The organism is Micromonospora pisi, assembly GCF_003633685.1.
Classification (GTDB): domain Bacteria; phylum Actinomycetota; class Actinomycetes; order Mycobacteriales; family Micromonosporaceae; genus Micromonospora_G; species Micromonospora_G pisi.
On record NZ_RBKT01000001.1, the window covers coordinates 3795613 to 4026298 of the forward strand.

The 230686-nt window shown below is 70.3% G+C and carries 219 protein-coding genes, 4 tRNA genes and 1 riboswitch (2 of these 224 running past the window's edge); of the genes, 103 read left to right on the forward strand and 120 right to left on the reverse strand.

Annotated elements, in window-relative coordinates:
• The 6 genes in view from BDK92_RS15895 to BDK92_RS15920 are tightly spaced (at most 39 nt apart) and all read left to right on the forward strand, a layout consistent with a single transcriptional unit that may run on beyond the window.
• Positions 1-126 carry the final stretch of a sensor histidine kinase gene (locus BDK92_RS15895; protein WP_121157421.1) on the forward strand. Its footprint begins 2724 nt before the window's first position, so 126 of the gene's 2850 nt are visible here — the last part of the coding sequence; its start codon lies off the left edge, out of view; it ends in the stop codon at positions 124-126.
• Positions 123-599 (forward strand): roadblock/LC7 domain-containing protein, encoded by a 477-nt coding sequence (locus tag BDK92_RS15900; RefSeq protein ID WP_121157422.1) that lies wholly within the window; start codon positions 123-125, stop codon positions 597-599. Before BDK92_RS15895 ends, BDK92_RS15900 begins: the two co-directional genes overlap by 4 nt.
• The gene (locus BDK92_RS15905; protein ID WP_121157423.1) at positions 596-1084 is read left to right on the forward strand and encodes a DUF742 domain-containing protein; all 489 of its coding nucleotides are present in this window, start codon (positions 596-598) and stop codon (positions 1082-1084) included. Before BDK92_RS15900 ends, BDK92_RS15905 begins: the two co-directional genes overlap by 4 nt.
• Positions 1062-1856 carry a GTP-binding protein gene (locus BDK92_RS15910; protein WP_211349243.1) on the forward strand — a complete coding sequence of 265 codons (795 nt, stop codon included), beginning with the start codon at positions 1062-1064 and terminating at the stop codon, positions 1854-1856. The genes BDK92_RS15905 and BDK92_RS15910 overlap by 23 nt, the downstream gene beginning before the upstream one ends.
• A 39-nt stretch (positions 1857-1895) precedes the next feature.
• Positions 1896-2507, forward strand: a complete 612-nt coding sequence (locus BDK92_RS15915) for a hypothetical protein (RefSeq protein ID WP_121162219.1) — start codon at positions 1896-1898, stop codon at positions 2505-2507.
• Between the two features lie 20 nt (positions 2508-2527).
• The gene (locus BDK92_RS15920; protein ID WP_121157424.1) at positions 2528-4843 is read left to right on the forward strand and encodes an AAA family ATPase; all 2316 of its coding nucleotides are present in this window, start codon (positions 2528-2530) and stop codon (positions 4841-4843) included.
• On the opposite strand, the gene BDK92_RS15925 is transcribed toward BDK92_RS15920, so the two are convergent.
• From BDK92_RS15925 to BDK92_RS15935, 3 genes are all read right to left on the reverse strand, one after another.
• A complete protein-coding gene (locus tag BDK92_RS15925) occupies positions 4840-6075 on the reverse strand; it encodes an acyltransferase family protein (RefSeq protein ID WP_121157425.1) in 1236 nt (411 codons plus the stop codon). The two genes, BDK92_RS15920 and BDK92_RS15925, sit on opposite strands and share 4 nt — an antisense overlap.
• 62 nt (positions 6076-6137) lie before the next feature.
• Positions 6138-6629, reverse strand: coding sequence for a GNAT family N-acetyltransferase (locus BDK92_RS15930; RefSeq protein WP_121157426.1), 492 nt, complete (start codon positions 6627-6629; stop codon positions 6138-6140).
• Between the two features lie 287 nt (positions 6630-6916).
• Positions 6917-7759 carry a hypothetical protein gene (locus tag BDK92_RS15935; protein ID WP_121157427.1) on the reverse strand — a complete coding sequence of 281 codons (843 nt, stop codon included), beginning with the start codon at positions 7757-7759 and terminating at the stop codon, positions 6917-6919.
• A gap of 280 nt (positions 7760-8039) precedes the next feature.
• Between BDK92_RS15935 and BDK92_RS15940 the strand changes: the two genes are divergently transcribed.
• Positions 8040-8255, forward strand: coding sequence for a hypothetical protein (locus BDK92_RS15940; RefSeq protein WP_121157428.1), 216 nt, complete (start codon positions 8040-8042; stop codon positions 8253-8255).
• Between the two features lie 4 nt (positions 8256-8259).
• Here BDK92_RS15940 and BDK92_RS15945 read toward each other — a convergent pair whose 3' ends face one another.
• The 4 genes from BDK92_RS15945 to BDK92_RS15960 form a co-directional block, all read right to left on the reverse strand.
• The gene (locus tag BDK92_RS15945; RefSeq protein WP_121157429.1) at positions 8260-8667 is read right to left on the reverse strand and encodes a DUF3263 domain-containing protein; all 408 of its coding nucleotides are present in this window, start codon (positions 8665-8667) and stop codon (positions 8260-8262) included.
• 155 nt (positions 8668-8822) lie between these two features.
• Entirely contained in the window at positions 8823-9833 is a 1011-nt protein-coding gene (locus BDK92_RS15950) for an ABC transporter permease subunit (RefSeq protein ID WP_121157430.1), read from the reverse strand.
• On the reverse strand, positions 9830-10852 hold the full coding sequence (locus BDK92_RS15955) for an ATP-binding cassette domain-containing protein (RefSeq protein WP_121157431.1): 1023 nt from the start codon (positions 10850-10852) through the stop codon (positions 9830-9832). The genes BDK92_RS15950 and BDK92_RS15955 overlap by 4 nt, the downstream gene beginning before the upstream one ends.
• Positions 10853-10977: 125 nt before the next feature.
• On the reverse strand, positions 10978-11763 hold the full coding sequence (locus BDK92_RS15960) for a DeoR/GlpR family DNA-binding transcription regulator (RefSeq protein WP_121157432.1): 786 nt from the start codon (positions 11761-11763) through the stop codon (positions 10978-10980).
• A gap of 193 nt (positions 11764-11956) precedes the next feature.
• Here BDK92_RS15960 and BDK92_RS15965 point away from each other — a divergent pair, with 193 nt between their 5' ends.
• Genes BDK92_RS15965 through nagA form a run of 3 tightly spaced genes read left to right on the forward strand, consistent with a single transcriptional unit; the run spans position 11957 to position 15013 of the window.
• Positions 11957-12886 carry an SIS domain-containing protein gene (locus tag BDK92_RS15965; protein WP_121157433.1) on the forward strand — a complete coding sequence of 310 codons (930 nt, stop codon included), beginning with the start codon at positions 11957-11959 and terminating at the stop codon, positions 12884-12886.
• On the forward strand, positions 12883-13884 hold the full coding sequence (locus BDK92_RS15970) for an ROK family protein (RefSeq protein WP_170208595.1): 1002 nt from the start codon (positions 12883-12885) through the stop codon (positions 13882-13884). Before BDK92_RS15965 ends, BDK92_RS15970 begins: the two co-directional genes overlap by 4 nt.
• Before the next feature lie 19 nt (positions 13885-13903).
• Positions 13904-15013, forward strand: a complete 1110-nt coding sequence (gene nagA, locus BDK92_RS15975; protein ID WP_121157434.1) for an N-acetylglucosamine-6-phosphate deacetylase — start codon at positions 13904-13906, stop codon at positions 15011-15013.
• A gap of 87 nt (positions 15014-15100) precedes the next feature.
• On the opposite strand, the gene BDK92_RS15980 is transcribed toward nagA, so the two are convergent.
• A complete protein-coding gene (locus BDK92_RS15980; protein ID WP_281278620.1) occupies positions 15101-16378 on the reverse strand; it encodes an APC family permease in 1278 nt (425 codons plus the stop codon).
• A 10-nt stretch (positions 16379-16388) separates the two neighbouring features.
• Positions 16389-17171 carry a phosphatase PAP2 family protein gene (locus tag BDK92_RS15985; RefSeq protein ID WP_121157436.1) on the reverse strand — a complete coding sequence of 261 codons (783 nt, stop codon included), beginning with the start codon at positions 17169-17171 and terminating at the stop codon, positions 16389-16391.
• Between the two features lie 152 nt (positions 17172-17323).
• Between BDK92_RS15985 and BDK92_RS15990 the strand changes: the two genes are divergently transcribed.
• Both BDK92_RS15990 and BDK92_RS15995 read left to right on the forward strand, forming a co-directional pair.
• The gene (locus BDK92_RS15990; protein ID WP_425462237.1) at positions 17324-18565 is read left to right on the forward strand and encodes a DUF4032 domain-containing protein; all 1242 of its coding nucleotides are present in this window, start codon (positions 17324-17326) and stop codon (positions 18563-18565) included.
• An 86-nt stretch (positions 18566-18651) separates the two neighbouring features.
• Complete coding sequence (locus BDK92_RS15995) at positions 18652-19251, forward strand: TetR/AcrR family transcriptional regulator (RefSeq protein WP_121157438.1); 600 nt, start codon at positions 18652-18654, stop codon at positions 19249-19251.
• Between the two features lie 20 nt (positions 19252-19271).
• Here BDK92_RS15995 and BDK92_RS16000 read toward each other — a convergent pair whose 3' ends face one another.
• A complete protein-coding gene (locus BDK92_RS16000; protein WP_121157439.1) occupies positions 19272-21074 on the reverse strand; it encodes an NAD-binding protein in 1803 nt (600 codons plus the stop codon).
• 104 nt (positions 21075-21178) lie between these two features.
• Between BDK92_RS16000 and BDK92_RS16005 the strand changes: the two genes are divergently transcribed.
• The 3 genes from BDK92_RS16005 (at position 21179) to BDK92_RS16015 (ending at position 24141) form a co-directional block, all read left to right on the forward strand.
• The gene (locus BDK92_RS16005) at positions 21179-21676 is read left to right on the forward strand and encodes an MSMEG_6728 family protein (RefSeq protein WP_121157440.1); all 498 of its coding nucleotides are present in this window, start codon (positions 21179-21181) and stop codon (positions 21674-21676) included.
• Positions 21677-21739: 63 nt separating this feature from the next.
• Positions 21740-23296, forward strand: coding sequence for an FAD-dependent oxidoreductase (locus BDK92_RS16010; protein ID WP_121157441.1), 1557 nt, complete (start codon positions 21740-21742; stop codon positions 23294-23296).
• Between the two features lie 401 nt (positions 23297-23697).
• On the forward strand, positions 23698-24141 hold the full coding sequence (locus BDK92_RS16015; RefSeq protein ID WP_121157442.1) for an HNH endonuclease: 444 nt from the start codon (positions 23698-23700) through the stop codon (positions 24139-24141).
• Between the two features lie 92 nt (positions 24142-24233).
• Here BDK92_RS16015 and BDK92_RS16020 read toward each other — a convergent pair whose 3' ends face one another.
• Complete coding sequence (locus BDK92_RS16020; RefSeq protein ID WP_121157443.1) at positions 24234-25178, reverse strand: oxygenase MpaB family protein; 945 nt, start codon at positions 25176-25178, stop codon at positions 24234-24236.
• Between the two features lie 73 nt (positions 25179-25251).
• On the opposite strand from BDK92_RS16020, the gene BDK92_RS16025 reads away from it, so the two are divergent.
• Positions 25252-25488 carry a hypothetical protein gene (locus BDK92_RS16025; protein ID WP_121157444.1) on the forward strand — a complete coding sequence of 79 codons (237 nt, stop codon included), beginning with the start codon at positions 25252-25254 and terminating at the stop codon, positions 25486-25488.
• 68 nt (positions 25489-25556) lie between these two features.
• On the opposite strand, the gene BDK92_RS16030 is transcribed toward BDK92_RS16025, so the two are convergent.
• The 3 genes from BDK92_RS16030 to BDK92_RS16040 form a co-directional block, all read right to left on the reverse strand.
• Entirely contained in the window at positions 25557-26453 is an 897-nt protein-coding gene (locus BDK92_RS16030; RefSeq protein WP_211349245.1) for a peptidase, read from the reverse strand.
• On the reverse strand, positions 26453-27745 hold the full coding sequence (locus BDK92_RS16035; RefSeq protein ID WP_121157445.1) for a VWA domain-containing protein: 1293 nt from the start codon (positions 27743-27745) through the stop codon (positions 26453-26455). The genes BDK92_RS16030 and BDK92_RS16035 overlap by 1 nt, the downstream gene beginning before the upstream one ends.
• A gap of 73 nt (positions 27746-27818) precedes the next feature.
• Complete coding sequence (locus BDK92_RS16040) at positions 27819-28055, reverse strand: hypothetical protein (RefSeq protein ID WP_147457018.1); 237 nt, start codon at positions 28053-28055, stop codon at positions 27819-27821.
• Positions 28056-28172: 117 nt separating this feature from the next.
• On the opposite strand from BDK92_RS16040, the gene BDK92_RS16045 reads away from it, so the two are divergent.
• Positions 28173-28823, forward strand: coding sequence for an RNA ligase family protein (locus BDK92_RS16045; RefSeq protein ID WP_121157447.1), 651 nt, complete (start codon positions 28173-28175; stop codon positions 28821-28823).
• 9 nt (positions 28824-28832) lie between these two features.
• Here the strand turns inward: BDK92_RS16045 and BDK92_RS16050 are convergent, their stop codons facing one another.
• A complete protein-coding gene (locus BDK92_RS16050) occupies positions 28833-29414 on the reverse strand; it encodes a hypothetical protein (RefSeq protein ID WP_121157448.1) in 582 nt (193 codons plus the stop codon).
• Between the two features lies 1 nt (position 29415).
• Entirely contained in the window at positions 29416-29829 is a 414-nt protein-coding gene (locus BDK92_RS16055; RefSeq protein ID WP_121157449.1) for an ASCH domain-containing protein, read from the reverse strand.
• A gap of 130 nt (positions 29830-29959) precedes the next feature.
• On the opposite strand from BDK92_RS16055, the gene BDK92_RS16060 reads away from it, so the two are divergent.
• Positions 29960-30166, forward strand: a complete 207-nt coding sequence (locus BDK92_RS16060; protein ID WP_121157450.1) for a hypothetical protein — start codon at positions 29960-29962, stop codon at positions 30164-30166.
• 67 nt (positions 30167-30233) lie between these two features.
• On the opposite strand, the gene BDK92_RS16065 is transcribed toward BDK92_RS16060, so the two are convergent.
• Positions 30234-30310, reverse strand: a tRNA-Thr gene (locus BDK92_RS16065).
• A 322-nt stretch (positions 30311-30632) separates the two neighbouring features.
• On the opposite strand from BDK92_RS16065, the gene BDK92_RS16070 reads away from it, so the two are divergent.
• Complete coding sequence (locus tag BDK92_RS16070) at positions 30633-31724, forward strand: ABC transporter ATP-binding protein (protein ID WP_121162225.1); 1092 nt, start codon at positions 30633-30635, stop codon at positions 31722-31724.
• A gap of 55 nt (positions 31725-31779) precedes the next feature.
• On the opposite strand, the gene recD2 is transcribed toward BDK92_RS16070, so the two are convergent.
• Both recD2 and BDK92_RS16080 read right to left on the reverse strand, forming a co-directional pair.
• Positions 31780-34071, reverse strand: a complete 2292-nt coding sequence (recD2, locus tag BDK92_RS16075; RefSeq protein ID WP_425462306.1) for an SF1B family DNA helicase RecD2 — start codon at positions 34069-34071, stop codon at positions 31780-31782.
• A 68-nt stretch (positions 34072-34139) separates the two neighbouring features.
• Entirely contained in the window at positions 34140-35255 is a 1116-nt protein-coding gene (locus BDK92_RS16080) for an epoxide hydrolase family protein (RefSeq protein ID WP_121157452.1), read from the reverse strand.
• A gap of 64 nt (positions 35256-35319) precedes the next feature.
• On the opposite strand from BDK92_RS16080, the gene BDK92_RS16085 reads away from it, so the two are divergent.
• Positions 35320-36285 carry a helix-turn-helix transcriptional regulator gene (locus tag BDK92_RS16085; RefSeq protein ID WP_121162228.1) on the forward strand — a complete coding sequence of 322 codons (966 nt, stop codon included), beginning with the start codon at positions 35320-35322 and terminating at the stop codon, positions 36283-36285.
• A 61-nt stretch (positions 36286-36346) separates the two neighbouring features.
• On the opposite strand, the gene BDK92_RS16090 is transcribed toward BDK92_RS16085, so the two are convergent.
• Positions 36347-36790: a GNAT family N-acetyltransferase gene (locus BDK92_RS16090; protein ID WP_121157453.1), complete on the reverse strand. Its 444-nt coding sequence runs from the start codon at positions 36788-36790 to the stop codon at positions 36347-36349.
• Between the two features lie 4 nt (positions 36791-36794).
• On the reverse strand, positions 36795-37247 hold the full coding sequence (locus BDK92_RS16095) for a DUF4362 domain-containing protein (protein ID WP_121157454.1): 453 nt from the start codon (positions 37245-37247) through the stop codon (positions 36795-36797).
• A gap of 260 nt (positions 37248-37507) precedes the next feature.
• Here BDK92_RS16095 and BDK92_RS16100 point away from each other — a divergent pair, with 260 nt between their 5' ends.
• Positions 37508-38104, forward strand: a complete 597-nt coding sequence (locus BDK92_RS16100) for an RNA polymerase sigma factor (RefSeq protein WP_246017059.1) — start codon at positions 37508-37510, stop codon at positions 38102-38104.
• Positions 38101-39126, forward strand: a complete 1026-nt coding sequence (locus BDK92_RS16105) for a CU044_5270 family protein (RefSeq protein WP_121157456.1) — start codon at positions 38101-38103, stop codon at positions 39124-39126. The genes BDK92_RS16100 and BDK92_RS16105 overlap by 4 nt, the downstream gene beginning before the upstream one ends.
• A gap of 115 nt (positions 39127-39241) precedes the next feature.
• On the opposite strand, the gene BDK92_RS16110 is transcribed toward BDK92_RS16105, so the two are convergent.
• The 9 genes from BDK92_RS16110 to BDK92_RS16150 all read right to left on the reverse strand — a co-directional run bounded on the left by BDK92_RS16110 (position 39242) and on the right by BDK92_RS16150 (position 53795).
• A complete protein-coding gene (locus BDK92_RS16110; protein WP_211349622.1) occupies positions 39242-40747 on the reverse strand; it encodes a pectate lyase family protein in 1506 nt (501 codons plus the stop codon).
• Between the two features lie 160 nt (positions 40748-40907).
• Positions 40908-43478 carry a pectate lyase family protein gene (locus BDK92_RS40330; RefSeq protein ID WP_246017062.1) on the reverse strand — a complete coding sequence of 857 codons (2571 nt, stop codon included), beginning with the start codon at positions 43476-43478 and terminating at the stop codon, positions 40908-40910.
• 211 nt (positions 43479-43689) lie between these two features.
• Entirely contained in the window at positions 43690-45312 is a 1623-nt protein-coding gene (locus BDK92_RS16120) for a pectate lyase family protein (protein WP_246017065.1), read from the reverse strand.
• A gap of 102 nt (positions 45313-45414) precedes the next feature.
• Complete coding sequence (locus tag BDK92_RS16125; RefSeq protein ID WP_211349247.1) at positions 45415-46764, reverse strand: pectate lyase family protein; 1350 nt, start codon at positions 46762-46764, stop codon at positions 45415-45417.
• 239 nt (positions 46765-47003) lie between these two features.
• Complete coding sequence (locus tag BDK92_RS16130) at positions 47004-48209, reverse strand: Gfo/Idh/MocA family protein (protein WP_121157457.1); 1206 nt, start codon at positions 48207-48209, stop codon at positions 47004-47006.
• Entirely contained in the window at positions 48206-49732 is a 1527-nt protein-coding gene (locus tag BDK92_RS16135; RefSeq protein ID WP_121157458.1) for a mannitol dehydrogenase family protein, read from the reverse strand. The genes BDK92_RS16130 and BDK92_RS16135 overlap by 4 nt, the downstream gene beginning before the upstream one ends.
• Positions 49723-51018 (reverse strand): enolase C-terminal domain-like protein, encoded by a 1296-nt coding sequence (locus BDK92_RS16140; protein WP_121157459.1) that lies wholly within the window; start codon positions 51016-51018, stop codon positions 49723-49725. The genes BDK92_RS16135 and BDK92_RS16140 overlap by 10 nt, the downstream gene beginning before the upstream one ends.
• Complete coding sequence (gene uxaC, locus BDK92_RS16145) at positions 51015-52448, reverse strand: glucuronate isomerase (RefSeq protein ID WP_121157460.1); 1434 nt, start codon at positions 52446-52448, stop codon at positions 51015-51017. Before uxaC ends, BDK92_RS16140 begins: the two co-directional genes overlap by 4 nt.
• Positions 52449-52466: 18 nt before the next feature.
• Entirely contained in the window at positions 52467-53795 is a 1329-nt protein-coding gene (locus BDK92_RS16150) for a Gfo/Idh/MocA family protein (RefSeq protein WP_121157461.1), read from the reverse strand.
• A gap of 278 nt (positions 53796-54073) precedes the next feature.
• Between BDK92_RS16150 and BDK92_RS16155 the strand changes: the two genes are divergently transcribed.
• From BDK92_RS16155 to BDK92_RS16180, 6 genes are all read left to right on the forward strand, one after another.
• Entirely contained in the window at positions 54074-55216 is a 1143-nt protein-coding gene (locus tag BDK92_RS16155; RefSeq protein ID WP_121162238.1) for a LacI family DNA-binding transcriptional regulator, read from the forward strand.
• Between the two features lie 19 nt (positions 55217-55235).
• A complete protein-coding gene (locus tag BDK92_RS16160; protein WP_121157462.1) occupies positions 55236-56588 on the forward strand; it encodes an ABC transporter substrate-binding protein in 1353 nt (450 codons plus the stop codon).
• A 37-nt stretch (positions 56589-56625) separates the two neighbouring features.
• Positions 56626-57609 (forward strand): carbohydrate ABC transporter permease, encoded by a 984-nt coding sequence (locus BDK92_RS16165; protein WP_121157463.1) that lies wholly within the window; start codon positions 56626-56628, stop codon positions 57607-57609.
• On the forward strand, positions 57609-58514 hold the full coding sequence (locus BDK92_RS16170; RefSeq protein WP_121157464.1) for a carbohydrate ABC transporter permease: 906 nt from the start codon (positions 57609-57611) through the stop codon (positions 58512-58514). Before BDK92_RS16165 ends, BDK92_RS16170 begins: the two co-directional genes overlap by 1 nt.
• 94 nt (positions 58515-58608) lie before the next feature.
• A complete protein-coding gene (locus BDK92_RS16175; RefSeq protein WP_246017066.1) occupies positions 58609-59265 on the forward strand; it encodes a hypothetical protein in 657 nt (218 codons plus the stop codon).
• Between the two features lie 266 nt (positions 59266-59531).
• On the forward strand, positions 59532-60563 hold the full coding sequence (locus tag BDK92_RS16180) for an aldo/keto reductase (RefSeq protein WP_121157465.1): 1032 nt from the start codon (positions 59532-59534) through the stop codon (positions 60561-60563).
• A gap of 104 nt (positions 60564-60667) precedes the next feature.
• On the opposite strand, the gene BDK92_RS16185 is transcribed toward BDK92_RS16180, so the two are convergent.
• The 3 genes from BDK92_RS16185 to cysS all read right to left on the reverse strand — a co-directional run bounded on the left by BDK92_RS16185 (position 60668) and on the right by cysS (position 66098).
• The gene (locus BDK92_RS16185; RefSeq protein WP_121157466.1) at positions 60668-63331 is read right to left on the reverse strand and encodes an Hsp70 family protein; all 2664 of its coding nucleotides are present in this window, start codon (positions 63329-63331) and stop codon (positions 60668-60670) included.
• A 185-nt stretch (positions 63332-63516) separates the two neighbouring features.
• Positions 63517-64683 (reverse strand): 23S rRNA (guanosine(2251)-2'-O)-methyltransferase RlmB, encoded by a 1167-nt coding sequence (rlmB, locus tag BDK92_RS16190; protein ID WP_121157467.1) that lies wholly within the window; start codon positions 64681-64683, stop codon positions 63517-63519.
• A complete protein-coding gene (cysS, locus tag BDK92_RS16195; protein ID WP_121157468.1) occupies positions 64683-66098 on the reverse strand; it encodes a cysteine--tRNA ligase in 1416 nt (471 codons plus the stop codon). Before cysS ends, rlmB begins: the two co-directional genes overlap by 1 nt.
• A gap of 92 nt (positions 66099-66190) precedes the next feature.
• Here cysS and BDK92_RS16200 point away from each other — a divergent pair, with 92 nt between their 5' ends.
• Positions 66191-66847 (forward strand): IclR family transcriptional regulator, encoded by a 657-nt coding sequence (locus BDK92_RS16200; RefSeq protein ID WP_211349623.1) that lies wholly within the window; start codon positions 66191-66193, stop codon positions 66845-66847.
• A gap of 1 nt (position 66848) precedes the next feature.
• On the opposite strand, the gene BDK92_RS16205 is transcribed toward BDK92_RS16200, so the two are convergent.
• The 6 genes from BDK92_RS16205 to BDK92_RS16230 all read right to left on the reverse strand — a co-directional run bounded on the left by BDK92_RS16205 (position 66849) and on the right by BDK92_RS16230 (position 73376).
• On the reverse strand, positions 66849-68258 hold the full coding sequence (locus BDK92_RS16205; protein WP_170208596.1) for a class II fumarate hydratase: 1410 nt from the start codon (positions 68256-68258) through the stop codon (positions 66849-66851).
• A 216-nt stretch (positions 68259-68474) separates the two neighbouring features.
• Positions 68475-68984: a hypothetical protein gene (locus BDK92_RS16210; RefSeq protein WP_211349249.1), complete on the reverse strand. Its 510-nt coding sequence runs from the start codon at positions 68982-68984 to the stop codon at positions 68475-68477.
• Between the two features lie 86 nt (positions 68985-69070).
• Positions 69071-69472, reverse strand: a complete 402-nt coding sequence (locus BDK92_RS16215) for a hypothetical protein (protein WP_211349251.1) — start codon at positions 69470-69472, stop codon at positions 69071-69073.
• A gap of 109 nt (positions 69473-69581) precedes the next feature.
• Positions 69582-71252, reverse strand: a complete 1671-nt coding sequence (locus BDK92_RS16220) for a fumarate hydratase (protein WP_121157471.1) — start codon at positions 71250-71252, stop codon at positions 69582-69584.
• Between the two features lie 112 nt (positions 71253-71364).
• Positions 71365-72813, reverse strand: a complete 1449-nt coding sequence (locus BDK92_RS16225; RefSeq protein ID WP_246017067.1) for a PQQ-binding-like beta-propeller repeat protein — start codon at positions 72811-72813, stop codon at positions 71365-71367.
• Between the two features lie 26 nt (positions 72814-72839).
• A complete protein-coding gene (locus BDK92_RS16230) occupies positions 72840-73376 on the reverse strand; it encodes an Lrp/AsnC family transcriptional regulator (RefSeq protein ID WP_121157472.1) in 537 nt (178 codons plus the stop codon).
• 133 nt (positions 73377-73509) lie between these two features.
• Between BDK92_RS16230 and hppD the strand changes: the two genes are divergently transcribed.
• The 6 genes from hppD (at position 73510) to BDK92_RS16260 (ending at position 79351) form a co-directional block, all read left to right on the forward strand.
• Positions 73510-74718, forward strand: a complete 1209-nt coding sequence (hppD, locus tag BDK92_RS16235) for a 4-hydroxyphenylpyruvate dioxygenase (RefSeq protein WP_121157473.1) — start codon at positions 73510-73512, stop codon at positions 74716-74718.
• A 10-nt stretch (positions 74719-74728) separates the two neighbouring features.
• Positions 74729-75499, forward strand: coding sequence for an RDD family protein (locus BDK92_RS16240; protein ID WP_121157474.1), 771 nt, complete (start codon positions 74729-74731; stop codon positions 75497-75499).
• On the forward strand, positions 75496-76521 hold the full coding sequence (locus tag BDK92_RS16245; protein WP_121157475.1) for an RDD family protein: 1026 nt from the start codon (positions 75496-75498) through the stop codon (positions 76519-76521). The genes BDK92_RS16240 and BDK92_RS16245 overlap by 4 nt, the downstream gene beginning before the upstream one ends.
• Positions 76518-77636, forward strand: coding sequence for a histidinol-phosphate transaminase (hisC, locus tag BDK92_RS16250; RefSeq protein ID WP_121157476.1), 1119 nt, complete (start codon positions 76518-76520; stop codon positions 77634-77636). Before BDK92_RS16245 ends, hisC begins: the two co-directional genes overlap by 4 nt.
• Before the next feature lie 142 nt (positions 77637-77778).
• On the forward strand, positions 77779-78333 hold the full coding sequence (locus BDK92_RS16255) for a hypothetical protein (RefSeq protein WP_246017069.1): 555 nt from the start codon (positions 77779-77781) through the stop codon (positions 78331-78333).
• Positions 78334-78508: 175 nt separating this feature from the next.
• Complete coding sequence (locus BDK92_RS16260; protein WP_121157477.1) at positions 78509-79351, forward strand: hypothetical protein; 843 nt, start codon at positions 78509-78511, stop codon at positions 79349-79351.
• 32 nt (positions 79352-79383) lie between these two features.
• Here the strand turns inward: BDK92_RS16260 and BDK92_RS16265 are convergent, their stop codons facing one another.
• From BDK92_RS16265 to BDK92_RS16275, 3 genes are all read right to left on the reverse strand, one after another.
• Positions 79384-80403: a COG1361 family protein gene (locus BDK92_RS16265; protein ID WP_121157478.1), complete on the reverse strand. Its 1020-nt coding sequence runs from the start codon at positions 80401-80403 to the stop codon at positions 79384-79386.
• A gap of 172 nt (positions 80404-80575) precedes the next feature.
• Positions 80576-81835: an outer membrane protein assembly factor BamB family protein gene (locus BDK92_RS16270; RefSeq protein WP_121157479.1), complete on the reverse strand. Its 1260-nt coding sequence runs from the start codon at positions 81833-81835 to the stop codon at positions 80576-80578.
• Between the two features lie 54 nt (positions 81836-81889).
• Positions 81890-82399, reverse strand: coding sequence for an SRPBCC family protein (locus BDK92_RS16275; RefSeq protein ID WP_121157480.1), 510 nt, complete (start codon positions 82397-82399; stop codon positions 81890-81892).
• Between the two features lie 446 nt (positions 82400-82845).
• On the opposite strand from BDK92_RS16275, the gene BDK92_RS16280 reads away from it, so the two are divergent.
• The 3 genes from BDK92_RS16280 (at position 82846) to BDK92_RS16290 (ending at position 85716) form a co-directional block, all read left to right on the forward strand.
• A complete protein-coding gene (locus tag BDK92_RS16280) occupies positions 82846-83547 on the forward strand; it encodes an alpha/beta hydrolase (protein ID WP_121157481.1) in 702 nt (233 codons plus the stop codon).
• 115 nt (positions 83548-83662) lie between these two features.
• Positions 83663-83862: riboswitch (cobalamin riboswitch) on the forward strand.
• A gap of 30 nt (positions 83863-83892) precedes the next feature.
• Positions 83893-84522 carry a 5,6-dimethylbenzimidazole synthase gene (gene bluB / locus BDK92_RS16285; protein ID WP_121157482.1) on the forward strand — a complete coding sequence of 210 codons (630 nt, stop codon included), beginning with the start codon at positions 83893-83895 and terminating at the stop codon, positions 84520-84522.
• Between the two features lie 330 nt (positions 84523-84852).
• The gene (locus BDK92_RS16290; protein ID WP_246017070.1) at positions 84853-85716 is read left to right on the forward strand and encodes a polysaccharide deacetylase family protein; all 864 of its coding nucleotides are present in this window, start codon (positions 84853-84855) and stop codon (positions 85714-85716) included.
• Between the two features lie 79 nt (positions 85717-85795).
• On the opposite strand, the gene BDK92_RS16295 is transcribed toward BDK92_RS16290, so the two are convergent.
• The 6 genes from BDK92_RS16295 to BDK92_RS16320 form a co-directional block, all read right to left on the reverse strand.
• A complete protein-coding gene (locus BDK92_RS16295; protein ID WP_211349253.1) occupies positions 85796-86569 on the reverse strand; it encodes a MerR family transcriptional regulator in 774 nt (257 codons plus the stop codon).
• Positions 86570-86574: 5 nt separating this feature from the next.
• The gene (locus BDK92_RS16300) at positions 86575-87378 is read right to left on the reverse strand and encodes an alpha/beta fold hydrolase (protein WP_121157484.1); all 804 of its coding nucleotides are present in this window, start codon (positions 87376-87378) and stop codon (positions 86575-86577) included.
• A 210-nt stretch (positions 87379-87588) separates the two neighbouring features.
• Positions 87589-87789, reverse strand: coding sequence for a DUF397 domain-containing protein (locus tag BDK92_RS16305; RefSeq protein WP_121157485.1), 201 nt, complete (start codon positions 87787-87789; stop codon positions 87589-87591).
• Positions 87790-87856: 67 nt separating this feature from the next.
• On the reverse strand, positions 87857-88057 hold the full coding sequence (locus tag BDK92_RS16310; RefSeq protein ID WP_121157486.1) for a DUF397 domain-containing protein: 201 nt from the start codon (positions 88055-88057) through the stop codon (positions 87857-87859).
• Positions 88058-88127: 70 nt separating this feature from the next.
• A complete protein-coding gene (locus tag BDK92_RS16315; protein ID WP_121157487.1) occupies positions 88128-88328 on the reverse strand; it encodes a DUF397 domain-containing protein in 201 nt (66 codons plus the stop codon).
• Positions 88325-89200: a helix-turn-helix domain-containing protein gene (locus BDK92_RS16320; RefSeq protein ID WP_121157488.1), complete on the reverse strand. Its 876-nt coding sequence runs from the start codon at positions 89198-89200 to the stop codon at positions 88325-88327. Before BDK92_RS16320 ends, BDK92_RS16315 begins: the two co-directional genes overlap by 4 nt.
• 242 nt (positions 89201-89442) lie before the next feature.
• Here BDK92_RS16320 and BDK92_RS16325 point away from each other — a divergent pair, with 242 nt between their 5' ends.
• Complete coding sequence (locus BDK92_RS16325) at positions 89443-89637, forward strand: hypothetical protein (RefSeq protein WP_121157489.1); 195 nt, start codon at positions 89443-89445, stop codon at positions 89635-89637.
• The gene (locus tag BDK92_RS16330; RefSeq protein WP_121157490.1) at positions 89634-90044 is read left to right on the forward strand and encodes a hypothetical protein; all 411 of its coding nucleotides are present in this window, start codon (positions 89634-89636) and stop codon (positions 90042-90044) included. Before BDK92_RS16325 ends, BDK92_RS16330 begins: the two co-directional genes overlap by 4 nt.
• Before the next feature lie 148 nt (positions 90045-90192).
• Here BDK92_RS16330 and BDK92_RS16335 read toward each other — a convergent pair whose 3' ends face one another.
• The 3 genes from BDK92_RS16335 to BDK92_RS16345 all read right to left on the reverse strand — a co-directional run bounded on the left by BDK92_RS16335 (position 90193) and on the right by BDK92_RS16345 (position 92719).
• Positions 90193-90396 (reverse strand): DUF397 domain-containing protein, encoded by a 204-nt coding sequence (locus tag BDK92_RS16335; protein ID WP_121157491.1) that lies wholly within the window; start codon positions 90394-90396, stop codon positions 90193-90195.
• A 251-nt stretch (positions 90397-90647) separates the two neighbouring features.
• The gene (gene fahA, locus BDK92_RS16340; RefSeq protein ID WP_121157492.1) at positions 90648-91850 is read right to left on the reverse strand and encodes a fumarylacetoacetase; all 1203 of its coding nucleotides are present in this window, start codon (positions 91848-91850) and stop codon (positions 90648-90650) included.
• Entirely contained in the window at positions 91847-92719 is an 873-nt protein-coding gene (locus tag BDK92_RS16345; RefSeq protein WP_121157493.1) for a hypothetical protein, read from the reverse strand. Before BDK92_RS16345 ends, fahA begins: the two co-directional genes overlap by 4 nt.
• Positions 92720-92814: 95 nt before the next feature.
• On the opposite strand from BDK92_RS16345, the gene BDK92_RS16350 reads away from it, so the two are divergent.
• Positions 92815-93984: a homogentisate 1,2-dioxygenase gene (locus tag BDK92_RS16350; RefSeq protein ID WP_121157494.1), complete on the forward strand. Its 1170-nt coding sequence runs from the start codon at positions 92815-92817 to the stop codon at positions 93982-93984.
• 118 nt (positions 93985-94102) lie between these two features.
• On the opposite strand, the gene BDK92_RS16355 is transcribed toward BDK92_RS16350, so the two are convergent.
• The 4 genes from BDK92_RS16355 to BDK92_RS16370 form a co-directional block, all read right to left on the reverse strand.
• Positions 94103-95170 carry a tetratricopeptide repeat protein gene (locus tag BDK92_RS16355; protein ID WP_121157495.1) on the reverse strand — a complete coding sequence of 356 codons (1068 nt, stop codon included), beginning with the start codon at positions 95168-95170 and terminating at the stop codon, positions 94103-94105.
• 84 nt (positions 95171-95254) lie between these two features.
• The gene (ispF, locus tag BDK92_RS16360; RefSeq protein WP_121157496.1) at positions 95255-95728 is read right to left on the reverse strand and encodes a 2-C-methyl-D-erythritol 2,4-cyclodiphosphate synthase; all 474 of its coding nucleotides are present in this window, start codon (positions 95726-95728) and stop codon (positions 95255-95257) included.
• 38 nt (positions 95729-95766) lie between these two features.
• Positions 95767-96477, reverse strand: coding sequence for a 2-C-methyl-D-erythritol 4-phosphate cytidylyltransferase (gene ispD / locus BDK92_RS16365; protein WP_121157497.1), 711 nt, complete (start codon positions 96475-96477; stop codon positions 95767-95769).
• Between the two features lie 67 nt (positions 96478-96544).
• Positions 96545-97030, reverse strand: coding sequence for a CarD family transcriptional regulator (locus tag BDK92_RS16370; protein ID WP_121157498.1), 486 nt, complete (start codon positions 97028-97030; stop codon positions 96545-96547).
• Between the two features lie 327 nt (positions 97031-97357).
• Between BDK92_RS16370 and BDK92_RS16375 the strand changes: the two genes are divergently transcribed.
• Positions 97358-98098: a hypothetical protein gene (locus BDK92_RS16375; protein ID WP_121157499.1), complete on the forward strand. Its 741-nt coding sequence runs from the start codon at positions 97358-97360 to the stop codon at positions 98096-98098.
• Between the two features lie 27 nt (positions 98099-98125).
• Here BDK92_RS16375 and BDK92_RS16380 read toward each other — a convergent pair whose 3' ends face one another.
• The 4 genes from BDK92_RS16380 to BDK92_RS16395 are packed head-to-tail and all read right to left on the reverse strand — an operon-like array spanning position 98126 to position 101799.
• Positions 98126-98680 carry a hypothetical protein gene (locus BDK92_RS16380; protein ID WP_147457019.1) on the reverse strand — a complete coding sequence of 185 codons (555 nt, stop codon included), beginning with the start codon at positions 98678-98680 and terminating at the stop codon, positions 98126-98128.
• Between the two features lie 23 nt (positions 98681-98703).
• The gene (locus BDK92_RS16385; protein WP_246017071.1) at positions 98704-99780 is read right to left on the reverse strand and encodes a type III polyketide synthase; all 1077 of its coding nucleotides are present in this window, start codon (positions 99778-99780) and stop codon (positions 98704-98706) included.
• Positions 99777-100946: an acyl-CoA dehydrogenase family protein gene (locus BDK92_RS16390; protein ID WP_121157501.1), complete on the reverse strand. Its 1170-nt coding sequence runs from the start codon at positions 100944-100946 to the stop codon at positions 99777-99779. The genes BDK92_RS16385 and BDK92_RS16390 overlap by 4 nt, the downstream gene beginning before the upstream one ends.
• 43 nt (positions 100947-100989) lie before the next feature.
• On the reverse strand, positions 100990-101799 hold the full coding sequence (locus BDK92_RS16395) for a methyltransferase domain-containing protein (protein WP_121157502.1): 810 nt from the start codon (positions 101797-101799) through the stop codon (positions 100990-100992).
• Between BDK92_RS16395 and BDK92_RS16400 the strand changes: the two genes are divergently transcribed.
• From BDK92_RS16400 to disA, 4 genes are all read left to right on the forward strand, one after another.
• Complete coding sequence (locus tag BDK92_RS16400) at positions 101798-102685, forward strand: UbiA family prenyltransferase (RefSeq protein ID WP_246017072.1); 888 nt, start codon at positions 101798-101800, stop codon at positions 102683-102685. The two genes, BDK92_RS16395 and BDK92_RS16400, sit on opposite strands and share 2 nt — an antisense overlap.
• 152 nt (positions 102686-102837) lie before the next feature.
• Complete coding sequence (locus BDK92_RS16405; RefSeq protein ID WP_121157504.1) at positions 102838-103584, forward strand: hypothetical protein; 747 nt, start codon at positions 102838-102840, stop codon at positions 103582-103584.
• Between the two features lie 108 nt (positions 103585-103692).
• A complete protein-coding gene (gene radA / locus BDK92_RS16410) occupies positions 103693-105135 on the forward strand; it encodes a DNA repair protein RadA (protein WP_121157505.1) in 1443 nt (480 codons plus the stop codon).
• Between the two features lie 164 nt (positions 105136-105299).
• On the forward strand, positions 105300-106484 hold the full coding sequence (gene disA, locus BDK92_RS16415) for a DNA integrity scanning diadenylate cyclase DisA (protein ID WP_121157506.1): 1185 nt from the start codon (positions 105300-105302) through the stop codon (positions 106482-106484).
• A 78-nt stretch (positions 106485-106562) separates the two neighbouring features.
• On the opposite strand, the gene BDK92_RS16420 is transcribed toward disA, so the two are convergent.
• From BDK92_RS16420 to BDK92_RS16430, 3 genes are all read right to left on the reverse strand, one after another.
• Complete coding sequence (locus BDK92_RS16420; RefSeq protein ID WP_121162254.1) at positions 106563-107309, reverse strand: hypothetical protein; 747 nt, start codon at positions 107307-107309, stop codon at positions 106563-106565.
• A gap of 118 nt (positions 107310-107427) precedes the next feature.
• Positions 107428-108009, reverse strand: coding sequence for a peptide deformylase (locus BDK92_RS16425; RefSeq protein ID WP_121162256.1), 582 nt, complete (start codon positions 108007-108009; stop codon positions 107428-107430).
• Positions 108010-108065: 56 nt separating this feature from the next.
• The gene (locus BDK92_RS16430; protein WP_121162258.1) at positions 108066-108578 is read right to left on the reverse strand and encodes a glycine cleavage system transcriptional repressor; all 513 of its coding nucleotides are present in this window, start codon (positions 108576-108578) and stop codon (positions 108066-108068) included.
• 133 nt (positions 108579-108711) lie between these two features.
• Here BDK92_RS16430 and BDK92_RS16435 point away from each other — a divergent pair, with 133 nt between their 5' ends.
• Positions 108712-109611 carry an HhH-GPD family protein gene (locus BDK92_RS16435; RefSeq protein ID WP_121157507.1) on the forward strand — a complete coding sequence of 300 codons (900 nt, stop codon included), beginning with the start codon at positions 108712-108714 and terminating at the stop codon, positions 109609-109611.
• A 253-nt stretch (positions 109612-109864) separates the two neighbouring features.
• On the opposite strand, the gene BDK92_RS16445 is transcribed toward BDK92_RS16435, so the two are convergent.
• The 3 genes from BDK92_RS16445 to lysS form a co-directional block, all read right to left on the reverse strand.
• Positions 109865-112396, reverse strand: coding sequence for an ATP-dependent Clp protease ATP-binding subunit (locus BDK92_RS16445; protein WP_121157508.1), 2532 nt, complete (start codon positions 112394-112396; stop codon positions 109865-109867).
• 652 nt (positions 112397-113048) lie between these two features.
• Entirely contained in the window at positions 113049-113402 is a 354-nt protein-coding gene (locus tag BDK92_RS16450) for a histone-like nucleoid-structuring protein Lsr2 (protein ID WP_121157509.1), read from the reverse strand.
• A 107-nt stretch (positions 113403-113509) separates the two neighbouring features.
• Positions 113510-114964, reverse strand: a complete 1455-nt coding sequence (gene lysS, locus BDK92_RS16455; protein ID WP_121162260.1) for a lysine--tRNA ligase — start codon at positions 114962-114964, stop codon at positions 113510-113512.
• A gap of 164 nt (positions 114965-115128) precedes the next feature.
• On the opposite strand from lysS, the gene BDK92_RS16460 reads away from it, so the two are divergent.
• Positions 115129-115884: a class I SAM-dependent methyltransferase gene (locus BDK92_RS16460; RefSeq protein WP_121162262.1), complete on the forward strand. Its 756-nt coding sequence runs from the start codon at positions 115129-115131 to the stop codon at positions 115882-115884.
• Here BDK92_RS16460 and BDK92_RS16465 read toward each other — a convergent pair.
• The 7 genes from BDK92_RS16465 to BDK92_RS16495 form a co-directional block, all read right to left on the reverse strand.
• On the reverse strand, positions 115866-116624 hold the full coding sequence (locus BDK92_RS16465; protein WP_121157510.1) for a type III pantothenate kinase: 759 nt from the start codon (positions 116622-116624) through the stop codon (positions 115866-115868). The genes BDK92_RS16460 and BDK92_RS16465 overlap by 19 nt on opposite strands.
• A gap of 30 nt (positions 116625-116654) precedes the next feature.
• The gene (gene nadC, locus BDK92_RS16470) at positions 116655-117560 is read right to left on the reverse strand and encodes a carboxylating nicotinate-nucleotide diphosphorylase (protein ID WP_121157511.1); all 906 of its coding nucleotides are present in this window, start codon (positions 117558-117560) and stop codon (positions 116655-116657) included.
• A complete protein-coding gene (locus tag BDK92_RS16475; protein WP_121162264.1) occupies positions 117557-119242 on the reverse strand; it encodes an L-aspartate oxidase in 1686 nt (561 codons plus the stop codon). Before BDK92_RS16475 ends, nadC begins: the two co-directional genes overlap by 4 nt.
• Positions 119243-119377: 135 nt before the next feature.
• Entirely contained in the window at positions 119378-120256 is an 879-nt protein-coding gene (locus BDK92_RS16480) for a septum formation family protein (protein WP_246017073.1), read from the reverse strand.
• A 158-nt stretch (positions 120257-120414) separates the two neighbouring features.
• Positions 120415-120843, reverse strand: a complete 429-nt coding sequence (gene panD, locus BDK92_RS16485; RefSeq protein WP_121157513.1) for an aspartate 1-decarboxylase — start codon at positions 120841-120843, stop codon at positions 120415-120417.
• Complete coding sequence (gene panC / locus BDK92_RS16490) at positions 120843-121721, reverse strand: pantoate--beta-alanine ligase (RefSeq protein WP_121157514.1); 879 nt, start codon at positions 121719-121721, stop codon at positions 120843-120845. The genes panD and panC overlap by 1 nt, the downstream gene beginning before the upstream one ends.
• Before the next feature lie 58 nt (positions 121722-121779).
• Complete coding sequence (locus BDK92_RS16495) at positions 121780-122643, reverse strand: Rossmann-like and DUF2520 domain-containing protein (RefSeq protein WP_425462307.1); 864 nt, start codon at positions 122641-122643, stop codon at positions 121780-121782.
• A gap of 421 nt (positions 122644-123064) precedes the next feature.
• On the opposite strand from BDK92_RS16495, the gene BDK92_RS16500 reads away from it, so the two are divergent.
• Positions 123065-124123 (forward strand): SAM-dependent methyltransferase, encoded by a 1059-nt coding sequence (locus BDK92_RS16500; protein WP_121157516.1) that lies wholly within the window; start codon positions 123065-123067, stop codon positions 124121-124123.
• On the opposite strand, the gene BDK92_RS16505 is transcribed toward BDK92_RS16500, so the two are convergent.
• Positions 124101-124919 (reverse strand): isocitrate lyase/PEP mutase family protein, encoded by an 819-nt coding sequence (locus tag BDK92_RS16505; protein ID WP_121157517.1) that lies wholly within the window; start codon positions 124917-124919, stop codon positions 124101-124103. The two genes, BDK92_RS16500 and BDK92_RS16505, sit on opposite strands and share 23 nt — an antisense overlap.
• 126 nt (positions 124920-125045) lie before the next feature.
• On the opposite strand from BDK92_RS16505, the gene BDK92_RS16510 reads away from it, so the two are divergent.
• From BDK92_RS16510 to BDK92_RS39035, 4 genes are all read left to right on the forward strand, one after another.
• Positions 125046-126023, forward strand: coding sequence for an ArsR/SmtB family transcription factor (locus BDK92_RS16510; RefSeq protein WP_121157518.1), 978 nt, complete (start codon positions 125046-125048; stop codon positions 126021-126023).
• A 111-nt stretch (positions 126024-126134) separates the two neighbouring features.
• Positions 126135-126557: a hypothetical protein gene (locus tag BDK92_RS16515; RefSeq protein ID WP_121157519.1), complete on the forward strand. Its 423-nt coding sequence runs from the start codon at positions 126135-126137 to the stop codon at positions 126555-126557.
• Positions 126554-126754 carry a DUF6186 family protein gene (locus BDK92_RS16520; RefSeq protein ID WP_121157520.1) on the forward strand — a complete coding sequence of 67 codons (201 nt, stop codon included), beginning with the start codon at positions 126554-126556 and terminating at the stop codon, positions 126752-126754. The genes BDK92_RS16515 and BDK92_RS16520 overlap by 4 nt, the downstream gene beginning before the upstream one ends.
• A gap of 166 nt (positions 126755-126920) precedes the next feature.
• Positions 126921-127088, forward strand: coding sequence for a hypothetical protein (locus BDK92_RS39035; protein ID WP_170208597.1), 168 nt, complete (start codon positions 126921-126923; stop codon positions 127086-127088).
• Between the two features lie 13 nt (positions 127089-127101).
• Here BDK92_RS39035 and BDK92_RS16525 read toward each other — a convergent pair whose 3' ends face one another.
• Entirely contained in the window at positions 127102-127812 is a 711-nt protein-coding gene (locus BDK92_RS16525; RefSeq protein ID WP_121157521.1) for a prepilin peptidase, read from the reverse strand.
• A 787-nt stretch (positions 127813-128599) separates the two neighbouring features.
• Here BDK92_RS16525 and BDK92_RS16530 point away from each other — a divergent pair.
• From BDK92_RS16530 to BDK92_RS16585, 12 genes are read left to right on the forward strand one after another with little or no spacing between them, the layout of a single operon-like run.
• Entirely contained in the window at positions 128600-129115 is a 516-nt protein-coding gene (locus tag BDK92_RS16530; protein ID WP_121162266.1) for a hypothetical protein, read from the forward strand.
• On the forward strand, positions 129109-130044 hold the full coding sequence (locus BDK92_RS16535) for a hypothetical protein (RefSeq protein ID WP_246017074.1): 936 nt from the start codon (positions 129109-129111) through the stop codon (positions 130042-130044). Before BDK92_RS16530 ends, BDK92_RS16535 begins: the two co-directional genes overlap by 7 nt.
• Positions 130041-130700: an SAF domain-containing protein gene (locus BDK92_RS16540; protein ID WP_121157523.1), complete on the forward strand. Its 660-nt coding sequence runs from the start codon at positions 130041-130043 to the stop codon at positions 130698-130700. The genes BDK92_RS16535 and BDK92_RS16540 overlap by 4 nt, the downstream gene beginning before the upstream one ends.
• Positions 130701-130702: 2 nt before the next feature.
• Entirely contained in the window at positions 130703-131506 is an 804-nt protein-coding gene (locus tag BDK92_RS16545) for a CpaE/TadZ family protein (protein WP_121157524.1), read from the forward strand.
• A complete protein-coding gene (locus BDK92_RS16550; RefSeq protein ID WP_121157525.1) occupies positions 131496-133118 on the forward strand; it encodes a TadA family conjugal transfer-associated ATPase in 1623 nt (540 codons plus the stop codon). Before BDK92_RS16545 ends, BDK92_RS16550 begins: the two co-directional genes overlap by 11 nt.
• 34 nt (positions 133119-133152) lie before the next feature.
• Positions 133153-134061, forward strand: a complete 909-nt coding sequence (locus tag BDK92_RS16555) for a type II secretion system F family protein (RefSeq protein ID WP_121157526.1) — start codon at positions 133153-133155, stop codon at positions 134059-134061.
• Positions 134061-134927: a type II secretion system F family protein gene (locus tag BDK92_RS16560; protein WP_121162268.1), complete on the forward strand. Its 867-nt coding sequence runs from the start codon at positions 134061-134063 to the stop codon at positions 134925-134927. Before BDK92_RS16555 ends, BDK92_RS16560 begins: the two co-directional genes overlap by 1 nt.
• A 48-nt stretch (positions 134928-134975) precedes the next feature.
• Entirely contained in the window at positions 134976-135212 is a 237-nt protein-coding gene (locus tag BDK92_RS16565) for a hypothetical protein (RefSeq protein WP_121157527.1), read from the forward strand.
• 4 nt (positions 135213-135216) lie between these two features.
• Positions 135217-135669, forward strand: a complete 453-nt coding sequence (locus BDK92_RS16570; RefSeq protein ID WP_121157528.1) for a TadE/TadG family type IV pilus assembly protein — start codon at positions 135217-135219, stop codon at positions 135667-135669.
• A complete protein-coding gene (locus BDK92_RS16575) occupies positions 135666-136151 on the forward strand; it encodes a TadE/TadG family type IV pilus assembly protein (protein WP_121157529.1) in 486 nt (161 codons plus the stop codon). Before BDK92_RS16570 ends, BDK92_RS16575 begins: the two co-directional genes overlap by 4 nt.
• A complete protein-coding gene (locus tag BDK92_RS16580) occupies positions 136148-136579 on the forward strand; it encodes a hypothetical protein (protein WP_121157530.1) in 432 nt (143 codons plus the stop codon). Before BDK92_RS16575 ends, BDK92_RS16580 begins: the two co-directional genes overlap by 4 nt.
• Positions 136580-136595: 16 nt before the next feature.
• Entirely contained in the window at positions 136596-137732 is a 1137-nt protein-coding gene (locus BDK92_RS16585) for a LysM peptidoglycan-binding domain-containing protein (protein WP_121157531.1), read from the forward strand.
• Positions 137733-137762: 30 nt separating this feature from the next.
• Here BDK92_RS16585 and BDK92_RS16590 read toward each other — a convergent pair whose 3' ends face one another.
• Positions 137763-138614 carry a Rieske (2Fe-2S) protein gene (locus tag BDK92_RS16590; protein ID WP_121157532.1) on the reverse strand — a complete coding sequence of 284 codons (852 nt, stop codon included), beginning with the start codon at positions 138612-138614 and terminating at the stop codon, positions 137763-137765.
• Between the two features lie 102 nt (positions 138615-138716).
• Between BDK92_RS16590 and BDK92_RS16595 the strand changes: the two genes are divergently transcribed.
• Complete coding sequence (locus tag BDK92_RS16595; protein WP_121157533.1) at positions 138717-139778, forward strand: NAD-dependent epimerase/dehydratase family protein; 1062 nt, start codon at positions 138717-138719, stop codon at positions 139776-139778.
• A gap of 66 nt (positions 139779-139844) precedes the next feature.
• Here the strand turns inward: BDK92_RS16595 and BDK92_RS16600 are convergent, their stop codons facing one another.
• Together BDK92_RS16600 and BDK92_RS16605 are read right to left on the reverse strand one after the other, a co-directional pair.
• On the reverse strand, positions 139845-140249 hold the full coding sequence (locus tag BDK92_RS16600; protein WP_121162270.1) for a hypothetical protein: 405 nt from the start codon (positions 140247-140249) through the stop codon (positions 139845-139847).
• A 95-nt stretch (positions 140250-140344) separates the two neighbouring features.
• On the reverse strand, positions 140345-142822 hold the full coding sequence (locus BDK92_RS16605) for a serine/threonine protein kinase (protein ID WP_121157534.1): 2478 nt from the start codon (positions 142820-142822) through the stop codon (positions 140345-140347).
• A 327-nt stretch (positions 142823-143149) separates the two neighbouring features.
• On the opposite strand from BDK92_RS16605, the gene BDK92_RS16610 reads away from it, so the two are divergent.
• Positions 143150-143911, forward strand: coding sequence for a crotonase/enoyl-CoA hydratase family protein (locus BDK92_RS16610; protein ID WP_121157535.1), 762 nt, complete (start codon positions 143150-143152; stop codon positions 143909-143911).
• Between the two features lie 97 nt (positions 143912-144008).
• On the opposite strand, the gene BDK92_RS16615 is transcribed toward BDK92_RS16610, so the two are convergent.
• Complete coding sequence (locus tag BDK92_RS16615) at positions 144009-145106, reverse strand: DUF1996 domain-containing protein (protein WP_121157536.1); 1098 nt, start codon at positions 145104-145106, stop codon at positions 144009-144011.
• Positions 145107-145610: 504 nt separating this feature from the next.
• Complete coding sequence (locus tag BDK92_RS16620; RefSeq protein WP_121157537.1) at positions 145611-146102, reverse strand: type II toxin-antitoxin system PemK/MazF family toxin; 492 nt, start codon at positions 146100-146102, stop codon at positions 145611-145613.
• Between the two features lie 139 nt (positions 146103-146241).
• On the opposite strand from BDK92_RS16620, the gene BDK92_RS16625 reads away from it, so the two are divergent.
• On the forward strand, positions 146242-146760 hold the full coding sequence (locus BDK92_RS16625; protein WP_121157538.1) for a DinB family protein: 519 nt from the start codon (positions 146242-146244) through the stop codon (positions 146758-146760).
• A gap of 61 nt (positions 146761-146821) precedes the next feature.
• Here BDK92_RS16625 and BDK92_RS16630 read toward each other — a convergent pair whose 3' ends face one another.
• From BDK92_RS16630 to BDK92_RS16680, 11 genes are all read right to left on the reverse strand, one after another.
• Positions 146822-147937, reverse strand: a complete 1116-nt coding sequence (locus BDK92_RS16630; RefSeq protein WP_246017076.1) for an FAD-dependent monooxygenase — start codon at positions 147935-147937, stop codon at positions 146822-146824.
• A gap of 177 nt (positions 147938-148114) precedes the next feature.
• On the reverse strand, positions 148115-148900 hold the full coding sequence (locus BDK92_RS16635; protein ID WP_121157539.1) for a hypothetical protein: 786 nt from the start codon (positions 148898-148900) through the stop codon (positions 148115-148117).
• Between the two features lie 128 nt (positions 148901-149028).
• Positions 149029-150063 (reverse strand): Gfo/Idh/MocA family protein, encoded by a 1035-nt coding sequence (locus BDK92_RS16640; protein ID WP_121157540.1) that lies wholly within the window; start codon positions 150061-150063, stop codon positions 149029-149031.
• A gap of 157 nt (positions 150064-150220) precedes the next feature.
• Complete coding sequence (locus BDK92_RS16645; protein WP_121157541.1) at positions 150221-154528, reverse strand: galactose-binding domain-containing protein; 4308 nt, start codon at positions 154526-154528, stop codon at positions 150221-150223.
• Between the two features lie 169 nt (positions 154529-154697).
• On the reverse strand, positions 154698-157634 hold the full coding sequence (locus tag BDK92_RS16650; protein WP_121157542.1) for a galactose-binding domain-containing protein: 2937 nt from the start codon (positions 157632-157634) through the stop codon (positions 154698-154700).
• Positions 157635-157962: 328 nt separating this feature from the next.
• The gene (locus BDK92_RS16655; RefSeq protein ID WP_121162274.1) at positions 157963-159591 is read right to left on the reverse strand and encodes a glycoside hydrolase family 13 protein; all 1629 of its coding nucleotides are present in this window, start codon (positions 159589-159591) and stop codon (positions 157963-157965) included.
• A gap of 100 nt (positions 159592-159691) precedes the next feature.
• Positions 159692-160579 carry a carbohydrate ABC transporter permease gene (locus BDK92_RS16660; protein ID WP_121157543.1) on the reverse strand — a complete coding sequence of 296 codons (888 nt, stop codon included), beginning with the start codon at positions 160577-160579 and terminating at the stop codon, positions 159692-159694.
• Positions 160580-160591: 12 nt separating this feature from the next.
• Entirely contained in the window at positions 160592-161548 is a 957-nt protein-coding gene (locus BDK92_RS16665) for a carbohydrate ABC transporter permease (RefSeq protein ID WP_121157544.1), read from the reverse strand.
• A gap of 83 nt (positions 161549-161631) precedes the next feature.
• The gene (locus BDK92_RS16670) at positions 161632-163011 is read right to left on the reverse strand and encodes an ABC transporter substrate-binding protein (protein WP_121157545.1); all 1380 of its coding nucleotides are present in this window, start codon (positions 163009-163011) and stop codon (positions 161632-161634) included.
• A gap of 364 nt (positions 163012-163375) precedes the next feature.
• Positions 163376-164377, reverse strand: coding sequence for a LacI family DNA-binding transcriptional regulator (locus BDK92_RS16675; RefSeq protein ID WP_121157546.1), 1002 nt, complete (start codon positions 164375-164377; stop codon positions 163376-163378).
• 55 nt (positions 164378-164432) lie between these two features.
• Positions 164433-165827, reverse strand: coding sequence for a dihydrolipoyl dehydrogenase family protein (locus BDK92_RS16680; protein WP_281278621.1), 1395 nt, complete (start codon positions 165825-165827; stop codon positions 164433-164435).
• 71 nt (positions 165828-165898) lie between these two features.
• On the opposite strand from BDK92_RS16680, the gene BDK92_RS16685 reads away from it, so the two are divergent.
• The gene (locus tag BDK92_RS16685) at positions 165899-167095 is read left to right on the forward strand and encodes a serine hydrolase domain-containing protein (RefSeq protein ID WP_246017078.1); all 1197 of its coding nucleotides are present in this window, start codon (positions 165899-165901) and stop codon (positions 167093-167095) included.
• 13 nt (positions 167096-167108) lie between these two features.
• Here BDK92_RS16685 and BDK92_RS16690 read toward each other — a convergent pair whose 3' ends face one another.
• Positions 167109-168095 (reverse strand): phytoene/squalene synthase family protein, encoded by a 987-nt coding sequence (locus BDK92_RS16690; RefSeq protein WP_121162280.1) that lies wholly within the window; start codon positions 168093-168095, stop codon positions 167109-167111.
• A gap of 176 nt (positions 168096-168271) precedes the next feature.
• Here BDK92_RS16690 and crtI point away from each other — a divergent pair, with 176 nt between their 5' ends.
• The 10 genes from crtI (at position 168272) to BDK92_RS16740 (ending at position 175480) form a co-directional block, all read left to right on the forward strand.
• Complete coding sequence (gene crtI, locus BDK92_RS16695) at positions 168272-169753, forward strand: phytoene desaturase family protein (protein ID WP_121157547.1); 1482 nt, start codon at positions 168272-168274, stop codon at positions 169751-169753.
• A complete protein-coding gene (gene idi / locus BDK92_RS16700; protein WP_121157548.1) occupies positions 169750-170424 on the forward strand; it encodes an isopentenyl-diphosphate Delta-isomerase in 675 nt (224 codons plus the stop codon). Before crtI ends, idi begins: the two co-directional genes overlap by 4 nt.
• Positions 170414-171442: a MerR family transcriptional regulator gene (locus BDK92_RS16705; protein ID WP_121157549.1), complete on the forward strand. Its 1029-nt coding sequence runs from the start codon at positions 170414-170416 to the stop codon at positions 171440-171442. The genes idi and BDK92_RS16705 overlap by 11 nt, the downstream gene beginning before the upstream one ends.
• A 131-nt stretch (positions 171443-171573) precedes the next feature.
• The gene (locus BDK92_RS16710; RefSeq protein WP_121157550.1) at positions 171574-172383 is read left to right on the forward strand and encodes a polysaccharide deacetylase family protein; all 810 of its coding nucleotides are present in this window, start codon (positions 171574-171576) and stop codon (positions 172381-172383) included.
• A gap of 132 nt (positions 172384-172515) precedes the next feature.
• Positions 172516-172588 (forward strand) — tRNA-Glu (locus tag BDK92_RS16715).
• 55 nt (positions 172589-172643) lie between these two features.
• A tRNA-Asp gene (locus BDK92_RS16720) sits at positions 172644-172720 on the forward strand.
• Positions 172721-172825: 105 nt separating this feature from the next.
• Positions 172826-172899, forward strand: a tRNA-Phe gene (locus BDK92_RS16725).
• Positions 172900-173128: 229 nt separating this feature from the next.
• Positions 173129-173995, forward strand: coding sequence for an aldo/keto reductase (locus BDK92_RS16730; RefSeq protein WP_121157551.1), 867 nt, complete (start codon positions 173129-173131; stop codon positions 173993-173995).
• Positions 173995-174843, forward strand: coding sequence for an oxidoreductase (locus BDK92_RS16735; protein WP_121157552.1), 849 nt, complete (start codon positions 173995-173997; stop codon positions 174841-174843). Before BDK92_RS16730 ends, BDK92_RS16735 begins: the two co-directional genes overlap by 1 nt.
• Positions 174821-175480: a TetR/AcrR family transcriptional regulator gene (locus BDK92_RS16740; protein WP_211349255.1), complete on the forward strand. Its 660-nt coding sequence runs from the start codon at positions 174821-174823 to the stop codon at positions 175478-175480. Before BDK92_RS16735 ends, BDK92_RS16740 begins: the two co-directional genes overlap by 23 nt.
• 472 nt (positions 175481-175952) lie before the next feature.
• Here BDK92_RS16740 and BDK92_RS16750 read toward each other — a convergent pair whose 3' ends face one another.
• From BDK92_RS16750 to BDK92_RS16760, 3 genes are read right to left on the reverse strand one after another with little or no spacing between them, the layout of a single operon-like run.
• Positions 175953-176207, reverse strand: a complete 255-nt coding sequence (locus BDK92_RS16750) for a hypothetical protein (protein ID WP_147457020.1) — start codon at positions 176205-176207, stop codon at positions 175953-175955.
• A complete protein-coding gene (locus BDK92_RS39040) occupies positions 176204-176347 on the reverse strand; it encodes a hypothetical protein (RefSeq protein WP_170208598.1) in 144 nt (47 codons plus the stop codon). Before BDK92_RS39040 ends, BDK92_RS16750 begins: the two co-directional genes overlap by 4 nt.
• Positions 176344-176565, reverse strand: coding sequence for a hypothetical protein (locus tag BDK92_RS16760; protein ID WP_121157556.1), 222 nt, complete (start codon positions 176563-176565; stop codon positions 176344-176346). Before BDK92_RS16760 ends, BDK92_RS39040 begins: the two co-directional genes overlap by 4 nt.
• Before the next feature lie 177 nt (positions 176566-176742).
• Between BDK92_RS16760 and BDK92_RS16765 the strand changes: the two genes are divergently transcribed.
• Together BDK92_RS16765 and BDK92_RS38415 are read left to right on the forward strand one after the other, a co-directional pair.
• Entirely contained in the window at positions 176743-177519 is a 777-nt protein-coding gene (locus tag BDK92_RS16765) for a GntR family transcriptional regulator (RefSeq protein ID WP_211349256.1), read from the forward strand.
• Positions 177520-177683: 164 nt separating this feature from the next.
• Entirely contained in the window at positions 177684-178295 is a 612-nt protein-coding gene (locus tag BDK92_RS38415) for a hypothetical protein (protein ID WP_147457021.1), read from the forward strand.
• Positions 178296-178389: 94 nt separating this feature from the next.
• On the opposite strand, the gene BDK92_RS16775 is transcribed toward BDK92_RS38415, so the two are convergent.
• The gene (locus tag BDK92_RS16775) at positions 178390-179244 is read right to left on the reverse strand and encodes an NmrA family NAD(P)-binding protein (protein ID WP_121157559.1); all 855 of its coding nucleotides are present in this window, start codon (positions 179242-179244) and stop codon (positions 178390-178392) included.
• Between the two features lie 86 nt (positions 179245-179330).
• On the opposite strand from BDK92_RS16775, the gene BDK92_RS16780 reads away from it, so the two are divergent.
• Both BDK92_RS16780 and BDK92_RS16785 read left to right on the forward strand, forming a co-directional pair.
• Positions 179331-180086: a TetR/AcrR family transcriptional regulator gene (locus BDK92_RS16780; protein ID WP_121157560.1), complete on the forward strand. Its 756-nt coding sequence runs from the start codon at positions 179331-179333 to the stop codon at positions 180084-180086.
• Positions 180087-180292: 206 nt separating this feature from the next.
• The gene (locus BDK92_RS16785; RefSeq protein WP_121157561.1) at positions 180293-180808 is read left to right on the forward strand and encodes an SRPBCC family protein; all 516 of its coding nucleotides are present in this window, start codon (positions 180293-180295) and stop codon (positions 180806-180808) included.
• Here BDK92_RS16785 and BDK92_RS16790 read toward each other — a convergent pair whose 3' ends face one another.
• Both BDK92_RS16790 and BDK92_RS16795 read right to left on the reverse strand, forming a co-directional pair.
• On the reverse strand, positions 180809-181519 hold the full coding sequence (locus tag BDK92_RS16790) for a DUF2786 domain-containing protein (protein WP_281278622.1): 711 nt from the start codon (positions 181517-181519) through the stop codon (positions 180809-180811). It abuts the gene before it with no gap.
• A gap of 48 nt (positions 181520-181567) precedes the next feature.
• Positions 181568-181954, reverse strand: a complete 387-nt coding sequence (locus BDK92_RS16795; RefSeq protein ID WP_425462308.1) for a hypothetical protein — start codon at positions 181952-181954, stop codon at positions 181568-181570.
• Positions 181955-182127: 173 nt separating this feature from the next.
• On the opposite strand from BDK92_RS16795, the gene BDK92_RS16800 reads away from it, so the two are divergent.
• Positions 182128-183480, forward strand: coding sequence for an ABC transporter substrate-binding protein (locus BDK92_RS16800; protein ID WP_121157562.1), 1353 nt, complete (start codon positions 182128-182130; stop codon positions 183478-183480).
• A 102-nt stretch (positions 183481-183582) separates the two neighbouring features.
• Entirely contained in the window at positions 183583-184203 is a 621-nt protein-coding gene (locus BDK92_RS16805) for a hypothetical protein (protein WP_121157563.1), read from the forward strand.
• Positions 184204-184233: 30 nt separating this feature from the next.
• On the opposite strand, the gene BDK92_RS16810 is transcribed toward BDK92_RS16805, so the two are convergent.
• Together BDK92_RS16810 and BDK92_RS16815 are read right to left on the reverse strand one after the other, a co-directional pair.
• Positions 184234-184989, reverse strand: coding sequence for an enoyl-CoA hydratase/isomerase family protein (locus BDK92_RS16810; protein ID WP_121157564.1), 756 nt, complete (start codon positions 184987-184989; stop codon positions 184234-184236).
• On the reverse strand, positions 184986-185843 hold the full coding sequence (locus BDK92_RS16815; protein WP_121157565.1) for a 3-hydroxyacyl-CoA dehydrogenase family protein: 858 nt from the start codon (positions 185841-185843) through the stop codon (positions 184986-184988). Before BDK92_RS16815 ends, BDK92_RS16810 begins: the two co-directional genes overlap by 4 nt.
• Positions 185844-186031: 188 nt before the next feature.
• On the opposite strand from BDK92_RS16815, the gene BDK92_RS16820 reads away from it, so the two are divergent.
• Together BDK92_RS16820 and BDK92_RS16825 are read left to right on the forward strand one after the other, a co-directional pair.
• The gene (locus tag BDK92_RS16820; RefSeq protein WP_121157566.1) at positions 186032-186319 is read left to right on the forward strand and encodes a hypothetical protein; all 288 of its coding nucleotides are present in this window, start codon (positions 186032-186034) and stop codon (positions 186317-186319) included.
• A 307-nt stretch (positions 186320-186626) separates the two neighbouring features.
• Positions 186627-187313: an acyl-CoA-like ligand-binding transcription factor gene (locus BDK92_RS16825; RefSeq protein ID WP_170208599.1), complete on the forward strand. Its 687-nt coding sequence runs from the start codon at positions 186627-186629 to the stop codon at positions 187311-187313.
• Positions 187314-187365: 52 nt separating this feature from the next.
• Here BDK92_RS16825 and BDK92_RS16830 read toward each other — a convergent pair whose 3' ends face one another.
• The 3 genes from BDK92_RS16830 to BDK92_RS39685 are packed head-to-tail and all read right to left on the reverse strand — an operon-like array spanning position 187366 to position 188928.
• Entirely contained in the window at positions 187366-187935 is a 570-nt protein-coding gene (locus BDK92_RS16830) for an RNA 2'-phosphotransferase (protein WP_121157568.1), read from the reverse strand.
• Entirely contained in the window at positions 187935-188714 is a 780-nt protein-coding gene (locus tag BDK92_RS16835; protein ID WP_121162288.1) for a class I SAM-dependent methyltransferase, read from the reverse strand. The genes BDK92_RS16830 and BDK92_RS16835 overlap by 1 nt, the downstream gene beginning before the upstream one ends.
• A 10-nt stretch (positions 188715-188724) precedes the next feature.
• The gene (locus BDK92_RS39685; RefSeq protein ID WP_147457022.1) at positions 188725-188928 is read right to left on the reverse strand and encodes a hypothetical protein; all 204 of its coding nucleotides are present in this window, start codon (positions 188926-188928) and stop codon (positions 188725-188727) included.
• 356 nt (positions 188929-189284) lie between these two features.
• On the opposite strand from BDK92_RS39685, the gene BDK92_RS16845 reads away from it, so the two are divergent.
• From BDK92_RS16845 to BDK92_RS16860, 4 genes are all read left to right on the forward strand, one after another.
• Positions 189285-192455, forward strand: a complete 3171-nt coding sequence (locus BDK92_RS16845; protein WP_170208600.1) for an ABC transporter permease — start codon at positions 189285-189287, stop codon at positions 192453-192455.
• A gap of 83 nt (positions 192456-192538) precedes the next feature.
• Positions 192539-195259, forward strand: coding sequence for an FtsX-like permease family protein (locus BDK92_RS16850; protein WP_121157571.1), 2721 nt, complete (start codon positions 192539-192541; stop codon positions 195257-195259).
• Complete coding sequence (locus BDK92_RS16855; protein WP_121157572.1) at positions 195259-196242, forward strand: ABC transporter ATP-binding protein; 984 nt, start codon at positions 195259-195261, stop codon at positions 196240-196242. The genes BDK92_RS16850 and BDK92_RS16855 overlap by 1 nt, the downstream gene beginning before the upstream one ends.
• A complete protein-coding gene (locus BDK92_RS16860; RefSeq protein WP_121157573.1) occupies positions 196239-196943 on the forward strand; it encodes an ABC transporter ATP-binding protein in 705 nt (234 codons plus the stop codon). The genes BDK92_RS16855 and BDK92_RS16860 overlap by 4 nt, the downstream gene beginning before the upstream one ends.
• A gap of 110 nt (positions 196944-197053) precedes the next feature.
• Here the strand turns inward: BDK92_RS16860 and BDK92_RS16865 are convergent, their stop codons facing one another.
• Both BDK92_RS16865 and BDK92_RS16870 read right to left on the reverse strand, forming a co-directional pair.
• Positions 197054-197263, reverse strand: a complete 210-nt coding sequence (locus tag BDK92_RS16865) for a BldC family transcriptional regulator (protein ID WP_007073996.1) — start codon at positions 197261-197263, stop codon at positions 197054-197056.
• Between the two features lie 470 nt (positions 197264-197733).
• Positions 197734-198573, reverse strand: a complete 840-nt coding sequence (locus BDK92_RS16870) for a DUF8083 family protein (RefSeq protein ID WP_121157574.1) — start codon at positions 198571-198573, stop codon at positions 197734-197736.
• Between the two features lie 207 nt (positions 198574-198780).
• Here BDK92_RS16870 and BDK92_RS16875 point away from each other — a divergent pair, with 207 nt between their 5' ends.
• Positions 198781-199863 carry a Glu/Leu/Phe/Val family dehydrogenase gene (locus BDK92_RS16875; protein ID WP_121157575.1) on the forward strand — a complete coding sequence of 361 codons (1083 nt, stop codon included), beginning with the start codon at positions 198781-198783 and terminating at the stop codon, positions 199861-199863.
• A 537-nt stretch (positions 199864-200400) separates the two neighbouring features.
• Positions 200401-200619: a DUF3073 domain-containing protein gene (locus BDK92_RS16880; protein ID WP_121157576.1), complete on the forward strand. Its 219-nt coding sequence runs from the start codon at positions 200401-200403 to the stop codon at positions 200617-200619.
• A gap of 226 nt (positions 200620-200845) precedes the next feature.
• Here BDK92_RS16880 and amcA read toward each other — a convergent pair whose 3' ends face one another.
• The 5 genes from amcA to BDK92_RS16905 form a co-directional block, all read right to left on the reverse strand.
• Positions 200846-201097, reverse strand: a complete 252-nt coding sequence (amcA, locus tag BDK92_RS16885; protein WP_246017080.1) for a multiple cyclophane-containing RiPP AmcA — start codon at positions 201095-201097, stop codon at positions 200846-200848.
• Positions 201066-202169, reverse strand: coding sequence for a cyclophane-forming radical SAM peptide maturase AmcB (amcB, locus tag BDK92_RS16890; RefSeq protein WP_342775893.1), 1104 nt, complete (start codon positions 202167-202169; stop codon positions 201066-201068). Before amcB ends, amcA begins: the two co-directional genes overlap by 32 nt.
• Before the next feature lie 158 nt (positions 202170-202327).
• Complete coding sequence (purM, locus tag BDK92_RS16895; protein ID WP_121157578.1) at positions 202328-203494, reverse strand: phosphoribosylformylglycinamidine cyclo-ligase; 1167 nt, start codon at positions 203492-203494, stop codon at positions 202328-202330.
• Positions 203495-203601: 107 nt separating this feature from the next.
• Positions 203602-205179 carry an amidophosphoribosyltransferase gene (gene purF / locus BDK92_RS16900; RefSeq protein WP_121162292.1) on the reverse strand — a complete coding sequence of 526 codons (1578 nt, stop codon included), beginning with the start codon at positions 205177-205179 and terminating at the stop codon, positions 203602-203604.
• A gap of 169 nt (positions 205180-205348) precedes the next feature.
• Positions 205349-205705, reverse strand: a complete 357-nt coding sequence (locus BDK92_RS16905) for a sterol carrier family protein (RefSeq protein ID WP_425462238.1) — start codon at positions 205703-205705, stop codon at positions 205349-205351.
• Positions 205706-206298: 593 nt separating this feature from the next.
• Here BDK92_RS16905 and BDK92_RS40815 point away from each other — a divergent pair.
• Positions 206299-207933, forward strand: a complete 1635-nt coding sequence (locus BDK92_RS40815; protein WP_281278623.1) for a carboxypeptidase regulatory-like domain-containing protein — start codon at positions 206299-206301, stop codon at positions 207931-207933.
• Positions 207934-208071: 138 nt separating this feature from the next.
• Here BDK92_RS40815 and BDK92_RS16915 read toward each other — a convergent pair whose 3' ends face one another.
• The 4 genes from BDK92_RS16915 to purS are packed head-to-tail and all read right to left on the reverse strand — an operon-like array spanning position 208072 to position 212508.
• On the reverse strand, positions 208072-208839 hold the full coding sequence (locus tag BDK92_RS16915) for a 2-phosphosulfolactate phosphatase (RefSeq protein WP_246017081.1): 768 nt from the start codon (positions 208837-208839) through the stop codon (positions 208072-208074).
• Positions 208836-211577 (reverse strand): phosphoribosylformylglycinamidine synthase subunit PurL, encoded by a 2742-nt coding sequence (gene purL, locus BDK92_RS16920; protein ID WP_342775826.1) that lies wholly within the window; start codon positions 211575-211577, stop codon positions 208836-208838. Before purL ends, BDK92_RS16915 begins: the two co-directional genes overlap by 4 nt.
• Positions 211574-212257, reverse strand: a complete 684-nt coding sequence (purQ, locus tag BDK92_RS16925; RefSeq protein WP_121157580.1) for a phosphoribosylformylglycinamidine synthase subunit PurQ — start codon at positions 212255-212257, stop codon at positions 211574-211576. Before purQ ends, purL begins: the two co-directional genes overlap by 4 nt.
• Complete coding sequence (gene purS, locus BDK92_RS16930) at positions 212254-212508, reverse strand: phosphoribosylformylglycinamidine synthase subunit PurS (RefSeq protein ID WP_121157581.1); 255 nt, start codon at positions 212506-212508, stop codon at positions 212254-212256. Before purS ends, purQ begins: the two co-directional genes overlap by 4 nt.
• Positions 212509-212918: 410 nt before the next feature.
• Between purS and BDK92_RS16935 the strand changes: the two genes are divergently transcribed.
• Positions 212919-213605 carry a S1 family peptidase gene (locus BDK92_RS16935; RefSeq protein WP_121157582.1) on the forward strand — a complete coding sequence of 229 codons (687 nt, stop codon included), beginning with the start codon at positions 212919-212921 and terminating at the stop codon, positions 213603-213605.
• A gap of 181 nt (positions 213606-213786) precedes the next feature.
• Positions 213787-214311 carry a YbjQ family protein gene (locus BDK92_RS16940; RefSeq protein ID WP_121157583.1) on the forward strand — a complete coding sequence of 175 codons (525 nt, stop codon included), beginning with the start codon at positions 213787-213789 and terminating at the stop codon, positions 214309-214311.
• Positions 214312-214365: 54 nt separating this feature from the next.
• Here the strand turns inward: BDK92_RS16940 and purB are convergent, their stop codons facing one another.
• Complete coding sequence (purB, locus tag BDK92_RS16945; RefSeq protein WP_246017082.1) at positions 214366-215811, reverse strand: adenylosuccinate lyase; 1446 nt, start codon at positions 215809-215811, stop codon at positions 214366-214368.
• Between the two features lie 149 nt (positions 215812-215960).
• Entirely contained in the window at positions 215961-217886 is a 1926-nt protein-coding gene (gene htpG / locus BDK92_RS16950; RefSeq protein WP_121157585.1) for a molecular chaperone HtpG, read from the reverse strand.
• Positions 217887-218237: 351 nt separating this feature from the next.
• Between htpG and BDK92_RS16955 the strand changes: the two genes are divergently transcribed.
• On the forward strand, positions 218238-220514 hold the full coding sequence (locus BDK92_RS16955; RefSeq protein WP_170208602.1) for a serine/threonine protein kinase: 2277 nt from the start codon (positions 218238-218240) through the stop codon (positions 220512-220514).
• 55 nt (positions 220515-220569) lie between these two features.
• On the opposite strand, the gene BDK92_RS16960 is transcribed toward BDK92_RS16955, so the two are convergent.
• Positions 220570-221142 (reverse strand): CGNR zinc finger domain-containing protein, encoded by a 573-nt coding sequence (locus tag BDK92_RS16960; protein ID WP_121157586.1) that lies wholly within the window; start codon positions 221140-221142, stop codon positions 220570-220572.
• A gap of 128 nt (positions 221143-221270) precedes the next feature.
• Here BDK92_RS16960 and BDK92_RS16965 point away from each other — a divergent pair, with 128 nt between their 5' ends.
• Positions 221271-222275 carry a zinc-dependent alcohol dehydrogenase family protein gene (locus BDK92_RS16965; RefSeq protein ID WP_121157587.1) on the forward strand — a complete coding sequence of 335 codons (1005 nt, stop codon included), beginning with the start codon at positions 221271-221273 and terminating at the stop codon, positions 222273-222275.
• Between the two features lie 187 nt (positions 222276-222462).
• Here BDK92_RS16965 and BDK92_RS16970 read toward each other — a convergent pair whose 3' ends face one another.
• From BDK92_RS16970 to BDK92_RS16980, 3 genes are all read right to left on the reverse strand, one after another.
• Entirely contained in the window at positions 222463-222879 is a 417-nt protein-coding gene (locus tag BDK92_RS16970; RefSeq protein ID WP_170208603.1) for an ester cyclase, read from the reverse strand.
• 79 nt (positions 222880-222958) lie between these two features.
• Entirely contained in the window at positions 222959-223801 is an 843-nt protein-coding gene (locus BDK92_RS16975) for an oxidoreductase (RefSeq protein ID WP_121157589.1), read from the reverse strand.
• A 209-nt stretch (positions 223802-224010) separates the two neighbouring features.
• Positions 224011-225333 (reverse strand): acetyl-CoA C-acetyltransferase, encoded by a 1323-nt coding sequence (locus tag BDK92_RS16980; RefSeq protein ID WP_121157590.1) that lies wholly within the window; start codon positions 225331-225333, stop codon positions 224011-224013.
• 57 nt (positions 225334-225390) lie between these two features.
• Here BDK92_RS16980 and BDK92_RS16985 point away from each other — a divergent pair, with 57 nt between their 5' ends.
• Positions 225391-226788, forward strand: coding sequence for a 3-oxoacyl-ACP reductase (locus BDK92_RS16985; protein ID WP_121157591.1), 1398 nt, complete (start codon positions 225391-225393; stop codon positions 226786-226788).
• A gap of 296 nt (positions 226789-227084) precedes the next feature.
• Positions 227085-228008: a MaoC/PaaZ C-terminal domain-containing protein gene (locus tag BDK92_RS16990; protein WP_246017535.1), complete on the forward strand. Its 924-nt coding sequence runs from the start codon at positions 227085-227087 to the stop codon at positions 228006-228008.
• Positions 228009-228079: 71 nt separating this feature from the next.
• On the opposite strand, the gene BDK92_RS16995 is transcribed toward BDK92_RS16990, so the two are convergent.
• Entirely contained in the window at positions 228080-228697 is a 618-nt protein-coding gene (locus tag BDK92_RS16995) for a TetR/AcrR family transcriptional regulator (RefSeq protein ID WP_211349257.1), read from the reverse strand.
• Positions 228698-228769: 72 nt separating this feature from the next.
• Between BDK92_RS16995 and BDK92_RS17000 the strand changes: the two genes are divergently transcribed.
• The 3 genes in view from BDK92_RS17000 to BDK92_RS17010 are tightly spaced (at most 42 nt apart) and all read left to right on the forward strand, a layout consistent with a single transcriptional unit that may run on beyond the window.
• Positions 228770-229222 (forward strand): SCP2 sterol-binding domain-containing protein, encoded by a 453-nt coding sequence (locus tag BDK92_RS17000; RefSeq protein WP_121157593.1) that lies wholly within the window; start codon positions 228770-228772, stop codon positions 229220-229222.
• 31 nt (positions 229223-229253) lie between these two features.
• Positions 229254-230468: an acyl-CoA dehydrogenase family protein gene (locus BDK92_RS17005; protein ID WP_121157594.1), complete on the forward strand. Its 1215-nt coding sequence runs from the start codon at positions 229254-229256 to the stop codon at positions 230466-230468.
• 42 nt (positions 230469-230510) lie between these two features.
• A protein-coding gene (locus tag BDK92_RS17010; RefSeq protein ID WP_121157595.1) for an LURP-one-related family protein crosses the window boundary here: on the forward strand, positions 230511-230686 show its beginning. It continues 403 nt past the right edge of the window; only the first 176 of its 579 coding nucleotides appear in the window; it begins with the start codon at positions 230511-230513; its stop codon lies off the right edge, out of view.

A 230686-nucleotide genomic window follows, 5' to 3' on the forward strand; every position in this document is an offset into this window, starting at 1 on the left:
TTCGCGGCCCGCGTGGACGATCCCGAAGCGGTCCGCGACCTCGTCACCCAATTCGAGGCCGGGGTGGCCCGCGCCCTGAGTGAAGTCCGCCCCGACCACCGTCACGAAGAGGAAACGCCACGATGACCAGCCCCTTCATTCGCGACAGCATCGAACGTGAGCAGCCCGGCACGGCTACCGCGGAACTCAGCCAGGAGGCCCGCACCTTCAACTGGCTGCTGGACTCGTTCACCACAAACACCGCCGGCGTGGTCGAGGCGATCGCGGTCTCGTCCGACGGACTGCTGATGGCGATGTCGGCGATCAAGGACCGGTCCAACGCGGAACGACTCGCCGCGGTGGTCTCTGGCATGACCAGCCTGGCCGGCGGAGCCGCCAACTGGTACTCGCTCGGCGGCCTGAACCGGGTGATCGTGGACATGACCGACGGCTACCTGCTGGTGAGTTCGATCAGCAGCGGCTCCGTACTCGGCGTGGTGGCCGACCGCTCGGCCAACCTGGGCACCGTCGCGTACGAGATGACGCTCTTCGCGGGCCGGGCGGGCAGTGCGCTCACGCCCCGGCTCATCGTCGAGTTGAAGAACTCCGTTCAGTCGTGACCCGGCCCGCGGCCGGCGCCGGGCGGGAGCCCGAGCCGGCCATCCGGATCCGCCCCTACCTCCAGGCGGCGTCGGTGCCGGGCGTCGGTGATCCGGAGATCGACAGCACCGACCCGGAGGCGTTGTCGGGCGTGGCCCCGCAGGGTCTGCGACCGTTCGTGCTCACCGCCGGCCGGGTGGACAGTGTCGACCCGGCGATCTGCCTGGAGACGCAGGTGACGGCCCGACCGGACGGGCCGTCCTGGACCAGCCCGCCACTGGGGCGCCTGGCACCGGAACTACAGGACATCGTCACGCTCTGCGCCGAACCGATGTCGGTGGCGGAGATCTCCGCTCGACTGCGGTTGCATCTCGGCGTCACCAAGATCTTGGTCGGTGACCTCCGGGCCACCGGTCACCTCGATGTGCACACCTATGACATCGAGGATGCCCACGACCCCGACCTCATTCTGCGAGTGATCGATGGACTTCGTGCGATCTCCTGACTGGCCGACCAGCCCGACGGCCAGTTCCCCCGTGAACAGCGCGCCCAGTCGGTACGGCGGGCCGACCAGTCACGGCGGCGGGCCGGGCGGCAACGGCGGCCCCGCCGGGTACGCCGGCCCCGCCACCCCGGCCCGGCACGCGCGGCCGACCGTCACCACCGATTACGGCGAACCGGCCGGTGCCGGCGGAGCCGCCCCCAGTCGTCCGAAGGCCGCACCGATCCCGGTGAAGATCCTTATCGCCGGTGGCTTCGGCGTGGGGAAGACCACCACGGTCGGCGCCATCTCGGAGATCGCGCCGCTGACCACCGAGGCGGAGATGACCGCCGCGGGGATCGGGGTGGACGATCCGGGTACCCGCTCGGAGAAGACCACGACGACGGTGGCGATGGACTTCGGCTGCGTCACGATCGACCGCAGTCTGAAGCTCTACCTGTTCGGCACACCGGGGCAGTCCCGGTTCGGTTTCATGTGGGATGACCTGGCCAGGGGGGCGCTCGGGGCACTTGTCGTCGTCGACAGTGCCCGGCTCGACGACTGCTACCCTGCGATCGACTTCTTCGAGCGCGCGAAGCTACCCTTCGTTGTCGCGGTCAACGCGTTCGACGGGCAACTGGCCCACGATCTGGATTCGATCCGTTGGGCCCTGGCAATCGGCGAGCACGTACCGTTGGTGCGGTTCGACGCCCGCGACCGATTGTCGGTACGCGACGCCCTGTTGGTCGTCCTGGACCGCGCACTCGATCGAGCGATCCGGGAGCGGGAGACGTGAGCCGGTGACCATGGCATGGCGTTCGGGAAAGGTGGCGTGATGCGAGGCGAACTGGACGACGCGCTGGCCCGGATGGCCCGGCGTGAGGAGTTGCTGCGACGACGGGCCGCTCCGGTCGGGGAGGGCAACGCGCCTGCGGCCGAACCCGCAGGCCCGGCCGGTCAGGGCGGGCAGCCGCCGGTGCCGGGCACCCGTTCCCCGAACGCCGGTCTGCGGCCACCGCCGCAGACCGTCCACTCGTCGACCGAGGCGATCCGGTCCACGGCCCGGTCCCACTCCGACGGCTTCCGTCCCGCCGCCGAGGCCCACCGGCCGCCGGCCGACCCGGTACGCGCGGCGGCCGACGACGTGGTCGAGGCGGTACGTCGGGTCCTCGCCCACCACCCGGGAGTGACGGTTGACCTGAGCGTGGAGCAGGGCGGTTCACGGGCCGCGATCCGCGTCGGTTGGTCGGAGGGCACGGTCACGATGCTGCCGGTCAACGAGCCGCCGGCCTGGGTGGCTCCGCCGGAACCACCGGCCTGGCCGTTGTCGGTGCAGCCGATGCCGGCGTGGAGTGCCACGGTCGACGAGCGCCCCGGTGACTCGGCGGCCCGGCTGGCCGAGCTGATCCGACGCGATCCGTCACTTCTCGGCCGTCGGGAGGAGTAGCCGCCGGTTACGCTCGGCCGGTGGCCGAGCCCGATCTCATCCTCACCGCGAACCTGCGTTCGGCGACCCTGGACGCGCGTCGGGGGATCGTACGGCTGCACCCGAGCGTGCTCGCCGCCCTGGGCCTGCACCCCGGCGACCCGGTCCGGCTGACCGGTCGCCGGACCACCGCGGGCATCGTGGCCCGCGCCGAAGCGGGCGCCGGGCGGGACCTGCTGCACGCCGACGATCTGCTGCTCGGCAACCTCGGGGTGCGCGCCGGTGATCCGGTGACGGTCGCGCCAGCCCCCGTGGTCGCCGCCCACCGGGTCGTCCTGGACGGCCCGCCGGAGGTCGCGGCGGTCGTGTCGCCGGAGCTGCTCCGGCTCGCCCTGCTCGGCAAACTGGTCACGGTCGGCGACGACGTGTCCCTGTTACCGCAGGACGTGCTCCCCGACGTCGCGGTCCGCGCGTTGGTCGAGGCCGCCCGGCGCAGCCTGGCGAACAGCATGGGGTACGCCTGGACGAGCACCCTGTTGACGGTCGCCGCCGCCGAGCCGGCTGCCACCGTACTGGTCACCATGGACACGGTGGTCGGCTGGCCGGACCGTACCGGCTCGACCGGGGTGACCCGCCGTGACGCCGGTGCCGGTGGGGTGGCGACGGCCATCTCCGCCGCGCGGGTGGGCGCAACGGTCGAGTCGCCCGGTGTGGCGGCGTCGTCCGGGGCGGCCGGGTCGACGGCGGCAGCGGAACCGGTGCCGAACCTGGAGGACCTGCCCGGCCTGCGGGACCAGGCGCAGGCACTGACCGAACTGCTCGACCTCGGCTTCCACCACGGCGAGGTGCTGGGCCGGCTCGGCACCACGATCTCGCTCGGCGTACTCGTCACCGGTCCGGCCGGGTCGGGCAAGTCGGCTCTGGTCCGGGCGGTCGCCGGGGAGGTCGGGGCCCGGGTCGAGGCGGTCTGGGCGCCGGAGTTGGCCGCGCTCACCAACGATGCGGCGGCGCGCCGGCTGGAGGCGGTCACCACCTCGGTACGGAGCCGGGGACCGGCGGTGCTCCTCGTCTCCGACGTCGAGGCACTCGCCCCCCGAGACCAGCCGGGCCCGTTGGCGACGGTGTTCCGGCAGTTGCTCACCGAGACCGTCCGCTCCGGGGCGGCGGTGGTCTGTACGAGCAGCCGTCCGGAGGCGGTCGACCCGTCCCTGCGCGCCCCGGACCTGCTCTCCCTCGAACTGGTCGTACCGCTGCCGGACGCCGCGCTGCGGCGTGAGCAGTTGACCGTACTGACCCGGAAGATGCCGCTCGCCGAGGACGTACGGCTGGACGAGGTCGCCGCCCGTACGCCCGGGTTCGTCGCCGCCGACCTGGCCGCACTGGCCCGCGAGGCCGGGGTGCGGGCGGCGCTGCGCCAGCGCACCGAGCCGTCGCCGCTGGTCGCGATGGCCGACTTCGCCGCCGCACTGGAGGTGGTCCGTCCGACGTCGATGTCGTCGTCGACGCTACGGCTGGCCACGGTGACCCTGGACGACGTCGGGGACATGACGGAGGTGAAGCAGACCCTGACCGAGTCGGTGCTCTGGCCGCTCACCTACCCGGACACCTTCGCCCGGCTCGGTGTGCAACCGCCTCGTGGGGTGCTGTTGTACGGCCCGCCGGGCTGCGGCAAGACCTTCCTGGTCACCGCGCTCGCCGGCTCGGGGCGGGCGAACGTGCTCTCGGTCAAGGGCGCGGAACTGCTCTCCAAGTGGGTCGGTGAGAGCGAGCGGGCGGTACGCGAACTCTTCCGCCGGGCCCGGGACGCCGCACCCACCCTGATCTTCCTGGACGAGGTGGACGCCCTCGCCCCGACCCGGGGGCAGGCCACCGACGGGGGCACCACGGACCGGGTCGTGGCGGCCCTGCTCACCGAGTTGGACGGGGTGGAGACGTTGCGCAACGTGATCGTGGTCGGCGCGACCAACCGGCCCGACCTGGTCGATCCGGCGCTGCTGCGCCCGGGTCGGTTGGAGCGGCTGGTCTACGTTCCGCCGCCGGACGCGTCGGGGCGGGCCGACATCCTCCGTGCGGTGGCGAAGCCGGTGCCGCTGGCGCCGGACGTGGACCTGGCGGCACTGGCGGAGTCGTTGCACGGTTTCTCGGCCGCCGACTGTGCGGCACTGGTCCGCGAGGCGGCGCTGGCCGCGATGCGTGAGTCACTGGCGGCGGCCACGGTCACCGCCGCCCACGTTGCCACCGCCCGGCAGCGGGTGCGGCCGTCGCTCGACCCGGCCCAGGTCGCCTGGTTGGCCGCGTACGCCGCGAACCGGGAGGGCGGCGCGGCCGTCCAGGGCAGCGGGGCCGTCGACCGCTAGGGCGTGTCCCCGGGTCGCGTCGGCCCGACCGGACGCCGCCGCTCGTCGGGGTTCGCCTCGACCCCGGCAGAGCGCAGTCGTACGTCGGCGAAGTTGGCTCTCAGCCGGTCGCGCAGCAGCCGGCTGACCGGTCGCTCATAGGCGATGGTCAGCGTCGCCGCGACGAGCGACACGCCGACCACGACGCCGCCGAGCAGCAGCCAGGGCGGGATGCCGCCGTCCCGGAGCCCGTGGATGACCTGCTGCCCGATCCGCTGGTGGAGGAGGTAGACCGGGTAGGTGAGCAGGCCGATCGTGACCATTCCCCGCCAGCGGATCCACGAGAACCAGCCGAGCGCGACCCCGGTCATGACCAGAAGGAACGCCATCAGGAGCAGGAACGCCACCGAGTAGTGGGTGACCTTGCCGTCCACCCGCCTGACCAGCGAGACGGAGCAGAGGATGGCGGACATGCCGAGCGTCGACCAGAGCAGGAGACTCGGGCCGAAGCGGTGCATCAGATAGAGCGTCATGCCCACCACGAAGTACGAGGTGTACATCGGCTCGAAGATGATCTGGAGCAGTCGGGTCTCGCTGGCCTCGGCGAACACCCCGCCGATCGTCCAGGCCGCGCAGAAGAGCAGCACCCGCCGGTACGTCACGCCGAACCAGACCACGATCGCGAAGAGCAGATAGAACTTGAGTTCCACGATCAGGGTCCAGTAGACCGTGTCGACACTCGGGAAGCCCAGCAGCCCCTGGATCATGGTGAGGTTCGCCAGCACCCCGGGCACCGTGAGGTTGTTCTCGGGGGCCGGCCCGAGGACGACGACGGCCGAGGTCAGGAGCACGGCCATGACGTACATGGGCATCAGCCGGGTGACCCGGGAGATGAAGAACTCGGAGAGCGTACGGCCCCAGCCGCTCATGCAGATGACAAAGCCGCTGATGACGAAGAAGAACTCCACGCCGATCCAGCCGTAGTGGAAGAACTGGCGGATCGGGTGGGTGAAGAGGGCCTCGGTGTCCGTACCCCACACCTTCGCCGGGGTCAGCAGGTGGTAGCCGACCACCAGCATGGCCGCCCCGAAGCGGAGCAGGTCGAGCACGTGGAGGCGGTCGTTCGAGCGGGTACGCGTGGCGCGACGTGCCGGGCGGGCGGAGTCGGATCCCACCTGCTCGGCGGCCTCGTCGTGCGGCTGGGACGCGTCCGGACGCACACGTTCCTGGTACAGGCTGGGCGTGCTGTTCAAGCTTCTCGTCTCCTGCCGGCCAAGCTACGGGCGGCGGGAATCCTACCGGCCGGCGGGCCGGGTCAGCCGAGACGGATCTGGGCCCGTACGACGTCGCCGTCGCGCTTGAGTTCGGCGCCGGCCCGGCGGAGCACACTCACGGCGGGGGTGTTGTCGACGGTGGTTTCGGCGGTCACGAGGCGGGCGCCGGCTCCGACCGCCTCGGCGAGCAGCAGGCGGAGCGCGGTGGCGGCGAGGCCCTGCCCCCGGGCGGACTTGCCGAGCCACATCCCGGTTTCCATGGCGGTCGGCTGGTCGTCACAGGTCATCCGGATCATGCCGACCACGTCGTCGCCGACCATGATCGCGAACATGGCGGTACGGGTCGCACCGTTCAGGCCGTCGAACCTCGCCCGGTGGAACTCACGGAATGCCTCCCGGCGCGCGTGTGACCAGCCTGCCGGGGCGTCGACCGGCGGCATCACGTCGTCCGGCTCTGCCTCGGCGACGGCTACGGACAGCAACGGCTCCAGGGTCTTTTCGTCGAGCGGGGTCAGTCGTACGTTGCTGCTCACGAAGCGAGTGTTCCCGCCCCGAACCCGAGTCGTCCACCGCTTTGCCCAAGCGTTGCCGTTCCGCCGTCACGCCCTGTCCGGTAAAGCCCGCGCAAGACGCTGAACGGCCCTACCCACGGTGACCGAGGGGAGGAAGGGGGCGTCGATCGGCGCGCTACCGGACCCGACGCGGCAACCCGGGTTCGGCCACCCCTCTGGGACCACCATCGGCCGATCGCCGCTGTCGACGGTTACCGTGCGTGACGAAGACGGCGGCTGAACGTGCTCATCCGGTGGCGGCGCGGCGGTCAGCGGTCGAAGCGGCAGAGCGCGACGGTGGCGTCGTCGTACCGCTTGAACCGGTGCCGGTCCTGACCGTCACCGGTGCCCTGCTCCGCCAACCGGACCCGACGGATCAGCTCGCTCGGCCCGTCCGAGGTGAGCAGGGCGAGCAGGTTGTGCCAGTCGAAGAGGCGAAGCTTGTCGACCGCGTACGACGCGCCGTCGGTGAGCAGCGCCGCCCGGCGTACCCGGTCCGGGCCGCTCAGCGAGAGCCCGCCGCCGATCGCGTGGTACGCCGCATCCGGGTCGGCGGCAGCGACCCAGTAGCCACCCGGGATGTTCATCTGCTGCCGCTGCCAGGTCACGGAGCGGCGGAACCGGGCCTGCGGGTCGCTCTCGTCGCCGCCCGCCTTGCCGGCGAACGCGGCCGACTTCATCCCGACCATGGTGGTGTCGAGCCGGTCGTCGGTGATCACCTGCAACCGACTGCCGAGGTCGACGACGAGCGGACTGTCGCAGAGAACCAGGTAGTCGACATGCTCGGCGCCCTCCCGGATCAGGCAGACGGTCGAGGACGGTGTGCCGGGGTGCCCGAGGTCGCACCGGTTGCCGTGATCGCCCCGTACCGCGTCGATCGCGCCGGCCAGGATCTCCATCAGGGTGGCTCCGGGCTGGTCGGCGGCGACCAGGCCGATCCGCGCGGCGAGCCGGCGGACATACCACGCCGGCCCGTGTACGCAACCGGTGTCGAAGCCCTCCGGCACGGTCGCCCCGTCGAGCACGCCGACCAGTTGCCCGTACTGGAAGACGTGATCCTCGTTCGCCAGTCGGTCCGGTGCCGCCTGCGAGGCGGACCATACCTGCATCATCCTGAGGTCTCCGGCTCTACCGCGAGGCAGCGGGGCTGCGCTCGGTCGAAGGGGTTGTCGAAGAAATCTCGCCTTACCCATGTCTACCCGAGCGGGCCCATGGGCCCTTACCGAATGAGTCCCTTCCCACCACGCGGAATACCCGTTCGATCGGCGAAAGTACGTACCGGCAGCGGATATGAGAAACCAGAGAACGGCTCGGCATTACTGACGGTAACGTCAGGGGTCTGATGGTGTGCCCGCCCGCACCCGGGTGACAGCACCGCGAGAGGGGGGCCAGATGCTGAAGAAGCTGCACGACATGGGTCTGCGTTCGGACCACTGCTACATGGCCGGTTTCGCGAGTATCGCCCTGTCATTCGGTTGTTGGCTGGCGTCCAAGCAGTTCGAGAAGGGCGCGGAGATCGACCGGGCGGACCGCTGGGGCATCTTCGTCGGCGAGTGGGCACCCACCTTCATCGCCCTCGGCAACGGGCTCCAGTCGTACGAGAAGTGAGCCGTCAACGGCGGCGGGAACGGGACCTGGCCGCTCGGAGCCGGCGTAATCTGCCGACCAGCAACGGTTCGGCGGCCAGTGCGGCCGGGTTGTCGAGCAGTCCGTTGAGGAGCTGGTAGTAGCGGGTGGCCGAGAGGTCGAAGGTGTCCCGGATCGCCTGCTCCTTGGCCCCGGCATGCTTCCACCAGCGCTGCTCGAAGGCGAGAATCTCCTGCTCCCGCACGGAGAGCCCGGTCCCTGCGGACTCCTCCGGGGCCGGTCCGGTCTGATCCGGATCCGCCGCCCCGGAACCGGCCTGATCGGGCTCGGTCCGATGTTCCGGACCGATCCGCTGCCCCGGTACGACCGGCGGTGCGAGCTGTTCGGCGTGGCCGTCGTCGTCGGTGGCTGGAGCGTCGGCACCCGGCTTCATGGCGCTCCTCACCGACCTCGCGAAACCGCACCCGCCGTACGGCTCCACCAGCCTAATCGCGCCTGGCCGCGAGCGCATCAGCCGCCACGGGAGGTCACCGTCACCACCCGGTGTGGGATCGACCGGGTGGTGACGGTCAGGTCAGGTCGGACCGGTCAGGTGACGTCGCGGCTGCGCATCGCCCAGATCGCGGCGGCGAGCACGATCGCCGTACCGACGCCGAAGACCAGTCCCGAGTCCTGCCAGGTGAGGACGAGTTCCCCCGGAGTGCACTCCCCCTGCTGGAAGTTGCAGGCGTTGTAGTCGAAGAGCTTCCACTCCTTCTCGAACCAGGCCAGCGCGTAGGAGGAGAGGACGTACCGGTCACCGAACGGGGTGCCGATGATCGCCATCACGGTCCGTATGCCGATCTCGCTGACCACGGCGACCCCGACCGCGACACCGAGGGCCATCGCGGTGTGCCGCCCCAGCGAGGCCAGGCCGAAGGCGATCGCGCCGACCGCCAGCACCAGGCCGACCGCGCGGAGTCCGGAGAGCGCGAACGACTGCCAGACCCCCTGGGTCAGTTTGCCGGTCACCCCGTCGAAGCGGCCGATCAACCAGAACGCCGCTGTCCACAGTGCACCGAGCACCAGGCTGAGGCCGAGGAGGGTGGTGAGCAGCGCGCCCAGCTTGGTGAAGAGCACGGTCAGCCGTTTCGGGCGCCAGAGCAGGAGGTTCGTCATCCCACCGCTGTGCCACTCGGCGCCGATGTAGGACGCCCCGACGACGAAGCCGAAGAGCGCCAGGATGCCGGCGAAGATGGAGATGAAGACGCCGAACTCTGCGCGGAAGTCGAACTGGTACGGCATGAACCACTCCGCCTGGAAGTTCTCCCGGGTCGGGGCCCACTCCCGTCCGCAGTCCGGCGGGTACCGGTCCGTGCCCGCCCCGACCGCCTTGGCCGCCTCACAGCCGCGTACGGACTCCTCGTGGTACTTCACCTGCTGCTGGTACTCCGCCTCGGCCCTGGCCTCGGCGGCGGCGACCTGGGCCGGTCCGACCTTGTGGCTGTTCACGGTGAAGGCGACGGCGATGCCACCGAGCCCGAGGACGAGCAGGACGAGCATGATCCTGGTGAGCCGGCGCTTGAAGATGCGGCGCAGCTCTGTCGTGTAGAGGTTCATGCTCCCCAGCTCCCCGGTGTGCCGCCGGATCCGTTCGCCTGCGGGTCGGAGCCGCCGACCAGGGCGGACTCGTCGACCTGGCGGTGTTGGCCCGGCACCGGTGCGGTGGCGGTCAGGTCCAGGAAGACACTCTCCAGGTCGGCGGTGACCGGAGCCAGTTCGCTCACGTACAGGTTCTGGGCGGCGAGGGTGCGGCTGACCCAGGCCGGCTGCTCGACGCCGTACACCATCAGGTGGTCGTCGTTGGTGGTGATCTCGGCACCGGCCCGGCTCAGCGCCTCGGCGGCAAGCGGCAGGTCGGTGGCGGCCTCCAGGCGTACCCGCAGGCCGTTGCCGGCGTGCTGGGCGAGGACCTGGGCGACCGGTCCGGCGGCGACCCGCCGGCCGAGCGAGATGATGGTGACCGAGTCACAGATGAGCTGGACCTCGCCGAGGATGTGGCTGGAGAGGACCACGGTCATGCCGGACTCGGCCAGGTTGCGCATCAGCGCCCGCATCTCCCGGATGCCGCCGGGATCGAGGCCGTTCGCCGGCTCGTCCAGGATCAGCAGTCGCGGATTCTTGAGCAGCGCGGAGGCGACCGCGAGCCGCTGTTTCATGCCGAGCGAGTACGACTTGACCCGGTCCCCGGCCCGGTCCCGCAGGCCGACGAGTTCGAGTACCTCGGCGACCCGCTGCTGGGGCACCCCGCCGGCGCCGGCCAGCAGGGAGAGGGTGTCCTGGGCGGTGAAGTGGGGGAAGAACTGTGGGCTCTCCACGATCGCGCCGACGGCACCGGCGACCTCGGGCAGGGCGGCCGGCACCTCACGGCCGAGGAGCGCCATCCGGCCGCCGTTGGGCTTGATCAGGCCGAGCAGCGTACGCAGGGTGGTGGTCTTGCCCGAGCCGTTGGGGCCGAGGAAGCCGTGCACCTGCCCCTGCTCGACCAGCATGTCGAAACCGTCGAGGGCGTGCCGTACGCCTCGGCGTCTACTCCGGTAGGTCTTTCGTAGACCTTCGATCTCCAGTACGGCCGTCAACGCCGACCTCCCGTGCCACGGTTAGGGCTCGCCCATTCTGCTCGGTATACCAGGCAAACCTGCTGTAAGTATCCGAAACTCATCATTTGCCCACAACTTGCCGCGCACCAGGCCAGCGAAAACCATCAGGCGGTGATGACGTGCACCCCGGCCTGCCGGAACCCGTCGACGATCGCCGGATCGGCCCCGGAGTCGGTTACCAGTGTTTCCACCCGTTCCACCGGGCAGATCCGGGCGAAGGCGTGACCACCCAGCTTGGACGAATCCGCGATGATCACCACGCGCTTGGCGCGAGCCACCATCAGATTGTTCATCGACGCCTCGCCCTCGTGGTGGGCTGCCGCGCCGAGCTGTACGTCGATCGCGTCCACCCCGAGCAACGCCACATCCAGGGTCACCTCGCGCAACAACGCCCCGCCGAGCGGTCCGACCAGCTCGAACGACTGCGGCCGGACCACACCACCGGCCACCACCACCTTCATCCGGGAGCGGACCAGCAGTTCGTTGGCGATGTTCAGCGCGTTGGTGACCACGGTCAACTGTGCACCGTCCGCACTGGTGTTGAGGTCCGGTCGGACGGCGAGCGCGCGGGCGACCTCGGTGGTCGTGGTGCCGCCGTTGAGGCCGACCACCATGCCGGGCGCGACCAGCGCGGCGGCGGCGGTACCGATCCGCTGCTTCTCGGCCGAGTGCTTCGCCGTCTTGTACCGCAACGGCAGGTCGTACGAGACCCCGTTGGCGACCGCGCCACCCCGGGTCCGGTTGATCATCTGCTGCTGGGCGAGTTGGTCGAAGTCGCGGCGGATGGTGGCCTGCGAGACGTCCAGCCGCGCGGCGGCATCCTCCACACTGACCCGGCCGCTCTCGGTCAGCAGCTCAAGCAGGGCGTTCCATCTCGCGTACCGGTCCACCGCGAGGCCTCCATGCACGTACGGTGATTGATTGCGTGCACACTAGTGCGCGAAACTGCGGTCGCGCAAAGAACGGCTCTGCGCGAAGCCACATTTAGTTGCCAGGTCGAACATGTTTCGAGCAGAATAACGCGCGAAAGACGGTCGGAACGAACGGTATCGCGCAGCAATTCTCGTCACCCGAGGAGCCCTGATGGCGTACGTCGACGCGGAAATCACCAGCCAACCCGACTGTTGGCTGCAGGCAGCCGCACTCGCCGACCCGTCGGCCGAGGCACTGCCCCGACCCGGTGAGCGGGTGGCCGTGATCGGCTGCGGTACCTCCTGGTTCATCGGCATGGCCTACGCCGGCCTGCGCGAACGCGCCGGCCACGGCGAAACCGACGCGTTCCAGGCGTCCGAGTTCCCGACCGGGCGACACTACGACCGGATCATCGCGATCACCCGGTCCGGCACCACCACCGAGGTCCTCGACCTGCTCGCCGCCGTACGGGGCCGGACCGCGACCACGGTCATCGTCGGCGACCCGGACTCACCCGCGGTCGGCCTCGCCGACGCCGACGTACGACTCCCCTTCGCCGACGAACGCTCGGTGGTGCAGACCCGCTTCGCCACCAGCGCCCTGGCGCTGCTCCGCGCCCACCTCGGCGAGAACCTCACCGCACTGGCCGCCGACGCGGAAGTCGCCGTACGGGCCCCGCTCCCGGTCGACCCGGGCCTGATCGAACAGGCCACCTTCCTCGGCCGGGGCTGGACCATCGGGCTCGCCCAGGAGGCCGCGCTGAAGTGCCGGGAGGCGGCCACCTTCTGGTCCGAGGCGTACCCGGCGATGGACTACCGGCACGGCCCGGTCGCGATCGCCGGCCCCGGACGGATGGTCTGGGCGTTCGGCGAGATCCCGGACGGGCTGGCCGAGGAGATCGCCTGCACCGGCGCCGCCTTCGTGCACAGCCGCACCAACGGCACCCACACCGTGCTCGGCGACTGGGCCGCCGGGCGTACCCCGCTCGACCCGATGGCCGACCTCATCCTGGCCCAGCGCTTCGCGGTGGCCCTGGCCACCAGCCGTGGCCTCGACCCGGACGCGCCACGAAACCTGACCCGCTCCGTGGTGCTCGCGTGACGGACGTTCTCCCGACGGCCCCGTCGACCGAGCCCGCCCACCCCTCCGTGGTGATCGCGCTCGACGTCGGCGGGACCGGCATCAAGTCCGCCCTGGTCCGGCCGGACGGCTCCACCCACCACAGCGAACGCCACCCGACCGGCGCCGACCGGGGACCGGCGGCGGTGGTCGAGACCATCCTCACCGTCGCCGAGGGCCTGGCCGGCCGGGCGCGCGCCGACGGCCTCGCCCCGGTGGCGGTCGGCATCGCGGTGCCCGGAGTGGTGGACCAGGCGGCCGGGGTGGCGGTCTGGTCGGCGAACCTCGGCTTCCGTGACGTACCGCTACGGGACCTGGTCAGCGAACGGCTCGGGCTGCCCTCGGCGCTCGGCCACGACGTACGCGTCGGCGGCATTGCGGAGGCACGGCTCGGCGCCGGCCGGGGCGACCGGTACGTCCTCTTCACAGCCATCGGCACCGGCATCGCCGCCGCGCTCACCATCGACGGTACGGCCTTCGTCGGCGCCCACGGCGCGGCCGGCGAACTCGGCCACATCGTCGTACGCCCGGACGGGCCGAAGTGCGGCTGCGGTCAGGTCGGCTGCCTGGAGGCGATCGCCTCGGCCGCCGCCGTCGGCCGCCGCTACACCGCACTCGCCGGCTCCGGCAGCACCGGGGACCGGGTCAGTGCCGCCGAGGTGGTCCGCCGGGCGGCGGGCGGCGAGGAACTGGCCGTCCGGATCTGGCAGGAGACCGTCGACGCACTGGCGGACGGGCTGCTGATCGCCCAGGCGCTCTACGACCCGGCGGTGGTGGTGGTCGGCGGCGGTCTGGCCGAGGCCGGCGACGACCTGCTCGTGCCGCTGCGTACGGCGCTGCGCGCCCGACTCACCTTCCACCGCGAACCCCGACTGGTGCCGGCCGCGCTCGGCGACGAGGCCGGCTGCCTCGGCGCCGCACTGCTCGCCCTGGACACCATCGGCGACCTCGAAACCGGCAGCGCCGCCCACATCCCCTGACAGGCTGGAGAGAGCCCTCGTGACCGACCGCGTGACTGGCAAGGTGGTAACCCCGACCGGGATCATCCGGCAGGGCTGCGTGGAGATCAGCGGCGAGCGGATCACCGCGGTCGCGGAGTATCCGTCGATCCGGGACGGAAACTGGATCGTGCCCGGGTTCGTCGACATCCACAGCCACGGCGGCGGCGGGCACAGCTTCACCACCGGCGACGCCGACGCGGCGCGGGCGGCCGCGCGGTTCCACCTCTCCCACGGCAGCACCACCCTGCTGGCCAGCCTGGTCAGCTCCCCGTACGAGTTGATGCACGACGCCACCGCCGCGTTCGCCCCGCTGGTCAAGGAGGGGGTGCTCGCCGGTGTGCACTACGAGGGTCCGTACCTGTCGGAGGCGCGGTGCGGGGCACAGAACCCGGAGTTCCTCCGCGACCCGTCCCTGGACGAACTGGGCAAGCTGATCGAGGTCGGTGACGGCGCTCTGCGCATGGTCACCATCGCCCCGGAGCGGCCGGGGGCGCTGGAGGTGATCCGGCTACTCGTCTCCCGTGGCATCGTCGCCGCGATCGGCCACAGCGACGCCACGTACGACCAGACGATGGCCGGGATCAAGGCCGGGGCGACCGTCGCGACCCACCTCTTCAACGGCATGCGTGCGCCGCACCACCGCGAACCCGGCCCGGTCTTCGCGCTGCTCGGCGCGGCCGGTGTGGTCTGTGAACTGGTCGCCGACGGGGTTCACCTGCATGACGGCACGCTGAATTTCGCCGCCACGGTCGGTGGCGCGGACCGGTCCGCGCTGGTCACCGACGCGATGGCCGCCGCCGGTATGCCCGACGGCGAGTACGAGCTCGGTGGTCAGGCGGTCACGGTCACCAACCGGGAGGCCCGGCTCAGCCGCGACGGCGCGATCGCCGGCAGCACCCTGACCATGGACGCCGCCCTGCGTCGGGCGGTCAGCGTCGGCATCGGTATGCCGGACGCGACCCGGATGGCCTCCACCACCCCGGCCCGCGCCATCGGCCTCGGTGACCACCTCGGTGCCCTCATCCCGGGCCTCCGCGCCGACCTGGTGGAACTGGACGAGAACCTTCAGGTCCTCCGCGTCATGCGCGCCGGCACCTGGCTCCCCTAACCCCACCCCCACCCCCCTCCCCTCCCCACCCCCTCCGCGATCTAGGGCAAATCAGCACTGCTGGAGATCAACGCACGACGATCAGCCCTAGATCGCGGGGGATTTGGGGCGGAGGAGGGTGCGGGTGAGGGTGCCCACGATCAGGACGATCAGGGCGGCCAGGACGCTGGGCAGAGGGAGGGTCGCGGCGAGGGTGAGGCAGCCGACCAGGCCGAGCAGGGCGATCAGGCGTACGGGCAGCCGTCGGGCGGGATCGGGACCCAGGGTGAGCGCCGCCGCGTTGGTGATCGCGTAGTAGACCAGCACGGTGCAACTGGAGAAGCCGATCGCGGTGGTCAGGTCACCGAGGCTGACCAGGATGATCACCAGCCCCGCCACCAGCAGCTCCGCCCGGTGCGGCACCCGTCGGCGGGGATGTACGGCGGCGAGCGCACCGGGCAGGTCACGGCGCCGGGCCATGGCCAGCGCCGTACGGCCGACTCCGGCGACCAGGGCCAGCAGTACGCCGGTGACGGCGACCGCCGCGCCGACGCGTACCAGCCAGGCGAGGCCGGGCAGTCCGGCGGCGGTGACCACGTCGGCCAGGGGCGCGGACGAGTCGGCGAGCCGGTCGGCGCCGAGCACGGAGAGGCTGACCATGGCGAGCGTGAGGTAGACCAGCAGGACCAGCCCGAGCGCGAGCGGCACCGCGCGTGGGATGGTGCGCTCCGGGTCGCGTACCTCCTCGCCGAGGGTGGCGATCCGGGCGTAGCCGGCGAAGGCGAAGAAGAGCAGGCCGGCGGCGCCGAGTACGCCGTACCCGCTGATGCCGGCACGGTCGACGAGCCGGGCCGGATCGGCGGACCCGGTGACCAGCCCGATGACCGTGACCGCCGCGAGCACCGCCAGGGTCGCCGCGACCAGCCAGCGGGTGACGCGGGCGGTCTTGCTGATGCCGCCGAGGTTGACCGCGGTCACCGCGACGACGGCGACCACGGCGACCAGCCGGGCGTGGCCGGGCCAGAGGTACGCGCCGATGGTGAGCGCCATCGCGGCGCAGCTCGCCGTCTTGCCGGCGACGAAGCTCCAGCCGGCGAGAAAGCCGGCGAAGTCGCCGAGCCGCTCCCGTCCGTAGACGTAGGTGCCGCCGGATTCGGGGTAGCGGGCGGCGAGCCGGGCCGAGCTGTTCGCGTTGCAGTAGCCGACAAGACCGGCGACGGCGAGCGCGGTCAGGAGTCCGATGCCGCTGCCGGCGGCGGCGGTCGCCGGGGCGAAGACCACGAAGACGCCCGCGCCGAGCATCGAGCCGAGCCCGATGATCACCGCGTCGCGTACGCCGAGGCGCCGGTCAAGGGGGGCGGCTGCGGCCGGCTGTTGTCGTTGCACGAGCCGCAGACTAGGGGGCGGAGGTGAACACTCCGGGTCGGTCGAGCCCACCGCGCAGGGCCGGGAGCGGCAGGTCGTCCCAGGGGATCCGGGTGAGCAGCCGGTCGACGAAGAGGCCGAGCAGGATGCCGGCGACGCTGTCGGTGATCCAGTGCCAGCTGAGGTAGGTGGTGGTGCAGAAGACGATCAGCGGAGGCGCGATCCGGATGACCCGGGCCAGGGCCGCCGGCGGGTGCGGGCGGCCCAGCGTACGCAGGAAGGCGACCAGGAGCAGGGCGATCGCGCCGTACCAGATGATCGCGTTCGCGACGTGCCCGGACGGGTAGGACATGCTGTATTCGCCCGCCGGCAGCTGGCTGTTGAAGATCTTCACCGACTCTTCCGGCGGCAGCTTCGAGGTGGGCGCGGCCCGGTCGGTCCAGATCTTGAGTGGCCCGATGGTGAGGTACGTCGCCGCGTAGGCGGCGGCCACCACCAGCAGCGGCCGGATCGAGCGGGATCGCAGGGCGGTGAGGATGCCCAGGATCGCGGCGACCGGGGTGAGCAGCCAGCCGCCCTGGCCGAGGAAGTTGAAGACCCGGGCGATCCAGTAGGCGAAGTCGGGGCGGTTGTTGTCGGACCATTCGCGTACGGCCTGGTCGATGCCGTAGAGGTGGCCGTTGGCCAGGGCGAGGGTGAGCCCGGCCAGTCCGGCGAGCAGGAGGAGGTCGAGCCACCAGCCGCCGGGGTACACCGGACGCAGCCGTAGCCCGCTGCGCCGTACCGTCCCGGTTCCCTGTCCGCTCTCTCGCACCCGCCCAAGCTACCGTGCCCTGTCCCGATGCCCCGTTGCGCGCACACTGTCCCCCCGACCTCTGCACAGGATCCACGCGGTGCGCCGGGGCGGGTGTGTGACGGGCCACGGTGGGGAGCGTTGTGGGGGCCGGAGCCGGCATGCTTGTCCCCGTGCGCATCACCTCGGCCCTCGTCGACCCGGCGCTGCTCGATCTACCGTGGTCGAAGCCGCTGGAGGAGTGGCCGGCTGACCATTTGGTGGCACTCCCGCAGGGCATTTCCCGGCATATCGTACGTTTCGTACGTCTTGCCAACACCGTGTACGCGGTCAAGGAGACCGGCGAACGGGTCGCCGAGCGGGAGTACGACCTGCTCCGCGCACTGGAACGGATCGACTTCCCGTCGGTGCAGGCGGTGGCGATCGTCGCCGACCGACAGGACGACAACGGGGAACCGCTGGACCCCGTACTGATCACGAAGCATCTACAGTTCTCGCTGCCGTACCGGGCACTCTTCTCGCACACGCTGCGCCCGGAGACGATGACCCGGCTGCTCGACGCGCTCGCCGCGCTGATCGTACGGATGCATCTGACCGGTTTCTTCTGGGGCGACTGCTCGCTGTCGAACACGCTCTTCCGGCGCGATGCCGGGGCGTTCGCCGCCTACCTGGTCGACGCGGAGACCGGGGCACTGCGCAACCAGCTCTCCAACGGGCAGCGCAGCGAGGACATCGAGATCGCCCGGGTGAACATCTTCGGTGAGGCGCTCGACCTCCAGGCCGCCGGACTGCTGCACGAGGCGATCGACCCGGAGCAGGTCGCCGACCAGGTGGTGGAACGCTACGAGCGGCTCTGGCACGAGATCACGTACGAGCAGCAGGTGGAGCGGGACGACCGGCACGACATCGAGGGCCGGATCCGGCGGCTCAACGAGATGGGCTTCGACGTCGCCGAGGTCGCCATGTCCCTTGTGGACAACGGCCGTTACCTGGTACGCCCCAAGGTCGTCGACGCGGGTTACCACAGCCGGCGACTGCTCCGACTGACCGGACTCGACGCCGAGGAGAACCAGGCCCGGCGACTCCTCAACGACCTGGACACCTACCGCGCCGAGAGCGACCTGTCGGACGAGCAGCAGTCCGCGCACCGCTGGCTCACCGAGGTCTTCGAACCCGTCGTCCGGGCCGTTCCGGCCCACCTGCGCCGCAAACTGGAGCCGGCCGAGCTGTTCGTGCAGATCATCGAGCACCGGTGGCGGCTCTCCGAGGAGGCCGGACGGGACGTCGGGCTGGCCCCGGCGGTGCAGTCGTTCATGGCCGATGTGCTGGTGCACCGGCCGGACGAGCAGGCCGTGCTCGGCGTACCGATCCAGGCCGCGCAGAATCCGGTGGAACCGGCGCAACCCCGGAGTTGACCTCCGTACCGGTTGCGACGGGTGGGAGACGGAGCGGATCAGTTATACCTTGACCGACAAGTGAAACGGTACGTATCGTTCCGGTCATGGAGCTGTCGTTCACCTCGGACTCGACGGCCGGCCCGCGCTCCGCCCCTAAGATCCTGAGCGCGGCGCGGGACGTACTGGCCAGCCAGGGCTACTCGGCCCTCACCATCGAGGCGGTCGCGGCGGCTGCGGGCGTCGGCAAGTCGACCATCTACCGCTGGTGGACGAGCAAGGAGGCACTTCTCGCCGACGCGCTCGCCGACATCTTCCGCAGCGAGGAGATCCCCGACCTCGGCGACACCCGCGCCGAACTGCGCCGGGCCGTCGACATGACGATCGACAACTACGCCAACGAGGATCTCGCGGCGGCGTTGCCCTCGCTCGCCGCCGGCCTTCTCCCCAACCCGGAACTGATGGCCCGCTTTCGGGAGGCGTTCCTGCACCGTAAGCGCGAGAACATCGCGGTCGCGCTGCGCCGGGGCATCCAGCGCGGCGACCTGCCCGCCGGTCTCGACACCGAACTGGTCCAGGACCTGTGGGCCGGCACCCTGCTGTACCGCCGACTCATGATCGGATCACCCCTCGACGAAGACCTCGCCGAGCGCCTCGTACGACTCGTCGTCGACTCCCCCGAAGCCCTCAACACGCCGTCCGCCTGAGACGGCCGACGGCCCGTCCGTCAACCGGGACCGGCCGTCGGGAAACGTGCCTGGGTCGGCAACACCTGTGGTTCCGGGTCGGCCTGCGGTGGGCTCGCCTGTTTGAGCAGGGCACTGAGCGCCGCCCGGCGTACCACCACCACGAGCTGGTCCCCCACCGCCAGCCGCTGTGCGGGCGCCGGGGACCAGTTCAGGATCGGCTGTCCGGCCGGGGTCAGCCCGATCACCCGTACGCCGGTGGCCTGGTCCACCTCGGCGAGTGCCCGGCCGACCAGCGACGACCCGGCCGCGACCGGCACCTCGGCGACCAGCAGGGCGTGCCGGTCGATCGGGATGGTCGCGATCACCTGGCGGTTGAGCAGTGCGGCGGCGAACGACGGCGCGGCCAGGTAGGACACGCTCCGGGAGATGTTCATGTTGAACGAGTTCTGGATCCGGTCGGCGAAGTCACCGTCGTAGAGGCGCAGCACCACCCGCAGATCGTTCTTGATCGCGCGGCCGTTCAGCGCGGCCTGGAGGTTGGTCACGTCGTCGGTGGAGACCACCACCAGGGCCTGACAGGTGGCGACCGACGCGGCCTCCAGGTTCTCCTCCCGGGCACCGTCGCCGACGATCAACGGGACGTTCAGCCGGCGGGCGAGCGACGCCCCGCGCGCCTGCGGGTCCTTGTCGATCGCGACCACCTCGATGCCGAGGTCGTGCAGCTGCGCCATCACCCGGGTGCCGACGTTGCCGAGCCCGATCACCACCACGTGCCCGTTGCGCGGGCTGCGCAGCCGGCCGTCGTCCAGCGCGAGCCGGGCGTTCACCATGCCGTCCACCACCGCGGCGGTGATCAACGGAATCAGCGCCAGCCCGGCCAGGTTCAACACCACCTGCATGACCTGCTCCGACGCCGCCTTCGCCGGGTCCGGGTCGGCGCCGCTGATGGTGGTCACCAGGGCGACGTAGACCGCCTGCCAGACCGAGACCCCGTCCTCCGGGTGGGCGAGCAGTGAGCCGAAGATGACAACCACCGCGACCACCGCGAGGGTGGCCATGCCGATCTTGCGGGTGGCGAAGGAGCGTACCGCTCGCCAGATCGCGGCGCTCGGACGCTGCTTGCGGCGGCGGGCGCGGATGATCCGCCGGGCCGCGACCTCGGTGCCGGGTGGCTGACCGGTCGCCTCGGCCAGCACCAGGTCCGCCGTCGTCTGGTCCGAGGGGAGCAGACGCACGTGGCGGGCGTCGTCGGTGTCGGCGAGGCCGCACACCACATGCTCCGGGCGTACGTCCTTGCGTCGGGCCACCACAAGGGTGCGGCCACGGAACCGGAAGTGGGTCGGTGTCGGCTCGCCGAGCGCCGCCGCGACGAAGGTCGGTGCGGCCATCGAGGCGTCGGAGAGGACCGCGCAGTCCGCGAAAAGCGGCCGTACGCTGTTGCCGAGCCCGGTGTTGAACATCCGCAGCACCAGCCGGAGCCGGGGCTCGACCGCCTGGGCGCAGAGCGCCGCGTGGATGTTGCCGACATCGTCCTGGTGCATCAGGGCGAGGCCGTCCGCGCCGACCAGTCCGGCCGACCGGAAGGTCTCCTCGTCCAGCCGCTCGGCCACGACCACCCGGATGCCACGGGTCGCGCGGATGTCCGGGCCCTCCGGCCGGCGGTGCGCCGGGACGATCACGGTCACCCGTACGGACTCGGCGAGCAGTGCGTTGACCAGGTGTACGACCAGGTCGTTCTGGCCACAGACAACGTAGTGGGGGCGGTTCTCGTTGGTCCGTAGCCCGTCGCGGAGCCGGGTCTCGACCGCGCGTCGGGCCCGGTTACGCCACTGATCCGCCATGCCCGGATCGTAGTCACCACGATCACCGTTCGCCGCCCACTGATGATCCACAAGCTCCGTGGCGCCGCGCGCATGCGGACACCCCTCGCGGGTAGTGCGATGGGATGCAGACCTTCCTCCCGTACCCGGATTTCCGGGCGACCGCCCGGGCGCTCGATCCGCGCCGGCTGGGCAAGCAGCGGGTGGAGGCGCTCCAGGTGCTGCGCGCGTTGACCTGGCCCCGGTACGGCTGGCGGCACCACCCGGCGGTCAAGATGTGGGCCGGGTACGAGGAGGCGCTGGTCCGGTACGGCTTGGACGTCTGCGACGTCTGGTCCGCCACCGGTCGGGGCGACACCGTGGCGACCACCCTCGTCGTCGACTTCACCGCCGCCTGCGGCACCGACCAGGTACGCACCCAGCCCGAACTGGCCGCCGCCGGGGACCTGCCACCCTGGCTGGGTCAGGAGGACCTGCACCTGAGCCACCGGGTGTCGCTGCTGCGCAAGGATCCGGACTTCTACCGCCCCATCTTCGGCGACCTCCCGCCCGACCTCCCCTACGTCTGGCCCCCCTCCGACCGCCCACCCGCCTGCCCTCCACCCACCCCACCCCCGGGTTAGGAAGGGCCCCTTCCTATACAAAAAACGATAAGAAGGGGCCCTTCCTTACCCCGGGAGCGGAGGATGGGGTTTATGGGGCTGATGGGGCGGCTGCCGGGTGGGCGGCCGGTCCGGGTCGACCCCGAGGGCGGCGCGGGCGGTACGTCGCGCGTACCGGACGGGGTCGACGCGCTGGTCGTCGGTGGCGGAATCGCCGGCATCTGCGCCGCCGTGGTGCTCGCCGAGCGGGGGGTACGGGTGACCGTGCTGGAGGCCCGACCGACGCTCGGTGGACGGCTCTCCTCCTGGCCGGAAACGCTCGCCGACGGCACCGAGCAGTACGTCGACCACGGCTTCCACGCCTTCTTCCGGCAGTACTACAACTGGCGGTCCATCCTGCGTCGAATCGACCCGGCGCTCGGGCTGCTGCGACCGGTGGACGGTTATCCGGTCCTCTCCGCGGACTGGCCGACGGAGGAGTTCGCCCACCTGCCCCGCACACCGCCGCTGAATCTGCTGGCTCTGCTCACCCGCAGCCCCAGCCTGCGACTGCGGGATCTGCGCACGATGGACGGGGAGGCGGCGCTGCCGCTGCTGGCGTACCACCCGAAGCGCACCTACCTGGACCTGGACCGGGTCACCGCGCAGGAGCTGCTTGATTCGCTGCGACTGCCGGACCGGGCGCGGGCGATGCTCTTCGAGGTCTTCGCGCACTCGTTCTTCAACCACGCGCACGACATGTCGGCGGCGGAGCTGGTGGCGAACTTCCACTTCTATCTGCTGGGTAACCCGGAAGGGCTGGGCTTCGACGCACCGGAGCGGGACTACGACTCGGCCATCTGGCGTCCCCTCGCCCGGTACCTGCGGCGGCGTGGTGGCGAGGTGTCGACCGGTGTGCCGGTGACCGGGATCGGCCGTGCTGCCGGCGCGGGCGGCGGCTGGCGGGTCACCGTCGGGGGTGCGGAACACCGTGCCCAGTCCCTGCTGCTGGCGGTCGACCCGCCGGCTCTGCGTACGTTGCTCGCCGCCGCGCCGGAGCTCGCCGCCGAGGCGCCCCGGCTGGCCGGTCAGGTCGCCACCTTGGAACCCGGGCCGCCGTACGCGGTGGCGCGCTACTGGCTGGCCGGGGACGTGGCCCCGGACCGGGCGGTGTTCAGCGGGGTGTCCCGGCAACCGACGCTCGACTCGGTGACGCTCTACCACCGGCTGGAGGCCGGGGCGCGACGCTGGGCCGGGGAGACCGGCGGGTCGGTGCTGGAACTGCACGCGTACGCCTGCACGCCGGATCTGCCGGCGACCGAGCTGGCCGAGCGGATGCGCGCCGAACTGGCCGATCTCTGGCCGGAGGTGGCGAGGCTGCCGGTGGTCGAGCTGCGGGCCCGGGTGGAGCGGCAGGCGCCCTCGTTCCGTCCCGGAGGGCACGGTGACCGGCCGACGGTGGTCACCGACGCCGTGGGGCTCTTCCTCGCCGGTGACGGGATCCGGGCCGGCACCGGAGGGGACTGCGACGTGCCGAGCGCGCTGATGGAGCGGGCCGCGGTCACCGGCCTCCTGGCCGCGAACCAGATCCTGCGCCGGTACGGCACCGCACCCGAGCCGATCTGGTCCGTACGCCCACGCGGCCTGCTCGCCCGCCGCTGATCGGAGGCACTGCCGGACGGAACGGGTCCCCCTCCTGACGGGAACTGATCAAATCCGTTGGCGGTCACGGGTGGACACAATTACCGTTTAGCGCGTCAGGTTATCCACCCGATCGAGGGGTCAGCCATGAAGGCGTACGGCAATGGTGCGGTGCGGCGGTTCCGACCGCTCACCTCCGTTGCGGCTGGCGCCGACCGGTTGGCGTGTTGGCGTACGGAACACGAGCTGAGCAGGCTTCGCGGCTGACGTCGAAAACGACATGAGCCGCGCCGCCCGCCCCCAGCAGACAGGGAAACGGGCGGCTTTTTGTTTCGGTCGCCCCGCAGCCCGAAGTAGTCGTCGGTCGATCAGCGCTGCGCGGGTCGTACCTGTTTGATTTCCGAAATCGGAAGGAGGACCCGGTGGACGCGGTGCTCGTCATCAACGCCGACCTCGGCCCACTACACAAAGTCAGTGTCCAGCACGCGATCCGGATGCTCTGCCGCCGGGTCGCCGAGATCCACGAGGCCGAGCCGGACCGGCGGATCGGAGTCTTCCCGATGCCCCGGGTGGTCCGGCTGCTGCGGTACGTCGTCACCCGCTGGCGGTTCAGCTCCGGCCCGGCCTGGTCCCGCTCGGGGGTGCACGTCCGGGACGGTCACCGGTGTGCGTACTGCGACGGGCGGGCGAGCACCATCGACCACGTCCTTCCCCGCTCCCGGGGCGGACGGAACACCTGGAAGAACACCGTCGCCGCCTGCTACCCGTGCAACCAGCGCAAGGGCGACCGTACGCCGGCCGAGGCGGGCATGCCGCTGCGGTACGAGCCGGTGGTCCCGGGCTGGGCAACGCTGGTACGCCTCTGACCGTTCCACCTCTGACCGGCCGGCGGGGATTCGGGGTCCCGCCGGCCTCCTCTCCCGGGGCGCGGGCCGACCGGTCCCGCCCCGGGCGGGGTCTACCGGTCCGCGCCCCGGGTCCGGCCGGCGCCGCCCGCCGACCCGTGCCGCCGGTCCGGCGCCGGTCGGTCGGGTCCGAGTTGGTCGAGCGTGTAGCCGTCGGGGTAGGCCGCGTTGGGCTGGCCGGGGATCCAGAGGTCACGGTCGGGGATGGTGGCGAAGCGCCGCAGCCGTCCCCGCAGCCGCAGCAGGCCGTGCACGGCGACCTCCACGGCCCGGGACGGTTCGGGGACGCCGAGGGCGGCGCGGACCGGCGGGTCGAGCATGGTGTCGGTGGCGGCGGCCATGGCCCGGCGGGCCCATCCGACGTTGCGCAGGGCGGCGGGAAGCCGCTGCGCCATCAGGTCCTTGGTGGCCAGGATCAGGGTGCTGGCGGCCGGGTCGAAGCCGAAGTTGACCCGTTCGAACTCGTCGAACTCGGCCTCGAACGCGGCAAGGGTCGGCGGGATCTCCGGGATGCGCATCGCGGCACCGACCCGCCGGTAGAACTGGAAGGTCGCCTCGTGCTCCGCCCGGGTCAGGGTGCGCGGGCCGAACCGGTCGATCCAGCGACCCGGTACGAACACCAGCGTGCCGAGCACGTACCGGTACTCGGGGTCGCTGATGCCGTGGACCCGGTGCATCCGGTTCAGCATGGTCAGGACGCGCTGTCCACGCGGGTGGTCGATGCCGTTGGCAATCAGTTCGTACATGATGGCGCCGGTGTCGTAGGCGCGCTTGACGGGGCGGCCGGTCAGCTCACCGGTGGCGAGCAGCAGCCGGGCGATCGACGGCACCGCGTACGTGCGGTAGAAGGCGAGGTTCAGGCCGACCCGCGCCTCGGGCCAGAACTCGCGCATCACCAGGTGGCGGTAGATCCGGTGGTGGTCCGCGACCGGATCCAGTCCGCGCAGGTATCCGGGGGCACGTCGATCGGTGGTGGTGTCGTCCGCGGGGGCGGTCACCGTACTCTCCTTCCGCTGCCCACCCGCCGACGAGAATCGGCCGGGGTACGGTCCGTCAGCGTATATTGACGGCGTGCCGGATGAACCGCTCCAGGAGCTGCTCAGGCTCAGTGCGGGACCGGAACCGTTGGAGAGTCTGCGGGCCGCGGCCGAGTTGCGCCGTGGGGTGGAGCGGATGGAGGCGGTGCTGGTCCGCCGGGCCCGGGTGGCCGGCGCGTCCTGGGCACAGATCGCCGAGGCGCTCGGTGTCTCCAAGCAGGCCGCCCACCGCAAGTACGGCGGCGGCGGTTTCTTCCGTCAGGAGCCGTGACCGACCCCGAGCGTAAGGAAGGGCCCCTTGTTATCGGATTCCGTTGTACTAGGGGCCCTTCCTAACACCTAGCGGACCACCGGTCGGCGGGGACGACGGGTCAGGGCGAAGCCGACCACCCCGGCAACCGCGGCCAGCACGCCGCCGGCCGAGGTCCAGATCCACCGGGACGAGAAGCCGTCGAACCAGCCGTCGAACCAGCCGAAGAAGAAGCCCTCGTCGTCGTTCGCGGCCTGGGCGGCGGGATCCGGACTGGCGCTGGCGCCCGGCGTCGGCGCGGCACCACCCTCGGGCAGGATCGCTCCGGGCTTCACCGCCGGTACGAGCGGCGTCCTGAGGTCGCCGTCCTCCGGGGTGATGTTGTCGTCGTCCACCGCGCCGACCACCAGGCCCACCTGGATCGGCAGGCCCAGGTCCTGTTCCGGCAGGTCACTTGTGGCCAGCCGGACGTAGTAGGTACCGGGCAGCGGGTCTCCGGACCACGGTTCGGCCCACGAACGGACCTGACGCAGGGTGCAGTTGAGCGGCACCGTGCTCTCGGTCGCCGCGACCGTCGGGGTCTGGGCGCCGGCGGTGCACGCCTGCCGGCGGCGCAGCCCGTCGAAGACGTCGACGGTCCAGGTCGACGGTCCGTGCCGGTCGGCCGACGGTGGCAACGTCACGTTGATCGCGACGTCGTTGGTCTGACCGGCTTCGGCCGCGAACGACCAGTAGAGGTAGTCGCCGGTGGAGGCGGCGACGTTGACCGGTTGACCGGCGGCGATCCCGGTGGCGGTGAGGAACGAGGTGCCGGCCTTGGTGACCGTGACCGCGCCGGGTGAGGGGGTCGGCAGTGGTGACGCCGGTGCGGCTGCCGCCACGCCGGCCGGGAGCAGCAGGCCGGCGGCGACGGCGAGCGTCGTCGCACCGAGGCGCAGGGCGACGGTCGTACCCGCCGTGGCCGTCGGAGTCTGGTTCCGGTCCATCAGTTCTCCCTCCAGGTGGCGACCCACCAGCGGGTCAACCAGCCGGTGACCAGACCGGTGAGCAGGCCGGCGACGGTCAGCAGCAACAGCAGGACCCAGCCCCGGCCCAGCCCCGGGCTGCTCGGCGCGGGCGAGAAGTCGACCACGTCGATGGTCAGCTCGACCGGCATGCCGGGGACCTGGGCGGAGGTGTTCTGGCCGGAGAAGGAGTTGCCGACCACCAGGCAGACGGTGGGCGTCGGTACGACCAGGGTGGTGCCCTCGGCCGGTTCCTCGCTGGGCTCCTCGGTCGGCTCGTCCGGCTCCGAGGCTGACCAGCGCAGGCCGGTGGAGAGGACGTCCGTACGGCCACTGCCGGCGTCCGTTCCGCGTACGAGTTCGCGGCCGTCGGTTGCGGTGGCGCGCAGCAGGACGCCGTAGTCACGGTTGAGCGGGCGGTCGAGGGCCACGCTCACCGAGGCGCGCAGTTCCTGGTCGGCCCGGACCGGGATCCGGTAGTAGCGGTGCTCCTGGAACTTCTCCCGGTCGGAGTAGACGCCGGGGGCCAGGATCGGCGCGTTGCCACACTCACCGGCGCCGGTGACCAGTGCCGGGGTCGCGGTGTACGTGTCGTTCGCCCGGTCGACCAACTGCCGGATCCGGCCGCTGAGCTGCTCGACGCTGTTCGCCGAGGTGTACGTGCCGCCGGTGGCGGAGGCGATGCAGACGAGCTGCTTGCGTACCTTCTCGTCGGGGGCCAGGCCGAGGGTGTCGACGACCAGGTGGGTGCCCTGGGCGGCGAGTTCGCGGGCCACCTCGCACGGGTCGGGCGGGGCGCAGGTGTCCTCGCCGTCGGTGATGAGCACGATCCGTCGGGTGGTTCCGCCGGTGCCGAGGTCCTGGGCCGCGCCGCGCAGTGCGAGCCCGACCGGGGTGAAGCCGGTGGGTCGGAGCCCGGCGATGGCGGCCTTGGCCTGTTCCCGGTTGACCGGGCCGACCGGCACGATCTGCTGGGTGTCCTGGCAGCCGATCTTCTTGTCGTCGCCGGGGTAGGTGGCGCCGAGGACCCGGATGCCGAGCTGCGTCTCGTCGGGTAGCGCGTCCACCACCTCGTGGAACGCCTGCTGGGCGACGGCGATCCGGCTGCGGCCGTCGATGTCGTTGGCCCGCATCGATCCGCTCACGTCGAGCACAAGCTCCACTTTGGGCGGCTCGGAGGTCGGTTCGTCGGCGGATGCCGGCGGAATACCAAGTGGCGTAAGGGCGGCCAGCAGTCCTAACAGGACCGCGATGGACCGTCTTATGATGATCACGCCGAGATACTAGTGAGGATCGAATGGGTGCTATCTCAGTGGTATCGGCCGAATCCGGCAGCCGGTACGGGCGTCAGTTGTCGCTGGTCGCGGCCCAGCTCGCCGCCGCGACGCAGAGCAGCAGCACGATGCCGCCCTTGCTCGCCGCGATCCGGATCAGTGCCCAGGCCGCCTTGCGCATGCCGGGAACGCTCGCCTTCGTCTTGCGGTAGTCCGCCCAGGAGCGGCGGGCGACGGCGTACGCGATCCCGGCCGTCAGGCCGAGCAGCACTCCGATGGCCAACATGGCTGCCGTCAGGGAGCGTTCCACCAGGTCAGTGTGGTAGCGATGGACGAATCGCCGCTATCCCCCGTTCGGTGCATATAGTCATGAATCACTCTCATAATCGAGCTGCCCGCCTGCCCTCGTGTATGCCACGATCTGCCGATGCGCAACGAGCCGGAACCAGCCCCGGCGCGCAAGTACCCGCGTACCCACCACCTGCCGGACTCCCCCGGCGCGACCAGCGACGACCGGATCCTCACCGACCTCGACGGGTTCACCGGCGAACTGGTGGTGACGGAGAAGATGGACGGTGGAAACGTCACCTTCACCCGCGACCTGATGTACGCCCGCTCGGTCGACTCCGGCACGCACCCCTGGGACCGGCCGGCGAAAGCGCTCTGGGCGCGGGTGGCACACGAGATCCCGTACGGCTGGCGGATCTGCGGCGAATCGGTGTGGGCCCGGCGCAGTGTGGCGTACACCGATCTGCCCGGTGTCTTCCTGGTCTTCGCGGTCTGGGACGCCACGCACACGCTCCGGAGCTGGGACGAGACCGTCGAGTGGGCAGCCCTGCTGGAGCTGCCGCTCGTGCCCGTACTCCATCGCGGCCCCGACCTGGCCACGGCCCGCGCGGCCTGGTCGCGGCAGCGCGACGCCGACGGATCGGAGGGCTTCGTCGTGCGCACGGCAGCGCCGATCCCGGAGGCCGAGTTCGGCCGCCGGGTCGCCAAATGGGTACGCCCACAGCACGTCCGCACCGAGGCGTCCTGGCGGCACCGCGACGACTTCGCCGTCAACGGCTTCGCCCACTGAGGCGCACGATCAGCTGGTGGCGGTGAACCGGACCTTCAGTCGATGGGCCTGCACCAGCTCCACCAGGCGTGGACTGCACACCATGGTCCGGTAGCGGGCGTCGCGGGCGATCAGGAACTGGTTGGCGTACTCCTCCCGGAAGAAGGGCTCGGCCAGGATCGGGGCGCCGCCACCGGCCGACGGGCGCTGCCGGGACCGGGCCTCGTCGATCAACGGCAGCACGGTCCTCACCCGGGCGACCGAGTAGTCGTCGAACTCCTCGTCCCGGCAGCGCACCACACAGCGGTGGAACTCCAGGTCCCGCTCGAGTTCCGACCCGATCGCCGCGACAAACGCGGCGGAGAAGATGGGAATGCGTACGCTCGCCGTCAGGTAGTCGGCCTCGCGGACCAGGCGTGACGACAACCCGCTCTGGGCGCGCGCGACCACGTTCGTGTGCCGCAGGAAAGCGTCGTCACCGTTGTTGTGCACGAAGTAGGTGGCGAGCCGGTGGCTGGTGCCCGGACTCGGCTCGCCGGTCCGGGCCGAGACGAAGTCGAGCAGGTCCGGCACCCGGGCCAGGGTCGGCGAGGTGAGGTAGTGGTAGGCCACGTCAGAACCGCTCCACGACCCTGAAACGCTGCGCCACCGCGCGAGTGTCGTCGTCGACGCTGAACGACGGATCACCCAGGAAGTCGCGGTATTCGGCACTGTGCCAGAACTGCTCGTGGCCGGTCCGCCAGTCGGCGACGGAGGTGAACCCCTCACCCTCGTCGATGGCGTGGGCCAGGTCCACGTCACCGAGCCGGACGACCCGTACGTCGGTGAGTTCGATGACCGCGACGGGGTGGTCCGCCGAGTCGACCACCACCTTCCGTTGCCCGGCAACCGGCAGTGGTTCCTGTTCGAGCTGGTAGTCGATTTCCAGTCCGGTGGTCGAGGTCTTCGTACCGTTCAGGATGGCCGCGACCAACTGATCGCGCAGTGGCCCAGGAAAGGCGAATTCGGCCTTCGGCAGGTCATGCATCCCCAAAGGCTACCGATTGATCCGGCGTACCGACCCGCTCGAAATCGGCGGCGGAGCCGATCACGTGCATCCAGCAGCGGGTCAGGCGTAGCCGACCTATGTTGGTGAGGTGACCACTGGCGGAAGTTCCATGGATACGCAGACGATCCCGCACGGGATCTGGACCCGGGTGGGCGACACCGGGGTCGAGGCGTACCAGGACACCGGCGTGGAAGTCGTGGTCTACGTCGATGCCGAGGAGGGTGAGATCACCGTGCCGGTCGCCTCCGCGCTCCACCTCCAGTTCCGCGCCGCGCTGACCCGACTCAGCGACGAAGACGAGGTATGGGGCAGGTAACGTCCCTCGATCCCGCCCCGGACCGTCCGGGGCACGGGCCAGCCGGGGAGGCCCCTGCTGGCGGTGTTGGAGCCCCCGGCCGGGATCGAACCGGCGACATCCCGCTTACAAGGCGGGTGCTCTGGCCAGCTGAGCTACAGGGGCAGTGTTCCGGGGGTCAGCATAGCCAGTGCGCTCGTGATCCCAGCGACGCCACGGGCGTAGGCCGGGAAACTCGCCAACTCCGCCCCGCCCATTGATGGCCCCGCGTGCCCCAATGCCCGAAATGTGAGTCGTTCGCATCTCTCCGTACGTCTCTGACCTTGGCAGGGTGGGCAGAGCGGATTACGGTGGCGTGACGGACGACATGCCGACCACCCCCAGTGGCCGCCCGGCGGGTCGTCCGGACCGGCGCGGCCCCCGCACCGGTGGCTCCTTCACTCGGATCGTCCGGCACGTTCCTGCCGGTGAAAGGAAGCGCTTCACCATGGCTACGGTCACCTATTCCAAGGCCACCCGCGTGTACGCGGGTACCGAACGCCCCGCGGTCAACCAGCTCGACCTGGAGATCGGCGACGGCGAGTTCCTCGTCCTGGTCGGCCCCTCCGGCTGCGGTAAGTCCACCAGCCTCCGGATGCTCGCCGGCCTGGAGGACGTCGACGACGGCTCGATCTTCATCGACAGCCGCGACGTCACCCACCTGCCGCCGAAGGCCCGGGACATCGCGATGGTGTTCCAGAACTACGCGCTCTACCCGCACATGACGGTCTACGAGAACATGGCGTTCGCGCTGAAGCTCCGTAAGACCTCGAAGGCGGAGATCGACCGTCGGGTCAAGGAGGCGGCGGCGCTGCTCCAGCTCGACGACTACCTCGGCCGCAAGCCGAAGGCGCTCTCCGGTGGCCAGCGCCAGCGGGTCGCGATGGGCCGGGCGATCGTCCGCGAGCCGCAGGTCTTCCTGATGGACGAGCCGCTGTCGAACCTCGACGCCAAGCTCCGCGTGCAGACCCGTACCCAGATCGCGTCGCTGCAGGCCAAGCTCGGCATCACCACCGTGTACGTCACCCACGACCAGGTCGAGGCCATGACCATGGGTCACCGGGTGGCGGTCATGCTCGACGGTGTGCTCCAGCAGGTCGACACCCCGCGGGCGCTCTACGACACCCCGTCGAACGTCTTCGTCGCCGGCTTCATGGGCTCCCCGGCCATGAACATCAAGACCGTCCCGCTGACCGAAAACGGCGCGAACTTCGCCGAGCTGATCGTCCCGCTCACCCGTGAGCAGGTCGAGGCGGCCAAGGCCGACGGCGGCAACGGCAACGTCACCGTGGGCTTCCGCCCCGAGGACTGCGACCTGGTCAGCCCGACCGAGGGCGGCCTGCCGGTCGTCGTCGAACTGGTCGAGGACCTCGGCTCGGACGCGAACATCTACGGCACCGCCACGATCAACGGCACCTCCGAGCGGTTCGTGGTCCGGACCGACCGGCGCACGATGCCGAACATGGGCGACACCGTCTACGTGAAGCCGCGTACCGGCAAGAACCACACCTTCCACGCCACCACCGGCGTACGGATCTGAGCTAGTCGAAACAGGTCGAGGGGCGGTCCGTGCGAGCGGGCCACCCCTCGGCCTGTCACTGTGCGGCGGAGACCAGCCGGTGGGTCAGGGCGGTGTGGCGCCGCCCGGTCCCGGCGGTACGGACCGCGATCGCGATCGCCTTGCGTGAACCGGCCAGCACGACGAGCTTCCGCGCCCGGGTGACCGCCGTGTAGAGCAGGTTGCGCTGCAACATGGTGTACGAACTCATCGACACCGGCACCACCACCGCCGGATACTCACTCCCCTGCGAGCGGTGCACCGTGATCGCGTACGCGTGCTGCAACTCGTCGAGCTCGTCGAAGTCGTACGTCAGGTCCTCGTCCTCGTCGGTGCGGACGGTGAGCTGGCGGTCTTCGCCGCTGAGCGCGGTGACCACGCCGACGGTGCCGTTGAAGACCCCGGCCCTGCCCTTGTCGTAGTTGTTCCGGATCTGGATCACCTTGTCGCCGACCCGGAACACCCTGGCCCCGTGCCGCCGCTCCGGCATCGACTCCCGGTGCGGGGCGAGCGCCTCCTGGAGGATCGTGTTGAGGTTGCCGGCGCCGGCCGGGCCCCGGTGCATCGGGGTGAGCACCTGGATGTCGCGCGGATGCAGCTTGAACTTGCGTGGGATGCGGCGGGCGACGATGTCCACCACCAGCTTCGCGGTCTCCTCCGGTTCGTCTACCGGGAAGAGGAAGAAGTCGGGATACTCGCCGATCGCGGGCGGCTGACCCGCGTTGATCCGGTGAGCGTTCACCACCACCCCGGACTCCTGGGCCTGCCGGAAGATCTTTGTCAGGCGTACCCGGGGAATGCTCTCGGCGCCGAGGATGTCGCGCAGCACCTCGCCGGCACCGACCGAGGGCAACTGGTCCACGTCGCCGACCAGCAGCAGGTGCGCGCCCGGCGCCACCGCCTTGACCAGCTTGTTGGCGAGGATCAGGTCGAGCATCGACGCCTCGTCGACCACGACCAGGTCGGCGTCGATCGGGTTGTCCCGGTCGTGGGTCGGTTCGCCGCCGGGTCGCAGTTGCAGCAGCCGGTGCACGGTGGCGGCCGGGTGCCCGGTCAGTTCGGTCATCCGTTTCGCGGCCCGCCCGGTCGGCGCCGCCAGCACGATCTTCGCCTGCTTCGCCGCGGCGAGCGCGATGATGGACTTGACCGTGAAGGACTTGCCGCAGCCGGGTCCGCCGGTGAGGACGGCGACCTTCGCGGTGAGGGCGAGCCGGACCGCCCGTTCCTGCTCCTCGGCCAGGTCGGCGCCGGTTCTGGTACGCAACCAGGCGAGCGCCCTGTCCCAGTCGACCCCGGCGAACGCCGGCATCCGGTCACTGCGGTGGTTGAGTAGCCGGAGCAGGCTGTTGGCGAGCGCGGTCTCGGCCCGGTGGAACGGCACCAGGTACACCGCCGGAATGGTCCCGCCCTCCGTGCTCGGGTTCGGCACCTGTTCGCGTACCACGCCCTCCTCGGTGACCAGGGTGTCGAGGCAGGTGCGGACCAGGTCGGCGGGGACCTGGAGGATCTCGGTGGCGTCGGCGACCAGGTTCGGCTCGGGCAGGTAACAGTGACCGCTGTCGGTCGCCTCGGAGAGGGTGTACTGGATGCCGGCCTGGACCCGTTGCGGGCTGTCGTGCGGGATGCCGACGGCCTGGGCGATGGTGTCGGCGGTCTTGAAGCCGATCCCCCACACGTCGGCGGCCAGCCGGTACGGCTCGTCGCGGACCACGGCGACGGACTTGTCGCCGTACTTCTTGTAGATCCGTACGGCCAGCGAGGTGGAGACTCCGACGCCCTGAAGGAAGATCATTACTTCCTTGATCGCCTTCTGTTCCTCCCAGGCCGCGCCGATCATCGCGGTACGTTTCTTGCCGAGCCCGTGCACCTCGACCAGCCGCCCCGGCTCCTCCTCGATGATCCGTAGGGTCTCCGCCCCGAACAGCTCCACGATCCGGGCCGCCATCTTCGGTCCGATCCCCTTGATCAGCCCCGAGCCGAGGTAACGCTCGATGCCCTGGATCGTCGCCGGCAGCACCGTCGTGTACGAGTGCACCTCGAACTGCCGCCCGTACTTCGGGTGCGAGCCCCAGCGCCCGACCAGCCGCAGGCTCTCCCCGGGCTGCGCACCGAGCAGCGCGCCGACCACGGTGAGCAGGTCGTTGCCGGAGCGTTCGGTGGCCACCCGTGCGATCGTGTAGCCGGTCTCCTCGTTGGCGTACGTGATCCGCTCCAACACCGCTTCCAGCACGGCGGCGGGCTGTCGACCCGCCGCCGACGTGGCTGCGACTCCGGCGCCCCCGGCGGTTGCGGCTGTTGCTGCGGCTCCGGCGGATCCGGTCGCGGTCAGGCTCACCCGGACATCATGCCGGACCGGGGCTCAGCAGGACCGTGTGACCGGCGCCGAGGTCCGGGCGGTCAGCGCAGCTTGGCGTAGAAGGTGCGCAGGTCCCCGGCGAGCACGTCCGGGGCGATGTGCGCGGCGTAGTGGCCGCCGGGGCCGTACGACTTCCAGTGCACGATGTTGCGGTGGTCGCGCTCGGCGAACGTACGCATGGAGACGAAGTCGCCCTCGAACATCGCCACCCCGATCGGCACCGTGGTCGGCTCCGTAGGGTGCTCGGCCTTCGCGTCCTCGTAGTAGAACCGGGTCGCCGAGGTCGCGGTGCCGGTGAGCCAGTAGAGCATCGTGTTGGTCAGCACGAAGTCGGCGTCCACGTCGGCGGCGTCACCGAAGAGTTGCGCGTTCCAGCCGAGCAGCCCGACCGGCGAGTCGAAGATCCCGTACGACAGGGTCTGCGGCTGCTGCGAGAGCAGGGCGTTGAACGACATCTTGTTGTCGTAGAACCACTGGAGCCTCTCCAGCGCCTTCTGGTCCTCCGGCGTGATCCTCGCGAACTCGGCCGGGTCGCCGGACGGGAACGAGAAGATCTGGGTCACGTGTACGCCGACCACGTGCTCCGGGTCGATCCGGCCCAGTTCGGGCGAGACGAACGAACCACCGTCGTTGCCGACCGCGCCGAACCGGTCGTAACCGAGCCGTCGCATCAGCTCCGCCCACGCCCTCGCGGTGCGGTAACGGTTCCAGCCCCGCTCGTGGGTCGGACCGGAGAAGCCGAAGCCGGGCAACGAGGGGATCACCAGGTGGAACGCCTGCGACCCGTCGACCGGGTTGGTCAGCGGCTCGATCACGTTGAGGTATTCCACAACCGAACCGGGCCAGCCGTGGGTCAGGATCAGCGGCAGCGCGTCGGCGTGCGGGGAGCGTACGTGCAGGAAGTGGATGTTCTGCCCGTCGACCTCGGTGGTGAACTGCGGGTACTGGTTGATTTTCGCCTCCCAGGCCCGCCAGTCGTACCCGTCGCGCCAGTACTCGGCGAGCTCGCGCACGTACGCCACCGGCACGCCGTAGTCCCAGCCGGCGTCCGGGATCTCGTCCGGCCAGCGGGTGCGGCCGAGCCGGTCGGAGAGGTCGTCCAGGTCGGCCTGCGGGATGTCGATGCGGAAGGGCTTGACCTCGGTGTTCTCGCTCATGTCGACAACGCTACGGACCCTTCCGGTCAGCTTCTGTCCGGAAGCCCTGGCAGACTCTCAGAACATGTTGGAGACCTCGGCGCGGCTGCTACGTCTGCTGTCGTTGTTGCAGGCCAGGCGGGACTGGGCCGGCGCCGCGCTGGCCGAACGGCTCCAGGTGAGCGAACGGACCGTACGCCGCGACATCGACCGGCTGCGCGAACTCGGCTACCCCGTGCACGCCAGCCGGGGCACCGACGGTGGTTACCGACTCGGCGCGGGCGCCGCCATGCCGCCGCTGCTGCTCGACGACGAGGAGGCGGTGGCCGTGGCGGTCGGCCTGCGTACGGCCGCCGGTGGCACCATCACCGGCATCGAGGAGTCGTCGGTACGCGCGCTCACCAAACTCGAACAGGTGCTGCCGGCCCGACTACGGGCCCGGGTCAACGCGTTGCAGACGTACACCGAGCCGGTGCCGGCGGACCGCCCCGGACCGGTGGTCGACCCGGCCGTACTGACCACGCTCGTAGCGGCCTGCCGGGACTCCGAACGACTCCGGTTCGACTACCGGGCCCATGACGGGACCGGCGCCGTCCGGGCGGTCGAGCCGTACCGGCTGGTCTCGTGGGGACGCCGCTGGTACCTGCTCGCCTGGGACGTCGACCGGCAGGACTGGCGTACGTTCCGGGTCGACCGGATCCGGCCCCGTACGCCCACCGGGCCGCGTTTCCCGCCACGCGATCCACCGGAGGGAGGCGCCGCCGCGTACGTCTCCCGGGGTGTCTCGGCTGCGGCCTGGCGCTACCGGTCCCGCGTCCTGGTGTACGCGCCCGCGGAGGTGGTGGCCGAGCGGATCAACCCGGCGGTTGGTGTGGTGGAGGCGCTGGACGACCACACCTGTGTGCTGAACACCGGCGCGGACAGCGTGCAGACGCTCGCGGTGTACCTCGGCCTGCTCGGCGTCGACTTCGACGTCACCGAGCCCCCCGAACTCGTCGAGCACCTACGGACCCTGGCCGTCCGCTACGGACGTGCCACACCGACCGGTTAGGCGTGCCCAGTAACCTGGCTGGCCGGCGCCGCCTCCTCGGTCGGCCGCCGAGGTCCTTCGGTCAGCCGCCGAGGTCCTTGAGGAAACGGGCCTTGGACGGGCTGGCGTCCTCGTAACCCAGCCGCTGGTAGAACGCGTGCGCCCGGTCCCGGTGCCGGCTGCTGGTGACCTCCAGGCGGAGGCAGCCGGCCTCGCGGGCGCGTTGCTCGACCGCCGTGACCAGCGCGTAGCCGACACCCTGGCCCCGATAGCGGTCGTCGACGACCAACGCCACCAACCGCCCGAACCTGCCGGTCACCTCCAGCATCGGAATGACGTGCAGCGCGGCGACGCCGACCAGGTCACCGCCGTCGTCGGCGCCGACCAGCCAGCTCGACACATCGTCCAGCCAGTAGTCGAGGCGCTCGTGCACCGCCGCCTCGTCGGTCGGATACCCCAACTGCCCGAGCAGGACGGCGAGTCGCGGCACGTCCCGCCGCTGGACCGACCTCAGTTGTACGGCCATGTGGTCAGCTCTCCACCGGAGTCGGTTCGGAACACTGAGCGAAGTCGATCAGCCCACGCCTGGAAACCGGCCCGGTACAGGTCCGGCGGCTGACGTTCTGTTCCCCGAACCTGTCCTGCCGGGAATCCCTGACGACCTCGACTCCACCGTCAACGCCCGCCTCGTACACCGAGGTGATCGGGTCACCTTCCGTGGTGGGCCTGGTCACCTTGAGGCGGGCCGGACGCCCGGCCTGCGCGGCATCGATGAAGCACGTGGCGGCATCCTCGGGAAGGTCGACGTTCTTCTGCGACAGTTCGAACGTCCCGCAGTCCTCGATCGCCGTCGAACTCCCCTCAACCGCGGCGGCGGTGGCCACGTCTGGCGCGTCTGACGTGTCCGGTCCGCCACAGGCCGAAAGCACCACCATGACCAGGGCCAGGTACGAAAGTCGCTGCACCACGACAGCTTCCCCCATCACGTCAGTCTGAGGACTCGGACGCGGCCGTACGGCGATGCGTTCCGCTCCACAGCTGTAGGTTCTCGGCGTCCGGGAACGGTTGCGGACCCACTGGCAGTCAGCCAGCTGAGCCCGCCTACTTGCGGGAACGCCTCCGCCTCGCCCCGCCACACCCGCGAACACTCCTGTCGCCATCGGCGGAGTAGAGACAAGCCCTCGCGTCGTGTACGGGGGTGTGTGACGCGAATGGAGAATTAATGGGTGTGGTGACACAAGGCGTGAGCACCGCCGCGGAGGTCACCGATGCCGAGATCATCGGCCGGATGCACGGGAATCCGGCCGCGTTCGAGGCGATCTTCGATCGTTACTACCCGGCGATCCACGGATACGCGAGCCGGCGGCTGGGGCGGGACCTGGCCGACGACGTGGCTGCGGAGACCTTCCTGGTCGCGTTCGACAAGTGGCGGCGGTACGACACGGCCCAGGACAGCGCCCGGCCCTGGCTGTACGGCATCGCGTCCAATCTCATCGCCGGCCACGAGCGGGCAGAGGCCCGGCGGTACCGGGCGTTCGCCCGCGCGGAACGTCTCGCGACGGCCGGCGCCAACCTCGACGGCGACGCCGACCAACTCGCCATCCGGCTGGACGCGGAGGCCGTTCGCGGTCGGCTCGCGGCGGCGCTGCACGAGATCGCACCCTCCGATCGGGAGGTGCTGCTCCTGGTCGCCTGGGCGGACCTGACAGGTGAGGAAATTGCCCGCGCGCTGGAGATTCCGGCCGGCACCGTCCGTTCACGGCTCCATCGGGCACGCAAGGGGTTGCAGGTCGCGCTGGGTGGCGCTGACCCTACGGCAGTTGGAAGGGATTTCGAATGACCGACAACATCACCATTCTGCGTGAATGCTGGCACGGGGTCGAGCCGCCGTCGCCGGACGCGCAGGACCGGGCGCGGGCGGCGCTGATGGCCAGGATCGCGCGGACCGACGTCGCGGAGGTGCCCGTACGGAAGCGGGTCAAGGCTCGCGGTTGGCGCCTGCGCGGCTGGACGTTGCGATCCGGCATCGCCACGGTGGCCGCAGCCGCCCTGGCGGTCGGCCTCGTCACCGTCGGTGGCCTCGGCAAGGGGCCGGACGAGCCGTCCGGAGCGTCCGGGTCCGCGGCCGTGACCTTCGAGCTGGCTGCCGCGTACGCCGAGGCACAGCCGTTCACGCCGCCGCGACCCGACCAGTGGACCTATGTCGAGATCAGGGTCGTCAACTCGGACGCGGACGTCAGGAGCAAGGGGCTGAAGCCGGAGGTGACGACGCAGCGGTGGCGCCGGGCCGACGGCAAGCAAGCCGCCGAGATCGTTGACGGGGCGCTCCAGATTTTCGACGAGCCCCCGGGACTGACCCGTTTCCCCCCGACGGACTATCCGACGCTGGCCGGGCTGCCCACGAATCCGCACGCGCTGCTCGACTGGTTGCGGGCCAGGATGGGCCCCTTCAACGTGGACACCGAGGAGCAACGGAACACCGGCCTGTTCAACGCGATCTCCACGATCCTGCGCGACAACCTACTCCCGCCCGCGGTGACGGCGGCGCTGCTGCGAGCGGCCGCCCTGATCCCCGGTGTCGACCAGGCCCCGCGCCAGGTCAACATCGACGGCCGTACGGCGACGGCGGTCGGCCGCCTTCAGGACGGGTGGCGGCAGGAGGATCTGCTCCTCGACCCGGGCAGCCATGAGTTCATCGGCTACCGATCCGTGGCCGCCAAGGACATCGACCTCAACACCGACGAGACCACCCCCGCCGGCCCCGTCCACGGCGAACCGATCCATGTGAAGAAGGGCGATGTCCAGGTCATGTTGACCCGGCTGGCCGGCCGGATCGTGAACGCAGCGGGCCAGACCAGCTAACGGGGCACGTCCCTACGACAAGACGCGGGGCGGGCTGACGTCCGCCCCGCGTTGCAGTTAAGGAAGGGCCCCTTGTTAACGCTATGCGTTAACAAGGGGCCCTTCCTTAACTGCGTTACAGGCCGATGCGGCCGGTGCCGGCACCCGCCGTCACGATGGACTTGACGTTGCTGGCGGTGTCGAGCTGGTACGAGTACGGGATGCTGGCCACGCTGCCACCGGTCTGGCCGGTGCCGGAGTTGACGAAGTGGTTGTTCCGGGCGACCAGGGTGCCGGGGCCGGAGTCGGCCTCACCCAGGTGGTACGGGTCGGGCACGTTCTCGAAGTAGTTGCCCTCGACCAGGACACCCGCACCCTCGGTGGAGGCGACGCCGTAGCCGCTGTTGTTGTTGTAGTAGTTGTTGTACACGTGCACCGGGTTGGCGAACCGGACCCGGGGGTTGCGCTGGGTGGTGCCGTCGAACCAGTTGTGGTGGTAGCTCACCCGCAGGTGGCCACGGTCCTGGCTGCCGTTGTCGTCGCTGTGGCCGAGCAGCATGTTCTTGTCGTGGCCGTAGACCCGGTTCCAGGAGACGGTGACGAAGTCGGAGCCGCGCTTGATGTCGACGGCGCCGTCGTACCCGTCGGTGAAGCTGTTGTGGTCGATCCAGATGTTGGTGGCCGACTCCTGCACGTTGATGGCGTCGTCGTCCCAGCCGCGGAAGTTCAGGTTGCGGATGATGACGTTGCGGTCGCCGTTGATGTTGAATCCGCAGCCGTTGATGGTGGCACCGGAACCGACGCCGAGAATGGTCTTGTTCGACCGGACCCGGAGCATGCCGGAGCAGGAGATGCTTCCGGAGACCCGGATCACCGCCGCGCTGGTCGAGCCGAGCGCGCTGGTCAACGCACCGGCGTCGGAGACGGTCGTGGAGGGCGCGCTGCCGCCACCGGTGGTGCCGCCGTTCTGGGTGGCCCAGCCGACCAGCCCCGTCTGCGGGGGCAGGGTCGGTCCGGTGGTCGGCGGGGTGGTCGGTGGACCGGCGGTCGGGCCGGTGGTCGGCGGGTTGGTCGGCGGCGTGGTGCCGCCGCTGTCCACGCTGACGTCGTCGAAAACCGCGCTGGCGTACGAGGTGACCAGGGCGATCCGGCCGGCGGTCTGGGCGCTGTTGCTGCCGGAGCCGATCTGGGAGCCGTTGACGAACCCACGGATGGTGCTGCCGGTCGCCTCCAGGCGCAGGGTGTACCAGGTGCCGGTCGAGACGGAGACCGCCGCCGACCCGATCACCGTGATCGAGCTGCCGTTGACCGCCTGCAACTCGGCCCGGCCGTTGTTGATCAGCGCCAGCCGGTACATCCTGGTCGCGCTGTTGGAGCGGGACCCGATCGCGACCACCCGGTTCGAGCCGTTGAACGCCAGCGGCTTCACCCGAGCCTGCACCTGGTAGTCGGTCCAACTGGTCTGGCCGGCGAAGGCCCGGGCCAGTTCGCTGCCCGAGTTGCCCTGCCGATACGCGGACGTGCCGTCGGTCACCAGCGACCAGTCGCCGCCCGACTTGGACCAGCCGTCGGCGTTGCCGTCGTTGAAGTTGTCCGAGAACAGGGTCGCGGCCTGGGCTGCCGTCGTCATGCCGACGGCCATCACCACCGCGACCGCGCCGGCGCCGAGCGCGACCAGCACACCGCGGCGACGGATGCTTCTTCTCTTCACTGCGTGCACTTCTTCTTGCCTCCTGGGGCTGGGGCTCGGGTGGTGGCGCACGGCCGCCACCCGAGCCGGCATGATGGTGGTTTCCCTGGGGTCAGGGGTTGATCCGCCCGGCGCCCGCGCCTGCGGTGACGATGGACTTCACGCTGTTGGCGGCGTCCATCGCGTACGAGTACGGGACGGCGGCGACGTCTCCGGCGCTCTCCGGGGCACCGGAGTTGACGAAGACGTTGTTCCGCTGGACCAGGTCGCCCGGGTCCGATTCGGCGTAGCCGACGGCGGTCGGCCGGGTGACGTTCTCGAAGTAGTTCCCCTCGACCAGCACGCCCGCGCCCATGGTGGACGCGACGCCGTAGTCGGCGCCGAAGTAGTAGTTGTTGAACACGTGCACCGGGTCACCGAAACGGACTCTCGGGTGCCGTTCCCGGCTGCCGTCGAACCAGTTGTGGTGGTACGTCACCCGCAGGTGGCCGATGTCGGCGGTGTGCCCGTCATCGTGGCCGAGCAGCATGCTCTTGGTGTGGTTCGTGACCCGGTTCCAGGAGACGGTGACGAAGTCCGACTCCCGTTTGACGTCGACCGCACCGTCGTACCCGCCGTCGAAGGTGTTGTGGTCGATCCAGACGTTCCGCGAGCCCTGCACGTTGATCGCGTCGTCGTCCCAGCCCCGGAAGGTGAGGTTACGGATGATGACGTTCGTCGCCGAGCTGACGTTCAGCCCGTTGTCCAGGGTCGCGTTGCTGCCGACGCCGAGCACGGTCTTGTTCGACCGGACGTCGTTCATGGTGTCCGGCAAACTCAGCGAGCCCTGCACTCGGATGGTCAGCGGTGACGACGACTCCAGGGCGTCGGCGAGCGCCTGCCCGTCGGTCACCGTGACGGTCTGGCCTCCGGCACCACCGGTGGTGCCGCCGTTCTGGGTGGCCCAGCCGATCAGGCCGGTCTGCGGACCGCTGGTCGGCGGTGGGGTCGTGGCCGGGGGCGTGGTGGGTGGCGGGGTGGTCGCGGGGGGCGTGGTGGGTGGATTGGTCGGGCCGCCGGGCGCACCGACCTTGCCGACCCCGGCCTGCGCGAGGACGGTGGCCTTGGTGTCGCAGGCGGTGCCGATCGTGTACGGGTACGGCGGGTCGGTGACGCTGCCGCCGGTCTGACCGGTGCCCGAGCCGACGAAGCAGTTGTTCCGGGCGACCAGGCGGCCGTCCCCGGAGGATGCCTCACCCAGGTGGTACGGGTCGTCGACGCCTTCGAAGTAGTTGCCTTCGACGATGACGCCGGAGTCCTCGGTGGCGGCGACGCCGTAGTTTCCGGTGTTCAGGTAGTAGTTGCTGTAGACGTGCACCTGGTCGCCGAAGCGGACCCGGGGGTTGCGCTGGTTGGTGTTGTCGAAGAAGTTGTGGTGGTAGCTGACCTTGAGCCGGCCGACGTCCTGGGCGGCGTTGCCGTCGTCGTGGCCGAGCAGCATGTTCTTGTCGGTGCCGTCGGCGTGGTTGTAGGAGATGGTCACGTACGACGAGCCGCGCTTGACGTCGACGCCACCGTCGGCGCCGGTGGTCCAGGTGTTGTGGTCGACCCAGATGTGGTGCGAGAACATCTGCACGTTGACCGCGTCGTCGGCCCAGTCGCGGAAGTTCAGGTTCCGCAGGATGACGTTGTGTACGGCGTTCGCGGGCGGCGCGGTGATGGCGTTGTCGATCGGCAGGCCGATGTTGAGGCCGCCGCCGGTGAAGCCGGAGTTCGCCCCGACCCCGACGATGGTCTTGTCGGAGCTGACCTCGTGCATCGGGCCGGGCAGCGCGATCATGCCGTTCACCTGGATGATCTTCGGTCCGGCCGAGGCCGCCTCGGTGATGAACTGGGAGGCGCTGGTGACGGTGACGGTCGGGCCGCCCGCGCCGCCGGTGGTGCCGTTCTGGCCCCACGCGTTGACCGAGGCCCAGCCGTCGGCGACGTTGCCACCCGGGTTGCCGGGCGGGGTCGGCGTCGGGGTGGTCGGGGTCGGTGTCGGGTTGGTCGGCGTCGGTGTCGGGTCGGCGCCGCCGGAGGAGACGAGCACGTTGTCGAAGTTCGCCGAGGCGTTGAAGGTGGCGACGCCGATCCGGCCGGTGGCGTACTGACTGTCGGTGCCCTCGGCGAGCAGGGTGTCGTTGACGTACCCCCGGAGGCTGCTGCCGTTGACGTCGAGCCGGAGCGTGTAGGTGGTGCCGACGCTCACCGACACGCTGGCCGTGTCGAGGGTGGTCGAGGAGCCGCCGGCGAGCCGCTTGAGTTCGACCGTGTTGTTGCTGCGCAGCGCCAGGTAGTAGTAGCTGGTGCTGCTCTGCACCCGGGCGAGTAGCGCGACGAAGCGGTTGGACCCGTTGAAGGCGGTCGGTTTCACGGTCGCCTGGACCGAATAGTTGGACCAGCTTGTCGTACCGGCGATGGAACGGGCGTCGCTGCTGGTGCCGCTCTGCCGGTAGACGCGGGAGCCGTCGGTGGCGACCGACCAGCTACCGCCGGAGGCGGTCCAGCCGGTGGCGTTGCCGTCTTCGAAGTCGTCGGAAAAGAGGGTGGCGGCGTAGGCGGTGGCGCCCATGCCGAGCGCGAGAGCGACCGCGGTGACGGCGGCGCCGAGCGCGATCAGGAGACCACGGCGATGCCTTCGCCGGGTTTCGGTGGTTTCCATGGAACCTCCTCGGTGCCTATCTGCCCAGGTCAGACAGATAGATCGATGTTTGTCGATCTCTTGGGGCCGGGAGTGCCCAGGGCTGGCTGGCACTGCCCGGGCGCCGGGCTGGATCGAACGTCACGCCGGGAGGGGTGCGGGAGAACCGGGCTGACTCGCCCGTACCCGCTCCCGGCGCGGCACTGACTGACGGAACTGGTGGCGCCTGGAGCTAGAGGCCGATCTTGCCGGTGCCGGAACCGGCCATCACCACCGACTTGATGGTGTTCGGGTCTGCGACGCTGTAGCGGTAGTAGGTGCTCGGCTCCTGCACCGTGCCACCGGAGTCGCCCGCCTCACTCGTGCCGGCGAGTACGTTGTTCCGCGCCACCAGCCGGCCCCGCGACCCCGCGTAGCTGATCGACCAGGGCACCTCGACGTCCTCGAAGTAGTTCCCCTCGACCACACAACCCGAGTTGAGCTGGCAGGCGACACCGACGTCGGTGTTGTAGACGAAGTAGTTGTTGAACACGTGCACCGGCTCACCGAAACGGACCCGGGGATTGCGCTGCGGCGTACGGTCGAACCAGTTGTTGTGGTACGTCACCTTCAGGTAACCGGTGTCCTGCGCCGCGTTGCTGTCGTCATGCCCGAGCAGCATGTTCTTCGTGTGGTGATGGGTGTGGTTCCAGGAGACCGTGACGTAACTGGCCCCCCGCTTGATGTCGATCAGGCCGTCGTAGCCGAGCGACAGGTCGTTGTGGTCGATCCAGACGTGGTGCGAGTACATCTGCACGTTGACCGCGTCGTCCACGGTGTTGCGGAAGTTCAGGTTGCGGACGATGACGTTGTGCACCGCATCGGCCGGCGGGCTGGTCACGTCACTGGCCGGCAGACCGATGTTGAGCCCGCCCCCGGTGATCCCGGAACTGGCACCGACACCGACGATGGTCTTGTCCGAGGTCACGTCGTGCATCGGACCGGGCAGCGCGATCATGCCGCTGACCCTGATGTTCAACGGGCCTGACTGGGAGATCGCGGCGAGCAACTCCGCCGGGGTGTCGACGGTGACGGTCGGCCCGCCGGCTCCACCGGTGGTGCCGTTCTGGCCGAGCGCATTGACCGAAGCGAACCCGATCGGCGGTGCGCCCGGATCCAACGGCGGTTCGGTCGGCGGCAGCGTCGGCCCGGTGGTCGGCCCGGTGGTCGGCGGAGGGCCGGTCACCGTCGCCACCTCGACGTCGTCGAAGGAGGCGCTGGCGTACGAGGTGGCCAGGCCGGCCCGCCCGGAGCTGAAGCCGCTGTCGGTGGCCTGGACCACCAGGTTGCCGTTGACGTACCCGCGCAGCGAGCTACCGACCGCGTCCAGCCGCAGCGTCGCCCAGTTGCCGACCGGCACCGCCGCCGAGCCGGTGCCGAGCGCGACCGGGTCACCCCCGGCCCGCTTGATCAGCTGTACGGCGCCCCCGCTGGTCACCACCAGGGCGTAGTAGTTGCTGCTGCTCTGCGCGCGGGCGACCACCCCGACATGCCGGTTCGCGCCGTTGAAGCCGGTCGGCTTGACCCGGGCCTGGACGCCGTAGTCGGCCCAGGTCGTCTGGCCGACCAGGGTACGGGCGTCGCTGCTCTGCCCGGACTGCCGGTAGACCAGCGAACCGTCGGTCACCACGGACCAACTGCCGCCCGACTTCGACCAACCGTTGGAGTTGCCGTCCTCGAAGGTGTCCGACAGCAGGCTGTCGGCGAACGCGTACGGCATCCCGTAGGTCACCGCGACGGCGCTGAGGGTGCCGGCGACACCGGCGGCGGCGAGCAGCCGCCATCTCGGTCGTCCCCGGGTGCGGATCGGTTTCACACTGGGCCTCCTCCTGGTGGTGGTGGTGGGTTGCGGTTGAAGCGTTAGGAAGGGCCCCTTCACATCCCTATGCGTTAACAAGGGGCCCTTCCTTCCGAAGGGTCAGAGGGGGATGCGGTTGGCGCCGGCGAGGAGCTGGACGGCGAGCGGCACCAACGCGGTGGGCAGGGGCGGATCGGCGCGCAGGGTGGGGGTCCAGCCGGCGTCCGCGCCCAGGTCCGGGTCGTGGCTGGCGTTGTACGCGTCGAGCAGGCTGGTCGGGCGCGGCCAGCCGTCGCCGGTACGGACCCAGCTGCCCCGTTCGGTGACGGCGGTGCCGCCCCAGTCGTAGAGCAGGTCCTCGGCGGCGATCCCGCCGGTCAGCGAGAAGTAGTTGTTCTCCGCGTAGAGGGCGGACTGCACGCCGACGCCGAGTGCGTACTGGAAGTCCGGGCCGGCGAGCTGGTAGTGGTTGTTGTAGAGGTCGACCTGGCCGAACCGCACTCGGGGCAGTCGTTGCAGGTCACCTGCGAACAGGTTGTGGTGCAGGGTGACGTTGAGCCGGCCGACGTCCGGGCCGACCGTGTTCGACGAGCCGATCAGCATCACCTTGTCCCGGCCGGTGAACCGGTTGTAGGAGACGGTGACCCGGCTGGCGGTGTGGGTGATGTCGAGCGACCCGTCGTGCACCTGGTACGGCCGTCCGAAGTAGACCGGTTGGGCCGAGTCCGGGTTGTCGCCGTCGGTGAAGGTGCTGTGGTCGACCCAGACGTTCTCGCTGCGGCGTACCGAGAGCTGGTCGAACTGCGAGTTCCAGTTGCCGGCCTCGCCGTCGGTCGGCGCCCACGCCGGGAAGCAGTCCCGGGCGTCGACAAAGGTGAGGTTGCGGACGATCGAGTTGCTGGCGGTGTCGAGCATCAGGGTCAGCCCGGTGAGCTTCGCACCCCTCAGCCCGACGATGGTGGTGTTCGGCCCGACGTTGATCTGGGTCTGCCGGGTCTGGTTGGCGACCGAGCGCACCCGGGCCGCCTCCAGCGGTCCGCTCGGCGCCACCCGTCCCCAGACCGCCGGGTCGTACGCGGCCAGATAGGCGGGCAGGGTGTATTCCGGGTCGGCGAGGTCGGTGCAGTCCAGCAGCGTTCCGTCGGCGGCTTCGAAACCGTCGATGGAACCTTGGACGTAGATGATTTTCGGGGTGGCGTTGCTCCGGTTGGTGGCATTGTCGCCACCGAGTGCGGCCACCAGTTCGGCCCGACTGTCGACCACGTGGATCTGGTCGGCACCGGCGGTGGAACCGCCCGTGGTACCCGGTCCGGCGGCGGCCCAACCGTCGTTCGCCGGCAGCGCCTGCCGGCCCAGCAGACGGGCTCCCCAGGACAGTCGGTCATCGGATCCACCTGCGGTGACGGCCGTTGCCGGCACCATCGCGAGCGAGATCCCCACCAGTGCGGCGGTCAACCTGATCAGTCGCATCTGCACTCTCCGCGTCTGCGTGTGGGTTACCGGTTCCGTAACGCGTACGAAACCTGTTCACAAACAGACGGTAAGTATTCGCAGTCACAAGAGTCAATGTGTTGCGTGTGCAGATATGTTGCAAAGAATGGGGGCAATATTAATTGCCCCGGCCACCCTTTGGCCGAGAAGAGGGTATTCGGTCCGATTCTTACCGCACGGCTTTCCCCGCGGTTTGCAGTCGGTTTTCCGTCCGGCGCTCAGCCATTGCCCGTCTCCTCGCCCAGCGCCACCCGGTACGGCTTGACCGCCCACGGCACGCCCAACTCGTGCAGCAGCGCGCCCTCCTCGGCGGCCCGCAGCAACACCCGGTTGACCCCACGGATCGACCACACCCGCTCGGGCGGCTCTCCGCTGCCGACCACCGTCGCCCCACCCAGCAGGGTCGGCTCCGGCGCGGCGTGGATCGCCTCCACCAGGGCGGTGAAACCGGTGGTCCGCGCCAGCGGCACGAGCAACGGCACCCGGTCAGGGTCGACCCGGTGGTCGAGCAGGTTCTCCAGCAACCCCACCCGGCCGGAAATCTCCCGTGGCTCCGGGTCGCCCGGCAGCAGCAACCGGTCGGTCGGATACTCCAGCACCGCCCGTCCCGCCGTACCCCGCACGATCACCTCACCCGGGATGAACTCCTCCCCGGCCAGGGTCACCGCCGCCACCACCGGCAGCCCGGAACCGAGGCTGACCCGCAGCGACGCGGTGTCGTCCACCTCGATCGGCCGGGTCCGGTACCGCTCCAGCTCGATCGCCACCGGCTCCGCCGCGCCCACGTTCCGCGCCGACGGCACGGCCGAGGCCACCGCCAGGCACTGCATCAGCGCGTGCGCCAGCGGGTTGACCAGGGCGCCGTCGAGCACCGGGCGTCCGTCCAGGAACCGCCGGCCGGCCCACGGGGAGCGGGCGTAGTAGGCGTCGGTCCGTTGCCACGAGGCGACCGTGGCGATACCGGTGACCGTACCGAGCCGACCCTGCGCGATGGCGTCGAGCAGGGTCGTCAACGCCGTCGAGCCGAGCGCCTGGAACCCCACCTGGACGGCCCGGCCGCTGGCCACCCGCGCCTCGGCGAGACGCCGGTGCTCGGCCAGGGAGAGCACCGGTGGCTTCTCCAGCAGCAGATCGGCCCCGGACGCGAGCACGTCCAGGGCGATCGGCAGGTGCGTGTGCGGTGGCGTACAGACGACCACCACCTCCGGCCGAACCGACCGGAGCATCTCCTGGTGGTCGGTGAAGACCCTCGTGCTCGACTCACCGTCCGCGTCCGGCAACGGCTCGACCGGACGTACGTCGACCAGGGCGACCAGTTCCAGCCGGCCGGCCGTACGCAGCTGGGCGATCACCTGCCGGTGCCAGCGGCCGTGGCCACTGGCACCGATCAACGCCACCCGCGGCGGGTCGGACCGGCCGGTCACGCGGCACCGGCCACGGTCGCCTCGACCCCGTGCCGGTCCAGCGCGGTCAGCCACTCCAGCACCAGTTCGCGGACCACCTCGTCGTCGGCGAGTGCGGCCGGGAAGACCTCACCCAGCCCGAACAGCGCGTCGGCCACCCCGGTCGGGGTGTCCTTCGCACCGGCCAGCGCCGCCCGGATCCGCTGCGCGAGCGGGTCGTCCAGCGGCAGCGCGGCACCGTCGTCGGCGTACCCCTGCACGAACCGCATCCAGGCCGCGATCACCAGCGTGGCGAAGCGTGGCCGGTGTCCGGCGGCCCGCAGGTCGACCACGGTGTGCAGCACCCGCTGGGGGAGCTTCTGCGAACCGTCCATCGCCACCTGGATGGTCCGGTGCCGGATCACCGGGTTGCCGAACCGCTCCAGCACCTGGTCGCCGTAGTCGACCACCGACACCCCGTCCGGCGGGTCGAAGCTCCGCGCCACGTCCTCGGCGATCATCCGGCGCAGCACTCCCACCAGGCCCGGGATGGCCAACGCGTCGGCGATCGTGTCCCGCCCGGCGAGCGCACCGAGGTACGCGGTCGCCGAGTGGACCCCGTTGAGCGCCCGCAGCTTCAACCGCTCCCACGGCCCGGCGTCGCGGGTCAGCACCGCCCCGGCCCGCTCCCAGGCCGGCCGGCCGCCGGGGAACCTGTCCTCGATCACCCACTGCCGGTACGGCTCCGCCGCGACCGCGGCCAGGTCGGTGACGCCGAGCGCCGCCTGCGCCGCCGCGAGTGTCGCCGGGGTGCTGGCCGGCACGATCCGGTCCACCATCGTTCCCGGGTAGGTGACGTTCGCCCGCAACCAGTCGGCGATCCGCTCCGCGCGGGCGCCGTCAGCGCCGTTACGGGCCCCCGTCGACTCCGCCAGCAACGTCAGCGCCTGACCGACCAGGCTGTGCAACCTGGTGCCGTTCGACGGCAGGTTGTCGCAGCTCACCAGGGCCAACGGGCCGGCGTCGGCGACCGCGCGGGCGAGCAGCCCACGGACCAGCAGACCGGGCACCGTACGTGGGTCGCGGTCGGTGGTCAGGTCGGCGGTCACCTCGGCGTCCGGACGCAACCGGCCACTGGCCGGGTCGAGCTGGTACGCCTTCTCGGTCACGGTCAGTGTCACCACGCGGATCGACGGGTCGGCCAGCAGCGCCACGATCGCGGCCGGGTCGCTCGCGGCGTGCCGTACTCCGGCGAGCGCGCCGACCACCTGGGTCTCGCTGCCTGCGCCGGAGAGCGTGGTGACGCTGAACAGGCAGTCCTGCGCCACCAGCCGGGTCACCATCTCGGTGCTGCGCGGGGCGACCCCGATGATGCCCCAGTCGCCGCCGGCCCGCGCCACCGCCTGTTCGGTGTAGACCGCCTGGTGGGCCCGGTGGAACGCACCGAGCCCGAGGTGCACGATGCCGGCGGGCACGGTGCCGGGGCGGACCAGCGGACGGGCCGTCGCCGGCAGCCGGCGCAGGCTGCCGAGCCCGAGCGGCGACGCGCCGACGGTCACCGCCATGCCGGGCCGTCCGGGAAGCTGAACTCGGCGATCGAGGCGGGCTTCATGGTGGCGCTGTAACCGGGCTGCTCGGGCAGGAGGTAACGCCCACCCCGGGTGCGGACCGGGTCGACGAAGTGCTCGTGCAGGTGGTCGACGTACTCGACCATCCGGCCGTCGAGTGAGGTGCCGACCCGGAGGTAGTCGAAGATCGCCAGGTGTTGGACGTACTCGCAGAGGCCGACTCCACCGGCGTGCGGGCAGATCGGCACCCCGAACTTGGCCGCCATCAGGATCACCGAGAGCACCTCGTTGACCCCGCCGATCCGGCACGCGTCGATCTGGCAGACGCCGATCGCCTCGGCCTGGAGCAGTTGCTTGAAGATGACCCGGTTCGCGGCGACCTCGCCGGTGGCGACCCGGATCGGTGCGACCGCGCGGGCGATCCGGGCATGCCCGAGTACGTCGTCCGCGTGCGTCGGCTCCTCGATCCAGTAGGGCTCGACCTCGGCCAGCAGCGCCATGTTGGCGATCGCCTCGTCGACGTCCCAGACCTGGTTGGCGTCCATCATCAGCAGCGCGTCCGGGCCGATCTCGTCCCGGATGATCCTCGCCCGCCGGACGTCGTCCTCGACCGGGCCGCCGACCTTCATCTTCATCGCCCGCCACCCGTCGGCGTACGCCGCCCGGGTCAGCGCCCGTACCTTCTCGTCCGGATAGCCGAGCCAGCCAACCGAGGTGGTGTACGACGGAAAGCCCTCCTGTTCCAGCTCGGCGAGCCGCTCCTTGAGACCGACGAGTCCCTTGTCGAGGATGGCGGCGGCCTCGGCCGGGCTGATCGCGTCGCTGATGTGGTGGAAGTCGACGCTGGCGACGAGTTCCTCGGTCGGCATCTCGGCCAGCAGTCGCCACATCGGCTTGCCGGCGAGCTTGGCCCGCAGGTCCCAGACCGCGTTGACCAGCGCCCCGGTCGCCATGTGGATGACGCCCTTCTCCGGCCCCAGCCAGCGCAACTGCACGTCGGCGGTGAGCGACCGCCAGAACGCCACCGGTGACTCGACGATCTCCTCGACCGTACGACCGACCACGTGGTGGGCGAGCGCCCGGATCGCACCGCAGGTCAGCTCGTTGCCCCGACCGTTGGTGAAGGTGAAGCCGGCGCCGAAGGCACCGGACGGGTCGTCGGTACGCAGCTCGACGTAGCTGGCCGAGTAGTCGCCCCGGTTGATCGCGTCGGAGCCGTCACCGGCCGCCGCCGTCGGGAACCGTACGTCGTGCACCTCGGCCGAGGTGATGGTCACCGTCACAGCAGTCTCTCCCCGATTTTGAAGACCCGCTTCGGCAGGTGGTACGCCAGGTCGACGATGGTCTCGGCGGCCTCGTCCAACGGCAGCCGCTCCTCGGCGACCAGCCGGGCCAGGAAGCCGGCGTCGATCCGGCGGGACACGTCGTGGCGTACCGGGATCGAACAGAACGCCCGGGTGTCGTCGACGAAGCCGGCGGTGTTGTAGAAGCCGGCGCTCTCGGTGACCGCCTCCCGGAACCGGCGCAGCACCTCGGGCGAGTCCAGGAACCACCACGGCGCACCGAGGTAGAGCGCGGCGTAACCACCGGCGAGCGGGGCGAGTTCGCGGGTGAACGTGTACTCGTCCAGGGTGTAGACGACCACCCGCAGCCGGGGATCGTTGCCGTACGCGTCCAGCAGCGGGGTGAGCGCGTGCAGGTACTCGGTCGCCTGGGGGATGTCGCCGCCGACGTCCCGGCCGTGCCGGTCGTAGAGCCAGCGGTTGTGGTTGCGTACCGCGCCGGGGTGCAGCTGCATCACCAGCCCGTCCTCTATGGACATGGCGGCGAACTCGACCAGCATGTGGGCCCGGAACGCCTCGGCGTCCTCGGGTGTGGCGGTGCCGGCCCGGCCCCGGTCGTAGAGGGTGGCCGCCTCGGCGGCGCTCAGCCGCAGGGTCAGCGCGGTCGGGTGGCCGTGGTCGGAGGAGGTGGCGCCGGCGGCGATGAACGCCTGTCGGCGGCTGCGCAGGGCGTCGAGATATCCGGCGTACGTCCCGGTGTCCGTCCCGGCGACCTCGCCGAGCCGTTCGACGTTCTCGGCCCAGCCGTCGAACTCCATGTCGACCACGTTGTCCGGCCGGAAGGTGGTGATCACCCGTCCGCCGGGGCCGCCCCAGCCGTCGGCGGCGAGTTTGGCGTGCCGGCCGAGGTCGTCCAGGGGCGACTCGGTGGTCGCCAGGGTTTCGATGTTGAACTTCTCGAAGAGCGCCCGGGGACGGAACGCCGGCTCGGCGAGCCGGGCCGCGATCTCGTCGTAGATCTCGTCCGCGTTGGCCGGTCCGAAGGGCTTTGTCACCCCGAAGACGTGGCGGAACGTCTGCTCCAGCCAGAGCCGGGACGGGGTGCCCCGGTAGAGGTGCCAGTGCGCGGCGAAGCGACGCCAGATGGTCCGGCCGTCGGTCTCGACCGGCGCCCCGTCGACCGTCGGTACGCCCAGTTCGGCCGGGGGGATGCCCTGGCTGAGCAGCATCCGGGTGAGGTAGTGGTCGGGGACGATGATCAGCCGGGCTGGGTCGGGGAAGGGCGCGTCCTCGGCCAGGATGGCCGGGTCGACATGCCCGTGCGGCGAGATCAGCGGTTGGTCCTTCGCCAACGCGTACAGCTCCCGCGCGATCGCCCGTTGACTGGGCTCGGACGGGAGGAGCAGGTCGGCTCCTGGTAGTGGCGGCACGGAAGCGGACTCCTCTGGTCAGGCGATGGTGAGCAGGTCGGCTACGCGGACCGGCTGACCGGTTTCGAAGGAGCGGTTGGCGGCCAGGCCGGTGAGCAGGGCGAGCGCGCCGTCGCGGGCGGTGGCGCCCCGGTCCATCGGGTCGGGGTGACCGCCGAAGAGCACCCCGGTCATCCGTACGTCGGCACCGCCGTGCCCGGTACGGGTGTAGCCGGAGACCGGCACCTGCCGCGCCTGCTCCCAGAACGGCCGGACGGTCAGCTTCGCCCAGCCCTCCTCGATCGCGGCCTGTACGCCGTGCAGCGCGGCGCCCTTGAGTTCACCGGCCGCGTACGGGCTGACGAAGTCGCTCTCCACGACCTCCAGCTCCAGCCGGCCCCGGCTGCCGTTCACCATCACCCGGTAGCCCTCCCAGGGCGCGTACGCGGTCAGGTGGTAGGTCATGGTGGCGCCGTTGGAGTAGCGCGCCAGTACGGACATGTCGTCCTCGATCGTCACTCCGGGGGCGAAGACGTTCTGGTCCCGGTGGTAGCCGTCCTCGGCCTCGGCGTCGAGGTAGAGCGCCCGCAGACGCGGGTGGCTGGCCAGGTGCAGGGCGAACGGGTCACCGGCGGCGGCCGGCGAACCGTGGGCCCGGTCGTAGTCTCGGGCGTAGCCGTGGCGCCGCCCGGTCTCGCCGTAGAAGAAGAGCCGACCGGAGGCGTAGACCTCCTCCGGCACCGCGTCCAGCCACCAGTTGACCAGGTCGAAGTGGTGGCTCGCCTTGTGCACCATCAGGCCGCCGGAGTTGGCCTTCTCCCGGTGCCAGCGCCGGAAGTAGTCGGCGCCGTGGCGGACGTCGAGCAACCACTCGAAGTGGACCGAGCCGATCTCGCCGATCTCGCCCGCGGCCAGCACCTCGCGCACCTTTTCGTGCAACGGGTTGTAGCGGTAGTTGAAGGCCACCGAAACGTTTCGGCCGGTCTCCGCCACCGCGTCGAGTATCCGCTGGCAGCGGGGCACGTCGATGGTCATCGGCTTCTCGGTGATCACGTCCCGACCGGAGCGGAGCGCGGCGACGATGTACTCGTCGTGGACCCGGTCCACGGTGGTCACCAGGACCACGTCGACCCGTTCCTTCTCCAGCATGGTGGTGTAGTCGACGGCCAGATAGGTCGGCACCGAGTCGAAGCCGAGCTCCTCCAGCCACTCGTTGTGCGCATCCATCCGGGCCTGGTTGACGTCGGCGAACGCGACCAGCTCGGCGGTTGCGGGATGGTCGAGTACGAGCGCGCGGACGAACATCTCGGCTCGTGCGCCGGTGCCGACCACGGCGTAACGAAGTCGCTTTCCGGGTTCTGTGGACATCCCGCTCAGCCTCCGTGTGACTGCAAAGGTTTGCAGCCGAAGTAACCACGTGAACGGTGTCGGCGTCAACGATCGACAACAATCCTGTGAATTTCGTACTGATTTGTAAGTCTATGCAGCCATCGAAGGCTGCTGCCCGCAACGAACCCGTAACCAAGGCCCGTTGACACCTGAGCAACCGTTTGCATTAATTGGCCACACCAAACGTGACGACCACCACAACCAGCAGTACCGACGGCCGGTCGGCACCGGCCGAGCCCGGAGACGAAGGGACCCGCGTGCCAGCCACCATCCGAGACGTCGCGCGCGCTTCCGGGGTGCACATCTCCACCGTGTCCCGCACGTTCTCCGCCCCGCACCTGGTCAACTCGGAGACTCGTCTCCGGGTGCTGGCCTGCGCCGAGAACCTCGGCTACCGACCCAACCGGGCCGCCCGCGCACTGATCACCGGCCGTACGCACAACATCGGCCTGATCGTCGCCGACATCGCCAACCCGTTCTTCCCACCCCTGATCAAGGCCGCCGAGAGCCAGGCCCGCCACCGCGACTACCACATCTTCGTGGCCGACACGAACGAAGACCCGGCCGCCGAAGAGGACCTGGTGCACGCCCTGGCCAAGCAGGTCGACGGCATCCTGCTCTGCAGCCCCCGGATGAGCAACAGCCTGATCGAACAGCTCAGCCGCGAGGTGCCACTGGTGGTCATCAACCGCCAGGTGACCGGACTACCGGCAGTGGTGATGGACGTCGGGCAGGGAGCCCGGCTCGCGGTCGAACACCTCACCGGGCTCGGGCACCGCGAACTCGCGCTGCTCGGCGGCCCTCGCGGATCCTGGACCAGCCGGGAAATCCGCCGGGCGGCCACCGCCGCCGCCCGCTCCGCCGACGCGGCGCTGACCGTACTCGGCCCCAACCCACCCACCGAGGGCGGCGGCACCGCGATGGCGGAACAGGTCCGCCGGGCCGGCGCCACCGCCGTCCTCGCCTACAACGACCTGATGGCGATCGGGCTGATCGAAGGGCTCGACACCCTCGGCATCCGGGTGCCCCAGGAGGTCAGCGTCGTCGGCATCGACGACATCGCACTGAGCCGGCTGGTCCGGCCGAAATTGACGACGGTGGCCACGCCAACCGCGGCCGCCGGCCGGACGGCCGTCGACATGCTGCTCCAACACGACAGTGCCGCCGCCCACCGCAACCGGGGCGGCAACCGCACCGTGGCAGCAGACGACCGTCGCACCACCGCACAGGTAATGCTCCAGACCGAACTGGTCATCCGCGACTCGACGGGGCCCCACCGACCGGCCACCCTCGGCCGGAACGGCTCCGCGGCCACCACCACAACCGCTGACCCGGGCCCGCACAGCCCTGCGGACCCGGGCAACACGGCCGCGGTCAACCCCGAAGCTGTCGCCTCCTAACGCCAAGGAGTGAGCGCACATGCACCCCGCAACACCCCCGATGGCGGACGAACGTGCCGCGCATGATCACCGTACCCTCTTCTCCCGACGCGGCCTGATCAGCCGTTTGGTGGCCACGGCCATCACCATTCCGCTCGTTCTCGGCGCCGCGGCCTGCGGCGGGGAGGACGAACCGAGCGACTCCGCGCCGAACGCGCCGGTCGAGCTGTCGGTCTTCTGGTGGGGCGGTGAGGCGCGGGCCAAGCTGACCGAGGACGCCCTCGCCCTCTACACCAGCAAGCACCCGAACGTCACGTTCAAGAAGACCTGGCAGGCCAACCAGGGCTACTTCGACAAGCTCGCCACCCTCACCGCCAGCGGCGACGCCCCGGACATCTTCCAGATCGACGACAACTTCCTCACCGAGTACGCGTCGCGCAACGTCACCCTGGACCTGACCAGCTACAAGGACGACAAGAAGCTCGACGTCACCAAGCTCCCCGAGAGCCTCTGGCAGTACGGCGTCGTCGACGGCAAACTGGCCGGCATCGCCGGCGGTGAGAACACCCAGGGGCTGGTCTACAACAAGACCCTGCTGCAGAAGCACAACCTGCCCGAGCCGACCACCGGCATGAGCTGGGCGGACTTCATCACCTGGGCGGAGAACGTCTCGAAGGTGACCAAGGTCCCCGGCACCATGGACCCGAGCGCCGACTACAAGGCCTTCTGGGTCTGGCTGCGCCAGCAGAACAAGGACCTCTACAAGGGCAAGGAACTCGGTTTCACCGCCGACGACGTGACCAAGTGGTTCGAGCTCTGGAAGGGCGCCCGGGACCGCGGCGCCACCCCGACCGCCGACGTGATCCACGAGGGCAACGCCACCGACATCACCAAACAACTGGTGGTCACCGGCAAGGCCGCGACCTCGTTCGTCTGGGCGAACCAGCTCCCCGAGCTGAAGAAGGCCACCAAGGACGAACTGGGCGTGGTCGCCTACCCCGGCGACCCGAGCGCCCAGTGGGCCCGCGCCGCGCTCTACTACTCCGTCTTCCGGGGCAGCGAGCACAAGGACGTCGCGGTCGACGTACTGAACTTCCTGGTCAACGACCCGGAGGCGGGCAAGATCCTGGGCACCGACCGCGGGTTGCCGTCCAACCTGGACGTACGCAAGTCGGTCAGTGAAGCGGTCACCGACCCGGCGATGAAGCTCTCCATCGCGGTGGAAACCGAGCTGGCCGCCAAGTTCGGTCCGTCCCCGCAGGTGCCGCTGAAGGGACACAGCAAGATCCGGGCCGAGCTGATCAAGGCGGCCGAGGAGGTCCAGTACGGCCGTCAGACCCCGTCCGCGTCGGCCGCCGCCTTCCTGGAGATCTGCAAGAGCGCGATCGCCTGACGATCGGCCGAACGACATACCGGAGAGGAGCCGGCTCGTGGCGTTGACCACGGCGCCCAGCTCGACTCCGCGCGCCACCGGCCCCGTCCGGACCCCCGCTGATCGGCGAGGGTCCGGACGGATCTGGCAGCGCGAGGGTCTGGCCGGGTACGTTTTCCTGTCGCCGTGGCTGATCGGCCTGCTGGCCATCACGGCGGTACCCATGCTCTTGTCGCTCTACCTCAGCTTCACCAACTACGACATCCTCACGCCCTGGTCCGAGGTCGAGTGGGTGGGGCTGACCAACTACGAGCGGATGTTCACCAGCGACGCGTCGTACTGGCACGCGGTGCAGGTGACGCTCGCGTTCGCGCTGATCGCCGTACCGCTCAAGCTGGCCGCCGCCCTCGGCGTCGCGCTGCTGCTCAACCGCGCCTGGCGCGGCGTCGGCCTGTTCCGTGGTCTGTTCTACCTGCCGTCGCTGCTCGGCGGCAGCGTCGCGCTCGCCATCGTCTGGGTCAGCATGTTCAACCGCGACGGTGCGTTCAACTCACTGCTCGGCTTCTTCGGCATCGAGGGCAAGCCCTGGGTGAACGACCCGGAGTGGGCACTGGAAACCCTGATGGTGCTCGCCATCTGGCAGTTCGGCGCACCAATGGTGATCTTCCTGGCCGGCCTCAAGCAGGTACCGACCGAGCTCTACGAGGCCGCCTCGGTGGACGGCGCCGGCAAGATCCGGCAGTTCGTCAGCGTCACCCTGCCGATGCTCTCACCGGTCATCTTCTTCAACCTGGTGCTGGAGACCATCAACGGCTTCCAGGGCTTCACCTCGGCGTTCGTGCTCAGCAACGGCACCGGCGGCCCGGTCGACTCCACCCTGATGTACACCCTGAACCTCTACATCAAGGGCTTCGTCGACCTGGAGATGGGCTACGCCTCGGCGATGGCCTGGGTCTTCCTGCTCGCCATCGCGGTCATCACCGTCGTGCTCTTCAGCACCGGCCGGTTCTGGGTGCACTACTCCGACGGGGAGGAACGCTGATGGTCACCGAAACCGCGGCCCCGGCCGCGCCCCCGGGTGCGGCCCCGGCGCTCTCCCGGCGGCCCGGACGCACCGGCCGGCACATCGGCCGGCTGCTCATCCTGGTCGCCATCCTCGCCCTGGTGCTCTACCCGCTCTTCTGGATGATCGGTACGTCGCTCAAGTCACCGGAGGAGATCGTCAACAACATCGGGCTGCTGCCGAGGGAGCTCACCCCCGGCAACTACCCCGACGGCTGGCGCAACTTCGACGTCAGCTTCGGCCGGTTCTTCGTCAACAGCGCGATGGTCAGCCTGCTCACCGTGCTCGGCAATGCGATCTCCTGCCTGCTCGCCGCGTACGCCTTCGCCCGGCTGCGGTTCCGGCTGCGGGGTTTCTGGTTCGCGATCATGATCGGAACCCTGCTTCTCCCCGGTCACGTGCTGATCGTGCCGCAGTACATCCTGTTCCGGACCTTCGACATGGTCGGCGGGCCGTGGCCGTACCTGCCGCTGGTGGTGCCGCAGTTCCTCGCCACGGAGGCGTTCTTCGTCTTCCTGATGGTCCAGTTCATCCGGGGAATTCCCCGCGAGCTGGACGAGGCGGCGAAGATCGACGGGGCGAGCCCGTTCGGCATCTTCCGGCACGTCATCCTGCCGCTGAGCCGTCCGGCGCTGGTCACCACCGCGATCTTCTCGTTCATCTGGACCTGGAACGACTTCTTCCGGCAACTGGTCTACCTCTCCGACCTGGAGGACTACACCGTCCCGGTGGCGCTCACCCTCTTCATCGACTCCACCAGTCAGAGCGCGGTCGGTCCGATGTTCGCCATGTCCGTACTCTCCCTGCTGCCGGTCTTCCTCTTCTTCGTAGCCTTCCAACGGATGCTGGTGGAGGGCCTGAACACCACCGGCCTGAAAGGCTGAAATCGAAGGAAGGGCCCCTTGTTATCGCTTTCCGATGTAGAAGGGGCCCTTCCTAACGCTTGGTTTGGCTGGCGGCGGAGGGTAGGTACGGGTGATGGGTGAGGTGGCTCGGGGTGGCGGGGGATGGCCGGAGGAGCCGGGCGGATCGGTGGCCCGGCGCCCCGACTGGCGGGACACCCTGCGCAACGCCAGCGACCTCGCCCTGGTCGGCATCCTCACCACCGTCGCCGCGCTCCCGGTGCTGACCGCGGGTGCCGCGGTCGCCACCGCCAGCGCCGCCGTACACCACTGGAGCGAGCACGAGAGCTGGCCCGGCGTACGTCCGGTGCTGCGCGGCTTTGTCCGCGCACTGCTCCCCGGCGCTGCGGCCACCCTGGTCGCCGCCGGCACCGCCGCCCTGTTCACGGTGAACCTGCTGGCTCTGCACCGGGGCGTCGTGCCCGGTGGCGCGGTCCTGATCGCGGTGACCGCCCTGCTGGCCGCGACGGTGGCCGGACTCGCCGGACTGACCGTGGTGCAGCTTGGCCGGCAGCACGGTCATGGCTGGCGGGAGGCCGTACGGCAGGCCGGACGGATGGCCGTGGCCCGACCGGTGGTGCCGCTCGCCCTGGCCGGCGTCCTGGCGCTGGTGGCCGTACTCTGCGGGCTGATCCTGCCGTTGATCACGCCGATCCTGGCCGGTTACGCCCTGCTCGCCCTGCACGCGACCGTACGGCGGATCGAGAGCGCCGTACCGACGAGCAGGGCCTGAACCGCCCTTTCTCCGGTGCGCTTAAGGCGACGCGCCCGCCCGCCGGGCGAGCTGTCGTCGTACTCCTTCGCGGTGTTGTCGGCCCAGGTCGGGCGGGCAAACAGCTATGTGTCTGCTACTCCACCACGGGTGTAACATTCCGCCGGACACTCTGTCCGACGTCATGCCGGACACCCTGTCCGACAGGACGGGCGACGCGAAATCCTCGCCTCGTCCGACGGGAACAACCGGGCACCCGACACGAAACCACCGACGAGGAGTAACGGATGAAATACCGCCTTCTGGGACGCACCGGAGTCTGGGTCTCCGAGATCTCCCTTGGCGCGATGACCTTCGGCGGCAAGGACCACCCGATCTACCGGACGTTGGGTGGTCTACAGCTCGACGAGGTCGACCGGATGGTCGGCACGGCCCTCGACGCCGGCATCAACTTCATCGACACGGCCGACATCTACAGCGACGGCGAGTCCGAGGAACTGCTCGGCCAGGCCCTCAAGCAGCGTCGGCGCGACGTCGTGCTCGCCACCAAGCTGCACGCCCCGACCGGCCCCGGACCCAACGACAACGGGCTGTCCCGGCTCCACGTGATGCAGGCGCTGGAGGACAGCCTGCGCCGGCTGGACACCGACCACATCGACCTGTACCAGGTGCACAACTTCGACCACATCACGCCGATCGAGGAGACGCTCGCCGCCCTCGACGACGCGGTACGCCAGGGCAAGGTCCGCTACATCGGTTGCGCCAACCTCGCCGCCTGGCAGATCAGCCGGGCGCTGGGCGTCTCCGCCCTGCACAACCAGTCCGCCTTCGTATCCGTCCAGGCCTACTACTCGCTGGTCGGCCGCGACGCCGAACGGGACCTGCTGCCGATGGCCCAGGCCGAGGGCCTCGGGATGACGGTCTGGAGCCCGCTGGCCGGCGGCTTCCTCGCCGGCAAGGTCGACCGCACCGGTGCCGTGACCGACGGGGGCTCCCGCCGCAACCAGGACGGTTACGCCCAGTTCCCGCCGATCGACCAGGAACGCGGTCACGACGTGGTCGACGTGGTCCGGACCGTCGCCGTCCGGCACGGGGTGAGCCCCGCCCAGGTGTCACTCGCCTGGCTGCTCGCCCAGCGCGGCGTCACCAGCGTCATCGCCGGCGCCCGCCGGCTCGACCAGCTCGCGGACAACATCGCCGCCAGCGACCTGACGCTGACCGACCAGGACCTCACCGAACTCGACCAGGTGAGCGCCCTTCCGCCGGCGTACCCGAACTGGATCCAGGCGGCCTTCGCCCCGGCCCGGACGCCCCGGTAACCGCTGGCCCGGTCAGCCCCACCTCGAGTGGATCGGCGGCGGACGTACCGGAAGATCCGGTGTGCCGCCGCCGACCCGTTCAGCCAACCGAACCGTCTACGCCGCTACTTCTCGACAAAGCTCCGGAAGACCATTGTCGACTTGCCCGGGCAGACGATCACCGAGCTGTTCCACGAGCAACTTGCCGCCCGCACGCCCTTCAACTCGCCCAGCTCGATCAGATCGGACGAGCTGACCCGCACCCCGGCCACACTCACGTCGGTGACGTTGGTGGAAGGGTCATCGGCGAAGAGCAGCAGGTTGCCGCCGTCGAGCCGAACCGCGACCCCCTCCCGGCTGATCACTGTGGTGCCGTCCGGCCGGTAGAGGGTCGCGGTGTCCGGCGTACCGCCACCGACCAGCACATGTTCACCGACCGGTAGCAGGGATTCGGCACCGGCGGCCGGCTTGCGCCACATCTTCTCCCCGTCCCCCGGCTTGGTCGCTATCGACACCAGTTCCGTGGTGTCGGCGGCGAAGTTCTTCCGGTCCAGCAGACAGAGCCGCTCCCGGCCACAGGCCACCAGCCGGTCCGGGTAGTGCTGATCGTCGCCGGTGTAGAGGATGGTCGGCTCCCCCATCCGCGCCAGGTCGTACGCGGCGACCCGGTACCCGCCCTCCTTCGGCGCGACATAGAGCCGGCCGTCATGGGCCACAACCATGTCGTCGGGGTCGGCCACCCCCTTGGCGCTCTTGAGCACCTCACCGCTGTCGGCGTCGATCACCCGGGCCGACCGGTTCACATCGATCTGCACGATCCGCGGGTCCTTGCCCCCGTACGAGAGTCGTCGACCGTCCGTACCGGCGGCGACCCCCAGGTCCTCCGGCACCGTCACCGGGTGGACGGAGGTCGGCGAGTTGCCGGCCGGGCCGGACGGAATGGGCTCGCCCCAACGCCGCTTGCCGGTACGCAGGTCCAGCCCGACGAGCTGTTGCGCGGTCCGGTCGACCAGCACCAGTGTGCGTTCGAAGTAGAGGACCGAGTCGTCGCCGTGGACGTCGCGCCCCCACAGCCGCTTGCCGTTCGCCGGGTCGAGCACACTCAGCTCACGCGGATCGGCCCGGCCCGTCGCGTCGGCCAGCAGCACCAGCCCGTTCGGCACGGCGGCGATGCCCGCCCAGCGCTCGGCGGTGCCATCGCTCTTCACCTGCCACGCGCGCGTACCCGTGCTGGCCTTGGCCGCGATCACCTCCAGCCGCTTGTCCTCCCGCTCGTACGCCAGATAGGCCCGGTCCCCGACCAGCGCGGTGTAGGTGTAGTACGGGTTCTCCTCCTCGAACGGAATGCCTCCACCGAGGTCGCGGAAGTTGTCGAACGCCACGTCGTCGTACCCGCCCCGGTTGAGGTAGAGCACCGCCGCCGCGACCACGCCGACCAGGGCCAGCACGGCCGCCGCCCCGGTCCAGACCGCACGCCGCCCGCGCCACGCGCCGCCCCGACCCGCCGACGGGTACGCCGCACCGCCCGCGCCCGTCCCGCCCACCGGAAGCCCGGAGATCGGCATCCCGGCGGAACTTGGCGGCCCGGAAACCGGCGGCCCGGAAACCCGCACCTCGGGAACCGGTGTGGCCGAACCCGCGCCACCGGCAGCGGTCACGATTTCCGCCAGCGCCCCCTCCGCCACCGGCAACTCGGGCTGCTCCAGCACCGTCGGCGCCACGCCCAACTCCGCGTGCAGCAACCGGGCCACCAGCGGCACCCGCGACGAGCCGCCGACCAGGAACAACCCGGCCAACTGATCGGGCCGCAACCCGCAGTGCCCGATCACCGACGCCGCTTCGAAGACCGCCCGACGCAGCAGCGGAGTGGCAAGTCGTTCCAGTTCCTCCCGGGTCAGGTGGACCGCCTGTTCCACGCCGGGTACGGCAACCGGCGCCACCGTGGTCCGGGAGAGCATCTCCTTCGCACCGCGTACGTCATCCCAGAACTGCCGCCGGTCCCGCCAGGCGGTCGTACTCTCCGGCTGTGCCAGCCGCTGCCACGCCTGCGGCGCCGCCGTGCCGACCAGCCGACCGAGATGGTCGACCAGCGCCGCGTCCAGGTCGAGGCCGCCCAGCTCCGGCAACCCGCCCGAGCCGACCACCACGAACCGTGGTCGTCCACTGTGGTCCAGCCCGTCGTTGCGTACGACGGCGATGTCCAACGTTCCGCCGCCGAAGTCGAAGACCGCGAGGGCTGCCCCCACCGGCACCGGACGCCGCAGCACGTCGACGAAGTACCGGGCCGCCGCCACCGGCTCCGCCACCAGACGGGTCCCACCGCCACCCGGCACAGGAGCGGACCCTTCGGCCACCACCGGCGGCCAACCGGCCCGTTGCACCGCCGTGGCCAACGCGCCTCGTCGTCGTGCGCCCCAACTCGCCGGGTACGTCAGCACCGCCGGCGGCAGGAAACCCACCGCCTCGACCGCGGCCTGCGCCACCGCGCGCAGCAGCCCGCCGAGAAGGTCCACTGTGGCCATCTCGGCGTCGCCGAGCAACACCCCCGGCTCGTCGATCCGCCGCTTCGGGTTCGGGTCGTAACGGCCGGGATCCGCCTGGGCCAGCCGCTGTGCGTCCCGCCCCACGTGCAGCAGACCCGCCTGGTCGAGGAAGACCCCGGAGGGCATGACCGGCTGCCCGTCGAAGAGCAGCGGCCGGGTTCGCCCGTCCGGCCAGCGCAGCACCGCCACCGTGTTGGACGTACCGAGGTCGACGCCGAGTGCGTAGCCGCCGTCCTGCCCTGCCATCTGCCGACTCCTCCGGGGCGAGGGATTACCCGGCCCCGCATGCTACGGCCAGCGCGCAGCAGCACCGTGCCCCGCCGACAGGCGTCAGCCAGCGGACTGCAAAGAGTTGGGCCCGCCGTGACCGGCGCGGGAATCAAGCCTGACGGCCCGCGCCGGGCACGGCGGGCCCAAGCCCACCGAGCAGATCAGAGAGCGGTACGCCGCCGAGCCACCTCGGCCAACGTCACCGCCGCCGCCACACTGGCGTTCAGCGACTCGACCTCGGACATCATCGGAATGCTCACCCGCAGGTCGCAGGTTGCCCCGACCAGCCGGGACAGGCCACGCCCCTCCGAGCCGACCACCACGACCAACGGTCCGGCAGCCGCCTCGAGGTCGTACAGATCGGTGTCGCCGTCGGCGTCCAGGCCGACCACGACGAAGCCGGCCTCCTGGCACGCCTTCAGCGACCGGGTGAGGTTGATCACCTGGCTGACCGGCACCCGGGCAGCGGCACCGGCACTGGTCCGCCACGCGGTGGCGGTGATGCCCGCGGCCCGGCGCTCCGGTACGAAGATCCCCTGCGCGCCGAAGGCGGCCGCCGACCGGATCACCGCGCCGAGGTTACGCGGATCGGTCACCCCGTCGAGCGCGACCAGCAACGGGGCGGTCTGCTCCAGCGACGCGTTGACCAGGTCCTCGAACGGCTGGTACGCGAACGGCGGCACCTGGATGCCGACGCCCTGGTGCAGCACGCCGCCGGTCATCCGGTCCAGCTCGGCCCGGCTGATCTCCAGAATCGCGATGCCACGGTCGGCGGCGATCCGGACCAGCTCGTTCACCCGGTCATCGATCTCGATGCCCTGGGCCACGTAGAGCGCGGTCGCCGGCACGTTCGCCCGCAGCGCCTCGACCACCGGGTTCCGCCCGACCAGCAGCTCCGGTACGTCCTTGGCCGGGTGTGACTTGCGTCCCGGGGCGACCCGGGGACCCGACCGGCCCGGCTGCTTGGCAGCACCGCGCCCGCCGGCACCACGCCCGGCTCCCGCGCCGCGAGCCGCCCCGGCGGCACCCCGGCCACCTCGGCCGGTCCCGCCGCCACCGGCGCCCCAGGTGGTGTCCTTGCTGCCCGGCTGGCCGATCTTCGGGGCCCGGCCCTCCTCGGCCGCCGTCCGGCGCTCCTTCTCCTGCTTCCAGGCAGTGCGCTGGGGCAGCTGTTCGGTGCCGGAGTAACCCTTGTGCCACGGACGCTCGTCGGCGGGCAGGGTCCGGCCCCGGCCAGCGAGGCTGGCCCGGTTCTTCCCACCGGATCCGGCGGGTGCGCCCTTCTTGGCGGTGACCCGCCTGCCACGGCGCTGTGAGTTGCCGGCCATCAGTCCTGTTCTCCGATCGTCCATCGCGGTCCGTGCGGGGTGTCCTCGACGACGACACCAGCTCTCCTGAGCTGGTCCCGTACCCCGTCTGCGGCGGCCCAGTCCTTGCGTGCCCGGGCCTGCGTACGCTGTTCCAACGCCAACGCGACCAGCGCGTCGACGACATCACGCAGCTCGCCGTCCTGCCCGCTTCCGGCGAAGGCCGGGTCAAGCGGGTCGACACCGAGCAGGTCCAGCATCGTGCGGACCGCGACCAGCGTACTGCGGATGGCGTCGTCGTCGCCTTCGGCCAGCGCGTTGTTGCCGTCACGGAGGGCGTCATGCAGCGCGGCGAGGGCGGCCGAGGTGTTCAGGTCGTCGTCCATCGCGGCAGCGAACGCCGCCGGCACCGCACCCAGACCGCCCGGCCCGACCCGCTCCACCGCCCGCTGTACGAAGCCCTCGATCCGCCGGTAGGCCACCGCGGCCTCGCCCAGCGCCTCGTCGGAGTAGTCGATCCGGGACCGGTAGTGCGGCGAGGCCAGGTAGTAGCGCAACTCCACCGGGCGTACGCCGAGCCCGGCGACGTGGGCCAGGTCGAGCGCGTTCCCGAGGGACTTGCCCATCTTCGAGTCGCCGAGGTTGAGCAGACCGTGGTGCACCCAGTAGCGGGCGAACGGCAGCCCGGCAGCCCGGGACTGGGCCAGTTCGTTCTCGTGGTGCGGGAAGACCAGGTCGAGACCGCCGCCGTGGATGTCGAACTCGGCGCCGAGGTAGCGCCAGCACATGGCCGAGCACTCGATGTGCCAGCCGGGCCGGCCGCGGCCCCACGGCGACGGCCAGGAGGCCCCAGCCGGTTCCTCCGGTTTGATCCCCTTCCAGAGCGCGAAGTCACGGGGATCCCGCTTGCCCCGTCCCGGCTCGTCCGTGTTCGCCTGCACCGCATCCGGCTGCTGGCCGGAAAGTACGCCGTAGTCGGGATCCGACTGGACGTCGAAGTAGACGTCACCCGAGTCGTCGCCGGCCGGGTAAGCGTGCTTGGCCTCGATCAGGGCCTCGATCAGCTCGTGCATCTCCGGGATGTGCCCGGTCGCCCTCGGCTCGTACGTCGGCGGCAGCACGTTCAGCGTCCGGTACGCACCGGCCAGGATGACCTCGTTGGCGTACGCGATCGACCAGAACGGGCGGCCCTGCTCCTCCGCCTTGGCCAGCAGCTTGTCTTCGATGTCGGTGACGTTGCGGATGAACGTCACGTCGAGGCCGGCGTGCGTCAGCCAGCGGCGCAGCACGTCGTAGTTGACCCCGGAACGAAGGTGGCCGATGTGCGGCGGCCCCTGGAGGGTGAGACCACACAGATAGACCCCCACCTTGCCGGGCTGCAGCGGGACGAAGTCCCGCACCGATCGGGTGGCGGTGTCATATAGGCGTAGCGTCACCGCACCAGGGTAACGGTCACCGGTTCCGGCCGTTGTACGCGCGCGGCCCCAACCGTGGTCCGGAACCGCGATCCGACCACTCCCGCCGTACGCTGCCTGGTGTGGAGGCGACGGGCCGCGTGGGCGAGACCGCACAGACCCTGGACCGGGGCCTGCGCCTGCTGCACCTGGTCGCCGACGCACCCGGCGGATTGACCGTGACCGAGGCGGCGAACCGCCTCGGCGTCGGCCGGGCGGTGGTGTACCGGCTGATCGGCTCGCTCAGCCAGCACGGCATGGTGCGACGGGACAACAGCGGCCGGTTACGACTCGGAGTCGGGTTGCTGCACCTGGCCCGCCGGGCGCAACCACTGCTCGCCGAGGGGGCGCTACCGGCACTGCGCCGACTGGCCGAACAGGCGGGCGCGACCGCCCACCTGACCGTGGTCGAGGGGGGCGAGGCGGTGGCGATCGCGGTCGTCGAACCGAGCTGGACCTCGTTCCACGTCGCCTACCGCACCGGATACCGACACGCGCTGGACCGGGGGGCCGCCGGGCAGGCGATCCTCGCCGGGCGCGCGGGGCAGCCGGATCCGGTCGCGAGCAGCGGCGAACTGCAACCCGGGGCGTACGGGGTGGCGGCGCCGGTGCTCGGCGTACCGGGTCTGGAGGCGAGCGTCGGTGTGGTGGCGCTCGCCCCACTGGCCGTATCCACCGTCGGCGAACAGGTGAGCACCGCCGCCCGCGCGATCGGCCAGGCACTCGCCTGACTCAGGGGTGGGTCATGCGGAGGACGTCGAGGGCCTGGTCGAGTTGTTCCTCGGTGAGTTTTCCGGCGTCGACATGGCCACGGCTGAGCACCACGGCCTTGATCGTCGACTCGGTCGCCAGCGCCTCCTTGGCGATCGAGGCGGCCTCGTCGTAGCCGAGGTAGCGGTTGAGTGGGGTGACCACCGAGGGCGAGCCTTCGGCGTACGCCAGGGCCACCTCCGCGTTCGCGACCAGACCGGCCACGCAACGGTCGGCCAGCAGGCGGCTCGCCGCAGCCAGCAACCGGATGGATTCCAGCAGGTTGCGGCCCATCACCGGGAGCATCACGTTGAGTTCGAAGTCGCCCTGTGACCCGGCGAAACCGACAGTGGCGTCGTTGCCGATGACCTGTGCGCTGACCTGGCGGACCGCCTCGCAGACCACCGGATTGACCTTGCCGGGCATGATCGACGAGCCGGGCTGGAGGTCGGGGATCTGCAACTCGCGCAGCCCGGCCCGGGGGCCGGAGCCCATCCACCGGATGTCGTTAGCGATCTTGTAAAGGCCAACCGCGATCGTACGGAGCTGCCCGGACGCCTCCACCAGCGCGTCCCGCGCTCCCTGCGCCTCGAAGTGGTTGCCCGCTTCGGTCACCGGCACACCGGTCTGCTCACGCAGCTTCGCGATCACCGCCGGGGCGAACCCGACCGGGGTGTTGATCCCGGTGCCGACCGCCGTACCGCCGAGCGGCAGCTCGGCCAGCCGGGGCAGAACCGACCGCATCCGCTCGACGCCGTACCGGACCTGTGCGGCGTAACCCGAGAACTCCTGCCCCAGGGTGATCGGGGTGGCGTCCATCAGGTGGGTACGACCGGCCTTCACCACGGTCGAGAACTCCTCCACCTTGGAACGCAGCGTCTGCTCCAGGTGCTCCAGGGCCGGCACCAGGTCCTGGATCACCGACTGGGTAGCGGCCAGGTGAATCGACGAGGGGAAGACGTCGTTGCTCGACTGGGAGGCGTTCACGTCGTCGTTGGGGTGGACGTCGCGGCCCAGCTCACGGGTGGCCAGGGTGGCGATCACCTCGTTGGCGTTCATGTTCGACGAGGTGCCGGACCCGGTCTGGAAGACGTCCACCGGGAACTGGTCGTCGTAACCACCGTCGGCCACGTGCGCCGCCGCGACCGCGATCGCCGCGGCGACCTCGGCGTTGATCACGCCAAGATCGGCGTTGACCTGGGCCGCCGCACCCTTGATCTGAGCCAGGGCGCGAATGTGCGCCGGCTCCAGTCCCCGCCCGGAGATGGGGAAGTTCTGCACCGCCCGCTGGGTCTGGGCCCGCCACAACGCCTCGGCGGGGACCTCGACCTCGCCCATGGAGTCCCGCTCGACGCGGTAACCCGCTGTCCCTGGTGTGCTCACGTATCCCATCCTGCACCGCGAGGCGGCGCCCCGCAGGAAGGAACCACGGTTGGCGCGGTCACAGGAGAGCAGCCAGAGGTGCCGACCCCAAGTCGGACCGACTTGTTGGGCGTGAGGCGGGAAGGTAGGGTAAAACCGCCAGGAGCAGTAGTTCCTTGGAAGTGAGCCCGGCAGCCTTCCGGACGGTAGGTGGGCCGGGTTTCGCGCATCAGCGGCCGAAAAAGCTCAGACCTCTCGTACGTCCGTGACGATCTGGTTCACGGTCGCACGCCATCGGCCGCCTTTCGCCCAGCACCAGGCCACCGCATCAGGTATCGCCAGCAGTTCCTCCTCATGGGCACGGAGGTGGTAGTACCGGAGCGGCTCGACCATGCCCGCCATTCGTACCTGACGGAACAGCAACTGCCGGTCGGCGTCGAGAGTCGAGTCGTCACGTTCCAGCACCAGGCGTGCCGCGTTGATTTTCGCAAGGTCGGCCACCAACTCGACGAGGCACGCATCCCTCGCGGCCTTGGTATTCCGTTGACCGGTCGCGTCGTAGACGACGGCCCGGACACCCAGTTCGACGACAGCAGCGAGAATCTGTCGCCGCCGCGCGTCGCTCTCCTTGTGGAAATGGATCCTGCGCTGCCCCGGCAGGACCAGTCGTTGGATCGCCTGACGGGCGGGGGCGAGGTCGGCGGGCAGCACCACGGCGGCGGCGACCAGCAGCCCTCGCTGCTTCGTCTCATCCACGAACACATGCGCGTGCAGGCGACTCTCCCCCTTCCAAGGTCATCTGTACCGATCGCGACGGGTCGCCCGCCTCGCGGTCCGACGATTCACGACGCGCGGTGCCGCAGGCTCTGCAAGGACGCTCCGGTCGCGCTCACCAGGAAGAAGGCCCAGCCGTTGCGGTGCGGGCTGACGTCAGGGTTGTAGTGCGCGACGATCGCCCGGGCGGCTTCGCTGGGAGTCCGGAACGCGCGGTCGGCCAACGGACCCGAGGTGATCTCGATCCGGTTCGGCCCCGGAATGAAGATCGCCTGTGTGCGGTGGCCGGCGTAGTCGGCGTGGACCCGCACCGGGTCCGGTTCTCCGTCTGCGACGGCTGGCGGCAAGGCGGCTGCCGGTTGGCTCTGCTCCACCAACCGGGCCACCACCTGCCCCTTGCTCAACCCGGCGATGCTGGCCGCGAACTCCAGCAGCCGATCCGTGGCGTCGTCAATCTCGATCTGCGGCACGCCATCACCCCCTCGTCGGGCATGACGGTACCAGCTGTGAGCATCTACACAACTGAAAAATCTGCCGAGGGCCCCTCTTTCTCCAAAGTTCTTGGAAAACTTTGGAGAATCAGCGCCGACCGACGGTCAGGACCGGCTTGGTGACCTCGGAGAAGAAGTCGTTGCCCTTGTCGTCGACGACGATGAAGGCGGGGAAGTCCTCGACCTCGATCCGCCAGATCGCCTCCATGCCCAGCTCGGGGTATTCCAGCACCTCGACATGCTTGATGCAGTCCTGGGCTAGTCGGGCGGCCGGGCCGCCGATCGAGCCGAGGTAGAAGCCGCCGTGCTCGTGGCAGGAGCGGGTGACCTGGCCGGACCGGTTGCCCTTGGCGAGCATCACCTGCGAACCACCGGCCGCCTGGAACCGCTCCACGTAGGCGTCCATCCGTCCGGCCGTGGTCGGCCCGAACGAACCCGAGGCGTAGCCCTCGGGGGTCTTCGCCGGGCCGGCGTAGTAGACCGCGTGATCGCGCAGGTACTGCGGCATCGGCTCACCGGCATCCAGCCGCTCGGCGATCTTCGCGTGGGCGATGTCCCGGGCGACCACCAGCGGGCCGGAGAGCGAGAGCCGGGTCTTCACCGGATACTTCGACAGCTCGGCCCGGATCTCGTCCATCGGCCGGTTGAGGTCGATCCGGACCACATCGGAACCGGCCTCGAGCTGGGTGTCGGTGACGTCGGGCAGGAACCGCGCCGGGTCGGTCTCCAGCCGCTCGAGCCAGACTCCGGACGGCGTGATCTTGGCCACCGCCTGCCGGTCCGCCGAGCAGGAGACCGCGATCGCCACCGGGCAGGAGGCGCCGTGCCGGGGCAGCCGGACCACCCGTACGTCGTGGCAGAAGTAGCGGCCACCGAACTGGGCGCCGATGCCGAACTGACGGGTCAGCTCCAGCACCTCCGCCTCGAGTTCGAGGTCGCGGAACCCGTGCGCGAGCATCGAGCCCTCGGTGGGCAGCGCGTCGAGGTACTTCGCCGAGGCCAACTTCGCCGTCTTGAGCGCGTACTCGGCGGAGGTGCCGCCGATCACGATGGCCAGGTGGTACGGGGGGCAGGCGGCGGTGCCGATCAGCCGCAGCTTCTCCTCCAGGAACTGCATCATCCTGGTCGGATTGAGCAGTGCCTTCGTCTCCTGGTAGAGGTACGACTTGTTGGCGGAGCCACCGCCCTTGGCCATGAACAGGAACTTGTACGCGTCCGGGTGCCCGTCCGGGTCCTCGGCGTAGATCTCGACCTGGGCTGGCAGGTTGCTGCCGGTGTTGCGCTCTTCCCACATGGTGAGCGGCGCGAGCTGGGAGTAGCGCAGGTTCAGCCGGGTGTACGCCTGGTAGACGCCCCGGGAGACCGCCTCGTGGTCCGAGCCGTCGGTCAGCACGTGCCGGCCACGCTTGCCCATCACGATCGCGGTGCCGGTGTCCTGGCACATCGGCAGCACCCCGCCGGCCGCGATGTTCGCGTTGCGCAGCAGGTCGAGCGCGACGAAGCGGTCGTTCGGCGAGGCGGCCGGGTCGTCGATGATGGCCCGTAGCTGGGCCAGGTGTGCGGGGCGGAGGAAGTGGGCGATGTCGTGCATCGCCTCGGCGGTCAACGCGGTCAGCGCGGCGGGCTCCACGGTCAGGAATCGCCGGCCACCCGGCCCGTGTACCACGTCGACGCCCTCGTCGGTGATCAGCCGATATTCGGTCTGGTCGGCGCCGACGGGGAGCAAGGGAGCGTAGGAGAACGCGGCGGCACTGCTCATGAGCGGAAAGCCTAGGCCAGTCGACCGGAACCGTCCTAGCCGCCGGTCACCTCCCGCATCGTCCGGGTCGTCCGTCGTGTGCTTTCCGCGCTCGGGCCGGGGGCTGACCGGCTCAACCGTCCTTGCCGGAGCCGGCCGGTCGGCACTCTTCCATCTTCGGTCCGCCGCAGGTCGGGCCGGTGTCGCCGGGGCCGGCTCCCGGTCCCGGCGAGGTCCCGGGAGCGCCCGGGCCGGGTCCGGGTACGCCGGCCGCCGAGCCGAACTGGACATAACCGATGTCCCTGCCGTCGCCGATCACCATCCCGGCGGGACCGACCGCGAGCACCTTCGCCGACGTGGCGAGGTCGAGCAGTTCGCGTCCGCTGAGCGGATCGAGCGCGAGCACGCGGTCCGGTTTCTCGTCGACCAGCAGCGCGGCGGAGCGGGTGAGCGTGGCGCCCCCCTCGGCGCTCAGCGGGCGGTTCCAGCGTGGCGCGTCCCGGGCCAGTTCCCGCCCGATGAGGGACTGGTGGTCCGCGGAGCGCACCAACGCGTACCGGTCGTCGACGGCGAGCAGCTTCTCACCTTCGGCGCCGGACCAGAGCAGCCGTCCGTCGTACCCGTCGAGGACCGTCTCCCGGCCGTCCGGGCCGACGCCGACCAGTACGCTCTGCCCGCCCTGCGGGTCGTCGCGCTGTACGCAACCGCCGGCGTTGGCGGTGCGTAGGTTGATGCCGGCCCGGCGCCACACCTCCTGCCCGGTGATGGGGTCGCGGGCCAGTACGGTGAAGTAGCAGCTGCCGTCCTCGGCGCGGGCCTCGATCCGCAGCATCCGTCCGCCGACCACCACCAGCCGGTCGGCCCGGCCCGGCTGTACGTCGCGGAGCACCCGGCCGGTGGCGGTGTCCACGATGTGCACCCGGCCGTCGACCGGGAAGCCGAGCAGGGACGGCATGGTCTCCGGTCCGCTCGCGTCGTCGGCGACGTGCTTGGTGGTCAACCGTCGGGTGCCGAGCACCTCGGGGTTGTCGGCGAAGAGGCCGGTGCCGACCCCGGGCAGGAAAGCGGTCCAGACCGGTTTGGTGCCGCGCGGGTCCCACCGGCTCAGGGTGCACTCACGCGGGTCGCGACAGTGGACGTCGAGCAGCGCGTTGCGGTACGTCCAGACTCCGCTGGCCTCGGTGTCGCGGCGACGTACCGCACCGGTCTCGGGGTCGATCAGCTCGTACCCCTTGGTCAGCAGTTTGCCGGTGGCGACAACCGGGTCGGTCTCGCTTCCGGCGACCGCCGCCCAGTCGGCCTTGCGTTCCCAGAGTTTGCCGCCGGTGGCGAGGCTGCGTGACTCGACGAACGTACGTTGCTCGACCACGACGGTGCTGCCGGCGACGGTGACGCTCTTCGGGGTGCCGCCGACCCGCTGTTGCCAGACCACGTCCGGCTCGGAGAGGGGCTGGCTGCGGTTGACCCAGGCGAGCACGTTGGGGAACGGGTTCCAGATCCCGGTGGCCGAAAGCACGATGACCGCGACCAGCATGAAGGCGAGGAACCACTTCGCGCTTCGCCCGGCGCTCCCCTTCGCCATCGGGCTACCGTAGCGACGCGCGGGGGTCAAACGCGGGAGGGCTCGCCGCCGGGATCTTCCGGAGTTGCCCGCGCCGCACCGGCCGCCGCCGACCGGACCAGCGGCAGCACCCGGTACGGGATCTGTTCGGCGAGCGCGATGATGGTCGAGGCGCGGGCGATTCCCTCGTACGACACGATCTCGTCGATCACCCGTTGCAGGTCCGCGTTGGAGCGGGCGACGATCCGGCAGAGCATGTCGCCGGTGCCGGTGATGGTGTGCGCCTCCAGCACTTCGGGAATCGCCCGCAGGTGCGCCGCGACCGGGTCGTGGCCGTGCCGCTGGCTGATCTCCAGGGTGACGAAGGAGGTGACGCCGAAACCGATGGCGGCCGGCGCGAGTTCCGGCCCGAAGCCACGGACGACTCCCCGGGCGATCAGTTTGTCGAGCCGCGCCTGGACCGTGCCCCGGGCCACCCGGAGCCGGCGGGAGCATTCCAGTACGCCGATCCTCGGCTCCTCCGCGAGCAGCTCGATCAGCCGCGCGTCGAGCCGGTCGAGCTGTACAGCCTGTACATCGGTCACGGTAGTTGACCATACCGAATGCACAAGCTGACCAGCCGATCATCTGACAGTTGCCCAGCCGGGGCGGAGACGAGATCCTCGCCACAGGACCGCCGCCGAGCAGACGGGCGGCCGGCACGGAGGGAGTCCGACCATGACCCAGGCGATTGACCGACCGTCGCCCGACACCACCGACGTCGATGTTGACGTGCTGGTGGGCGCGGTCGACCACGACATTTCGGCTGACCCGTTCCCGGTCCGGGGGATCGACCACATTCAGTTCATGGTCGGCAACGCGAAGCAGGCGGCGCACTACTACTCGACCGCCTTCGGCATGACCTGTGTCGCCTACCGTGGTCCGGAGCAGGGTTTCCGGGACCACGCCGAGTACGTGCTCACCAGCGGCTCGGCCCGGTTCGTGTTGACCGGTGCGGTGCACGCGGGCGCCCCGGGCACCGAGCACGTGGCCAAGCACAGCGACGGGGTGCAGGACATCGCCCTGGAGGTGCCGGACGTGGACGCGGCGTACGCGCACGCCCTCACCCAGGGCGCGACCGCCATCGTCGCCCCGTACGACGTGACCGACGGACACGGCACCGTACGGATGGCGAGCATCGCCGCGTACGGCGACACCCGGCACACCCTGATCGACCGGTCGAAGTACAACGGCCCGTTCCTGCCCGGCTTCGTGGCTCGCGGTCCGATCGTGGACCGGCAGCCGATGATCGACGCCGGGGTCCAGCCGAAGCGGTTCTTCCAGGCCGTCGACCATGTGGTGGGCAACGTCGAGCTGGGCAAGATGGACGAGTGGGTCGAGTTCTACCGGCGGGTGATGGGCTTCACCAACATGGCCGAGTTCGTCGGTGACGACATCGCCACCGACTACTCGGCGCTGATGTCGAAGGTCGTGGCGAGCGGCACCCGCAAGGTCAAGTTCCCGCTGAACGAGCCGGCGGTGGCGAAGCGCAAGTCGCAGATCGACGAGTACCTGGAGTTCTACGGCGGCCCCGGCCCGCAGCACATCGCGGTGGCGACGAACGACATCCTGCGCAGCGTGGACGCGATGCGGGCGGCCGGGGTGGAGTTCCTGGACACGCCGGACTCGTACTACGACGACCCGGAGCTGCGGGCTCGGATCGGCGAGGTCCGTGCTCCGATCGAGGAGCTGAAGGCGCGCAAGATCCTGGTCGACCGGGACGAGGACGGCTACCTGTTGCAGATCTTCACGAAGCCGGTGCAGGACCGGCCGACGGTCTTCTTCGAACTGATCGAGCGGCACGGATCGCTCGGCTTCGGCAAGGGCAACTTCAAGGCGCTGTTCGAGGCGATCGAGCGGGAGCAGGAAGCACGCGGGAACCTGTAACACTGTCCGCGTGACCGAGCCGCCCCCGCACTCGACGCCGCCGCCCGGCGGGCCCGTGACCCCCAACCCCCAGGGGCCGGTCCCGCCGGGCGGCCACATCCCGGCCCAGGCCGGGCCGCACTCCGGACCTGCGCTCTGGTACGCCGCACCGCCGCCCCAGGTGCGGCCGGGCGGCTACCCGGGCGTACCGCCGCCGGTGGTGCCGCCCGGTTGGCGGCCGGGTCACCCGCCACCGCCGCCGTTGAGCCCGGCCGGTCAGCCACTGGCCGAGTTCTCCGACCGGTTCCTCGCCGGTCTGGTGGACTACGGGATCTACTTCCTGGTCAGCATGGTGTTCGCGGTGCCGACGATGATCTATTACGTCACCCGGGTCCTGCCGGAGCTGTTCGTGGTGACGCCGGACGGCACCTTGCGCGAGCCGGACTTCCTCGCCGTCATGGTCCCGATGTTGCTGTTGCAGCTCGGCCTCTCCGTCGTGCTCCTGGCCGTGCTGTACGTCTACCACGTGGAGATGATGTTCCGGACCGGGCAGACCCCGGGCAAGCGGATCATGAAGATCCGGGTGGTGCCGCTCGACCCGCACGCCGCCCTCACCCGTGGCGCCACGGTGAAGCGTTACCTGGTGCAGTTCGGCGCCGGTTCGCTCGTGCCCGGCCTCAGTTACCTGGACGGGTTGTGGCAGCTCTGGGACAAGCCGTACCAGCAGTGCCTCCACGACAAAGCCGCCCGTACCGTTGTGGTTAAGGTTCCCAGGGTGAACGAACTGAGGTTGGCGCCATGACGGTGCAACCGGGCTGGTACACCGACCCTGCCGAGCCGAGCACCCAGCGTTACTGGGACGGCGACGGCTGGATCGGCGCGCCACTGCCCGCCGACGCCACCCCGCCCCCGGGGCCACCACCCGTCGAGCCGGAGCCGGAGCCGTCCAGTGCTCCACCGGCCGGGCTGTCGGCACCGGAGAGATCCGGGACGACCACCACGGCCACGTCGCCGACGAGCCCGACCAGCGGGTTGCCGGGTCTGCCGGGCTCCCCGGTCCCGCCCGGATCCCCCGGGGCTCCGCCGGCCAACGGCGTACCGCCGTGGCCGGGTGCGGCGGGTCCGATGCAGCCCGGTCCGGCCGGCCTGCCGTCCCCGGGTCCGGTGCCACCGGCCTGGGGTTACCCGCCGTACCTGTTCCCGGTGGGCGAGCCCCGGCCGCATGGCAAGGCGCTGGCTCCGCTCGGTACCCGGATCGCTGCCCGTCTGATCGACATCGGCGCGGTGCTGCTGCTCAACGTGGTCGTCAACGGCTGGTTCGTCTGGCGCTACGCGCAGGAGGTCGGTCCGGTCTACCGGGAGATCGTGCGCCGGTCGGTGGCGGGCAACTCGTCCACCGATGGGTTGCCACCGGTGAGCCCGCAGGCCGACTGGCTGCTCCTGGTCATCCTGGTGATCGCCGCCGCGCTCTGGTTCGCCTACGAGGTGCCGGCGATGGCGAACACCGGGCAGACCTTCGGCAAGCGGCTGCTGGGCCTCCAGGTGGTCTCGCTCGGCGACGCCGAGCACCTGGGCTTCGGCCGCGCCGCCCGGCGCTGGAACACCCTTGGCCTGCCCACCTTCTTCTGGTACTGCTGTGGTCTCGGTTTCCTGCTGCAACTCGTCGACTGCGCCTTCGCGCTCTTCGACCGCCCGCTGCGGCAGGCGTTGCACGACAAGCGCGCGCAGACCGTGGTGGTACGCCTCGACCGGAAGACCACTACAGCGTCGGCGCCGCCCACGGCGACCGACCGATCGGACACCTCAGGAGGGCCCACGCCATGACCGGCCGCGACCGCAGCCAGCCCAACCGGCTGACCCGACCCGACCTGGCCTCGCTGCCGAGCTACGTCCCGGGACGCAATCCCGCTGACCTGGCCCGTGAGCTTGGCATGGCCGAGGCGATCAAGTTGGCCAGCAACGAGGTGCCGTTCGGCCCGTTGCCGGGTGTGGTGGAGGCGGTCGCGGAGGCCGCCGCGCTGGCGCATCGCTATCCGGATCCGGCGGCGGCAGCCCTGCGGGCGGCCCTCTCCGAGCAGTACGGGGTCTCCGCCGACCGGATCGCCACCGGCTGCGGCTCGGTGGCGCTCGCCGAGCACCTGGCCCGGGTGACGAGCCTGCCCGGCGACGAGATCGTCTACTCGTGGCGCTCGTTCGAGGCGTACCCGATCATCACCGCGACCAACGGCGCGACCAGCGTACGGGTGCCGAACACCGCCGGACACGGCCACGACCTGACGGCGATGGCCGAGGCGGTGACCGACCAGACGCGGTTGGTCCTGGTCTGCAACCCGAACAACCCGACCGGCACCAGCGTGCGCCGGGCCGAACTGGACCGGTTCCTCGACGCTGTTCCGGACGACGTGCTGGTGGTGCTCGACGAGGCGTACCGGGAGTTCGTCACCGACCCCGAGGTGCCGGACGGGCTGACCGCATACGGTGACCGGCCGAACGTGGTGGTCCTGCGGACGCTTTCCAAGGCGTGGGGGCTGGCCGGGCTGCGGATCGGCTTCCTGGTTGCCCACCCGGAGGTCGCCGCCGCGGTGCGCAAGGTGGTTACCCCCTTCTCCAGCAGCACCGTGGCGCAGGCCGGCGCGGTCGCCGCGCTGGCCCAGGCCGAGGAGGTACGTCGCCGTTGCACGTTGGTGGTGGCCGAACGTGAGCGGGTCACCGTGGCACTGCGCAAGCTGCTGCCGGAGGTGCCGGAGAGCCAGGCGAACTTCGTCTGGCTGCCGCTGGCGGGCGCGGCGGGCCAGGGCGACCGGGCGGTGGAGTTCGCCCGCGTCTGCGAGTCCCGTGGTGTGATCGTCCGGCCGTTCCCCGGCGAGGGCGTACGGGTCACGATCGGCAGTCCGGCCGAGAACGACGCCTTCCTCGCCGTCGCCGAATCCGCCCTCTGAGTCGCCTGTTCACACCTCGTCTATAAAGTCCGTTTTAGTCGGATAAAGACGTGTCCTGCCTTATCTTTCTAAGTGCCCAGTAGCGTCCCCGCCAGGGGCGCCGCGACCAGATCGACCCACTAGGAAAGTTGAGGCAGGACCCGTGCGCATTGGCAAAATTCTCATCATCGGCACCGCCGCCGTCGCGGCCGTAGGGCTCGCCGCCGCACCGGCCGTGGCGGCGCCCAGCGACACCACCACCGTCACGTTCGACATCGAAGCTGGCACGCTGGACATTGACGCGCCCGCCGCCGCCGACCTGGGCGGCGGTGCGCCCGGCACCGACATCGTCGGCCAGCTCGGCCCGGTGACCGTCACCGACTCGCGCGCCTCGGCCGACGCCTCGTGGACGGCCACGGTCGTCGCCACCAACTTCACCACCGGCGGCGGCAGCCCGCCGGAGCTGATCCTCGCCACGGAGATCGAATACTGGTCGGGCCCGGCGACCGCCACCACCGGTACCGGCACCTTCACACCCGGACAGGTCGACGCCGCCGCAGCGGCACCGCTGGACAACGTCACGCCGCTGACCGCCTTCACCCACACCGGCGGCACCGGCAACAACACCGCCACCTGGAACCCGACCCTCATCGTCCACGCGCCGCTCGACAGCCAGGCGGGCACCTACACCGGGACGGTGACACATTCGGTGGCGTAGCCGCCGGAGCCGGTCGGCACATCTCCTGTCCCTGACCCTGCTGTGCCTCGCTGGCCTGGGCCTTCCCGCCCAGGCCAGCGCGGCCGAGCCGGACCCCGACCTGGGGAGCATCGGCATCCAGCTGCTGGAAGGGCCGGCCGACCGCCGCGCGGACCCACGCGCCCGGCGCTACATCGTGGACCATCTGCCGCCAGGCAGCGTGATCAAGCGGCAGATGCTGGTGTCGAACAAGACCGACGAACGGCAGCGGATCGAGCTCTACCCGGCCGCCGCGACCGTCGCCGACGCCAGGTTCCAGTTCGGTGAGGGACGAACCGCGAACGAGCTGTCCTCGTGGATCTCGCTCGACCAGGAGACGCTGGACCTGAAGCCGCGCGGCGAAGCCCGGTTCCGGGCGACCATCACCGTGCCACCCCAGGCGTCCAGGGGCGAACGGTACGCGGTGATCTGGGCCTCGGTCGCTTCCGCAGCCGACCCCGGAGCGAACGTCAACAAGATCCACAGGGTCGGTATCCGGACCTATCTCGACATCGGCACCGGCGGTGAGCCACCCTCGAGTTTCAGCATCGGTGAGTTGACCCCGGCCCGGGACACCCTCGGCGTGCCCTCGGTACGAGTGGCGGTGCAGAACACCGGCGAGCGCGCGCTGGACCTGAGCGGCTCGGTGACCCTGTCCGACGGTCCCGCCGGCATGCGGGCCGGCCCGTTCGACGTGGTGGAGGGGACCACCCTGAGGCCGGGCGAGTCCGGGTCGGTGCTGGCGGTGCTCCCCCGTGACGTGCCCAACGGGCCCTGGCAGATCAGCGTCAACCTGGAAAGTGGGCTGGTGAAGGAGACGGCTTCGGCGAGCATCACCTTCCCGGACCCGGGACGGGTCGGCAAACCCGGCTCTCCGCTGAGCCGGCTCGGCCCGCTCTGGGTGCTGGTCACCGGGTCACTCGTGGTGGGACTGGTCGTCCTCACCGGCCTGGTGCTCCTGATCCGCCGGTCCCGCCGCCGAACCACCGTGTCGGGGTAGGCGACCCGGAACCCGGGTGTGCACCGGTCAACTCACTGGTTGGCGGCGGCGAGTTCGCGGCGGCGTGCCCGGAGCACCAGAACAAGGGCGGCAAGAAGCAGCACGCTGATGGCGAGCAAGCTGCCGAGCACCACGGCCGGATTGCGCATCAGGGCACTGGGGGACCTGGGCACGTCCGGTGCGGGGAAGGCGACCTGGGCCGCGGCGGTACGCCGTACCAGGCCGCTGGCGAGTTCGGCCTCCGCCCGATGCGCCCCGCCGGGCAGGTCGGGCGGGAGGGCGACCTGCACCGATCCCGATTCACCGGGGGCGAGTGTGGTGCCGTCGACCACGTCGAACGGACCGGCCCCCACGCCCGGCGCGCCGACGAGCGAGACCTTGCCGGTCATGTCCAGTGCGCGGCCGCCGGTGTTGCGTACCCGCACGGTGAGGGAGGGTTGCCCGCCGGGGAGCCGTCCGGCGGTGAATTCGCCGATGTCGAAGGAGGACGGCGGTTCGCCACCGGTGCCGATGTCGAGGTAGAGCCGGACACCGACCCGGTGCACGTCGGTCACGGTGCTGCCGGGCTCCGGAGCGGAGGTGGCCGACGCCCAGATGACCGCGTACCGCTCACCGGCCAAGGCGTTGCCCGGCACCTTCACGGTGGCGATCACCTCGACGGTCTTGCCGACGGCCATGTCTATCTCGTCCGTGTCGAGGGAGATCCACGACGCCAGCTCGTTGACCTGCCGTCCCTCACCGAACCGGAACCGCTCGCCTTCGACAGCCGCCGCGCCGGCGTAGAGCTGGACCCGTTGGCGGCGGTCGGTCGGGTTGCTGATCTTGAGCTTCCGCTGGATCTCACCGGCCGGCGGCAGGTGGTCGACGATGGAGGTCTGGGCCCGTGGGTCGTCCTTGCGGTCGAACGGCGCCTCCATCAACTGGATCCCGACGACGTTCTCGGAGTCGACCGTCGCGGCGCCGACCGGTGCGGCCGGGGCCACGACACAGATCAGCGCCAGCGTCATCGACCAGGCCGGCGCGAGGGTCGCCCAGGCACGTACGCGATGCATGAATCTTCCCCACTTTCGTCGAACACGTCGGACGGTGAGAGCCGGGAGTCAGTCGCTACATGAAGATACTTCTACTTCTGTGGCGATAAGCGCGGATTGCGGCAGCTACTGATTCGTCCCGGTGGTTTCCGGGCAATCACCGCCCAACGACCGCGCGCCAGCGGTAAGGGGCTCAGGTGGCGGCGAGGATGACCGGCTGCGGAGCCGCGTAGAACTGTGGGTCGGCCGCGTCCGGCGGGGCCGCCGCCGCCAGCCGTTCCACCGCCACGAAACCGTCGGCCGCGTACACGAAGCCCGGCCGCCACGGCACGACCTCGTCACCGGCGGTGAGGGGAAAACTCGACCGTTCCGCCCCGGTCATCGAGTTCAGCGTGATCAGCTCGTGCGCGTCGGTGAGCAGGTGCACCCTCCCCGGCTGGACGGCCACGATCCGGGCCATCTCGGGGCCGGTACGGCGCCACAACTCGCTGCCGTCGCGTACGGAACGGGCCACCAGCTCGCGCCCGCTCGGGATCAACGCCACGTCCCCGTCGAGCACCGCCTCGGTCGGGTCCAGCAGCGGAACCGGCACCGGCTCGTCCCCGTCCACCAGCCACCCCCGACTGGTCCCGGCGCTGGTGGTACGCATCCCCGGACAGTTCGACGCGCCGTTGCCGCAGCCGAGCGGAACCAACCCCAACTCCGGGCCGGCGTCCTCGGGTCGCCACCGCCGGACCAGATCGCCGGTCTCCACGTCGTGGAACTCCACCGTCTGAGGGGCCGCGCAGGCGTCGACCGTGGCGAGTTGACCGCCGCTGGTGGTGAGCGCACCGGCCCGGCAGGCGCCGTCGATGTCGACCCGCCACAACTGCTCGCCGTCGGCCAGGTCCAGGGCACGCAGACCGGAACCGCCGATCACCACCAGCACAGTCCGCCCGCTGCGGCCGTTGGCCAGGATCAGGCCGACGGGGGTGTAGTTGACGCTGGCCCCGGTGCGGCGCCCGTCGTACCCGTGCCCCGGCGGCGGGCCGTCGGCCCGCCACCTGATCCGGCCGGTACGGGCGTCCTGCGCGACCAGATCCCCGTCCGACCAGCGGCTGACCACGGTGGTGCCGCTGGCCACGATGCCGATCAGCTCCGCCGGCCAGCGCCGGTACGACCAGTACGGGGTACGTCGGGTCCGGGCGTCGACCGGCTGATCGGCCCGGACCTGCCGGGTGGTGGCGTAGATCCGCAGCCGGCCGTCCACGATCAGCGGGGCCGCGGCGAGCGTGCCGACCACGCCGGTTGCCGCGCTGACCGGGGGCGGGTAATCGGCGCGGGCGGGGGTGAGCACCTCGGCGGGCGAGAGGACCCGGTACACGATCACGGCGACCGCCGCGACGACCAGCAGCGCCGCGATCGCGGCGGCGGCCGGCCGGCGCCGCAACAGCCCACCGCCGCGGGATCGCATCGAGCACCTCCGTCAGCGACCCTACCGAGCCTGTGCGGACCGGAGCCTGGCAGGTCAGGCAGCAGCGGCCGGGCCGCCCCGGTGCTCCGGGGCATCGGCGGCGACCGCCGCGGCCAGGTCGGCGAGGTCACGACGCAACACGCCCTCGACGGTACGGGCGGCCAGTCCCCCGAAGACCAGCGCCAGCAGCCGCCCGTACGGGGCGGTGACCGACCCTTCCTGCACGACGCTCACCGCCGTCCGACCGGCCCGTCGACGCCGCCGTCCTTCGATCGGGGTGAAGGTGTACGCGGTCCGGTATTCCACGCCGATGCCGGCGGAGGTGACCGTGAGCCGGTGGGGTGGGACGGCTTCCTCGACCCGGAACTCCTCGGCCAGTTCGGTTCCGTCCGGCAGCCGGTGCCCTTCCCGCCAGGTGCTGCCGACCCGGAGCGGGCCTGGGGTGAGCACTTCGATCCCGGTGACCGTGGAGAGCCAGCCGGCCCGGCCGGGCAGGTCGGTGAAGACCCGCCACAACTCGTCCGCGGGCGCGTCCACCACCCGGGTCACCGCCACCGTCGCCATCGCACCTCCCGGACGCCCCCGTCGTTCCGAGCCTTCACCGTACGGCGACGGGGTGCGCCGCACGCGAAGATTGGCCGACGGCGAGGAGAACGTGACGCTGGTGACACCGAAAGGTGATATCCGGGGGCCGAGAATCACATACAACCGCATGGCCATGGGAAACGAGTTTGTTTTGCCGCCCGCCCAGCAATACGGGATTCGAGTGCATGTCTACGTGCATAGGTTCGACACGAACCCGAGCAGAGTGTTGTTGCTCACGGTGGCAACGGTCGCCGCCGGGCTTGTGGCTCGGCTCATAGTCGACCGCACCCTGCTACCCGAAAGTAGCGGCATATATTTCCGCCGTTGCCGGTCGGGATGGGCGCTCCGCGCTGCGGGGCGGCGACGCGGGCGGCGGCGAACCCCAGATCCGATCATTCGAATCCATTGCGGGCAGGAACATTATCTTGAACAGAACTCCGTCGGTTCTTCTCGTGCACGGCGCCTGGCACGGGCCCTGGGTCTGGCAGTCGCTCGTCGAGCAGCTCCCGGACATCGACATCCACACCGTCGCATTGCCCAGTAGTGGCAACGACCCCGCCGCCCTCGGGGACCTCTACGACGACGCGGCCGTGGTCAAGGCCGCCGTCGCCGCCATCGACGGCCCGGTCGTGGTCGTCGCCCACTCCTACGCTGGCGCTCCGGTCACAGAGGCGCTCAGTGCCGCGGAGAACGTACTCCGGATTGTTTATCTCGCTGCTTTCCAATTGGATGTCGGCGATTCGCTGTTCTCCAGCGCCGGCGGCGTTGCTCCGCCCTGGTGGGAGGTGCACGAGCAGGCGGAACTGAAGGGCAAGGGTCACATCAAGGCGTCGCAGCCCCGCGAGGTCTTCTATGGCGATGTCGACCCGGAAATCGCAGAACAGGCAGTTGCGCAACTCGGACTCCAGGGGTGGGCCTCGACGCAGCAGCCGTTGACCCGGGCGGCGTGGCAGACCATTCCCAGCACCTACATCATCTGCGAGGCCGACAACGCCATCCCGCCCTTCGTCCAGGAGCTCATGGCGAAGCGGGCCGAGCGGGTGTTGAGGATGAACTCCTCGCACTCGCCGTTCCTTTCTCAGCCTGCCGAACTGGCCGCGCTGATCCGGGCGGAGCTTTCTGCCTGACGCACGCGGCGCGATGGTGTGGCGGTGGCCGGGAACAACCCGGCCCACCGCTGCTCCAATCCGGAATTCATGGCGGGGTTCGTCCCGGGGTCGTCGGGTGCCGCTAGGGTGCGCGGTGGCACAAACGTTGCGAGGTGCCCCGCGCGAGCGGGGAGAATCGGGAAGCCGGTGTGAATCCGGCACGGGCCCGCCGCGGTGACCGGGGAGTTGCCACCCACGCGTACCAGACGCAGCCACTGGCCTTGACGGGCTGGGAAGGCGGGTGACCAGCGTAGATCCAGGAGTCCGAAGACCGGCCTCGCGTCACCGGCCCCGTCAGGGGCACGAGCGCAGCGGGAGCCTGCCTTGAACACCGGACTCTACGAGACCATCCACCGCCGCCGGGACGTACGTGCCCAGTTCACCGGGGCGCCGATCCCCGACGAGACGTTGGACCGGATCCTGACGGCGGCGCACGCCGCACCGAGCGTCGGTCTCTCCCAGCCCTGGGACTTCATCCTGGTCCGCGATCGTGAGCTGCGGCAGGAGTTCCACCGGCACGTGGAGCGGGAGCGGGACACCTTCGCGGCCACTCTCGACGGTGCGGCGGCGGAACGCTTCGCCCGGATCAAGATCGATGGCGTACGTGAGTCGACGTTGTCGGTCGTGGTCACGTACGACCCGGAGCGGGGTGGGCCGGCCGTGCTGGGTCGCCACGCGATCGCCGACGCCGGCCTCTACTCGGTCTGTCTGGCGATCCAAAACCTGTGGCTGGCCGCGACCGCCGAGCAACTCGGGGTCGGTTGGGTCTCGTTCTACCGGGAGCCGTTCCTGCGCGATCTGCTCGGCATCCCGGCCACCATCCGCCCGGTGGCGTGGCTCTGCCTCGGCCCGGTCACCCATCTGGAGCAGACGCCGGACCTGGAGCGGCACGGCTGGCGCCAGCGACGTCCGGTGACCGAGGCGATCCACCACGATCGGTGGAGCGCCGGTTGACCCACTGCGGGACCGGGCGTCATCGAGGGGCCACCACCCGACGCGCGCTCGGATGTGCCGGCCGCGACCGGTACGCCCGTGCGCGCGTCGCCCTCCGGGGCGGTTTCCTCAGCCCAGCGGCTTGGCCCCGGTCACGACCACATCGTGATCACGAACAGGAAGTCGCCCCGGGCGCCTGGGGCGTCCACAGCGTCGAACCACGCCCCAGGCGCGGATGTCCGGGACGAGCCGTAAGCCCTGTCGACTCACCCCCGGTCACCGGAGTTTGCAGACGGTAGCGGGCATACCTCGCCTGACACGTTCCTCACATTCAATGGCTACAGTCCCGGCGTGCCGTCCACCCCCACACGTCGCATCCTTTCCGTACTCCCGCTTCTGGCCCTGCTGACGTTGAGCGCCTCCGGTGCCGGCGCCCATCCCACGTTCAGTGCGGCGCCGACCACCACAGGCCAACCGAGCCCGTCCGACCCGCCCCCGGTCAGCGCATCGGCAACGCCGTCAGGGACGCTGCCGGTGGCGGGAAGCCCCGCGCCGAAGAGCTTGGCCTGGTACCTCGCCCAGGTGCCGGACTTCCCCGAGGCGCCGCCACCGCAGCGGGTGCAACTGCCCAAGGACGGCTCGGCCCCGTTCTGGTTCCGGGTGCCGACCGACCAGAAGGTCGCGTTCATCACCATCGATGACGGCGGGCTGGCCCGTCCTCCAGCGGTTGTCGACTTCATCCGGGAGGCGCACATCCCGGTCACGATGTTCCTGAACTCCCCGGCTGCGGCCGAGCACACGCCCTATTTCAAGCAGATCGAGGCGGCCGGCGGAGTGGTGGAGAACCACACGATCACCCACACGTCGTTGAAGGGCAGGCCGTATGCCTTCCAGAAGCACGAGATCTGCGGGGCGGCGGACAAGCTGGAGCAGTTGTTCGGCAAACGGCCCACACTGTTCCGCCCACCGTTCGGCAACCGTGACGCGACCACGCTGAAGGCCGCGTACGACTGCGGCATGAAGGCGGTCTTCCACTGGACCGAGACCGTCAACGAGGGGATCGTGCGCTATCAGACCCCGACGAAGGTGGTGAAGCCCGGCGAGGTGCTGCTGATGCACTTCCGGCCGGCGCTCATGGACGACCTCCTGGCGGCGCTGAAGGCAATCCACCGTTCCGGGCTCACTCCGGTGCTGCTGGAGGATTACGTCGGCTGACGGACTCGACCAACCCAACGAAGATCTGCTGGTTATGAGCTGCAATTCGGGTCCGACTGCGGTAATTCCGGAGCTGCGATCATTGGTACGGGATGTCTACGCCGGCGGAGCGCAGTTTCGTCTCGACCAGCGTGGTCAGTCGGGACATGACCGGTGCCTGGTCTTCGCCATGGTGGTTGAGCAGGCCGTATCGAATGGCGTCAGTGCGGGCCTGGAGGCTGTTCGGGATCGCGAGCAACGCGGGGTTGGCGAGGAAACGGTCGGCTACGGCGGTCGCGAGTTCCTCGATGCGGGGATCGTCGGGTTCCCAGTCCTTGGCGGCCCAGCATTGCTTGGTCAAGGCGACGAACCGGGTGTCGTTGAGGGCGTGCTCGGCCCCGGTGAGAAAGTCGTCGAAGCCGTCGGGGACCAGGGCCCTGGCCAACACCATGCCCTCGCGGTTGGCGGCCACCTCGTCTGGGGTGAAGCCGAGGTCGGCGGCCCGGTCCAGCAGCGCGCAGGCCCGGTCAGGCAACAGGTCCCAATCTCTGTTGGCCACCCGGTCCAGCAAGTCGCGGCGCGCGGCCAGTTCCTCGATCCGCTCGGTCAGCCGCCGTTTGACCTCGGCCAGGTTGGCGGCGAACCGCTGCGGATCGGCGCTGAGCAGGGCGCCGATCTCGGACAGCGGTACGCCGGACTCGGCCAGCGTCCGGGCCTGGACCAGCCGCAGCAGGTCGGACGACCCGTAGCGGCGATAGCCGGAACTGTCACGGGGCGGTTCGTCGACCAGGCCGAGCCGGTGGTAGTGGCGGATGGTCTTGATCGTGACGCCGACGAAGGCCGCCGCCTTGCCGATCGTGACGCCGCGGGTCATGGTCGTCAGCGGCTTTCGCGGGTGAGGGCGGCGAGTTCGCGGGTGGCCTTGGCGATGGCGCGGAAATCCTTGCGCACGATCGTGCCGTGGTTGCTGGCGACCTTCGCGCTTATCGTGAGGTTCGGGTTGCGGGCGAGCACCGGGTTGAGGGTGGTGCGCATCTTTTCTTGCCAATCCTCCTTGCTCCCCAGGGACTCCCCGGAGGCGACCACGTACCGGACCGGGACGGTCAGGCTGTCCAGGACCGGTTCGAGGGCGGCGTGGATTATGTGGGCCTCGATGTTGATCTCGGCGTGCTGTTCGGCACTCATCCGCGCGGCGTTGCCGACGAGGCGCACTATCGGCAACAACCACCGGGCCTTACGGAATCCCCGACGGATGTATTCGTGGCCGGCATCGTCGGTCCAGCCGGACGGATAAGGGCCGTCGACCCCGACCACGCCGGCGACGCGGCCCGGATTCCGAGCGGCCCAGACCACCCCGAGCAACGCGCCGTAGGACCAGCCCACCAAAAGCGGCCGCTCCACCCCCCTGGCTTTCAGGACAGCGTCGAGATCCCGGACGCACGCCTCGAAGGAGTAGTCCGCTGACGTCTTCGATCGGCCACGAGCCCGCTCGTCGTAGGTGATGTGTCGCCACCCCGACCCCAGGTCGTTGATGACGGGCCGCCAGTGCCGCCGGCTGGCGTAGGAACCGTTCAGGTAAACCACGGGGGTACCTGTCCCGCCGGTGTCGGTCACGGCCAGGGCGGTGTCTTCCACCGGCAACATTCCACTCCAGGCCGCGTAAGTCGCGTTCGGGTTCGTCATGCCAACAGCGTCGACCTTGACCCAAGGTCAAGGTCAAGACGGAGCCGGCAACAAGCCGGAATCCGAGCCCTCGGTGGGCGCACTGTCGCCACCCTCAGGAGCTAAAAGTCCTGGCCAGATGTGCTGCTGCCCCGCCGCTCCATCGCGGTCGCGCAGGCCATCCCCGTCTTCCAAGCCGCCCAGGACACCCGTCGCCACGCTGGAATCGGCTCAACGAAGAAGCCTGCCGGACTTCACCCCGACGACGAACGCCGCCCACCCGGCCCGTCCCACCGTCAGGACCGGACCGGCAACGTCCTTCGAATCCCGTACGCCGACCACACCCACCAGGTTGTCGGCAACCTCGACGCACTGACCCTGGCTGTTGGAACGGCTGCTCTTGCGCCAACGGGAGGCGGCCAGATCACTCACGACTCATATCCCTTCGCCGGTAGAGGAAGAGCCCTGGCCGGCGAGTGCCGGTCGCAGGCCCGGGGAGTCAGCGGCGGAAGCTGCCTGACTTCACGCCAGCAACAAACGCCAACCAACCAGTCCGCTCGACCGTCAGGGCCGGACCGGTGACGTCCTTCGAGTCCCGTACGCCCACGACGTCCGCCAAAGCATCTGCCACTTCAACACACTGGCCCTGGTCGTTCGAGCGGCTGCTCTTGCGCCAACGGGCGCCCGACAGATCACTCACGACTCATATCCCTCCGTCGTGTGGCAAAAGAGTCCCAGCCGGCGAGCGCCGACCGCACCTCGCAAAGAGATCAGCGATGAAAGCCGCCGGACTTAACACCGACGACAAACGCCGTCCAACCCGCCCGCCCCACCATCAGGACCGGACCGGCAACGTCCTTCGAATCCCGTACGCCGACCACACCCACCAGGTCGTCAGCCACCTCGACGCACTGACCCTGGTTGTTGGAACGGCTGCTCTTGCGCCAAGTGGCTGCAGACAGGTCACTCATTGGTCAAACTCCCGCGCGATGGTCCAGAAGAGGTCCCTGGACGAGGCTTCGTCCAGGGCGGCGGAACTCAGATCGCCAAAGGCCCAGACGTAGCCCTCGGCCTCTGACTGTTTGTCAAGGTAGAGCGCTCCGGTCAAGCCCTCAACGTAGATTGTCGTCGGTTCTTCACGGCGTGGAAAGTCAAGGATCGTGAACGAACCGCCGACAAGGGCTCCCGCGTGCAGCGCCGCACCCAATGGCAGGACTCTGATCGAGACATTGGGTAGTTCTCCTGCCTCGGCGAGCCTTCGAAGCTGACCTGCCATGATCCTTTGGCTGCCTACTCGTCGCCTGAGGACGGACTCCTCCAGCACGATGTCGAACGACGCTGCCGCTGGATCGAGTCGCGTCAGCAGACGAGCGCGTTTCATTCGAACTGCTACCCGACGTTCAACTTCCTCGGTTGCGACGTGCCGTGCGTTCTTGCTGAACACCGCTGTGGCGTACTCCCTGGTCTGAAGCACGCCGGACACGAGATCCGTGTGGTACTCGCGAAGCTTGCTCGCGGCTTCTTCCAGGCCGATGAACAGCTCGAACCAGGGTGGGATGTCGGCGTAGTCGTGCCACCAGCCCTTGGACTTGGTGTGTGGGGCGATGGCGGTCAGGGCGACGGTGGTCTGCTCGTCGGCGCCGTACAGCTCGCACATGGCCTTCACGTCGAGGGCGCGTACGGCCAACTCGCCGCCTTCGAGACGCCACAGCTTGGTGACCGACCACTCCAGCGCGCGGGCCGCGTCCACCTGCGGGATACGCGCCTCCTGCTCGCGGAGTCGACGTAACTCGCGGCCGAGTTGTCGACGTGGGACGGTCGATCCGACAACGGTCTCCGGCATGGCGCTCCCCCTGGCCTGTGCACCGTCCGCTCATCCGGTCGTGCTGTCGGCAAAGACGATGCGCGCTCGCCCGATAGCGGGCCTCGGCTATTCGTACCTATCTCTACCACATCCCCCGGTGACCATTGCGTCACCGATCCGCACCGGGGAAGACTCAGGTCGCACGAACAATCCCTTGAAACCAGCCCTTAACGGGCGCGATTCGCCGTGCGCGAAACAGCGAAGGCGATTCTGGAGGCGTCATGGATACCGCCCTGGCCGGGCAGTCCGACCCGGAAGACCCGGACGACGCGGACGAGCGACAGCAGGCGCCGCGTCCCGACAACCAGTCCCACCGGTACGACCAGTCCCGTTCGACCGTGGCCACCGTGACCGGTGCGCGCTCGGGCCGGCGGGACGCGAACCGTGGTCCCGGCTGGTCGAGACGGCGGATATGACGTACCTGTCGCGCTACGTCTGGCCGGAGGTCGTACGTCAGGCGCACCTGGTCGTGGCCGCGCACGCCGACGGGCGGATGTGCGGCCGGTGCGCCGAGCCCGGCGACTGTCACCGGCTGCGGAACGCGCGGGTCGAGATCGGCACCTTCGATCCGCCCCGGGGCACCCCGATCCGACTGGCCGCCGGTGAATGGTCCCACTGCGCCGGCCTCGACCCGGCCGCCACGGTCGAGATGCGGGTGGCCAGGGTGCACATCGAGCGGATGCACCCCAATGACGAGGAGGTCTGGGTCAGCGGACACCTCTCCTCGTGTCCCGCACAGGCCGTCGCGGAGCACCGGGCGTGCGTCGAACTTCTCGCCCGGGTCGACGCCCTGATCCGGCTGGCGAAAACACGGAGCCGGTGAGCGGCTGGGGAGTGGCTGGCCCCGTACCAGTGGGCATTTGAACCGGTCCGGCCCGGCGGCAACCGGTGCTGGACGCAGAAAGGGCGGCCCCGCCTTGCTCACCGACCGGGCGGGGCCGCCCGAAAACCGCACTTCGACGTTGTCTGAATCAGCCGTCGAAGGAGCCGGAGCGCGCCGCGCCGATGAACGCGGACCAGTCGGCCGGGCTGAACGCCAGCACCGGCCCGGTGACGTCCTTCGAGTCGCGGACCCCGACGACGCCGGTCAGGTTGTCGGCCACCTCGACGCACCAACCCTGGTCGTTCGACCGGGTGCTCTTACGCCACTCCGCGCACGCGAGATCGATCTGCATTTCAGCCCCTTTGATACGAGTTATGCACATAAAAGTGCTTTCGCCGGTATTGTTACACGACGAACGGTGCGACACGCATTACCGAGTGCAACATGCAGGAGGAGAGCGGCGGGGTCTCGCACCTTCTGTGCGATCACCGCGACGGACAGCGCACCCAGGGGTGCTCCACAGTCGATAGACGCTCTTGGAGGAGGCGCTCGGGCCCCGGTGACGATGGGTCCGGCCGGCTACGACACCGGTCGGAGTCGGGGCTAGCGCCGGGCCGGTACGACCGTTCCGGTGACCTCGCCGAGGCTGACCGTACGGCCGTCCGCGCCAGCGGCGGTGGCAGTGATGGTGACCGTGTCGCCGTCTTCCAGGAAGGTGCGAACCGTACCGTCGGCCAACGTCACCGGCTCACCTCCACCCCAGGTCAGCTCCAGGAACGAACCCACCTGGTCACGCCGTACGCCGGAAACGGTCCCCGAGGCGTAGAGGTCGCCGGAGCGCACCGAAGCGCCGTTGACGGTCAGGTGGGCCAACTGCTGCGCCGGGGTCCAGTACATGCCGGCGAACGGTGGCTCGCTCACCCGGCTGCCGTTCCAGTCGACCGCGAGCCGCAGGTCGAGGCCGAGGTGCGGCTCGTCCCGCAGATAGTCGAGGACCGGCGGGTCCTGCACCGGCGCCGGCACCCAGGCGTGCGCCAGCGCGTCCAGCGGCACCACCCAGGGCGAGATCGAGGTGGCGAACGACTTGCCCAGGAACGGCCCGAGCGGGCGGTACTCCCACGCCTGAAGGTCCCGCGCCGACCAGTCGTTGAGCAGCACCACACCGAAGACGTACTCGGAGAAGTCCTCGACCGACACCCGGTCGCCGAGCGCGGAGGGGAGCCCCACCACGAAACCGACCTCGGCCTCGATGTCGAGCCGGACCGAGGGGCCGTAGACCGGACCGTCCGGAGTCGAGCGCTGCCCGCACGGGCGGACGATCGGCGTACCTGAGGCGACCACCGTGCCGGCCCGCCCGTGGTAGCCGATCGGCAGGTGCTTCCAGTTCGGCAGCAGCGGCGGCTCGCCGGGCCGGAAGATCTGGCCCACGTTCGACGCGTGCTGCTCCGAGGAGTAGAAGTCGACGTAGTCGCCGACCTCGAACGGCATCCGCAGGGTGACCTCGGCGAGCGGGTGGAGCAGCGGCGTCACCACCGCCCGGTGGGCCGGGTCGGTGAGCAGTTCGACGATCCGCTTCCGTACCGCGCTCCACTGGGCGTGACCGAGCGCCATGAACTCGTTGAGCGAGGGCGCGCGCAACGCGCCACCGGCCAGGATCAACCCGGCCGCCTCGGCGCCGTCGAGGTCGAGGACGAATTCCCCGATCCGTACGCCGATCCGGGCCGGCGCGTCCCCGTGCGTGAACACCCCGTACGGCAGATTGTGCGTGTCGTACGACGAACCCGCAGCGCCCTCGACCCAGCTCACTTGCTCTCCCCGTGGTTGATCAGCCCCAGTTGGGCCAGGTCGGTCAGTGGTTCGTCGATGCTGCACGAACCGAAGCCGCGCCAGAGGGCGCGGTCCTGTTCACGCCGGACCCGGGCCGGTTCGACCATCCGCAGCGGGTCGCCGCTGGCCAGTAGTTCCGCGATCTCGGCCACCTCGGCACCCTCCGTCGCGGCGGCGGTGGCGACCAGCACGTTGACGAACCCGTGGTGGGTGAAGCCGGTCTCCGGGTCGGTGTGGCGTAATGCGTGGTGCAGTCCCGCGGTGAGCTTGAACGGCAGTGCCCGGTCCCGGCAGGCGCGGATCACGGCGGCCAGCTCGGCCGGGCTGGGGAAGAGCTCCGCGGCGAGCCCGCCGGTGCGGAACTTCGCCGCGACCGGGATGCCGGCGGCGCGGGCCTCGGCGATCCGGTCCAGCGCGGCGAGCAGCCCCCAGGTGAGCGGGACCTCGGCGTAGAGCTCCGGTGCGGGTGCCCCGCCACGGAGCGCGGCGGCGTGCAGGTCGAGGAGCGCGGTCAGCCCGGGGCTCGGGTCCTCGCCCCGTTTGGCGACCGCCGCCTCGATCTGCCGGGGGCGGACCCGGGGGTCGACGGCCGCGAGCAGGTCGGGGAGGCGATCGATCGGTACGTCGCCGATCACGCCGACCTCGATCCGCTCGTCGGGTCCGAGCAGGGCCGGCAGGTGAGGCAGGGCCGAAGCCGGGACGAGCAGGGGTCCGACCAGGTCGGCGTACCAGGCGGCGCGGTGTTCGCGGTGGGCGGCGACGGCGTCGGGCAGCGACGCGTTGCCGGGCGGGAAGACGGCCGCGTCGTCGACCAGGCCGGCGAAGAGCCGGGGCACCTGCGTTGACACGAACAGAGAACTTACGGGACGCTACGACTAACGGACAACAGCGTCCGATTATCGGACACCGTCGGCCGCTGAATGGGACAAATGCGGAGGTCAAAGTGCCGTACTACCGCAGCGTCGGTGAGCTGCCCCGGAAACGCCACACCCAGTTCCGGCAGCCCGACGGCAGCCTCTACGCCGAGGAACTGATGGGCCAGGAGGGCTTCTCCTCCGACTCGTCGCTGCTCTACCACCGCTACCTGCCGACCGCGATCGTGGCCGCCGAGCAGTTCACCCCACCGACCTGGTCCCGGGTGCCGAACCTGCCACTCAAGCCCCGACACCTGCGCACCCACAAGCTCGACGCGGGCGGCGCGGACCCGGTGCTGGGCCGGCAGCACCTGCTCGCCAACGACGACGTACGGATCTCCTACGTGGTCGCCGACCGGCCGTCCCCGCTCTACCGCAACGCCATCGGCGACGAGTGCCTGTACGTCGAGTCCGGCGCGGCCCGGATCGAGTCGACCTTCGGCGTACTCGAGGTGACCGCCGGCGACTACGTGATCATCCCGACCTCGGTGGTGCACCGGATCGTGCCGGTGGCACCCGAACCGCTGCGCCTGCTCACCATCGAGGCGACCGGTCACATCGGACCACCGAAGCGCTACCTCTCCGCCCGGGGGCAGTTCCTCGAACACTCCCCCTACTGCGAACGCGACGTACGCGGCCCAGCCGAACCGCTGCTGGTCGAGGAGTCCGACGTCGAGGTGTACGTCCAACACCGTCGCGGCTGGACCCGGTACGTCTACGCCAACCACCCGTTCGACGTCGTCGGCTGGGACGGCCACCTCTACCCGTGGGCCTTCTCCATCCACGACTTCGAACCGATCACCGGTCGGGTGCACCAGCCCCCGCCGGTGCACCAGACCTTCCAGGGTCCGAACTTCGTGATCTGCTCGTTCGTCCCGCGCAAGGTGGACTACCACCCGCTCGCGATCCCGGTGCCGTACAACCACCACAACACCGACTCCGACGAGATGCTCTTCTACACCGGCGGCAACTACGAGGCCCGACGCGGCTCCGGCATCGAACAGGGCTCCATCTCCCTGCACCCCGCCGGGTTCACCCACGGCCCGCAGCCCGGCGCGGCCGAGCGGGCCATCGGCGTCGAGCACTTCGACGAACTCGCCGTCATGGTCGACACCTTCCGCCCGCTGGACCTCTGCGACCCGGCGCTGACCGTCGAGGATCCGGGGTACGCCTGGACCTGGGCCCGCCGCACCCTCTGAGCCAGACCGGGCCACTCCGGAACCCGTACCCCCACAGGGAGGGCGTGCCCCCCGCGCGGGAGTGGGCACGCCTTCCCTGTGGGGGTACGGCCCCCGGGGTCGGCGACCCCGCCCCGGGTCAGCGTGCGGCAGGGCCGTAGCGGCGGAGCACGGCCAGTTCGGCCACAGCGGTGGCGACGATCGTCAGCACCAACGGCCACGGGGTGCCGACCAGGGTGTAGAGCAGGAGGAACGCCGGGGCGGCCAGGGTGGCGTACACCGACAGCCCCAGCACCCGGTCCTGGCTCATCAACGTCGGCAGGACCGTCCTGGTCAGGCCCGGCACCTTCGAGGCGAACCGCCACACCAGCACCCCGCCGACGATCGCCAGCAACGCCGCCCAGGCCCGGGAGGCGCCGCCACTAGCGGCGGCCATGAAGGCCACCAGCACCGCCGCCGTGATCGAGTAACCGGCGCCGTACGTCACCAGGCGGAGCACGCTCTCCGCGACCGAGCGGTAGCTGTCCACCCGTACCGGCTGGATCGAGACGGTGGCGGCGACCTCTTCCAGCGCCCGGGCGTAACGTCGCCGTTCCAGCCGGCTCTGTCCCACGTCGTCACCAGCCGTGTCCAACGTCGGGTCGAGCCGCAGCGCCTCCTGGTATGCCCGCTCGGCCAGGTCGAAGAGGTTCAGTCGGGCCGCCACCATGCCCAGCACCAGGTGCGCCTGCGACTCCTGCGGGGCGAGTTCGACCGCGCGCCAGGCCGCGTTCAGTGCCGGCTGGCCGTTGCGCGCGTCGGCCAGGATGCCGGCCGCGCTCCGCTGGGCGTACGCGTCCGCCGGGCCCCGGCCGAGGATCTCGTCGGCGACCTCGGCCGCCTCCCGGAACCGCCGCAGCTCGACCAGCGCGATCCCCCGGGCGACCAGTGGTGGAGCCCAGTCCGGCGCGGCGCCCGGCACGGCGGCCGTCGCGGTCGAGACGGCTGTCGCGGTGTCGGCGGCGGCCAGCGCCTCCTCGGGTCGCTCCGCCGCCAGGTGGGTCCGGGCGAGCATCGTCCAGGCCCGCACACTGGCCTGGTCGAGGGTGATCGCGAAGCCCAGCTCCGTCACCGCGTCGTCGTAGCGGCCGAGTTCGGCCATCAGGTCGGCGCGCTGGAGGTAGTCGTCGGCGGAGGCCTGGTAATCGGGTGCTGCGTCGCTGGACACCGCTCGAGCCTAGGCCATGCGCCGTCGGCGCCCGGTCCGAGACGGGTCGGCGTGAATGGATGTACGGCCGCCGCCGCGCCGCCGTCAGCGCGAGTGGATCAAGGCGGTGGCGATGCCGGCGAGCCCTTCGGCGCGGCCGGTGAGGCCGAGTCCGTCGGTGGTGGTGCCGGAGACCGAGACCGGGGCGCCGACCGCCTCGGCGAGCACCCGTTGCGCCTCGTCGCGTCGTGGCCCGATCTTCGGTCGTACGCCGATCACCTGGATCGAGACGTTGCCGATCTCGAAGCCGGCGGCCCGGACCCGGCGCGCGGTCTCGGCGAGCAGTACCACCCCGGCGGCGCCGGCCCACTCGGGGCGGTCGGTGCCGAAGTTGGCGCCGAGGTCGCCGAGCATCGCCGCCGAGAGCAGCGCATCACACGCGGCATGGGCGGCGACGTCACCGTCGGAGTGTCCGGCCAGCCCGTCGACGCCCGGCCAGTGCAGGCCGGCGACCCAGCAGGGCCGACCAGCTTCGAACGCGTGTACGTCGGTGCCGATGCCGACCCGGGGAACGATCACGGGGACAGGTTACCGAGCGGGTGTGGCGGGGTGCCCGATCAGGCGACGCCCGGCTCCGGCTGGGTCGCGAGCAGGTGCTCCGCCAGGGCCAGGTCGAACGGCTGGGTGATCTTCATGGCGTACGGCGATCCGGGCACGCAGGTGACGCGTACGCCCTGTTTCTCCACCAGACCCGCGTCGTCGGTGAGCGCGTCGACGGCGGAGGCGTGCGCGGCGGCCAGGACCGCCCGGCGGAAGCCCTGCGGGGTCTGTACGGCGCGCAGCGCCGAGCGGTCGACGGTGCCGAGCACCACGCCGTCGGCGGAGACTTCCTTGACCGTGTCGATCACGGGCAGGACCGGGATCGCGGCGTCGTGCCCGGCTCGGATGGTCGCGGCGACCGCCTCGACCAGCACCGGCGGGATCAGTGCGCGGGCCGCGTCGTGCACCAGGACGATCTCCGGCCCCGCCGGTACGGCGGCGAGCGCCGCCGCGACCGAAGCCTGTCGGGTGGAGCCGCCGACGACCACGGTCGACTCGGCGATCGGGGCCAGCAGTTGCCGCACCGCCTCCACCTCGGCGGGGGGCGCGGCGACGACGATCGTGTGTACGGAGGGAGCGGTGGCGATCCGGCGCACCGCGTGCACCAGCAGTGGTTCGCCGGCGAGCAGGCGGAGTGCCTTCGGGGCACCGGGGCCGAGGCGTACGCCGGCACCCGCCGCAGGAACGAGGACCGCGACGTCACCGCGCGGATTGAGCTGCGCGGTCACGTCGCGGTCCTCGTTTTCTTCTGTGGTTAGTTGGGCGCGATTCGCCAGGATTGTCCCTATCCGGGCGTTACGCCTCGGTGAGCACCTTGTCGAGGAGGTTCTCCGCCTCGTCCTTCGTGCTCTTCTCAGCGAGCGCGACCTCGCCGACCAGGATGTCACGGGCCTTGGCGAGCATCCGCTTCTCGCCCGCCGACAGGCCCCGCTCCCGCTCCCGACGCCAGAGGTCACGAACAACCTCCGCCACCTTAAGGGGGTTTCCGGAAGCCAGCTTTTCCAGATTCGCCTTGTAACGCCGCGACCAGTTGGTCGGCTCCTCGGTGTGAGGGGCGCGGAGGACATCGAAGACCTTGCCCAGGCCCTCTTCACCGACCACTTCGCGGACGCCGACGATCTCGGCATTCTCAGCGGGCACCCGGACCGTCAGGTCACCCTGAGCGACCCTGAGGACGAGGTACTGCTTTGGCTCGCCCTTGATGACCCGAGTCTCGATTGCCTCGATGAGTGCGGCCCCGTGGTGGGGGTAAACAACGGTCTCGCCGACACTGAAAACCATAGGTTCGAAACCCCTTTCGCTGTGTCTAGGGTAACACGCTCAGGCACTGATGTCCCACCTCAGTCCTGACCATTAGCGCAGCTCAGAGGCCCTGTGAGAGGTCTTTCTTCCGCTTGACAGGCCGCCGGTCCACGAGTTTCACCACGCTGCGTAACCTCCGGATCACCGGACGGCGGGGCTAGTCGGAAGAATCGGATGTAGGGCGTTGCGGTGGTTCAATCATATCTCTCCCCCTTAGGGGGCGTCAGAGACTAGCGGTACAGGCCCCGGTACGGGACGCTGGACAAAGAGCCCGATCCACTATCACGTGACCGGCCAGGGGGCACGATGGGCACGCCGGGGAACACCGAAGGATGGCCGGAGAACAACGGCCCCTACGACGGGCTGCCCGAACTCCCACCCGACTGGGGCCCGATCGTCATCCCGGACGACCCCGCCGAACTCGCCGCCGAAGCCGCGCTGATCCGCCGCGAACTGCGACAACGCGCCCGCCGCGCGGCCTGGCGACGGCGCCTCGGCCTCTCCCGCAACAGCCACTCCGCGCTCCGGATCACCATGCTGATCATGCCGCTCGCCGTGCTCGCCGCGCTGGGCAGCCTCATCGCGGTGGTCTGGCCCGGCCAGCACCGCCAGCCACCCGCCCCACGCGTCAGCACCGGCGGCGCCCCGGGACGTACGCTGCCCGCCCTCGACCTGGTCGACTCCGAAGCCGCCCCGGTCGCCCTGCGCGGGCTGCTCCCGGCGGTGATCCTGCTCACCGACGGCTGCGCCTGCGCAAACCAGGTCGCCGCCGCCGCCGGAGCCGCCCCACCGGGAGTCACGGTGATCGCGGTGACCAGCGACCGCTCCCGGCCCAGCCCGCTACCGAGCCCACCCGTCGCCGCCGGCTCGGTACGCAACCTGGCCGACCCGGCCGGCGAACTACGCGGCCTGGTCCAGGTGGCCCCACAGCCCGACCACCCCACCGCCGTACTGGTCGACCACACCGGCCACATCGTCCGAATCCTGCCCGACCTGACCTCACCAGCGGACTACCAGGCCAACCTGCCGCAACTCACCCACCGCTGACCCCACCAGCGGCGACCCGCCGGGCACTCAGGGCAGGGCGATCAACTGAAGTGCCACCTCCAGCTCGCCCTGCCGAGGGAACGGCCGGGAGATCTGGACGCTCAACTCGGGCAGCTCGGCCGTCAACTCCTTGCCGGCGAACCCCTCACCGCAGACCAGCACGGCACCGACCGGCATGGTCCCGCCGTAGGCGCTGACCTCCAGCGCACCCGACCCGGTGCAGACGTACTGCAGGATGAAGCGGTCACCGGGGCGCATCGGCGCCGACCACTGCACGCCATCACCCGCCTCGGGCACCGGCAGCACGTCACGCTTCACCGTCGCGGAAAACTCCGGCAGGAACGGGGCCGCGTCCGTCACCACCGCCCCGGTCGCCGGATCCACGACGACCACCTCCACCCCACTCCCGAGAAGCCCGGCCGGTACGGACGGCACCGGCGACGCCCCAACCCCCGGCACCGACGGCGCGCCAGCCGACGGCACTGGTACGGGCGCCGCAGCCGCCCACCACCAGCCACCCACCGCCAACACAACGGCCGTACCCACACCCAGCAGTACGCCCACCCCACGGTCGCCAGCCAACCGGCACCTCCCCCGTACGCCGGTCAGGGGGTGACCGGGACCTCGAGCAACGTCGCGTACAGGGTGAGCCCCGGACCGAAAGCGAGCAAAACGACCCGCCGAGGCGGTCGTGGCAGGTTCCGCAACCGCTCCAGGATCAACAGCACCGTCGGTGACGAACAGTTGCCGTGCTCGGCCAGCACCGCCCGCGAATCGGCCAACGCCTCCGGCGGCAGCCCCAGCTCCCGTTCGACCACGTTCAGGATCCGTGGCCCCCCGGGGTGCACGGCCCAGCCGTCGACCTCGTCGATCCGCAGACCGTGCCGCTCCAACAACTCCGCGACCAGGTCCCGGACATGCGCCGCGAGCACCTGCGGCACCCGGGGCGACAGCCCCATCCGGAACCCGGTATCGGTGACGTCCCAGGTCATGTGGTCCGCCGTCGAGGTGTCCGTGACGGCGGCCACCTCGCGGACCGCGTACCCCGGACGTCCCCCCGGGGTGACCACGACGGCCACCGCGGCGTCCGAGAAGAGCGCGTGCGAGACGATCTGCTGGGTGTCCACCCGGGCCGAGGAGGGCTGCATGTGCAGGCTGGTCAACTCGGCGCAGAGCAGCAACGCCGGACGCCTCCGCGCGGCCACGAAATCCCCCACCGCACCCAACCCGGGCAGCGCCGCGTAACAACCCATGTGCCCGATGAAGACCCGCTGGGTGGCGGCGGACATACCCATGTCCCGGGCGAGCAGGATGTCCAGCCCAGGCGTGGCGTATCCAGTGCAGGAACAGACCGCGAACAGACCGATGTCACCGGCGGAGAGCCCAGCATCGGTCAACGCCCGGCCGACCGCCTCCTTGCCCAGCGGCAGCGCCTCCACCAGGTACCGGCGCATCCGACGCTCGGTCGGCCAGGTGGAGACGTCCTCCAGCAACGGGTTGACCGCCGCCTGACGGGTGACCACCCCCGAATTCGCGAAGATCCGCTGGGCCAGCGCACGGGTGGCGCCACCGAAATGCTGGGCGAAGAAGCCGGACCAGAGATCAGCCTGGGCGGCCCGGGGCGGCAGCGCGATACCGATGCCGGTGATCACCGGCAGCCGGCCCTCGTCCTCGGCGCTCACCACCGGGGGGCCGACCCGTCCCGGTCCGGGTCCCCGCCGATCGCCGCCACACCGAGCCAGTCCGCGCACACATCCGAGGTCGCCGGATGCAGCGACCCGCAGCGGGCATCGCGGTAGAGCCGCTCCAACGGATGACCCCGGCGGGTAGCGGAGGTGCCCGCCGCCTCCAGCATCGACGCGGCGACCTCCGCCGCGGTCGTGCCCGCGAGCAGCTTGGCCCGCCACACCCAGCGGTTGGTCTCCGCCTCACCCGGCTCCTCGTCCACCCGCCGGGCCGCCTCAGCCACCACCAACCGGGCGGCGGCCACCGCCGCGTCGGCCCGACCGATCCGGGCCCGAACCGCCGGCAGCTCACCCAGGTTGCGCGCCTCAACATGCGCGACCGCAGCGTCCACGGCCGCCTGGGCCACCCCGACGTAAACCGCCGCGTAGCTCGCCACCAGCCAGTGCGGCATCAACTGCGCCACCACCAGAGCCAGCCCTTCCACCCCGCCGAGCAGCCGGTCCGTCGGCACCGTCACGTCCAGATGCAGATCGTGGGAGGCGGTCGCGCGCATACCGAGCGAGTCCCAGGTCGGCTCCACCCGCAGCCCCTCCGCATCGGCGGGCACCAGGAACTGCGACACCATCGACTGGTCGGCTACGCTCCGGGCGGCGACCAGATAGCCGTCCGCGTGCCCGGCACCGGAGCAGAACGTCTTCGCGCCCTTGATGTGGAACCCCCCGTCGACCTGCTCGTACACCGTGGAGAGCTGGGACAGCCGGGCACCGGCGCCGCGTTCACTCATGGCCACCCCGTACCAGGCCCCGGCCGCCGCCTCGGCGAGCAACCGGTCCCGCGCGGCCAACGCCTCATCCGGCACACCGAGTGCCTCGGCCAGCTCCTCGGTCACCGCGCCGAGCGCACCGGTCACCGAAGCGTGCATGTTGAACACCAGCGCGGTCGCACCGTTGCCCCGGCCCAGTTCGGTGGCGACGGCGGCATACTCGGCGAACCGGGCACCCATCCCGCCCAGCTTCGCCGGCACCATCAGCCCGAACAGGCCGGCCTCCCGGAGGTCCATGAAGTCTTCAACGGGAAAAGTGCCCTCGCGGTCATGCTCTGCCGCCCGAGCGGCCAACCGCGGCGTCAACCGGCGCGCGGCTCCGAGCGCATCCACCGACATACCTGCCCCCTTCTGCCCCGTGACCCGTACCGGCTACGCCTGCCTACCCGCGCTTCACCCCACGGCCCTGGTAGAGCACCGCTGTCGACCAGGTCGGCACGATCCGGGGCGCGCGCCGCCCCCGACCCGCCCCACCGTCGCCGGCCCCACCGATCGGACCACTGCCGCTGGCGGCGGCCTGATGGACCAGCCAGCGCAACAGCCCCGGCACGGCCGGACGGATCCCCCGGACCCGCAGCGCCACCCCGTGCCGGGCACACTCCGCCACCAACGCCCGCGCGTCGACGAACAACCTCGGGTCGTGAATGCCGCGCGGCACCCCACGCACCCGTTCCGCCAGACGCACCGCGACCAACCGGCTCAACACCGTGTCGTTGAGCGTGTCCAGCACCAGGGTCCCGCCGGGCCTCAGCACCCGGCACGCCTCGGCCACCGCCGCCCGCCAGTCCGGTACGTGTTCCAACAGCTCACCGGCGGCCACCACATCGGCACACCGGTCCGCCAGCGGCAACGCGGCCGCGTCACCGTTGACCGCCACGACACCGTGCCCGGCCGCCTGGGCGAGCGCCGACCGGGTCAGGTCCACCCCGACGTGCCGGTAACCCCGACCCGCCAGATGCGGGGCGAGCAGACCGGCACCACAACCCACGTCCACCAGCACCGCGTCCGGCCGGGTCGCCGCCGGCACCAGGCCCGCCCGCGCGGCGGCAAGCCAGTGCAGCATCGCGAAGACGCCGTCCGGCCGCCACCACTCGTCGGCCAGGTCGTCGTACTGCCGCGGATCGTTACGCGGCCGGACCGGGGCACCGGCGCGCGTCTGGACGTCGCCCACCTCGGGATCCTCACCCGCCATGGGCTCGAGCCTGGCACGACTCGCCGGTAACCAACAGACTTCCTCTATGTCGCGAATGGTGTTAGGGCTGGTCCGGGCGAGTCACCCAGAACCGGCGGTCGCGGTGACGGGTGTCGCGGCGCTGCTCGCCTGGGGGGTCGGACACCCGCCTGCCGGCATCGCGACGGTCGCCGGGACCGTGCTGGCGAGCCAGCTCGCCGTCGGCTGGCTCAACGACCGGCTCGACGCCGACCGGGACGCCGCCGTCGGGCGGACCGACAAACCGCTGGCCGCCGGGGCGTTGAGCCGCCGTCTGGTGCTGCTCTGCGGGGTCGCCGCCGCGCTCGCCACCCCGGCACTGGCCGCACCGCTCGGCCCGGCGGCAACGGTGGCGATCAGCGTGGCCCTGCTCAGCGCACTGCTCTACAACTGGCCGCTGAAGTTCACCCCGGTCTCCGTACTGCCGTACGCGGTCTCCTTCGGCGCGCTGCCGGCGTTCGTCGTACTCGCCCTGCCGGGCGCACCGACCCCGCCCGGCTGGCTGATCGCGGCGGGCGCGCTGCTCGGGGCGGGCGCCCACTTCGCGAACGTGCTGCCCGACCTCGACGACGACGCCCGTACCGGGGTCCGGGGCCTGCCGCATCGGCTCGGCCCGGCCGGCTCCCGGGTCGCCGCCGCCGGACTGCTCCTCGCGGCGACGGCGATGCTCGTCTTCGGCCCCGCCGGACCACCGTCGTGGGTCGGCGTCGCGGCCATCGCGGCCGCCGCCGTGGTCCTGCCGACCGGCTGGTACGCGAGCCGCGCCGCGAACCACCGGGGGGAACGCGCGGTCGGTGTGTTCCGGGCGGTGATGGTGGTGGCGGTGATCGACGTGGTGCTCCTGGTCGTCAGCGGACGGGTGGTGTGACCGCGTTCTCGCTGGCCCGCTGCGTCCGACCCGGTTAACCGGGTCGGCGTACGGCAGTCGACCACACCCCACTACCCTGGAGGCCGGTCTGCGCGGGTATGGCCACCGCGTCCGGTGACAGCTGGGCGAGGATCGCAACGAGGAGGACCGACGTGACGCGCTCGATCAGGCGACCCCGGCGGGTCGCGCTGCTGCTGGGCGGTGCGGCGACCGCTAGCGCCCTGCTGCTCTCCGGGTGCGGAACGGGCCAGATCGCGGAGACCGCCGCCATGCGGCCCACCGTCTCCGGGATCAACACCCAGACCGGCGACAACGCCTTCAAGCTCCGCAACCTCGCGGTCGTCTACAAGGACACCAAGGGCTACCCGGCCGGCTCCGACGCGCCGCTCGAGGTTTCGATCTACAACGACTCGATGAACCCGGTGACGGTCACCGTGACCACCACCAGTGCGCGGGCCGTCGTACTCGGCGGCAAGCTCGCGCCGAGCCCGCAGCCCAGCCCGTCGAGCGCTTCGCCGTCACCGTCGGGCTCGCCGTCGGCGTCCGGCTCGCCGAGCGTGAACCCGTCCGGCAGCGGCACCCCGTCCGGCGCGGCGAGCGGGAGCCCGTCCGGCGCAGCCTCGCCGAGCCCGAGCGCGACCAGCGCCGCCCCGGTCGACCGGCCGGCAAGCATCCAGATCCCGGCACACGAGTTCGTGGTGCTCAACCCGACCAACGGCAGCTTCCTCCAGCTGGCGGGGCTCAGCGGCGACCTCAAGCCGGGTCAGTCGGTGCAACTGGTCTTCGACTTCGGCGGCCAGCGGATCGAGACCGCCGCCCCGGTCGCGATCCCGCTGACGCCCGCGCCGGTCGCCACCCCGGTGGTGCCGGAGGGCGAGGGCGAGGGGCACGGCGGCTGACCGTACCGGCCGGCGCGACGCCGACCACGATCAGATCATCGAATTGGGCCGGCGTGGCAGTGACCACGACCGGCCCGATTCGTCGTACGGATTGGCTAACGTCGCGGGGTGACCCCGCCCCCCGTTCCGCGTGCGACCCCGACCCGCTCCCGAGCCGCCGCCCGCGAACCGCGCCCCGCCTACCAGTGCGACGCCTGCGGACACCAGCCGCCCAAGTGGGTGGGGCGGTGTCCCGAGTGCGGCGAGTGGGGCGCGGTGGTCGAGACCACGGTCAGCGGCCCGACGGTCGCCGGCCGGGTGGTGAGTTCGCGGGTGCCGGGCGAGCCGGCCCGGCCGATCGCGACCATCAGCGCGGCCCCGGCGAAGGCCCGGCCGACCGGCATCGGCGAGTTGGACCGGGTGCTCGGCGGCGGGCTGGTGCCCGGTGCCGTGGTGCTGCTCGCCGGTGAGCCCGGCGTGGGCAAGTCGACCCTCCTGCTCGACGTGGCGCAACAGTGGGCGGCGGTTGCCGGCAGCCCGTCGCTGGTGGTCAGTGGCGAGGAGTCGGTCAGCCAGGTGCGGTTGCGGGCCGAGCGGATGGGCACCCTGCACGAGCAGCTCTACCTGGCCGCGGAGAACGACCTGGGGGCGGTGCTCGGCCACCTGGACGCGGTCAAGCCGGGTCTGCTCGTGCTCGACTCGGTGCAGACCATCGCGACCCAGGCCAGCGACGGCGTACCCGGCGGAGTGACCCAGGTCCGGGCGGTGACCGCCGCCCTGGTGTCGGTCGCCAAGGAACGCGGGATCGCCACCGTGCTGGTGGGGCACGTCACCAAGGACGGCCAGGTCGCCGGCCCCCGGGTGCTGGAGCACCTGGTCGACGTGGTGCTCCACTTCGAAGGCGACAAGCATTCCTCGCTGCGGATGGTGCGCGGGGTGAAGAACCGGTTCGGCGCCGCCGACGAGGTCGGCTGCTTCGAGATGCACGAGGGTGGGATCAGCAGCCTGGCCGACCCGTCCGGGCTCTTCCTCACCCGCTACACCGAGGCCGTCCCGGGCACCTGTGTGACGGTGGCGATGGAGGGGCGGCGGGCGCTGCTCACCGAGGTCCAGGCCCTGATCGGGGCGACCGTCGCCGGTTCGCCCCGGCGGACCGTCTCCGGACTGGACTCGGCCCGGCTGGCCATGGTCCTCGCCGTCCTGCAGCGTCGCACCGAGCGACTCACGCTGCACGACCGGGAGGTCTTCGCGGCGACCGTCGGCGGGATCAGGGTGGTGGAGCCGGCGGCTGACCTGGCGGTCGCGCTCGCGGTCGCCTCCGGCGGGCTCAACCTCGCCATCGCCCCCACGCTGGTGGCGATCGGCGAGGTCGGCCTCACCGGTGAGGTCCGCCGGGTGGGGGCGGTGCCCCGGCGGCTGGCCGAGGCAGCCCGGCTCGGGTTCCGATTCGCTCTCGTCCCGCAGGGGTGCGGCCCGGAATCGACCGGTGTCAGCCAGGACAACATGCGGGTACTGGAGGTCACCGACGTACGATCGGCCCTGCAACAGGCCGCTCGGGTTTCGGCTGAGTGACCGCAAAGTCCCACATAGCTCCCGTACGGAACGAATGTGACAGACACCTGGATGGTCAGCGCCGCCGTGGCGCCGACCCCGATCGCGGCGGAGGGAACGGACGACGTGGCACATCACAGTAACCGCGGCAGCACCGAGTGCATGCCGATCCGTAGACTGTCCCGGTGCCGACCGACCGCGACGCGAGCAGAAGCGCTGGCGCGAGTGCCCCTGTCCGCGGCAGCGCCGTGGGCTCGCTGGCGCGTACCGTCAGCGCGGGGGTGACCGTGAACGTTCCCGGATCCACCGGCGACCCGCTGCGCGCCAATCTGGCGCTGATGGCACCCGGCACCGCCCTGCGCGACGGACTGGAGCGCATTCTGCGCGGCCGTACCGGCGCGTTGATCGTGCTCGGCTACGACAAGGTCGTCGAGACACTCTGCACCGGCGGCTTCCCGCTCGACGTCGAGTTCTCCGCCACCCGGGTCCGCGAACTGTGCAAGATGGACGGTGCGGTGGTGCTCTCCAGCGACGGCACCCGCATCGTCCGGGCCGCCGTACACCTGATGCCGGATCCGTCGATCCCGACCGAGGAGTCCGGCACCCGGCACCGGACCGCGGAGCGGGTCGCCCGGCAGACCGGTTACCCGGTGATCTCGGTCAGCCAGTCCATGCGGATCATCAGCCTCTACGTCAACGGCCAACGGCACGTGCTCGACGACTCGGCCGCGATCCTCTCCCGCGCCAACCAGGCACTCGCCACCCTGGAGCGCTACAAGCTGCGACTGGACGAGGTCTCCGGCACCCTCTCCGCGTTGGAGATCGAAGACCTGGTCACCGTACGGGACGCGGTCGCCGTGGTGCAGCGGTTGGAAATGGTGCGTCGGATCGCCGACGAGATCGCCGGGTACGTGGTGGAGCTCGGCACCGACGGCCGGCTACTCGCCCTGCAACTCGACGAGCTGATGGCCGGGGTCGACGCCGATCGGACCCTCGTCATCCGCGACTACCTGCCCAGCGGGCGCAAGGCACGGACCCTGGACGAGGCGCTGGTCGAACTCGACCTGCTCACCGCGACCGAGCTGATCGACCTGGTGGCGGTGGCGAAGGCGATCGGCTACCCGGGCGCCTCCGACGCACTGGACGCGGCGGTCAGCCCGCGTGGCTTCCGACTGCTCGCCAAGGTGCCCCGGCTGCCCGGCGCCGTGGTGGACCGGCTGGTCGACCACTTCGGCAGCCTGCAACAACTGCTCGGGGCGACCGTCGAGGACCTTCAGGCGGTCGACGGTGTCGGGGACGCACGGGCCCGTGGCGTACGGGAGGGACTCTCCCGGCTCGCCGAAGCGTCCATCCTCGAACGTTACGTCTGACCCCCACCCGAGGCCGAACCACCCGCCCCGGCCGCTCTCTCCACCAACGCCGCTGTCTCCACCAACGGAGACAGCGGCTCAGTTGGTGATGGTGAACGTCACCGGGTCGCTGTGCTTGGCGCCGAGCCGAGCGAAGATCTGATACTCGCCGGGTCCCGCGTCAGGCCCCGACGCCGCCTGCCCGCTGCACTTGCTGTCCCGGTTACCGTTCCAGTCGGCCTGGAAGGTGTGCTCCACGTTCGGCACCAACGACACCACACTGGTGCCCTTGACGCCGCAGGTGTCGGAGGACCAGACCTTCTCCGCGCCGCTCTTGATGAAGACCTCCTGGAGGTCGGCACCGAGGTCACGGCTACAGGTACGGTCCGAGATGTTCTTGACCTTCAGTTGCAGCCCGACCGTCTCGCCCTGCCGGATCGACTTCGACAACGGCACCGGTACGACCGAGATCTCCTCGTCCGTGCACGAGCCGGCCGCGGGCGGCGGCACCTCCGGCACCGTACCGGCCGGGGGCGGGCCAGGGTCGTCGCCGGCCGGGGGCCCGGGATCGCCAGCCACCGTCGGGTCGGCGCCACCCGGGCCGGGGTCCTCGGCACCCTCGGACGGGGGCGGTGCGCCGGTCTGGGGAGTGAGCACCGTCGCGGTGGGCGAGGGCGTACCCGTGGGCGTGGTGTCCGGTGTGCCCTTCCCCGCGTTCGGGTCGGACTTACCCGGCCCGGTGCACGACCAGAGCACGACGATCAGGAACAGCAGAGCCGCGCCGAGCACGACGGCTCGACGCCGCCAATAGACGGCGGGTGACAGGGGGCCAACCGTCAAACGCATGATGCCCACACCGTATCGGGGCGCACTCGACGTACTCCCGCGACGCGCCGGAATCGGGCGGCCCGGAATCGGCGCGGGCGCGTCGAATCGCCTGCCGGGCAAGACGATCCGGTGTCGATCACAGGTAGACCTTGCGTTGGTAGACCGCGTGGGCGCCGGCCACCCGGTCGAGAAAGAGCAGGCCGGCGCAGTGGTCGATCTCGTGCTGCAGGGCCCGCGCCTCGAAGCCGTCGGCAACCAGCCGAACCGGGCGGCCCGTACCGGGTAGCTGGCCGGTCACCACGAGGCGGCTGGCCCGCTTGACGTCACCGGTCAGGTCCGGCACCGACATGCAGCCTTCCCGACCGGGTCGCCAGCGACTCGCCTCGACCACCACCGCGTTGCAGAGCACGAAGGTCCCGTGCACGGTCACCGCTTTCGGATGACCGGTCACGTCGACCGCGAAGACCCGCGCACCGACCCCGATCTGCGGCGCCGCGAGCCCCACACAGCCGGGCGAGGACCGCATCGTGGCCACGAGATCGGCGGCGAGACCTACCACCTCCGGGTCGGTCGGGTCGACCTCGGCAGCGGCCCGGCTCAGCACCGGGGCGGGCGCCGCGACGACCGGACGTACCCGGCCCGCGTCGCCCAGCACCGCCACGGTCCAGTTCTCCAGCCCGCCGTCCTCGACATCCGCCGCGACCGCCGCCGCCGGCAACCGACCCTCCGGGGTGCCGGTCTCCACCGGATCACCCCGGTCGGCGCGCTCGCGGGTCACAGCAGGTCCGAATCGGCTCGCCGCAGGGTCACCTCGACGTCCAGCCCGGCGGCCACCTCGGTCAACCGGGCGGCGAGCAGGCCGGCGCTCTCCGGTGGCAGGTCCACCTCGGCCACGATCAGGTAGAGCGCCCCGCTGAGCCGGGTGGTCAGATCGGTGACGTTGCCGCCGTACTCCGCCAGCACACGGGTGACCGTGGCGACGATGCCGAGGCGGTCCGCGCCGTGCACCGCCAGCACGTACGGCTCCCCGGCCGGCGGCTGCTCCCCGTCGGCCCGCACCGCCCGTACGGTGGTGAGAAGCTGGCCGTCGGCGCTGAGCGGGTGAAGTGCGGCCTCGACCTCGTCGGCGGCCGGGCCGACGCAGATCAGGGTCATCGCGAAGTGGCCACGCAACCGGGTCATGGTCGAGTCGGTCAGGTTGGCGCCGAGCCGGGCGAGCACCTCCGCCACCTCGGCCACGATGCCGGGCCGGTCAGGGCCGATGACGGTGATGGCAAGCTGACTCATCCGGGCATTCTGCCCGATCAGCGCCACGCTGCCGCCCTACACCGGCCCACCGGTCCACCTCTCGGGACAACGGCCGGCGAACCCGGTACGGCCCACTGTGACGCCCCGGGCGGCCGTGACAGGATCGGGCCCGATGTCCGAACCAACACTCGCCGCCGTGGCGACCCGGTGGTACGACGAGAACGCACGCGACCTGCCGTGGCGGGAGCCCGGCGTCACTGCCTGGGCCGTGCTGGTCAGCGAGGTCATGCTCCAGCAGACCCCGGTGGTACGGGTTCTGCCGGCCTGGCACGCCTGGCTGTCCCGGTGGCCCGGGCCGGCCGAACTCGCGGCGGACCCCCCGGCCGAGGCGATCCGGATGTGGGGACGGCTGGGCTACCCCCGTCGGGCGTTGCGGCTGCGGGACTGTGCGGTTGCGCTGGTGGAACGGCACGACGGGACCGTCCCCGCCGATCTGCACGCGCTGCTCGCCCTACCCGGCGTCGGTGACTACACGGCACGGGCGGTGCTCGCCTTCGCGTACGGGCAGCGCCACCCGGTGGTGGACACGAACGTACGGCGACTCGTGGCGCGCGCGGTGGCGGGGGCGGCTGACGCCGGCCCGAGCACCCGCCCGGCGGACCTGGTCGCGACCGAGGAACTGCTGCCGCCGGAACCGGCTGCGGCGGCTCGGGCGAGTGCCGCGTTCATGGAGCTCGGGGCCCTGGTCTGCACCGCCCGTACGCCCCGCTGCGTCGACTGTCCGCTCGCCACCCGCTGCGCCTGGCTCGCCTCCGGGGAACCGGCGCCAACCGGGCCGACCCGTCGCCCACAGCGGTACGCCGGCACCGACCGTCAGGTACGGGGCCTGCTGCTGGCGGTGTTGCGGGAGACTCCCGGCCCGGTCTCCCGGGACCGACTGGATCTGGTCTGGTCCGACGACGTACAACGTGCCCGCGCCCTGGCCACCCTGGTAGAGGACGGCCTGGTCACCAGCCACAGCGACGCCGTCTACACCCTCCCCGGCGCCCTCCCCCACACCCAACCCCTCTAACCCTCCCACCCCTCCCTCCCTCTCTCCCCCCACCCACCCACCCCGCCCCGCCCCACCGCCCCACCGCCCCGGCGATCTAGGGCGAATCAACGCTAGTTGATCTACAACCACGTGGATTTGCCCTAGATCGCGCGCGGGAGGGGGAGGAGGGCGGGAGGGGTGGGAGGGGTGCGGGGGAAGTGGGGTGGGGTGGGGATGCGAAGCGGCTCCGGTCGGGAGGTCCTGACCGGAGCCGCTTGTTGGTGCTTGGTGCTTACTCGTCCGCGCCGGCGGCTGCCGTGTTGCCGAGGTCGGCGGGCACCGCGTCGGGCACCGGCACCGGCTTGTCAGCGCCACGGAACACCAGCTTGGACTTGTCGATGTTCTCCGGGTCGCCCTCGCAGTCCACCACCACGATCTGACCCGGGGTCAGTTCGTTGAAGAGGATCCGCTCGGACAGGTTGTCCTCGATGTCGCGCTGGATGGTCCGACGCAGCGGCCGGGCGCCCAGCACCGGGTCGAAGCCCTTCTTCGCCAGGTACTTCTTGGCGTTGTCGGTGAGCTCCAGCCCCATGTCCTTGTTGCGGAGCTGAGTTTCGATCCGCTGGATCATGATGTCGACGATGTGCAGGATCTCGTTCTGGTTGAGCTGGTGGAACACGATCGTGTCGTCGATCCGGTTGAGGAACTCCGGCCGGAAGTGCTGCTTCAGCTCGTCGTTGACCTTCTGCTTCATCCGCTCGTAGTTCGAGTCGGAATCCTCAGAGGCCTGGAAGCCCAGCGACACCGCCTTGGCGACGTCCCGCGTACCCAGGTTGGTGGTCAGGATGATGACCGTGTTCTTGAAGTCCACGATCCGGCCCTGACCGTCGGTCAGCCGACCGTCCTCCAGGATCTGCAGCAGCGTGTTGAAGACGTCCGGGTGAGCCTTCTCGATCTCGTCGAAGAGGACCACCGAGAACGGCCGCCGGCGCACCTTCTCGGTCAGCTGGCCACCCTCGTCGTAACCGACGTATCCGGGGGGCGCACCGACGAGGCGGGACACCGTGTAGCGGTCGTGGAACTCGGACATGTCCAGCTGGATGAGGGCGTCCTCGCTGCCGAACAGGAACTCGGCGAGCGCCTTGGACAGCTCGGTCTTACCCACACCCGACGGGCCGGCGAAGATGAACGAGCCGGAGGGCCGCTTGGGGTCCTTCAGACCTGCACGGGTACGCCGGATCGCCTTGGACACCGCCTTGACCGCGTCCTCCTGGCCGACGACCCGCTTGTGCAGCTCGTCCTCCATGCGGAGCAGCCGGGAGGTCTCCTCCTCGGTGAGCTTGTAGACCGGGATGCCGGTCCAGTTCGCCAACACCTCGGCGATCTGCTCGTCGTCGACCTCGGACACGACGTCGAGGTCGCCGGCCTTCCACTCCTTCTCCCGCTGGGCCTTCTGGCCGAGCAGCTGCTTCTCCTTGTCCCGCAGCTGCGCGGCGCGCTCGAAGTCCTGCGCGTCGATGGCGGATTCCTTGTCCCGACGCACCTGGGCGATGCGCTCGTCGAAGTCCCGCAGGTCTGGCGGCGCGGTCATCCGGCGGATGCGCATCCGGGCACCAGCCTCGTCGATCAGGTCGATCGCCTTGTCCGGCAGGAAGCGGTCCGAGATGTACCGGTCGGCCAGCGTGGCCGCCGCGACCAGCGCGGCGTCGGTGATGCTCACCCGGTGGTGGGCCTCGTACCGGTCACGCAGACCCTTGAGGATCTCGATGGTGTGGGCGAGCGACGGCTCACCCACCTGGATCGGCTGGAACCGGCGCTCAAGCGCGGCGTCCTTCTCCAGGTGCTTGCGGTATTCGTCGAGCGTGGTCGCACCGATGGTCTGCAGTTCGCCACGGGCCAGCATCGGCTTCAGGATGCTTGCCGCGTCGATCGCGCCCTCGGCGGCGCCAGCACCGACCAGAGTGTGGATCTCGTCAATGAACAGGATGATGTCCCCGCGGGTGCGGATCTCCTTGAGCACCTTCTTGAGGCGCTCCTCGAAGTCACCGCGGTAGCGCGAGCCGGCCACCAGGGCACCCAGGTCAAGCGTGTAGAGCTGCTTGTCCTTGAGCGTCTCCGGGACCTCGCCCTTGATGATGCGCTGGGACAGCCCCTCGACGACCGCGGTCTTACCGACCCCGGGCTCGCCGATCAGGACGGGGTTGTTCTTGGTACGGCGGGAGAGCACCTGCATCACCCGCTCGATTTCCTTCTCGCGCCCGATGACCGGGTCGAGCTTGCCCTCCCGGGCGGCCTGGGTCAGGTTCCGGCCGAACTGGTCCAGCACCAGGCTGGTCGACGGCGCGGCCTCACCCGGCGCGGCTCCGGCGGCGGCCGGCTCCTTGCCCTGGTAGCCGGAGAGGAGCTGGATCACCTGCTGGCGGACCCGGTTCAGGTCGGCGCCGAGCTTGACCAGCACCTGGGCGGCGACGCCCTCACCCTCACGGATCAGCCCGAGCAGGATGTGCTCCGTGCCGATGTAGTTGTGGCCGAGCTGCAGCGCTTCGCGCAGCGACAGCTCAAGCACCTTCTTGGCCCGCGGCGTGAACGGGATGTGCCCACTCGGCGCCTGCTGACCCTGGCCGATGATTTCCTCGACCTGCTGGCGGACGCCCTCCAGGGAGATGCCGAGGCTTTCCAGTGCCTTGGCGGCGACGCCTTCACCCTCGTGGATGAGGCCCAGCAGGATGTGTTCCGTACCGATGTAGTTGTGGTTGAGCATCCGGGCTTCTTCTTGAGCCAGGACGACAACCCGCCGCGCTCGGTCGGTGAACCGCTCGAACATGCCCTCGTGCTCCTCACGTGCCGTGCGCCATTGATCTTGGCGGGGCCAGCGCCCGGGCGTCCAGGTGACACCCGTGCCATCACTCTATCGCCGCGAACCGACTCTTCTGAGGTCGTGTGTTGCTGGAATGCGCCACGTCCGCGACGTTTTTTCCCAACTGCCCGCGCTCAGAGCATGTTCCCCGGCCCCCGGCTCTACGCGTAGAGCGAAATCCAGTCCGGCGGTCCGACGTCCACAGGCAGCCCCGAGTTCATCCACAGCTTGTGGATAACTCTTCCACTGGTTGTGGACAACGCCGCCGCCCCCGGGTTCCTTCCCGGCTCTCCAGAAGATCTTCACCGACCGGGTGGGTCCGGCCGGTCCATCCCTGGTCCCACCTCGGCGTTCGCCAGCCGAGGGACCCCCGTGGACCACCCCGACCGACGCTCTCCGCGGAGGTCCGGGACGTCCCGGTGCCGGGGCCACGGGCCCACCTCAGGGGAGGGTGGGACGGCCACGGACGGCACGGCGACCGGGCCGGCGGGTCCGGGTCGAGCCCGAGGCACCCTCATCAACCCCGAAACCAGACATTAGCTCATAAAAGCACAGCGCCGGGTCGGAAGCATGATAATCGCTCCAGACCCGGCGCAGAGAGCCGGTGGACCAGCACACGTCAGCGGCCGGGCCCCTTGGCGTGGAACTCGTCGACGATCTCCTGGGGGATCCGTCCACGGTCCGAGATGTCCCGGCCTTCCTTCTTGGCCCAGGCCCGGATCGCCTTGTTCTGCTCCCGGTCGGCAGCGGCGCCACCGCGCCCACGCGCGGCCCGCCCACCGACGACCACACCGCCGCGACCGACCTTCGAACCAGCCGCCACGTACGGGCTGAAAAGGTCCCGCAATTTGCCGGCGTTCTTGTTCGACAGGTCGATCTCGTACTGAACGCCGTCGAGCGAGAACTTGACGGTCTCGTCCGCGTCGCCGCCGTCAAGGTCATCGACAAGCTTGTGAATGATCTGCTTGGCCACGTGCCGTAATCCTCTCGAGCAGGGTGTTCCGCAAACAAGAGCACAATAGCCCGTAACGCGCTCGTTGCGTCAATAGGACCCGGAAATTACTCAACCGACTTACGCGACTACTCCGCGCGGATCAAGGGGAACAGGATGGTTTCCCGAATTCCGAGGCCGGTGAGGGTCATCAGCAGCCGGTCGATTCCCATTCCGACGCCCCCGGTCGGCGGCATTCCATACTCCAGAGCGCGCAGGAAGTCCTCGTCCAGGCGCATTGCCTCATCGTCACCCTTGGCTCCCAGTTGCGCCTGGGCGATCAGCCGGGCTCGCTGCACGACCGGATCCACCAGTTCCGAGTAGCCGGTGCCAAGTTCGAATCCGAGGACGTACAGGTCCCATTTCTCGGTGAGTCCGGGCTGCTCACGGTGGGCACGGACGAGCGGGCTCGTCTCCTCCGGGTAGTCCCGGACGAACGTCGGTTCGCGCAGACCGGGAACCACCAACTCCTCGAACAGCTCCTCGGCGAGCTTGCCCGGCCCCCACTTCGGGTCAACTCCGAGGCCGACCTTTTCCGCGTACCGCACAAGCTGCGCCCGTTCGGTGGAGACCGTCACCTCCTCGCCGAGCGCCTCTGAAATCGAACCGAAGAGGGTCGTCGTACGCCACTGGCCGCTCAGGTCCAACTCGGTGCCGTCGGCGTGCGTGACGACATGTGAGCCGCCCACCGCGTACGCCGCCTCCTGCACCAGTTCCCGGGTGAGCTTGGCCATAGTGTCGTAGTCGCCGTATGCCTCGTACATCTCCAGCATCGCGAACTCCGGGGAGTGCGACGAGTCGATCCCCTCATTACGGAAGTTACGGTTGATCTCGAAGACCCGGTCGATCCCGCCAACGACGGCGCGCTTCAGATAAAGCTCGGGGGCGATTCGCAGGTACAGATCGGTATCGAGCGCATTGCTGTGCGTAACGAATGGCCGGGCGGTGGCACCGCCGTGCAGCAACTGCAGCATCGGGGTCTCGACCTCGACGAAACTGCGGGTATGCAGGGAATCGCGCAGGCTCCGGACCGCGGCGGCCCTGGTCCGTACGGTCTCCCGGGCCTGGGGCCGGACGATCAGGTCGACGTAGCGCTGCCGGACCCGCGCCTCCTCGCTCAGCGGCTTGTGTGCCACCGGCAACGGCCGCAGTGCCTTCGCGGTAATTGTCCAGGACTCCGCCAGCACGGACAACTCACCACGCCGGCTGGTGATCACCTCACCGGTCACGCCGATGTGGTCGCCGAGGTCCACCTGGCGCTTCCACTCGTCCAGCCGCTCGGCACCGACCCGGTCCAACGAGATCATCGCCTGAAGCTCGGTGCCATCACCATCACGGAGAGTGGCGAAGCAGAGCTTGCCGCTGTTCCGTACGAAGATCACCCGCCCGGTCACCGCGACGGTGTCGCCGGACTGGCTGTCGGTGGCGAGTTCGGCGTATCGGGCCCGCACCTCGGCCAGCGTCGCGGTCCGCGGATAACCCACGGGGTACGGCTCGACGCCGTCGGCGAGCAGACGGTCCCGCTTCTCCCGCCGTACCCGCATCTGCTCCGGAAGGTCGTCCACGGGGTCGGCGGGGGCGGGGATGTGCTCGGTCACGGCAGGCTTCCTCAGGACAGTGGGTTCGGCAAAGTTCCCCGAGCCTACTCAAGTGCCTGATGACCGGTCAGCGGATAACCGGGGGCCAGCCCCTGGCTAGCATGATCGGCATGGCCGATCTCGAACAGGCACTCTCGTTCGGAAGTGCCGCCGCAACCTATGACCAGTTTCGTCCGAGTTATCCCGTGGCCGCGCTCACCTGGGCCGTTGACGCGGACACCCCGAGCGATCTGGTCGACCTCGCCGCCGGCACCGGCATCCTGACCCGGCAACTGCTCGGACTCGGACACCGGGTCGTACCCGTCGAACCCGACCCGGGCATGCGGGCGCAACTGGCCGCCGCCACCCCGGGCACGACGGCGCTGGCCGGCAGCGCGGAGGCGATTCCGCTGCCGGACGGCGGAACGGACATGATCATGTCCGGGCAGGCTTACCACTGGTTCGACCGTGAACGGGCGCATGCCGAGGCGGCCCGGGTGCTGCGGCCCGGTGGTCGCTTCGCGCCGATCTGGAACAGCCGGGACGAGTCGGTGCCGTGGGTGGCCGCGCTCAGCGCCCTGCTGGCCGACTTCGCCGGCAGGTCGAGCGTCGACACCGCCCCGGACCTGACCTCGTTCGGCGACGCCTTCGAACCGCTCGAGCGGGCCGAGTTCCGTCACGACACCACTCACACCGCCGACACGCTGGTCGGCCTGGTCAGCACCCGCTCCTACTACCTGACCGCGTCCCCGACCCGACAGCGGGAACTGGAGACGGCCGTACGCGACCTCACCGCGCACCACCCCGACCTCGCCGGCCGGCCGAGCTTCGACCTGCCGTACCGCACCACCGTCTACCGCGCCCGCCGTCAGGTGTTGCGTTCGTAGACCATGCGGAGGCCGATCAGGGTGATCATCGGCTCGTGATGGGTGATGGTGGCGCACTCCCCGATCACCAGGGAGGCCAGGCCACCGGTCGCGATCACGGCGCGTACCTCGCCCAACTCCTGGGTCATCCGCTCGACGATCCGGTCCACCTGCCCGGCGAACCCGAAATAGAGGCCGGCCTGGAGGCACTCGACCGTGTTCTTGCCGATCACCGAACGAGGGCGGGTCGGCTCGACCTTGCGCAGTTGGGCGGCTCGGGCGGCAAGCGCGTCGAAGGAGATCTCGATGCCGGGCGCGAACGCACCGCCGAGGAACTCCCCCCGGGCGCTGATCACGTCGAAGTTGGTGGTGGTGCCGAAGTCGACGACGATCGACGGGCCGCCGTAGAGGGTGTGCGCGGCGAGGGTGTTCACCACCCGGTCCGAGCCGACCTCCTTGGGGTTGTCGATGGCGAGCTGTACGCCGGTCTTCACCCCCGGCTCCACGATCACGCTCGGTACGTCGGCGTAGTAGCGGGCCAGCATGCTGCGCAACGAACGCAGCGCGGCCGGTACGGTCGAACAGGCGGCCACCCCGGTGATCTCCACCGCGTCACCGGCGAGCAGCCCCCGGAACTTCAGCCCGAGTTCGTCCGCGGTCGAGCGGGCGTCGGTCTTGATCCGCCAGGAGTGGACCAGTTTGTCGCCGTCGAACGTCGCCAGAACGGTGTTGGTGTTGCCGATGTCGATGCAGAGCAGCATTCGTCAGCCCCGGGGGAGATCCGTACCCGCTTACCGGCCGGTGTCCGCCGGCCGGAGGTCTAGTGCGATGTCCAAGATAGGCGACGAGTGGGTGAGCGCCCCAACCGAAAGGTAGTCGACCCCGGTGGCGGCGTACTCGGCCGCGACGTCCAGGGTGAGCCCGCCGGTGGCCTCCAGTTCGGCCCGGTCGCCGACAACCTTCACCACCTCGGCGAGCAGGGTGGCCGTCATGTTGTCGCAGAGCAGGAACTTCGCGCCCGCCTCGACCGCTTCGACCGCCTCCGCCACGGTGGTCACCTCGACCTGGATCGGGACCTCCGGGAACGCCTCCCGCACCCGCCGGTAGGCCGGGCTGATCCCACCGGCCGCCAGCTTGTGGTTGTCCTTGATCATCGCGACGTCGTAGAGGCCCATCCGCTTGTTGGTGCCGCCGCCGGCCCGTACCGCGTACTTCTCCAGCACCCGCAGGCCCGGGGTGGTCTTGCGGGTGTCCAGCACCATCGTCTTGCTGCCGGCGAGGGCGTCCGCCCAGGCCCGCGCGTGGGTGGCCACCCCGGACATCCGGGTGAGCAGGTTCAGCGCGGTCCGCTCGGCGGTGAGCAGGGTCCGGGTCGGCCCGGTGACCGTCGCCAGGACGTCGCCGCGGGCCACCCGGTCGCCGTCGCGGGCGTGCAGTCGGACCTCCACCGTACGGGCGGGGGAAGCCTCGTCGGCCAGTTCGAACACTGCCGCCGCCACGGCCAGCCCGGCCAGCACACCGTCCTCGCGGGCCACCACGTCCACCGTGTCGACCTGCTCGGCCGGCACGGTCGCCACGCTGGTCACGTCGATCCGGTCCGGCCCGAGGTCCTCCTCGAGCGCGGTCTGCACGATCCGGGTCACGTCGACCGGATCGAGCCCGGCCGTCCGCAGGGCGTCCTCGGTTGCGGTCCTCACAGCGCCTCCCACTTCTCCACCAGATCGCCGGCCGGTCCGATCGAACCGGCCAGATGGCCACGCCATTCGTCGCGTACGGTCGGGAAATCCTCCCGCCAGTGGCAGCCCCGGGTCTCCTGTCGGGCGTACGCCGCCCCCACCAGGGCGGACGCCACCGTGATCAGGTTGGTCGCCTCCCAGCTCGCGGTCCGGGGAGTGCCCCGGCTCTGCCCGACCGTGGCCAGTTCGGTCGCGGTCGCTCGCAGCGACTCGGCCGACCGGAGTACGCCGGCACCCCGGCTCATCGCCCGTTGCAGGGCGTTGCGGGTCTCCGGCTCGATCACCCAGCCGACGCCGCCCTGCCAGGCTCCACCGGGTGCCGGCTGCGCCTGCGGCGGCAGGTTCTGGGCGATGTCCTCGGCGATCCGGCGGGCGAAGACCAGCCCTTCCAGCAGCGAGTTGCTGGCCAGCCGGTTCGCGCCGTGCACACCGGTGCAGGCAACCTCGCCGCAGGCGTACAGGCCGGGGATCGAGGTCCGCCCGTGCAGGTCCGTACGGACGCCGCCAGAGGCGTAGTGCGCGGCCGGCGCGACCGGGATCAGGTCGACCGCCGGGTCGATGCCGACCGCCAGGCAGGAGGCGACGATGGTCGGGAAGCGCTGGTTGAGGAACTCCGCGCCGAGGTGCCGGGCGTCCAGGTAGACGTGGTCGGCCCCGGTGGCCAGCATGACCCGGTGGATGCCCTTCGCCACCACGTCCCGTGGCGCGAGTTCGGCCAGTTCGTGCTGGCCGACCATGAAGCGTTTCCCGTCCGCGTCGACCAGGTGCGCGCCCTCGCCGCGCAACGCCTCGGAGACCAGCGGTTGCTGGGCGGCGCCGAGCACACTGGCGGTGTCCGCGGGGCTGATCAGCGCGGTCGGATGGAACTGGACGAATTCCAGGTCGGTGACGGCCGCGCCGGCACGTATCGCCAGCGCCACACCGTCCCCAGTGGAGACGGCGGGATTCGTGGTGGCGGCGAAGACCTGCCCCATGCCGCCGGTGGCGAGTACGACCGCGCGGGCCAGGATGGCGCCGACCCCGTCTTCGCTTCCCTCGCCGAGTACGTGCAGGGTGATGCCGCAGGCGGGGCCGGGGGCGTCGCCCCAGCCCGGCGACCGGAGCAGGTCCAGCACCAGGGCGTGTTCGACCAGTCGGATCCACGGGTCCCGGCCGACCGCCTCGTGCAGGGCGCGCTGCACCTCGGCTCCGGTGGCGTCACCGCCGGCGTGCACGATCCGGTTGGTCCGGTGTCCACCTTCGCGGGTCAGCATCAGCGAGCCGTCGGCGTTCCGGTCGAATTCGGCGCCGATCCGGATCAGCTCCCGCAACCGGGTCGGCCCCTCCTCGACCAGTACCCGCACCGCTTCGGGGTCGCAGAGTCCGACCCCGGCCACTTCGGTGTCGGACGCGTGCGCGGCGGGGGTGTCCAGCGGGTCGAGGACCGCGGCGATCCCGCCCTGGGCCCAGCGGGTGGAGCCGTCGTCGATATTGACCTTGGTTACCACGGTGACGTGCAGGCCGGCCTCCCGCAACTGCAGTGCGGCGGTGAGTCCGGCGATGCCCGACCCGACCACCAGTACGTCGGTGGTCTCCACCCAGCCCGGCGCGGGTGCGGCGAGCAGCGGGGGCAACACCGGCAGATCCAGGGTCGGCAGACGCATCAGCACAGTCAACCCCGCTCGATCCGGGGCCCGACGTCGGGGGGCGGCGAGGGTGATCTGGAACCGATCGCCGGTGCCGCCGGGCAGTCGGCGGGGAGGGAGGTCGGGCGGTCGGCGGGGAGGGAGGTCGCGCGGTCAGCGGGGCAGCGGGAGTCCGGCAAGGCCGACGCCCTTGACCGAACGCGTGACCGTCTTCTCCCCCGAGAGCCGGAGGTAGCAGCGGACGCCCCGGTTGCCGGCCTGCCATTCCGGCTGGGAGGCGGGCAGCACCAGGATGCCGGACCGGTACCGAAGGTTGACGTCATCGGGCGCGCCAACGTACACCGACACCAGTTTCCAGCACTCGTCGTAGAACCGGACCCAGTCGACGTCCCTGGTGGGGTAGGCGATCTCGGGTGCGTTCCACACCCCGACGAACTCGCCGTTGTGCGGCTTGGCGCAGTCGACGGCGGGCATCGCGGCCAGGCGCAGGTTCCCCGACCGTTCGATGGAGTAGCAGGCGAGGCGGACCGGCGTGGCGGATTTCAGCACCCCGCGCACGCTCGCCGTACGGCTCACCACGTCGCCGTTGAACTCGACGTTGGCCACCTCGGCCATGTCGCACCGGTACCACCGCGCACCACCTGTCCAGGCCACCGCGGACGGAAGTGCGACCCCCAACCGGAGACGGCCTCCGCGCCACTCGTCGCCGACGTATTCCCGCGCTTTCCCGTCGCATTCGCCGAAGGCGGCACGAATCTCCGGCGCGTCGTTGGCGGGCGGGGCGGGTCGCTGCGCGGCGGCACCGGCGAAGGTGCCCACGTGTACGGTCTCCGCCCGGTGCCCGGCGGCGCAGTCGACCGCTCCGAACTGGTCGAGCGGTACCGCCTTGCCCAGGTCGGTGTCGTGGCAGGCGCCGAGCGGTGGGGCCCATACCGTGGGCTCGGCCAGCGGCGCCCAGTCGTCGAAGAGGGCCCCGTCGATCCCGGCCGGCTGCCCGCACCCGGTCAGCAACAGACCCGTCAACCCCGTCACGGCCAGTACGCTCCACCAACGACGCATCGCGTCCCTCCCCCGGGGCGACACCAGTATGGACGGCTGAGACATAGGGTAGCCGTCCGACACCGCTGCGTCGCCTCGCCGAAGGGGTGGAGATCACTGCCGATCACGGTTGACCGGTCAGTCAGGTGTGCTCAGCGGGAGCCGGCCACCAGGTCTCCACGAATCAGCTCGTCGGCCATGCCGGGCACCACACCGGCCGGGTCGGCGCCCAGTTCGATCACCCGGTTGTCGGCGTCGACGTGCACCACCCGGGGCTGGTACGTCCGCGCCTCAGCATCCTCGAACTGCCCGTACGCGATGATGATGACCAGGTCGCCGGGGTGCACCAGGTGCGCGGCGGCACCGTTGATGCCGATCACACCGCTGCCCCGCACACCGGGGATGACGTACGTCTCCAGCCGTGCCCCGTTGGTGACGTCCACAATGGCCACCTTCTCGCCCGGCAGCAGATCGGCGGCGTCGAGCAGCTCCTCGTCGATGGTCACCGAGCCGACGTAGTGCAGGTCGGCCTGGGTGACGGTGGCGCGGTGGATCTTCGACTTGAGCATGGAGCGGAACATCAGATCTCTTCCTTTGAACCGGGGGTCCGGGACGGGGGTTCGGTCAACTGGACGGGGACGTTGTCGATCAGGCGCGTGCCGCCGACCCACGCCGCCACCAGCATCCGGGCCGGGCCGGCGAGCGGGTCCGGCTTCAGTTCGGGGTCGGTCAGCACCAGGTAGTCCAGCTTGGCGGCCGTACCGGTGGCCTGGAATGCCTGGTGGGCTGCGGCCAGGGCAGCGGCCGGGCCGGAGCCCCCCACTGCGGCGCCCGCGCCGGCCCGCAGGGCAGCGGAGAGACTGAGCGCGGTCACCCGCTCTTCGCCGGAAAGATACCGGTTACGGCTGGAAAGGGCGAGTCCGTCCGGTTCCCGCACCGTCGGTACCCCGACCACCTCCACCGGCACGTCGAGATCGCGGGCCATCCGCCGTACCAGGGTGAGCTGCTGGTAGTCCTTCTCGCCGAAGAAGGCGAAGTCCGGCCGGACCAGGTGGAGCAACTTGAGCACCACGGTCAGCACGCCGTTGAAGAAGCCCGGCCGGCTGGCACCCTCCAGTTCCGCGCCGAGCGGTCCGGGGTCGACCCGGACCAGCGGCTCCCCCGTCGGGTACATCTCGTCACGCGAGGGCGCGAACACCAGGTCCACCCCGGCCGACCGACAAATCTCCAGGTCAGCCTCGAAGGTGCGCGGATACCGGTCGAAGTCCTCGTTCGGACCGAACTGCAACGGGTTCACGAAGATCGTCGCGACCAGATGATCGGCCCGCTCGCGAGCCGCCCGCAGCAACGCCTCATGGCCGCTGTGCAGCGCACCGAGCGTCATCACCACCGCCACCGTGCCCGGCAACGCGGCCCGCGCCTGCGCCAGCTCGGCCCTGGTACGTACCACCTCGGTCATGCCTGCTCCTCGCTTCCCCACCGGTCGCGACCACTCATCAGACGGCTGCCGTCGCCCATCACACCGACTGCCGTTGCCGGTCGGCCAGCACACCCAGCAACGACACCGCGTCGACCGGTCGGAGCCGACCGGCCGCGATCGCCCGGTCAGCGGTCCGCCGGGCCAGCGCCAGATAGCCGGCGACCGACTCGGGCGCGGTGGCGGCGAGCCGGTCCAGGTGCCGCGCCACGGTGCCCGCGTCACCCCGGGCGACCGGACCGGTCAGAGCCTCGTCACCGAGCCTCAGCGCGTTCTCCAGAGCGGCGCGCAGCAACGGGGCGAGCACCTTCTCCGGTGTCGCCACACCCGCGTCCCGCAGCCGGTCCATCGCCTCGTTGACGAGCGTGACCAGGTGGTTCGCGCCGTGCGCCAGAGCCGCGTGGTAGAGCGGCCGGTCGGTCTCGGCCACCCACTCGGGCACCCCACCGAGATCGGCGACGAGCCGGGCCGCGAAGGCCCGCAGTTCGGCCGGGACGGTCACTCCGTACGAGATGCCGGGCAGCCGCGCCAGATCGTCGGCGGTGCCGGTGAAGGTCATCGCCGGGTGTACGGCGAGCGGCCTGGCCCCGACGGCGGCGGCCGGCGCGAGTACGCCCAGCCCGTGCGCGCCCGAGGTGTGCAGCACCAGCTGGTCGGGGTGGAGTGCCCCGGTCTCGGCCAGTCCGGCCACCACGGCGGCGAGCGCGTCGTCCGGGACCGCGATGATCAGCAGGTCGACACCGGCTCGGGCCACCTCGGCGGCGGGCAGGTGGGTGGCGGCCGGCAGCAGTTCGGCGATCCGGGCCTTGGCCGCCACGGAGACGCCGGAGGCGGCGATCACCCGGTGCCCGGCCCGGGTCAGCGCGGCGCCGAGCACCGCCCCCACCCGCCCCGTGCCGATCACGCCAACTGTGAGCAGTCGGGGGACGAACGGTCCACCGGCTCCACCGGCGGGTACGGCCGCGGCGCCAGAACGGCCAGCCGGCGCGGGCACCCCGACCGGGGTGGCCGCGCGCGGGCGCGACGATGCGCTCATAACATCGATCCAGTCCTCGATAAGTGGTACCGGTCGATCGCAAGTATGCGCCGGTGTTACAGATCCAGGACAAGCATGTGTGAAAACCTTCACCGCCCCCGCAGGAGCACGAATACCCGCTCCGGGGACCATGCACGCACCCGATCCGACGCCGGGCCCATCCATGGTCGACAGGCACCGCCGACAGTGACGGCGGTCACCCTGACAGCGCGGCGGGGATCAGAAGTCGTCGCCTGCCCGCCGACCGTAGGGTCTGTAACGTGACCTGCCCCGAACAGCGGATGAACTGATGTCGATGACCTGGCGGACCGCGATGACAACCGCGCTCTACGGACCCGACGGGTTCTTCGTCGCCGGCAGCGGACCCGCCGCCCACTTCCGGACCAGCGCGCACGTCACCACGGTGCTCGGCACGGCCCTGCTGCGCCTGCTCGACCGGCTCGACGCGGCGCTCGGCCGGCCGGACCGGCTGGACGTGGTGGACGTCGGCGCGGGGCGCGGTGAACTGCTCCGTACCCTGGCCGGGCTCGCCCCGGAGGAACTGGGGCGCCGGCTCCGGCTGACCGCGGTCGAACTCGCCCCCCGCCCCGAATCGCTGCCGGCCACCATCGGGTGGCGGGACACCCTGCCGACCGGCGTGGTCGGGCTGGTCATCGGCACCGAGTGGCTGGACAACGTACCGCTCGACCTGGCCGCCACCGGCCCGGCGGGCTGGCACCAACTGCTGGTCGATCCGGCGACCGGCACCGAGTCGACCGGGGCACCGGTCAGCGGCCCCGACCTCGACTGGCTGACCGAATGGTGGCCACGGCAGCCGGAACAGGCGGGGTCGAGCGCCCTGCCCGGCGCCCGCGCCGAGATCGGCCTGCCCCGGGACATCGCCTGGGCCGGCGCGGTGGGGACGCTCGACCGTGGCCTGGCCCTGACGGTCGACTACGGCCACCTCCGCGCCGACCGGCCGATCGGCGGAACACTGACCGGGTTCCGGGCAGGTCGTCAGGTGCCACCGGTCCCGGACGGTTCCTGCGACCTGACCGCACACGTCGCCATGGACTCGGTGGCGGAAGCCGGGAAAGCGGTCGCGGGTGTGCCGTACACCCTGGTCGGTCAGCGGGCGGCGCTGCGGGCGCTCGGGGCCGACGGTGGCCGACCACCGCTCGCCCTGGCCAGCACCGACCCGGCCGGGTACGTCCGAGCGCTCGCCGCCGCCTCGACGGTCACCGAACTGACCGACCCGGCCGGACTCGGCAGCCACTGGTGGCTGCTGCAACCGGTCGGGCTCGACCCGGCCGGGCTGCTGCCCGAGCCCCGGAACACAGCCCCGCTCAGCGACCCATCAGGGCGTTGACCTCGCCGAAGTCCACCCCACCGGCGAGCGAGTCGTACGTCCCCGTGTCGTACGACTCCTCGGCCACCCGCCGCGCGACCCCGTACGCCGCCTCCGCGACCGACGAACCGAGACTCACCCGCCGGACGCCGAGCTTCGCCAGTTCCGGGATCGGCGGGGCGCCCGGTCCGGCGAGGATGTTGACCGGGGCCGGGATCCTCGCCACCAGTTGGGCGACCAGGTCCGGGTCGACCACTCCCGGTACGAAGATGCCGTCGGCTCCTGCCGCGAGGTAGGCGTCCGCGCGGGCCACGGTCTCCGCCAGCCCGCCCAGGCCGCGCAGGTACGTGTCCACCCGGGCGTTGACGTACAGCGGCACCCCGGCGTCCTCGGCGACGGAGCGGGCGGCTCGCAGCCGCGCACACTGCTCGTCCACGTCGCGCAGTGCCGGCGGCCCGCCGTGCAACGCGTCCTCGATGTTGACGCCGACCGCGCCGACGTCGAGCACCGCGCGTACGGTCTCGCCCACCTCGTCCGGGGTGGTGCCGAACCCGGACTCGATGTCGGCCGTCACCGGCACGGCGACCGCCTCGACGATCCGACGAACCAGGTCGACGGCGAGCGTACGGGCGAGCGTGTCGCCGTCCTGGGCGCCGAGGCTCCAGGCCACGCCGGCGCTGGTCGTGGCGACCGCACGGGCGCCGGCCGCCTCGATGATCCGAGCGCTGGCCACGTCCCAGGCGTTTACCAGGACAATCGGCTCGTCGGAGGTGTGCAGTGCGCGGAAGGTCTCCGCTCGGGTCTGCTGTTCGGTCATGCCCGGTAGTCTCCGGCAGGCCCGGCGGCAGACGTACTGTTTCAGTCCCGGCTAAAACGTCCGCGTCGGTGCCGGCTGGAACGTCCACTTCGATCCCGGCCGCGACGTCCGCCGGTGGGAGGGGTTTTGGTCTCCATCGGTCTGTCGGCCGGCGCCGTCGCCCGGATCCGGATCGCCGTCTCGTGCCTCTGGGAGGTCGCGGCGAGCGTCCGGGTGCTGCGGCACTCCGGTGACCATCCGGTTCACCTGCCCTGGGTACGCGAGGTCCGCCCGCGCTTGGTCGCGGCCGGACTCGTCGGCGACAACAGCCTGCTCTGGCAGCTCATCCCGCCCCCGCCCGGATACCTGCCAGACTTCCTCACCCCGCCGCCCACCGGCCTCACGCCCAACCTCGACACCGAGCTCGCGATGCTGCGAGCCACTCCCGCCGAGGTGGTACGCACCGACCTCGACCTGTACCCCGGACCCCGCACCGAAGCGCTGGCCAGCCTTTACGCCGATCCCGAGGCGGGACTGCGACGGCTCGCCGAGGAACTGGCCGGGTACTGGAGGGTCGCCCTGGCGCCGGACTGGCCCCGGATCCGCACCCTGCTCGACGCCGAGGTGCACCACCGGGCCCGCCGGCTGGCGGAGGACGGCGCCGCCGGGCTCCTCAACGACCTGCACCAGCAGGTACGTTGGGACGAGGACACCCTCTCGATCAGCCAGCGCTACTGCACGGCCGACGACGTACCGGACGGCAGCGGGCTGGTGCTGATCCCCTCGGTTTTTGTGTGGCCCTCCGTACTCAGCAGCACCGCCGGGACCTCGCCCCAGCTCGCCTATCCGGTACGCGGCGTAGCGACACTCTGGGAGGAGACGCCACGGACGCTCGACCGGCTCGGTGCCGTACTCGGGCGAGGGCGGGCACGACTCCTGGTCGAGATGCGGTCACCCACCTCCACCACCGAACTGGCCCGGCGTACCGGCATCTCCCCCGGCGGGGTGTCGCAGCACCTCGCCGCGCTGCGGGCCGCCGGGCTGGTGGTGACGCACCGGCACGGCCGTACCGTGTTCAACGCCCGGACCGCGATCGCCGAGGCGCTGCTCTCCGCCGCCGCCTAGACCGGCCGGCCCAGCGCGCTGGTGACGGCGTGAGCCGACTTCGTCCAGTTCCTCCCACTTGCCCGCGTGCCGAATGGGGACAAAGAGGCAATAGCACAGCATCCTAAGGGGATGCATCAGACGGATCTGGAAACAGCCGAGCCGCCAGTTGCCGACACCGTCGGCCCACTCGTCGGTCGCGCGGCACCCACTCTCGCCGCCACCATCGCCGTGTACGCGCTGGTCGCCGCGGTAGCCCGGCCCCTCACCCTGCCCGCCGCCGGGGTGGTACTCGCACCCGGCCTGGCCCTGGTGTGGTGGGGGGCCCGGCGGGTGCCGCAGCGGTCGATCGTGGCCGGACGGCCCACCGCCGTCGCCTGGTACGGGCTCGGCGGCATCTTCTGCGTCTGGGAGCTGGTCGCCCTCTTCACCGGCAACGACGCCGCGCACCCGACGCTCAGCATCCTGGCCGACCCGTTCCTGGACACCTATCCGGGCCGGGTCGCCGGGTACGTCCTCTGGTTGAGCACCGGCGCCTGGCTGGTGACCCGATGACCGCCCGGAACCTGCTGATCGCCGGCTTCGCCGTCATCTTCGCCGTGATGTTCCTGGTGGACCTTTCCGGTCGACGTCCGGACAGCACGGTCGCCCCGCTCGGAAACGCCCTGATCGCCGCAATGCGTACCGGTACGGGGCGGCTGATCGTACTCGGGACCTGGCTCTGGATGGGTTGGCACTTCCTGGCCAGATGAACCCGGGCCGCCCGACGATCCGACCGGACCGGTCCGCCCTGTTTGCCGTGCTTCGGGGCGGGAAGCCAGCGATTCGTCGGACGCGTCAGTAGCCAGGACGTGGCAAACCTCGTCATCCGAACTCCCTGGGCCGGACGAAACGGCCGATTGCCCCACCGGAGGAAAGATGCCAGTTTTCGTCAAGAAAGTGTTTGCCTGGGGAGGGCTGGCCTTCCTGATCTTCTTCATCGCCTTCCGGCCGGACAGTGCCGCGCACACCTTCAGAACCATCGGGGGCGGCCTGATGCTCATCGCGCAGGGCTTCGGTGACTTCCTCACCAGCCTGATGACCTGACCCCCGCCCGGGGTCAGGCCAGGGCGAGCGCGACAAAGCCGCCCAGGATCAGGAACGGGCCGAACGGCAGGTGCCCGGACCACTGGACCCGCCGGGCGACCAGCAGCACGATGCTGGTCAGCGCGGCAGCCGCGAAGGCCACCATCAGCCCGAATGCCACCATCGGCCAGCCCAGCCAGCCCAGTACGGCGGCACTGCTCAGCACCAGCTTCGCGTCCCCCAACCCGAAGCCGCGCCGACCCAGCAGCAGCGTCGACGCGACGAAGAGCAACGCCACCGCCGTACCGGCGAGCAGCGCGCGCAACCAGGCCCCGGCGCCCGTACCGCCGACGAGTGCGGCGATGCCGAGCAGTGCCAAGGTGCCTGCGGCGGCGGCGTACGTCAGCCGGTCCGGCAGCCGGTGCACCGCCAGGTCGACGAAGAGCAGCGGCACCGCACAGAGCGCCCACCAGGCGAACGCGACCGTCTCCAGCGCCGGCCGCGCGGCCAGCACCAGTACCAACGCCGCCGCGACCAGGGCCAACTCGACCGCCAGGGGTGGAGCGCCGATCCGCCGACGACAGGCGCCGCACCGGGCCAGCGGGGAGAGTGTCCGCAATGGCCCGTCGAGGCCGAACGGCGCACCGCAGGCATCGCAGGCGGCGCGGCGCCCGGTGCCGGGCGGCACGGAGTCGGCGGCCACGAGCCATCGGACCAGGGGGGCGACCGTCACGGCGGCCAGCAACCGCGACGACCAGTTCCTCCCGGTACGTGATTGACTCCCGGGGCTCGCCCGGCGCTCGGTCAGCGACACGATGACCTCCGTACACGGTCGGCGGGACCCCACTGGCCCCGATCGTCGACAACACGTTCCGTAAGTTCATGATCAGCCAAGAGCGATCTTCGATCGACGAACGTCGGCTGCGGTGACTCAACCCTGACCCGCTCCCGCAACCCAGCGGAGGCGGCCGACAACACGCCGGAAGCGCCCCGGGACCGGGGTACGGAAACGGCCAGATCGCCGCCATACGCCGTATAACGCAGTGCATCCGAACGTGCATCAGCACGCGCAGAAGCGCGACCCGCCCGGCCAGGGAACCACTGATCGAGTCGATACACATCGACCATCATCAAAGAACCTCAATGGATATTGGATCGAGAGATGGTAACCGTACGTGTTCCCCGCAATTGCCTCTGTTGCATCGTCGGCGGTCAGCCTATGCTCGCCCCTTGGGTGACGCACAACCGTCGGGCAACAACGGGTCAACCCACCGATCCGGCAGTGAAATACAAAAAGGACAAGATCGGCACAGATCCATACAAGTAAATGTACGTACGGTGGCGGCAGGCTCGAGCACGAGCCACGTACGCCCGCCGTAACGTGCCCGCACCACCGGCACGACCCTCTTCACCAGCCCAGACCGGGTGGTTCCAGCACCCCGGCGTTCCGACGGCGAGCGACGGAAAGAGAGGAAAAACCGTTGCGCGCAAAGCGATTGGGCAGCCTCCCCGCCGTCCTCGTCGCGATCGCGATGGTCGCCTTGGGCGCCGGCTGCGCGAAGGACCAGGAGTCCGGCATACCGGCGTCACTCGACGCAACTCCCGCCGCCACAGCCCCGCTCGGCCCGGAGCAGGCAGCGGCGTCGAAGGCCGCGCTGGCCGCCTATGCCGGCTATATCGACGCCTCGCTCGAGGCCGAAAAATCGTCGAATCCACTCCATCCGGCGCTCAAGAAGTATCTGGGCGATCCACTGCTGACCCAGGTTCGGCTCGCCATTCGTGACGCGAAGGAGCACGGCGCGATGCGTACCGGCACGCTCATCTCCGATCCCCAGGTGACCGACGTCCGGCTGGACGCCGTCCCGGCCACCGCCTCGATCCAGGACTGCCTGGACGGCACCGGCTACCGGCTGGTCTACATCAAGGACAAGTCGGTGGTCCCGGGCTCCGCCAGTGGCCGCTACCTCGCGACCGCGACCGCCACCCGCTACCCGGACGGCCGCTGGCTGATCAGCGCCGGCAGCGCACACCGGGACCAGCCGTGCTGAGCCGGCGCACCGGCCCAGGCCGGCGACTGCTCACCGTCGGCGCGGTCGCGACCCTGACGCTGGCCCTGGGACTCACCGGTTCGGCGTCCGCCGATCCCGGCGCGGTCTGCCCACCCACCCAGACCAACTGCTACGTCTGGGACGGCGACGACGGCAACCCGGGTGGGGGGGACGACGATCCCGGCAGCGGCGGCGACGGCGGCACTGCCCGCAAGTGCACCCGCAACGGCCAGCCGATGCGCTGTTACGACGAACTGCTCGGCTGGTTCAGCCAGGCGGACGGCTGCTACTACAAGCTCCAGGAACCCCAGCCCGACGGCGTACCGGAGGGCATGAAGTCGTACCTGCAGAGCTGCGGCGACGGCGGTGTCGGTGGCCAGGTGCCGATCGACCTGGCCGAACCCCCGCCCGGCTTCGGCGACGCCCCGGACCCGGCCGACCTCGCCGCCCAGGCCCTGGCCGAAATCCGCCTCCTGCCCGTGGAGGTCGGCGTCGCACCCAAGCCCGGGGATAAGCCCGGCCTGGTCGGACTGCCGATCTGGCTCTGGGTTCAGGACCACGGGCTCAATTACTGGGGGCCGATCCCGAACTCCGCCTCGGACCGAGGCGTAACGGTCACCATCAGCGCCGAGGTCGAAAAGATCGTCTGGAAGATGGGCAACGGCGCACAGATCACCTGCGCCGGGCGGGGAGAGACCGGGTGGGGAAGAGAGTTCAACCCGGACACCGACGCGAACACGGAACCGCCGTGCGGATACAGGTCCGGATATCCGAAGCCCACCGAGCCGGGCAAGCCCTACAAGATCAGCGCCGTCACCCACTGGAAGGTGACCTGGAGCGGCGGTGGTGAGAGCGGCGTCATCACCACCACCCGGGGCAGCGACGAGGCAGCAATCGAGATCGACGAACTTCAGGTGGTGACCCGGTGACCGTCGCACCCGCCCGCAACGTCCCTGGACCGGTCGACGCGCCGGTGGCCCCGCCGAAGGTGGTCCGCCAACGCCGCATCCGCCCCGGTCTGCTCGGCCTGGCGGTGCTGCTGGTCGCACTCGGCGGACTCGGCTCCGCCTTCGCGATCACCTCGGTACGCGCCACCGGCAGCTACCTGGCGGTCGCCCGGCCGGTCGCCGTCGGCAGCCTGCTCACCGCCGACGACGTCACCCGGGTCGAGGTGGCCGGCGGTCAGGGCCTGGCTCCGATCGCGGCGAACCGGCTCCGGGAGGTGATCGGCAAGCGCGCCGCCGTGACGCTCACCCCCGGCACGCTGCTCACCGCGAACCAGCTCACCGACAAGCCGATGCTCGGCCCCGGCCAGCAACAGGTCGCGATCAGCCAGCGGATCGGCGCGGTCCCGGCGAAGAAGCTCCGCCCCGGCGACAAACTGCTGCTGATCGGGCTGCCGGACAAGAGCAAGAGCGAGGCCGACGCGGCGACCACCCGGTTCGAGACCACGGTGATCGACACCTCCGTACCGGACAGCAACACCGTGGTCCTCTACCTGGCACTCGCGGTCCGCGACGTACCGGCGGTGGTGGCCCTGAACGCCAGCAACCGGATCGCCGTCGTACTCACCTCGGCGGCCTGAACATGGCCGTGGTCGCCTTCGTCTCCGCCAAGGGCTCCCCCGGAGTCACCACCGCCGCCCTCGCCTGCACCCTCTCCTGGCACCGACGGGTGATCCTCGCCGAGTGCGACCCGGCCGGCGGTTCGGTGCTCGCCGGCTACCTCGGCGGCGCCCTCGGCGGGCCACGCGGCATCGGTGAACTGGCCGTCGGCGAACTGCGCGACGGCAACCTGGAGACGTCGTTCTGGTCCCAACTGGTCGACCTGGACGCACCCAAGCGGGAACGACTGCTGCTGCCCGGGGTGGTCGACCCGGCCCAGGCCGGCAGTGTCACCCCGCTCTGGCAACGCTTCGCCGACTTCTTCAACGAGCTGGAACGCGGCCAGCCGGCGTACGACGTGCTCGTCGACTGTGGACGGTTGCAGGTGGTCGCACCCCCGTGGCCGATCCTGCGGGCAGCCGCGATCGTGCTGGTCGTCACCGGCGCCCACCTCTCCGATGTCTCCAGCGCCCGCTCCACCGTCAAGGCGATCGAACGGGACTTCGCCGAGCACCGGGTGCCGCCCGGCTCGCTGCGGCTCCTGCTGGTCGGCAACGGCCACAGCCGGGGCGAGGTGAGCAAGGCACTGGGCCTGCCGGTGATCGCCCACCTGCCGCACGACCCGCGTACCGCCGAGGTGCTCAGCCACGGCGGCACCGTACGGGCGAAACGGCCGCTGATGAACGCGGCCGGCGCCCTGGAGGTGCCGATCCGCACCCTGCTGGACCGTCGCCGGGCCCGACTCACCTGGCCGATGACCGTCCAGGAGGTCCCGCATGCGGTTTGAGCCGGTCTCCCACGACCCCCGGCAACGGGACAACGGCGTCACCTCGACGGTGCCGCCGATCCCGGCGAACGGTCGGCACCAGCGCCCGCCGGCTTCCCCACCGAACGGCAACGGCACCCCGGTCAACGGCAACGGCGTCCCGGTCCACCAGACCCCGGCGTACCCGGTCGTGGGCCTCGGCGTGCCACCCACCGCGCCCCCGGCGACCCCACCGCCGACCCACCGGCCACGGATCGACTTCGCGGTCGTCCGCGAACTCCGGCGCGAGCTCAGCGAACGACTCACCCTCTGGCAGCGCGGTCGGGAATTCACCACCGCCGAGGAGGACACCGAGCGGGCCCGGCTCGCGGTCGCCGTGGTCGGCGAGTACGCCGACGGCGCCCGCCGGGCCGGCACGCCGATGCACGCCAGCGAGGAACGCGCCCTGCTCGACCAGGTCACCGCCGAACTGGTCGGGTTGGGGCGGTTACAGACCCTGCTGGTCGACCAGACCATCGAAGAGGTGCACATCCTCGGCTGCGACCTGGTCCGGATCACCCGGCACGGTGGCGGTGTCGACTGGGCCGACCCGATCGCGGACAGCGACGAGGAACTGGTGGAGATCCTCCAGGCGGCTGCCCGGCGGGCCGGCTCCACCGAGCGGTCGCTCTCCACCTCGAAGCCGACGCTCGACCTCCAGTTGCCCGACGGCAGCCGGCTCGCCGCGGTCTACCTGGTCAGCCACCGCCCGTACGCGGTGATCCGGAAGCACAACACGCTGAACGTGAGCCTCGACGAGATCGCCGGTGAACGGGGCGACCTGGACGAGATGATCGACCTGCTGATCCGCGACTTCCTCCGGGCGGCGATGGCGGCCGGTCTGAACATCATGGTGGCCGGGCTGGCCGGGGCCGGGAAGACCACCGTGATCCGGGCGCTGATGGACGAGATCCCGGCGGACGAGCCGTACGTGGTGCTGGAGGAGAGCCGGGAACTGCTCCCCACCCGACGCGGTATCAGACACCGCGCGGTGATGAGCTTCGAGTCCCGGGAGGGACACGGCGAACGCGGGCTCGACGGGCGCCCGGCCGGTGAGGTGACCATCGCCGACCTGATCCCGGTGTCGCTGCGGATGGGCGTACTCCGGATCATCGTCGGCGAGGTCCGTTCCCGCGAGATCGTGCCGATGTTGCAGGCGATGACGACCAGCCGTGGCTCGATGTGCACCATCCACGCCCGTACCCCGGCCGGTGTGAGCGAACGGATCATCGAGCTGGCGCTCTCGCACGGCCGGGAGATGACCGTCGACCAGGCCCGCCGGATGGCCGGCAACGCGCTCGACCTGATTGTCTACGTCACCGTCGAGGACGAGACCGCGATCGGAGGGCGCAAGCACCGGTTCGTCTCGCACATCGAGGAGGTCATCGGTGCCGGGGAGAGCGGTCGGATCACCACCACCACGATCTTCGGCCCCGGGCCGGACGGCCGGGCCGTCCCGAAGCACCTGCCGGAGCGGATCCGCGACCAACTGCTCCGGATCGGGTACGACGCCCGGCTGCTGAGCCGCTACATCGAGGCCGGCCAGGGTGCCTGGCGCCGGCCACGCCGCAGCCAACTGAGGCGGCGCGGATGAGCGGGGTGGTCCGGATGAGCGGGGTGGTCCGGTGATGCCACTGGGCAACGTCGAGCTGATCGCGGTGCTCGCCGGAGCGGCCTGTGTGGCCGGTCTGATCCTGCTGGTCGTGGCGCTGATCGGCACCACCCGGCCGGCGCGGTCGCCCGGGAGCGACTCGAACGCCTGGCTACAGCGGATCTGGCGGGGCAGCGGCACCACCCGGTCGGAGCAGCTCCGGCACCAGGCGTTCCTGGGTGCCGCAGTGCTGCTCGGCGCCCTCTCCTTCCTGCTCACCGGGTTGCCGGTGGCCGGCTTGCTGATCACGGTGGCGGTGCTGGGCACCCCGTGGCTCTTCGCCGCCGGTAAGGCCGAACAGCGGGCGATCGCCCGGATCGAGGCGGTCGGCGAATGGACCCGGCGTCTCAAGGACATGTCCGGCACCGGGCAGGGGCTGCAGCAGGCCATCATCGGCACGGTCTCCACCACCCCGGTCGAGATCGAGGAGGAGGTACGGCTGCTCGCCGCCCGACTCCAGGCCGGCTGGATGGCGAGGCCGGCGCTGCTCGGGTTCGCCGACGACATCGCCGACCCGGTCTGCGACCAGGTGGTGGCCGCGCTGATCCTGCATTTGACCGATCGCGGTGAGCGGCTCGGCGACGTACTCGGCTCGATCGCCTCGGCGGCGGCGGCCGAGGTGGCCACCCGGCGCGAGGTGGAGGCGAAACGTACCCAGCCCCGGTTCGCGGTCCGCTTCCTGACCGGCATGACCCTGCTGGTCCTCGGCTACGGGTTGGTGAACCCGGACTACATGCGCCCGTACGGCAGCCCGTCCGGCCAACTCGTGATGGTCGTGCTGGGGAGCGCCTTCATCGCCCTGCTGGCCTGGGTACGGGCGATGAGCCAGCCGCCGCGCCCGGCCCGCTTCCTCGCCGCCCCGACACCGGACGAGGTGCTCGCGTGATCCTCAACTGGCAGCTCACCATCGGGGTGCTCGGCGGTTCGGCGGCCGGCCTGGGTGTCTTCCTGCTGCTCCGGGAGGCACTACCGGCGACTCCCGCGCTCGGGCCGGCGCTGCGGAGGCTGCACCAGCCCGCCGCACCCGTACGGACCACCTCCACGTCCGGGGACCTGGAGTGGATCAGCGGGGTCACCCGGTGGCTCCGCCCGCCCACCCGCGAGTTGGCCCTGATCGGTCAGACGTCGGAGCAGTACGCCCTCTCGGTGGTGGTCAGCGGCCTGATCGGACTGGCACTGCCGGTGGTCACGGTGGCGGCCCTGTTCATGGCCGGCGTACGGCTGCCGATCGTCGTACCCACGGTGGCCGGTCTGCTGCTCGGTGCGCTCGCGGCGTACATGGCGCACCGCAGTGTGCTGACCAAGGCCGAGAAGGCCAGCGGGGAGTTCCGGCAGGCGGTCTGCGCCTATCTGGACCTGGTGGCTCTGCAACTCTCGGCGGCGCACGGACCGGTGCAGGCACTCGAACGTGCGGCGGCCGTCTGTGACGGCTGGGTGTTCGAACGCATCCGCGAGGCGCTCCGGATGGCGCAGTTGCAGATGCACTCGCCCTGGGACGAGTTGCGGGACCTGGCCGAGAAGATCGGCGTCGCCGAACTCGGCGACGTGGGGGCGATCATGCAGTCCTCCGGGACCGATGGCGCCCAGGTACACGACACGTTACGTGGTCGCGCTGATTCGCTGCGCGACCAGATCCGTACCGACAGCCTGGCCAAGGCCGAGGCGGTCACCAGTCGACTGGACATTCCCGGCGCGCTGCTGGTGTTCGTCCTGATCGGCTTCATCCTCTACCCGTTCATCGCCCGAATCTGACCCCCGACCCCCGATCGAGCTCAATCCACCAGGAAAGAGGAGTCCGTAATGAGGCCCGTCCTCTATCTGTCCACCGCCATCGCGCTGCGCTGGGCGGAGATGCGCGATGTCAAGGAGCGGGATCGTGGCGACAGCCCGGTTCCGACCGCCGTGATCATCCTGGGCATGGTGGTCATCGCCATGGCCGTGACCACCTTCATCTTCACCATGACCAATGCGTGGCTGGACGACATCCCGGACCCGGCCGACCCCGTCGGTGGGAACCCGCCGGTCGTCGGCCCCTGACCCGATGCGCGCTGTTCCGGCGATCCTCCGGTTCCGGACCACTCGGGTGGTCCGGAACCGGAGCGTGTCCGGGAACGGGGACCGGGGTGCGTCGCCGGTGGAACTGGCCGTCGTCCTCCCCGCGATCTTCGTACTGATCTTCGTGTCGCTCCAGGCGGCGATCTGGTACATGGCCCGCTCGACCGCCCTGAACGCCGCCCAGGAGGCGGTGAACGCGCAACGGACCTTTGAGGCCGGTGACGGCGTCGGCGAAACCCGGGCCCAGGTGTTCCTGGACCGGGCCGGTGACTGGTTGCTCGACGCGGAGGTCGAGGTCACCCCGGTCGGTGCCGGCGACACGGAGGTGAGCGCGACCGTGACGGGGCAGGCCATCCGCGTGGTGCCGTTGATACCGCTCCCCCCGATCAGCGAGACCGCGCACGGCACGGTGGAACGGTGGACGGACGTGGTCCCATGAGTTGGCTCGCCCGGCGACGCGACAGCCGGGGCTCCGTCTCGGTGGAAACAGCCGTGGTGGCACCCGCCTTCATCGGCCTGCTCCTGCTCGCCGCCATGGCCGGTCGGACCGCCCTGGCGGACGAGGCGGTCGGGGCGGCGGCACACGACGCCGCCCGCGCCGCGTCCATCGCCCGCTCCCCCGACGAGGCACGGCAGGGTGCGGCGGCAGCCGTGACAGCACAGCTGGCCTGGTCGGACCTCACCTGCTCGTCGATCACCATCGCCCTGGACGGCATCGTCGGCAACAACGAGACCTCACTCGACGAGGCGTTCGACCAGCTGCTCGGGTCGGACGTGTCGGTCCGGGCAACGGTCAGCTGCCTGGTGGTCTACGAGGACCTGAGCATGCCCGCACTGGACATGATCGCGAGCGACTGGCGCGAGTCGACCTTCGTCTCCCCGCTCGACCGCTACCGCAGCCGGAGCGGAGGTGACACGTGACGACCGGGGCAGCGGAGAGGGACGCCGGCCGGGTCACCACCTTCCTGGCGGTGGCGGCGACCGGACTGATCGCGGTCATCGGCCTCTCCCTGGACGGCGCCGGGCAGCTACGCAGCATGCAACGGGCGGACAATCTGGCGGCCGAGGCGGCCCGCGTCGGCGGCCAGCAGATCAACCGTGGCACCGCCATCGGCGGCGGCGGCATCGTCGTGGACGAAGGTGACGCGGAGGCCGCGATCGCGGCCTACATCGAGGACGTCGACGACGCCGACCTGGTCGAGGTCACCTTCGACACGGTCGTCGGCGGTCAGGACCTCACCGTCGTCGTCGACGTCCAGTACAACCGGATCATGCTCGGCCTGTTCGGACTCGGCAACACCGTCACCGTACGCGGCACTGCCACCGCTCTGCTCCGTACGGATCCGTAGCTAGGGAGGCGACGTCATGCCCGCAGCGCGCGTATCGGCGGCCCGGCGTACCGGGCAGATCCTCACCGGTCTCTGCTCGCTCCTCGTACTGGTCGGACTGGTGGTTGGCGCGCCGATCGCGCTGCTCGCCGTCGCCGGCAACCCGCTGCCGGACCATGTGCCGACACTCGCCGAGATCGGCGACACCCTCACCAGCCGCGACGACGGGCAACTCTTCCTGCGCGCGCTGGCGATCGTCGGCTGGTTGGGCTGGGCGACGTTCGCGCTCTCCGTACTCGTGGAACTGCCCGCCCGGATCCTGCGCCGGCCGGCGATCCGACTGCCCGGTCTGCGCCGGCAGCAACGGGCGGTGGCGGCCCTGGTCGGCGCGGCCGCCCTGATCCTGGTGACGAGTCCGGCGGCGACCGCGGCCACGTCGGTGGCGGCCGGCGCCGTCGCCGCCGCGCCCTACGCGCCGGTCACCGCCACGACCGCCGGGTACGCGCCGGCAGCGCTCGCCGCCGGGCCGTCGACGACCGAGTACGCCCCGAGCGCCTGGGCGGCGGCACCGTACGGGCGGACCGGCGCGGCGCCACTCGCCCAGCCGGTCACCGGCGTCGGCGCCGCACCCCGTGCGCTCGCCGCGCCGAGCACCCCCGCCGACGAACCGGCCCCGGTGTACCGGGTGGAGGAGGGCGACTACCTGGGCACGATCGCCGACCGCTACCTCGGTGACTTCAACCGGTTCCGGGACCTGGCCCAGGCCAACGAGATCCGCAACCCGGACCGGATCAAACCGGGTCAGCTGCTGCACCTGCCGGCGGACGCCGAGGACCGGGGCGTACGCGAGCACGCCACCGGCCTGGTCGCGACCCCACCGGCGGCGAAGCCGGTCGAGCCGCCCACCAACGGCTGGCCGACGCCGGAGAAGCCGGCGCCGGCGCCGAGTCAGGAACAGCCTCGCCAGCAACCGGCCGAGGTCACCACGTACGCGGTCGGCGCCTCCCGGGCGAGCGTGGTGAACAGCGTCAACCGGCCGTTGGCGGTGTCGGCGGTGATCGCGGTGGCGAGCATCGTCGGGGCCCAGATCGGCGCCGTGCTCGGGTTGCGGCGCCGCCCGGCGACCAGCACCGCCAGCGGCGTCAGTGACGGCGGCCGACACCGCCGGGACTGAGCCCGGCGACAGGGTCCGGCGTGTGCCCGGTCAGGGCATCCGGATCTCCAGCACCCCGCCCATCACCCGGGTGGGCAGGGTCTGCTGGTCGGTGGCGCTCGGGCCGTGCACCACCTCGCCGTTGTCCAGTCGGAACGTGCTGCCGTGCCACGGGCAGACCACACAGACCAACCCGTCGACCTTCATCACGTCGCCCTCGCCGAGCGGCCCGCCCTGGTGTGCGCAGTGTTCGAGCATCGCGGTGACCCGGTCGCCGTTCCGGTAGATCAGCACCGGAACCTCGTTGACCTTCCGGGTCACCAGGCTCGCCTCGGGCAGGGCGCCGAGGTCGGCGACCGGATGCCAGCCCTCGTCGAGGCGGTGCAGTTCGGGGACGGCCTGGTTGACCCCGGCACCCATCTTGTACGCGAGGTGCGCACCGAGGAAGGCGCCGCCGCTCGCCGCGGAGAGGCCGGACCAGCCGAGGATCCGGCCGATGCCGTGCCTGCCGCGCAGCCGGGTGCCGAGTGAGGCCCCGTAGAGCGCCAGTCCGATCCCGTTCGCGATCGCGTGGACGAGTCCGACCCGCCGTTGCGACTGGGACAGTGACGCCCAGTCGTTCCATCCGGCGATCACCGCCGGCACGGCGCCGAACGTGCCGACCGCGACCAGCAGGGTCGAGGCTCGACGCTGGCCGGGCAGCAGGTCGAGGATCGCGCTGGCGGACCAGGCGCCGATCGGCACCTGGACCAGCGCCGGGTGCAGTGGATGTCCGAGCCAGACCCCGTGCAGCAGGTCCCGCATCCAGCGACGGGGCAGCGCGGACCAGATGCCACGCTGGATCTGGTCCCCTACCCGGTCCAGCTGCTTCGCCTGTTCGAGTTTTGTCAGCACCGCTCGCATCGGCGAGGGATTCCCGGATCGGCACGGAGCAAACCGGCCTGATCCGGACCTCGTGGCGCGGCAGAACAGGCATGACGGGACGGCGGGCGGGTAGAGACGGGGATGCGGATCGCCATCACCGGAGCCACCGGCAACGTCGGAACCGCGCTGCTGCGCCGGCTGACCGACGAACCGGACATCGAGCTGATCGGGATCGCCCGACGGCCACCGCCGCCCGACGCCGGCCACCCGTACGACCGGGTGCGGTGGCACGCCCTGGATCTCGGTGAGCCCGACAACGTGCCCCGGTTGACCGAGGTGCTGCGCGGCGTCGACGCGGTGGTCCACCTGGCCTGGCAAATCCAGCCCAGTCACCGCCGGGCACTGTTGCGGCGTACCAATCTGACCGGTACCCGGCACCTGCTGCACGCGATCGACGAGGCCGGGGTGACGACCATGGCGTACGCCTCGTCGATCGGCGCGTACGCCCGGGGCCCGAAGGATCGCCGGGTCTCGGAGAGCTGGCCGGCGACCGGGGTCGGTGGTTCGGGTTACAGCACCGACAAGGCGGCGGTGGAGGCGCTGCTCGACGGGGTCGAACACGACCACCCCGAGCTGCGGTTGATCCGGATGCGGCAGGCGCTGGTCTTCCAACGGGACGCGGGTGCCCAGATCCGCCGCTACTTCATCGGTCGTGTGCTGCCGGTCTCCTGGCTGCGCTCGGGACGGCTGCCGGTGGTACCGAGGAACAAGCGCCTACGCGCACAGGTGGTGCACGCCGAGGACCTCGCCGAGGCGTACCGGTTGGCCCTGCGTGGTGACGCGTCGGGTGCCTTCAACATCGCCGCGGAGCCGGTGCTCGACGGACCGGTACTCGCCGAGAACCTGGGCGGTCGGGCGATTCCGATGCCGATCTTCCTGCTCCGGATGCTGGCCAAGGCGGCGTGGCGGCTGCGGCTGCTTCCCACCGAACCCGGTTGGATCGACCTCACCGCCGGCGTGCCTCTGGTGGACTCTTCCCGGGCCCAGCAGGAGTTGGGTTGGCGCCCCCGGCACGACGCGCGGGAGGCGGTACGCGACCTGTTCGGCGGGATCGCGGTCGGCGCCGGCACCGGAAGTACGGCGTTGCGGCCGGAGCCCCGGGCGAGGGCACAGGGGCTCAACCGCCGCCCGTCACCCGGCTAGGAGCACGCTGGTGCCCGGCCGGAAGCGCCACGGGTGGCCGGCGCCCGACGGCCCGGGCAGCACCGCTCAGCCCAGGTCCTTCTCGTCGTCGGCGACCGGACCACCGAGTTCGCCGGTCCCGTACGGGTCGAGCACCTGACGTACGCGCCGCCCCCAACGCTCGTGCGCGGCCTGGCGGCTGATTCCGGCGGCGCGGGCGATCAGCTCCCAGGTCACGCCCCAGCGGCGGAGCCCGATCAGGCTGCCGGTCGGGTCGATGCCGGTCTTCAGCTCGATCCGGAATCGGAGGAGCTGGGCGGCCACCTCCCGTTGGGCGCCGACCGGACTGTCCTGTTCGGCCTGCCACTGGGCGGAGCCCGGCACCGGCCGGCCGCCGAGCAGCAGGTCCGCCTGCTGACTGGCCTCGTTCGCCGCCGCGTGCTCGGCGGCGCGGGCGGCCGGGGTCACGTCCACGGTCAGCGCCGTACTCATCAACTGATCCACTACGTCAAGCTATCCCTGACGAGGCTGCCTGTCCACCATTTTGGAGCGCCCATCCGGCCCCCGCCGCCGACCAGCGCCGGGGCTCAGCCGAGCTGCCACTTCTGATTGGCCTGGCCCGAGCAGTCCCAGATCTGCAGCCGGACGCCGTTGCCGTCCTGCCCGTCGATCACGTCGACACACCTGTCCGCCTGTACGTTGACCAGGTCCTCCGCCCTGTTCAGGGTGAACTTCTGCGACGCGTTGCCGTTGCAGGTGGCGAGGATGACCGCCGTCCCGTTGCTCGTCGAGCGTCCGGCCACGTCGAGGCACTTCCCCAGTGAACGGACCGTACCGTCGCTCGGGAAGGTGAAATGCTGGCCCGCCACATGCGCGCAGCTCCACATCTGCAACCGGACGCCCGAGGTGGCGATGCTGTCCGGGATGTCGATGCACCGCCCGTTGCCCTTGTTGACGATCGCGTCCCCGACCACCGCCGGAGGCTGCTGCTTCGTCGGAGACGGAGGAGCAGGCGGAGGAGCAGCCGGCGGCGCCGGGGTACCTCCCTGCTGTCCGGTGTTTCCCGAATTCGGCGTGGGCGCACCCCCGGGCGGTGGGAGCTGCTGTCCCGCGCTCGGTTGACCTGGCGTCGACTGACCGGGAGCCGGCTGCCCCGGCGCCGACGAGTTCGGCGACGAGGTGACCTGGAAGCCCCCGAGTACCAGCGAAAGGGCATCCTGGCTGCTGGACCAGACGTCGTCCGGGGTGGTCCAGCCGATCGCGTACGCCTGACCGTTGGCGGCGACGAACGTCCGGCTGACCGCGTGCATCCGTACGCCACCCTTCGGGGTGTACGTCCACTCCCACTCGGCGGCCCGTAGGTGATAGACCACCGCATCGATCCGCACCTGGCGGTAGCCGGGGTACCGTCCGCTGCCGCGCTCGGACTTCTCCCGCTCCCGCACCTGGACTACCAGGTCCGGCTTGACCTGACGCACCTCTTCGACGGTCAGGATCCGCGAGCCGTCCGGCTCGCGGAACTCGACCCGGTTGCCGTCACGGTGCGACGGCCACCCGTCCGGTACGAGCAGCGAGAAATTCGGGTTGTCCCGGAAGTAGTGCCAGCCGGCCGCGGGCGGCGGAAGGGTTCTCGACACCGCCGCCTCGGCGAGCACGGATTGACTGTCGAGCGGCGCCGGCTCTGTCCCCGACCCCCTGCCACCGCCGAATTGACCGCTCAGCGAGAGGCCAACCACGAGCACAAGCACCAGTACCGCGACGGCGACCGTTCCGATCATCAGCCCTCGTCGCTGCCGTTTCGGCGGCAGGGCGTCAACGCCGGAGGTGCTGCCGCTCGCGGATTCCTTACGCCCTGCCACCACACCGCCCGGCTTGGCAGCGGGCACCGGCACCGAAGGCGTCGCACTGGTAGCCGGACGGGCTCCGGGCGACGTCCCGGTGCCGGCACCGGTCGTGACCTCGGTTCCGGTGCCGATGTTGGCCGGGGTGCCGCTCCCGGGCGCGCTGCCGGCCCCAGCGTCGGCGGCGGTTCCGCTCGCCAGCGCGGTTCCACTCGCCAGCGCGGTGCCGGCGCCAGCGCCGGTCGAGGTCGGCGCGAATTCCGGCACGACCGGCGGGTAGGGCTCCTCGGCCGGTTCGGTCCCCGTGCCCGGGTTGACCTGGACGCCCGGGCCGCCCGCGCGCGGCAGGCCCGCCGGCACCGCCACCCCTGCCGGACTCACCGGCTCGGGCGGGCGGATCGCGTAGGCGGCGGCGGCCTCGTCCAGCAGACGCTCCGCCTCCTCGGCGTCGATCCGCTGCTCAGGGTCGCGCCGTAACAGTCCTTCGAGCAGACCGGCCAGCAGACCGGCGTGCTGGGCCGGCGGCGGAATCTCCGTGGCAAGCGCGACCAGTGTCGCCATCGCCGAAGACCGGTTGTACGGCGTACGCCCCTCCACCGCGGCGTAGAGCGTCGCGCCGAGCGACCAGAGGTCGGCGGCAGGGCCGACGAGACCATCCGTCGCCCGCTCCGGGGCGAGGTACGCGGGCGAGCCGAGCACCATGCCGGTCCGGGTGACGTGTGGGTCACCGGGCACCGTGGCCAGGCCGAAGTCGGTCAGCACCACCCGACCGTCGTCGGCGAGCAGTACGTTGGCCGGCTTGACGTCCCGGTGCAGTACGCCGGCCCGGTGCGCGGCGCGCAACGCGGCCAGCACGCCCTGTCCGATCCGCGCCACAAGGGCCGGCGGCATCGCGCCCTCGGCCTGGAGGACCTGGTGCAGTGAGCGCGACTGCACGAACTCCATCACGATCCACGGGTCGCCACCGGCGTGCACCACGTCGAAGATGCGCACCACGTTGGCCTGGTCGAGACGGGCGACCGCGCGTGCCTCGCGCATCGAGCGCTCGCGCATCTCGCTACGCTCGTCGTCGGTCAGTCCCGGCGGGGGCACCAACTCCTTGATGGCCACATCCCGTTCGAGTGTCTCGTCACGGGCCTGCCATACGCGGCCCATGCCGCCCTGTCCGAGCGGATGTACCAGTCGGTAGCGGTCGGCGATCAACTGCTGGGGGGCGTCGGGCACGACAGGACCGTACCTGGCGATGTTATCGCTCCCAATTCTCGGGGCCGGCGGATACACGACAGTTGGAACCGTCACACTCGTTTGTGTCACTTTCCGCTCGACAATTCCGGATACATCTCCACTTCCGATGCACCGGCTGTCGCCCATCGCAATGTTACTGATGCGTAGATAGATGTTCGACGATATACATCGACGAAATTCGAATTACCGGCAGCCCGGCCGGCCGGACGGCGCCGACCAGGATCACCGGGCGCCATCCTGCACGACCCGGGTGACACTTTGACGCCACCGGTTCCACAACCGACCGGGCCGGGGCATCCTGGACCGATGGTCGTACGGGTGGAACGCAACGGTCCGGTGACAACGGTGATCCTCGACCGACCGGAACGCCGTAACGCGGTCGACGGACCCACCGCCCGGGCGCTCGCCGACGCGTTCCGTACCTTCGACGCCGACCCCGGAGCCTCCGTCGCGGTGCTCTGGGGTGCCAACGGCACGTTCTGCTCCGGCGCCGACCTCAAGGCCATCGGTACGCCGAGCGGCAACCGGGTCGAACCGGACGGCGACGGCCCGATGGGACCGACCCGGATGCGCCTGAGCAAGCCGGTGCTCGCCGCCATCTCCGGGCACGCGGTCGCCGGCGGCCTGGAACTCGCCCTCTGGTGCGACCTCCGGATCGCCGAAACCGACGCCGTACTCGGTGTCCTCTCCCGACGCTGGGGCGTTCCCCTGATCGACGGCGGCACCGTGCGGCTGCCCCGGCTGATCGGCGAGAGCAGGGCCATGGACCTGATCCTGACCGGCCGCCCGGTGCCGGCCGTCGAGGCGTACGAAATGGGGTTGGTGAACCGCCTGGCGGCCCCGGGCGCCGCGCGGACCGAGGCGGAGGAGCTCGCCGCCCAGCTCGCCGATGTCCCGCAGACCTGCCTGCGCAACGACCGGCTCGCCCTGCTCTCCGGTGCCGGCCGACCGGAACCGGACGCACTCGCCACCGAACTCCGGTACGGCGTGCAGTCACTCGCCGCTGACGCCGCCGACGGCGCGGCCCGGTTCGCCGCCGGGGCCGGCCGACACGGCACGCCCGCCTGAACCAACGGGCGGTACGCACACACGAAGACGGCGGACGACTCCCCGGGATCGGGGAACCGTCCGCCGCCGTCTGGTGGCGCGGGGGGTGGCCGTGAGCCTAGAAGTTACCGGCCGAGTTGCACTTCGCCTTCTGGTTCAGACAGTTGCGGACCCGGGACGCCAGGGCGTCGTCCTCCCACGCGTTGAAGAAGTCGGCGTGCATCGAGAAGGAGGTGCCGGACGCCAGGGTGATGCCGTCGGTGTTCGCGCTCAGCGGGTAGCCGATGACAAACGACACCGAGGGAATCGGCACCGGGTGGCTCTTCGGGCAGGCGCCGGTGTGGTCACCGTTCGCCACGTGCGCCTTGTGGTCGGGGCTGTCCAGGTGCTTGCCGTCCCAGCAGTCCGGGAAGGTGATCTGGCGGACGATGTGCGCGGTCGGGGCGCAGACCGGGAAGGTCTTGTCGGCACTGCGGCCGACCTCACCGCCGATGCCGGCGCACCAGAAGTGGTTGCCCTGCTTGTCCGGGGTGTCGACCTGGTTCTTCGCATCACCGGTGATCATGCGGAAGCCGAACGGGAACGGCTGCGTCTTGCTCGGGTCCTTGAGCCGGGATCCGTAGTAGACGGTCACGTCCTCGGGGTCGACGACCTTGCCGTTCTGGTACATGGTCGGCACCCAGTAGGCGGAGCGGTCCTGGGGCGAGTTGCAGGTGGTCGGCGCGGAGGCCCGCAGCGAATCGGCGGTCGACTTGGCATTGGTCGACTTGTTGCCCCAGAACGTGTGGTTGTGCGAGGCGCCCACCAGACCCGGCAGCACGATCGGGTCGTCACTGTTGTGGTGGCTGGTCTTGCAGCCGACGTTGAACTCGGCGACCCGGACCGGGTTACCGGTCACCGGCTTCGGCGTACGCGCGAAGAAAGCCCTGGTCGCGGCGGCCTGAGCGGCCGCGTCGACGGTGATCCAGCCACCGGACGAGGTGGGCGGCGGTGCGGCGGTGGTGGAGGGGGCGTTCGGACCGCTGCCCGGAGCCGAGGGGCTCGGCGAGGCGGAGCCGCCGGGCGTGGCCGAGGGGCCACCGGGGGTGGCGGACGGGTCGGTGGGGCCGGTAGAGCCCATGCCGGCCGAGCCGGACGGTCCGGACGCGCCGGGCGTGGTCGGCACTTCCTTGCAGCCACCGGCGAGCGCGACGCTCAGCAGCAGCAGTGCGGTCACGGACCGACGTTGTCTGGGGGTGGGTCGCAAATTCATCTGGGGGCACACCTTTCTTCCGAGCAGGAAGACTACGAGTGTGCGGGTACGTTATTCGAGCCGGAACGATTATTTCTGCCTTAAATCTCGTCTCGACACCTACCAGATCGGCTTACAAAAATCGCCGGACTGTCGGACGGATCTCTTTTCCCTAATCTTTGCCTAAAAACCGTAATGGGCGGCTCGTCAGCCACTCCGGAGAGGCGTCACGACTCGGCGAGCAGGGCTCGGACCAGCGCCACCTCGGGCAGAGTACGCCGATACGACACACCTGGGCGATCCCATCCGTCGGAGAATGCCCGCCTTTCGCCGACCGTACGTGCGATTCGCGTCAACGCCCGTCCACTCCGGACCCGTCCGCCCACCTCACCGATTCGTACAACCATTCAGCCGTCCGTGCACCGTGGACGGACAGGAATGGACGGTTCGGTTCGGGTCCGGCCCCCTCACCGGACCCGCCCGATACCGTCAGCGCCAGCCGTACGTGGCGCGCAGTGCCTCGCTGACCCGCTCGAAGCGGGCCCGGTCGAGCACCGCACCCTCGCGGCGGATGCTGTCCTCGCGCATCGTCAGCACCCGGTCGAGCCGCAGGAAACTCGGCCGGTTGTCCCGGTCCCACTCGCCGGGTCCGAGCGCGAACCAGTGCCGCTGGCCGTGGCGCTCGCTCTGGCTGGAGAGCATCAGGCCGTACAGGGTGCGGCTCTGCCGGCCGACGACCAGTACGGGACGGTCCTTGCCCTGACGCGGATCGTCCTCGTACGGCACCCAGGTCCAGACAATCTCGCCCGGATCGGCCTGCCCGTCCAGCTCCGGTGCGTACGCCAACTCTCGCCGTTGCAGCGCCGCGAGCTGGCGCCGCCGCGCGACCTGGGCGGGTATGGAACCCGGAGTGGGGGTGGCGGACCGTCGCCTGGCTATCTGTCCGACCCGCGTTGCCACGTTCCTCAAGAGATTTGCCACGCCGGGCACCCTACCCCCGGGCCCAGCACCCGCTCCCGCTCGTCCGCGAGGGGGTGGTGCTCCTCCCAGCGCGTGTTCCGGAGAGTGTCGGTGGGCTGCTTTACCTTGGGTCATCGGACCGAAACCGAGAGGTGACAACATGACCACGCCCACCAGCATCCTCACCGGGGAGCGCGCGGACCTGCTCGAAGCCCTGGGCAAACAGCGCTACTTCCTCCGCTACCCGACGCGGGACCTCACCGACGAGCAGGCGGCGCTGTGCACCACCGCGAGCGAACTGTCCCTGGGCGGCCTGATCAAACACGTGACCCTGACGGAGCGGGGCTGGGCACGGTTCATGGTCGGCGGCGCCGAGGCGATGGAGCGCCGGGACGAGGACGAGCCCGCCGAGTGGGCGGACACCTTCAGGATGGTGGACGGCGAAACGCTCGCCGGCCTGCTCGACACGTACGAGCAGGTGGCGCGGGAGACCGACGAACTGATCGCCACGCTCGACCTGGACCTGTCCCACCCGCTACCGGAGGCACCCTGGTTCGAGCCGGGCAAAACCTGGTCGGTACGGCGGGTGGTGGCACATCTCATCGCCGAGACCGCCCAGCACGCCGGTCACGCGGACATCATCCGTGAATCGCTCGACGGCGCGAAGAGCATGGGCTGAACCGGCGCGGACAACTTGTCGGGCCGGTCAGCCGGCGAGCCGGTCAGGGCTGACGGAACGGTCAGGGCTGGCGGAGGAGCGGGGCGTAGTTGGCCCGGAACATCCGCCGGCCGATCGCGGACATGACCGTGTCCCGCAGCACCGGTGCGAGCCCGAGGGCGTGGTCCCGGCGGTGAGTCTGGCCGAGCACCCAGTCCGTACGCGGGCGGCGGCGCTGTTCGTACCCGCGCAGCGCCTCGGCGACCGTACCTGCCGTACGCAGGAACTCGGCCAGCACGAGCGCGTCCTCCAACGCCATCGCGGCGCCCTGCGCCATGTTCGGCGAGGTGGCGTGCGCGGCGTCACCGATCAGCAGGATGCCGCCCCGGGTCCACGAGTCGAGCACGACCTCGCGGTTCGGCCCGGCGTACACGGCGTCGGCCCCGGCGTCGTCCAGTGCGCTCAGTAGCGTCGCCGCCGGCTCACCGAACCCGGCCCGTACCTCGTCCCGCCAACCGGGTCGATCGCCGCCCCGGCCGGCGTTGTAGTAGCAGTAGACCTGGTCGGCGCTGATCGGAATGGTCAGGAACTGGGTTCCCGGTCCGAACCTCACCGACCAGACCGGTTCGGCGTCGAGGCGAGGAGCGAGAAAGCGGTAGGCGTACTGGTCGAGGGAACGCGGCTGCGCCCCGTCGAAGGCCAACTGTCGTACGGTCGAGTTCACCCCGTCGGCACCGATCACCAAGTCGTAACGCTCGGTGCTGCCGTCGTCGAACCCGACCGCGACCCGGTCCCCCTCGGGGACCAGCGTCACCGGGTGCCGACCCCAGCGGACCGGTTGCTCCTCGATGCCGGCAAGCAGCACCCGATGCAGTTCCGCGCGGTGCAGCGAGAGGCAGGGGCCCACGCCGCGCCACAGTTGCGCCACGTCGACCTCGAACAGACGGCGGCCCCGGCTGTTCGCGGTCCGCTGCCGCTCGATCTCCACGGCCGCCTCGGCGACCGGCTTGAACAGGCCCAGCGTCCTCAGCGCGCGGGCCGCGTTGCCGGGCAGGTAGAGGCCGGTTCCGGTGGTGGTGAGGCCGGCCGAGCGCTCGACCAGGTCGATCGTCGCTCCCCAGTCACGCAACGCCCTGACGGTCGCCAGACCGGCGATGCCGGCGCCGACGACCAGTACCCGGATACCGCGACCTCGCACGTCCAGCCCCCCACTTCTGCCGACCGGCGGTCCCCGCACTGAGTGCCCGCTGGGCCGCCGGGGCCACTGTAGGGCGGAACCGGTTTCCGGAGCCCAGCCGAGTGAGCATGGTCTCGACCCGAGGGCCGGTCGCCGGACCCGCAGGTCCCGGTGTCCCGGTCAGCCCGGTCAGCCCGGTCAGCCCGGTACGACGCCGGGGCCGAGAATCCAGCGCAGGACGTACGTCAGCATGGTGAGCGCGATCCCGAGGCCGATGCCGATCAGGAAGCCGTCGTAGCCGCGCGCACGCTTCCAGCCCGGCGCCTCGACGCCGGGCAACCTCGGCGCCAGTGCCGCGCGCGGGTCGGGCCGCCACCGTTCCCGTCCCACCCAGGCAAGCACCCCAAGCCCGTACGGGACCAGCGAGATCCAGAACCAGAACCACCTGGTGCCGTGGACCGGAGCCGGCCCGGGGACCAGGGCGAACAGGAACACCACCATCGCCACCACGGCGGTCGACTGGGCGGCAAACCCGATCCAGTGCAGGCTGATTCCGCTACCTCCGCGTCCCACCGCCGACGTCAGGTCCGCGATCAGGCGGCGTTGTGGCCGGGGGTTGTCGACGGACCGGTTGCCCGACTGGTCGACCGGGTCCTGTGGACCGGCGTCGGTGTAGCGGACCCGACCGGACTTCGTCGTCCAGGCCACCATGCTGCCGCCGCGGTCGCCCTGCATCGCGGGGGGCGCCCCCCAGAAGTCGCCGGAGCGCATGCCCCAGCCCGTCTCGACGGAGGTCACCGCACCGGCGGCGATGTCCCGTCGCGCCTGGTCCGCGTCAACCGGACGAGGTGCCGACCACCAGGCCAACATGGCCCAGGAGACCCAGAGCAGCACGACGAATCCGCCCACGGTGGGCGTGAACCGGGCCCGCCCCTCGCCTGATCGTGGCCGCCAGCACGGCGCCACCGAACCGAACGACATCATGCGGACCCCATCCCCGGTGGGCTTCCAGACATCGGTCAGCGTCTCATGACCATGCTTGTCGGCACGCCCCGCCAGGCAGGGCGTACGGCGGCGGCGTGCTGGCGGCGGCGGCGCCGACGGAACCCCCGCTAGAGGTCGAGCAGTCGGCCCTCGATCGCGCTGGTCCGGGCCGCGGCGAGCACCTCCAGGCTGGCGACCGCGTCCCACGGGTCGACCGGCACCGGGCCGGCACCGCGTACGGCGGCGGCGAAGGCCGGGTAGAACGTGTCCCACCGGCCCCGTTCGGTCGGCACGGAGTTCCGGGTCGCGCCGACCTGGAGCCGACCCCAGCGCGACTCGGGCTCGACCCCCCAGCGCTCGCCCTCGGTGGCCGGTGACCGACCCGCGATCAGGTCGTCCTCCTGCCCGCCGGAGCCCTCGATGACGTAGCTGCCGGTGGTGCCGGTGACCCGGAACCGTGGGCCGGGCGCACCCTGGACCCAACTGCCCCAGAGCTGGGAACGTACGCCGCCGACGTGCTCCAGCGCGACGAAGAAGTCGTCGTCGAGGCCCCCGAGGTCGTCCCGTACCCGCATCTCGGCGTAGACCCGGGCGACCGGGCCGAAGAGCAGCATCGCCTGGTCGACCAGGTGGCTGCCGAAGTCGAGCAGGGTGCCACCGCCCGCCGCCGGGGGACCCGGGTCCGGGGAGAACCGCTCGAACCGCGACTCGAAGCGGGTGACCGTGCCCAGCTCCCCGTCCGCGATGAGCCGACGTACGGTCAGCAGGTCCGCGTCCCAGCGACGGTTCTGGTAGACGCTCAGCACGACACCGGAGCGCTCGGCCAGTTCCACCGTCTCCCGCGCCGACGCAGGGTCCAGCGCGAACGGCTTGTCGACCACGACCGCCAGCCCCATCCGGATCGCCTCCTGGGCCAGCGGCACGTGGGTGTCCGCCGGGGTGGAGATCGCGACCGCCTCCACACCCGCCTCCACCAGGGCCGCCAACGAGTCGTACGCGGACGTGCCGGGCTGGTCCCGGGCCAGTTCGTCCCGGCGTGACGGGGCCGTGGTCACCACCCCGACCAGCTCACATCCGGGGGCCGAGGCGATCAGGGGGGCGTGGAAGTACCGCCCACCGAAGCCGTACCCCACAAGTCCGAACCGTACCGCTGATGTCGACATGAAATGATCATATGACTGGCCGTGTGACCAGGGGCGGGGCTCCGGACAGTGGTCGAACTTCGGTGGCTTGGACATGACAGTGCCGCCGGGAGAACGAGCCTCCCGGCGGCGCTGTCACCAGTTACCTGCTACCGCCTGTCGACGTACCGCGTCACCCTCACGGGTTGACGGTGATGGTGAAGGTCGACGTGGTGTTCCGGATGTTCTGGAAGTTGTTGCTGAACCGGACATTGTTGAAGGTGGCCGACCCGACCGCCGGTCCCTGACCGGGCTCGGGCAGCTCGTTCGCCCAGATGCCGAAACCGGACTTGGCGTCGAAGGCGTCACCGCTCTTCTGCGCGCCGCTGATGGAGATGTTGTTGAAGACGGTGTCGGTCACCGCCTGGGTGGCCTGACCACCGCTGTAGTTCGACTGGAACATGATGCCGTGGTACGTCGGATCGACGATGTCCACGTTGTTTATGCGGATGGCGCGTAGCTCCTTGGACGCGGCAAAGATCCAGATCGCCGGGAAGGTCTGCGAGCCCCAGAAGTGACCACCGGCCCGGACGATCGAGGCGTTCTCGATCGTCGTGAGCCCCGGACCGAACCCGATGAACGGGTAACCGAAGTCGAGCGAGCTGACCGTGATGCCGGAATAGGTCAACATGTCGGCGATGTACATGTTACGGAAGATGTTGTTCTGTCCGCCGTACACCGCCACACCCGCCGCACGCCAGGTCAGCGTGGCGGTCAGGTTCTCGAACACGTTGCCGGTGTTGGCACCGCCACCGCTGTCGGTCGCGGAGAAGAGCGCGAACGCGTCGTCACCGTTGGTCCGACCCTCGACGTTGCTGATCAGGTTGTTGTTGCTGCCGTTGGTCATGTTCGTGCCATCGGCGTACGTGTTCCGGATCCGGGAGTTCTTGATCGTGGTGTTGGTGACCCCCAGGCCCCAGAACATGCACATCTGGTGCTCCACCCAGATGTTGTCGAACGTCATGTTCGAGGTACGGGCGAAGTTGAACACCTTGCCCGGCCCGTCGTTACGGGAGGTGTAGTTCCCGAAGTACGAGAAACCGGTGAAGCTCGACCCGTTCGCCGACGCCTGGGCGTCGAAGCCGACATCGGTGTTCTCCTGGTTCGCCGGTGCGGCGAACCGGGTGTACCAGGGGCCGGCGCCGACGATCTGGAGCGCCTTGCCGGACACGTTGAACTTCGACTGCGTCTGGTAGGTGCCCGCCGGCAGGTAGACGCCGATCAGGTTGGCGTCCTGCCGGGCCCGGTCCAGGGCGTTCTGTACGTCCTGGTGGGTGAAACCGGTCGGCACCGCGAACCGGGCCGGGTCCGGATTCGCCACCGCGGCCACCAGCTCCGTGTTGATGAAGTCGATCGCGTACGTGGTGGTGTTCGCGGCGTCCTTCTGGAGCTTGATCCTGCTGCCCGCCGGGATGGTGGCGTCCAGGAAGATGTTCGCCTCGTCGTAGATGTGCCGGGGCGAACCCGACCCCGGGGAGTTGTTCGGGCTGGCCTCGGCCCCGTAGAGCCAGATGTACTTCGAGGTCAGCGGGATCGCCTTGTGGAACACGTTGTCGACGTAGACGTTGAGCGTGGAGTTGATCCCGCCACCACCCGGCGCGTCCGGGATGGAGAAGCGGGTGACCAGCGTGTTCGTGCTCGCCTTGGTGGTGAACTCGACGAAGTTGCCGGTCGAGTTCAGGGTCACCGCGCGGCGGCCGGAAGCCTCACCGGCAAGGTCGCCGATAATCCGGTTCGGCCCGACAACCTGTGCGCCGCCGCCGACGAGCCCGTCCTCCGCCTCGTACATCTCGTACGGCAGGTTCGCCCCACGACCGACGAAGAACCCGGTGGTGCTGGTGTTGTTGACCCGCTTCACCGGCAGCTCGTTTGCGTCGTCGGCGAGTACGACGCGGACGTCGTAGCGACCGTTCACGGCGGTCCAGGTGCCGAGGTTGACCGGGGCGGTGGTGGCACCGGCCGCGATCGTGCCGGTGTAGGAACCGGTCAGGGTACGCAGCACCGCGCCGTTGGTCGGATTTACCACGGTGAGCGTGATGCCGTGGGCGCCACCGGCGGAGGCGACCGTGCCCTGGTTCCTGATCGCCACCGTGAAGGTGACCGTGTTACCGGCGGCCGGGTTGCTCGGCGACCAGGCCACCGGCGAGACGACCAGGTCGGAGCTGGCCACCGGCGAGACGACCAGCGACGACGGGTTGGTGAAGCTGTTGTTCGCGTCGTTCTGCTCGATCACCGTGTTGGCCTCGTCGACCTTGGCGCTCAGCGGGTAGGTTCCCGCGTTGCGCGGACCGACGTTCGCGGTGACCGTGGTGGCGGCACCCGCCGCCAGCCCGCCGACCGAGGCGGTGCCGGCGAGCGTCGTACCCAGGTAGAAGTTGACGTTGCTCGCGGGTGAGGCGGCGCTCCCGGCGTTGCGGACCGTGGCCGAGAGGGTGACCGCGTCGGTCTCGACCGGCGAGGCCGGGGTGAACGCCATCCCGGTGATGGTCAGGTCCGGGTTCGGCGCGGGTACGCCGATGATCTGGATCTCGGCGACCTGCCCGCCCGGCGCGCCACTGTTCGAGGCGATGGAGAGCCGGACGTCAGCGACCGTGGCGCTGACCGGGATGGTCACCGTGTTCCCCGTCGCCGGGCTGAAGCTGTAACCCTGCGCACCGGAGATGCTGGTGAACGAGGTGCTGCTCTGCTCCCGGCCAAGCACCTGGATGTTCTGCGTACGCGGACCCCAGGCGGCGTCCGGGTTCAGCTTCACCACGATCTGGTTGACCGTGGCGTTCGAGCCCAGTGCGACGGTCAGCACGCTCGGGAAGTTGTTCCCCTCCCAGTAGGTGGCGACGTTGTTGTCGTTCGCGTTCGTCGGCACGAAGGTGAAGGTCGACCCCGAGGCGGTGACCGGCTTGCCGACTGCCAGGTTCGAGCCACCGGGGGTGCTTCCGCTACGGGTCACCGTGTTGCTGTTGCCCGACTGGTTCCCGGCCGCGTCCTTCGCCCGTACGTAGTACGACACCGTCGCCGTCGCCGGCTGGCTGTCGGTGTACGTCAACACGTTCCCGGCGACACTCGCCCGCACCGAACCGTTGGCGTAGACGTCGTACCCGGTCACGCCCACGTTGTCGCTCGACGCACCCCAGGCCAGGCGGATCTGCCCCGACCCCGGCTCGGTGAAGGTGAGGTTCCCGGGCACGGTCGGCGCCTGGTTGTCCCCACCCGGTGTGCCGGTACGGGTCACCGTGTTGCTGTTGCCCGACTGGTTCCCGGCCGCGTCCTTCGCCCGTACGTAGTACGACACCGTCGCCGTCGCCGGCTGGCTGTCGGTGTACGTCAACACGTTCCCGGCCACGCTGGTGCGCAGCGTGCCGTTCGCGTAGACGTCGTACCCGGTCACGCCCACGTTGTCGCTCGACGCACCCCAGGCCAGCCGAATCTGCCCCGACCCCGGCTCGGTGAAGGTGAGGTTCCCCGGCGCGGTCGGCGCCTGGGTGTCACCCTCCGTCGGCCCGTACACCTCGAACTCGGAGAGCTGCCCGGCCGGCCAGCCGGTGTTGCCGGTGATGTTCAGCCGCACGTACCGGGCGGTGGCGGCGTTGAAGTTGATCGTCACGGTGTTGCCGGTGGCCGGGTTGAAGGTGTACCCGGCCGACGCGACGATGGTGGAGAACGGCCCACCGCTGTTGTTGCTGCCCTGCACGCTGAGCGTCTGCGTACGGGTCTGCCAGGCGGAAGCCGGCGGCAGCTTCAGCACCACCCGGTTCACGCTGACGGCCGCGCCGAGGTCGGCCTGGATCCACTGCGGGAACGCGTTGTTGGCGCTCTCCCAGTAGGTGTTGGCGTTGCCGTCGTTCGCGTTGCCCGCCCCGTACACGTCGGCGAAGCTGCTCGCGGTCAACGACACCACCGCCGCCGCCGCGAGGTTGACGTTCGAGACCGCCGCCTGGTGCACCTCCAGTTCGGCGAGCTGTGCGGCGGCGGCCCCGCTGTTGGCGGTGACGTCGGCCCGGACGTACCGGGTGGTGGTGGCCGGGAACTTGACGGTCACCAGGTTCCCCGCCGACGGGCTGAAGGTGTAGCTCGCCGAGCCGACGATGGTGCTGTACGACGTACCGTCGGGGCTGCCCTGGATGGCGAGCGTCTGGGTCCGCTTCGACCAGCCCTTGGGCAGCTTCAACGTGACCCGGTCGATGCTGGCGCTGCCGCCGAGGTCGACCGTGGCGGCCTGCGGGAAGGCACCGCTGCCCTGCCAGTAACTGTCCTGGTCACCATCTTTGATCTTGGCGGCGTCGTGGCCGGCGACGGCACTGGTCGCCGCGGCCCTGCCGGCGGCGAGGTTGGTCGGGCTCGTCTGATCGACGGGCGCGGCTGATGCTGGCAGGGCTGGCGCGAGCGACACGACCAGTCCGGTCGCGAGCGTCGCCGCCAGCGGACGCCAGGGGACGGGGTTGGTTCTCATTGCGTTCCTCCAACTTCGGGCTGGAACGTCAGATGGGGGTGATGGTGCGAAAGCCCTACGGGCCGACGGGACGGGCAGACATCACCCGCACCCGATTGGTACCGGCGGGAGGTAAGGAAGGGCCCCTTGTTATCGCTTTCCGTTGTATAAGGGGCCCTTCCTAACCTCCTTAGGAGGCGTAGACCTCGTACTCGGAGAGCTGGCCGGCGGGCCAGCCGGTGTTACCGGTGAACGTCAGGCGCAGGTACCGCTGCGAGGTCGCCGGGAAGGTGACCGTGGCGGTGTTGCCCGACGACGGGTTGAAGGTGTAGCCCGCCGATGCCTTGACCGTCGCGTACGGCACCTGGCCGGTGGTGGAGCCGAGCACCGACAGCGTCTGGGTACGCGTCTGCCACGCCGCCGCCGGTGGGAGCTTCAGCACCACCCGGGACACCGACCGGACCTGCCCGAGATCCACCGTGATCGACTGCGGGAAGGCGTTGTTGGCGCTCTCCCAGTAGGTGTTCGGGTTGCCGTCCACCGCGTTGGCGCCGCCGTACACGTCGGCCACGCTGGTCACCGTGGTCGGCCGGCCGAGGGCCAGGTTGCTGTTGACCGGCGGGGTGGTGGGTGGCGGGGTGGTCGGCGGGGGCGTGGTGGGTGGCGGCGTCGTCGGCGGGGGCGTGGTGGGCGGCGGCGTGGTGCCGCTGCCGTACGCCTCGAATTCGGAGACCTGACCGGCCGGCCAGCCCGTGTTGCCGGTGAAGGACAACCGGAGGTAACGACGGTTCGCCGACGGCAGGACGATCGACACCGCGTTACCGGTGGCCGGGTTGAAGGTGTATCCGGCCGACGGGACGATCGACGGGAAGCTCCCGTCCACCGAACCCTGCACGGTGAAGGTCTGGGTACGGGTCTCCCAGCCCGGCGGCAGCTTCACCACCACCCGGTTGGTGTTCACCACCGCGCCGAGGTCGACCGTCAGCGACTGCGGGAAGGAGCCGTTGGCGCTCTCCCAGTAGCTGGCGGCGTTGCCGTCGTTGGCGTTCGACGCCACGTACCCCTGGGAGGTGCTGGTCGCCGTCATGGTCCTGCCCTGCGCCAGGTTCCCGCCCGGGGGCGTGGTCGGCGGAGTGGTGGGCGGGGTCGTCGGCGGGGTGGTGGGGGGCGTGGTGGGCGGCGTACCCGTCGGCGGCGGGCTGGTCGGACCGTTGTTCCAGACCGGCGCCGGCCAGGGGCCACAGTCCGGGGTGTCGGTGTACCAGCCCGAGTTGCCGGGGCCCTGGGTGATCTGGAACCCGCTGCCGACACAGTTGTGAATCGGCTTGGGCTGGGCGATCCCGCTGGCCCGTACGTTGGTGAAGGAGACCTGGCTGTTCGCCTGCACCTGGAGCGCGTACGTTCCGGCCCCGACGATGTTGACGTTGTTGAGGTTGATGCCCCGGGTCTGGCCCTCGATCCAGTGCAGCGCGGCGTACGAGCTGTCCAGGATGTCGGTGTCGGTGATGTTGATGGTGGGGTTCTGGAACGCCTCGTTGAGCGCGGAGAACCAGATCGCCCCGACCCCGAACTGCCAGTTGTAGTCGGAGTTGCCGTTGCGGATCAGGGTGTTGCGGGCGATCGTCCAGGTGCCGAGCACAGCGGTCTGCCCCTGTACGCCCGGGTAGCGGTTGGCGACGTGGATGCCGCCGCCGTTGGTGAGCGAGTCGGCGGTCACGTTATCCGTGATCTTGATGTCCCGGCCGCCGTAGCTGACCAGGTGATTCGCCAACAGCGTCACGCCGATGGTGTTGTGGGTGAAGGAGTTGTTGACGTTCGGCACGTTCTGCGCCCACATCGCCAGCGCGTCGTCTCCGGTGTTGCGGACGAACGTGTTGGTGACCGTGGAGTTGGTGACCCCGGTGTGGAAGTTCACCCCGTCCGCGGTCTGGTCCAGGATCCGGCTGTTGCGGATGGTGAAGTTGTCCATCGGGCCGTCCATCCAGGCCCCGACCTTGGTGTGCTGCATCCAGATGTTGTCGATGACCGAGTCGGTCATCGCCCCGCCGAACGCGTTCACCTGGTCGTCGTCGATCCGCTCCTGGATGTCGCCGATGATGGCGAAGTCCCGCACGGTGACGTTGCGGCTGGGGCCGTTCGCCTCGTGCGGCCGGACCGGGCCGGTGTAGCCGCCGCCCGGGACGTACTTGCCGTAGATGCCGGCGGCCCGGTTGCGCTGGGTCGGGTGCCGCCCGCCGAGCACCGAATACCACGGGCCCGCGCCGCGCAGCGTCACCCGGTCGACCACCACGTGGTCCCAGAGGGTGAAGTTGCCCTGCGGGATCCAGACCGCCCGCCCCTGGGCCGCGCCGGCGTCGACCGCCGCCTGGAAGTCGGCGGTGGAGTCGGTCGCACCGGTCGGGTCGGCACCGAAGTCCGTCACCACGTCGATCACGTTCGCCGGCTTCTCGATCGGTCCGCCGACGAGTTCGAAGTCGGCGAGGTCGATGGTGAAACTGGGCGACTGGGCGGTGGAGCTGACCTGGAGCCGTACCTTCGTGCCGGCCGGGTAGGTGGCCCCGAACAGGGTCCGGGCCTCGTCGTAGAAGTGGTGCGGGTTGGTGTCGCCCGGGTTGTTGTTGAACGGGTAACCGCCGTAGTACCAGCCGTACCTCGAGGTCACCGGTACGGCCTTGACCACGTTGCCGTTGATCCGCAGGTCGATGGTGGCGTCCCGGCCGGTGCCGGCCGGGCTGTCCGGAATGCTGTACCGGAAGGTCACCGCGTCGGCCGGCCGGGTCAGGGTGAACTCGACGTACTCGCCGACCCCGTCCAGGGTCACCGCCTCCCGACCCGAGGCCTCGGAGGGGAGCTGACCGTAGTAGCGGGTCGGGCCGATCTTGGATCCGTTGTGGGTGACGTTCTCCGCCTCCTGCTCGACGAAGGGCACGGTGGCGCCGCGACCGACGATGTCGAACGGGGAGAGACCGGCGGCCTGGGCGGGCGTGGCCGACGTGAACGTGAGAACGCTGATCGACGCCGCGGCCATCGCGGTGCTGGCGAGAACTGCCAGCCCGACCCGGGCGCGGTGGGTACGAGGTGCGGTGGTGGTGCCGGGCGTGGGCGCGCCGGCAGTATGGATGGCCATTGGATCCCTTTCGTCAGGAAAACCAATTCCCCCGTGCGTGGAGCCGCGTGGAGCCGCGATCAGCAATGGATCAGGGCGCGTAGACCTCCCCTTCGAGCGACCCGGCCGGTGGAACGGCCGGTGTTACGGGTGGCGACGGGGACGGGACGTGTCCGACCGCCGCCGGGAGACATCGGGGGGTACGGCGTGTCCGCCGGCGACGGGGTCGGCGTCCCCATCGCCGGCGGACACCACCGTGCCGTCGCGGGTTTGGAAGGGCCCCTTCCTATACAAAAAGCGATAACAAGGGGCCCTTCCTTACCCTCGGCGGGGTCGTGGCGGGCCATGACTACGCCGTTCCGGTCCGGAGCCAGACAGCGGTGTCCGGGGGGAGCAGGTCCCCGTCGAGCGGCCCGCTGGCGAGCAGTCGCGACCGGTGCGTCGGCAACGACACCGGGGCGTCCGAGAAGTTCACCACGCAGACGAACTCCTCGCCTCGGGCGAACGCGAGCACCTCAGCCGGGGCTTCCAGCCAGTTCATCGGGCCGTCACCGAGACCGGCCTCCGCCCGACGGATCCGGATCGCCTGCTGGTAGAGCGTCAGCATCGAGGACGGGTCCCCGGTCTGTGCCTGGGCGGTACGCCCCTTCCACTCCGCCGGCTGCGACAACCAGGGCGGGGTGGCGGCACCGTCGGGGCTGAAGCCGAACGGGGGCGCGTCCCCGGACCAGGGCAGCGGCACCCGGCAGCCGTCACGGCCCGGGTCGATGTAACCGGAGCGCGGCCACATCGGGTCGGTACGCTGCTCCGGCGGGACGTCCACCTCCCAGAGCCCCAGCTCCTCGCCCTGGTAGACGTACGTGGCGCCGGGCAGGGCGAGCGAGAGCAGGGCCGCCGCGCGGGCCCGTACGGTGCCCAGTTCAAGGTCGGTGAAGATTCCCTCGCGCTTCTTGGCGAAGCTGAACGTGGTGTCCTCCCGGCCGTACCGGGTGACGTGCCGGGTGACGTCATGGTTGGAGAGGACCCAGGTGGCGGGCGCGCCGACCGGCTCGTGGGCGTGCAGGGTTCCGTCGATGCTTTCCCGCAGCGCCGTCGCGTCCCAGGCGCAGCCGAGGAAGTCGAAGTTGAACGCGGCGTGCAGCTCGTCCGGGCGCAGGTAGTTGGCGAACCGTTGCCGGTCCGGCATCCAGACCTCGCCGATCAGGGCGCGGTCGCCCGGGTACTCGTCGGCGATCCGCCGCCAGCTCCGGTAGATGTCGTGCACCCCGTCCAGGTCCCGGAACGGGTGCGGCCGGTCCGGCAGCGTCTCCGGCAGTGTCCCGTCCTTGACCAGCAGCCCGGCGGAGTCGATCCGGATGCCGTCGACGCCGCGGTCGAACCAGAACCGCAGTACGTCCTCGAACTCGGCCCGGACCAGTGGGTGTTCCCAGTTGAAGTCGGGTTGTTCGGCGGTGAACAGGTGCAGGTACCAGTCGCCGGGGGTGCCGTCCGGGTTGGTGGTCCGGGTCCAGGTCTCGCCGCCGAACTCGCCGACCCAGTCGGTGGGCCGCTGGTCGCCGTTCGGACCTCGCCCGGGGCGGAACCAGAACAGTTCCCGTTCGGGTGCGCCCGGTCCACCGGCCAGCGCCGCCTGGAACCACGGGTGCTGGTCCGAGCAGTGGTTGGGGACCACGTCGACGATGGTCCGGATGCCCAGCCCGTGCGCCTCGGCGATCAGCGCCTCGACCTCGGCCAGGGTGCCGAACATCGGGTCGATGTCGCGGTAGTCGGCCACGTCGTAGCCCGCGTCGGCCATCGGCGACGGGTACCACGGGCTGAACCAGATCGCGTCGATGCCGAGCGCGGACAGGTGATTCAGCCGGGACCGGATGCCGGCGATGTCGCCGATGCCGTCGCCGTTGCCGTCGGCGAAGCTACGTGGGTACACCTGGTAGATCACCGCTCCACGCCACCACGGACTGTTGTCTGCTGTGGACACGAGCACCTGCTTTCTGGGTCAGTACGTCGGCGGGTTCGCCAGACCTGGATGTGTGTCGGGCGAACGTTCGTTGTCCGCCGCAGGAGGAGGTGACGCGCAGCTATCCCTTGAGGCTGCCCGTGGTCAGACCGGACATGATGTTCCGCTGGAAGACCAGGAAGATGATGACGGTCGGGATCGCGGCGATGACCGACGCGGCGATCACCACGTTCATCGGCGTACCGCCCGCGAAGGCGTAGATGCCGACGCTGACCGTCCGGGTCTCGGGTGACGGCATGACCAGCTTCGGCCAGAGGAAGTCCTTCCAGACCGCCGTCACGGCGAAGATCGAGACTACGCCGAGGATCGGACGCGACATCGGCAGGATGATCGACCAGAGCGTACGCAGCGGCGTCGCCCCGTCCATCAGGGCGGCCGCGATCAGGTCCTCCGGGATCGAGTCGAAGAACCGCTTCAGCAGGAAGATGTTGAACGCGTTCGCGACCAGGGGCAGCCAGATCGCGAACGGCGAGTCGAGCAGGTTGATGTGCAGGATCGGCAGGTCGATCACGGTCACGTACTGCGGGACGATGAGCACCATCGCGGGGATCATGAGCGTGGCCAGCATCGCGCCGAGGATCACGTTGCCGAATATCGGGCGGAGCTTCGACAGGGCGTACGCCGCGGCGGTGTCGAAGACGAGTTGGAACAGCACCGCGCCGGCCGCGTAGTAGAACGTGTTGAACAGCAGCTTGGCGAGGTCCAGGTTGTTCCACGCGTCGGCGTAGTTCTGCCACTGGGGGTCCTGTGGGAACAGCGTCGGCGGGGTCTGCGCGATTTCCTGGCCGGACTTGAGCGCGCCGGTGACCATCCAGTAGAGCGGCCCGAGGAAGACGAGGGTGAACCCCGCGACGACGACGGCGAGCAGTGTCCAATAGATCACCCTGCCGCGCCCCCGGCTGAGCTGGGCATGGGAGATGAGTGTGCGGGTCCCGGAGTCCTGTGCCATGGGTGGCCCTACCTAGTCCTGTTTCGCAGTCAGTCGCACGTAGACGGCGGAGAAGCCGGCCAGCACCACGAGCATGATCACGCCGAGTGCGGCAGCGCCGTTGAGGTCGTTCTGGAAGAACCCGTGCTGGTAGATGAGGTACGCGACCGAGGTCGCGGAGTCCTCCGCACCCGCGCCGTTGGCGAGGATCAGCGGCTCGATGAAGAGCTGCATCGTGGCGACGATCTGGAGCATCGCCAGGAGCGCGAGGATCAGCCGGGTCTGCGGGATGGTCACGTTGACGATCCGGCGCCAGATTCCGGCGCCGTCGAGCTCGGCCGCTTCGTAGAGTTCGCCCGGTACGTTCTGCAACGCCGCCAGGTAGATCAGCACCGCGCCGCCCATGTTCATCCAGGTCGACGCGATCACCATCGCCGGCATCGTCATCTCCGGCGACTGCATCCACTGCGACGTCGGCAGGTGCAGCGCCTTGAGGATCGCGTTGAACAGTCCCGCCTCACTGGGGTCGTACGCGTAGAACTTGAAGAGGAAGAGGGCCGATGCCGGCGGCAGCATCACCGGCAGGTAGACCAGGATCCGCAGGTACCCCTTGGCGTGGCGGAACTCGTTGAGCAGGATCGCCACGAAGAACGGCAGCGCGTACCCGAAGACGAGGGCGAGAAGGGTGAAGTAGATCGTGTTCTGCCAGGCGGTCCAGAAGCTGGGGTCGGCGACGATGCGGACGTAGTTGTCCCAGCCCACCCAGGTGGTCTCGCCGCGCCGGGTGCGTTGGAAGCTCATCACGACGCCGCGGATCATCGGGTACCAGGAGAAGACGACGAAGCAGAGCACCGCCCCGATCAGGAACGTGTGACCGGTGAGGTTGTCCCGTACCTTGCGGCCGAGGCTCGTGCGCTGCGGCCGGGTCCGGTACGGCGATGTCGGGCGCCCCGGTTTCCTGATGGTCTCCGGGACGGTGGTGATCGCCAAGGCAACTCCTGGGTGAGCAGTGACACCGACTGTGCGGCGCGGTTGGTGTGGGGGCCGGCGCGCCGGCCCCCACACGCCTCGGATCAGCTCTCGGCGGCGAGGAGCTGGTTGACCTTCTCTTCGGCCGTCTTGAGAAGCGCGTCGATGTTCGAGTTCGGGCTGGTCAGCACCCCGGACATCGCGGCGTCGAGGACCGCGTAGATCGCCTGCGCGTTGCGCGGCTCACCCTTGATCGGAACCGGGTTCGCCTCGAAGATCGCGAAGTTGGCGGTGTCGACGTTCGCGTTCGCCTTGCGCAGTTCGAGTTCCTGCTTCTGCGCCTCGGTGCCGTTGGCGAAGAGCAGCGGCTGGGGCAGGCCCACCGGGTAGTTCTGCGGCTTGGCCCGGACGTAGTCGAACTGGCCCTTGCCCGGCGTCAGCTTCTGGTACGCGATCCACTTCAGACCGGCCTTGACCTGCTCGGGCGTGAGGTCTTTCTTGAAGAAGTAGCCCTCGCCACCGCCGAGCGTTCCCTTCGCCGCGCCATCCTGGCCGGGCAGCGGGGCCATCGCCCAGTCCTGGAACTTGCCCTGGAACTGGCTGACGATCGCCTGGGTGGTGTCCGGCGCGCCGATGAACATGCCGACCTTGCCCGCACCGGCGTTCGTCAGCAGGTCACCCCACTGGAGAAGCTGGCGGTCGCCCATGCTGTTGTCGCCGTACCGCATGTCCTTGAGGTTTTGCAGGACCTGCTTGCCGGCCGCGTCGTTGAACGCGGCCTTCTTGCCGTCCGGGGTCAGCACCTGGCCGCCCTGGGAGTAGAGCAGGGAGGTGAAGTGCCAGCCGCCGGTGTTGCCGGCGCTGTACTCCGAGTAGCCGGCGATGCCGTTGCCGAGCGCGGAGATCTTCTTGGCGGCGGCCCGGACCTCGCCCCAGGTCTTCGGCGGGTTGTTCGCGTCGAGCCCCGCCTGCTGGAACAGGACCTTGTTGTAGACCAGGCCCATCGAGTAGTTCTTCACCGGGACGGCGTAGAGCTTGCCGCCGTCGGTGAAGACCTCCTTGAGCGCCGGGTCGACGCTGTCCCAGGTCGGGATCGAGTCCTTGTTGGCGAACTCGGTGATGTCCTTCGCCTGACCGGAGTCGAGCACCTGCTGGAGGTCGGTCATGTACCCGTAGAACAGGTCGGTCACGGTGCCACCGGCGAGGCGGGCGGTGAAGTCCGGCGGGTTGTTGCACTGCTCGCCGACGCTCACGCTCTTGATGATGATGTCGGGGTTCTGCTTCTGGAACTCCACGACGTCGTCGTTCCAGTTCTGCAGGATCTCTTTCTGGGCGCCGACCGGCTGGCAGTCGACGGTGATGGTGACCTTGCCGCTCGCATCGTTCGACGAGTCGCCACTCTTCGTGGAGCACGCCGTAAGGCTGAGCCCCAAGCCGGCCACGAGCGCTAGCGCCGTGGCCTTGCGGTACTGCGGCACGGACATCTGTCCATCCCTCAGTCCGACGGCGCTACGCAGCCTGGATCTGTCCATGGACGAACACCCTTCTCTGGGTGGGAACGCGAGAATGTGATCTAGCTCTCGTACACGCAATGTTTCGTGGCGATGACGATACAAAGTCGAATCCCTTCCCGCAAGAACTCGACCGAAATTCGAAAGACTACGACTGTTTGCCCCAGGCGGGCGACGGTCCCGCCCCGACCACCTCACGCTCCACACGCGAAAGGGCGGACCGGTGGCCGGTCCGCCCTGGTCGTACGCGTCGGTGCTGGTCAGCGGGGTTGTCGAGGCAGCGGGAGTGGATCAGGGGCGTCGCCCGTCGGCAGGCGACCGGGTCAGCCGCCGAGGATCAGCGGCCGGGGACGGGCGCGGTCGAACCGCGTACCACCAACTCGGGCTCGAAGAGCAACTCGTCGTGCAGCACCCCGACCCCCTCGATCATGGTGACCAGCAGATCCACCGCCGCCTGACCCATCGTCTCGATCGGCTGCCGAACCGTGGTCAACGGCGGGTCGGTGCAGGTCATGAACGCGGAGTCGTCGAAGCCCACCACCGAGATGTCGGCCGGCACCGACCGGCCCAACCGACGCGCGGCCCGGATCGTGCCCAGGGCGAGCACGTCGCTGGCGCAGATGATGCCGGTGACGCCCCGCTCGACCAGCTTGGTCGCGGCGACCCGCGCCCCCTCCATGGAGAAACTGGAGCGTTCCACACACTCGTCACCCTCAGCCCAGCCTGCGACCTGGACCATCGCCGCCAGCTTGCGACGGGACGGCACATGGTCCTCGGGGCCGAGCACCATGCCGATCCGCTCGTGGCCGAGCGAGCGCAGGTGCCCGTACGCCTGCTCCACCGCCACCGCGTCATCGGTGGAGACCCGGGGGAACCCCAACTCGTCCACGCCCGCGTTGACCAGCACCACCGGCAGCCCCCGGTCGGTCAACCGGCGGTAGTGGTCGTGCCGGGCGTCGGCGAGCGCGTACGAACCACCAGCGAAGATCACCCCGGAGACCTGGTGGTCGAGCAGCATCTCGACGTAGTCCATCTCGGAAACACCACCGATGGTCCGGGCACAGAGCGCCGGGGTGAAGCCGCGCTGGGCGAGCGAGCCGGTGACCACCTCGGCCAACGCCGGGAAGATCGGGTTCTGCAATTCGGGCAGCACCAGACCGACCAGTCGGGCCCGTTCACCCCGCAGTTTGGTCGGGCGTTCGTAGCCGAGCACATCGAGGGCGGTGAGCACGGCGGTCCGGGTCGCCTCGGAGACGCCATCACGACCGTTGAGCACCCGGCTCACCGTGGCCTCGCTGACACCGGCCTTCTTCGCTACTTCGGTGAGTCGTTTAGTCACGGCCGCAATGGTACGGCAATTTCTTGCAAGAAATTAACTGGGTTCTGCCGTGTCGCTACTTCAGATTGTTCACCGCGTCACCGATCGCGCGATGGAAAGTCGGGTACGCGTAAATCATCTGACGCAGCGTCGCCACCGGAACCTCCCCGTGCACCGCCACGGCCAGCGCACCGAGGACCTCCCCGCCGGACGGACCGGCCGACGTCGCGCCAATCAGGATGCCGCGCTCGGCGTCCTCGATCAGCTTGATGAAACCCTCGTTACCGACCTTGTGGATCCAACCCCGGGAAGAATCCGGCAGCCGGGTCTGGCCGACCCGGATGGTGAACCCACGGTCACGCGCCTGTCGCTCGGTCAGCCCCACCGCACCGATTTCCGGATCGGTGAAGGTGACCCGGGGCAGCGCCCGATAGTCCGCCCGGGGCAGCACCCGATCATCGCCTCGTGACTCCGAACCACCACCGCTCAGGATGTCCTGGATCGCGATTCCCGCCTCGTACATCGCGATGTGCGTGAATGCACCGTGGCCGGTCACGTCACCGACCGCCCAGAGGCCGTCCGCCACCCGCATCCGGTCGTCCGTGGTGAGGTAACGCTGTTTCGGATCCAGGCCCACGCTCTCCAGACCCAGCTCTTCGAGGTGGGCCCGCCGCCCGGTGGCGACCAGCAACCGGTCCGCCCGGACCGTTCCGTCGCCGGTCAAGTGCAGGGTGAAACCGTCCTTGTCGTAACCCACCCGCTCGGTACGCATCCCCGTGTGGATCTCCACCCCGTCGGCCCGCAGCGCCGCCGTGGCCAACTCCGACGACTCCGGCTCCTCCATCGCGAGCAACCGGTCGGAGCCCTCGACCACACTCACCCGTACGCCGAACCGGGCGAAGACCTGGGCCAGTTCCAGACCGATGGCCCCACCGCCCAGCACCGCGATCGAAGCGGGCAGCTCGGCCAACTCGATCGCCTCGTGGTTCGTCCAGTACGGCGTGCCGACCAGCCCTTCGATCGGCGGGATCACCGGGCTCGACCCGGTGCCGATCACCACACCACGACGGGCCCGGAAGACGTCGTCGCCGACCTGCACCAGACCAGGTCCGACAAGCCGCCCCGAGCCCCGGACCAGCCGTCCACCCTTGCCGACAAACCGGTCGGCCGCCCGCCTGTCGTCCCAGTTGGCGGTCGCCTCGTCGCGGATCCGCGCCGCGACCGGCGCCCAGTCCGGCGTGACCGTCGCCCGGCCCGCGAGCTGGTCCACCCGCGCCGCCTCGACCAGGGCGTTCGCCGCTCTGATCATCATCTTGCTCGGGATGCACCCCCAGTACGGGCACTCGCCGCCAACCAGGCCGCGCTCGATCCCGAGTACGGAGAGGCCGGCCTCGGCCAACCGGCCGGCGACCTCCTCGCCTCCGACACCGAGCCCCATCACGATCACGTCGAACTGCTCCGGCTGCGTCACCCAGCCAGCATCCCGCACCGAACCGACCCGGACCACCCGGGTCGACTTTCCGCTCGCCTACCGTGTGTCGGGTGAGCGCAGACCGGGTACGCGAAGATCGGGTTGTCGGGGACTGGGACCGGCGTTTCGTCGCCGTACGGGACGCCTTCGCGGCCCTGCTCGGCGACGAGCGCCCGCCGGACCCCCGACCGTTGCCCGGCACCACCGACGAGCTGCCCGGCGGGGCGACGGCCGGAACCGGCGCGGTGGCCGAGACCGGCGCGAGCCTCGCCGTCTGGCACCGCGGACGACCGGTGCTGGACCTGTACGGCGGCTGGCGCGACTCCGCCCGAACCCGCGAGTGGAGCCCGGACACGCTGGTCAACGTCTACTCCGTGGGCAAGCCGGTGGCCGCGCTCTGCGTGCTGCTCCTGGTCGAGCAGGGTCGGATCGGCCTCGACGATCCGGTCGCCCGGCACTGGCCCGGGTTCCGCGCCGAGGCGACCGTCCGGCACGTGCTGAGCCACACCGCCGGACTGCCCGTCTTCCCGGTGCCCCGCCCGGAGCGGGACCTCGACAACTGGGCACTGCTCACCGGCGACCTGGCCGCCGCCGAACCGCTCTGGGCGCCGGGCACCGTCGCCGCCGAACACGCGCTGACCTACGGGCACCTCCTCGGCGAACTGGTACGCCGGGTCGACGGCCGCACCATCGGCCGCTTCCTGGCCGACGAGATCGCCGGGCCGTGGCGACTGGACCTGCACTTCGGGCTCGCCCCGATCGACCAGGCCCGCTGCGCCGACCTCGGCTACGGGGACCCGGACTGGCCGGTCACCATCCTCGGCACCCCGGGCTCGCTGCGCGCCCGCGCGCTCGGCAACCCGGCCGGCTGCCTGGACCTGGCCGTACTCAACGGTGCACGGTGGCGGGGCGCCGAAGTGCCCGCCGTGAACCTGCACGCCACCGCCGCCGGCCTGGCCCGGCTCTACGCGGGGCTGCTCGCCGGGGGTGAGCTGGACGGCGTACGCCTCTTCGGCGCCGACCTGGTCGCGGAGGCGACCCGGGCCCAGTTCACCGGTGCGGACCTGCTGTTGGAGCGCCCGGTCCGGTGGACCCTCGGCATGCAGGTCGAGGAGGACGGCAGTTGGGGCATGGGTGGGATCGGCGGCAGCGCGGCCTGGGCCGACCCGGTACGGGACTACACCTTCGCGTACGCCACCCGCCACCTCGCCGGATTTGACCGCGTGGAGCACCTGGTCGACGTACTGCACACCTGCCTCGACGGTTAGGAAGGGCCCCTTCCTATACAGATTCCGATAACAAGGGGCCCTTCCTTACCCCCGGGCCGGGTACGGCGACGGGGGTGCCGGTGCGGGTGAGCAGCGCTCGGGCGGCGACCGTGGCCCGGCGACGTCGGGGTACCACCGCCCGGCGGACGAAGACGTCGTATCCGGCGGCGGCGACTTCGTCGAGGATGCCGCCGTAGAGCGCGTACGCGGTCCGCATGCATGCCTGCGAGGCCGGGTTGAGCAGGACGATCCCGGGTGCGGCGGCGGCGTAGTGCGCCTGGGCCCGGGCCACCTCGTACTCGATCAGTTCGCGGATGGCGGCGCTGGCCCGGCCCCTGGCGGCGGCCTCGACCAGGTCGTCCCGGCCGACCCCGAACTTCGCCAGGTCCTCGTCGGGTAGGTAGGTGCGCCCCCGGTCGAGGTCTTCGGCGACGTCCCGGATGAAGTTCGTGAGTTGGAACGCGAGGCCGAGTTGGCGGGCTGGTTCGCGGGCCGAGGCCGGGTCCGGGGAGCCGAGGATGGGCAGCATCATGGTGCCGATCACCGCCGCCGAGCCCTCCATGTAGTCGAGCAGGTCGTCGTAGCTCGGGTACGAGGTGACGGTGAGGTCCATCGCCATGCTGCGCAGGAAGGACGCGAAGTCCTCCGGGTCGAGGTCGAACGCGGCGATGGTGTGCAGGACGGCGGGGAGCAGCGGGTCGGTGACCGGGGCGCCGCGCAGGCCGGCGACGAACCGCTCGGACCAGAGTCGGAGTTGGGCGGCGCGTTCGGCGGCGGGCAGGTCGTCGGTCCGGTCCACGATCTCGTCCGCGTACCGGGTGAAGCCGTAGAGCGCGTGGACGTGCCGCCGTTTCCACCGGGGCAGCAGCCGGGTCGCGAGATAGTAGGTGCGCCCATGCTGTTTGTGCAGCTCACGGCAGCGCTCGTAGGCCGCGGCGAGATCGGTCTCGGCCGTCGGGCCCGGCGCCTGGTCGGACTCCGGTGCCGCCTCCTGTGCCACCACCCAGCTCCTTCGAGTAATCGACGCACCAATCGACGCAACTCGTAACCCTAAGGTACGCTCCAGCAACGCCCAAGGACCCACGCCGGAGCACAATCTCCCCGCACTTACTCGTCTTGCTGTGGTAACGACCCATCGGCGGGCATGATGAGGGATCGCAGCAAGGAGGTGATCGAGTGCGGACCGTGAGTGGACGGACCGACCGGGTCGTGGTGGTCGGGGCGGGACTCGGTGGTCTCGCCTGCGCCCTGCACCTGGCCGGCAGTGGCCGACAGGTCACGGTGGTGGAGCGGGAGCCGGTGCCGGGTGGCCGGGCCGGACGCCTCAGCCTCGGCGGGTACGAGTTCGACACCGGCCCGACCGTGCTGACCATGCCCGACCTGATCGCCGAGGCGCTGGACGCGGTCGGCGAGGAACTGACCGACTGGCTGGACCTGACGCCGCTCGCCCCGGCGTACCGGGCCCACTACCCCGACGGTTCCACGCTCGACGTGCATACCGACCCGCAGCAGATGGCGGCGGAGATCGCCCGAGTCTGCGGGCCCTGGGAGGCCGACGGCTACCTGCGCTTCGTCGACTACGCCCGGAACCTGTGGCAGCTCGAACGGCACGACTTCATCGAGCGCAACCTCGACTCGCCGACCGACCTGCTCACCGGCAACCTGGTACGACTGGTCGCCGCCGGCGCCTTCCGCCGCCTACAGACCAAGGTCAACCAGTTCTTCCGCGACCCCCGGACCCAGCGGATCTTCTCCTTCCAGGCGATGTACGCCGGCCTGGCCCCGCACGACGCGCTCGCCATCTACACCGTGATCTCCTACCTCGACTCGGTCGCCGGGGTCTACTTCCCGCGCGGCGGCATCCACGCGGTCTCGAAGGCGCTCGCCGGGGCGGCCGAGAAGCACGGTGTGGAGTTCCGGTACGACACCACCGTCACCCAGGTGGAGACCGCCTCAGGTCGGGCCACCGCCGTACGCACCGCCGACGGTGAGCGGATCCCGGCCGACGTGGTGGTGCTCAACCCCGATCTGCCGGTCGCCTACCGGGACCTGCTTCCGCCGACCCGGCAGCGCCGGCTGCGCTACTCCCCCTCCTGCGTGGTGCTGCACGTCGGTTCGACCCAGGGCTACTCCGGGATCGCCCACCACAACATCCACTTCGGCCGATCCTGGCGGGGCACCTTCCAGGAGGTGATCAAGCGCGGCCAGTTGATGTCCGACCCGTCGCTGCTGGTCACCAACCCGAGCCGGACCGATCCGTCGGTGGCGCCGGCCGGACGGCACAGCTACTACGTGCTCGCCCCGGTGCCCAACCTCGACCGGGCCTCCCTGGACTGGCGCGGCGACCTGGCCCGGCGGTACGCGGCCGAACTGATGGCCACCCTGGAGGACCGGGGCTACGTCGGGTTCACCGACGGTGTCGAGGTCTCCGAGATCATCACACCCGCCGACTGGGCCGACGCCGGGATGGCCGCCGGCACTCCGTTCGCCGCCGCACACAGCCTTTTCCAGACCGGACCATTCCGTCCGTCCAATCTGCACCGCACACTCTCCAATGTGGTCTTCGTTGGTTCGGGCACGCAGCCGGGAGTAGGGGTTCCGATGGTCTTGATCTCCGGCAAACTGGCGGCGGCGCGGGTCACCGGCGGTGGCCGATGACCGCCCGGGAGGAACACCTGGTCGAGCTGGTCGACAACGACGGCACGGTGGTCGGCGCGACCACGGTGGCGGCGGCGCACCAACCGCCGGGACAACTGCACCGGGCCTTCTCCGTGCTGCTGGTCGATCCGGCCGGCCGGGTGCTGTTGCAGCAACGCGCCTCGGTCAAGACCCGCTTCCCGCTCCGCTGGGCGAACTCGTGCTGCGGCCATCCCGAGCCCGGCCAGTCGTTGCGTAACGCGGCGAACCGGCGGCTGATGGAGGAACTGGGCGTCGGCCCGGTCGGTCTGACCGAGGTCGGGGTGCACCTCTACTTCGCCGAGGACCCGTCCACCGGGCGGGTCGAGTTCGAGTACGACCACGTGCTCTGCGCCGCCTTCGCGCCGGACCAGCCGGTGTCACCGGATCCGGCGGAGGTGGCCGACCTGCGCTGGGTCGACCCGGAGCAGCTACGCGCCGACATCGTCGCCGTACCGGACCGGTACGCCCCGTGGCTGGTCGGGGTGATCGAGCGCTACCTCCAGTCCGCCCCGATCCACAGCAACGGCGCGGTGGCCGCCGACGGCACCGTCCCGACCGACGGCTCCGGCACCTCCGGTGTTCCCGCCGGTGCCGCGAGCGGGTCGACGGGCCTGGCCGACAACGCGGCGGAGCCGCCGGGTGGGCGATGACGGTCTGAGCGCGGGTACGGTCGCGCGCCGGCTCGGCGTGGCCGTCACCACCCTGCGCACCTGGCACCAGCGGTACGGCCTCGGGCCGAGCCAGCACGTACCCGGCCAGCACCGGCGCTACACCGCGCAGGATCTCGCCCGGTTGGAGGTCATGCGCCGGCTCACCGCCGAGGGGGTGGTGCCGGCCGAGGCTGCCCGCTGGGCGCAGCGGACGGCCGCCGCACCGGGGTCAGGCGAGGGTGGCGGAGCCGGCGTGCCCGACGTACCCGATCGGGAGTCGGGGTGGTCGGCGCACCGACCGGTGGTACGCCCGCGCGACGGTGGCGGCCGGGCGATCCCGGTGGCGACCGCCGGACCGGCCGCCCGGGGTTTGGCGCGGGCGGCCATGCGGCTCGACGCGGCGGCGATGTGCGAGACGATCGAACGGGCGATCGCCGCCGAGGGTGTGGTGGCCGTGTGGGACGGGATGTTGCGCCCGGTCCTCGCCGGGCTCGGTGAACGGCATGCCGCCACCGCCCACCTGATCGAGGTGGAGCACCTGCTCTCCCGGTGCGTCTCCGAGGTGCTCTCGGTGGTGGCCCGTACGGCGACAAGAACCCTCCGGTGGCCCGGTGCCGACGGCCCGTCGCGTCCGGACCCGCCACGTGTCCTGCTCTCCTGCGCCGACGAGGAGCAGCACACTCTGCCGTTGGAGGCGCTGGCCGCCGCGCTGGCCCAGGCCGGGGTGTCTACCCGACAGCTTGGTGCGCGGATGCCGTCGGCGGCGTTGGTGGACGCGGTGACCCGGACCGGGCCGGCGGTGGTGGCCCTCTGGTCGCACACCCCGGCCACCGGCGATCCGGCCCAGCTGCGGGCGGTACTGGCCAGCCCCCGCCGGCCGGTGCTGCTGCTCGCCGCCGGCCCGGGCTGGCAGGCCGAGGCGCTGCCCGCCGGGGTGCTGTGCCCGGGCAGCCTGAGCGACGCGCTGGCGCTCACTGTGGCCGTACCCGAGTCGGGAAACCACTCGCTGACCGGCTGACCGGCGCACTCCGCCGATCGATCGGCGTCTGGGTCCGAGCGGTTCTTTCCGGGGTCTCGGCGGGTCCCGGATTGGGCTAGCGTGAGGCGTTCCGCCCCCCTCCCTCGCCCGACACCCCTCGGGAGTCAACGATGACTCGACCCGCCGCGCTCGCGGCCGGGCTGGTCCTGGTGGCGCTCCTCGCCACCGCCTGCGGGCCTGATCAGCATGATCAGGCAGCCCGCCCCCAGTTCAGCCCGTTCACACCGGCGACCAGCGAGCCGGCGCCGACCACGGCGCCGACGGCCACGCCGACGCCGCCGCCCGCCGATCCGACGCCGAGCCGCCCGCCCGCGCCCCGGAGCACGGTCGGCCCACTCGACACCCGGCGGACGACGGGGTCCCGTGGTGTCGCGCTCACCTTCGACGACGGCCCGTCGCCGGACTGGACGCCGAAGGTGCTCGACCAGCTCCGGAAGGCGCAGGTCAAGGCGACGTTCTGCGTGGTCGGCGTGAAGGTCCGGAAGTACCCGCGACTCGTCGCCCGGATCGTGCGGGAGGGCCACACCCTCTGCAACCACAGTTGGCAGCACGATCTTGAACTGGGCGGCCGGCCGCCGGCCGAGATCCGGGCGGACCTGAGCCGGACCAACCGGGAGATCAGGCGGGCGGTGCCCGGGGCCCGGATCGGCTACTACCGCCAGCCCGGCGGGAAGTGGACTCCGTCGGTGGTCCAGGTGAGCCGGGAGCTGGGCATGGTGCCGCTGCACTGGGACGTCGACCCGAGGGACTGGGACAAGCCCGGTGCCGCCGCCATCAGCAAGCGGGTGCTGGCGCAGGCCCGCCCCGGTTCGATCATCCTGCTGCACGACGGGGGTGGCGACCGCAGCGGCACGCTCACCGCCTGCCCCGGTCTGTTCGGCGCTTTGAAGCAGAAGTACGGGATCGCGCGTTTGAAGTAGGTTTGCTGCGAATTCCGGCGCGTCCGATACCGGTTTGGTCCGCCGGCCCACGATCACGTATGCTTTCCAAGCCGCCGGCGGGGCCGGATGGGAGCAAACGCAGGAGTTGCCTTGTGCAATGATGGCGGGGCCGCCCTCATCGTCTAGTGGCCCAGGACGCCGCCCTTTCAAGGCGGTAGCACGGGTTCGAATCCCGTTGGGGGCACGTGTAACATCCGTCCAGCCGGGCGGTGCAAGTGTAAGTGCACGGCAAGTAGCTAGGTCCTGTGGAGCAGTTGGAGTGCTCGCCGCCCTGTCAAGGCGGAGGTCGCGGGTTCAAGTCCCGTCAGGACCGCCAGCGCCGTACGCCGCGCGTACCAACGCGCGGCGTTCTGCGTTCCGGGGAATGTCACCTGCACTGCGGCTCACCCGCCGGGCAGGTAGCATGACCCGAGCAATACCCGGCCAGGTAGCTCAGTTGGTACGAGCGTCCGACTGAAAATCGGAAGGTCGGCGGTTCGACCCCGCCCCTGGCCACATAGCCTTTCGCCGGGCTACAGCATCGCCCACCCGCGGAAACGCAGGTGGGCGTTTTGCTTTTCCTGGCCTCATCCCACCAGTCAATCGCCGATCACTTTCGGTGAGGCGAGACCGAGGTGAGACGGCCGCTCGGACCACGGACCAAGTTGATCAACCAGGGCTGGTTGACGGTCCCAGCGCGACCTAAACTGAACTGTCCGTTCAGTTCACTCCATCGGGAGTTCAGATGACAAGCGCACCCGTCACCGCAGCACCCAGCGGCTCGTTCCTGCTCGGTGGAGACCTGCCGGTGACCCGGCTCGGATTCGGCTCGATGCAACTTACCGGCGAGGGCGTGTGGGGCGACCCACGCGACCCCGACGAGGCCGTACGCGTCCTGCGGCGCTCGGTCGAACTCGGCGTCGACCTGATCGACACCGCCGACTCGTACGGCCCGTTCGTCGCCGAGCTGCTGATCAAGAAGGCGCTCCACCCGTACCCGGAAAACCTGGTCATCGCGACCAAGGCCGGCTTCACCCGCCAGGGTCCGGCCCAGTGGACGCCGCTCGGTCGTCCGGAATACCTGCGCCAGCAGGCGGAACTGAGCCTGCGTCACCTCGGGGTGGAGCGGATCGACCTGTTCCAGTTGCACCGGATCGACCCGAATGTCCCGCTGGCCGACCAGATCGGCGAGCTGAAGGCACTCCAGGACGAGGGCAAGATCCGGCACATCGGGCTGAGCGAGGTCTCGGTCGCCGACGTCGAGGCCGCGTCGAAGTTCGCCGACATCGTCTCGGTGCAGAACCTCTACAACGTCGCCAACCGGTCCGCCGAGGCCCTGCTCGACTACTCGACCGAGCACGGCATCGGCTTCATCCCGTGGTTCCCGCTGGCCAACGGCCCGCTCGCCCGCGACGGAGGCCCGCTGGCCCGGATCGCCCGTGACCACGGCGCCACCCCGGCCCAGCTCGCGCTCGCCTGGCTGCTCAAGCGGTCGCCGGTGATGCTCCCCATCCCCGGCACGTCGTCCATCGCCCACCTGGAGCAGAACATCGGGGCAGCCTCCATCGAGCTCACCGACGCCGAGTTCGACATCCTGGCCGCAGCCGCCTGATGAGCGTCTGGTTCATCACCGGCGCCGCGCGTGGTCTCGGCGCACACCTCACCCGCGAGGCGCTGCGCCGAGGCCATCATGTCGTCGCCACCGCCCGCGAGGCGCGCGCGGTGACCGCCGCGTTCCCCGATGAGCCAGAGGCACTGCTCCCTGTTCCGCTCGACGTCACCGACGAGGAGCAGGCCCACGCCGCCGCGCAGGCGGCCGTGGCCCGGTTCGGTCGAATCGACGTGCTGGTCAACAATGCCGGGCGCGGGCTGCTCGGCGCGGTGGAAGAAGCGAGCGACGCCGAGGTACGAGCGGTCTACGAGACCAACGTCTTCGGCCTGCTCACCGTGGTCCGGGCGGTCGCCCCGGTACTGCGGCGCCAGCGCACCGGCCAGATCGTGAATCTCAGCTCGGTCGGCGGCTTCGTCGGATCGCCCGGTTGGGGGCTGTACAACTCGACCAAGTTCGCGGTCGAGGGCATCTCCGAGGCGTTACGTGCCGAACTCGCCCCGCTCGGGATCACGGTGACGGTGGTGGAGCCGGGCTACTTCCGTACCGACTTTCTCGACAGCAGCAGCCTGCACCTGGTGGACCGGCGACTCGACGACTACGCAGACGGCCCGGTGGGACAGATGCGACAGCGGGCAGCCAGTGTCAACCACGCCCAACCCGGCGACCCGGCGAAGGCCGCCGCCGCGGTCATCGACGCGGTCGACTCCGGTCGCGCGCCGCTGCGGCTGCAACTCGGCCGCGACGCGGTGCGGGCGGTCGAGGGCAAAATCGAGACGGTACGCCGAGAACTCGCCGAATGGCGCGAGCTGGCCGAATCGACGGACCATGACGATGTCCGGGCCGGCTGACGGCATGACGACAGGTGGGGTGGGCGGGGAAGGCATTTTCGCCCATCCCACCGGCCGCCGCAGTGACCGCATCCACGAGGCCGTGCTTCGCGCGACCGAAGAACTGCTACGCGAGGGCGGCCTGCCCGCCGCCACCGTGGACGCGATCGCCGCCCGCACCGGCGTGAGCAAGGCGACCGTCTACAAACACTGGCCCTGCCGTACGGCGGTGGCCGCCGAGGCGTTCGGCCGGATGATGGCCGACGCGCTCCCGCTGCCCGACACCGGCAACGCCGTCGGTGACCTCACCGCCCAGTTACGCCAGGTGAGCGCCTTCTACGCCAGCCCGTACGGGCACATCTTCGCCCAACTCCTCGCAGCCTGCGTGGATGACCCGAAGGGTGCGGCCTACTTCCGCGAGTATTTCCTCGCCGGCCGACGCCGCGCGATCGCCCAACTCTGGCAACGCGCGGCGGACCGGGGCGAGACCCGCCCCGGCATCGACGCCGAAACCGCCACCGACATCCTGTTCGGTCCGCTCGTCTTCCGCCTGCTGACCCGCCACCAGCCCCTCACAGACGCCGAAGCCAACAAACTGGCCGCCGCCGCCATCCCCGCCCTCCTCCTCCCCACCCCACCCACCCCACCCGCTGGTTGATCATGAAGTTAGCGCGCCACCAAGCCCGAAATTCCGCGCTAAATTCATGGTCAACTTCCCGGGAGACGGGGCGGGGTTGGCGGCAGCCTCGTCACCGGTGACCTGATCCAGATCCAGGACCGGCAACGTCACGATCGGGGCGGGCAAGTTGCGCGAGGAGTCGTAGGCAATCCTTTAGAAGAGGGCCCCGACCAGCGGAAACGCCGGCACGGGGCCCTCTTCTTCTCCTGCCCACAGCGAGCTGGTGAATCACCTGTTCCGGCTCTGAGCGGTCACGGCGCCACACCTCGCAGTAGCACCGGTACCGGTGAGATCGGTTTGCCCGTTCTCCGCTGCCGGATCGCCCAGGCGAGTTGGTCGCACCCGTCGGGGCGGCACTGTGGGCAGCGGCGGCCTCCGGTGTGTCCGGTGATCGTCATGCCGGCTGACCACCAGATGCCGGCCGGGGTGAGTGGTTCGTCGTTGCGGCTCATCAGAAGACGGGGCGGTCGATCTTGTTGCGGAACCGGGTGACCAGTTCCCGGATCACGTACGGCTCGGGTAGTGGGTAGGGCTGGTAGTTGTCGCCCATCGCTTCCAGCACCACGCATGCCCGGACGAAGAAGGTGCAGGTCCGCCCGATCACGCACCGTTGGCAGCGCCCGCCGACCGGCCAGTGCCGGCGCACCATCTTCCGCGCCCGCAACTGGGTCAGCCGCAGCCGCTGATGCGGCAGGAGCACGCTCACCACTCACCCGGCTTCGTCAGCCCCCGCGCCGCCGCGAGCGCCAGGCAACCGTCCTCCGTGCACTGCTCACACCGTCTGGTCTCGTGCAGCTTGACCACCCGCAGCGCGTTGCGTACCCGCTGCTCAGCGTCGCTGGTCACCCCGACCACCGCCCCGAGTTCCGCCGAACCGGCCACGCCCCGGCGCCGTAACCGGGGCGACCGCCGATCGTCGCCGCACCCACCACCAGCACCACCAACTCCCGATCGCGACGCGTGATCGGCAGTGCGGCCGGTGGCGTTACGGGCAGCGGGGTTGTGCTCGGCGGTTCGTCCGGCGGTGCCAGGAACCACTTTCGGCGAGTGCTGTTGATCGTCATCTGCCCACCTCCGTCGACTGGGGAGGGTGACCAGCACAGGTTGCCTACCCCTAGAACAACCCTCTGCGCTGGCCACCTAACAGCAAGCTACACCCGTATAGACTGCCCGTCTAGATAGGTGCATCGATGGGAAGGGCAACCATCCGAACCACGTTGATCGAAGGTACGGTGACGAACGTGCCTGCCCCGCACGAGCGGCCCCGATATCGACGGGTCGCCGATGAACTGCGCCACCGGATCATGTCCGGTGCGATCCCTGCTGGATCCATCCTGCCGTCCGAGACCACCATCATGGCGGAGTTCGGAGTGGCACGCGGTACTGCCCGCGAAGCCATCGCCCTGCTCCGTTCCGAGGGCTTGGCCATTACCGAGATGGGACGCGGGACCTTCGCCCGACCGGTGCTGCCCATCCGTCGGCTCGGATCCGAGCGGTACCGCCGCGAACTGGAGCAGATCCGTGGCGACCTGCCACCCGAGACGTCGTTCACCGTCGACCAAGGTGTCCGGTGGAACGACTACCGGTTGGACAAGGCGTTCCACGAGGTGCCTGCTGGCGTCGCCACCGCAGACCTGTTCGGGGTGCCGGCCGGGACGATGCTGCTGGAACGCCGATTCGTGTTCTACACCGATGGTGTCGCCCAGCAGATGTCCACCTCGTACTACCTGCTTGCCATGGTGGCTGGCACGCCGGTGGCCGATCCGGACCGGGAGCCGTGGCCCGGCGGGAACACCGCCCAGATGTACAGCCTTGGCGTGACAATCACCGGCATTCGGGAACGGGTGCGGTCTCGGATGCCGGTGGCGAACGAGGTCGAGACGCTCCACATTCCGGGCGGCACCCCGGTCGTCACGATCGCCCGGCAGACGTACGCCGAAGACCAGGTGGTCGAGGTTGCGGATATCGTGATCCCGGCCGACCGGGTGGAGCTGGGTTACTGGATCGACCTGACCTGACAGCCGCCAGGTAACGGTGTCTACATCCGCACGCTGGGAACCTGGCCAATCACGCTTCCGCTGTGGAAACACTGGCGAACTCCGGTGACCGTGGCTGAAACGCGACATTCCACCGGCCGATCGGACGAAGCGGCAGATTGCGCCCGGTGACCAGACTGCCTCTCATGAACTATCCGCAGCCGCAGCAGGACCCGTGGGCCGATCCGACCGCCGCACACACACCGCAACCACCCGCGCAGCTCCCCCCGACGAGGTCATTCGAACTTCCTGCGGAGCACTACCACCAGCCGGCCCCCACCTCGCCGGCGCCACCGCACCCGCCCGCCCAGCACTACCCGCCCACACAGCCGTACCCGCCGGGCCCGTCGCGGGAGTTGGTACAGCAACATTCGCCCGCCCCTCAGTACCCGCCGGCCCCTCAGTACCCGCCGGTGCAGCAGCACCCGTACGGGCAGCCGTACCCACCGGCGCCGGGACAACCGGTGTACGTCGTACCGGTCGTCGCCACGAAGTCGACCGGGGCAGCGGCGGCGCTGGAACTGCTCCCGGGACTGGTCGGGATCTTCGGCATCGGGAACATCTACGCCGGACGGGTCGGTGTCGGCATCGCGCTGATGGTGTCGTACTGGGTGCTGTTCTGGATCAACGTGGCGCTGATGTTCGTCTTCATCGGCTTCGTGACCTGGGGACTCACCTGGGTCGCGTACATGATCGTCGGTTCGCTGCTGGCGGTGAGCGGGGTGGGACGGCACAACTCCGGAATGGTCACCCGCTGACCGGGACGCGGCCCGCCCCGAGCCGACGACCGGGGCCGACCAGCGTCACCGCCGATCGGCCCCGTCCCGCGTACCCGGACCAGGTCAGTTGCTGTCAGATGGTGGGCCGGACGAGCAGGTCGCGCACCGTCTCCGGCTCACCTTCGAGGAGTTTGCCGAGCAGGGGGTCCATTCCGGCGAAGTCGCCTCGCTGGGCGGCTTGGTAGAAGCCGAGGAGGAAGCGCGCCATGAACTCCTGTACGCCGTGGGCGATCTGGGTTTCGAGCCACTCCTGCTCGCCCAAGATCTCACGCCTAACCGTACGGCCGGTGACCTCGGAGGCAATCACGGCGATCTCCTCGAACGTGGGAGCGGCATTTGCGGTGAGCGTCGTCGGGCCGTCATACCCGCCGTCCGAGGCGAGGATGACGGCGGCGGCCTTGGCTGCGTCCTCGCGGGCCGTCCAGGACACCGGTCCGTCGCCGGGTACGGCGATGACGCCGGTCTGCCGCCACGGGCCCATCAGCAAGTTGAGGCTGTGCAGGTAGAAGCCGTTTCGCAGCGACGTCCAGGCGATGCCGGACTCCGCGAGCAGTTGCTCGGTCGCGGCGTGGTCACGCCCGGGCCCGAAGGGGGTGTCAGGGGTGGCGTTCTGGTGACTCGTGTAGAGGATGCGCCCGGCCCCGACGGTGACGGCCGCGTCGATCGCGGCGCGGTGCAAGCTCACGGCGTCGGCACTCGGGTCGTTGGAGGACACGAGCAGCAACTGGTCGGCACCGTCGAATGCGACCGGCAGCGAGGCCGGGTCGGCGTAGTCGCCGTGGCGTACTGCCACGCCGCGGTCCGCGAACCGCTGGGCCTTCGTGACATCGCGCGCGACCACGGCGATCTCGCCGGCCGGGACGTGTTCGAGGAGGTGATCGACGGTGGCGCCGTTGAGTGCGCCGGTGGCTCCGGTAATGACGATCATGTGGGACTCCCGTTGCTATCGCTGGTTACGTTTCTACGCTAACACCGGAAACTCAGCGATAGCAAAGAGGCGATAACATTGAAACCATGGAGCACACCTTGCCGCCCTCCCGCGATCTCGTGCGCTCGCGGCTGGTCGAAGTCGCCGCCCACCTGCTCGCCACCGACGGACCCGATGCGGTGACGACGCGCTCGGTCGCGCTCGCCGCCGGGGTTCAGGCGCCTGCGATCTACCGCCTCTTCGGCGACAAGACCGGGTTGCTCGACGCTGTCGCGGAGCACGGCTTCGCAAGCTACGTGGCGCAGAAGCCCCCCGTGGACGCCGACGACGATCCAGTCGAGGGCCTGCGCGCCGGATGGAACCTGCACGTCGGCTTCGGCCTCGCCAACCCCGCCCTGTTCCGGCTGATGTACACCGCGAAACGAACGCCGGACGGGCAAGCCACCCTCGAATCCGGCGCAGCGGTGCTGCGGAAGCGGGTATGGCGAGTGGCCCAGGCCGGACGTCTGCGCGTGCCCGAACATCGCGCCGTCGCCCTCATCCAAGCAGCGGGCACCGGCGTCGTGTTCACCCTGCTCGACCAACCCGAGGACGAACGAGACGAAACCCTCGCGGAGCTGGCTTGGGAAGCGGTCTGCACCACCATCCTGATCGATACGCGCGCAGCCGAACCTCTCGGCCCCACCACTGCGGCCGTCACCCTACGTGCCGCCCTACCCGACCTCACCGCCTTCACTCCCCACGAGGGCGCGCTGCTCGGAGACTGGCTGGGGCGCATCGCCGATTCCGGTCCACCGGCGCCTCATCAGGAAACGGCGCCGCCGCGCCGGGACGCACCCTGACGGTCTACCGCGAAAGTGGCGCGACGCCCGACGACTCAGCCGCGCCGTTGTCCCAAGTGGACCCGGCCTGAGCCACCCGACGACGACCGAACCGGATCGGCGTACGTCCATGGCGACGTCGGGTAATCGCGCGCTCGGCGCAGAGATTCAACCGCTGGTCGGATGGACGCTGCACCGGAGGTCAGGGGCCGGTATGGTCCGGGCCTATGGGACAGGAGACCACCGACCCGGGCGACATCCACCAGGACGTGACCAGGTACTCCCTACGAAGCACCCTGCGCGTCTCCGCCCCACCCGAACACGCCTTCGCCGTCTTCACCGGAGGACTCGCGGACTGGTGGGTGATGGAGTACACCTGGTCCGGACCGGCCGCACTCGCCGACATCGGCTTCGAGCCGCGCACCGGCGGAATGGCGTACGAGATCGGGCCGCACGGCTTCCGCTCCGACTGGGGGCGCGTCCTGGACTGGCAGCCTCCCCACCGGCTCGTCTTCACCTGGCAGATCGCTCCCGACCGGCTGCCGGTCCCCGACCCGAGCAACGCCAGCGAGGTGGAGGTCCGGTTCCTGCCCGACGGCGTGGACCAGACCCGGGTCGTACTCGAACACCGTGGCTTCGACCGCCACGGCGAAGCCGCCGAGGGCTATCGGGAGGCCCTCACCGCCGGCTGGCACGAACTGCTCTCCCGGTACGCCGCCTCGGTCCGGGCCAGCACCAACTGATCAGCCAGGTCGGCCCGGCAACTCGCCGGTCGTGCCGGCCCGGACACCCGTACCGCCCAGGTCGGCGCGACGCCCCGCCTCGGCACCGTGGCCCGCGCCGCCGCCGGCCAGTCGTCGGGCCGACGCGGTACGCAGCCTCGGGTAGACCTCGGCCATCCGCCGCTGCACCTCACTGCTCCGATCGGCCAGCACCAACGCGACCGACGTACCCCCCGTCGAGGTACCCGGTCGGGCCGCCGCCTCCGACTCGGCCGTACGCAGCCGCTCCGCCACCGCGTACGCGAAACCCGCGAGCCATGACCGCCGGAACGCCGCCGGTTGGTCGCCCACCGGCACCGCAGTGGCGGCGAGCCCGTGCGCGGCCTGCACCAGCAACGAGGTGAAGAGGAGTTCGACCCGTTCCAGGTCGCTCGCGAAACCGAACAGGTGCATCGCGAAGCCGGACTCCGACCGGCGCCGTACGGCCCGGCAGCGCAGCGCGCCAGCGACCGCCGCGAGCAACCCCGCCTTGTCCAACGCGTACGGCGCCAACAGCTCGACCACCCGGTCGCCGACCGAGTCGGTCGCCGGGTCCCGGGCGGCGAGCAGAGCCCGGTCGACCCCGTACCGGGCGATCAACTCGGTGGCCTTGGCGGTGAACGCCTCCGCCTCAGCCGGCGTACACGCCGGGTCCTCGGCCATCGCGAGCAGCTTGCGAACCTTCTCCAACACCGGACCAGGCTCCCATTCGAGGCGGCTCGGCCGCCGTGCCGGGGCCGGTCAGGGGGCGCGGTGGCGCAGCGTCGCCACGGCGGAACCGGCGAGGGTGAGCAGACAGTCGGGGAGTTGACCGTCGGTCAGCGCGGCACCGAAGAGCGCCTCGGCGGTGTCGATGTCGCAGTTCGCGTACGCGCTGACGAAGCGGGCGACCCAGCGCGCGTCGTAACCGGCCTCGTCGATGCCCGGGAACTCGAGTGTCCAACTGCCGCGCGGCACCTGGTCGCCGACCATCGCTGCGGCCAGATACCAGGCGACCTCGTAGGCCCCCGCCACACCGGACCGGTCGACCACGGCATCGAAGGTGCCGACCACCGCGTCACTGTCGCCGACCAGCGCGGAGCGGAGCACCGCGTTGGCGTCATCCAGCGTGTCCCGGGGAACGTCCATCACGAGCGGAAGGGTATGCCGCGAGGTCAAGCCAGCAGGCACGAACAGCCAGAATCGATGGAGCCGCGTATATTACCGGCGAGTTGGAAGATCCAATTGCGACCACCGTCACACCGTTGGCCAACGACACGCTAGTGTGCGCAGCGGACCTTCGGGGAGGAAGGAACGACGTCATGCTCGTACGACGTGGCTCGCGCAACGCCGGTCTGGCCGCCTGCGCCGCGCTTCTGTTCGCCACCACCGCCTGTGGGTCCGACGAGGGGAAACAGTCGGCAGCGTCTCCGGTCCGCCTCTACGGCACCGACGGCAACATGCAGAACTCCTTCGTGAAGGAGTTCGACGGGCAGACCAAGCTGCTGGACGGCATGAAGGGCACCATCCCGCTGACCCCCCTCTCCGAGGACTTCAAGGACCGGGTGACCAGTCAGGACCCGGGACTTACCGACTTCCTCTACTCGGCCGAGGTGTACGACGCCATCGCGGTGAGCGCGCTCGCCGCGCAGCTTGCCGGTTCGACCGCACCGGCCGAGATCGCAAAGCAGATCAACGGGGTCACCACCGGCGGCGAGCGATGCGACTCGATCAAGGCGTGCCTGCCGATCGCCCGTACCGGGACGGACATCGAGTACCGGGGCGTCTCGCTGAACCGGGGCGGGTTCACCGAGGCCGGCGAGCCCTCCACCGCCAGCTACGCCACCATGCACTTCGGCGAGCAGGCCAAGCTCGAAGACGGAAAGACCGAGTTCGTCGGGGCCGGCGACGAGTCGGCGGCGAGCACCCAGGCGCCACCGGCGCCGAAGAAGCAGGTCGGCGGCAAGACCGACCGGCGCGACGGATCCCCCCTGAAGATCGGTGGGCTGCTGCCGCAGACCGGTGACCTCTCGCTGGCGTACCCGCCGATGGCGGCCGGCGCGAAACTCGCCATGCGCGAGATCAACGACGCGGGCGGGGTCCTCGGCGAGCCGGCGATCTGGGTCGACGGCGACGACGGGACCAACCCGGACGTGGCGAAGGCGACCGTCGCGGAGCACGTCGCGGCCGGCGTACACGTGATCATCGGTGCCGGCGCCTCCGGGGTTTCCCGCGCGGTGCTGCCGGACGTGGTCGCGGCCGGTCTGGTCCTCTTCTCCCCGTCGAACACCGACGCCGGTCTGACCACCATCGACGACCAGGGCCGTTACTTCCGCACCGCCCCCTCGGACATTCTCCAGGGGCGCGCGTTGGCGGACGTGATCATGCGGGACGGACCGCAGAAGATCGCCATCGTGGCCCGGAAGGACTCGTACGGCGAGGGCCTCCAGGGCAACGTACGGGCCGAACTGGAGCGGGCCGGCATCGCCGCCGACCGGCTCAAGCTGCTCACCTACGACCCGCCGGCCAAGCCGGACTCCCCACCGGTCGACTTCAGCTCCGGCGCACAGGAGATCAAGCAGTTCGGCGCGGACGCGGTGCTGGTCATCGGGTTCGGCGAGTCCGCTCAGGTCATCAAGGCGCTGGACAGTGCCGGGGTGCAGATCCGGCACTGACGCCGACGGCGGTGGTCTGGCACGTTTCCGGGAGCAACCGGGGGCACCGGTCGCCGTACGGTTTCGCTGACACCGAGCGAGCTGACCGAGAGGCGACAGACGATGAGTGACTTCACCAATCCGCTGACCGAGGATGTCGACTTCGACTCGACCGGTCTGGAGGACTCGACCGGTCTGGAGGAGCAGGGGCTCGGCCCGGGGGGCACCCACGACGAGCTGCCCGGGTACGACCTAGTCGGGTTCCAGCCGGAGACGGTGGTGGAGCACCACGCCGACGGCTCCACCGAGGTGCTCACCGACTTCGACGCGGACGGCATCGCGGACCTGGCGCAGCGGGACGCCGACAGCGACGGCATCGCCGAGATCACCCTGATCGACGCGGACCACGACGGCTCGCTCGACACCGCCCTGCGGGACTACGACGACAACGGCGTCTTGGACAGGGTCGCCAGTGACACCAACGCCGACGGCGTGGTCGACCGGGTCGCCACCGACAGCAACTCGGACGGCCTGATCGACGAGGTGGCCCGCGACACCGACCTCGACGGCCGGGCGGACACCTGGGAGACGGACGTCAACCACGACGGGCACGCCGACCAGTCGATCACCGATCTCGACGAGGACGGCCACGCCGACCGGATCACGGTCGACGTCGACTTCGACGGCGGAGTCGACCGGGTCGCTTACCTCGACGAGGACAGCAACCCGTACGCCAGCCGCTGACCGCGGCCGGCGGGCGGGTCGAACGGATCGTCAGCGGTTCTTCCGGTCCAGGAACTCGGTCATCCGGCGGTGCTTTTCCGGGTCCTCGAAGAGCACCGCCTGGCCGAGCAGGTCGAGCTGCGGATGGGCGGCGGCCGGCGCGTCGACCGCCAGCTTGGTCAGGCGTACCGCCAGCGGCGACGCCTTCGCGATCTCGTCCAGCAACTCGTGGGCGACGCCGAGCAGATCGGCCGGGGAGTCCACCACCCGGTTCACCAGACCGATCCGCAGCGCTTCGGCGGCGTCGACCCGCCGACCGGTGTAGAGCAGTTCCTTCGCCCGGGTTTCGCCGATCAGCGCCGGCAGCCGGTGCGTGGCGCCCGCCCCGGCGATGATGCCCAGTCGCACCTCGGGCTGGCCGAAGAAGGCTCGTGCGGTACAGATTCGCAGGTCGCACGCGTACGACAGCTCGGCGCCGCCGCCCAGCGCCGGCCCGTCGACGGCCGCCACGGTGGGCATGGGCAACGCCCGGATCCGAGCGAAGACGGCCGAGTTGATCGCGGCCAGGGCGTCGATCCGATTCCGTTCCCGCAGTTGGGCGATGTCCGCGCCGCCGGCGAAAACCCCCTCCGCGCCGCCGGTGAGCAGCAGCAGCTTCGGCTCCCGCTCCAACCGGGCGCAGAGTTCGTGCAACGCGGCCACCAGGTCCGTGTCGATGGCATTGCGCTTCTCCGGCCGGTCGAGTGTGACCACCAACCGGTCAGCCCGCTCCTCGACCCGCAGGCCGGTCGATCCCGCGCCGCTCACTGCTTGACCCCGTCCACCCAGCGGTAGAAGCCGTGTCCGGACTTCTTGCCCAGCCGGCCCTGCTCCACCATCGACTCCAGTAGCGGAGGCGGGGCGAACCGGTCGCCGTACGCCGCCTGGAGGGTGCGGGCGATGTCGAGCCGTACGTCGAGTCCCACCAGGTCGGTGAGTTCCAGCGGCCCGACCGGGTGGCGGTAGCCGAGCGTCATCGCCTTGTCGATGTCGGCCGGGGCGGCGACACCGTCGGCGACCATCCGGATCGCCTCCAGCCCGAGCGTGACCCCGAGCCGCGAGGTGGCGAACCCGGGCAGGTCGCGTACGACGACGGGGTCCTTGCCCAGCCGGCCGGCGAGGGCGACCGCCGCCGCGGTGGTCTCCTGGCTGGTGGCCGGCCCGACGACCACCTCGATCAGCGCCATTGCCCAGACCGGGTTGAAGAAGTGCAGCCCGATGAAGCGGTCGGGGTCCGGCACCGCGTCGGCCAGCTCGGCGATCGCGATGCTCGACGTGTTGGTGGCGAGCAGGGCGGGGCGACGCTGTGCGGCTGCCGCGAGCACGCTCCGCTTGAGGTCGGGCCGTTCGGGCACCGCCTCCACGATCACGTCCGGTCCGTCGGCCACCTCGGCCAGGTCGCGGCGGAGGACCAGCCGGGTACGTCCGGCGGCAGCTTCCTCGGCGGAGAGTTTGCCCCGTTCGACCGCCCGGTCCAGCAGCTTTCCCAGGGCGACAGTGGCCGTCTCGGCCCGCTCTGGGTCGACCTCGACCAGCTCCACCTGGTAACCAGCGGTGGAGGCGACGTAGGCGATGCCCAAGCCCATCGTCCCGGCCCCGATCACTACGAAACGCTCGTTCATGCGGCGACCCTATGCAGTACGACACGGGTCGTGTCGGCCGGGCTCCGGCTGCTGGCTGCGGAGCCGCACCTCGGAGCCGGATCGAGGGCACCCAGGACGGAGCCGCGGACGGCTAGCGTATGCGGGGCCGCGGTTCTGGGTACTGCGGACGAGCACCGCCTCAGTCAGCCGGAGAAAGGGCTTCCCCCATGAGCGAGTCGCAGCCGACCACCGAGCCGCAGGAGACCGTCGAGACGCGTGGTGACGAGCGGGTCGACCTGATCCGCGCGGACACCAACAACGACGGCCGTACCGACCTCTGGGTGGCCGACACCGACGGCGACGGCAAGGCCGACCTGTTCCAGTTCGACACCAACGGCGACGGCAAGGTGGACATCACCATGGTCGACCTGACCGAGGACGGGACGCCGGACGAGGTGGTCGACGGCGACGGCGGCCTGCCGCCCGCGCCACTCCCCCCGACCGTCGCGGTCTGACTGCCGCACCACTGCTCAACCGCACCTGGATCACAGGTTAGGAAGGGCCCCCTCCTATACAAAAAACGATAGGAGGGGGCCCTTCCTTGTTGGTGACCGAGCCGAGGCTCGGCGCGGTCATGATGATCGCGACTGCGGCGACCACCCAGCCGATGATCACCAGCCAGGGTCGGCGGACCACGATCCGCCCGATGGCTCCGAACACTTCACCCTCCCCGGGTTGTGGTGAACTGTCATCGCACGACACATGGCACGCTATGCCACATGGCAGACGTTGACACGTGAGTCACCATGCCATCCTGTTGGGGTGACATCATCGGAGTCCGCGCTGCCCACCGCGCCGCAGGCCGCCACCGCGCCGCAGGCCGGCCGACAGAAGCCGCGCACGGACCCGCCGGCAAACCGTCGGGAGCGCAAGAAACTGGAGACCCGGGCGGCGCTCGAACAGGCCGCGCTACGGCTCTTCGCCGAAAAGGGCTACGAACACACGACGGTCGAGGAGATAGCCGCCGAGGCCGACGTGGCGGTACGCACCTTCTTCCGCTATTTCGCCTCGAAGCAGCACGTGCTCTTCGGTGACGTGGCGCATCAGCGGATCAACCACCTGCGGGCGGCACTCGCCGCGAGTCCGCCCGACGAAACCCCGTTGCAGGCGATCAGCTCGGTGCTCGACGCACTCGACTTCGACGAGGACGAGCAGAAACAGATCAGCGTGCGACTGCGCCTGTTGGAACGTCAGCCCACGTTGATCAGCATGTACCTGGTGCTGAACCACGAGCTACGGCTGACCATCGTCGAGTTCGTCGCCGCCCGGACCGGGCTCTCCCCGCGGCACCCGTACCCGCTCCTGCTCGCCGGGGCGGCGGTCACCTCCTGGGACACCGCACTGCACGCGTGGCTGGCCGACGACAGCGCCCCCCTGGCCGACCTGCGCCGGCAGGCGTACGCCGCACTCACCGCCGGCATCCCGGCCGACCCGCCGGCGCCGGCCTGACCCACCCCGCGCAGCCACCCCACCGACGGCAACCAGGCGGGCGCGGACGTGCTCAGCCGGCCAGCGGGCGGATGACGTCGGGCGGGACAGTGGCGGTGAGCCACACCCCGTTGTCACTGACGTAGAAGTCGTGCCCCCGCGCGGCCAGCTTCGCCGCGTCCACCACCAGCACCGACACCGCGCCGCCCCGGCGCCGACCGACGGTCACCGCCGTCGCCACGTCAACCGAGAGGTGTACGTGGTGCCGGCGCCCCGGTCGGAGTCCCTCGGCCAGGATCGCCGGCACGTTGACCGCCCCGGTGCCGTGGTAGAGCTGCCCGGGCGGAGTGACCGGAACGAGCGCCAGATCCACCTGCACCCGGGCCGAGTGCCCCTGGCTGGCCCGTACCCGGTCCACCCCGTCCGGTCCGGTGCGTACGGCGAACCGCTGTTTGTCGTTGCCAACCACCACCGCATCCAGTTCGTCCCGGGTCACCGGCTGGCCGTGCCGGGAGAGCGCCGCCAGCAGCTCCACCACCGGCACCCAACCGTTCGCGTCCAGGGTCAGCCCCACACTCTCCGGCGCGTGCCGCAGCACCTTGGACATCCGCTTGCTGATCGTGCGCAGCCGCGTCGGGTCCATCAGCCCGCCAACCGGAGCGTCGCCAGGTAATACGGTGCATCCGCGTCGTCCACGTCAACCAGCCGCCAGGCGCTGCCCCGGATCAGCTCGGCCAGCTCGTCCGGGGTACAGACCAGATAGTCGAACCAGGGCGTGCCGAGTTCGCGGTAGCGCAGCCGCAACCGCAGCTGGCCGCCGAGCCGTCCCCGCGCCCGGTTCCGCTCGTGGTAGCCGGTGTGCACCGGATCGGTGGTGCCGTACGGGTCGGTGCCGTGCGCGATGATCTCCGCCCCGGGTTTCGCCAGCGCGGCCAGGGCGGCGAGGAACCCCGGGGCCCGGTCCCGCCCCTCGATCAGCCCGAGGTTGTTGCCGAGCAGCAGGAAGGTGTCGAACCGGTGGATGTTGGTGGCGTACTCGTCCACGGTGCCGAGCACCAGACTCCGTACGCCGCGCTTGCGGGCCACCCGGATCGCGCCGGGCGAGATGTCCAGGCCGGTCACCGGCACCCCACGGGCCTGTAACTCCAGCGCGATCCGCCCCGCGCCGACCCCGATGTCGAGCACCTGGCCCCGAACCCGGTCGACGGCCCGGTGGTCGTACGGTTGCCAGTCCGCCGGCTCGTCCAGGTAGTGGGCGGCGGGAGCACCGTTGATCAGGCCGTCGTCCCGCTCGATGATCTCGATGACCGGACGGGGCAGCCGCCCACCGACCAGCGGCCGGGGCCCGACCCCGGTCGCGACCGCGAGCGTGTCCCGCAACAGCTCGCCGAAAACGTCGCCGAGCTGCGGTTGCTCCACCATGGGGTAGACGCTAGCCGCCGGTGCCGGTACGCGCGTCGCCACATCCGCGCGGGTCCGCGTCATCGATCGCCTCGACGCGCAGACGTACCTCCTCCGCACCGCGTTCCGCGCGCGGCCGGACGGTGGTTTCCTGCCGCGCGCGGCCGGGTGGCGCCTTCTGCGGTGCGCGGCCGGGCGCTCGGCGAAGCCCGGTGCCGGCCGTGGCGCGGATCACCGACCCGGCCGGCACCCAAGCCCGAAAAGGGGATGATTGGCGCAGATCTGGCCCGCTCAGTTGGCTGACCTTTTTCGGTGGTGGCGTCCAGCGGGGTCCCAATGGGACCATCGGCATCGGCATTGAGCTGCGGAAATAGCCTGGTAGCCTTGCCCGCTCCGGTTCACAACGAGTTGATCTCGATTAGGTAATGGCCGCATCACAAACGGCCGGTGAAAAAGATTTTTTCCACCGACTGCGAACCTTTCCGACCAGCTCACCAATCAGGAGCGGTGAGGGGCGGCCGGTGGCGTCGCCCGAGGTAGGCAACGAGGGGACGCGGTGGAATGAGGCTGGTGCTACGGCGAGCCCGTGCGGTGAGAGGGCTGTTACTCGCCGCGACTGGGGCGACCTTGATCGCCGCCGCCCTGCTCACCGGCCTCGCCGGCTACAGCCAGCAGGTAGTGGAGACCGGCACCGCGAGTGCGATCGACTCGGCCAGTCCGCAGGAGCGGTCGCTGCTGGTCCGAGGCTCGACCGGTGGATCAGTCGAGGCACTACGGCAGCGGGACGCGGCACTCCGTAAGGAGGTCGACGGGGGCCTGAGCGGGTTACCCACGTCGGTCTCGGCCGCCGGATACGGCGCCGGGCGCCAACTCTCCGGTCGGGTCGGCAACGCGGTACCCGACGCCGACGGTGTCGTCTTCGCCTCGGTGGTGTTCCTCGACGACCTCGCCGAGCACGCCGAACTCAGCTCCGGCACGTGGCCACAACCGGGCCACAGCCCGGTGCAGACCGTGCTCGGCGAGCGGATCGCCGAGATCCTCGGCGTGCAGGTCGGCGACCAGGTACCCGTCACCGACCGGGTCAGCGGAAAGACCAGCAACCTCTCGGTGGTCGGCATCTGGCACCCCCACGACCCGACGGCCAGCTACTGGCGGCTCTCGCCGGACGTGGCCGACGGACACGCGCCAGGGTCGTCCACGTACGGCCCGTTCGTTGTCGACCAGGCCGACTTCATGAACCACTTCATCACCAGCGCCAGCGCCGCCTGGCTGGTCGAACCCGACCTGACCAACGCGAGCGTGGCCCAACTGAGCCAGCTCGGCAACACGATTCCCCGGTTGACCAGCGAACTGCCGAAGGCCGCCGGACTCGGCACCTCCGGTGTCGCCACCACCTCCATCAACGCCCTGACCCAACGGCTCGAACGGGCCAACCTGGTCGGCCGATCCACCCTCGTCACCCCGATGCTGCTCGTCATCGTGCTCGGCGGCTACGCGTTGGTGCTGGTCGCCGCACTCCTGGTCGAGCAGCGCCGGGGCGAGAACTCGCTCCTGCAAGCCCGTGGGGCGGCCCGCAACCAGATCGCCGGCCTGGCCGTACGGGAAGCGACGCTGGTCGCCCTGCCGGCGGCACTGATCGCCCCGCTGCTGGCCACCGAGGGCCTGCACCTCGCCGACCGGATACCGCTGCTGGCCTCCGTGGGGCTGCACTTCGACACCCAGCCACGGCCGATGAGCTGGCTGGTCGCCGGGCTCGCCGCAGCCGGTTGCGTACTGGCCATCAGCGGTCCGTCGCTCCGCCGCAGCGGTACGTACGTCGCCGAACTGGCCAACCGTTCCCGACCGGGCCGGCGGGCCGCCGCCCAGCGGGCCGGCATCGACCTGGCCCTGGTCGCCCTCGCCGTACTCGGCTGGTTCCAGCTGCGCCAGTACTCCTCGCCCCTGTCCAGTGCCCGGTCCACCGGTCAGCTCGGCATCGACCCGCTGCTCGCGGCCACCCCGACCCTGGGGGTGCTGGCCGGGGCGGTGCTCGCGCTGCGGGTGCTGCCACCGCTCACCCGGTTGGCGGAACGGTTCGTCGACCGCAAGCCCTGGACCGCCACGATGTTCGGCACCTGGCAGGCCGGTCGGCGCCCGCACGCGGGGCCGGTTCTGCTGCTCGCCCTCGCGGTCGCGGTCAGCACCCTGGCCTGGTGCCTGGCCAGCACCTCCGAACGGTCCCTGGTCGACCAGGCCAACCACCAGGTCGGCGCCGACCTGCGGCTGGTCGAGACGACCGGGGTTCCCAATCCGGAACGGGCGGCGGAACTCGCCGCGCTGCCCGGTGCCCGCACGGTGCTGCCGGCCTGGCGGGAGGGGCTCCAACTGGGTCCGGCAGCGGAGCCGGCATCGATGGTGGCGATCGACACCCTCGCCGGGGCCGACCTGATCCGGATGCGCGACGACCTGGTCGACGGTGGTTCCGCCGCCGACGCCCTGCGCGGACTCGGACGGCAGCGGGTGAACGCCCCGTACGCCGAACTGCCCGCAGGAGCCCGACAGCTCTCCGGCGTGATCAGCACCACCGTCAGTGGCCCGGACCTGGTCTCCGACCAGATCCGGAGCGAAGCCGTTTTTGTCGGCCCGAACAGCAGTTTCGTGAAGGTGCCGATCGGCACCAGCCAGAACGGCAGGGCACTCCGGTTCACCATCGACCTGCCGGCCGGCGCGGCCCCGGCCCAGCTGGCCGGATTCACCAACGAAGGCACCGGTCAGAGCGGGATGGAGGTCGACTGGCTGCTGACCGAGCTGCGTGCCGGTGGCGGCGACACCGCCGCCCAGATCGACCTGCGCCCCGGCAACGAATGGCGGGTGGTGAACCCGTTCGGCCAGGAGGAAGCGGCCATCGCCGGTCCCGGCTCGCTCTCGACCAGCTATGTGTACAACGGTCCCTCGAACAGCACGGGTATCAGGTTGACGCAGATGGCGATCACCCGAGCCACCGGCGACCTGCCGGTTCCGGTGCTGGTCACCCCACCCGCACTCGCCGCGCTCCGGACCAAGGTCGGCGGAGAAATGACGATCCCGGTCGGCGCGACAAAGGCCAAAATCAAGATCATCGGTACGGTGGAGTCGGTCCCCGGTGACACCGAGCCGGCCGCGATCCTCGCCGACCTGCCCTCGCTGAGCAACGTGTTCTTCCACGACAGCGGCGTCATCCGGTCGCCGCAGGAGTGGTGGATCGCCACCGATCCCGGCCAGCAGGCGGCCACCGCGCTCGCGGCAGCCCAGCTGCGGGACCTGGTGGTGTTCGACCGCCAGGCGATCGCCGGCCAGCTCGACCCGTACGGGGTCGGCGCACGGGGCGCCCTCTTCGCCGCCGCGCTGGGCGCTCTGCTGCTCGCCGCGGTCGGCATCGCCGTCGACGTGAGCGCGACCGCGCGTCGGCGGGCCAACGAGATGGCCGTACTCCACACCCTCGGCGCCGGGCACCGGCTGCTGGCCCGGTCGCTCATCGCCGAGCAGGCGTTCCTCTCCGGGATCGGCGTTCTCGTGGGACTCGGAGTCGGGGTGGCGGTGGCCGCCACCATGGCGCCGCTGGTGATCCTCACCCCGTCGGCGGGCCGACCGTCGCCGCTGCCACTGCTCGACGTGGACTGGCCGCCGGTGATCGGCACCACCCTCGGCCTGCTGCTGCTCGCGCTCCTGCTGAGCGGGCTGGTCGCCGCCACCATGCGGCAGCGCCTGGTCGCCGCCCAGCTCCGGATCGGCGACGACCGGTGAGCCACGGGACAGCACGAGCGGTGGACGACACCACACCGGATCAGGGCACGGGAAACGGACCGGCGAACCCGAGGAAGAGATCGATGAAACTCACCAGGTCCGGGCCGGTACGCCGGCTGCGCGCCTTCGCCGGCCAGGTCGGTCTCCTTGCCGTACTCGGGCTGCTGGCTGCCGCCCTGCTCACCGGCGCACCACGACTCGCGAACGAGTACGCCGACCGGGGCCTGGCCGCCGACGTGGCGACGCTGCCGCCTCTCGTGCGGGACATCTCAATGCCGATGGTCGTCGAACCCGACAACACCGCGCAGGCCAGCGCGGGGGTCGAGACGCTCGACAGGTACCGCGACCGGCTGCCGAACCCGCTGCCGGGGCTGATCGAGGACGGGTGGTATTCGGCCACTGTCGGCCCGAACGGCGTACGCGCCTCCGGCGACTTCATTCCGCTCAACGGGGATGCCAAGCCGGGCATGGGCCTACGGGCCCAGACCGGGCTCCAGGAGGCGGTCCGGATGGTCGACGGCGGTTGGCCTGCCGCCACCGGACGGGCTCCCGGTGGCGGGATCGCGATCACCGTGTCGCAGCTGACCGCGGACGTGTTGTCGCTCCGGGTCGGCAGCCGGTTCACGGTCGAGGGCCTCGGCGGGAAACCGACCGACGTCGAGCTGGTCGGGATCTTCGAGCCGCTGGACCCGACCGCGCCGATCTGGAACGGCATGCGGCTGGCGGTGGAGCCGCTGGTGCCGCTGCTCGACGGTGACCCGTTCAACACGATGGCGGTGACCAACTGGGCCGGGATGGACTTGGCCCGCTGGAACGTGGGCGGGCTCGTCTACGACTGGTACTACCGGGTCGACGAGAAGCGGCTGGATGCCGGCGGGATCGAACCGGTGATCACCGCCCTGACCCAGCTGAAGCAGACCCCTCCGGTGGCGGAGAGCAAGGCGATCACCTCGCTGGACACCGCACTGGCCAAGATCGGGCAGCGGTTGGCCTCCGTACGGGCGCTGCTGGCGGTCGTACAGACCGGGGTACTCGCGAGCCTGATCGGCCTGATCCTGCTCGCCGCCCGGCTGTCGTTGGAGCGGCGTCGCGAGGAACTGGCCCTGCTCCGCGCCCGAGGTGCCTCGACGCGGACGATCGGTGCGCGGGTCCTGGCCGAGTCGGTGCTGGTCCAGCCGTTGGCGGTGCTCGTGGGCTGGCTGGTCGGCACCCTGGTGCCCGGTCGCCCGGCGGCGACGGAGTGGCTGGTCCCCGTACTCGCGGTGATCACCACGGGTTCCGTCGCGGTGCTGGCGATGTCGAGCCAGCGTCAGGTGACGTTCGTGGTACGCCGACAGGACCTGATCCGGCAGCGGCCGTCGGCCCGGCGGCTCACGGCCGAGATCAGCGTGCTCGCGGTGGCGGCGCTCGGGGTGTTCCTGCTGCGGCGGCGCGGGCTCGCGTCGAGCGGTGGGGTGGACCCGTACCTGGTCTCGGTGCCGGTGCTGCTTGCCGTCGGCACCGCACTGATCGCGCTCCGGGTGCTGCCCTGGCCGCTGCGGATGATCGGGCAGGTCGCCACGCGGGCCCGGGGGGCGGTGCTCTTCCTCGGGCTGGCGCGGGCCGGCCGGGGCGCGCCGGTGACCATCGGCCCGCTCGCCGTACTGGTCGTCGCGATCACCACGGGGGTGTTCAGCGGCGTGGTCGCGGACACCATCTCCACCGCCCGGGACGAGGCCACCGACCAGGTGATGCCGGCCGACGCCACCGTCACCGGGGTCACCTTCGCGCCGACCACGACCGACCGGATCAGCGCCCTGCCCGGAGTGGCTGCGGTGGTCCCTGTGTCGCTGGAGAACTCCCGGCAACTGCGGTCGGGGCCCGGCGCCGGGGACCGCGAACTCGGTCAGGCCCAGGTGGTGGTCGTGGACGTACCGAAGTTCGTGGAGGTGATGCGGCGCAGCGGCCTCCCCACGGATGGGGTGCCGGCGGCGCTGCGTCAGGCGACCCGGGGTGACGGCCCGGTGCCGGCGCTGGTCTCGCCTGCGGTCGCGGCGCAGGTCGGCAAGGGCGCGGTGGCGAACGTGCAGGGCCGGCAGTACGCGTTCACCACGAGCACGGTCGCGCCGACCTTTCCCGGCCTGGAACTCGACGTCGAACGCTTCGTCGTGCTGCCCTGGCAGGCGCTGCCGGTGCCGGACTTCAAACCGGTGCTGCCGAACCGGTTCCTGCTCGCCGGGCATGGCTACGACCGGACGGCACTGCTCCGGACCGCCGACGACGGGCAGCGCGAGTGGCGCGAGGGGGTGACGGGCAAGTCCGCCGCCGGGACCACCGTCCCGGCGGAGCTGGTCACCAGGACCGACTACCGGCGCTCGCTGGACCAGACCGGCGGTAACGAACTGCTCAGCCTGACGTTCGCGATCGGCGCGGCGGGGGCGACCGGCCTGGCACTGCTCGCGGTCGGCTTCGCGGTCGTCGCCGAGGCGCGTACCCGGGGCAAGGTGCTGTCCCGGCTGCGCACGATGGGTCTCTCCGGCCGGCAGGGACGGCAACTGCTGGTGTACGAGCTGCTTCCGCTGGTCGGCGCCGCGGTGGTTGCCGGCGGCGTGGTCGGGGCGGTGCTGCCGGGCCTGCTCGGACCGGCGCTGAACCTCTCCACCTTCACTGCCGGGGTGGCTGCCCGGACCCACCTCGATCCGCTGCTGGTGGGTGGGGTGCTGCTACTGGTGGTGGTCGGTCTGGCCGCCGCGCTCGCGATCGAAAACCTGATCAACCGACGGATGCGCCTCGGCGAGGTGCTCCGGCTCGGAGAGGAGAACTGATGACCGCTGCCCTGACCACTGCCGTACCCGATCTCGCGGCGTTGCAGCGCCGCGCCGCTGAGCGTGCGGCGGAGCGGGCCGGCGGCAACGACCGCCTCCGTGGACACATCGTCTGTGACGGCCTGGTCCGCATCTTCAAGACCGAGGGCGTCGAGGTGGTGGCGCTTCAGGGGCTGGACCTGGTGATCGACCGTGGCGAGCTGATCGCCATCGTCGGCGCCTCCGGCTCCGGCAAGTCCACCGTGTTGAACATCCTCTCCGGGTTGGACGTGCCGACCGCGGGCATTGCCCGGGTGGCCGGTTTCGACCTGCTGACCATGTCCGCGAAGCAGCGGCTGCGCTACCGCCGCAGCACGGTCGGTTTTGTCTGGCAGCAGACCGGACGGAACCTGCTGCCGTACCTGACCGCGCGGGAGAACGTGGAGCTGCCGATGCGGCTGGCCCGGCGTACGTCGGCGCGGGCGGCGCGGAAGCGGGCGTCGGAGCTGCTGGAGATGGCCGGGGTCGGCTACTGCGCGGACCGGCGGCCGGGCCAGATGAGCGGCGGTGAACAGCAGCGGTGCGCGGTGGCGGTGGCTGTCGCGAACGATCCCGAGGTGCTCTTCGCCGACGAGCCCACCGGCGAGTTGGACGAGGCGACGGCGGCTGACGTCTTCGAGGCGCTGCGTGCGATCAACGCCGAGTTGGGCGTCACGGTGGTGGTGGTGACGCACGACCACAACGTGGCGACCCAGGTCCGCCGGACGGTCGCGATCCGTGACGGGCGGACCGCGTCGGAGGTACGGCGGTCGGCCCGGATCGGCGAGGACGGGCTGGAGGAGTTGGTGACCGAGGAGTACGCGGTGCTGGACCGGGCCGGCCGGATGCAGCTGCCGGCGGCCTTCGTGGACGCGTTGGCCCTGCGGGACCGGGTGAAGCTGAATCTGGAGTTGGACCACGTCGAGGTCCGCTCCGGTGACGAACCTCAGAGGGAGCAGTTGTGAGCGGGGACCTGGTACGGGTGGAGGGCGTCAGCCGGGACTACGGTTCCGGCGACCGGGTGGTGCACGCCCTGCGGCAGGTGTCGTTCCGCGCCGGGCAGGGTGAGCTGCTCGCGGTCCGGGGTCGTTCGGGCGCGGGCAAGACCACCCTGCTCAACCTGATCGGCGGCCTGGACCGGCCGACCACCGGCCAGATCTTCGTGGCTGGTCGGGAGGTGACGGCGGCCGGGGAGAAGGACCTGCTGACACTGCGCCGGGACACGATGGGGTTCGTGTTCCAGTCGTTCGGGCTGATCCCGATCCTCTCCGCGGCGGAGAACGTCGGGGTGCCGCTGCGGCTGGCGAAGGTGCCGGCGGCGGAGCGGGAGCAGCGGGTGGCGATGCTGCTGGAGCTGGTCGGGTTGGGCGGGCACGCGGGCCAGCGCCCGTACGAGCTCTCCGGCGGGCAGCAGCAGCGGGTGGCGCTGGCGCGGGCGTTGGCGAACGATCCGCCGCTGCTGATCGCTGACGAGCCGACCGGGCAGCTGGACTCGGAGACCGGGCGGGCGATGATGGATCTGCTCCAGGCGCTGGTCCGGTCCCGTGGGATGACGGCGCTGGTGGCCACCCACGATCCGACCCTGATCAAGTTGGCCGACCGGGTGTTGGTGCTGCGGGACGGCCAGTTGGTCGAGGAGGATCGGCTGGCGGTGGCGGCTGGCTGACCGCCGGCCGCGCGGGTGGGCGCGGCAGGCACGAATCAGGGGCGGCAGAGGTACGGTTTCCCGTATCTCTGCCGCCCCTGAGACGATTCGCGGCCAGCCCCGGTTCGGGGTCAGTCGCCTTGACGCTGCTGGGGAATCTGCCCCTGCAGCAGGGCGCGAACCTCCGACTCGCGGTAACGCCGGTGGCCACCCAACGTTCGGATTGCGCTGAGCTTGCCCGCCTTCGCCCACCGGGTCACGGTTTTCGGGTCGACACGGAACATCGACGCCACCTCGGCCGGCGTGAGTAGCGGCTCTGGTTCGTGCGTACGCGATGCCATCGGTCACTCCTCCACAGGTGCCTATAGACATCGGCCGGGGTCCCGCCGGCCGACGCGTCTCCCATGGTCCGGCTAGTCCCCGATGTCCGACATGGGCCGAACGGCCGAACGTCCCTGGATGGACGGATGAACAATGACCGATTTATACAACTTTTCTATACTGAAACCTGTCTTATTCGGGCGCGTTGTGGCCCATCGTAACCCCAAGATTACGAGACAACCTCGCGTTGGAAACGCTCCACACCCCTTTGACCAGGGAAAACGCGATCATGAAGAGTGACCCCCCATTCAGCAAGATCGACTCGATCGGGGATGGGGGATTCACGTTTCGATCCCCTAATCAATCCCCTAGTCGGTCACCAGCTGATCACTCTTCGAACCGGTCGGACGGTGCCGGTCGGCCCGATGGGACGACTCAGATCGGACCGATCAGACAACACCGGTACGGCCCCCGCGCGAGGCCGCCGGAGCTAGTTGCAACGCTCCAGCAACTGCACCGCGCGCCAGCGGGCCACCAGCTTCTCGTACGCCTCGGTGGCCGCCTCGGCGTCGCCCCGGGACAGTCCCGCGAGACCCTCGGCGACCAGCGCCGGCGAGTCGTCGTCGGCCAGCGCCTCGTCCGGCAGCAACTGCACCAGGCCGCCGTAGTCCAACTCCACCACGGACCGGGGGTGGAACTCCTCCAGCCAGCGGGCACCCTCTTCGACCGCCTCGGTGATCGGCGCGTCCCCCACCGACTTGCGCAGCACCGCCAGGCCCCGCGACGCCCGCCGCCGGGCCTTGGAGATCTCGGTCCGGTAGCGCAGCACCCGCCGCTCCGGCCGTACGGTCAGCTCCCGCTCGGCCGGGTCGACGAAGACGAACCAGCGCAGCGGGACACCCCAGGTGGCGATCTGCTCGTGCAGCCGGGGCACCCCGTGCTCCAGCACCCGGGCCCCGCTGCGGAAGTCCTCCACGACCGCCTTCGCCTGCCCGGCGAGGATCGGCGGGACAAACGCGTCGGCGAGCACCGGCGGCACCCCGTCACGGGCGCTCAGCGCCGCCTCGGCGACCCGGACCCGCAGGTTCCACGGACAGACCAGCAGGGTGTCGTCGGCCTCCAGCACGTACGCCTCGTCCGGCAGGTCGGGCAGCCGGGTCCAGCCGGCACCGAGGGCCTCGATCACCGCCGTACGCTGCCGACCGGGCCCCTCCAGCGGGGCCACCGCCCGGCCCTCCTTGACGTACCGGCGCCAAAAGATCTGGCGGTCCCGGTCGAAGGCGGTCAGCGGCTCATACACCCGCAGGTAGGAAGCGAAGAGCGACGGCACGCGGCGATCCTCCCATGAAACCGGACTTCCCTGCCGCCGACGGCGCCGATCACCGCCCACCGCCCCGCCAGTTGGGACAGGTCGTCCCCCGGTCGGTCCCGCTGCGGTGCGACGGCCGATATTAGGCTCGACAGCACCGGCGTCACCCCGCCGGCCACCGGAGAGGTCCGCGTCCCACAAAGACGCACACCGACATCAGGAGCAGTCATGGGCGTTTTCGCCAGTACCGACCAACAGGTCTCGGCCGGTCATGAACAGGTCGTCTTCTGCCAGGACAAGCCGACCGGGCTCAAGGCGATCATCGGCATCTACTCGACCGCGCTCGGCCCCGCGCTCGGCGGGACCCGTTTCTACCCGTACGCCAGCGAGGCGGACGCACTGCACGACGTGCTCGAACTCTCCCGGGGTATGGCGTACAAGAACGCGCTCGCCGGGCTCGACCTCGGCGGCGGCAAGGCGGTCATCTGGGGTGACCCGGACCAGCTCAAGACCGAGCCGCTGCTGCGCGCGTACGGCCGCTTCGTCCAGTCGCTGGGCGGGCGCTACTACACCGCGTGTGACGTCGGCACGTACGTGCAGGACATGGACGTGGTGGCGCGCGAGACGCGCTTCGTCACCGGCCGCAGCGTGGAGCACGGCGGCGCGGGTGACTCGTCCGTGCTCACCGCCTGGGGCGTGTTCCAGGGCATGCGCGCCGCCGCCGAGCACCAGTGGGGCTCGGCCACCCTCGGTGGCCGTCGGATCGGCGTCTCCGGCCTGGGCAAGGTCGGCAAGCACCTGGTCGGGCACCTGATCGAGGACGGTGCCACGGTGGTGGCGACCGACGTCAACGAGAAGGCGCTGGAGTGGGTTCGGCACACGTACCCGGAGGTGGACCTGGTCGCGGACGCGACCGCGCTGATCACCTCCGACATCGACGTGTACGCCCCCTGCGCCCTCGGCGGCGCGCTCGACGACGAGACGGTGCCCGCCCTGCGGGCCACCATCGTGGTCGGCGCGGCGAACAACCAGCTGGCCCACCCGGGCATCGAGAAGCAGCTCGCCGACCGGGGCGTGCTCTACGCCCCGGACTACGTGGTGAACGCCGGCGGTGTGATCCAGGTCGCCGACGAGATCGAGGGCTTCAACTTCGAGCGGGCGAAGCTGCGCGCCACCCGGATCTTCGACACCACCCGGGAGATCCTGCGGCTCGCCGACGCCGAGGGAGTGCCGCCGGCGGTTGCCGCCGACCGGCTGGCCGAGCGGCGGATGGCCGAGGTCGGCCGGCTCCGCTCCATCCACCTCACCTGATCGGGCCCACAGCGCCTCGTCAGGGGCGCTAACGCGCCCGTTCTGCGGGCCGCCCGCATCGCGGAGCGGCTGTCGCTCGGCGTCCGGTCCGCGCCACGCCCGGACCGGACGCCACCCCCCTCCACCGTCCGACCAGATCATGGCGGCTGACCGGAGCCCGAGGCCGCTCCTTACGGCCGACCCCGGCAGGCGGAACCGGAAGCAGACGGCCATCGACAGAGTCGGGGCCAGGTCGGCTTCGTATACGGGACACGGCAGACGTTTCACCTCGTTTCGCCCGTCGCCAAGGGCTAAGGTCGGTCTCGACGGGAACCCGCAGCACAGGGTGATCGAGCCGTCATGACCGGTTTCCGGCACGGTCGTTACCGGGGTGGAGAACCGCCTGGTCGGGTCAACCTCGACGCGCGGGCACCACCGGCGGTAACCCGAGGTGCCGAAGGCGGGCATACCCATGTACCGTAAGAGCCACGAGAGATGCCTGACGTCATCGGGGCCCGCCTTCGGGCTGCCCCGAATTCTGTGCGAGGGGGTCGAGCCATGGGGCGCGGCCGTGCTAAGGCCAAGCAGACAAAGGTGGCCCGGGAGTTGAAGTACCACTCCCCGAACACCGACCTCGCCGCCTTGCAGCGAGAACTCGGCGGCAGCGGCAAGTCGGACCACGACTTCGACGACGACTACAAAGAGTATGTCGACGACGATGACGAGGACCATGACGCGGACGACGGCCCAGACAACTGGTCGCCTCCAGCCCGCTGACCTCCGTCGGGCACATTTGAGCACGCGGTAACGCCCGCGTGCTCACGCGTGTCCGGATGGTGTGGCACACCGTTGACGCGGTTCCATCCGGTCGAGGGTCTGCCGTGCGGATCGTGTTTCGACCCGTGCGGCAGCTCCTCGACCGGTCGGCGGTACCGGCCAGATCGGTCCGAACCACACCGTCCGAGCCATCACCGTGCGTATCCCCCGAAACAGCCCGTTCGCCTCAGCGCGGCCGGTTGTTCCAGTTGTAGAACGTCGGGATGTTCTCGAAGTGGTTCCAGGCGCAGACCGCCCCACCACCCGCGTCCGCCACCTCGGCCCGTTCCCGGCGCGCCTCCTCTGCCTCCTGTAACAGGCTGGTGAGGCCGCTACGGGCCGCACGGACCCGATCGGCAACTGCCCCCAGGGTGGCACTCCCGACGGGCTCAGCAGGCCCAGCAGGCTCAGCCGGTCGTACGCTGATGATCTCGGGCATGGTCCAACACTCCCTCGAGTAGGCGGATCTTGCTGTTACGGCAATGGTTGGTCTCCGTACCGTCGAAACGTCCCTGCTCGAAGTAACGGTTGGCCGCGTGGCCGCCGCCACAGAAGCCGAAGTACGGGCAGCCGGACCGGCAGGACTCGACCCCGGTCAGGAACTCCCGCACCCAGGGCCGGCCCGCCGCCCCCGCGATGATCTCGGCCAGCCCGGTGGTCAACACGTTTCCGCTGGTGAAGTCGCCGTGTTGCGGGTCGGAGAAGCCGGCGAGTTCCGGCGAGAGCAGGACCACCGAGCCGTCGTACGCGACGGTGGGGATCGGATCGAGCTGCCGGGGCAGCAGGTCGTCGGCGGTGCCGTCGAGAACCGCCGAGGCGTAGCGCAGCGACCACTCGATCTCACGGAGGTGGATCGTGGGGGTACGGCGCCAGGCCGCGACCAGCTCGCTCCAGAACCCGGTGACGTCCGCCGCCGGGTGGGCGTTACGCCGCGTGTTGACGCCCTCCATCTCCTCGATGTTGATCCCGAGTACGTCGCACCCCAGGTCAAGGAAGTACGCGTACAACTCGGCGGCGAGGCCGGGCTCGGGTCGGGTCACCACGCAGAGGGCGGAGAAGGGCACACCGTTGCGGCGCAGCGCCTCGATGCCCCGTTCGATCCGGTCGTACGCCGGCCGCCCGCCCCGCCCCACCCGGTCGGCGTTGCGCTCGCGGGGGCCGTCCACGCTCACGCTGACCCGCATCCGGTGGGTGGCGAAGAACTCGCACCAGGCGTCGTCGATCAACGTGGCGTTGGTCTGCACGTGGTGCTCGACCCCGTCGTCGAACGGGGCCAGCAGGGCGGCCAGATGCTCCCGGCCGGCGGCGAGGGGTTCGCCGCCGTGCCACACCACCGAAAAGCGGTCGCTGCGCGCCCACTCGTTGACCGGCCCCGCGACGGCAGCCGCCACCGGAATGGGCATCTTCCGATCATCGGCGCGAAACGGGAGATAGCAGTACGAGCAATCCAGATTACAGAGCGTGGTCGGCTGCATCACCACGTACGACGGCACGGAGGCAATGCCCCGCATCCCGGTTGACCCCTGCCGCAAGGCAGCCATCGGCCCCTCCTCCCCGTACCCGAGGTGCCCCTCAGGCTAGGTTGCGGTGGCCACTCGGGTGAAGGGCTGATCGGGTATGCGAAGGATCACGGCAATGGATCAGGTATGCACGAATGCACGTTCGGTGATCAGCCCCGGGTGTGGTGGCCGATCATCTGCACCTCGCCGGTCCCCTCGATGATCTCGCCGGCCTGCCACGCCTCGACGCCCCGGCCCGCCAGGCAGGCGAGCGCCCGGTCCGCGTCCTCGGCGGAGACGATCGCGAACATGCCCACACCCATGTTGAAGGTGGACTCCATCTCCGGGTCCTCGATCCGGCCCTTGGCCTGGACCAGGTCGAAAATCGGCTGCGGCCTCCAGGTGGCCCGGTTGACCACCGCGTCGACGTTCTCCGGCAGCACCCGGACCAGGTTGCCGGGGATGCCGCCACCGGTGATGTGGGCCAGCGACCGCACCTCGGTCTCGGCGATCAGCTTGAGGCAGTCCTGCGCGTAGATCTTGGTCGGGGTCAGCAGTTCCTCGCCCAGGGTCCGCTGCCGACCGAAGTCCTCGATCACCGTGTCCAGCCGCATCCGGCCGGCACCCAGCAGCACGTGCCGGACCAGCGAGTAGCCGTTGGAGTGCAGACCGGAGGAGCGCATCGCGATGACCGCGTCACCGACCTCGACCCGCTCGGGCCGAAGGATCTCGCTCTCCTCCACCACACCGACACCGGTGGCGGAGATGTCGTACTCGTCCGGCTTCAGCACGCCGGGGTGCTCCGCGGTCTCGCCGCCGAGCAACGCGCAGCCGGCGTACCGGCAGCCGTCGGTGATACCGGCGACGATCTCGGCGACCTTGTCCGGCACGACCTCGCCGGTGGCGATGTAGTCGAGCAGGAAGAGCGGCTCCGCGCCGGTCGCCACCAGGTCGTCGACGACCATCGCGACCAGGTCGATGCCGACCGTGTCGTGGATGTCGAGCTGCTGGGCGATGACCAGCTTGGTGCCGACGCCGTCCGTGGACGCGGAGAGGATCGGCTTGCGGTACTTGGTGGTGTCCAGCCGGAACAGGCCGGCGAAGCCACCGAGATCGCCCATCACCTCGGGCCGCTTGGCGCTCCGCACCTTCGACTTGATCATCTCGACCGCGCGGTCGCCGGCCTCGATCGACACCCCTGCGTCCGCGTACGAGACGCTGCGCTTACGGGTGGCACGACCGGATCCGGCGGTCCAGGGCTGGCGCACGCCACCACCGGCGCCAGCGCCCTCGGGCGTGCCGCTACCTGCGCCATTGCGCTCAGACACGTGCGTCACGGTTCTCCCCTTTGTTCCTCGCGGCGAACCGCGTCGGGTAGCGGTCGAGGATCGCTCGACTCTTGTTACTCACCGGACGCGGGGCGTGGGCCGCGCCGGTCGGATAGTTAAGGGCGCTGCAGTGCGTCAAGTGCGCCCGGGCTGCTGACGAGTGGTTCGGGGGTGTCACCGGCCCCGTCGGGACCGTCCTCGGACCGCTGCTCGCCGGTCTCCGCCGCGTGGTCCGCGACCCGGCGACCGACACCTTCGAGTACGTGCTTGCCGATCAGGTTCCCCGCCGGCAGCTCGATCGGGTATTCACCGTCGAAGCAGGCTCGGCAGAGCCGCGTCTTCGGTTGCTCGGTCGCCGCGATCAGGCCCGCGAGCGAGACGTAACCGAGGCTGTCCGCACCGATCGAACGGCGGATCCCGTCGTTGTCGAGGCCGTTGGCGAGCAACTCCGCCCGGGTGGCGAAGTCGATGCCGTAGAAGCACGGCCAGTTGACCGGCGGCGCGGAGATGCGTACGTGCACCTCAAGCGCACCGGCCTCACGCAGCATCCGCACAATCGCCCGTTGGGTGTTACCGCGGACGATCGAGTCGTCGACGACCACCACCCGCTTGCCCCGGACATTCTCCCGCAGCGGGTTGAGCTTGAGCCGGATACCGAGCTGACGCAGGGTTTGCGACGGCTGGATGAAGGTGCGCCCGACGTACGGGTTCTTCATCAGCCCGGCGCCGTAGGTGATACCCGACGCCTCGGCGTACCCGATCGCGGCCGGCGTGCCCGACTCCGGCACCGGGATCACCAGGTCGGCCTCGACCGGGTGTTCCTTGGCCAGTTGACGGCCGATCGCGACCCGGGTCGAGTAGACGTTGCGGCCGGCGATGGTGGTGTCCGGTCGGGCGATGTACACGTATTCGAAGAGACAGCCCTTCGGCTCCGGCACCGCGAACCGGGCGGAGCGCAGGCCGTGCTCGTCGATCGCGATCAGCTCGCCGGGCTCGATCTCCCGGACGATGCTCGCCCCGACGATGTCGAGTGCGGCGGTCTCGCTCGCGACCACCCAGCCGCGCTCCATCCGGCCGAGGACGAGCGGCCGTACGCCGTGCGGGTCGCGGGCGGCGTAGAGCGTGTTCTCGTCCATGAAGACAAAGCTGAACGCCCCGCGCAGCATCGGCAGGACCTCGAGCGCGGCGGCCTCGACCGACAGGTCCGGGCGGCTGGCCAGGAGCATCGTCACCAGGGCGGTGTCGGAGGTCGAGCCGTCCGAGTCCATCCCGCGCTCGCCGGCTTCGCGGGCGAGTTCGGTGGTGTTGACCAGGTTGCCGTTGTGGGCGAGCGCGATGGTGGTGCCGGCGCTGTTGGCCCGAATCGTCGGCTGGGCGTTCTCCCAGGTCGAGCCGCCGGTGGTGGAGTACCGCGTGTGCCCGATCGCGAGGTGCCCGCGCAGGCTGGCCAGGGTCGGCTCGTCGAAGACCTGGGCGACCAGCCCGAGGTCCTTGTACACCACCACAGCCGAACCGTCGCTGACGGCGATTCCGGCCGCCTCCTGCCCACGGTGCTGCAGTGCGTACATGCCGAAGTAGGTGAGCTTCGCGACGTCTTCCCCCGGCGCCCACACCCCGAACACGCCGCAGGCGTCTTGCGGGCCGGGCCGTTGGGGGTCGAGTTCATGGCTCAACCGGCCGTCGCCTCGGGGCACCTGCCGCTCCTCAAACTGAAGGCTGATCCGCACTGCGCAGATCTGCTCGGACTCGCCTAGGGCACGGGAATCTGGAAGTTCCGTCGTCAGACAGTGTACGCGAGCCGGAGAGAGTACAGAAAGTCACCGTTCGGCTCCTTACTGTTACGCCCAATTGGTGTAGGCCGACCTATTCAAGTGGGACATAAGCCGAAATGTCTGCACGATTGCCACTCGCCTGGACCCGTCCCGTCGTGATCGCCTCGCTCCAGCCGAGCCGACCCGTGGCCAACAGAATCCAGGTCACCGGATCCATTTCCACGACATTGGCAGGCGTACCCCTGGTGTGTCGCGGCCCCACGCCGCACTGAACCGCACCGTAAGGTGGAACCCGTACCTCCACCGAACGGCCAGGAGCGCTGCGCGCCAGCTCCGCGAGGAGCGCACGGACCGCGTCCCGGAGCAGTTCACGGGCCGGGGTACGACCAGCGTCGAGCTCCGCGACAACTGCCGCCACCAGCGAGGACTTACTGTACGGAGAGGACACGACGGGACGATACGGCCTGCCGTCGTGGCAATTTACGCTGCCCCTGGGTCGCGCGACTCCACCCGAACAAGGCATAGTTGCCGACGGTGTATTCGTACGGTAGTGAACCCTGGTCCGAGAAGTCAGACCGGAAGGCGGTGGACGTGACAACACACCGACATGCCTGGAAGCGACGGGCCGGTGTGGTCGTGGCTCTGGTATCCAGTGCCCTACTTGCTCTCCCCGCCACACCAGCGCTCGCTGACCCACCTCAGGTCAGGAACATCTCTGCGTCGCCGAGCTCCGTTGAGTCCGGCGGCACGACAGAGATCAAGTACACGCTGAACTTCGGCGGGGTTCTCGGCTCGGCCGACCCGGCAAACATCTCGGTTTCCTCGAGCAACCCCAAGCTTGTCTGCGTCGACGGATGCACACAGTCCAACGTTGATCAGACCGGAAGCTACACGGCGAGATTCAAGCTGGACGCGAGCCCGACCGCCAACGAACAGGCAACTATCACCATCAGGGCGACCGCCGCGACTGGCGCACCGTCGACGGGAACCACCCAGGTCACGCTCGTCGGCAAGCCGGCTCCGCCGCCCACACAGGCGGCAGTGCAGACGGTCAAGGAAATCTCGGGCCGGGTCACCGACAACGAGGGCAAGCCGGTGCCGAACGCCTCGGTGGTGCTGCTCGACTCGCAGAACCACAGCTTCGACGCCACCACCAGCAACAGCGGCAGCTTCAAGTTCCTCGGCACCACGGCGAGTCCCATCAGCCCGGGTCGGATCGACCTCGGCGCGAGCTTCGACGACAAGAACCAGCGCAAGCAGGTCAACGCGGCCGCCAACCAGACGCTGCGGGACGTACGTTTCGTCCTCGCCATCGGTGCCGCCACTCCGTCCGCGAGCGCGGAGGCACCACCGAGCGAAGAGGCGCTGCCGACCGACGAGGCGGTACCGACCGACGAGGCGACTCCCGGCGCCAACCCGCAGGCCGCGAGCAACGAGGAAGGTTCCGGCGGCGGCATGGGCCCCTGGCTCCTGATCATCGTCGGTGGCCTCCTGGTCGCGCTCGGCGTCGGCGCCATCGTGCTGCTCTGGATGCGCCGCAAGGAGAACAGCGACGAGGACGAGGATGGCGACACCCCGCCCGCCGGTGGTCGCACCTCGGGCCCGGCCGGTTACCAGAGCGGTGCCGACCCGACCCGGGTGGCGAACCGCGCCGGCATGGGAGGCGACGCCACCGCGATCAGCCGGTCGATCGCCGACGCGCCGACCATGATGCACAACCGCCCACTGGTCGACGACGAGTTCCCGGACCCGTACGGAGCACCCCTGCCGTCGCAGCAGCCGCAGACCGCCGCCTACGGCGTGCCCGCGGCGGGTGGCTGGGCGGACAACGGCTACGGCGGTGCCCCTGGACAGGGCGGCGAGTACGGCGCCGGCGCACCCGGTGCCGGAGCCGCCGGCTACGGCAACACCCAGGGCGGCGCCTACGGCAACGCACCCGGCTCCGGCGCGGGCGGTTACGGCGCCCAGGGCGGTGGCTACGGCCCCGGCGGCGAGTACGGCAACGCGCCCGGCTCCGGCGCCGGTTACGGCAACGCCCCTGGCTCCGGTGCCGGCGGTTACGGGGACGCAACCGGTGCCGGTGGCTACGGCGGCAACTACGGTGCGGGCGAGCAGCCTGGTGGCTACCCGCCCCCGGCGGCTGGCGGGTACCCGCCGGCCGCACCGGCCGGACGCTACGACGAGCCCACCGGGCGCTACGACGGTCCGAGCGCGGGTGGCAACGAGTACGCCCCGCCGGCCGACCCGTACGCGCAGGGCGGTTCCTACGGGGCCGGCACGGCCGACGCCGGCCGGGGCTACGGTGCCGACCAGCAGGCGTACGGCGCCCAGGGCTACGGCCAGGGCGGCGGCGGTTACGAGCAGCAGGGCGCTGACCCTTACGCCGCCGGTGCCCGCGGTTACGGCGAGCAGCCGGGCTACGGTGCCGGCGCGGCTGGCGGCGGCTACGACCAGCCCCAGGCGGGTGGCTACGACCAGCGTGGCGGCTACGACCAGCAGCAACAGCAGCGCGGCAGCGCCGGGTACGACGACCGGGGCGGCTACGACCAGCAGCAGGGCGGCGGCTACTACGACGAGTCCGCCCAGGGCGGGCACGGTGGTCGGGGTGGAGCGGCACCGGGCGGCCAGCAGCCGAACCGGGGCGAGCGCCGCTCGCTGGACTGGTTGGACGACTGATCGTCGGGGCTGGCCGGGGCTCAAAATCCCCGGCCAGCCTCCACTGCCGACGGAGCCAGAACCCGTACGAAAACACAGAGAACCGCACCCCGCGAAGTCGTGAGGTGCGGTTTCCTCTATGGAGCCGAGCCAGCCGGCTCAGGCGGCGGTGAACACCCCGTCGCGCAGCAACGGCACCACCTGGGAGACACCGACCTGGGCGGCGATTTCCACATCCTCACCGAATCCGCGGTAGTCCAGCTCCCGCCCGGAAACGCAGCCACGGATCGCCGCCGGCAGGTCCGGCACGCTGCTGAGCGCCGCCAGTGCCACGGCCGCCTCGACCGACAGTCCGCCGGGAACGGTGGCGAGCGCGTCGAGCACGAGCGCCGCCGCGAGATGATCCTCCACGCAGGGCCGGATGGTGCCGTCCGGCCAACGTTCGCCGGCCGCGATCACGCCAATCGGTCTGCTCGTCGTGCCGTACCCCTGGTCGATCAGCCAGCGCCCGACGGCCGGTGCGTTACGCAGGCACGCGGCCACCACCGGCACGCCACTCGCACTGGCCGCGGCCGAGATCGTCGAACCGTTCGGTGAAGGAAGCACAAGATCGGAAACGACCGGTGCGGTACGCAACGCCGCTGGCGACAGGGACCAGGGGTGCTCCGGGGTGGCCGCTCGACGCCCCACCGCCGCCACCGCACCGACCCGCCGCGCGTACTCGGCCGCCTGGGCGCCCCAGGGGAACGGGTACACCCGGATCCCCCGGCTCACCGCCACCTCGACCGAGGTGGTGAAGGAGAGTACGTCCACCACGACCAGGGCCGAACAGACCCGGCCGAGCTCGGTGGCACCGCCCAGCCCCCAGTCGAAGCGAGCCCCGGAACCGGGTTGGGCGTAGACGGTGCCGACCAGAGCGTCGGTCACGGCTGGCTTGGGGCCGAAGCCTCCGTTGTGGCGCCCTCGTCCTCGCCCGTGATCTGGTCCGCCGCCGACGCCTCCGGCTCGGCCACGGCTGACGCCGGGACCGTCACCGACTCGTCGACCACGTCCGCGTCCGCCGCCAACCCGGCCGGCTCGTCGGACTGCGCGGTCACCGTGCTGGTCACCGCGACCGGCTCGGTGCCGGCCGGCTGCGCCACCGGCGCCACCGAACCGACGTCGGTCGAGGTCGAGGAGACCTCGCCGAAGAGCCGGGGCAGAGTCGACTCGAAGGCCGTCCGCAGCTCGTCCAACCCGAGGGTGAACTGGCCGCGTACGTCCAGCGCGCCGCCGGACGGGTCGGTGACCCCGAGTGCGGTCACCGGCACCCCGTACTCCTCGCAGAGCGCGACGAATGCCTTGTCCTGGCCGCGCGGCACCGTCACCAGTGCCCGCCCCGCGGACTCGCTGAACAGGTAGACGAACGGCATCGAGCCACCGGTGAAGTCGTCCGGCAGTGTGATCCGGGCGCCGACGCCGCGGCGCAGGCTCGACTCGACCAGGGCCTGTGCGAGGCCACCGTCGGAGAGGTCGTGCGCCGAGGTGAGATGCCCCACCCGCGCCGCCGCCGCGATCAGGTCCGCCAGGGTGCGCTCGCCGGCCAGATCGACCCGGGGCGGTACGCCGCCGAGGTGCTCGTGCGTCACCCAGGCCCACTCGGAGCCGGAGAGCTCCAGCCGGGTCTCACCGAGCAGGAAGACCAGGTCGTGGTCACCGCCCGGCTTGGCGGCGAAGCCCATCGGCACGCGCTGCGCCACGTCCTCGAGCAGGCCGAGCACACCGAGCACCGGGGTCGGGTGGATCGCCGCCGCACCGGTCTGGTTGTAGAAGCTGACGTTGCCACCGGTGACCGGGATACCGAGTTCGGCGCAACCGTCGGCGATACCGCGTACGGCCTCGGCGAACTGCCACATCACGGCCGGGTCCTCGGGGGATCCGAAGTTGAGGCAGTCGCTGACCGCGATCGGCTTGGCGCCGGTCACCGCGACGTTCCGGTACGACTCGGCGAGCGCGAGCTTCGCCCCGTTGTACGGGTCCAGTCGCGCGTACCGGCCGTTGCCGTCGACGGAGAGCGCCACACCGAGGCCGGTCTCCTCGTCGAGCCGGATCACACCCGCGTCCTCGGGCTGGGCCAGCACGGTGTTGCCGAGCACGTAGCGGTCGTACTGCTCGGTCACCCAGGACTTGTCGGCGAGGTTGGCCGAGCCGATCATGCGCAGCACGGTCTCGCGCAGCGCCTCCGGGGTCGACGGGCGGGGCAGCGTCTCGGCCCGGTCCGCCTGGAGCAGGATCAGGTCGGCGGGTTCGCGCATCGGCCGGGCGTAGACCGGGCCGTCGTCCACCAGCGAGCCCGGCGGTACGTCGACCACCATGTGGTCGCGCCAGGTGATCAGCAGCCGTCCCGGCTCGCCGTCGGCCTGGGCCGGGGTGACCTCACCGATGGCGGTGGCCAGCACACCCCACTTCTCGGCCGTCTTGAGCACCGCGTCGAGCTGCTCCGGGGTGACGACCAGGAGCATCCGCTCCTGCGACTCGCTGGCCAGGATCTCGTGCGGGGTCATCGACGGCTCGCGCAGCGGCACCCGCTCGAGCCAGACCCGCATCCCGGTGCCGGCGGCAGCCGCCGTCTCGGTCAGCGCGCAGGTCAGGCCGGCGCCGCCGAGGTCCTGGATGCCGACGACGAGCTGGGCGTCGTACAGCTCCAGGCAGGCTTCGATCAGCAGCTTCTCGGTGAACGGGTCACCCACCTGTACGGCCGGGCGACGCTGTTCGCTGCCCTCGTCGAAGGTGGCGCTGGCGAGTACGGAGACCCCGCCGATGCCGTCGCGACCGGTCTTGGCGCCCATCAGGACGACGATGTTGCCCGCTCCGGCGGCGGCCTTGTTCTGCAACCGGTCCACCGGCAGTACGCCGATGGAGAGGGCGTTGACCAGAGGGTTTCCCTGGTAGCAGGGGTCGAAGACGATCTCGCCACCGATGTTCGGCAGGCCCAGGCAGTTGCCGTACCCGCCGACTCCGGCGACCACGCCGGGGAGTACCCGGGCGGTGTCGGGGTGGTCGACCGCACCGAAGCGCAGCGAGTCCATCACCGCGATCGGGCGGGCACCCATGGCGAGGATGTCGCGGACGATGCCGCCGACGCCGGTGGCCGCGCCCTGGTAGGGCTCGACGTAGCTGGGGTGGTTGTGCGATTCGACCTTGAAGGTGACCGCCAGCTTCTCCGAGATCTGGATCACGCCCGCGTTCTCACCGATGCCGGCGAGCATCCGGTCGCTGGGCGGTGCCTTCTCGCTGAACTGCCGCAGGTGCACCTTGCTCGACTTGTACGAGCAGTGCTCGCTCCACATGATCGAGTACATCGCCAGCTCGGCCTGGGTCGGCCGGCGGTCCAGGATCTGCCGGATCCGGTCGTACTCGTCGTCGCGGAGCCCGAGCTCCGGGTACGGCTGGAGTTCGTCCGGGGTGTCCACGGCCCGCTCGACGGTGTCGAGGTCGTCCGGGTACCCCGCCGGGGCGGCGTGTGCCGGTACCGCCTGCGCGGGCGGGAGACCGCTCGGCGCGGGCGCGGAGCCGTTGGCCGGAGCCTCCGGTGTGGCGGCCTCGGCGTCGTGGGTCGCTGGCTGGTCGAGCGGCGGAGTCACCCCACCGGCCTCGCTCGACGCCGTGTCGGGCTGGGTCGTCATGCCGGGACTCCCGCGAGGTGCTTGAGAACGGAGGTGAAGAAGCCGAGGCCGTCGAGCGAGGGGCCGGTCAGTGCCTCCACGGCGTGCTCCGGGTGGGGCATGATGCCCACCACGTTGCCCGCCTCGTTGGTGATCGCGGCGATGTCACGCTCCGAGCCGTTGGGGTTGCCACGCTGGTAGCGGGCGACCACCCGACCCTCGGCCTCGAGCTGGTCGAGGACGTAACGGTCGGCGACGTACCGGCCCTCACCGTTCTTGACCGGGATGAGCACGTCCTGCTCCGGCTGGAAGGTGTTGGTCCAGGCGGTCTTGACCGCCTCGATCCGCAGCCACTGGTCCCGGTTCCGGAAGTGCAGGTGCTCGTTGCGGGTGAGCGCGCCCGGCAGGAGGTGCGCCTCACAGAGAATCTGGAAGCCGTTGCAGATGCCGAGCACCGGCATGCCCTCGTGGGCGGCGGCGATCAGGGACTCCATCACCGGGGCGAACCGGGCGATCGCGCCGCAACGCAGGTAGTCGCCGTAGGAGAAGCCTCCGGGCAGCACCACGGCGTCGACCTGGTGCAGGTCGGGGTCGCCGTGCCAGAGCCGGACCACCTCCGCACCGGCGAGCCGCGCCGCGCGGGCGGCGTCGCCGTCATCCAGTGACCCGGGGAAGGTCACCACACCGATCCGGGCCGTCACGGATGTTCATCCTCGGCATCGACCACACGGATCGCGAAATCCTCGATCACGGGGTTGGCCAGCAACTTGTCCGCGATTTCCCGGGCCCGATCAAGGTCCGGTTCACCGGCGAACTCGATCTCGATGCGCCGACCGATGCGCACCGAGGAGACGTCGCTGACACCCAGGCGAGGCAGCGCGTTTGCGACGGCCTGGCCCTGAGGATCGAGAATCTCCGGCTTGAGCATGACGTCGACGACGACGCGAGGCACTGGGCACTCCTGACTGTGTACGCAGTTGGGTGCCGGCCCATAGGGGCGAGCGGGGCAAGCGTACCTGGCAGAGCCGCCGCCCGACGCACCGGCCGCCCTGTGGACAAGCCTGTGGAAAATCGCACACCCGCCGCCGACCGGCGCGATCGCGGGGCGACTGCGGCCCGGGCCGGGCTCCGTCGGCGGTGATCACTCTTCTCCGCGCCGACCGCCGCCCGAAGATCATATCGTGAGGCTTCGATTTGACTCTTGTGAATGGACGACGAACGTCCTAGCGTGTGGCGTCAAACGTCTCGGCCCCGTACGCCGAACGTTTGATCTTCAAAGCCGTACGGCGGACACCCAACCGCCGTCGGTGGCTCGACCCGACCCGGAAACCCCGGGTGCCACCCCCGGAAGGAGCCCGTTAGATGCGCATCCGCCTCACCCTGGCGACCGTCGCCACCGCTCTCGTCGGTGTCTTCGTCGTCCCCTCCGCCGCTGCCGCGAGCGACGCGCCGGTCACCCCGCTGATCATCGGCGGCGGTACGGTCTCGTCCGCCCCCTGGGCCGCCGCTGTCTTCAGCAACGGCTCGTTCACCTGCTCCGGCACCATCATCGCGTCCCGCTGGGTGCTCACCGCCCGGCACTGCGTCAGCGGCACGATGACGGTCCGGGTCGGCAGCGTCAACCGGACCTCCGGCGGTGTCACCAGCGGCGTGTCGTCGTACTCCACCCGCTACGACCTCGCCCTGCTCCAACTCTCGACGGCGATCAGCACCTCGTACGTGACGCTCTCCAGCGCGTACCCGCCGGTCAACTCGACCAATTCGATCTACGGCTGGGGCATGACCTGCTACGAGGGCTGTGGCGCCTCGACCACGCTCAAGACCGCCAACGTCCGGGTCACCAGCACCAACGTGACCGACGCGTACGGCGGCCGGGCGATCCGCAGCACCCGGATCAACGGCAACGCCTGGCGCGGTGACTCGGGCGGGCCGGAGTTCTACAACGGCGCCCAGGTCGGCGTCGCCTCCACCGCCGACGGCGTGAACATCCAGAACTACGGCAGTGTGGCGTACAACCGGTCCTGGATCACCTCGGTCTCCGGGGTCTAGTCCTCCTCAGGGGTACGGCGCGGACGTTCCGGATCACCCCGGGCGTCCGCGCCGCGCGGTTTCCGACGGGGGAGGATCGATCCCGCCGGCCGTGCCGTTCATCCGTCGCCACACCGTTGCGGGCCCGGCACACCCTTCCCGTCCCGGCACGTCGTTCTACCGCCGCGCGCGGTTTTGCAGCATGAGCCGACGTGAACAGACCTCACAATTGCCTTCACCTCCGCTCTGCCAGCATCAACACGTGCTGGTCGTGACGACGGATGTCCTTCCCGGGTACGAGATCCGCGCAGTCCTCGGCGAAGTAGTGTCATCGATGGCCCGAACCCGAAACCCGTACCGCGAAGGGGTGAAGAACCTCCGCGGTGGGGCATACGACCCGAAAGCCCCGGAGAACCTCACCCGGTGGCGGACGGAGGCGGTGGCCAATCTGGGCGAAGAAGCCCGCCGGCTCGGCGCGAACGCCGTGATCGGCATGCGTTTCGACCACCGCGAGGTGGGCGAGATGTGGATGGAACTCTGCGCGTACGGTACCGCGGTCGTGATCCGGGAGCAGCCGAAGGCGCCGCTGCCGGACGAGCCGCTCGCCGCCGCCGAAATGGCGCACAGCGCGGAGATCCTGCCTGATCCGATCGGGGTGTCCGAGCCGCCGACCGCGCCCGACCTACGCAGTGCGGCGGAGACGCCGACGCCCCGCCCGAACACCTGACCGGTCAACCCGCGGTGGCGTACAGGGGTGCGCCACCGCGGGTTCCGGAACAGGTCAGAGGATCGGCGCGGGCTGGTAGCCGGCCGCGTCCGGGTGCGCCGCGACCACCTCGGCGACCCGGTCGGCGATCGCCCGCACCTGGGCCGACGCCGCGCCCGCGAAGGCCGCCCGGTCGGCGACCAGCGCGTCGATCTCGCTCCGGGTCAGGCCGAGCCGACCATCGGTGGCGAGCCGATCGAAGAGGTCGTTCTCGGTCGTACCCTTCTCCCGCATGGCCAACGCGACCGCGACCGCGTGCTCCTTGATCACCTCGTGCGCGGTCTCCCGGCCCACACCCCGGCGGACCGCCGCGACCAGGAGCTTCGTGGTCGCCAGGAAGGGCAGGTAGCGGTCCAGTTCGCGGGCGATCACCGCTGGGTACGCGCCGAACTCGTCGAGCACCGTCAGGAAGGTCTGGAACAGGCCGTCGGCGGCGAAGAACGCGTCCGGCAGTGCCACCCGGCGGACCACGGAACAGGAGACGTCCCCCTCGTTCCACTGGTCACCGGCGAGTTCACCGACCATCGACAGGTAACCCCGGATGACCACGGCGAGCCCGTTGACCCGCTCGCTCGACCGGGTGTTCATCTTGTGCGGCATCGCGCTGGAGCCGACCTGGCCGGGGCGGAAGCCCTCGGTGACCAGTTCCTGGCCGACCATCAGCCGGATCGTGGTGGCCAACGACGACGGCGCCGCCGCGGTCTGGGCCAGAGCGGCCAGTACGTCGAAGTCGAGTGAGCGCGGGTAGACCTGGCCGACGCTGTCCAGCACCCGGCGGAAGCCGAGGTGCCCGGCGACCCTTCGCTCCAGCTCGGCCAGGCGCTCGTCGTCCCCGTCGAAGAGGTCGAGCTGGTCGGCGGCGGTGCCGACCGGCCCCTTGATTCCCCGCAGCGGGTACCGGTCGATCAGGTCGCTCAGCCGCTCGTACCCGATCAGCAGTTCCTCGGCGGCCGACGCGAACCGCTTGCCCAGCGTGGTGGCCTGCGCCGCGACGTTGTGCGAACGCCCGGTCATGACCAGGTCGGAGTGCTCGACCGCGAGCCGGGCCAGCCGGGCCAGCGTGGCGACCACCCGGTCCCGGACCAGTTCCAGCGAGGCGCGGATCTGGAGCTGTTCGACGTTCTCGGTCAGGTCGCGGGAGGTCATCCCCTTGTGCACGTGCTCGTGTCCGGCGAGAGCGCTGAACTCCTCGATCCGCGCCTTGACGTCGTGCCGGGTGACCCGTTCCCGGGCCGCGATCGAGTCCAGGTCGACCTGGTCGAGCACCCGCTCGTACGCCTCGACCACGCCGTCCGGCAGCGGTACACCCAGATCCCGCTGGGCCCGGAGTACGGCGAGCCAGAGCCGCCGTTCCATCCGGATCTTCTCTTCCGGCGACCAGAGCTGGACCAGCTCGGTCGAGGCGTACCGGCCGGCGAGCACGTTGGGGACCTGGGGGCGATTCTGGTTGCTCTGCGTCACGTACCTCATTCTCCCGCACCGCCGGTCGCCACCCCGACCCAGGCCACCGGCAGCGGCGGCCGTCGCCGTCGAACGCGGTTGATCATGAAGTTGGCGCGGATCCCGGGGCTGGAATCCGCGCCAACTTCATGATCGACAAATCAGGGGATCTAGAGGGTACGGGCCAGCCGGTCGGCGAGGAGGCGGGCGAACCGGGCCGGGTCGGCGAGTTCGCCGCCCTCGGCGAGCAGTGCGGTCCCGTAGAGGAGTTCGGCGGTCTCGGCGACCGCCGGCTCGTCGGCGCGCTGCTCATGGGCCTTACGCAGCCCGCTCACCAGCGGATGCGTCGGGTTGAGTTCGAGGACCCGCTTGATCTGCGGCACCTCGTGCCCCATCGCGCGGTACATCCGCTCCAACGTCGGCGTCATGTCCTGCGCGTCGCCGACCAGCACCGCCGGCGAGGTGGTGAGGCGGGACGAGAGCCGGACCTCCTTCACCTGCTCCGCCAACTGGGCCGAAAGCCACGACAGCAGCGGAGCGAACTCCTCCTTCTGCTGTGCGCGCTCCGGCTCGTCCTCCTCCTTCTCCTGCTCGGCGTCGAGGTCGACCTGCCCCTTGGCGATCGAGCGCAACTGCTTGCCGTCGAACTCGCGAACCGCCTCGACCCACATCTCGTCGACCGGATCGGTCAGCAGCAGCACCTCGTAGCCCTTGGCGTTGAACGCCTCCATGTGCGGCGAGTTCTCAATCATCGAGCGGGACTCGCCGGTCATGTAGTAGATGTCCGACTGCCCCTCCTTCATCCGCTCCACGTACTGGGCGAGGGTGACCAACTGCTCCGCATCCCGGGTGGAGGCGAAGGAGGAGATGTCGAGGATGGCGCGCTGGTTGTCGAAGTCGTTCAGCAGCCCCTCCTTGACCGCCCGGCCGAACTCCTGCCAGAAGGTGCGGTACCGGTCGGCGTCGGAGGCCATCAGGTCCTTCACCGTCGACAGCACCTTCTTGACCAGCCGACGGCGCATCAGCTGGATCTGGCGGTCCTGCTGGAGGATCTCCCGGGAGATGTTCAGCGAGAGGTCCTGCGCGTCCACGACACCCTTGACGAAACGCAGGTACTCCGGCATCAGCGCCTGGCAGTCGTCCATGATGAACACGCGCTTGACGTACAGCTGAATGCCGAGCTTGGCGTCCCGGGTGAACAGGTCGAAGGGGGCCTGGGACGGGATGAAGAGCAGGGCCTCGTACTCGAAGGTCCCCTCGCCCTTCATGTGGATGATCTCGAGCGGGTCGTTCCAGTCACGGCTGATGTGCCGGTAGAACTCCTTGTACTCCTCGTCAGCGACCTCGGTACGCGGTCGCGCCCAGAGCGCCTTCATCGAGTTGAGCGTCGTGACCTCGGTCTCCGTCGCCCCGTCGGGCTCGCCCTCGACCGCCGGCCGCTCGACCGTCATCCGGATCGGCCAGGCGATGAAGTCGGAGTAACGCTTGACCAGTTCCCGGATCTTCCACTCGGCGGTGTAGTCGAAGAGCTGGTCCTCGGCGTCCTCCGGCTTGAGGTGCACCGTGACGGCCGTGCCCTGGGGCGCCTCGTCCACCGACTCGATGGTGTACGTCCCGGAGCCGGTGGACTCCCACCGGGTGGCGGTCTGCTCACCGGCACGTCGGCTGACCAACGTGACGTTGTCGGCCACCATGAAGGTCGAGTAGAAGCCGACGCCGAACTGCCCGATCAGATCCTGCGAGGCGGCCGCGTCCTTCGACTCCTTCAGCTGCCGCAGCAGCTCGGCGGTGCCGGACTTCGCGATCGTGCCGATCAGCCCCACGACCTCGTCCCGGGACATCCCGATGCCGTTGTCACGTACGGTCAGCGTGCGCTGCTCGCGATCGACCTCGATCTCGATGTGCAGGTCGGTCGTGTCGGCCGGTAGATCCTTGTCGACCAACGATTCCAGTCGCAGTTTGTCCAATGCGTCCGAAGCGTTGGAGATCAGCTCGCGCAGAAAGATGTCCTTGTTCGAATAAATCGAGTGGATCATCAACTGCAAGAGCTGGCGCGCCTCTGCCTGGAACTCGAGCGTTTCGACCCCGGTACTCATGGAACCTCACTTCCACTGACGGACCATCTGGACGGATCGTACGACCTCCACGGGTGATCTCCACTACCGACGCGAGGGCCCCGACAGTGGCCAGCGACGGAGACGCGCCCGCCTCGGGGACGTACGCCCGACCCCCGGGTCCGGACCGCGCAACTCCCCGTTCGGGGACAACGATCCGGGCCCCCGAAGCGAAAGCGCCTTCACCGCGATAGCTGGATTTTTCGGATTCTCAGCAATGCGGGGTAATACGCCCGGGAGTTTGCCGCTGCAAAGCGTGACGACCCAACCACAATTAAATGTGGCATTGCCTGCCAAGATCGACCGATCAAAGCGGCAGGTAACGTCTGCGGAATGGGTGAGAAGCTACCACGCCACATTACTGATCGGTACGTTCTGGTGGAGCGAATTGGTCAGGGCGGCATGGGTCGGGTCTGGCGAGCCCGTGACGAGATGCTTCAGCGCGACGTGGCGGTGAAGGAAATCGTTCCCCCGCCCGGCCTGACCGACCAGGCGCGGGCGGAACTGCGCGAGCGTTCCCTACGCGAGGCGCGCGCGATCGCACGACTCAGCCACCCCAACGCTGTCCAGGTCTTCGATGTCCTGACCAGCGACGGCGAACCGTGGATCGTGATGGAGTACATCCCCTCCCGGTCGCTGGACGCAGCGATCAACACGGAAGGGCCGCTCTCACCCATCCGGGCGGCCAAGATCGGACTGGGCGTGCTCGGCGCGCTCCGCGCGGCCCACCAGTCCGGAATCATGCACCGCGACGTGAAACCGGCCAACATCCTGCTCGCCGACGACGGCCGGATCGTGCTCACCGACTTCGGACTGGCCACCGCCGTCGAGGACACGAACCTGACGCTCAGCGGCGTGGTGCTCGGTTCACCCGCGTACGTCGCGCCGGAGCGGGCCATGTCGGGCATCGTGGGCGTCGAGGGGGACCTCTGGTCGCTCGGCGCCACCCTGTTCGCCGCCGTCGAGGGCCGCTCGCCGTACGCCCGGCCGTCCAGTCTGATGAGCCTCACCGCGCTCGCCACCGAACCGCCACCGGTCGCCGAACGCGCCGGGCCACTGGCCCCGGTGCTGGAAGGTCTGCTCCGCAAGGACCCGGTCGAACGCATGGACGTCGAGTCCACCGAACGGCTGCTGCGAGACATTCTCCAGGAACCCCCGAACGAGCCGCCGAAGGTCGGTTGGACCGAGCCCGAGTACGGCCGGCAGCGCCCACGGCCGGCGCTCTCCTTTGTCATGGCGCCCGGGTTGTCGCAGTCGCCCACTCCGGGTCGGGACGAGGAGTCCGCCACCGCCGCTCCCCCCGCCGTCGAAGCGACCGACACGGGTTGGAGCGGTGACACCGGACGAGCCGACAGCGCCGGATCGACGGAGAGCGGTGGCTGGCCCGGCGGCTTCGGGACGACCGCTGACAGCGGTGCCGGTCCGGACGCTGACACCGGGGCCGAGGCCGAGGCTGGATGGAACGCCGAGGAGGTCACGCCCGCCACCCGGATCCGCAACGCGCGGCGAGTCTGGCTGGTCGGCGCCCTCGCGGCGGTCGTCCTGCTCGGCATCGCGGTCGCCGTACCGCTGGTCAATCGCGAACAATCGGCGGCGATGAGCAGCGACTCCTCCGAACCGGGCGCGGCCGGCACCGATCAGGTCACGCCCCCGACGTCACCCGGGTCGACGCCTGCCGCGACCGGCGGCCCGCTGCCCGCCCTCACCTGGTCCAGCCACCGGGACAGCGCCGGGTTCACCGTGCCCGTGCCGAACGGATGGCGAATCCAACGGGAGGGCGCCAGGGTCGAGTTCCGGGAACCGACCGGTCAACGACTTCTCGCGATCACCCCGACCACCAGCCCGAAGCCCGACCCGCTGGCGGAGTTGACCAGCCGTGAGCGGAGCCGACCCACCGACGGGCAGTTCCAGGGTTATCAGCGGATCGCGCTCGCCTCGGCGGACTACTACCTGGGCGCGGCCGACTGGGAGTGGACCTACCGGACCAACACCAAAGACGTGATCCACGTACGCCAGCGCGACGTCATCACGGGGAAACAGCAGGGGTACACGATTTTCTGGGCCACGCCGGATTCCGGCTGGAAGGCGAGCGAGTCGGCGTTCCAACGCATCGTCACCGGCTTCCGGCCGGCGCCGACGTCCACCCCGACCGCTACCCCCGAGAGCACCAAACCGAGGGTCGATCCGTCGGTCAAGCCGAGCACCACACCCAACCTGCCGCGCTACCAACTCGTCGGGGTGGCGAGCAACCGGTGCCTCGACATCAGCAACCCGGTCTCGGTCAGCCCGGTTCGGCTGCGGATCTGGGACTGTGGCGCCCGCGGTGACCGGAACCAGAGCTGGAGCTTCCCCGCCGACGGCACCGTCAGGCTGCTGGACAGGTGCATGGAGGTCGCGAACGGTTCCCGGGAGAACGCGGCCGTCATCCAGTGGGCCACCTGCACCGGCGGAGCGGCGCAGCGGTTCACCCTGAACGCTCAGCAGCAACTGGTCAACGTCGGCAGCGGCAAGTGCCTGGACGTACAGGACATGGTCAACGACAACGGGGGCGTACTCCAGCAGTTCACCTGCAACAACGGGGCGCTTCACCAGAAGTGGAAGCGGGTCTGACCGCAGCGGCGGTCGGCCCGCGCGGTGCGGGCGGACCGCCGTTGGCGGGCTTACGTCAGCCGCGCGGCCTGTTGCCCCGGGCCCGGTGCGCGGCCACGTTCACCCGGTTGCCGCAGGTCTCGTAGGAGTCCCAGCGTTGCGTCCGGCTTCGGGTCGTGTCGTAGAACACGTGGCGGCACTGTTCGTTGGCACAGGCACGGATGCGGGACCAGGTGTTGTCGCGGACGAGTTCCGCGACGTCCAGGGCGATCCGGCCGATGATCTGGTCGCCGGCCACCTGCTCCAGCCGGGCCTCACCCCGCGCCGAGAAGACCTGCCGGAAGGTGGCGTCGGCGGCGTCCGCGCTGAGGTTTGTCCAACCCCGCTCCGCGTGCTCCGGGTCGGCCGCGTCGATGACCGTCATGAGATCGGTACGTACCGCGCGGATCTGGTCGAGTTGGCCGGGCGTCAGCGGCACTCCGGCCGGCTGACCGAACGGTGCGAGCACCTCGGCCGCTGTCGCCGGGTTGTCGAGCGTGTCCGGCAGCGTCGGCGTGGCGTGCGGTCGCGTGTTGAGCAGAGCCACGATCCCCGCAGCCCGGGCCGGCACCTTCGGCTCCTTCGCTTCTGACGACTCGTGCGTACCCATGCCCAACAGCGTACGCAGAAATGGTCTAAGTCCCAAAGACCTTTACAGGTTCCGGTCAAGCGTGCTACAACCGTAAGCGGCAAAACTTTCTAGCCGCTTACGCCGCCATCCGCCAAGGAGCACGACCCATGAGCCACCTCTTCCTCACCGCCGTCGGCGGCGACCCGAACGAGACCGTGCAGCTCGACCAGGACTCGAACCTGACCGTCGGCGCGGAGGACGTCCTCGTCGCGGTCGACGCCGCCCCGGTCAACCCCGCCGACCTGCTCTTCACGCTCGGCTGGTTCGGCGTCTACCCGCAGGTCCCGAACGCGCTCGGCGCCGAGGGAACCGGACGGGTGCTACAGGCGGGCGGCGCCGCTGACCCGAATCTGGTCGGCCGTCGGGTGATCATCCTGCCAACCTTCGTCCAGGGCACCTGGGCGGACAAGGTGGTCGTACCGGCACGGAACGTCATCGCGGTGACGGAAAAGGCCGACCCGCTGCAACTCGCCATGCTTCCGGTCAATCCGGCCACGGCGTACGCCCTGCTCAACGACTACGCCGACCTGAAGCCCGGCGACTGGATCGGGCTGAACCTGGCCAACTCCGGTGTCGGCCAGTACGTCATCGCCCTCGCCAAGCGGCGCGGCATCAGGACCCTCGCCGTCGTACGTCGCGAGGAGGCCGCCAAGCGGGTCCGCGAACTCGGCGCCGACCTTGTTGTCATCGAGGGAGCGGACCTCGGCGATCGGGTCGCCGAAGCCCTGGGCGGCAAGCAGCTCCGTCTACTGTTCGAGGGCGCCGGCGGCCCGGAGCAGGTCGGTGAGCTGATCCGTTCGGTCGAGGCCGGCGGCAGCGTGGTCACCTTCTCCGCGGTCACCGGCCAGTCGCCGGTCATGCCGCTCGGTGACCTGATCTACCGGGGGATCTCGCTCCGCGCCTTCTTCATCCTCAACTGGATCCGGGACACCCCCCGCCCCGAGCTGGAGCGGATCTACAACGAGTTGGCCGACCTCGTCGCGGAGGGTGCGATCGGTGCCGCGGTGGAGGCGACCTACCGGCTGGACCAGTACCGCGAGGCCCTCGCCCACGCCGGGCAGCAGGAGCGTTCCGGCAAGGTCCTCTTCACCCCGGACCGGCAGACCGCCTGACATCGCCCGCACCAGCAGACCCGCCCGGCCGGCTCGACGCCGCCGGGCGGGTCTGCTGGCGTGCCTGCCGTAGATCTCGGACCCGGTCCACTTCCTGGATGACCCCGACAGTCAACGTTGGTTGGGCAAACGCCAACGCCGCTTGGCCGGTCAGCTGAAGTCAGCTGACCGGCCAAGCGGCTTTGGATCAGGCCACCGGTACGGGACTGAGCTGTCGAAGCAGTTCGGCGCTGTCGAACGCCTCCCAGCGCTCGGCGATCCGGCCGTCGACGAACCGATCGAAGGTCATGATCGGGATGGAGAACGATCGTCCGGAGCCCGCGATTCCGGCGAACTCCCCGATGTGCGTGCCGGCGAACGTCCACCGGCAGGCAATCAGGTCTCCCGACGCAACCATCTCGTCGACGGTGATTCTGGCGTCGAACGTCTCCCAGAGTCCGGACACGAACGTCCTGACCCCTTCGCGCCCAGCCGGCAACCCCGGCGGGAGGTGGTGGTCGACAACATCGGTGGCGACGAGCGCGTCGTACGCCTCCGGGTCACGGTCGTTGAAGGCGGCGACGAATCGACGCAGGACATCGGTATTGGTGGACTCTCTGCTCATCGAGTCACTCCTGACGCTCAGGTTGGGCACGGGTCCGGGGTCGGTCGCCCGGCACGGAAAGGGGTTGCTGGGCGGGCGTTCAGGCCGCCTGGACATCGTCGTGATCGGTCTTCTCGGCCAACTCACGCCAATCGGCGAGATCCTGCCGCAGGCTGGCGATCTTGGCCTCGATGTTCTGGATCGCGTCCCGCCCCAGCGGCAGCCTTACCGGCGCCCGGCCCGACTCGACCACGTCGACGAGCGCACTGGCGGCCTTGGCCGGGTCGCCGGGCTGCACGAACGCCGCGGTGAGCTGCCGCATCTGCTCCACCGGTCCGGTGGCGTAGGCGTCCAGCGGATTCGCCGTATGGCGCAGGCTGCTCTCCTTGATGAAGTCGGTACGGAAGTAACCGAGCTCCACGGCCGTGACCCCGACCCCGAACGGGGCGAGTTCGGCGTGCAGCGCGTCGGTGAGACCCTCCACAGCGAACTTCGTCGAGCCGTACACGCCGTAGCCGTGCAACCCGATGATCCCGAGTAGCGAACTGATGTTCACGATGTGTCCGGCGCGCTGGCGGCGCATTTCCGGTACGACCGCCCGTACGACGGCCAGCAGGCCGAAGACGTTGATGTCGTACTGCTCGCGGACCTCGGCGGCGCTCGACTCCTCCACCGCGCCGAGCAGCCCCGAGCCCGCGTTGTTGACCAGCACGTCGATCCGACCGAACCGGTCGACCGCCGCCCGTACCGCTTCGACGGCCTGGCGTTCGTCGGTGACGTCCAGCGCCACCGTCAGGAGATTGGCACCCGCGTGCGGGAATGCCGCGCTCACCACCTCCGGATTACGAGCGGTGGCGACCACCTGGTGACCTCGGCTCAGCACCTCGCCAGTGAGGTGCGCACCGAAACCACGGGACGCGCCGGTAATGAACCAGACACTCATCGATCTTCCATTCCCTGGAGGAGGACACCCCCAGTAAGTGACTACGGCATCTTGACCCTTACTGTTCTAGCATGGGTCGACCCCGACCGTAAAGGTCTTTGTTGGCTAGACCATTTCAAGTTCTACGTTGGACCGCCCGCCCTGAGACGCCAGAGCAACGGACCGCGAGGTCAGGCCGATGAGGGAGGTGCCGGCGGAAGCGGAACGGTTCAGCGTTCGAGGATGGCCACGACGCCCTGGCCGCCGGAAGCGCAGATGGAGATGAGGCCACGACGGGGGCGCGCCGCCCTGCCACCGGCCGACTCGCGGGCGTCCTCGGCAAGCAGCTTCGCCAGGGTGGCGACGATCCGCCCGCCGGTCGCGGCGAACGGGTGCCCGGCGGCGAGCGAGGAGCCGTTCACGTTCAGCTTCGACCGGTCGATCGTGCCGAGCGGGCCGTCGAGCCCCAACCGCTCCTTGCAGAACTCGGCCGACTCCCAGGCAGCGAGGGTCGCGAGCACCTGCGACGCGAACGCCTCGTGGATCTCGTAGTAGTCGAAGTCGGTCAGGCTCAGCCCGGCTCGGGCGAGCATCCGGGGCACCGCGTACACCGGGGCCATCAGCAGCCCCTCGTCGCCGTGCACGAAATCGACCGCGGCGACCTCCGAGAAGGTGAGGTACGCCAGCACCGGAAGGTGGTGGTCGGCGGCCCACTCCTCGGAGGCGAGCAGCACGGTCGAGGCACCATCGGTGAGCGGCGAGGAGTTGCCGGCGGTCATGGTGGCTTCCGCCTGGCCCGCTCCCCGCGTACCGAAGACCGGTCGCAACGCGGCGAGCTTCTCCATCGAGGTGTCCGGCCGCAGGTTCTGGTCCCGGGTCAGCCCGAGGTACGGGGTGACCAGGTCGTCGAAGAAGCCACGCTCGTACGCGGCGGCGAGCCGCTGGTGCGAGGCGAGCGTCAGAACGTCCTGGGAGTGTCGGTCGATGCCCCACTGACGCGCGGTGATCGCGGCGTGCTCCCCCATCGACAGTCCGGTACGAGGTTCGGCGTTACGCGGCGTCTCCGGCAGGAACGGCTGGTGCGGCCGGAGCCGGGTCGCGGCCCGCAACCGGGCGGTCAGCGTACGGGAGGCACTGATCTTCAACAGGGTGCGGCGGAACTCCTCGTTGACCGCGAGCGGCGCGTCCGAGGTGGTGTCCACTCCACCCGCGACACCGGCGTCGATCTGCCCCAGTGCGATCTTGTTGGCGACCAGGATCGTCGCCTCCAGCCCGGTGCCACACGCCTGCTGGATGTCGTACGCGGGCGTCCGGGGGTCGAGCCGGGAACCGAGCACCACCTCCCGGGTCAGGTTGAAGTCCCGGGGATGCTTGAGCACCGCCCCGGCGACCACCTCGCCGAGCCGCTGGCCGGCCAGCCCGAACCGGGCCACCAGTCCATCGAGCGCGGTGGTGAGCATGTCCTGGTTGGAGGCATCGGCGTACCGGCCGTTGGAACGGGCGAACGGGATCCGATTACCCCCGACCACCGCGACGCGACGTACGGTCTCCACGATCCCGCCTCCTCGTTCAGGGCTTGCGCCTAACCTACTCGCCAGTAGGCTACGCCTATGAGTGACAGGTACGCGAGCTTCGCGAACTCCGGGGCAGGCCGCGCCCTCGTCAAGCGACTCGGCCTGCCCGATCCACCTCGACTGCGCCGGTACCGCCCCGGCGATCCTCTCCTACCCGGGCCAGTGCTGCTCGACTCGGCCCCGGGTGGACGGCTGCGCGAGCCAGTCACCAAGCTGCTCGCCGCCGCCGGTGTCGCACTCGCCGACCCGACGACGGTGACCGCGACGGAGTCCACCGCGACGACGGCATCGGCGGCGGAAACCGGCGTACGACCAGCGGCACTGATCTACGACGCGTCCGGGATCACCGACTCCACCGGGCTCCGGTCGCTCTACGACTTCTTCCACGCGTACGCCCGGTCGGTCCGCTCCTCCGGCCGGGTGATCGTCCTCGGCACCCCACCGGAGGCGTGCGACGCCCCGCGCGAGGCCACCGCCCAGCGGGCCCTGGAGGGACTGACCCGCAGCATCGGCAAGGAGTTCCGGCGCGGCATCACCGCCCAACTCGTCTACGTGCACCGGGGCGCCGAGACGGCGATCGAGTCCACCCTGCGGTTCCTGCTCTCCGGCCGATCCGCGTACGTCTCCGGACAGGTGATCCGGATCACCGACCCCGGCGTCGGCGACCACGGCGACCGGGAGCGGATCGACTGGGACCGTCCGCTCGCCGGCAAGGTCGCACTCGTCACCGGAGCCGCCCGGGGAATCGGTACGGCGGTCGCCCAGGTGCTCGCCCGGGACGGCGCGCACGTCGTCGCGCTGGACGTACCGGCCGTCGGGGACCTGCTCGCGAACGTGGCGAACGACATCCGGGGCAGCGCCGTACAGCTCGACCTGACCGCGCCCGACGCGCCGGTCCGCCTCGCCGACCAGCTCGGCGACCGCTACGGCCGGGTCGACATCGTGGTCCACAACGCCGGCATCACCCGGGACCGGACCATCGCTCGGATGGACGCCGCAGGTTGGGACTCGGTGCTCGCGGTGAACCTGTCGAGTCAGGAACGGATCAACGACCTCCTGCTCTACCGCGACCTGATCCCGGCCGGCGGCCGGCTGATCAGTGTCTCCTCGATCGCGGGGATCGCCGGCAACCGGGGACAGACCAACTACGCCACCGCGAAGGCCGGCGTGATCGGGCTGGTGCAGTCGATGACCCCGGTCCTCGCCGACCGCGGCATCACCGTCAACGCGGTCGCGCCCGGTTTCATCGAGACCCGGTTGACGGCGCGGATGCCGATCGGGCTGCGTGAGGCCGGCCGCCGGTTGAACAGTTTGGCGCAGGGCGGGCTCCCGGTCGACGTGGCCGAGACCATCGCCTGGTTCGCCGCCCCCACCTCCGCCGGAGTCACCGGCAACATCGTCCGCGTCTGCGGCCAGAGCCTGCTGGGAGCATGATGTCCAACTCCGATGGCTCCGCCACCGGCCGGCGGGCCGAGGACGACACGGTCCGGATCCCCAACTCGAACGGGGACGAGACGATCGAGTTGACACAAGCCAGCGCGGACGACACCGTCCGGCTCACCCTCCCGACAGCGGACGACACCGTCCGGCTCACCCTCCCGACAGCGGACGACACGGTCCGGATCCCCAGCCCGGACGAGACCGTCCCGCTCACCCTCCCGGTCGAGGACGACATCCCCTGGTGGGCCGGGTCGACCGACGACGCCACGGTCGAGGTGGACAACCCGGCGGTGGCGGGCGGCGCGAGCAGCCCGGCGGTGACCGGCGGCGTGGTCGAGCTGAGCCGGATGCCGGCGACCGGCGCGCTCTACCGGCGGGCGATCGTCGCACTGCTGCCCGGACGCCGCCGGTCGAGCAGGCCGACTCCGTCCGGGCCGACGCTGCCACCGCCCGAGGTGGCGCCGACCCTGCCCGCGACGGAGTTGCGGCTGCGCGGCCTGACCGTCGACAGGGGACACCTGGCCGCGTACGACCGGGTGTGCGGGTTCCGGCTCAGCGACACCCTGCCGGCGACGTACCCGCACGTGCTCGCCTTCCCGCTGGCGATGCGGCTGATGACCTCGGCGGAGTTCCCGTTCCCGCTGCTCGGCCTGGTGCACATCGCCAACCGGATCACGCTGCACCGGCCGATCGACGCGAGTGAGCCGCTCGACCTGTCGGTGCGTACGGCCGAGCTACGGCCACACCGACGCGGGCAGCAGTTCGAGGTGCTGACCACCGCCTCGGTCGGCGGCGAGCCGGTCTGGAGTGGCGTGGCGACGTACCTGCGTAGGGAGCCGAAGCCGACGGAGGGTGACCGGCACGAGCCGGGTGACCGGCCGGAACCGCCGGCCACCACCGGCCGCTGGCGGGTCAGCCCACGCGTGGGTACGGCCTACACCCGTGTCTCCGGCGACCGGAACCCGATCCACACCTCCCGCCTCGGGGCGCGGCTGCTCGGCTACCCGCGCCCGATCGCGCATGGGATGTGGAGCAAGGCCCGTTGCCTGGCCGCCCTGGAGGGGCGGTTGCCGGAGGCGTACACGGTGGAGGTGGCGTTCAAGCTGCCGGTCCCGCTGCCCGGCACGCTCGCCTTCAGCGCCACCCCGGCCTGGGACTTCGCGCTGCACGACGTGGACTCCGGTCGCCCGCACCTGACCGGCACCCTCCGCTGACCCAACTCACACCCTGCGGGCGTTAGGAAGGGCCCCTTGTTATACAGAAAGCGATAACAAGGGGCCCTTCCTTACTTCGAAGGTGGGTGCCAGGGCCAGGTGGCGTTCATCAGGCGGGTGGCGAGCCGTTCGGGGTCCTCCGAGGGGTGGTCGCTGAGCCAGTCGGCGAGCGATTCGGTGGCACCGACCAGGGCGTACGCCATGACCTCCAGGTCCGTCTCGCGTACCTCTCGGGAACCCTCCGCCGGTACGGGCAGGTTGCGGCGCAGGAGCGTGGCAACCACCTCGACCACCCGGGTTCGCATGTCGGCCAGTTCACCGGCGAACGGCTGCTCACTTCGCGCCTGCCGGTAGAGGACCGTCCAGCCGTCGCGGTGTGCGCCGACAAATCCGAAGAAGGCCCGCAGCCCGCGCCGGAGTTGCTCGTCCGGCGGAAGTTCCGCGCTGACCGCCCCCACGATCGCCTCCATCATCCGGGTGCCCTCCCGGTGCAGGCAGGCGATGAAGAGCGTTTCCTTGGTGCCGAGGTAGGCGTAGACCATCGGCTTCGAGATGCCCGCGTCCTCGGCGATTTCGTCCATGCTGGCGGCGTGGTAGCCGCGCCGGGAGAAGACCTTGACGGCAGCGTCGAGCATCTGCTGCTCGCGTACGGCCCGAGGCAATCGCTTGAAGGTGGGGGTGCTGGACATCCTTGCGAGCATACCTACTCGTGCGTAGGGTTACGCCCCAGTAACCGCAGTCTCCACCGGAAGGTGCAACCCATGACCGACTTCGACCCGGCCAAGTTCACGTCCCTGGATCCGAAGCAGTTCGCCCAGCTCGTGAAGTCCACTCCGGACGCCGAGATCGCCGCGCTCATGAAGAGCGACCAGCGGGGCATGATCCTGGACGAGATCTTCAACCGGATGCCGACGCTGTTCCGGGCCGACCGTGCCGGTGCGACGAACACGGTCATCCACTGGAACATCTCCGAGCGGGCCGACGGGGGCGTCGACACGTACGAGGTCGTCATCGCCGACGGCGCCTGCACGGTCAATGGCTCCCCGGCACACGACCCGAAGCTCGCCCTCACCCTCGGCCCGGTCGAGTTCCTCAAGGTCGTTACGGGCGGCGCCAACCCGGTGATGATGTTCATGACCGGCAAGCTGAAGGCAAAGGGCGACCTGGCCCTGGCCTCGAAGATCGCCGACCTGTTCAACATTCCCAAGGCCTGATCAGGATGTCGGGACGGGATCGGGCACTGGCATGACCGAGTTCTCGCTCGACCTCAACGAGGAACAGCGCGATCTGCGTGACTGGGTGCACGGCTTCGCCAAGGAGGTCGTGCGCCCGGCCGCGGCCGAGTGGGACGCCCGCGAGGAAACCCCGTGGCCGGTCATCCAGGAAGCGGCCAAGGTCGGGCTCTACGGCTACGAGTTCGTCGCCAACTGCTGGGCCGACCCGACCGGACTGAGCCTGCCGATCGCCAGCGAGGAACTCTTCTGGGGTGACGCCGGCATCGGCCTCGGCATCTTCGGCACCTCCCTCGCCGTCGCCGCCATCTACGGCACCGGCACCCCCGAGCAACTCGTCGAATGGGTGCCCCAGTGTTACGGCTCGGTCGACGAACCCGCGGTCGCCGCGTTCTGCAGCACCGAGCCCGAGGCCGGCTCCGACGTCGCCGCGATCCGCACCCGGGCCCGCTACGACGAAGCCACCGACGAGTGGGTCCTCAGCGGTCAGAAGGCGTACGCGACCAACGGTGGAATCGCCGGCGTGCACGTGGTGACGGCGACGGTCGAGCCGAGCCTCGGCGCCCGGGGACAGGCCGCCTTTGTCGTACCGCCGGGGACCGTCGGGCTGCACGCGACCCGCAAGCTACGCAAGCTCGGGCTACGCGCGTCGCACACCGCCGACGTCTTCCTCGACGACGTACGGGTACCCGGCCGCTGTCTGCTCGGTGGACGGGAACGGCTGCTGGCTCGACTCGACCGGGCCCGGACCGGTCAACGGTCGAGCGGCCAGGCGGCGATGCGTACGTTCGAGCTGTCCCGGCCGACGGTCGGCGCACAGGCGCTCGGCATCGCCCGCGCCGCCTACGAGTACGCCCTCGGCTACGCCCGGGAGCGGGTCCAGTTCGGCCGTCCGATCGTGGAACACCAGGCGGTCGCATTTGCCCTGGCCGACATGCGGATGGAGATCGACGCCGCCCGACTGCTGGTCTGGCGGGCCGCGTGGATGGGTCGAAACAACCGCCCGTTCCTCGCCGGTGAGGGCTCGATGGCGAAGCTCAAGGCCGGTGAGGTGGCCGTGTCGGTCACCGAAAAGGCGGTGCAGATTCTCGGCGGCGCCGGTTTCCTCCGTGATCATCCGGTGGAACGGTGGTATCGGGACGCCAAGATCTACACGATATTCGAGGGAACGTCGGAGATACAGCGTATGGTCATCGCCCGGGCCATCTCCGGATCGTCGATCCGCTGACTGCCCTCAATATCCCTATTCGGCAAGAACGAGGATAGTCAGATGACCATCGATCAACTCCAGGGCCAGCGGCAGTTCTACGTGCGGCAGCGGCTGCGCATGATGGTGAACCAGTACGAGGTGCGCGCGGTCGCGCCGGACGGGTCCGAGGGCGACATGCTCGCCTTCGCCCAGCAGAAGCGGATGGCTTTCAAGGAACAGGTCACCCTCTACACCGA

Bases quoted from the DNA above. Each gene is read 5' to 3' on its own strand.
- BDK92_RS15900 (WP_121157422.1), top strand. From the start codon at position 123: ATGACCAGCCCCTTCATTCGCGACAGCATCGAACGTGAGCAGCCCGGC.
- BDK92_RS15910 (WP_211349243.1), top strand. From the start codon at position 1,062: ATGGACTTCGTGCGATCTCCTGACTGGCCGACCAGCCCGACGGCCAGT.
- BDK92_RS15915 (WP_121162219.1), top strand. From the start codon at position 1,896: ATGCGAGGCGAACTGGACGACGCGCTGGCCCGGATGGCCCGGCGTGAG.
- BDK92_RS15935 (WP_121157427.1), bottom strand. From the start codon at position 7,759: ATGATGCAGGTATGGTCCGCCTCGCAGGCGGCACCGGACCGACTGGCG.
- BDK92_RS15940 (WP_121157428.1), top strand. From the start codon at position 8,040: ATGCTGAAGAAGCTGCACGACATGGGTCTGCGTTCGGACCACTGCTAC.
- BDK92_RS15945 (WP_121157429.1), bottom strand. From the start codon at position 8,667: ATGAAGCCGGGTGCCGACGCTCCAGCCACCGACGACGACGGCCACGCC.
- BDK92_RS15950 (WP_121157430.1), bottom strand. From the start codon at position 9,833: ATGAACCTCTACACGACAGAGCTGCGCCGCATCTTCAAGCGCCGGCTC.
- BDK92_RS15965 (WP_121157433.1), top strand. From the start codon at position 11,957: ATGGCGTACGTCGACGCGGAAATCACCAGCCAACCCGACTGTTGGCTG.
- BDK92_RS15995 (WP_121157438.1), top strand. From the start codon at position 18,652: ATGGAGCTGTCGTTCACCTCGGACTCGACGGCCGGCCCGCGCTCCGCC.
- BDK92_RS16000 (WP_121157439.1), bottom strand. From the start codon at position 21,074: ATGGCGGATCAGTGGCGTAACCGGGCCCGACGCGCGGTCGAGACCCGG.
- BDK92_RS16005 (WP_121157440.1), top strand. From the start codon at position 21,179: ATGCAGACCTTCCTCCCGTACCCGGATTTCCGGGCGACCGCCCGGGCG.
- BDK92_RS16010 (WP_121157441.1), top strand. From the start codon at position 21,740: ATGGGGTTTATGGGGCTGATGGGGCGGCTGCCGGGTGGGCGGCCGGTC.
- BDK92_RS16030 (WP_211349245.1), bottom strand. From the start codon at position 26,453: ATGGACCGGAACCAGACTCCGACGGCCACGGCGGGTACGACCGTCGCC.
- BDK92_RS16045 (WP_121157447.1), top strand. From the start codon at position 28,173: ATGCGCAACGAGCCGGAACCAGCCCCGGCGCGCAAGTACCCGCGTACC.
- BDK92_RS16055 (WP_121157449.1), bottom strand. From the start codon at position 29,829: ATGCATGACCTGCCGAAGGCCGAATTCGCCTTTCCTGGGCCACTGCGC.
- BDK92_RS16060 (WP_121157450.1), top strand. From the start codon at position 29,960: ATGGATACGCAGACGATCCCGCACGGGATCTGGACCCGGGTGGGCGAC.
- BDK92_RS16070 (WP_121162225.1), top strand. From the start codon at position 30,633: ATGGCTACGGTCACCTATTCCAAGGCCACCCGCGTGTACGCGGGTACC.
- BDK92_RS16080 (WP_121157452.1), bottom strand. From the start codon at position 35,255: ATGAGCGAGAACACCGAGGTCAAGCCCTTCCGCATCGACATCCCGCAG.
- BDK92_RS16085 (WP_121162228.1), top strand. From the start codon at position 35,320: ATGTTGGAGACCTCGGCGCGGCTGCTACGTCTGCTGTCGTTGTTGCAG.
- BDK92_RS16090 (WP_121157453.1), bottom strand. From the start codon at position 36,790: ATGGCCGTACAACTGAGGTCGGTCCAGCGGCGGGACGTGCCGCGACTC.
- BDK92_RS16095 (WP_121157454.1), bottom strand. From the start codon at position 37,247: ATGGGGGAAGCTGTCGTGGTGCAGCGACTTTCGTACCTGGCCCTGGTC.
- BDK92_RS16105 (WP_121157456.1), top strand. From the start codon at position 38,101: ATGACCGACAACATCACCATTCTGCGTGAATGCTGGCACGGGGTCGAG.
- BDK92_RS16110 (WP_211349622.1), bottom strand. From the start codon at position 40,747: ATGGCCGTCGGCATGACGACGGCAGCCCAGGCCGCGACCCTGTTCTCG.
- BDK92_RS40330 (WP_246017062.1), bottom strand. From the start codon at position 43,478: ATGGAAACCACCGAAACCCGGCGAAGGCATCGCCGTGGTCTCCTGATC.
- BDK92_RS16125 (WP_211349247.1), bottom strand. From the start codon at position 46,764: ATGCGACTGATCAGGTTGACCGCCGCACTGGTGGGGATCTCGCTCGCG.
- BDK92_RS16135 (WP_121157458.1), bottom strand. From the start codon at position 49,732: ATGGCGGTGACCGTCGGCGCGTCGCCGCTCGGGCTCGGCAGCCTGCGC.
- BDK92_RS16150 (WP_121157461.1), bottom strand. From the start codon at position 53,795: ATGTCCACAGAACCCGGAAAGCGACTTCGTTACGCCGTGGTCGGCACC.
- BDK92_RS16160 (WP_121157462.1), top strand. From the start codon at position 55,236: ATGCACCCCGCAACACCCCCGATGGCGGACGAACGTGCCGCGCATGAT.
- BDK92_RS16170 (WP_121157464.1), top strand. From the start codon at position 57,609: ATGGTCACCGAAACCGCGGCCCCGGCCGCGCCCCCGGGTGCGGCCCCG.
- BDK92_RS16175 (WP_246017066.1), top strand. From the start codon at position 58,609: ATGGGTGAGGTGGCTCGGGGTGGCGGGGGATGGCCGGAGGAGCCGGGC.
- BDK92_RS16180 (WP_121157465.1), top strand. From the start codon at position 59,532: ATGAAATACCGCCTTCTGGGACGCACCGGAGTCTGGGTCTCCGAGATC.
- BDK92_RS16185 (WP_121157466.1), bottom strand. From the start codon at position 63,331: ATGGCAGGGCAGGACGGCGGCTACGCACTCGGCGTCGACCTCGGTACG.
- rlmB (WP_121157467.1), bottom strand. From the start codon at position 64,683: ATGGCCGGCAACTCACAGCGCCGTGGCAGGCGGGTCACCGCCAAGAAG.
- BDK92_RS16205 (WP_170208596.1), bottom strand. From the start codon at position 68,258: ATGGGATACGTGAGCACACCAGGGACAGCGGGTTACCGCGTCGAGCGG.
- BDK92_RS16220 (WP_121157471.1), bottom strand. From the start codon at position 71,252: ATGAGCAGTGCCGCCGCGTTCTCCTACGCTCCCTTGCTCCCCGTCGGC.
- BDK92_RS16225 (WP_246017067.1), bottom strand. From the start codon at position 72,813: ATGGCGAAGGGGAGCGCCGGGCGAAGCGCGAAGTGGTTCCTCGCCTTC.
- hppD (WP_121157473.1), top strand. From the start codon at position 73,510: ATGACCCAGGCGATTGACCGACCGTCGCCCGACACCACCGACGTCGAT.
- BDK92_RS16245 (WP_121157475.1), top strand. From the start codon at position 75,496: ATGACGGTGCAACCGGGCTGGTACACCGACCCTGCCGAGCCGAGCACC.
- hisC (WP_121157476.1), top strand. From the start codon at position 76,518: ATGACCGGCCGCGACCGCAGCCAGCCCAACCGGCTGACCCGACCCGAC.
- BDK92_RS16265 (WP_121157478.1), bottom strand. From the start codon at position 80,403: ATGCATCGCGTACGTGCCTGGGCGACCCTCGCGCCGGCCTGGTCGATG.
- BDK92_RS16270 (WP_121157479.1), bottom strand. From the start codon at position 81,835: ATGCGATCCCGCGGCGGTGGGCTGTTGCGGCGCCGGCCGGCCGCCGCC.
- BDK92_RS16275 (WP_121157480.1), bottom strand. From the start codon at position 82,399: ATGGCGACGGTGGCGGTGACCCGGGTGGTGGACGCGCCCGCGGACGAG.
- BDK92_RS16295 (WP_211349253.1), bottom strand. From the start codon at position 86,569: ATGACCCGCGGCGTCACGATCGGCAAGGCGGCGGCCTTCGTCGGCGTC.
- BDK92_RS16300 (WP_121157484.1), bottom strand. From the start codon at position 87,378: ATGACGAACCCGAACGCGACTTACGCGGCCTGGAGTGGAATGTTGCCG.
- BDK92_RS16315 (WP_121157487.1), bottom strand. From the start codon at position 88,328: ATGAGTGACCTGTCTGCAGCCACTTGGCGCAAGAGCAGCCGTTCCAAC.
- BDK92_RS16320 (WP_121157488.1), bottom strand. From the start codon at position 89,200: ATGCCGGAGACCGTTGTCGGATCGACCGTCCCACGTCGACAACTCGGC.
- BDK92_RS16325 (WP_121157489.1), top strand. From the start codon at position 89,443: ATGGATACCGCCCTGGCCGGGCAGTCCGACCCGGAAGACCCGGACGAC.
- BDK92_RS16330 (WP_121157490.1), top strand. From the start codon at position 89,634: ATGACGTACCTGTCGCGCTACGTCTGGCCGGAGGTCGTACGTCAGGCG.
- BDK92_RS16335 (WP_121157491.1), bottom strand. From the start codon at position 90,396: ATGCAGATCGATCTCGCGTGCGCGGAGTGGCGTAAGAGCACCCGGTCG.
- BDK92_RS16370 (WP_121157498.1), bottom strand. From the start codon at position 97,030: ATGGTTTTCAGTGTCGGCGAGACCGTTGTTTACCCCCACCACGGGGCC.
- BDK92_RS16375 (WP_121157499.1), top strand. From the start codon at position 97,358: ATGGGCACGCCGGGGAACACCGAAGGATGGCCGGAGAACAACGGCCCC.
- BDK92_RS16390 (WP_121157501.1), bottom strand. From the start codon at position 100,946: ATGTCGGTGGATGCGCTCGGAGCCGCGCGCCGGTTGACGCCGCGGTTG.
- BDK92_RS16400 (WP_246017072.1), top strand. From the start codon at position 101,798: ATGGGCTCGAGCCTGGCACGACTCGCCGGTAACCAACAGACTTCCTCT.
- BDK92_RS16395 (WP_121157502.1), bottom strand. From the start codon at position 101,799: ATGGCGGGTGAGGATCCCGAGGTGGGCGACGTCCAGACGCGCGCCGGT.
- BDK92_RS16420 (WP_121162254.1), bottom strand. From the start codon at position 107,309: ATGCGTTTGACGGTTGGCCCCCTGTCACCCGCCGTCTATTGGCGGCGT.
- BDK92_RS16430 (WP_121162258.1), bottom strand. From the start codon at position 108,578: ATGAGTCAGCTTGCCATCACCGTCATCGGCCCTGACCGGCCCGGCATC.
- BDK92_RS16435 (WP_121157507.1), top strand. From the start codon at position 108,712: ATGTCCGAACCAACACTCGCCGCCGTGGCGACCCGGTGGTACGACGAG.
- BDK92_RS16445 (WP_121157508.1), bottom strand. From the start codon at position 112,396: ATGTTCGAGCGGTTCACCGACCGAGCGCGGCGGGTTGTCGTCCTGGCT.
- lysS (WP_121162260.1), bottom strand. From the start codon at position 114,964: ATGCGGGTACGGCGGGAGAAGCGGGACCGTCTGCTCGCCGACGGCGTC.
- BDK92_RS16460 (WP_121162262.1), top strand. From the start codon at position 115,129: ATGGCCGATCTCGAACAGGCACTCTCGTTCGGAAGTGCCGCCGCAACC.
- BDK92_RS16465 (WP_121157510.1), bottom strand. From the start codon at position 116,624: ATGCTGCTCTGCATCGACATCGGCAACACCAACACCGTTCTGGCGACG.
- BDK92_RS16475 (WP_121162264.1), bottom strand. From the start codon at position 119,242: ATGCGTCTGCCGACCCTGGATCTGCCGGTGTTGCCCCCGCTGCTCGCC.
- panD (WP_121157513.1), bottom strand. From the start codon at position 120,843: ATGTTCCGCTCCATGCTCAAGTCGAAGATCCACCGCGCCACCGTCACC.
- panC (WP_121157514.1), bottom strand. From the start codon at position 121,721: ATGACCGAGGTGGTACGTACCAGGGCCGAGCTGGCGCAGGCGCGGGCC.
- BDK92_RS16500 (WP_121157516.1), top strand. From the start codon at position 123,065: ATGTCGATGACCTGGCGGACCGCGATGACAACCGCGCTCTACGGACCC.
- BDK92_RS16505 (WP_121157517.1), bottom strand. From the start codon at position 124,919: ATGACCGAACAGCAGACCCGAGCGGAGACCTTCCGCGCACTGCACACC.
- BDK92_RS16515 (WP_121157519.1), top strand. From the start codon at position 126,135: ATGCATCAGACGGATCTGGAAACAGCCGAGCCGCCAGTTGCCGACACC.
- BDK92_RS16520 (WP_121157520.1), top strand. From the start codon at position 126,554: ATGACCGCCCGGAACCTGCTGATCGCCGGCTTCGCCGTCATCTTCGCC.
- BDK92_RS39035 (WP_170208597.1), top strand. From the start codon at position 126,921: ATGCCAGTTTTCGTCAAGAAAGTGTTTGCCTGGGGAGGGCTGGCCTTC.
- BDK92_RS16530 (WP_121162266.1), top strand. From the start codon at position 128,600: ATGGTCGCCTTGGGCGCCGGCTGCGCGAAGGACCAGGAGTCCGGCATA.
- BDK92_RS16545 (WP_121157524.1), top strand. From the start codon at position 130,703: ATGGCCGTGGTCGCCTTCGTCTCCGCCAAGGGCTCCCCCGGAGTCACC.
- BDK92_RS16550 (WP_121157525.1), top strand. From the start codon at position 131,496: ATGCGGTTTGAGCCGGTCTCCCACGACCCCCGGCAACGGGACAACGGC.
- BDK92_RS16555 (WP_121157526.1), top strand. From the start codon at position 133,153: ATGCCACTGGGCAACGTCGAGCTGATCGCGGTGCTCGCCGGAGCGGCC.
- BDK92_RS16565 (WP_121157527.1), top strand. From the start codon at position 134,976: ATGAGGCCCGTCCTCTATCTGTCCACCGCCATCGCGCTGCGCTGGGCG.
- BDK92_RS16570 (WP_121157528.1), top strand. From the start codon at position 135,217: ATGCGCGCTGTTCCGGCGATCCTCCGGTTCCGGACCACTCGGGTGGTC.
- BDK92_RS16575 (WP_121157529.1), top strand. From the start codon at position 135,666: ATGAGTTGGCTCGCCCGGCGACGCGACAGCCGGGGCTCCGTCTCGGTG.
- BDK92_RS16585 (WP_121157531.1), top strand. From the start codon at position 136,596: ATGCCCGCAGCGCGCGTATCGGCGGCCCGGCGTACCGGGCAGATCCTC.
- BDK92_RS16590 (WP_121157532.1), bottom strand. From the start codon at position 138,614: ATGCGAGCGGTGCTGACAAAACTCGAACAGGCGAAGCAGCTGGACCGG.
- BDK92_RS16595 (WP_121157533.1), top strand. From the start codon at position 138,717: ATGCGGATCGCCATCACCGGAGCCACCGGCAACGTCGGAACCGCGCTG.
- BDK92_RS16600 (WP_121162270.1), bottom strand. From the start codon at position 140,249: ATGAGTACGGCGCTGACCGTGGACGTGACCCCGGCCGCCCGCGCCGCC.
- BDK92_RS16610 (WP_121157535.1), top strand. From the start codon at position 143,150: ATGGTCGTACGGGTGGAACGCAACGGTCCGGTGACAACGGTGATCCTC.
- BDK92_RS16625 (WP_121157538.1), top strand. From the start codon at position 146,242: ATGACCACGCCCACCAGCATCCTCACCGGGGAGCGCGCGGACCTGCTC.
- BDK92_RS16635 (WP_121157539.1), bottom strand. From the start codon at position 148,900: ATGATGTCGTTCGGTTCGGTGGCGCCGTGCTGGCGGCCACGATCAGGC.
- BDK92_RS16640 (WP_121157540.1), bottom strand. From the start codon at position 150,063: ATGTCGACATCAGCGGTACGGTTCGGACTTGTGGGGTACGGCTTCGGT.
- BDK92_RS16645 (WP_121157541.1), bottom strand. From the start codon at position 154,528: ATGAGAACCAACCCCGTCCCCTGGCGTCCGCTGGCGGCGACGCTCGCG.
- BDK92_RS16650 (WP_121157542.1), bottom strand. From the start codon at position 157,634: ATGGCCATCCATACTGCCGGCGCGCCCACGCCCGGCACCACCACCGCA.
- BDK92_RS16660 (WP_121157543.1), bottom strand. From the start codon at position 160,579: ATGGCACAGGACTCCGGGACCCGCACACTCATCTCCCATGCCCAGCTC.
- BDK92_RS16670 (WP_121157545.1), bottom strand. From the start codon at position 163,011: ATGTCCGTGCCGCAGTACCGCAAGGCCACGGCGCTAGCGCTCGTGGCC.
- idi (WP_121157548.1), top strand. From the start codon at position 169,750: ATGACCGCCCGGGAGGAACACCTGGTCGAGCTGGTCGACAACGACGGC.
- BDK92_RS16710 (WP_121157550.1), top strand. From the start codon at position 171,574: ATGACTCGACCCGCCGCGCTCGCGGCCGGGCTGGTCCTGGTGGCGCTC.
- BDK92_RS16730 (WP_121157551.1), top strand. From the start codon at position 173,129: ATGACAAGCGCACCCGTCACCGCAGCACCCAGCGGCTCGTTCCTGCTC.
- BDK92_RS16735 (WP_121157552.1), top strand. From the start codon at position 173,995: ATGAGCGTCTGGTTCATCACCGGCGCCGCGCGTGGTCTCGGCGCACAC.
- BDK92_RS16740 (WP_211349255.1), top strand. From the start codon at position 174,821: ATGACGATGTCCGGGCCGGCTGACGGCATGACGACAGGTGGGGTGGGC.
- BDK92_RS16760 (WP_121157556.1), bottom strand. From the start codon at position 176,565: ATGACGATCAACAGCACTCGCCGAAAGTGGTTCCTGGCACCGCCGGAC.
- BDK92_RS38415 (WP_147457021.1), top strand. From the start codon at position 177,684: ATGAACTATCCGCAGCCGCAGCAGGACCCGTGGGCCGATCCGACCGCC.
- BDK92_RS16775 (WP_121157559.1), bottom strand. From the start codon at position 179,244: ATGATCGTCATTACCGGAGCCACCGGCGCACTCAACGGCGCCACCGTC.
- BDK92_RS16780 (WP_121157560.1), top strand. From the start codon at position 179,331: ATGGAGCACACCTTGCCGCCCTCCCGCGATCTCGTGCGCTCGCGGCTG.
- BDK92_RS16785 (WP_121157561.1), top strand. From the start codon at position 180,293: ATGGGACAGGAGACCACCGACCCGGGCGACATCCACCAGGACGTGACC.
- BDK92_RS16795 (WP_425462308.1), bottom strand. From the start codon at position 181,954: ATGGACGTTCCCCGGGACACGCTGGATGACGCCAACGCGGTGCTCCGC.
- BDK92_RS16800 (WP_121157562.1), top strand. From the start codon at position 182,128: ATGCTCGTACGACGTGGCTCGCGCAACGCCGGTCTGGCCGCCTGCGCC.
- BDK92_RS16805 (WP_121157563.1), top strand. From the start codon at position 183,583: ATGAGTGACTTCACCAATCCGCTGACCGAGGATGTCGACTTCGACTCG.
- BDK92_RS16815 (WP_121157565.1), bottom strand. From the start codon at position 185,843: ATGAACGAGCGTTTCGTAGTGATCGGGGCCGGGACGATGGGCTTGGGC.
- BDK92_RS16820 (WP_121157566.1), top strand. From the start codon at position 186,032: ATGAGCGAGTCGCAGCCGACCACCGAGCCGCAGGAGACCGTCGAGACG.
- BDK92_RS16830 (WP_121157568.1), bottom strand. From the start codon at position 187,935: ATGGACCCGACGCGGCTGCGCACGATCAGCAAGCGGATGTCCAAGGTG.
- BDK92_RS16835 (WP_121162288.1), bottom strand. From the start codon at position 188,714: ATGGTGGAGCAACCGCAGCTCGGCGACGTTTTCGGCGAGCTGTTGCGG.
- BDK92_RS16850 (WP_121157571.1), top strand. From the start codon at position 192,539: ATGAAACTCACCAGGTCCGGGCCGGTACGCCGGCTGCGCGCCTTCGCC.
- BDK92_RS16855 (WP_121157572.1), top strand. From the start codon at position 195,259: ATGACCGCTGCCCTGACCACTGCCGTACCCGATCTCGCGGCGTTGCAG.
- BDK92_RS16865 (WP_007073996.1), bottom strand. From the start codon at position 197,263: ATGGCATCGCGTACGCACGAACCAGAGCCGCTACTCACGCCGGCCGAG.
- BDK92_RS16875 (WP_121157575.1), top strand. From the start codon at position 198,781: ATGGGCGTTTTCGCCAGTACCGACCAACAGGTCTCGGCCGGTCATGAA.
- BDK92_RS16880 (WP_121157576.1), top strand. From the start codon at position 200,401: ATGGGGCGCGGCCGTGCTAAGGCCAAGCAGACAAAGGTGGCCCGGGAG.
- amcA (WP_246017080.1), bottom strand. From the start codon at position 201,097: ATGCCCGAGATCATCAGCGTACGACCGGCTGAGCCTGCTGGGCCTGCT.
- amcB (WP_342775893.1), bottom strand. From the start codon at position 202,169: ATGCGGGGCATTGCCTCCGTGCCGTCGTACGTGGTGATGCAGCCGACC.
- purL (WP_342775826.1), bottom strand. From the start codon at position 211,577: ATGACGACCCAGCCCGACACGGCGTCGAGCGAGGCCGGTGGGGTGACT.
- BDK92_RS16935 (WP_121157582.1), top strand. From the start codon at position 212,919: ATGCGCATCCGCCTCACCCTGGCGACCGTCGCCACCGCTCTCGTCGGT.
- BDK92_RS16940 (WP_121157583.1), top strand. From the start codon at position 213,787: ATGAGCCGACGTGAACAGACCTCACAATTGCCTTCACCTCCGCTCTGC.
- htpG (WP_121157585.1), bottom strand. From the start codon at position 217,886: ATGAGTACCGGGGTCGAAACGCTCGAGTTCCAGGCAGAGGCGCGCCAG.
- BDK92_RS16955 (WP_170208602.1), top strand. From the start codon at position 218,238: ATGGGTGAGAAGCTACCACGCCACATTACTGATCGGTACGTTCTGGTG.
- BDK92_RS16960 (WP_121157586.1), bottom strand. From the start codon at position 221,142: ATGGGTACGCACGAGTCGTCAGAAGCGAAGGAGCCGAAGGTGCCGGCC.
- BDK92_RS16965 (WP_121157587.1), top strand. From the start codon at position 221,271: ATGAGCCACCTCTTCCTCACCGCCGTCGGCGGCGACCCGAACGAGACC.
- BDK92_RS16970 (WP_170208603.1), bottom strand. From the start codon at position 222,879: ATGAGCAGAGAGTCCACCAATACCGATGTCCTGCGTCGATTCGTCGCC.
- BDK92_RS16975 (WP_121157589.1), bottom strand. From the start codon at position 223,801: ATGAGTGTCTGGTTCATTACCGGCGCGTCCCGTGGTTTCGGTGCGCAC.
- BDK92_RS16985 (WP_121157591.1), top strand. From the start codon at position 225,391: ATGAGTGACAGGTACGCGAGCTTCGCGAACTCCGGGGCAGGCCGCGCC.
- BDK92_RS16995 (WP_211349257.1), bottom strand. From the start codon at position 228,697: ATGTCCAGCACCCCCACCTTCAAGCGATTGCCTCGGGCCGTACGCGAG.
- BDK92_RS17000 (WP_121157593.1), top strand. From the start codon at position 228,770: ATGACCGACTTCGACCCGGCCAAGTTCACGTCCCTGGATCCGAAGCAG.
- BDK92_RS17005 (WP_121157594.1), top strand. From the start codon at position 229,254: ATGACCGAGTTCTCGCTCGACCTCAACGAGGAACAGCGCGATCTGCGT.